This is a genomic window from Kitasatospora sp. NPDC033851 (assembly GCF_055576085.1).
In genome coordinates, this window is record NZ_JBVIRL010000013.1 from 1 (window position 1) to 226,484 (window position 226,484).

The 226,484-nt window shown below is 73.0% G+C and carries 196 protein-coding genes, 7 tRNA genes, 1 other RNA gene, 4 pseudogenes and 1 riboswitch (1 of these 209 running past the window's edge); of the genes and pseudogenes, 86 read left to right on the plus strand and 122 right to left on the minus strand.

The features are described from left to right. Positions 1 to 383: 383 nt before the first annotated feature. From ACZ51D_RS23665 to ACZ51D_RS23680, 4 genes are all read right to left on the minus strand, one after another. On the minus strand, positions 384 to 1,058 hold the full coding sequence (locus ACZ51D_RS23665; protein ID WP_465663465.1) for a nucleoside/nucleotide kinase family protein: 675 nt from the start codon (positions 1,056 to 1,058) through the stop codon (positions 384 to 386). A 55-nt stretch (positions 1,059 to 1,113) separates the two neighbouring features. Further along, complete coding sequence (locus ACZ51D_RS23670) at positions 1,114 to 2,076, minus strand: S66 peptidase family protein (protein ID WP_465620597.1); 963 nt, start codon at positions 2,074 to 2,076, stop codon at positions 1,114 to 1,116. 166 nt (positions 2,077 to 2,242) lie between these two features. Beyond that, a complete protein-coding gene (gene trpS / locus ACZ51D_RS23675; RefSeq protein ID WP_465663466.1) occupies positions 2,243 to 3,379 on the minus strand; it encodes a tryptophan--tRNA ligase in 1,137 nt (378 codons plus the stop codon). A 177-nt stretch (positions 3,380 to 3,556) separates the two neighbouring features. Continuing rightward, on the minus strand, positions 3,557 to 3,694 hold the full coding sequence (locus tag ACZ51D_RS23680) for a hypothetical protein (RefSeq protein ID WP_465620595.1): 138 nt from the start codon (positions 3,692 to 3,694) through the stop codon (positions 3,557 to 3,559). Between ACZ51D_RS23680 and ACZ51D_RS23685 the strand changes: the two genes are divergently transcribed. Then, complete coding sequence (locus tag ACZ51D_RS23685; protein ID WP_465620593.1) at positions 3,672 to 4,301, plus strand: ABC transporter substrate-binding protein; 630 nt, start codon at positions 3,672 to 3,674, stop codon at positions 4,299 to 4,301. The two genes, ACZ51D_RS23680 and ACZ51D_RS23685, sit on opposite strands and share 23 nt — an antisense overlap. Before the next feature lie 317 nt (positions 4,302 to 4,618). Beyond that, the gene (locus ACZ51D_RS23690; RefSeq protein WP_465663467.1) at positions 4,619 to 5,884 is read left to right on the plus strand and encodes a serine/threonine-protein kinase; all 1,266 of its coding nucleotides are present in this window, start codon (positions 4,619 to 4,621) and stop codon (positions 5,882 to 5,884) included. Between the two features lie 74 nt (positions 5,885 to 5,958). On the opposite strand, the gene ACZ51D_RS23695 is transcribed toward ACZ51D_RS23690, so the two are convergent. Then, entirely contained in the window at positions 5,959 to 6,504 is a 546-nt protein-coding gene (locus tag ACZ51D_RS23695) for an NUDIX hydrolase (protein WP_465620589.1), read from the minus strand. 123 nt (positions 6,505 to 6,627) lie between these two features. Between ACZ51D_RS23695 and ACZ51D_RS23700 the strand changes: the two genes are divergently transcribed. Next, positions 6,628 to 7,599: an ATP-grasp domain-containing protein gene (locus ACZ51D_RS23700; protein ID WP_360497201.1), complete on the plus strand. Its 972-nt coding sequence runs from the start codon at positions 6,628 to 6,630 to the stop codon at positions 7,597 to 7,599. 128 nt (positions 7,600 to 7,727) lie between these two features. Here the strand turns inward: ACZ51D_RS23700 and ACZ51D_RS23705 are convergent, their stop codons facing one another. Both ACZ51D_RS23705 and ACZ51D_RS23710 read right to left on the minus strand, forming a co-directional pair. Further along, a complete protein-coding gene (locus tag ACZ51D_RS23705) occupies positions 7,728 to 11,798 on the minus strand; it encodes an ABC transporter ATP-binding protein (RefSeq protein ID WP_465663468.1) in 4,071 nt (1,356 codons plus the stop codon). A 292-nt stretch (positions 11,799 to 12,090) separates the two neighbouring features. Next, positions 12,091 to 12,777, minus strand: a complete 687-nt coding sequence (locus ACZ51D_RS23710; protein ID WP_465663469.1) for an SACE_7040 family transcriptional regulator — start codon at positions 12,775 to 12,777, stop codon at positions 12,091 to 12,093. 133 nt (positions 12,778 to 12,910) lie between these two features. Here ACZ51D_RS23710 and ACZ51D_RS23715 point away from each other — a divergent pair, with 133 nt between their 5' ends. The 4 genes from ACZ51D_RS23715 (at position 12,911) to ACZ51D_RS23730 (ending at position 19,428) form a co-directional block, all read left to right on the plus strand. Beyond that, positions 12,911 to 14,623 carry a carboxyl transferase domain-containing protein gene (locus tag ACZ51D_RS23715; RefSeq protein WP_360497193.1) on the plus strand — a complete coding sequence of 571 codons (1,713 nt, stop codon included), beginning with the start codon at positions 12,911 to 12,913 and terminating at the stop codon, positions 14,621 to 14,623. Between the two features lie 140 nt (positions 14,624 to 14,763). Beyond that, positions 14,764 to 17,064, plus strand: a complete 2,301-nt coding sequence (locus ACZ51D_RS23720; protein ID WP_465663470.1) for an acetyl/propionyl/methylcrotonyl-CoA carboxylase subunit alpha — start codon at positions 14,764 to 14,766, stop codon at positions 17,062 to 17,064. Next, positions 17,061 to 18,053 (plus strand): hydroxymethylglutaryl-CoA lyase, encoded by a 993-nt coding sequence (locus ACZ51D_RS23725; protein ID WP_465663471.1) that lies wholly within the window; start codon positions 17,061 to 17,063, stop codon positions 18,051 to 18,053. The genes ACZ51D_RS23720 and ACZ51D_RS23725 overlap by 4 nt, the downstream gene beginning before the upstream one ends. A gap of 184 nt (positions 18,054 to 18,237) precedes the next feature. Beyond that, the gene (locus ACZ51D_RS23730; RefSeq protein ID WP_360497184.1) at positions 18,238 to 19,428 is read left to right on the plus strand and encodes an acyl-CoA dehydrogenase family protein; all 1,191 of its coding nucleotides are present in this window, start codon (positions 18,238 to 18,240) and stop codon (positions 19,426 to 19,428) included. 212 nt (positions 19,429 to 19,640) lie between these two features. Here the strand turns inward: ACZ51D_RS23730 and ACZ51D_RS23735 are convergent, their stop codons facing one another. Next, the gene (locus ACZ51D_RS23735) at positions 19,641 to 20,180 is read right to left on the minus strand and encodes a universal stress protein (RefSeq protein ID WP_465663472.1); all 540 of its coding nucleotides are present in this window, start codon (positions 20,178 to 20,180) and stop codon (positions 19,641 to 19,643) included. Positions 20,181 to 20,911: 731 nt separating this feature from the next. Between ACZ51D_RS23735 and ACZ51D_RS23740 the strand changes: the two genes are divergently transcribed. Continuing rightward, positions 20,912 to 22,027, plus strand: a complete 1,116-nt coding sequence (locus ACZ51D_RS23740; RefSeq protein WP_465663473.1) for an HAD family hydrolase — start codon at positions 20,912 to 20,914, stop codon at positions 22,025 to 22,027. A gap of 57 nt (positions 22,028 to 22,084) precedes the next feature. Here ACZ51D_RS23740 and ACZ51D_RS23745 read toward each other — a convergent pair whose 3' ends face one another. Next, on the minus strand, positions 22,085 to 22,885 hold the full coding sequence (locus ACZ51D_RS23745) for a GNAT family N-acetyltransferase (protein ID WP_465620573.1): 801 nt from the start codon (positions 22,883 to 22,885) through the stop codon (positions 22,085 to 22,087). A 1,004-nt stretch (positions 22,886 to 23,889) separates the two neighbouring features. Here ACZ51D_RS23745 and ACZ51D_RS23750 point away from each other — a divergent pair. The 5 genes and pseudogenes from ACZ51D_RS23750 to ACZ51D_RS23770 form a co-directional block, all read left to right on the plus strand. Further along, positions 23,890 to 25,020, plus strand: a pseudogene (locus tag ACZ51D_RS23750) (helix-turn-helix domain-containing protein); the annotation flags it as partial. Between the two features lie 734 nt (positions 25,021 to 25,754). Continuing rightward, complete coding sequence (orn, locus tag ACZ51D_RS23755) at positions 25,755 to 26,357, plus strand: oligoribonuclease (RefSeq protein ID WP_360497176.1); 603 nt, start codon at positions 25,755 to 25,757, stop codon at positions 26,355 to 26,357. A gap of 157 nt (positions 26,358 to 26,514) precedes the next feature. Next, positions 26,515 to 26,590 (plus strand) — tRNA-His (locus ACZ51D_RS23760). A gap of 148 nt (positions 26,591 to 26,738) precedes the next feature. Continuing rightward, entirely contained in the window at positions 26,739 to 27,185 is a 447-nt protein-coding gene (locus ACZ51D_RS23765; protein ID WP_360497173.1) for a DUF4442 domain-containing protein, read from the plus strand. 110 nt (positions 27,186 to 27,295) lie between these two features. Further along, a complete protein-coding gene (locus ACZ51D_RS23770; RefSeq protein ID WP_465620568.1) occupies positions 27,296 to 28,234 on the plus strand; it encodes a hypothetical protein in 939 nt (312 codons plus the stop codon). A 213-nt stretch (positions 28,235 to 28,447) separates the two neighbouring features. Here ACZ51D_RS23770 and ACZ51D_RS23775 read toward each other — a convergent pair whose 3' ends face one another. Next, on the minus strand, positions 28,448 to 29,353 hold the full coding sequence (locus ACZ51D_RS23775; protein ID WP_360497167.1) for a spermidine synthase: 906 nt from the start codon (positions 29,351 to 29,353) through the stop codon (positions 28,448 to 28,450). Between the two features lie 289 nt (positions 29,354 to 29,642). Further along, positions 29,643 to 30,158 (minus strand): hypothetical protein, encoded by a 516-nt coding sequence (locus ACZ51D_RS23780; protein ID WP_360497164.1) that lies wholly within the window; start codon positions 30,156 to 30,158, stop codon positions 29,643 to 29,645. Between the two features lie 260 nt (positions 30,159 to 30,418). On the opposite strand from ACZ51D_RS23780, the gene ACZ51D_RS23785 reads away from it, so the two are divergent. Next, positions 30,419 to 32,038, plus strand: a complete 1,620-nt coding sequence (locus ACZ51D_RS23785) for a tetratricopeptide repeat protein (RefSeq protein ID WP_465663474.1) — start codon at positions 30,419 to 30,421, stop codon at positions 32,036 to 32,038. A gap of 121 nt (positions 32,039 to 32,159) precedes the next feature. On the opposite strand, the gene ACZ51D_RS23790 is transcribed toward ACZ51D_RS23785, so the two are convergent. Further along, positions 32,160 to 32,816, minus strand: coding sequence for a histidine phosphatase family protein (locus ACZ51D_RS23790; RefSeq protein ID WP_465620562.1), 657 nt, complete (start codon positions 32,814 to 32,816; stop codon positions 32,160 to 32,162). Positions 32,817 to 33,013: 197 nt separating this feature from the next. Between ACZ51D_RS23790 and ACZ51D_RS23795 the strand changes: the two genes are divergently transcribed. Genes ACZ51D_RS23795 through ACZ51D_RS23805 form a run of 3 tightly spaced genes read left to right on the plus strand, consistent with a single transcriptional unit; the run spans position 33,014 to position 37,259 of the window. Then, positions 33,014 to 34,243 carry a hypothetical protein gene (locus tag ACZ51D_RS23795; RefSeq protein WP_465663475.1) on the plus strand — a complete coding sequence of 410 codons (1,230 nt, stop codon included), beginning with the start codon at positions 33,014 to 33,016 and terminating at the stop codon, positions 34,241 to 34,243. Beyond that, the gene (locus ACZ51D_RS23800; RefSeq protein ID WP_465663476.1) at positions 34,240 to 35,868 is read left to right on the plus strand and encodes a hypothetical protein; all 1,629 of its coding nucleotides are present in this window, start codon (positions 34,240 to 34,242) and stop codon (positions 35,866 to 35,868) included. Before ACZ51D_RS23795 ends, ACZ51D_RS23800 begins: the two co-directional genes overlap by 4 nt. Beyond that, a complete protein-coding gene (locus ACZ51D_RS23805; RefSeq protein ID WP_465620559.1) occupies positions 35,868 to 37,259 on the plus strand; it encodes an AAA family ATPase in 1,392 nt (463 codons plus the stop codon). The genes ACZ51D_RS23800 and ACZ51D_RS23805 overlap by 1 nt, the downstream gene beginning before the upstream one ends. A gap of 12 nt (positions 37,260 to 37,271) precedes the next feature. On the opposite strand, the gene ACZ51D_RS23810 is transcribed toward ACZ51D_RS23805, so the two are convergent. Continuing rightward, complete coding sequence (locus ACZ51D_RS23810) at positions 37,272 to 37,583, minus strand: hypothetical protein (RefSeq protein WP_360497147.1); 312 nt, start codon at positions 37,581 to 37,583, stop codon at positions 37,272 to 37,274. A 240-nt stretch (positions 37,584 to 37,823) separates the two neighbouring features. Between ACZ51D_RS23810 and ACZ51D_RS23815 the strand changes: the two genes are divergently transcribed. The 3 genes from ACZ51D_RS23815 (at position 37,824) to ACZ51D_RS23825 (ending at position 38,995) form a co-directional block, all read left to right on the plus strand. Continuing rightward, positions 37,824 to 38,180 (plus strand): hypothetical protein, encoded by a 357-nt coding sequence (locus ACZ51D_RS23815; RefSeq protein ID WP_465620555.1) that lies wholly within the window; start codon positions 37,824 to 37,826, stop codon positions 38,178 to 38,180. 115 nt (positions 38,181 to 38,295) lie between these two features. Next, entirely contained in the window at positions 38,296 to 38,853 is a 558-nt protein-coding gene (locus tag ACZ51D_RS23820; RefSeq protein ID WP_465663477.1) for a bifunctional DNA primase/polymerase, read from the plus strand. 68 nt (positions 38,854 to 38,921) lie between these two features. Further along, positions 38,922 to 38,995, plus strand: a tRNA-Lys gene (locus ACZ51D_RS23825). 110 nt (positions 38,996 to 39,105) lie between these two features. On the opposite strand, the gene pgi is transcribed toward ACZ51D_RS23825, so the two are convergent. Both pgi and ACZ51D_RS23835 read right to left on the minus strand, forming a co-directional pair. Then, positions 39,106 to 40,767 (minus strand): glucose-6-phosphate isomerase, encoded by a 1,662-nt coding sequence (gene pgi / locus ACZ51D_RS23830; RefSeq protein WP_465620553.1) that lies wholly within the window; start codon positions 40,765 to 40,767, stop codon positions 39,106 to 39,108. Positions 40,768 to 40,943: 176 nt separating this feature from the next. Continuing rightward, complete coding sequence (locus ACZ51D_RS23835; RefSeq protein WP_465620552.1) at positions 40,944 to 42,527, minus strand: Na+/H+ antiporter; 1,584 nt, start codon at positions 42,525 to 42,527, stop codon at positions 40,944 to 40,946. A gap of 215 nt (positions 42,528 to 42,742) precedes the next feature. Between ACZ51D_RS23835 and ACZ51D_RS23840 the strand changes: the two genes are divergently transcribed. Both ACZ51D_RS23840 and ACZ51D_RS23845 read left to right on the plus strand, forming a co-directional pair. Continuing rightward, the gene (locus ACZ51D_RS23840; RefSeq protein WP_465620550.1) at positions 42,743 to 43,651 is read left to right on the plus strand and encodes an NADP-dependent oxidoreductase; all 909 of its coding nucleotides are present in this window, start codon (positions 42,743 to 42,745) and stop codon (positions 43,649 to 43,651) included. 93 nt (positions 43,652 to 43,744) lie between these two features. Then, positions 43,745 to 43,818, plus strand: a tRNA-Lys gene (locus ACZ51D_RS23845). Positions 43,819 to 43,938: 120 nt separating this feature from the next. Here the strand turns inward: ACZ51D_RS23845 and ACZ51D_RS23850 are convergent. Then, positions 43,939 to 45,138 carry an MFS transporter gene (locus ACZ51D_RS23850; RefSeq protein ID WP_465663478.1) on the minus strand — a complete coding sequence of 400 codons (1,200 nt, stop codon included), beginning with the start codon at positions 45,136 to 45,138 and terminating at the stop codon, positions 43,939 to 43,941. Positions 45,139 to 45,260: 122 nt separating this feature from the next. Between ACZ51D_RS23850 and ACZ51D_RS23855 the strand changes: the two genes are divergently transcribed. Further along, on the plus strand, positions 45,261 to 48,500 hold the full coding sequence (locus ACZ51D_RS23855; protein ID WP_465663479.1) for a S41 family peptidase: 3,240 nt from the start codon (positions 45,261 to 45,263) through the stop codon (positions 48,498 to 48,500). A 42-nt stretch (positions 48,501 to 48,542) separates the two neighbouring features. Here ACZ51D_RS23855 and ACZ51D_RS23860 read toward each other — a convergent pair whose 3' ends face one another. Beyond that, the gene (locus tag ACZ51D_RS23860) at positions 48,543 to 48,770 is read right to left on the minus strand and encodes a hypothetical protein (protein ID WP_465620544.1); all 228 of its coding nucleotides are present in this window, start codon (positions 48,768 to 48,770) and stop codon (positions 48,543 to 48,545) included. A 239-nt stretch (positions 48,771 to 49,009) separates the two neighbouring features. On the opposite strand from ACZ51D_RS23860, the gene ACZ51D_RS23865 reads away from it, so the two are divergent. Next, a complete protein-coding gene (locus ACZ51D_RS23865; RefSeq protein ID WP_465620542.1) occupies positions 49,010 to 49,258 on the plus strand; it encodes a hypothetical protein in 249 nt (82 codons plus the stop codon). A gap of 9 nt (positions 49,259 to 49,267) precedes the next feature. On the opposite strand, the gene ACZ51D_RS23870 is transcribed toward ACZ51D_RS23865, so the two are convergent. Continuing rightward, the gene (locus ACZ51D_RS23870; protein ID WP_465663480.1) at positions 49,268 to 50,524 is read right to left on the minus strand and encodes an alpha/beta hydrolase; all 1,257 of its coding nucleotides are present in this window, start codon (positions 50,522 to 50,524) and stop codon (positions 49,268 to 49,270) included. Between the two features lie 127 nt (positions 50,525 to 50,651). On the opposite strand from ACZ51D_RS23870, the gene ACZ51D_RS23875 reads away from it, so the two are divergent. Both ACZ51D_RS23875 and ACZ51D_RS23880 read left to right on the plus strand, forming a co-directional pair. Further along, positions 50,652 to 51,134, plus strand: coding sequence for a MarR family winged helix-turn-helix transcriptional regulator (locus ACZ51D_RS23875; protein WP_465663481.1), 483 nt, complete (start codon positions 50,652 to 50,654; stop codon positions 51,132 to 51,134). A 68-nt stretch (positions 51,135 to 51,202) separates the two neighbouring features. Next, positions 51,203 to 51,357: pseudogene (locus ACZ51D_RS23880) on the plus strand (dihydrofolate reductase family protein); the annotation flags it as partial. Between the two features lie 87 nt (positions 51,358 to 51,444). Here the strand turns inward: ACZ51D_RS23880 and ACZ51D_RS23885 are convergent. The 4 genes from ACZ51D_RS23885 to snpA (ACZ51D_RS23900) all read right to left on the minus strand — a co-directional run bounded on the left by ACZ51D_RS23885 (position 51,445) and on the right by snpA (ACZ51D_RS23900) (position 56,135). Beyond that, complete coding sequence (locus tag ACZ51D_RS23885; protein ID WP_465620536.1) at positions 51,445 to 53,520, minus strand: phosphocholine-specific phospholipase C; 2,076 nt, start codon at positions 53,518 to 53,520, stop codon at positions 51,445 to 51,447. A gap of 197 nt (positions 53,521 to 53,717) precedes the next feature. Continuing rightward, on the minus strand, positions 53,718 to 54,377 hold the full coding sequence (locus tag ACZ51D_RS23890) for a pentapeptide repeat-containing protein (RefSeq protein ID WP_465620534.1): 660 nt from the start codon (positions 54,375 to 54,377) through the stop codon (positions 53,718 to 53,720). Positions 54,378 to 54,540: 163 nt separating this feature from the next. Beyond that, positions 54,541 to 55,164 carry a snapalysin gene (gene snpA, locus ACZ51D_RS23895; protein WP_360497105.1) on the minus strand — a complete coding sequence of 208 codons (624 nt, stop codon included), beginning with the start codon at positions 55,162 to 55,164 and terminating at the stop codon, positions 54,541 to 54,543. 302 nt (positions 55,165 to 55,466) lie between these two features. Continuing rightward, positions 55,467 to 56,135, minus strand: coding sequence for a snapalysin (gene snpA, locus ACZ51D_RS23900; RefSeq protein WP_465663482.1), 669 nt, complete (start codon positions 56,133 to 56,135; stop codon positions 55,467 to 55,469). 390 nt (positions 56,136 to 56,525) lie between these two features. Here snpA (ACZ51D_RS23900) and ACZ51D_RS23905 point away from each other — a divergent pair, with 390 nt between their 5' ends. Further along, a complete protein-coding gene (locus ACZ51D_RS23905) occupies positions 56,526 to 57,500 on the plus strand; it encodes a LysR family transcriptional regulator (protein WP_360497099.1) in 975 nt (324 codons plus the stop codon). A 58-nt stretch (positions 57,501 to 57,558) separates the two neighbouring features. On the opposite strand, the gene ACZ51D_RS23910 is transcribed toward ACZ51D_RS23905, so the two are convergent. Both ACZ51D_RS23910 and ACZ51D_RS23915 read right to left on the minus strand, forming a co-directional pair. After that, positions 57,559 to 58,773: a low temperature requirement protein A gene (locus ACZ51D_RS23910; RefSeq protein ID WP_465620529.1), complete on the minus strand. Its 1,215-nt coding sequence runs from the start codon at positions 58,771 to 58,773 to the stop codon at positions 57,559 to 57,561. A gap of 503 nt (positions 58,774 to 59,276) precedes the next feature. Beyond that, on the minus strand, positions 59,277 to 60,980 hold the full coding sequence (locus ACZ51D_RS23915) for an ABC transporter family substrate-binding protein (RefSeq protein ID WP_465663483.1): 1,704 nt from the start codon (positions 60,978 to 60,980) through the stop codon (positions 59,277 to 59,279). Between the two features lie 334 nt (positions 60,981 to 61,314). Between ACZ51D_RS23915 and ACZ51D_RS23920 the strand changes: the two genes are divergently transcribed. The 4 genes from ACZ51D_RS23920 to ACZ51D_RS23935 all read left to right on the plus strand — a co-directional run bounded on the left by ACZ51D_RS23920 (position 61,315) and on the right by ACZ51D_RS23935 (position 65,591). Next, positions 61,315 to 62,295 carry an ABC transporter permease gene (locus tag ACZ51D_RS23920; RefSeq protein WP_465620526.1) on the plus strand — a complete coding sequence of 327 codons (981 nt, stop codon included), beginning with the start codon at positions 61,315 to 61,317 and terminating at the stop codon, positions 62,293 to 62,295. Between the two features lie 16 nt (positions 62,296 to 62,311). Then, positions 62,312 to 63,352 carry an ABC transporter permease gene (locus ACZ51D_RS23925; RefSeq protein ID WP_465663484.1) on the plus strand — a complete coding sequence of 347 codons (1,041 nt, stop codon included), beginning with the start codon at positions 62,312 to 62,314 and terminating at the stop codon, positions 63,350 to 63,352. Then, complete coding sequence (locus ACZ51D_RS23930; RefSeq protein WP_465663485.1) at positions 63,349 to 65,457, plus strand: ABC transporter ATP-binding protein; 2,109 nt, start codon at positions 63,349 to 63,351, stop codon at positions 65,455 to 65,457. The genes ACZ51D_RS23925 and ACZ51D_RS23930 overlap by 4 nt, the downstream gene beginning before the upstream one ends. Before the next feature lie 60 nt (positions 65,458 to 65,517). Then, positions 65,518 to 65,591, plus strand: a tRNA-Lys gene (locus ACZ51D_RS23935). 144 nt (positions 65,592 to 65,735) lie between these two features. Here the strand turns inward: ACZ51D_RS23935 and ACZ51D_RS23940 are convergent. Beyond that, on the minus strand, positions 65,736 to 66,671 hold the full coding sequence (locus tag ACZ51D_RS23940) for an alpha/beta fold hydrolase (protein WP_465620520.1): 936 nt from the start codon (positions 66,669 to 66,671) through the stop codon (positions 65,736 to 65,738). A gap of 11 nt (positions 66,672 to 66,682) precedes the next feature. Beyond that, a complete protein-coding gene (locus ACZ51D_RS23945) occupies positions 66,683 to 67,477 on the minus strand; it encodes a DUF998 domain-containing protein (protein ID WP_465663486.1) in 795 nt (264 codons plus the stop codon). 123 nt (positions 67,478 to 67,600) lie between these two features. On the opposite strand from ACZ51D_RS23945, the gene ACZ51D_RS23950 reads away from it, so the two are divergent. The 3 genes from ACZ51D_RS23950 to ACZ51D_RS23960 all read left to right on the plus strand — a co-directional run bounded on the left by ACZ51D_RS23950 (position 67,601) and on the right by ACZ51D_RS23960 (position 71,671). Further along, positions 67,601 to 67,674: transfer RNA gene (locus ACZ51D_RS23950), tRNA-Lys, on the plus strand. Between the two features lie 238 nt (positions 67,675 to 67,912). Continuing rightward, positions 67,913 to 70,378 carry a transglycosylase domain-containing protein gene (locus tag ACZ51D_RS23955; protein ID WP_465663487.1) on the plus strand — a complete coding sequence of 822 codons (2,466 nt, stop codon included), beginning with the start codon at positions 67,913 to 67,915 and terminating at the stop codon, positions 70,376 to 70,378. Positions 70,379 to 70,555: 177 nt separating this feature from the next. Then, complete coding sequence (locus ACZ51D_RS23960) at positions 70,556 to 71,671, plus strand: EamA family transporter (RefSeq protein WP_465663488.1); 1,116 nt, start codon at positions 70,556 to 70,558, stop codon at positions 71,669 to 71,671. On the opposite strand, the gene lepB is transcribed toward ACZ51D_RS23960, so the two are convergent. Both lepB and ACZ51D_RS23970 read right to left on the minus strand, forming a co-directional pair. After that, positions 71,634 to 72,242 carry a signal peptidase I gene (gene lepB / locus ACZ51D_RS23965; RefSeq protein WP_465663489.1) on the minus strand — a complete coding sequence of 203 codons (609 nt, stop codon included), beginning with the start codon at positions 72,240 to 72,242 and terminating at the stop codon, positions 71,634 to 71,636. The two genes, ACZ51D_RS23960 and lepB, sit on opposite strands and share 38 nt — an antisense overlap. Positions 72,243 to 72,734: 492 nt before the next feature. Next, positions 72,735 to 73,070, minus strand: a complete 336-nt coding sequence (locus ACZ51D_RS23970; RefSeq protein ID WP_030060240.1) for a chorismate mutase — start codon at positions 73,068 to 73,070, stop codon at positions 72,735 to 72,737. 297 nt (positions 73,071 to 73,367) lie between these two features. Between ACZ51D_RS23970 and ACZ51D_RS23975 the strand changes: the two genes are divergently transcribed. Together ACZ51D_RS23975 and ACZ51D_RS23980 are read left to right on the plus strand one after the other, a co-directional pair. Further along, positions 73,368 to 73,793: an OsmC family protein gene (locus tag ACZ51D_RS23975; protein ID WP_465620510.1), complete on the plus strand. Its 426-nt coding sequence runs from the start codon at positions 73,368 to 73,370 to the stop codon at positions 73,791 to 73,793. A 571-nt stretch (positions 73,794 to 74,364) separates the two neighbouring features. Further along, the gene (locus ACZ51D_RS23980; RefSeq protein WP_465620611.1) at positions 74,365 to 76,245 is read left to right on the plus strand and encodes a putative bifunctional diguanylate cyclase/phosphodiesterase; all 1,881 of its coding nucleotides are present in this window, start codon (positions 74,365 to 74,367) and stop codon (positions 76,243 to 76,245) included. A 99-nt stretch (positions 76,246 to 76,344) separates the two neighbouring features. On the opposite strand, the gene ACZ51D_RS23985 is transcribed toward ACZ51D_RS23980, so the two are convergent. Beyond that, on the minus strand, positions 76,345 to 77,436 hold the full coding sequence (locus tag ACZ51D_RS23985) for an LLM class flavin-dependent oxidoreductase (protein ID WP_465620508.1): 1,092 nt from the start codon (positions 77,434 to 77,436) through the stop codon (positions 76,345 to 76,347). 629 nt (positions 77,437 to 78,065) lie between these two features. Between ACZ51D_RS23985 and ACZ51D_RS23990 the strand changes: the two genes are divergently transcribed. The 4 genes from ACZ51D_RS23990 to glxA all read left to right on the plus strand — a co-directional run bounded on the left by ACZ51D_RS23990 (position 78,066) and on the right by glxA (position 85,053). Next, entirely contained in the window at positions 78,066 to 78,653 is a 588-nt protein-coding gene (locus ACZ51D_RS23990; protein ID WP_465620609.1) for a DedA family protein, read from the plus strand. 376 nt (positions 78,654 to 79,029) lie between these two features. Beyond that, positions 79,030 to 80,307 carry a polysaccharide deacetylase family protein gene (locus ACZ51D_RS23995; RefSeq protein WP_360497058.1) on the plus strand — a complete coding sequence of 426 codons (1,278 nt, stop codon included), beginning with the start codon at positions 79,030 to 79,032 and terminating at the stop codon, positions 80,305 to 80,307. Positions 80,308 to 81,011: 704 nt separating this feature from the next. Further along, complete coding sequence (locus tag ACZ51D_RS24000) at positions 81,012 to 83,105, plus strand: glycosyltransferase family 2 protein (RefSeq protein ID WP_465663490.1); 2,094 nt, start codon at positions 81,012 to 81,014, stop codon at positions 83,103 to 83,105. A gap of 13 nt (positions 83,106 to 83,118) precedes the next feature. Next, the gene (glxA, locus tag ACZ51D_RS24005; RefSeq protein ID WP_465663491.1) at positions 83,119 to 85,053 is read left to right on the plus strand and encodes a radical copper oxidase GlxA; all 1,935 of its coding nucleotides are present in this window, start codon (positions 83,119 to 83,121) and stop codon (positions 85,051 to 85,053) included. A 116-nt stretch (positions 85,054 to 85,169) separates the two neighbouring features. On the opposite strand, the gene ACZ51D_RS24010 is transcribed toward glxA, so the two are convergent. The 4 genes from ACZ51D_RS24010 to ACZ51D_RS24025 all read right to left on the minus strand — a co-directional run bounded on the left by ACZ51D_RS24010 (position 85,170) and on the right by ACZ51D_RS24025 (position 89,453). Further along, complete coding sequence (locus ACZ51D_RS24010; RefSeq protein WP_465663492.1) at positions 85,170 to 86,198, minus strand: glycoside hydrolase family 6 protein; 1,029 nt, start codon at positions 86,196 to 86,198, stop codon at positions 85,170 to 85,172. A 242-nt stretch (positions 86,199 to 86,440) separates the two neighbouring features. Then, positions 86,441 to 87,169, minus strand: coding sequence for a uracil-DNA glycosylase (locus tag ACZ51D_RS24015; RefSeq protein ID WP_465663493.1), 729 nt, complete (start codon positions 87,167 to 87,169; stop codon positions 86,441 to 86,443). A gap of 78 nt (positions 87,170 to 87,247) precedes the next feature. Then, positions 87,248 to 88,582, minus strand: coding sequence for a low temperature requirement protein A (locus tag ACZ51D_RS24020; RefSeq protein ID WP_465663494.1), 1,335 nt, complete (start codon positions 88,580 to 88,582; stop codon positions 87,248 to 87,250). 91 nt (positions 88,583 to 88,673) lie between these two features. Continuing rightward, positions 88,674 to 89,453, minus strand: a complete 780-nt coding sequence (locus ACZ51D_RS24025) for an HAD-IIA family hydrolase (RefSeq protein WP_360497044.1) — start codon at positions 89,451 to 89,453, stop codon at positions 88,674 to 88,676. A 215-nt stretch (positions 89,454 to 89,668) separates the two neighbouring features. Here ACZ51D_RS24025 and ACZ51D_RS24030 point away from each other — a divergent pair, with 215 nt between their 5' ends. Continuing rightward, entirely contained in the window at positions 89,669 to 90,787 is a 1,119-nt protein-coding gene (locus ACZ51D_RS24030) for a Gfo/Idh/MocA family oxidoreductase (protein WP_465663495.1), read from the plus strand. 12 nt (positions 90,788 to 90,799) lie between these two features. Here the strand turns inward: ACZ51D_RS24030 and ACZ51D_RS24035 are convergent, their stop codons facing one another. The 3 genes from ACZ51D_RS24035 to ACZ51D_RS24045 form a co-directional block, all read right to left on the minus strand. Continuing rightward, positions 90,800 to 91,069 (minus strand): hypothetical protein, encoded by a 270-nt coding sequence (locus ACZ51D_RS24035; protein ID WP_465620494.1) that lies wholly within the window; start codon positions 91,067 to 91,069, stop codon positions 90,800 to 90,802. Between the two features lie 227 nt (positions 91,070 to 91,296). Further along, positions 91,297 to 91,719: a type II toxin-antitoxin system VapC family toxin gene (locus ACZ51D_RS24040; protein ID WP_360497036.1), complete on the minus strand. Its 423-nt coding sequence runs from the start codon at positions 91,717 to 91,719 to the stop codon at positions 91,297 to 91,299. Then, positions 91,712 to 91,996: a type II toxin-antitoxin system Phd/YefM family antitoxin gene (locus ACZ51D_RS24045; protein ID WP_360497034.1), complete on the minus strand. Its 285-nt coding sequence runs from the start codon at positions 91,994 to 91,996 to the stop codon at positions 91,712 to 91,714. Before ACZ51D_RS24045 ends, ACZ51D_RS24040 begins: the two co-directional genes overlap by 8 nt. Positions 91,997 to 92,123: 127 nt before the next feature. Here ACZ51D_RS24045 and ACZ51D_RS24050 point away from each other — a divergent pair, with 127 nt between their 5' ends. From ACZ51D_RS24050 to ACZ51D_RS24070, 5 genes are all read left to right on the plus strand, one after another. After that, on the plus strand, positions 92,124 to 92,543 hold the full coding sequence (locus ACZ51D_RS24050; RefSeq protein ID WP_465620492.1) for a WXG100 family type VII secretion target: 420 nt from the start codon (positions 92,124 to 92,126) through the stop codon (positions 92,541 to 92,543). 3 nt (positions 92,544 to 92,546) lie between these two features. Further along, entirely contained in the window at positions 92,547 to 93,947 is a 1,401-nt protein-coding gene (locus ACZ51D_RS24055; protein ID WP_465663496.1) for a hypothetical protein, read from the plus strand. Next, the gene (locus ACZ51D_RS24060) at positions 93,944 to 94,474 is read left to right on the plus strand and encodes a hypothetical protein (protein ID WP_465663497.1); all 531 of its coding nucleotides are present in this window, start codon (positions 93,944 to 93,946) and stop codon (positions 94,472 to 94,474) included. The genes ACZ51D_RS24055 and ACZ51D_RS24060 overlap by 4 nt, the downstream gene beginning before the upstream one ends. A 93-nt stretch (positions 94,475 to 94,567) precedes the next feature. After that, positions 94,568 to 94,861: a DUF6412 domain-containing protein gene (locus ACZ51D_RS24065; RefSeq protein WP_360497025.1), complete on the plus strand. Its 294-nt coding sequence runs from the start codon at positions 94,568 to 94,570 to the stop codon at positions 94,859 to 94,861. Positions 94,862 to 94,941: 80 nt separating this feature from the next. Then, positions 94,942 to 95,634: a YidC/Oxa1 family membrane protein insertase gene (locus ACZ51D_RS24070; RefSeq protein WP_465620488.1), complete on the plus strand. Its 693-nt coding sequence runs from the start codon at positions 94,942 to 94,944 to the stop codon at positions 95,632 to 95,634. Positions 95,635 to 95,642: 8 nt separating this feature from the next. On the opposite strand, the gene ACZ51D_RS24075 is transcribed toward ACZ51D_RS24070, so the two are convergent. Together ACZ51D_RS24075 and ACZ51D_RS24080 are read right to left on the minus strand one after the other, a co-directional pair. Beyond that, on the minus strand, positions 95,643 to 96,329 hold the full coding sequence (locus tag ACZ51D_RS24075; RefSeq protein WP_465620487.1) for an HAD family hydrolase: 687 nt from the start codon (positions 96,327 to 96,329) through the stop codon (positions 95,643 to 95,645). 26 nt (positions 96,330 to 96,355) lie between these two features. After that, entirely contained in the window at positions 96,356 to 96,931 is a 576-nt protein-coding gene (locus ACZ51D_RS24080) for an NUDIX hydrolase (protein ID WP_360497016.1), read from the minus strand. A 385-nt stretch (positions 96,932 to 97,316) separates the two neighbouring features. On the opposite strand from ACZ51D_RS24080, the gene ACZ51D_RS24085 reads away from it, so the two are divergent. The 6 genes from ACZ51D_RS24085 to ACZ51D_RS24110 all read left to right on the plus strand — a co-directional run bounded on the left by ACZ51D_RS24085 (position 97,317) and on the right by ACZ51D_RS24110 (position 101,823). Beyond that, on the plus strand, positions 97,317 to 98,084 hold the full coding sequence (locus ACZ51D_RS24085) for a CDP-alcohol phosphatidyltransferase family protein (RefSeq protein ID WP_360497014.1): 768 nt from the start codon (positions 97,317 to 97,319) through the stop codon (positions 98,082 to 98,084). Positions 98,085 to 98,221: 137 nt separating this feature from the next. Continuing rightward, complete coding sequence (locus ACZ51D_RS24090) at positions 98,222 to 98,812, plus strand: hypothetical protein (protein WP_465663498.1); 591 nt, start codon at positions 98,222 to 98,224, stop codon at positions 98,810 to 98,812. A gap of 60 nt (positions 98,813 to 98,872) precedes the next feature. After that, entirely contained in the window at positions 98,873 to 99,151 is a 279-nt protein-coding gene (locus ACZ51D_RS24095) for an RNA polymerase sigma factor (protein ID WP_465620608.1), read from the plus strand. Beyond that, positions 99,148 to 99,687: a hypothetical protein gene (locus tag ACZ51D_RS24100; protein ID WP_465663499.1), complete on the plus strand. Its 540-nt coding sequence runs from the start codon at positions 99,148 to 99,150 to the stop codon at positions 99,685 to 99,687. The genes ACZ51D_RS24095 and ACZ51D_RS24100 overlap by 4 nt, the downstream gene beginning before the upstream one ends. Then, complete coding sequence (locus tag ACZ51D_RS24105; RefSeq protein WP_465620483.1) at positions 99,678 to 99,887, plus strand: hypothetical protein; 210 nt, start codon at positions 99,678 to 99,680, stop codon at positions 99,885 to 99,887. The genes ACZ51D_RS24100 and ACZ51D_RS24105 overlap by 10 nt, the downstream gene beginning before the upstream one ends. Before the next feature lie 103 nt (positions 99,888 to 99,990). Further along, positions 99,991 to 101,823 carry a hypothetical protein gene (locus ACZ51D_RS24110; protein WP_465663500.1) on the plus strand — a complete coding sequence of 611 codons (1,833 nt, stop codon included), beginning with the start codon at positions 99,991 to 99,993 and terminating at the stop codon, positions 101,821 to 101,823. 6 nt (positions 101,824 to 101,829) lie between these two features. On the opposite strand, the gene ACZ51D_RS24115 is transcribed toward ACZ51D_RS24110, so the two are convergent. After that, complete coding sequence (locus ACZ51D_RS24115) at positions 101,830 to 102,231, minus strand: ArsR/SmtB family transcription factor (RefSeq protein WP_465663501.1); 402 nt, start codon at positions 102,229 to 102,231, stop codon at positions 101,830 to 101,832. 110 nt (positions 102,232 to 102,341) lie between these two features. Here ACZ51D_RS24115 and ACZ51D_RS24120 point away from each other — a divergent pair, with 110 nt between their 5' ends. Both ACZ51D_RS24120 and ACZ51D_RS24125 read left to right on the plus strand, forming a co-directional pair. After that, positions 102,342 to 103,328: a quinone oxidoreductase family protein gene (locus ACZ51D_RS24120; protein WP_465663502.1), complete on the plus strand. Its 987-nt coding sequence runs from the start codon at positions 102,342 to 102,344 to the stop codon at positions 103,326 to 103,328. A 313-nt stretch (positions 103,329 to 103,641) separates the two neighbouring features. Continuing rightward, positions 103,642 to 104,478 carry an NmrA family NAD(P)-binding protein gene (locus tag ACZ51D_RS24125; protein WP_465663503.1) on the plus strand — a complete coding sequence of 279 codons (837 nt, stop codon included), beginning with the start codon at positions 103,642 to 103,644 and terminating at the stop codon, positions 104,476 to 104,478. A gap of 73 nt (positions 104,479 to 104,551) precedes the next feature. Here the strand turns inward: ACZ51D_RS24125 and ACZ51D_RS24130 are convergent, their stop codons facing one another. Then, the gene (locus ACZ51D_RS24130) at positions 104,552 to 105,154 is read right to left on the minus strand and encodes a TetR/AcrR family transcriptional regulator (protein ID WP_465620474.1); all 603 of its coding nucleotides are present in this window, start codon (positions 105,152 to 105,154) and stop codon (positions 104,552 to 104,554) included. A gap of 120 nt (positions 105,155 to 105,274) precedes the next feature. Between ACZ51D_RS24130 and ACZ51D_RS24135 the strand changes: the two genes are divergently transcribed. Further along, complete coding sequence (locus tag ACZ51D_RS24135) at positions 105,275 to 106,132, plus strand: SDR family oxidoreductase (protein ID WP_465663504.1); 858 nt, start codon at positions 105,275 to 105,277, stop codon at positions 106,130 to 106,132. A gap of 197 nt (positions 106,133 to 106,329) precedes the next feature. On the opposite strand, the gene ACZ51D_RS24140 is transcribed toward ACZ51D_RS24135, so the two are convergent. Next, positions 106,330 to 106,584, minus strand: coding sequence for a hypothetical protein (locus ACZ51D_RS24140; RefSeq protein WP_465663505.1), 255 nt, complete (start codon positions 106,582 to 106,584; stop codon positions 106,330 to 106,332). Positions 106,585 to 106,652: 68 nt separating this feature from the next. On the opposite strand from ACZ51D_RS24140, the gene ACZ51D_RS24145 reads away from it, so the two are divergent. The 5 genes from ACZ51D_RS24145 to ACZ51D_RS24165 all read left to right on the plus strand — a co-directional run bounded on the left by ACZ51D_RS24145 (position 106,653) and on the right by ACZ51D_RS24165 (position 109,270). Further along, positions 106,653 to 107,048 (plus strand): hypothetical protein, encoded by a 396-nt coding sequence (locus ACZ51D_RS24145; RefSeq protein WP_465663506.1) that lies wholly within the window; start codon positions 106,653 to 106,655, stop codon positions 107,046 to 107,048. Between the two features lie 127 nt (positions 107,049 to 107,175). Beyond that, complete coding sequence (locus ACZ51D_RS24150) at positions 107,176 to 108,021, plus strand: helix-turn-helix domain-containing protein (RefSeq protein WP_465620466.1); 846 nt, start codon at positions 107,176 to 107,178, stop codon at positions 108,019 to 108,021. Positions 108,022 to 108,028: 7 nt separating this feature from the next. Then, complete coding sequence (locus ACZ51D_RS24155) at positions 108,029 to 108,214, plus strand: DUF397 domain-containing protein (RefSeq protein WP_465663507.1); 186 nt, start codon at positions 108,029 to 108,031, stop codon at positions 108,212 to 108,214. A gap of 94 nt (positions 108,215 to 108,308) precedes the next feature. Further along, positions 108,309 to 108,668: a PadR family transcriptional regulator gene (locus tag ACZ51D_RS24160; RefSeq protein WP_360496979.1), complete on the plus strand. Its 360-nt coding sequence runs from the start codon at positions 108,309 to 108,311 to the stop codon at positions 108,666 to 108,668. Further along, the gene (locus ACZ51D_RS24165) at positions 108,665 to 109,270 is read left to right on the plus strand and encodes a DUF1700 domain-containing protein (protein ID WP_465663508.1); all 606 of its coding nucleotides are present in this window, start codon (positions 108,665 to 108,667) and stop codon (positions 109,268 to 109,270) included. Before ACZ51D_RS24160 ends, ACZ51D_RS24165 begins: the two co-directional genes overlap by 4 nt. Positions 109,271 to 109,279: 9 nt before the next feature. Here ACZ51D_RS24165 and ACZ51D_RS24170 read toward each other — a convergent pair whose 3' ends face one another. Then, a complete protein-coding gene (locus ACZ51D_RS24170) occupies positions 109,280 to 109,477 on the minus strand; it encodes a hypothetical protein (RefSeq protein WP_465620460.1) in 198 nt (65 codons plus the stop codon). A 263-nt stretch (positions 109,478 to 109,740) separates the two neighbouring features. Here ACZ51D_RS24170 and ACZ51D_RS24175 point away from each other — a divergent pair, with 263 nt between their 5' ends. Beyond that, the gene (locus ACZ51D_RS24175) at positions 109,741 to 110,139 is read left to right on the plus strand and encodes a hypothetical protein (RefSeq protein WP_465663509.1); all 399 of its coding nucleotides are present in this window, start codon (positions 109,741 to 109,743) and stop codon (positions 110,137 to 110,139) included. Positions 110,140 to 110,207: 68 nt separating this feature from the next. On the opposite strand, the gene ACZ51D_RS24180 is transcribed toward ACZ51D_RS24175, so the two are convergent. From ACZ51D_RS24180 to ACZ51D_RS24240, 13 genes and pseudogenes are all read right to left on the minus strand, one after another. Then, positions 110,208 to 110,795 carry a hypothetical protein gene (locus tag ACZ51D_RS24180; RefSeq protein WP_465620458.1) on the minus strand — a complete coding sequence of 196 codons (588 nt, stop codon included), beginning with the start codon at positions 110,793 to 110,795 and terminating at the stop codon, positions 110,208 to 110,210. 115 nt (positions 110,796 to 110,910) lie between these two features. Then, on the minus strand, positions 110,911 to 111,717 hold the full coding sequence (locus tag ACZ51D_RS24185; RefSeq protein WP_465620456.1) for an ABC transporter permease: 807 nt from the start codon (positions 111,715 to 111,717) through the stop codon (positions 110,911 to 110,913). After that, entirely contained in the window at positions 111,714 to 112,640 is a 927-nt protein-coding gene (locus ACZ51D_RS24190; RefSeq protein ID WP_465620454.1) for an ATP-binding cassette domain-containing protein, read from the minus strand. Before ACZ51D_RS24190 ends, ACZ51D_RS24185 begins: the two co-directional genes overlap by 4 nt. After that, positions 112,640 to 113,479: a DUF4097 family beta strand repeat-containing protein gene (locus ACZ51D_RS24195; protein ID WP_465620452.1), complete on the minus strand. Its 840-nt coding sequence runs from the start codon at positions 113,477 to 113,479 to the stop codon at positions 112,640 to 112,642. Before ACZ51D_RS24195 ends, ACZ51D_RS24190 begins: the two co-directional genes overlap by 1 nt. Positions 113,480 to 113,598: 119 nt before the next feature. Continuing rightward, the gene (locus ACZ51D_RS24200) at positions 113,599 to 114,174 is read right to left on the minus strand and encodes a toxin-antitoxin system HicB family antitoxin (RefSeq protein WP_465663510.1); all 576 of its coding nucleotides are present in this window, start codon (positions 114,172 to 114,174) and stop codon (positions 113,599 to 113,601) included. A 184-nt stretch (positions 114,175 to 114,358) separates the two neighbouring features. Then, positions 114,359 to 115,423, minus strand: a complete 1,065-nt coding sequence (locus ACZ51D_RS24205) for an adenosine deaminase (RefSeq protein WP_465663544.1) — start codon at positions 115,421 to 115,423, stop codon at positions 114,359 to 114,361. A 116-nt stretch (positions 115,424 to 115,539) separates the two neighbouring features. Beyond that, positions 115,540 to 116,835 (minus strand): DUF445 domain-containing protein, encoded by a 1,296-nt coding sequence (locus ACZ51D_RS24210; RefSeq protein WP_465663511.1) that lies wholly within the window; start codon positions 116,833 to 116,835, stop codon positions 115,540 to 115,542. Then, complete coding sequence (locus ACZ51D_RS24215) at positions 116,832 to 117,227, minus strand: hypothetical protein (RefSeq protein WP_465663512.1); 396 nt, start codon at positions 117,225 to 117,227, stop codon at positions 116,832 to 116,834. The genes ACZ51D_RS24210 and ACZ51D_RS24215 overlap by 4 nt, the downstream gene beginning before the upstream one ends. Before the next feature lie 31 nt (positions 117,228 to 117,258). Continuing rightward, positions 117,259 to 118,131, minus strand: a complete 873-nt coding sequence (locus ACZ51D_RS24220) for a hypothetical protein (RefSeq protein ID WP_465663545.1) — start codon at positions 118,129 to 118,131, stop codon at positions 117,259 to 117,261. Beyond that, positions 118,108 to 118,485 (minus strand): annotated as a pseudogene (locus tag ACZ51D_RS24225) (glycosyltransferase family 2 protein); the annotation flags it as partial. The pseudogene ACZ51D_RS24225 and the gene ACZ51D_RS24220, both read right to left, overlap by 24 nt. Positions 118,486 to 118,720: 235 nt before the next feature. Next, the gene (locus ACZ51D_RS24230) at positions 118,721 to 119,680 is read right to left on the minus strand and encodes an ABC transporter ATP-binding protein (RefSeq protein ID WP_465663513.1); all 960 of its coding nucleotides are present in this window, start codon (positions 119,678 to 119,680) and stop codon (positions 118,721 to 118,723) included. Between the two features lie 70 nt (positions 119,681 to 119,750). Beyond that, positions 119,751 to 120,671 carry an ABC transporter permease gene (locus tag ACZ51D_RS24235; RefSeq protein ID WP_465620423.1) on the minus strand — a complete coding sequence of 307 codons (921 nt, stop codon included), beginning with the start codon at positions 120,669 to 120,671 and terminating at the stop codon, positions 119,751 to 119,753. Then, on the minus strand, positions 120,664 to 121,545 hold the full coding sequence (locus ACZ51D_RS24240; RefSeq protein ID WP_465663514.1) for an ABC transporter permease: 882 nt from the start codon (positions 121,543 to 121,545) through the stop codon (positions 120,664 to 120,666). Before ACZ51D_RS24240 ends, ACZ51D_RS24235 begins: the two co-directional genes overlap by 8 nt. 291 nt (positions 121,546 to 121,836) lie before the next feature. Here ACZ51D_RS24240 and ACZ51D_RS24245 point away from each other — a divergent pair, with 291 nt between their 5' ends. Further along, the gene (locus ACZ51D_RS24245; protein WP_465620420.1) at positions 121,837 to 124,185 is read left to right on the plus strand and encodes a transglycosylase domain-containing protein; all 2,349 of its coding nucleotides are present in this window, start codon (positions 121,837 to 121,839) and stop codon (positions 124,183 to 124,185) included. 27 nt (positions 124,186 to 124,212) lie between these two features. On the opposite strand, the gene ACZ51D_RS24250 is transcribed toward ACZ51D_RS24245, so the two are convergent. Both ACZ51D_RS24250 and ACZ51D_RS24255 read right to left on the minus strand, forming a co-directional pair. After that, a complete protein-coding gene (locus ACZ51D_RS24250; protein WP_465663515.1) occupies positions 124,213 to 125,394 on the minus strand; it encodes a winged helix DNA-binding domain-containing protein in 1,182 nt (393 codons plus the stop codon). Then, positions 125,391 to 126,302, minus strand: coding sequence for a LysR family transcriptional regulator (locus tag ACZ51D_RS24255; protein WP_465620417.1), 912 nt, complete (start codon positions 126,300 to 126,302; stop codon positions 125,391 to 125,393). The genes ACZ51D_RS24250 and ACZ51D_RS24255 overlap by 4 nt, the downstream gene beginning before the upstream one ends. Before the next feature lie 176 nt (positions 126,303 to 126,478). Between ACZ51D_RS24255 and ACZ51D_RS24260 the strand changes: the two genes are divergently transcribed. After that, positions 126,479 to 127,198: an SDR family oxidoreductase gene (locus ACZ51D_RS24260; RefSeq protein ID WP_465663516.1), complete on the plus strand. Its 720-nt coding sequence runs from the start codon at positions 126,479 to 126,481 to the stop codon at positions 127,196 to 127,198. Between the two features lie 58 nt (positions 127,199 to 127,256). Here the strand turns inward: ACZ51D_RS24260 and ACZ51D_RS24265 are convergent, their stop codons facing one another. The 3 genes from ACZ51D_RS24265 to ACZ51D_RS24275 all read right to left on the minus strand — a co-directional run bounded on the left by ACZ51D_RS24265 (position 127,257) and on the right by ACZ51D_RS24275 (position 128,471). Continuing rightward, positions 127,257 to 127,577 (minus strand): hypothetical protein, encoded by a 321-nt coding sequence (locus tag ACZ51D_RS24265; protein ID WP_465620415.1) that lies wholly within the window; start codon positions 127,575 to 127,577, stop codon positions 127,257 to 127,259. 16 nt (positions 127,578 to 127,593) lie between these two features. Further along, positions 127,594 to 127,896, minus strand: a complete 303-nt coding sequence (locus tag ACZ51D_RS24270) for a GroES family chaperonin (RefSeq protein ID WP_049655715.1) — start codon at positions 127,894 to 127,896, stop codon at positions 127,594 to 127,596. A gap of 233 nt (positions 127,897 to 128,129) precedes the next feature. Continuing rightward, entirely contained in the window at positions 128,130 to 128,471 is a 342-nt protein-coding gene (locus tag ACZ51D_RS24275; RefSeq protein WP_465620413.1) for a DUF3618 domain-containing protein, read from the minus strand. Positions 128,472 to 128,644: 173 nt separating this feature from the next. Between ACZ51D_RS24275 and bcp the strand changes: the two genes are divergently transcribed. Then, positions 128,645 to 129,118 carry a thioredoxin-dependent thiol peroxidase gene (gene bcp, locus ACZ51D_RS24280; protein ID WP_360496920.1) on the plus strand — a complete coding sequence of 158 codons (474 nt, stop codon included), beginning with the start codon at positions 128,645 to 128,647 and terminating at the stop codon, positions 129,116 to 129,118. 94 nt (positions 129,119 to 129,212) lie between these two features. On the opposite strand, the gene ACZ51D_RS24285 is transcribed toward bcp, so the two are convergent. Next, positions 129,213 to 131,537, minus strand: a complete 2,325-nt coding sequence (locus ACZ51D_RS24285; RefSeq protein WP_465663546.1) for a chitinase C-terminal domain-containing protein — start codon at positions 131,535 to 131,537, stop codon at positions 129,213 to 129,215. Positions 131,538 to 131,929: 392 nt separating this feature from the next. Here ACZ51D_RS24285 and ACZ51D_RS24290 point away from each other — a divergent pair. Next, positions 131,930 to 132,013: transfer RNA gene (locus tag ACZ51D_RS24290), tRNA-Leu, on the plus strand. 79 nt (positions 132,014 to 132,092) lie between these two features. Here ACZ51D_RS24290 and rdgB read toward each other — a convergent pair. From rdgB to ACZ51D_RS24310, 4 genes are all read right to left on the minus strand, one after another. Continuing rightward, positions 132,093 to 132,698: an RdgB/HAM1 family non-canonical purine NTP pyrophosphatase gene (rdgB, locus tag ACZ51D_RS24295; protein ID WP_465663517.1), complete on the minus strand. Its 606-nt coding sequence runs from the start codon at positions 132,696 to 132,698 to the stop codon at positions 132,093 to 132,095. Positions 132,699 to 132,729: 31 nt separating this feature from the next. Then, positions 132,730 to 133,119: a hypothetical protein gene (locus ACZ51D_RS24300; RefSeq protein WP_360496914.1), complete on the minus strand. Its 390-nt coding sequence runs from the start codon at positions 133,117 to 133,119 to the stop codon at positions 132,730 to 132,732. A gap of 170 nt (positions 133,120 to 133,289) precedes the next feature. Beyond that, entirely contained in the window at positions 133,290 to 134,015 is a 726-nt protein-coding gene (gene rph / locus ACZ51D_RS24305) for a ribonuclease PH (protein WP_360496911.1), read from the minus strand. A 197-nt stretch (positions 134,016 to 134,212) separates the two neighbouring features. After that, positions 134,213 to 134,446, minus strand: coding sequence for a PTS sugar transporter subunit IIB (locus ACZ51D_RS24310; RefSeq protein WP_030284095.1), 234 nt, complete (start codon positions 134,444 to 134,446; stop codon positions 134,213 to 134,215). Between the two features lie 402 nt (positions 134,447 to 134,848). Between ACZ51D_RS24310 and ACZ51D_RS24315 the strand changes: the two genes are divergently transcribed. Beyond that, a complete protein-coding gene (locus tag ACZ51D_RS24315; RefSeq protein ID WP_465620408.1) occupies positions 134,849 to 136,150 on the plus strand; it encodes a PTS transporter subunit EIIC in 1,302 nt (433 codons plus the stop codon). A gap of 481 nt (positions 136,151 to 136,631) precedes the next feature. Next, positions 136,632 to 137,903: a PTS transporter subunit EIIC gene (locus tag ACZ51D_RS24320; protein ID WP_360496904.1), complete on the plus strand. Its 1,272-nt coding sequence runs from the start codon at positions 136,632 to 136,634 to the stop codon at positions 137,901 to 137,903. A 186-nt stretch (positions 137,904 to 138,089) separates the two neighbouring features. On the opposite strand, the gene ACZ51D_RS24325 is transcribed toward ACZ51D_RS24320, so the two are convergent. Continuing rightward, a complete protein-coding gene (locus ACZ51D_RS24325; RefSeq protein WP_465620406.1) occupies positions 138,090 to 139,103 on the minus strand; it encodes a helix-turn-helix transcriptional regulator in 1,014 nt (337 codons plus the stop codon). A gap of 201 nt (positions 139,104 to 139,304) precedes the next feature. Between ACZ51D_RS24325 and ACZ51D_RS24330 the strand changes: the two genes are divergently transcribed. Next, positions 139,305 to 140,219, plus strand: a complete 915-nt coding sequence (locus ACZ51D_RS24330; protein ID WP_465620404.1) for a branched-chain amino acid transaminase — start codon at positions 139,305 to 139,307, stop codon at positions 140,217 to 140,219. A gap of 85 nt (positions 140,220 to 140,304) precedes the next feature. Here ACZ51D_RS24330 and ACZ51D_RS24335 read toward each other — a convergent pair whose 3' ends face one another. Together ACZ51D_RS24335 and ACZ51D_RS24340 are read right to left on the minus strand one after the other, a co-directional pair. Next, positions 140,305 to 141,051, minus strand: a complete 747-nt coding sequence (locus ACZ51D_RS24335; RefSeq protein ID WP_465620403.1) for an MBL fold metallo-hydrolase — start codon at positions 141,049 to 141,051, stop codon at positions 140,305 to 140,307. A gap of 232 nt (positions 141,052 to 141,283) precedes the next feature. Next, a complete protein-coding gene (locus ACZ51D_RS24340; protein WP_465620401.1) occupies positions 141,284 to 141,475 on the minus strand; it encodes a MerR family transcriptional regulator in 192 nt (63 codons plus the stop codon). 225 nt (positions 141,476 to 141,700) lie between these two features. Here ACZ51D_RS24340 and ACZ51D_RS24345 point away from each other — a divergent pair, with 225 nt between their 5' ends. Further along, entirely contained in the window at positions 141,701 to 142,159 is a 459-nt protein-coding gene (locus ACZ51D_RS24345) for a type II toxin-antitoxin system PemK/MazF family toxin (protein WP_465663518.1), read from the plus strand. 30 nt (positions 142,160 to 142,189) lie between these two features. On the opposite strand, the gene ACZ51D_RS24350 is transcribed toward ACZ51D_RS24345, so the two are convergent. From ACZ51D_RS24350 to clpS, 7 genes are all read right to left on the minus strand, one after another. Next, a complete protein-coding gene (locus ACZ51D_RS24350) occupies positions 142,190 to 143,158 on the minus strand; it encodes a PLP-dependent cysteine synthase family protein (RefSeq protein ID WP_465620397.1) in 969 nt (322 codons plus the stop codon). A 107-nt stretch (positions 143,159 to 143,265) separates the two neighbouring features. Then, entirely contained in the window at positions 143,266 to 143,544 is a 279-nt protein-coding gene (locus ACZ51D_RS24355) for a MoaD/ThiS family protein (RefSeq protein WP_360496886.1), read from the minus strand. Between the two features lie 121 nt (positions 143,545 to 143,665). After that, complete coding sequence (locus tag ACZ51D_RS24360) at positions 143,666 to 143,785, minus strand: putative leader peptide (RefSeq protein WP_317621128.1); 120 nt, start codon at positions 143,783 to 143,785, stop codon at positions 143,666 to 143,668. Positions 143,786 to 143,924: 139 nt separating this feature from the next. Beyond that, positions 143,925 to 144,356, minus strand: a complete 432-nt coding sequence (locus ACZ51D_RS24365) for a M67 family metallopeptidase (RefSeq protein WP_360496883.1) — start codon at positions 144,354 to 144,356, stop codon at positions 143,925 to 143,927. A gap of 124 nt (positions 144,357 to 144,480) precedes the next feature. Continuing rightward, the gene (locus ACZ51D_RS24370) at positions 144,481 to 145,917 is read right to left on the minus strand and encodes an amino acid permease (protein ID WP_465663519.1); all 1,437 of its coding nucleotides are present in this window, start codon (positions 145,915 to 145,917) and stop codon (positions 144,481 to 144,483) included. A 352-nt stretch (positions 145,918 to 146,269) separates the two neighbouring features. After that, positions 146,270 to 146,842, minus strand: a complete 573-nt coding sequence (locus ACZ51D_RS24375) for a DUF2017 domain-containing protein (protein ID WP_465663520.1) — start codon at positions 146,840 to 146,842, stop codon at positions 146,270 to 146,272. Positions 146,843 to 146,948: 106 nt separating this feature from the next. Then, positions 146,949 to 147,242 (minus strand): ATP-dependent Clp protease adapter ClpS, encoded by a 294-nt coding sequence (gene clpS, locus ACZ51D_RS24380; RefSeq protein ID WP_360253397.1) that lies wholly within the window; start codon positions 147,240 to 147,242, stop codon positions 146,949 to 146,951. A 217-nt stretch (positions 147,243 to 147,459) separates the two neighbouring features. Between clpS and ACZ51D_RS24385 the strand changes: the two genes are divergently transcribed. Together ACZ51D_RS24385 and ACZ51D_RS24390 are read left to right on the plus strand one after the other, a co-directional pair. Next, entirely contained in the window at positions 147,460 to 148,794 is a 1,335-nt protein-coding gene (locus ACZ51D_RS24385; protein ID WP_465620390.1) for a nicotinate phosphoribosyltransferase, read from the plus strand. A gap of 309 nt (positions 148,795 to 149,103) precedes the next feature. Continuing rightward, positions 149,104 to 149,694, plus strand: coding sequence for an isochorismatase family protein (locus tag ACZ51D_RS24390; protein WP_465620388.1), 591 nt, complete (start codon positions 149,104 to 149,106; stop codon positions 149,692 to 149,694). A gap of 79 nt (positions 149,695 to 149,773) precedes the next feature. On the opposite strand, the gene ACZ51D_RS24395 is transcribed toward ACZ51D_RS24390, so the two are convergent. Further along, a complete protein-coding gene (locus ACZ51D_RS24395; protein ID WP_465663521.1) occupies positions 149,774 to 150,778 on the minus strand; it encodes a hypothetical protein in 1,005 nt (334 codons plus the stop codon). 256 nt (positions 150,779 to 151,034) lie between these two features. Here ACZ51D_RS24395 and ACZ51D_RS24400 point away from each other — a divergent pair, with 256 nt between their 5' ends. Then, positions 151,035 to 151,685 carry a hypothetical protein gene (locus ACZ51D_RS24400; RefSeq protein WP_360496866.1) on the plus strand — a complete coding sequence of 217 codons (651 nt, stop codon included), beginning with the start codon at positions 151,035 to 151,037 and terminating at the stop codon, positions 151,683 to 151,685. Positions 151,686 to 152,357: 672 nt separating this feature from the next. After that, positions 152,358 to 152,798 carry an RNA polymerase sigma factor gene (locus tag ACZ51D_RS24405; RefSeq protein ID WP_360496864.1) on the plus strand — a complete coding sequence of 147 codons (441 nt, stop codon included), beginning with the start codon at positions 152,358 to 152,360 and terminating at the stop codon, positions 152,796 to 152,798. Positions 152,799 to 152,828: 30 nt separating this feature from the next. Here ACZ51D_RS24405 and ACZ51D_RS24410 read toward each other — a convergent pair whose 3' ends face one another. After that, the gene (locus ACZ51D_RS24410) at positions 152,829 to 153,449 is read right to left on the minus strand and encodes a DinB family protein (protein ID WP_465620383.1); all 621 of its coding nucleotides are present in this window, start codon (positions 153,447 to 153,449) and stop codon (positions 152,829 to 152,831) included. 89 nt (positions 153,450 to 153,538) lie between these two features. After that, complete coding sequence (locus ACZ51D_RS24415; RefSeq protein ID WP_465663522.1) at positions 153,539 to 153,943, minus strand: winged helix-turn-helix transcriptional regulator; 405 nt, start codon at positions 153,941 to 153,943, stop codon at positions 153,539 to 153,541. Between the two features lie 145 nt (positions 153,944 to 154,088). Here ACZ51D_RS24415 and ACZ51D_RS24420 point away from each other — a divergent pair, with 145 nt between their 5' ends. Then, positions 154,089 to 154,775, plus strand: coding sequence for an NAD(P)-dependent oxidoreductase (locus tag ACZ51D_RS24420; protein WP_465663523.1), 687 nt, complete (start codon positions 154,089 to 154,091; stop codon positions 154,773 to 154,775). A gap of 175 nt (positions 154,776 to 154,950) precedes the next feature. Here the strand turns inward: ACZ51D_RS24420 and mycP are convergent, their stop codons facing one another. From mycP to ACZ51D_RS24440, 4 genes are all read right to left on the minus strand, one after another. Then, positions 154,951 to 156,201, minus strand: a complete 1,251-nt coding sequence (gene mycP, locus ACZ51D_RS24425) for a type VII secretion-associated serine protease mycosin (RefSeq protein ID WP_465663524.1) — start codon at positions 156,199 to 156,201, stop codon at positions 154,951 to 154,953. A gap of 86 nt (positions 156,202 to 156,287) precedes the next feature. Beyond that, positions 156,288 to 157,727, minus strand: coding sequence for a WXG100 family type VII secretion target (locus ACZ51D_RS24430; protein WP_465663525.1), 1,440 nt, complete (start codon positions 157,725 to 157,727; stop codon positions 156,288 to 156,290). A 38-nt stretch (positions 157,728 to 157,765) separates the two neighbouring features. Next, positions 157,766 to 158,242: a type VII secretion target gene (locus ACZ51D_RS24435; protein WP_360496845.1), complete on the minus strand. Its 477-nt coding sequence runs from the start codon at positions 158,240 to 158,242 to the stop codon at positions 157,766 to 157,768. Positions 158,243 to 158,337: 95 nt separating this feature from the next. Further along, entirely contained in the window at positions 158,338 to 159,039 is a 702-nt protein-coding gene (locus tag ACZ51D_RS24440; protein ID WP_465620375.1) for an endonuclease V, read from the minus strand. A 246-nt stretch (positions 159,040 to 159,285) separates the two neighbouring features. Here ACZ51D_RS24440 and ACZ51D_RS24445 point away from each other — a divergent pair, with 246 nt between their 5' ends. Further along, a complete protein-coding gene (locus ACZ51D_RS24445) occupies positions 159,286 to 159,615 on the plus strand; it encodes a hypothetical protein (protein WP_465663526.1) in 330 nt (109 codons plus the stop codon). Positions 159,616 to 159,651: 36 nt separating this feature from the next. On the opposite strand, the gene ACZ51D_RS24450 is transcribed toward ACZ51D_RS24445, so the two are convergent. Both ACZ51D_RS24450 and ACZ51D_RS24455 read right to left on the minus strand, forming a co-directional pair. Further along, positions 159,652 to 160,416: an RDD family protein gene (locus ACZ51D_RS24450; protein ID WP_465620371.1), complete on the minus strand. Its 765-nt coding sequence runs from the start codon at positions 160,414 to 160,416 to the stop codon at positions 159,652 to 159,654. 120 nt (positions 160,417 to 160,536) lie between these two features. Beyond that, positions 160,537 to 162,060, minus strand: coding sequence for an RDD family protein (locus tag ACZ51D_RS24455; protein WP_465663527.1), 1,524 nt, complete (start codon positions 162,058 to 162,060; stop codon positions 160,537 to 160,539). A 475-nt stretch (positions 162,061 to 162,535) separates the two neighbouring features. Here ACZ51D_RS24455 and ACZ51D_RS24460 point away from each other — a divergent pair, with 475 nt between their 5' ends. Then, positions 162,536 to 162,952: an SsgA family sporulation/cell division regulator gene (locus tag ACZ51D_RS24460; protein ID WP_350634093.1), complete on the plus strand. Its 417-nt coding sequence runs from the start codon at positions 162,536 to 162,538 to the stop codon at positions 162,950 to 162,952. A 113-nt stretch (positions 162,953 to 163,065) separates the two neighbouring features. On the opposite strand, the gene ACZ51D_RS24465 is transcribed toward ACZ51D_RS24460, so the two are convergent. The 4 genes from ACZ51D_RS24465 to ACZ51D_RS24480 all read right to left on the minus strand — a co-directional run bounded on the left by ACZ51D_RS24465 (position 163,066) and on the right by ACZ51D_RS24480 (position 168,616). Next, positions 163,066 to 164,463 (minus strand): glycosyltransferase 87 family protein, encoded by a 1,398-nt coding sequence (locus tag ACZ51D_RS24465; protein WP_465620367.1) that lies wholly within the window; start codon positions 164,461 to 164,463, stop codon positions 163,066 to 163,068. Between the two features lie 162 nt (positions 164,464 to 164,625). Further along, positions 164,626 to 166,194, minus strand: coding sequence for a glycoside hydrolase family 18 protein (locus ACZ51D_RS24470; RefSeq protein ID WP_465663528.1), 1,569 nt, complete (start codon positions 166,192 to 166,194; stop codon positions 164,626 to 164,628). 284 nt (positions 166,195 to 166,478) lie between these two features. Beyond that, complete coding sequence (locus tag ACZ51D_RS24475; protein ID WP_465663529.1) at positions 166,479 to 167,915, minus strand: sensor histidine kinase; 1,437 nt, start codon at positions 167,913 to 167,915, stop codon at positions 166,479 to 166,481. Continuing rightward, entirely contained in the window at positions 167,912 to 168,616 is a 705-nt protein-coding gene (locus tag ACZ51D_RS24480; protein ID WP_465663530.1) for a response regulator transcription factor, read from the minus strand. The genes ACZ51D_RS24475 and ACZ51D_RS24480 overlap by 4 nt, the downstream gene beginning before the upstream one ends. A 133-nt stretch (positions 168,617 to 168,749) precedes the next feature. Between ACZ51D_RS24480 and ACZ51D_RS24485 the strand changes: the two genes are divergently transcribed. Together ACZ51D_RS24485 and ACZ51D_RS24490 are read left to right on the plus strand one after the other, a co-directional pair. Further along, positions 168,750 to 169,286, plus strand: a complete 537-nt coding sequence (locus tag ACZ51D_RS24485) for a hypothetical protein (RefSeq protein ID WP_465620360.1) — start codon at positions 168,750 to 168,752, stop codon at positions 169,284 to 169,286. A 118-nt stretch (positions 169,287 to 169,404) separates the two neighbouring features. Continuing rightward, entirely contained in the window at positions 169,405 to 169,971 is a 567-nt protein-coding gene (locus ACZ51D_RS24490; RefSeq protein ID WP_465620359.1) for an Lrp/AsnC family transcriptional regulator, read from the plus strand. A 33-nt stretch (positions 169,972 to 170,004) separates the two neighbouring features. On the opposite strand, the gene ACZ51D_RS24495 is transcribed toward ACZ51D_RS24490, so the two are convergent. The 3 genes from ACZ51D_RS24495 to ACZ51D_RS24505 form a co-directional block, all read right to left on the minus strand. Beyond that, a complete protein-coding gene (locus tag ACZ51D_RS24495; protein WP_465620357.1) occupies positions 170,005 to 170,811 on the minus strand; it encodes a S16 family serine protease in 807 nt (268 codons plus the stop codon). Positions 170,812 to 170,913: 102 nt separating this feature from the next. Further along, positions 170,914 to 171,564, minus strand: a complete 651-nt coding sequence (locus ACZ51D_RS24500) for an IclR family transcriptional regulator (protein WP_355671840.1) — start codon at positions 171,562 to 171,564, stop codon at positions 170,914 to 170,916. Between the two features lie 394 nt (positions 171,565 to 171,958). Beyond that, entirely contained in the window at positions 171,959 to 173,791 is a 1,833-nt protein-coding gene (locus ACZ51D_RS24505) for a DEAD/DEAH box helicase (protein ID WP_396288879.1), read from the minus strand. 308 nt (positions 173,792 to 174,099) lie between these two features. On the opposite strand from ACZ51D_RS24505, the gene ACZ51D_RS24510 reads away from it, so the two are divergent. Next, positions 174,100 to 174,525 (plus strand): SsgA family sporulation/cell division regulator, encoded by a 426-nt coding sequence (locus ACZ51D_RS24510; RefSeq protein ID WP_465620355.1) that lies wholly within the window; start codon positions 174,100 to 174,102, stop codon positions 174,523 to 174,525. A gap of 94 nt (positions 174,526 to 174,619) precedes the next feature. Here ACZ51D_RS24510 and ACZ51D_RS24515 read toward each other — a convergent pair whose 3' ends face one another. Genes ACZ51D_RS24515 through ACZ51D_RS24525 form a run of 3 tightly spaced genes read right to left on the minus strand, consistent with a single transcriptional unit; the run spans position 174,620 to position 179,168 of the window. Next, positions 174,620 to 177,205 carry a bifunctional lysylphosphatidylglycerol flippase/synthetase MprF gene (locus ACZ51D_RS24515; RefSeq protein WP_465620353.1) on the minus strand — a complete coding sequence of 862 codons (2,586 nt, stop codon included), beginning with the start codon at positions 177,203 to 177,205 and terminating at the stop codon, positions 174,620 to 174,622. Then, positions 177,202 to 178,527, minus strand: a complete 1,326-nt coding sequence (locus tag ACZ51D_RS24520) for an alpha/beta hydrolase (RefSeq protein WP_465663531.1) — start codon at positions 178,525 to 178,527, stop codon at positions 177,202 to 177,204. The genes ACZ51D_RS24515 and ACZ51D_RS24520 overlap by 4 nt, the downstream gene beginning before the upstream one ends. Beyond that, on the minus strand, positions 178,524 to 179,168 hold the full coding sequence (locus tag ACZ51D_RS24525) for a class F sortase (protein ID WP_360496800.1): 645 nt from the start codon (positions 179,166 to 179,168) through the stop codon (positions 178,524 to 178,526). Before ACZ51D_RS24525 ends, ACZ51D_RS24520 begins: the two co-directional genes overlap by 4 nt. Positions 179,169 to 179,572: 404 nt before the next feature. Here ACZ51D_RS24525 and ACZ51D_RS24530 point away from each other — a divergent pair, with 404 nt between their 5' ends. After that, complete coding sequence (locus ACZ51D_RS24530) at positions 179,573 to 180,886, plus strand: polysaccharide deacetylase family protein (RefSeq protein ID WP_465663532.1); 1,314 nt, start codon at positions 179,573 to 179,575, stop codon at positions 180,884 to 180,886. 3 nt (positions 180,887 to 180,889) lie between these two features. On the opposite strand, the gene ACZ51D_RS24535 is transcribed toward ACZ51D_RS24530, so the two are convergent. Then, complete coding sequence (locus ACZ51D_RS24535; RefSeq protein ID WP_465663533.1) at positions 180,890 to 182,329, minus strand: MFS transporter; 1,440 nt, start codon at positions 182,327 to 182,329, stop codon at positions 180,890 to 180,892. Between the two features lie 93 nt (positions 182,330 to 182,422). Continuing rightward, positions 182,423 to 182,737 (minus strand): DMT family transporter, encoded by a 315-nt coding sequence (locus tag ACZ51D_RS24540; protein WP_360496791.1) that lies wholly within the window; start codon positions 182,735 to 182,737, stop codon positions 182,423 to 182,425. Between the two features lie 43 nt (positions 182,738 to 182,780). Next, positions 182,781 to 182,846: riboswitch (guanidine-III (ykkC-III) riboswitch) on the minus strand. 85 nt (positions 182,847 to 182,931) lie between these two features. Here ACZ51D_RS24540 and ACZ51D_RS24545 point away from each other — a divergent pair. Further along, positions 182,932 to 183,003, plus strand: a tRNA-Cys gene (locus tag ACZ51D_RS24545). Positions 183,004 to 183,071: 68 nt separating this feature from the next. On the opposite strand, the gene ACZ51D_RS24550 is transcribed toward ACZ51D_RS24545, so the two are convergent. The 6 genes and pseudogenes from ACZ51D_RS24550 to ACZ51D_RS24575 form a co-directional block, all read right to left on the minus strand. Further along, entirely contained in the window at positions 183,072 to 185,399 is a 2,328-nt protein-coding gene (locus tag ACZ51D_RS24550) for a xanthine dehydrogenase family protein molybdopterin-binding subunit (protein ID WP_360496789.1), read from the minus strand. A gap of 656 nt (positions 185,400 to 186,055) precedes the next feature. Further along, positions 186,056 to 186,574, minus strand: a pseudogene (locus ACZ51D_RS24555) ((2Fe-2S)-binding protein); the annotation flags it as partial. A gap of 71 nt (positions 186,575 to 186,645) precedes the next feature. Further along, positions 186,646 to 187,512: an FAD binding domain-containing protein gene (locus ACZ51D_RS24560; RefSeq protein ID WP_360497233.1), complete on the minus strand. Its 867-nt coding sequence runs from the start codon at positions 187,510 to 187,512 to the stop codon at positions 186,646 to 186,648. 298 nt (positions 187,513 to 187,810) lie between these two features. Then, entirely contained in the window at positions 187,811 to 189,532 is a 1,722-nt protein-coding gene (locus ACZ51D_RS24565; protein ID WP_465663534.1) for a beta-N-acetylhexosaminidase, read from the minus strand. 87 nt (positions 189,533 to 189,619) lie between these two features. Then, on the minus strand, positions 189,620 to 189,904 hold the full coding sequence (locus ACZ51D_RS24570) for a DUF3039 domain-containing protein (RefSeq protein WP_188304149.1): 285 nt from the start codon (positions 189,902 to 189,904) through the stop codon (positions 189,620 to 189,622). A 61-nt stretch (positions 189,905 to 189,965) separates the two neighbouring features. Then, positions 189,966 to 190,550 carry a YqgE/AlgH family protein gene (locus ACZ51D_RS24575; protein ID WP_360496783.1) on the minus strand — a complete coding sequence of 195 codons (585 nt, stop codon included), beginning with the start codon at positions 190,548 to 190,550 and terminating at the stop codon, positions 189,966 to 189,968. A gap of 299 nt (positions 190,551 to 190,849) precedes the next feature. Here ACZ51D_RS24575 and murA point away from each other — a divergent pair, with 299 nt between their 5' ends. Then, a complete protein-coding gene (gene murA / locus ACZ51D_RS24580) occupies positions 190,850 to 192,190 on the plus strand; it encodes a UDP-N-acetylglucosamine 1-carboxyvinyltransferase (RefSeq protein WP_360496780.1) in 1,341 nt (446 codons plus the stop codon). A 77-nt stretch (positions 192,191 to 192,267) separates the two neighbouring features. Here the strand turns inward: murA and ACZ51D_RS24585 are convergent, their stop codons facing one another. The 8 genes from ACZ51D_RS24585 to ftsE all read right to left on the minus strand — a co-directional run bounded on the left by ACZ51D_RS24585 (position 192,268) and on the right by ftsE (position 201,358). Next, positions 192,268 to 192,552, minus strand: coding sequence for an HU family DNA-binding protein (locus ACZ51D_RS24585; RefSeq protein ID WP_030242980.1), 285 nt, complete (start codon positions 192,550 to 192,552; stop codon positions 192,268 to 192,270). Positions 192,553 to 193,060: 508 nt separating this feature from the next. Next, a complete protein-coding gene (locus ACZ51D_RS24590; RefSeq protein ID WP_360496777.1) occupies positions 193,061 to 194,533 on the minus strand; it encodes an NAD-dependent malic enzyme in 1,473 nt (490 codons plus the stop codon). Positions 194,534 to 194,950: 417 nt separating this feature from the next. Beyond that, the gene (locus tag ACZ51D_RS24595) at positions 194,951 to 197,254 is read right to left on the minus strand and encodes a HelD family protein (protein WP_465620342.1); all 2,304 of its coding nucleotides are present in this window, start codon (positions 197,252 to 197,254) and stop codon (positions 194,951 to 194,953) included. A gap of 151 nt (positions 197,255 to 197,405) precedes the next feature. After that, positions 197,406 to 197,788, minus strand: a transfer-messenger RNA (tmRNA) gene (gene ssrA / locus ACZ51D_RS24600). 114 nt (positions 197,789 to 197,902) lie between these two features. Next, positions 197,903 to 198,379, minus strand: coding sequence for an SsrA-binding protein SmpB (gene smpB / locus ACZ51D_RS24605; protein ID WP_350521768.1), 477 nt, complete (start codon positions 198,377 to 198,379; stop codon positions 197,903 to 197,905). A gap of 44 nt (positions 198,380 to 198,423) precedes the next feature. Beyond that, entirely contained in the window at positions 198,424 to 199,563 is a 1,140-nt protein-coding gene (locus ACZ51D_RS24610; protein ID WP_465620340.1) for a S41 family peptidase, read from the minus strand. 113 nt (positions 199,564 to 199,676) lie between these two features. After that, complete coding sequence (gene ftsX / locus ACZ51D_RS24615) at positions 199,677 to 200,588, minus strand: permease-like cell division protein FtsX (RefSeq protein WP_360496768.1); 912 nt, start codon at positions 200,586 to 200,588, stop codon at positions 199,677 to 199,679. 80 nt (positions 200,589 to 200,668) lie between these two features. Then, positions 200,669 to 201,358: a cell division ATP-binding protein FtsE gene (gene ftsE, locus ACZ51D_RS24620; protein ID WP_030059730.1), complete on the minus strand. Its 690-nt coding sequence runs from the start codon at positions 201,356 to 201,358 to the stop codon at positions 200,669 to 200,671. Between the two features lie 350 nt (positions 201,359 to 201,708). Between ftsE and ACZ51D_RS24625 the strand changes: the two genes are divergently transcribed. Further along, positions 201,709 to 201,903, plus strand: coding sequence for a hypothetical protein (locus tag ACZ51D_RS24625; RefSeq protein WP_465620338.1), 195 nt, complete (start codon positions 201,709 to 201,711; stop codon positions 201,901 to 201,903). A 94-nt stretch (positions 201,904 to 201,997) separates the two neighbouring features. Here the strand turns inward: ACZ51D_RS24625 and prfB are convergent, their stop codons facing one another. The 3 genes from prfB to ACZ51D_RS24640 all read right to left on the minus strand — a co-directional run bounded on the left by prfB (position 201,998) and on the right by ACZ51D_RS24640 (position 206,539). Continuing rightward, entirely contained in the window at positions 201,998 to 203,110 is a 1,113-nt protein-coding gene (gene prfB / locus ACZ51D_RS24630; protein ID WP_360496762.1) for a peptide chain release factor 2, read from the minus strand. A 58-nt stretch (positions 203,111 to 203,168) separates the two neighbouring features. Then, positions 203,169 to 204,422, minus strand: a complete 1,254-nt coding sequence (locus tag ACZ51D_RS24635) for a serine/threonine-protein kinase (RefSeq protein WP_360496759.1) — start codon at positions 204,420 to 204,422, stop codon at positions 203,169 to 203,171. A gap of 248 nt (positions 204,423 to 204,670) precedes the next feature. Continuing rightward, complete coding sequence (locus ACZ51D_RS24640; protein ID WP_465663535.1) at positions 204,671 to 206,539, minus strand: serine/threonine-protein kinase; 1,869 nt, start codon at positions 206,537 to 206,539, stop codon at positions 204,671 to 204,673. A gap of 411 nt (positions 206,540 to 206,950) precedes the next feature. Here ACZ51D_RS24640 and ACZ51D_RS24645 point away from each other — a divergent pair, with 411 nt between their 5' ends. Then, the gene (locus tag ACZ51D_RS24645; protein ID WP_465663536.1) at positions 206,951 to 209,806 is read left to right on the plus strand and encodes an FtsK/SpoIIIE domain-containing protein; all 2,856 of its coding nucleotides are present in this window, start codon (positions 206,951 to 206,953) and stop codon (positions 209,804 to 209,806) included. Between the two features lie 81 nt (positions 209,807 to 209,887). Here the strand turns inward: ACZ51D_RS24645 and ACZ51D_RS24650 are convergent, their stop codons facing one another. From ACZ51D_RS24650 to ACZ51D_RS24685, 8 genes are all read right to left on the minus strand, one after another. After that, the gene (locus ACZ51D_RS24650; protein WP_465663537.1) at positions 209,888 to 210,907 is read right to left on the minus strand and encodes a CU044_5270 family protein; all 1,020 of its coding nucleotides are present in this window, start codon (positions 210,905 to 210,907) and stop codon (positions 209,888 to 209,890) included. Further along, positions 210,904 to 211,533: an RNA polymerase sigma factor gene (locus tag ACZ51D_RS24655; protein ID WP_465620330.1), complete on the minus strand. Its 630-nt coding sequence runs from the start codon at positions 211,531 to 211,533 to the stop codon at positions 210,904 to 210,906. Before ACZ51D_RS24655 ends, ACZ51D_RS24650 begins: the two co-directional genes overlap by 4 nt. Before the next feature lie 103 nt (positions 211,534 to 211,636). Further along, positions 211,637 to 212,482, minus strand: a complete 846-nt coding sequence (locus ACZ51D_RS24660) for a hypothetical protein (RefSeq protein ID WP_465663538.1) — start codon at positions 212,480 to 212,482, stop codon at positions 211,637 to 211,639. A 183-nt stretch (positions 212,483 to 212,665) separates the two neighbouring features. Then, entirely contained in the window at positions 212,666 to 217,612 is a 4,947-nt protein-coding gene (locus ACZ51D_RS24665; protein WP_465620326.1) for an NAD-glutamate dehydrogenase, read from the minus strand. A 281-nt stretch (positions 217,613 to 217,893) separates the two neighbouring features. Then, a complete protein-coding gene (gene pruA, locus ACZ51D_RS24670) occupies positions 217,894 to 219,525 on the minus strand; it encodes an L-glutamate gamma-semialdehyde dehydrogenase (RefSeq protein ID WP_360497230.1) in 1,632 nt (543 codons plus the stop codon). A gap of 129 nt (positions 219,526 to 219,654) precedes the next feature. Then, positions 219,655 to 220,311, minus strand: a complete 657-nt coding sequence (locus ACZ51D_RS24675) for an HAD family hydrolase (RefSeq protein WP_465620324.1) — start codon at positions 220,309 to 220,311, stop codon at positions 219,655 to 219,657. A gap of 47 nt (positions 220,312 to 220,358) precedes the next feature. After that, positions 220,359 to 220,868 carry a DUF6912 family protein gene (locus ACZ51D_RS24680; protein ID WP_360496735.1) on the minus strand — a complete coding sequence of 170 codons (510 nt, stop codon included), beginning with the start codon at positions 220,866 to 220,868 and terminating at the stop codon, positions 220,359 to 220,361. Between the two features lie 117 nt (positions 220,869 to 220,985). Further along, a complete protein-coding gene (locus ACZ51D_RS24685) occupies positions 220,986 to 222,218 on the minus strand; it encodes a patatin-like phospholipase family protein (RefSeq protein WP_465620321.1) in 1,233 nt (410 codons plus the stop codon). A 341-nt stretch (positions 222,219 to 222,559) separates the two neighbouring features. On the opposite strand from ACZ51D_RS24685, the gene ACZ51D_RS24690 reads away from it, so the two are divergent. Continuing rightward, positions 222,560 to 223,024: an Rv3235 family protein gene (locus ACZ51D_RS24690; protein WP_360496729.1), complete on the plus strand. Its 465-nt coding sequence runs from the start codon at positions 222,560 to 222,562 to the stop codon at positions 223,022 to 223,024. 122 nt (positions 223,025 to 223,146) lie between these two features. Here the strand turns inward: ACZ51D_RS24690 and secA are convergent, their stop codons facing one another. Beyond that, a complete protein-coding gene (gene secA, locus ACZ51D_RS24695; protein WP_465620319.1) occupies positions 223,147 to 225,909 on the minus strand; it encodes a preprotein translocase subunit SecA in 2,763 nt (920 codons plus the stop codon). A gap of 242 nt (positions 225,910 to 226,151) precedes the next feature. Between secA and ACZ51D_RS24700 the strand changes: the two genes are divergently transcribed. Beyond that, positions 226,152 to 226,484: the 5' portion of a GNAT family N-acetyltransferase gene (locus ACZ51D_RS24700; protein ID WP_360496723.1), read on the plus strand. It continues 225 nt past the right edge of the window; 333 of the gene's 558 nt are visible here — the first part of the coding sequence; it begins with the start codon at positions 226,152 to 226,154; its stop codon lies off the right edge, out of view.

Consider the following 226,484-nt stretch of genomic DNA (forward strand, 5'->3'; position numbering starts at 1 on the left):
GCGTTGACTTTTGGCACGCTGTTGAGTTCTCAAGGAACGGACGCTTCCTTCGGACCGCCTTCCAGCGGACCCTCCGGGCTTCGTTCTTTCGTGTTCCCAGCTTATCAGATGTTTTCCGCTCCGTTTCCGGGGCTTCGTTCATCCAACTCGCCGGTGTCTTCCGGGGCTTGACGCCCTGTCCGACGTTTCAAACTCTAGCCGATCCCCGCTCCGAAAAGCGAATCCGGCCGCAATCCGATAAAACGAACACGCCGAATAAGAACCGAGCCGCGACGCACAAATGCAGACGCAACCCAGCCCGAACCTGGGAAGTGGTGTTTCAGAGGATTGGCCGCCCCGGGACCGTCCGCGCCGATGCGTGTCCGGTGCTCCCTGCCGAGCGACTAGAGAACACTACGCCTGTCCGGCGCCGGAGGCAAACCGGTCCCGGGGACGGTCCGGGTGCAGAGCGCCCGGCCGGGTTTCACGTACTCGCCGTTGGGGTGGTCGTTGCCGGTGACCCACTGGTGGGCGGTGGTTTCGTCGCGGCCGCCGGCGCGGTGGCGGCCGAGCAGGCGCTCCTCGCGGACGGCGTCGTCGGTGTGGACGTACCAGAGTTCGCGCAGCAGGCGGCGGGCGTCCGGCCAGGGGGAGTCGGCGGAGGCGAGGTAGTTGCCTTCGGTGATGACGAGCCGGCTCTGCGGGCGGACCACGTGGCGGGCGGCGACCGGTTCGTCCAGGGTGCGGTCGAAGTCCGGGACGTAGATGTCCTGGAAGCGGTCGGCGGCGATGCGGCGCAGCAGGGCGACGTAGCCGTGGGCGTCGAAGGTGGCCGGGGCGCCCTTGCGGTGGGTCAGACCGAGGCGGTCGAGCTGGGCGCCGGAGAGGTGGAAGCCGTCGAGCGGGACGTAGGCGGCGGTGCCGGGTCCTTCGGCGCGCTCGACCTCGGCGACCAGGTGGCGGGCCAGGGTGGACTTGCCGGCGCCCGGCGGGCCGGCAAGTCCGAGGATCGTACGGGCGTTGCTGCCCTGGCCGCGGAGGAAGCCGAGGGCGAGGGCGGTGAGGCGGTCCTCGTTCATGGCCGCACCTTACTCACCGGGTGTCCGCGGAACCGGGCGTTCGATGACGCTGCGGTCAGCGGGGCCGCTCGGCCAGCGCGGGCAGGTCCAGGGTGAGCGTGCCGGCGTCGGCGTCGAGCAGGGCGGGGACGCCCAGCGGGACGGTGAGGGTGGAGGGGCAGTGTCCGAACCCCAGTTCCCAGAGCACCGGTATGCCGAGCCCACCGAGCCGGTCGAGCATCAGCTCGCGGATCCGCTCGGGCCGCCCGCAGCCCTCCCAGGAGCCGAGGGCGATGCCGGCCACGCCGTCGAGGGCGCCGGAGCGCAGGAACTGGGTGAGGAGGCGGTCGAGCTGGTACGGGTGTTCGTTCACGTCCTCGAGCACGAGGATGCTGCCCGCGTACGTGGGTCGGGCGGCGGGAGTGCCGCGCTCGGCGGCGAGGACATGGGCGCATCCTCCGGCGGTGACACCGCGGGCCCGGCCGGGGATGAGCGGTGCGGCGGTGGCCGAGGTGAGGACCGTGGTCGTGGCGGGGTCGAAGAGGGTGCGGCGCAGGTGTTCGGCGGTGGGGCCGTCGGAGATGAAGGAGCCGGCGGCGGCCATCGGCCCGTACAGGGTGGCGAGGCCGAGGCGCTGGGCGAAGGCCTCGTGCAGGGAGCTGACGTCGCTGAATCCGATGAAGGGCTTGGGTGCGGCGGCGCGCATCGCCGTCCAGTCGAGCAGGTCGACCATGCGGTGCACGCCGTAGCCGCCGCGGGCGCAGATGACGGCGTCGACGGTGGGGTCGAGCCAGGCGTTCTGGAGGTCGGCCGTGCGGTCGGCGTCGGTACCGGCGAGGTAGCCGAGGGTGGGGTGGGTGTCGAGGACGTGCGGGGCGACGGTGACCCGCAGTCCCCAGGAGTGGAGGATCGCGCAGCCGGCGGTGAGGCGTTCGGAGTCGATCGGGCCGCTGGGGGCGACGACGACGATGTGGTCGCCGGGGCGCAGGTGCGGCGGGCGGGTCAGCCCCTGGCCGGGTGTGGTCGGGTTCTGGTCCATGGGCCGGGCCGCCTTTCGGGCGCGGGAGCGGGGTAGGGCACGGGCGGCCGCGGTGTGGTCGCGGCCGCCCGGTGACGATATGCCCTCGCATCGTCACGCCGATGTCTGCGGGTCGGCGCCCAAGGGGCGGCACCCGCGAGACGCGGCCCCGCCGGGTGATGGCCCTTCAGATCACCGCGCCCATCACCTCTCGGACCTCCGCCAGGGTGGCGTCCGCGACGGCGTTGGCGCGTTCGGCGCCGTCGCGCAGGACCTGCCGCAGGTGGCCGCGGTCGGCGGCGAGTTCGGCGCGGCGGGCGCGCAGCGGGCGGAGGTACTCGTTGACGGACTCGGTGACGACGCGCTTGAGCACGGCGGCTCCACCGTCGCCGATCTCCTCGGCGACGGCCTCGGGGGCGCGGTCCTGGCAGAGCGCGGCGAGCAGGACGAGGCTGGACACCTCGGGCCGGTCGACGGGGTCGTAGCCGATGCGGCGGTCGGCGTCGGTCCTGACGCCGCGGATGATCCGGGCGGTCTCGTCCTCGGTGGCGCCGAGGGCGACGGCGTTGCCCCGGCTCTTGCTCATCTTTCCGCCGTCGGTGCCGAGCAGCATCGGGGCGTCGGAGAGCAGGGCCTGCGGGCGGGGGAAGACGGCGCTGCCGTCGGCGTGCGGGTAGCGCTCGTGGAAGCGGCGGGCGATGGTGCGGGCGACTTCGAGGTGGGGCAGCTGGTCCTGGCCGACCGGGACGAGGTCGGCCTTGCAGAAGAGGATGTCGGCGGCCTGGTGGACGGGGTAGGTGAACATCAGTCCGCTGACGGCGGACTGGCGGGAGTGGGCGATCTCGTCCTTGACGGTGGGGTTGCGGTTCAGTTCGGCGACGCTGACCAGGCTGAGGAACGGCAGCAGCAGCTGGTTGAGGGCGGGGACGGCACTGTGGGCGAAGATCGTGGCCCGCTCGGGGTCGAGGCCGGCCGCGAGGTAGTCGAGGACGAGGTTCTCGGTGTGCTCGGCGAGCCGGTCGGCGAGGTCGCGGTCGGTGATGACCTGGTAGTCGGCGACCACGACGAGAATCTCGACGCCCTGGTCCTGCAGCCGGACGCGGTTGCGCAGGGTGCCGAAGTAGTGGCCGAGGTGGAGCGGGCCGGTGGGGCGGTCCCCGGTGAGGACGCGGTGGGCGGTCGGGTCGTCGATGAGCGCGGGATCGGCGCCGGCAGCGGCGGCGGTAGCGGCGCCGGGCTCGGCCACGGCAGTGGCGGCGGCGGCGGTGGCAGCGGCTGCGGCGGCGGCTGCGGTGTCGGCAGTGGCGATGGTCTCGACGGTCACGGTTTCTCCTCGGTACGGCGGTGGTGGCGGCCGTCCGGGGCGAGGGGCCCGTCCCGCGGGAGAGCGGGGAAACGCAACAGGGCCGTCCATCCCGGACGGCCCTGGTCGGGCGAGTGCTGGTGGCCGTCCTAGGACGGCCACCAGCACAGGCCCACGAAGCGCTTCATGCGCTCAAGATTAGCGTCGTTCCACCACCAGCGCGGGGGTTTCCTTGCGCAGCGTCTCGCCGCGGAGGAGCTCCGGCCGCACCAGGCCGTAGCCGGTCATCAGCGCGGCGCCGAGCAGCCTCAACTTGGAAGCGATCGCCGCACTCAAGCCGGACCTCATCCTCGGTCGCCAACTGCGCACCCAGGACCAGTACGCGCAACTGTCCAAGATCGCCCCGACCGTCTTCTCACTGCGCCCCGGCTACCCCTGGAAGCAGAACTTCCTGCTCAACGCGAGCACGTTCGGCCTGGAAGCCGAGGCCAAGACGCAGCTCGACGACTACCAGGCGGCGGCCACCGCGATCGGCGCCAAACTCGGCGACATGTTCGGCGACAAGCGGCCCACCATCACGCCGCTGCGCCTCATGCCGGGCCGCACCCGGCTCTACGCCAAGCCCTCCTTCAACGGCACCATCCTCACCGACGTGCCGCTGCCGCAGCCGCAGATCGAGCAGGTCAAGGAGCTCGCGGTCGAGGTCAGCCCGGAGCAGATCGACAAGGCCGACGCCGACTGGATCTTCTACGGCGTGTACGGCAGCCCCGGTTCGACCAACCAGGACGCGATGCTGGGCGGCGCCCTCGGGAAGACGCTCGGAGCGGTCAAGTCCGGTCAGGCCCGGCCGGTTTCGGACGAGACGTGGTTCCTCGGGCTCGGCGTCATGGCGGTGAACGCGGTGCTCGCCGACCTCAAGGGGCTTGTCGCACCCGGCAGTTGATCTGGCATCCCCGGAAGGGGCGAGGTGGCGCGGCCGTGACACCGCGGACGTGGCGCCACGGCGGTGCGACGACGGCGTGGTGGTGATCCCTTGGTGGCGCCTTGGTGGTGCCTTGGCGATCTCACGACGATCTCGCGACGGTTGCCGAAGTGATCTCACGATGATCTCCGCAGGGGTCCCCCAGTGATCCCCCAGTGATCCCGCAGCGGGCTCGCGATGGTCCCGCGGTGGTCTCGCGCACACCGCCGGGTTCGGCGCTTGGAGCTGGTCGCGCGGTGCGGGAGGATCGTCGAGACCGTCCCCCGAAGGGCCCGCCGATGACCTCGCTCCACCCCGCCCCGACCGATCCGTCCTTGCCCGGCCCGCCGGGGGACAGCGCCGGATCCCCACCCCCACCCGCCGTACCCGGGACGGCCGCCACGGCCGCCCCGATGTGCTCGATCGCGACCGCCGCCGAGGCCGGCGCGTCCGCGTCCGGTTCCTCCGGCGGGGTGATCCGCCAGGGCTCCCTCTCCCGTCACGACTCGGTGCCGCAGCCGCGCAGCCGGGACGACGCGGATGCGTACGTCCTCCCGGCAGCAGCCCCCGCGACGGATCACTCCACCACGGACGGCGATCCGACCGCGGCGCGCCTCCGGGCGGCGTTCGCCGAACGGCTGCGGGCCGCACGCGCCCAGGGCCGCTCGGTCGCCGAGCTGGCGGCCGCGTGCCGTCGGCCGGTCGCGGAGGTACGGGCGCTGCTCGGTGAGGCGGCCGGGGACGGTGCGGATACGTTCGCGCCCGCGCCCGTCCGTGACCACGGCCAGGACGGGGAGGCCGGAGGCGGGACCGAGACCGACGGCGGTGCCGAGGTCGGCGGGGAGGCTGAGGCCGAGGTCGGGTTCGTCCGTTTCCCGCCGGTCACCGCGGCGGAGGGCGGCCTGCCCACGCGGGCGGCGCGTCCGGTACGAGAAGAGCTGTGGCCCATGGGGTCCCGGCGGCCGTCGCCCTCGCGCCGACTGCGCCGGATGCACCCGCAGGCCACCCCGAGCGGACAGGAGGCGACCGCACGGGAGACGGCCGCGACCGGCCCGGCCGGCGTGGGCCTCCCGGGTGCCGCCGCGTGGACGGGTGAACTCGCCGGTACGGCAGGGACGGTGGCGGATCGGGTGCCGTTCGGGGCCGGCACCGCGACCGCGATCACCCCCGACACCGGTGCCGACGCCGGCGCCCCCGGCACCGAGGCGCCGCACGCCGAACCACCGCGTGCCGAACCACCGCTCGGGATCCTGATCGGCGGCAGCCCCGGTCAGCCCGAGGCTGTCGGCCGGCCCGAGGAGAGGGCACCGGTCCGGGTGGTGGCCGAGCCGATCCGGGTCGGGCGCGGCACCAGCCTGGTGGTGCTGCCCTCCTGGCGCCCCGCCATCGCCGTCTCGGTGTCGACCGAGCAGCTGCTGTACGCGACCGGGCTCGGCTTCGAGCAGCTCGCCGACGCCCGGCTGACGGTGCTGATGAACCCGAGCGCGCTGCACGACCGGGAGCTGGAACTGCACGGTTGGGAGCCCGGTCCGGCCAGGCGCGGCCGGCGCGGCGGGCGGTCCTGAGGCAGTCCTCGGGCCGGTTCCCGAACCTGGGTCGACGGCCGGCGGTGGGCGGGTTGGAGGCCGGCGGCTATCGGTCAGCGGACCACCGGGGCGTTCGGGATGTACCCGAGGTCGACGGGCACCGGCGGGCGTCCGTCCACGGCCCAGCCCTGGCGGACGGAGTCCAGCAGTTCCGGCAGCCGGGGCGGCCACAGCGCGTCGGCGTTCTCGTCGGCGAGGTCGGCCGGGGTCCACCAGCGCCAGTCGAGGATCCGGTCGACGGCGTGCACCGCGCTGACGTCGCCGACCGGGCCGCGGTGCGGTCCGCCGGTGAGGTAGATGTGCTCGTGCTGGCGGACCGGGGTGCCGTGCCAGGTGAAGTCGTGTTCCCAGGTGCAGAGCAGCGGGCCGGGTTCGAGGTCGGTCCAGCCGGTCTCCTCCCCCAGCTCGCGCCGGGCGCCCTCCCACGGGGACTCGCCCGGTTCCAGTCCGCCGCCCGGCATGGTCCAGTGGACGCCGACCTCGTCGTTGTCCGAACGGAGCAGGAACACCGAGCCGTTCTCGTCCAGGACCACCGTGCGGGCGGCCTGCCGGGGCACGCGCTTGTGGGGGCGGAGCAGATTGCGCATCGGATTTCGCATCGGATCACTCTCGCAGCGGCCGCCGGGGGCGTCGAGCGGATTCGACACTCCGGTCCGGCGGACGAGAGCTCCGAACCGCCCGGCGCGGCGCGGGACCTGTCCGTTCGCCGTACCCTGACGGCCATGCCCGTACCCGCGATCATCTTCCCCGCCGATCCGCTCAACCCGCGCCGGCCCGATCCGCACTTCGCCTGGGAGGCCAGGCTGCTGCGGGAGTTGGGCGGCGAGCACCACCTGGTCGACCACGACGCGCTGCTCGCCGGGCAGGCCGAGGAGGCGGTCCGGCGGGTGCCGCAGGACAGCGGCCCGCTCTGGTACCGGGGTTGGATGCTCCCCTCGGCCCGGTACGCCGACTTCGCCACCGCGCTCACCGCCCGGGGCGGCAACCTGCTGACCAGCGCGCCCGGTTACGCGGCGGCGCACGAACTGCCCGGCTGGTACGGCGTGTTCGAGGGGGCGACCCCGGCCAGTGCGTGGATCCCGTCCGACGGGCCGGTGGCGCCCGACCCGACGGAGCTGGCGGCGGCCGTGGCCCGGCTCGGCGGGAGCGGCCCGGCGATCGTCAAGGACTACGTGAAGTCGCGCAAGCACGAGTGGCACGAGGCCTGCTATGTACCCGAGTTGGCAGACCTGCGGGCCGTCGGCCGGGTGGTGGAGCGGTTCGTCGAGCTGCAGGGCGAGTTCCTGGCCGGCGGGGTGGTGCTGCGGCGGTACGAGGAGTTCGAGCGCGCCGCCGGTGCCGCGGAGGATGCCGAGGGCCAAGCGGGCGACGGCCCGGGTACGGGCGGGCGGCCGGATGCGGGCGACGGACCCGGTGCGGGCGGGCGGGCCGTCGAGGCGCGGGTGTGGTGGCTGGACGGCCGGCCGATCCTGGTCGGACCGCACCCGGACGCCCCGCGCCGGAACGTCGAGCCCGACCTCACCGACGTCCGGGCGCTGGTCCGGACGCTCGGCTGCCGCTTCATCACCACCGACCTCGCCAGCCGGGCCGACGGCTCCGGCTGGCGGGTGGTCGAGGTCGGGGACGGACAGGTGAGCGACCTGCCGCGGGGCATCGACCCGTCGGGATTGCTGACCTCGCTGATCGCCGCCTGACGGCCCATGCGTGCCGGGCCGTCAGGCGGATTCGGGGCGGGCGGCCTCCCGGGCGGGCGGCCTCCCCAGGCAGGCAGCCTCCCCCAGCGCAGGCAGCCTCCCGTGCGAGCGGCCCCCGGCCTGGCGGCCTACCCGGCGGCGACGGTCTCGACCGCCGGGTGGCCGTCCGCGATGAACGCCTGCCAGAGCCGGGCGTACGTGCCGCCCCGGGCGAGCAGTTCGGTGTGGGTGCCGTCCTCGACCACCCGGCCGTGGTCCAGCACGATCACCCGGTCGGCGCGCTCGGCGGTGGTCAGGCGGTGGGCGATGACCAGGGTGGTGCGACCGCCGCTGAGCCGGTCCGCGGCGTGGTTGACGGCCGCTTCGGTGGCCAGGTCGAGCGCCGCGGTGGCCTCGTCGAGCAACAGGATGTCCGGGTCGACCAGTTCGGCCCGGGCCAGCGCGATCAGCTGGCGCTGGCCCGCCGAGAGGTTGCGGCCGCGGCCGGCCACCTCGTGGTCGTAGCCGCCCGACAGCCGGACGATCATGTCGTGCGCGCCGACCGCCCGGGCCGCCGCCTCCACCTCGGCGGCCGATGCGTCCGGCCGGCCGTACGCGATCGCCTCGCGGACCGTGCCCGCGAACAGGTAGGCCTCCTGCGGTACCACGCCCAGGCGGTGGCGGTACTGCGCCAGGTCGTAGCGGGTGAGGTCGACCCCGTCGACCCGGACGGTGCCCTCGGTCGCGTCGTAGAACCGGGCGACCAGCTTCACCAGCGTCGACTTCCCGGCGCCGGTCTCGCCGACCAGCGCCACCGTCTGCCCGGCCGGGATGTGCAGGTTCACGTCGGCCAGCACGGTCGGGGCGCCGTCCGCGCCGCCGTTGTAGGCGAAGCCGACCCCGTCGAAGTCGATCTCGCCGCGCAGCCCCTTGGGCACCGGAACCGGGTCGGCCGCCTGGGCCGTGGTGGTCGGGGTGCGCAGCAGCTCGCCGATCCGGCCGAGGCCCACCGAGGCCTGCTGGTAGCCGTCGAAGACCTGGGACAGCTGGTTGACCGGCGCGAAGAACAGGTCGATGTAGAGCAGGTACGCGACCAGCGCGCCGACCGTCAGCGTCCCGGCGTCGACCCGGGCCGCGCCGACGATCAGTACCAGCGCGGCCGCCACGCTGGAGAGGAACTGGACGAACGGGAAGTACAGCGAGATGTACAGCTGCGCGCGGACCCGGGCCTCGCGGTAGGCGATGCCGCGCGCCACGAAGCGGTCGGTGTTGGTGTCCAGGCGGCGGAAGGCCTGGACGATCCGCATGCCGGCCACGTTCTCCTGCAGGTCGGCGTTGACGGCGCTGATCAGGTCACGGGAGCGCTCGTACTGGTCCTTGGACTTCCTGCGGAACACCAGCGTGGCGATGACCAGCAGCGGCAGCACGGCGAAGACCACCAGGGCCAGGCCGGCGTCGATGATCAGCAGGGCCGCGAAGATCCCGGCGAAGGTCAGCAGGCTGACCACGGCGGTGACCATGCCGGTCTGCAGGAAGGACGTCAGCGAGTCCAGGTCGGTGGTCATCCGGGTCATGATCCGGCCGGTCAGCTCACGCTCGTAGTAGTCCAGGCCGAGCCGGTTGAGGTGGGCGAAGATCTTGAGCCGGAGCGTGTAGAGGACCCGCTCCCCGGTGCGGCCGCTGACCCGGTTCTCGGCGCCCTGCACCAGCCAGTCCAGCAGCACCACGACCAGCGCGGTGAGCGAGGCCACCGCCACCCCGGACATCAGGCCCTTGCGGACACCCTCGTCGATGCCGTGCCGGATCAGCACCGGCAGGACCAGGCCGGCCGCCGCGTCCAGGGCGACCAGCAGGAGGGCGATGAGCAGCGGGGCGCGGAAGGGGCGCAGCAGGCGGCTCAGGGCGAAGTCGGAGTCGCCGGCCTCCGCCTCGGTGCGGGAGACGGCCGGGGTGTCGGTGGCGGGCGGGAGGGCGGCGACCTTGGCCAGCAGGTCCGGGTCGGCGGTGCGGGCGGCCTTGGCCAGGGCGGGGGTGGGGAGGTCGGGGACGCTCGGGGCGGGCTGCGGTCCGGCCTGCGCCTCGCTCTGCGGTCCGGCCTGCGGTTCGGTTTGTGCCTCGGCTCGTGCTTCGGCTTGCGCCTCGGCTCGGGCTTCGGTCTGTGCTTCAGCCGGTTTCCCGGTCGGCGTCGCGGAGGCGGGGTGCTGGGTGGCGCGGCCCGCCTCCGGGTCGGTGATCAGGGCCCGGTACTGGGGACATCGGGCCTCGAGTTCCTCGTGCGTCCCGATGTCCAGCAGCCGGCCGCGGTCGAGGACGGCTATCCGGTCGGCGAGCTGGAGGGTCGACCGGCGGTGGGCGATCAGCAGCGTGGTGCGACCGGTCATCACCGAGCGCAGCGCGTCGTGGATCTCCGCCTCGACCTGCGGGTCCACCGCCGAGGTGGCGTCGTCCAGCAGCAGGATCCGGGGGTCGGTGAGGATCGCCCGGGCCAGGGCGATGCGCTGGCGCTGGCCGCCGGAGAGAGTCAGGCCCTGCTCGCCGACCTTGGTCTCGTAGCCGTCCGGGAGCTCGCGGACGAACTCGTCGGCTTGGGCGGCGCGCGCGGCGGCGACGATCTGCTCGTCCGTGGCGTCCGGGCGGCCGTAGGCGATGTTGGTGCGGACCGACTCGGAGAAGAGGAAGCTCTCCTCGGGGACGATGCCGACCGTCGCGCGGACCGAGTCCAGGGTGAGGTCACGCAGGTCGTGGCCGTAGAGGCGGACGGTACCGGCGGCCGGGTCGTAGAAGCGGGGCACCAGCTGGGCCACCGTCGACTTGCCCGAGCCGGAGGCGCCGACCACGGCGAGGGTCTCGCCGGGGGCCAGCTTCAGGCTGAGGCCGTGCAGGACGGGGGCGGGGTGCTCGGGGTCGTAGCGGAACTCGACCCGGTCGAACTCCAGGGCGACGTCGGGGGTCCGGGGGCCGACGGTGGCGCCGTGCGCGGTGTCACCCTGTCGGGTGGTGCCGTGCGGGGAGCCGTCCTGCTGCCGGGTGCCGTCCTGTTGCCGGGTGCCGCTCTGCCGCGCGGTGCCGTCCTCCGCGAGATCCAGGGTGAGCGCGTCCGGGCGCTCCTGGACCAGCGGGCGCTCGTCGATCAACTGCAGGACGCGCTCCACGCCCGCCCGGGCCTGCTGGCCGACCGTGATGATCATGGTCAGCATCCGCACCGGGCCGGTCATCTGTGCGACGTACGTCGAGAAGGCGACGAAGGTGCCGAGCGTGACCCGGCCGTCGACCGCCAGCCAGCCGCCGAAGGCCAGAACGGCGACCTGGGCGAGGGCCGGAACCGCCTGCATCGCCGGGTTGTAGCGGGCGTTGAGCCGGATCGAACGCAGCCGGGCGGCGAACAGGTTGTGGGAGGCCTGCTCCAGCTTGTCCAGCTCCTGCGCCTCCTGGCCGAAGCCCTTGACCACACGGACGCCGCCGATCGCGCCGTCCACCACGCCCGCGACCTCGGCCGCCTCCTGCTGGGCGGCCCAGGTCGAGGGGAACAGGCGCTTGCGGCTGAACGCGGAGACCCACCACAGCGCGGGCGCCATGACCAGGGCGACCAGGGTGAGCGGCGGGGACAGCCAGACCATCACGACCAGCGACATCCCGAACATCAGCAGGTAGCCGGTCATCATCGGCACCATCGAGAGCAGGCCGTTAACCAGCTGGAGGTCCGAGGTCGCGCGCCCGACCACCTGGCCGGTGTCCAGCCGGTCCTGGCGGTGGCCGTCGAGCCGGCCGAGCGAGCGGAACAGGTCGCTGCGCAGGTCGTGCTGGACGTCCAGGGCGAGCTGGCCGCCGTAGTACCGACGGACCTGGGTGCAACCGAAGACCACGGCGGCGGCCACCAGCAGCACCACTGCCCAGGGGGTCAGCGAGCGGGTGTGGGCGATGATGACGTCGTCGATGATCAGCTTGGTGACCAGCGGCACCAGCGCGGTGACGGCCATGCCGAGGAGTGAGGCACCGAAGGCGAGCAGCAGGCTGCGGCGGGACCGCCAGCTGTAACCGACCAGGCGGCGCAGCCAGCCGGCGGGCTCGGTGCGCCCGTCGGTGGCGTCCGCTCCGGTGGCGTCCCCTCCGGTGGCGTCCGCTCCCGCGGCGTGCTCGTCGACGGGGACCTCCGGGGTCGTCGGACCGGCCGGTGTGCCGCTCGGGGATTGCTCCACCGTGGATCCGTGAGTCTCAGGCATATTTAGGGATGCTAACCATTTCGTCGAGTGGCCGCCACGACGTTTCCGACCCGGGTGGGTTCGGGGCGGGTCGAAACAGCCCGGATCGTCCGGTCCGGTGGACGGGGCAACAGCCTGCGGCCGACGGAGATTCCCGATCGGACCTCCGCACGGCCGGCATGGACCACCGCCCGCATCCAGGATCACCCACCGCCCGTCGAACGCCCAGCGGCCGGGGGTGGGCCGGCCCCGTTCTTTCGGCCTAGGCCTCCGGGCGGGGAGTGAGCGCGGGACTCGCCGCTCGCGGGCTCGCTCAGCCGCTCGCGGAAGCCGAGCCCGGGGTGGCCGCGTCCGCGGCAGCCGAGCCCGCGGTGGCCGCGTCCGCGGCAGCGGCGAACGCGCCGTGGGCGAGGGTGTGCAGCAGGGCGGCCATTCCGTCGCGCTGAAGACCGGACCGTTCGCCCTGGCCGGGGTGCGAGCCGAGGCTGTGCGGGGTCGAGTTGATCAGGCCGAAGACGGCGTGCACGGCGGCACGCGCCACCGGCTCGGCGGCGGGGTCGGCCAGCGGCGGGTAGGCCTGCCGGACCACGTCCACCCACAGCTCGACGTAGCCGCGCTGGAGCCGGCGGACGGTGCGGCGGTCCTCCTCCTTGAGGTTCAGCAGCTCGCGGTCGTGCAGCGTGATCAGGTCGCGGTCGTTCAGGGCGAAGTCGACGTGGCCGCCGATCAGCGCGTCCAACGCGGCGGCCGGACCGTCGCCACCGCCCGCCCGGCGGCGCCCCTCCTCCAGCAGGCGCTCGCTGATGCCGATCAGCAGGTCGGCGAGCATCGCGTCCTTGCCGGCGAAGTGACGATAGAGGCCGGGGCCGCTGATCCCGACGGCTTTGCCGATCTCGTCCACGCCCACGCCGAGGAAGCCCCGGGCGGCGAACAGCCGGGCGGCCTCCCGGCGGATCTGGTCGCGGCGTGGGAGCGCGGAGGCTGCGGGGACGTTCGGCATGCCGCCCATCGTAGACAGTCGGGTTATCGGCCGTTAACCTGGGCGGCGTAAGTTAACGTTAATTAACGTGGGATTCCAAGGGCGCACCACATCCGGCGCCCACCTGGTGCCGAGGGCAAGGGAGCTCTTGGGAATGGTCATCTCAACCGCCGGTGTACCCACCGGCGTCCCGTTCAGCGCAGCGAACGGCACCGGAGCGGTGCCGACAGCCGTACCGCCCGGGGCCGCCGCACCGGCGCCCCGGCTCGGCACCGCCGTCGACCCGGGCTCCGCGGCCTACCGCGCCAACACCGACGCGCACCAGGAGCTGGTCGCCGAGCTGCGCGCGAAGCTCGACGCGGCCGCCCTGGGTGGCGGCGCCAAGGCCCGCGCCCGGCACACCTCGCGCGGCAAGCTCCTCCCCCGCGACCGGGTGGACACCCTGCTGGACCCGGCCTCGCCCTTCCTGGAGCTGGCCCCGCTGGCCGCCGACGGAATGTACGACGGGGCGGCGCCCGCGGCCGGGGTGATCGCCGGCATCGGCCGGGTCGCCGGACGCGAGGTGGTGGTGGTCGCCAACGACGCCACCGTCAAGGGCGGCACCTACTACCCGATGACGGTGAAGAAGCACCTGCGCGCCCAAGAGGTCGCGCTGGAGAACCGGCTGCCCTGCGTCTACCTGGTGGACTCCGGCGGCGCCTTCCTCCCCATGCAGGACGAGGTCTTCCCGGACCGCGACCACTTCGGCCGGATCTTCTACAACCAGGCCAGGCTCTCCGCCGCGGGCATCCCGCAGATCGCCGCGGTGCTCGGCTCCTGCACGGCCGGCGGCGCGTACGTCCCGGCGATGAGCGACCAGGCCGTGATCGTCCGCAACCAGGGCACGATCTTCCTGGGCGGTCCGCCGCTGGTGAAGGCCGCCACCGGCGAGGTGGTCACCGCCGAGGAGCTGGGCGGCGGCGACCTGCACTCCCGCACCTCGGGCGTGACGGACCACCTGGCCGAGGACGACGCCCACGCGCTCTCCATCGTCCGCACGATCGTCGCCGGCCTCGGACCGCGCGCGGCCAAGCCCTGGCCGCTCACCCCGGTCGAGCCGCCGGCGGTGGACCCGGCGGGCCTGTACGGGGCTGTCCCGGTCGACCCGCGCACGCCCTACGACGTGCGCGAGGTGATCGCCCGGCTGGTGGACGGCAGCCGCTTCGCCGAGTTCAAGGCCGAGTACGGCGCGACCCTGGTCACCGGCTTCGCCCGGATCCACGGCCACCCGGTCGGCATCGTCGCCAACAACGGCGTGCTGTTCTCCGAGTCCGCCCTCAAGGGCGCCCACTTCATCGAGTTGTGCGACCAGCGCGGCATCCCCCTTCTCTTCCTGCAGAACATCACCGGCTTCATGGTGGGTCGGCAGTACGAGGCGGGCGGCATCGCCAAGCACGGCGCCAAGATGGTCAACGCCGTCGCCTGCACCCGCGTCCCGAAGCTGACCGTGGTGATCGGCGGCTCGTACGGAGCCGGCAACTACTCGATGTGCGGCCGGGCCTACTCACCCCGCTTCCTGTGGATGTGGCCGGGCGCCAAGATCTCCGTGATGGGCGGTGAGCAGGCGGCCTCCGTCCTCGCCACAGTTCGCCGCGACCAGCTCGAGGCGCACGGCGAGCAGTGGCCGGCCGAGGCGGAGGAGGAGTTCAAGCGCCCCGTCCGCGAGCAGTACGAGCGCCAGGGCAACGCCTACTACGCCTCCGCCCGGCTCTGGGACGACGGTGTGATCGACCCGATGGACACCCGCACCGTCGTCGGCCTCGCGCTCACCGCCTGCGCCAACGCCCCGCTGGCGCCGCCCGCCCCGTACGGCGTCTTCCGCATGTGATTCCTCCTCATGGCGCCCCTGCGTTCGTGACCCCTCCCTTCCGGGTGTGACGTCCACGGCGCCGGTCCGGAACCGGGCCGGCGCCCGACCGCCCGCCACCTCCTTCGTACGGCTCCCCTCGACCCGGAGGAACGCCTCCCATGTTCGACACAGTTCTGGTCGCCAACCGCGGCGAGATCGCCCTCCGGGTGATCCGCACCCTGCGGCGGCTCGGCGTCCGCTCGGTCGCCGTGTTCAGCGACGCGGACGCCGACGCTCCGCACGTCCGCGAGGCGGACGTCGCGGTCCGGCTCGGCCCGGCCGACCGCAGCGACAGCTCGGCGGCCGAGACCTACCTGCGGACCGACCAGATCCTCGCCGCCGCCCGCCGCACCGGCGCCCAGGCCGTCCACCCCGGCTACGGCTTCCTCGCCGAGAACGCCGGCTTCGCCCGCGCCTGCGCCGACGCGGGCCTCGTCTTCATCGGACCACCTCCCGGTGCGGTCGAGCTGATGGGCGACAAGATCAACGCCAAGGAGGCCGTCCGGGCCGCCGGCGTCCCGGTGGTCCCCGGCAGCCAGGCCACCGCGCCCACCGACGAGGAGCTCGTCGCCGCCGCCGACGAGATCGGCTACCCCGTGCTGCTCAAGCCGTCCGCCGGCGGCGGCGGCAAGGGCATGCGCCTCGTGCGGGACCGGGCCGACCTGCCCACCGAGATCGCCGCCGCCCGCCGCGTCGCCCGCACCGCCTTCGGCGACGACACCCTGCTGCTGGAGCGCTGGGTCGACCGGCCGCGCCACATCGAGGTGCAGGTGCTGGCCGACGCCCGCGGCACCACCGTCCACCTCGGCGAGCGCGAGTGCAGTCTGCAGCGCCGCCACCAGAAGCTGATCGAAGAGGCTCCCTCCGTTCTCCTCAATGCCGAGACCCGCGCCGCGATGGGCGCCGCGGCCGTCCGCGCCGCGGAGTCCTGCGGCTACACCGGGGCCGGCACCGTGGAGTTCATCGTCCCCGGCATCGACCCGGACGCCCCCGCCTCCGCCACCGCCGACGACGGGGTGCGGGACTTCTTCTTCATGGAGATGAACACCCGTCTCCAGGTGGAACACCCCGTCACCGAACTCGCCGTCGCCGTCGGCCCCGACTCGACCCGGCTCGACCTGGTCGAGTGGCAGCTGCGCGTCGCCGCCGGTGAACCGCTCTCCTTCACCCAGTCCGACATCTCCTTCCTGGGCCACGCCATCGAGGCCCGCATCTGCGCCGAGGACCCGGAACGGGACTTCCTGCCCACCGGCGGCCGCATCCTCACCCTGGACGAGCCCCGGGGCGAGGGCATCCGCGTCGACTCCGGAGTCGCCCCCGGAACCGTCGTCACCAGCGCCTACGACCCCATGCTCGCCAAGGTCATCGCGTACGGGCCCGACCGCCCGACCGCGCTGCGCCGGCTCCGCGCCGCGCTGGCCGACACCCGCATCCTGGGCGTCACCACCAACACCGGGTTCCTGCGCCGGCTCCTCGCACACCCCGAGGTCGTCGCCGGCCGACTGGACACCGGTCTGGTGGAGCAGACCGCCCAGCAGCAGCCGGCCCTGCTCACCGCGCCGTACTCCCCCGTCAACGCGAGCGCCCCGGCCGAGGCCGCGACGCCCGCCCACCCCGGGAACGGGACCGACGCCGCAGCGGCCGAACCGCCGTCGCCCGCCCACCTCCTCTACTACGCGGCCGCGCTGGCACGGCACCTGGAACTCACCCCGACCGCCACCACCGGCGGCTGGACCGACCCGTTCTCCCTTCCCTCCGGCTGGCGCCTGAGCGGCACCCCCGCCTGGACCACCCACCGACTCCGTACCCCCGGCCAGGATCCGGTCTCGCTGCGCATCCGTTCGATCACTGCGAGCAACGTAGTCGATGCCACTGACAATTCCGCCGGGCTCACCCGCGAGGTGGAGCTCCGGCTCGGCGACGGCCCGGTGCACCGGGCCCGCGCGACCCTGGCCGGCGACCGGCTGCACCTGACCGTCGACGGCCTGCAGACCACGTTCTCGCTGGCCACCGACGCCACCCCCGGCCTCGCCGCCGGACCGGTGACCTGGCTCGGCATCGAGGGCGACGCCTGGCCGCTGCACGCCTACGACCCGGTCGTCGAGAGCGCCGCCGGGGCCGGCGCCCACCACGGCGCCCTGACCGCCCCGATGCCCGGCACCGTCACCGTCGTCAAGACCACGGCGGGCGAGACGGTCCGCAAGGGCCAGCCCCTGCTCGTGCTGGAGGCCATGAAGATGGAACACGTGATCGCCGCACCGCACGACGGCGTGGTGGCGGAACTGCGGGCCACCGCCGGCGCCACCGTCGCCATGGAGGACCTGCTGGTCGTGGTCACCCCGGTCGAGGAGGCCCCGACCGGGGGACCCGCGGCCGGAGCGGCCGCCGCCCCCGCCGAGCCCGCGGAGGTGCGGTCATGACCACCCCCGCCCCCGCCCACGAGCCCGACGCCCTCGACCTGGGCCTGCCCGACCCCGTCCGCGCCCCCGGCCTGCCCGAGGAGGTCCGGATCCACGAGGTCGGTCCGCGCGACGGCCTGCAGAACGAGAGCGCCCTGGTGCCGGTCGAGGTCAAGGCCGAGTTCATCGCCCGGCTCGCCGCCGCCGGCCTGCGCACCGTCGAGGCCACCAGCTTCGTGCACCCGAAGTGGGTGCCGCAGCTGGCCGACGCCGAGGAGCTGATGCCCAGGCTCGCCGACCTGCCGGAGCGCCACCCCGGCCTGCGGCTGCCGGTCCTGGTGCCCAACGAGCGCGGCCTGGACCGCGCGCTCGCCCACCGCGCCGGCGACATCGCGGTGTTCGCCAGCGCCACCGAGACCTTCGCCCGCCGCAACCTCAACCGCTCGGCGGACGAGGCCATGGCGATGTTCCGCCCGGTCGTGACGCGGGCCACCGAGGCCGGGGTCGCGGTCCGCGGCTACCTCTCGATGTGCTTCGGCGACCCGTGGGAGGGGCCCGTCCCGGTCCCGCAGGTGGTGCGCTACGGCGTGCAGCTGCTGGAGATGGGCTGCTCGGAGCTGAGCCTCGGCGACACCATCGGCGTGGCCACCCCGGGCCAGGTGAGCGCCCTGCTGACCGGCTTCGCCCGGGCCGGGGTCCCGGCCGACCGGCTCGCCGTGCACTTCCACGACACCTACGGCCAGGCGCTCAGCAACACCCTGGCGGCGCTGCGCGAGGGCGTCACCACGGTGGACGCCTCGGCGGGCGGCCTGGGCGGCTGCCCGTACGCGAAGAGCGCCACCGGCAACCTGGCCACCGAGGACCTGGTCTGGATGCTGCACGGGCTCGGCATCCGGACCGGCGTGGACCTGCGCGCCCTGGTCGCGACCAGCGGCTGGATGGCCGAGCGCCTCGGCCGCCCCAGCCCCTCCCGCACCGTCCAGGCGCTGCTCGGCGCCGCCCGGGGCTGACCGCCCCGCCCCCGTTCCGGCGCCGGCCGCGCCCCGTACGATCCGGCCGGCGCCACGCACCACGCCCGTCCCGCACCGCTCATCCCTCAATCACACCGTGCGACCGTCGGATCGTCAGACGGACGCCCGGTCGTCCCGTTCACGCCCGCGGCCGGCCCGGCCGGGCATCAGGAGGATCATCACCATGCTCGACCACCGGATCAGCAGCGAGTACGAGGAACTCCGGCGCACCGTCGCCGAGTTCGCCCAGGACGTGGTGGCGCCGAAGATCGGCGAGCTCTACGAGCGGGAGGAGTTCCCCTACGAGATCGTCCGCGAGATGGGCCGGATGGGGCTCTTCGGCCTGCCCTTCTCGGAGGAGTACGGCGGCATGGGCGGCGACTACTTCGCCCTCGGCCTCGTCCTGGAGGAGCTCGCCCGCGTCGACTCCTCGGTCGCGATCACGCTGGAGGCCGCCGTCTCGCTCGGCGCGATGCCGATCTACCGCTTCGGCACGGAGGCGCAGAAGCGCGAGTGGCTGCCCCGGCTGACCTCCGGCGAACTCCTCGGCGCCTTCGGCCTCACCGAGCCCGAGGGCGGCTCGGACGCCGGGGCCACCCGCACCACCGCGCGGTACGACGAGACCACCGACGAGTGGGTCATCAACGGCACCAAGTGCTTCATCACCAACTCCGGCACCGACATCACCGGTCTGGTCACCGTCACCGCGCTCACCGAACCGATCGCTCGTTCGAGTGAAGAAGGCGAATTCCGCTCGCCCACGCGGGAGATCTCCTCCATCATCGTGCCCACCGGGACCCCCGGGTTCCAGGTCTCGAAGAAGTACTCGAAGGTCGGGTGGAACGCATCCGACACCCGCGAACTGTCCTTCACCGACTGCCGCGTTCCCGCGGCCAACCTGCTGGGCGAGCGTGGCCGAGGCTACGCCCAGTTCCTGCGGATCCTCGACGAGGGCCGCATCGCGATCGCGGCCCTGGCCACCGGCCTGGCCCAGGGCTGCGTCGACGAGTCCGTGAAGTACGCCGGCGAGCGCCGGGCCTTCGGCCGGCCGATCGGCGCCAACCAGGCCATCCAGTTCAAGCTTGCCGACATGGAGCTGCGCGCCCACACCTCCCGCCTGGCCTGGCGGGACGCCGCCTCCCGGATGCTGCACGGTGAACCGTTCAAGAAGGAGGCCGCGATCGCGAAGCTGTACTCGTCCGAGGCCGCCGTCGACAACGCCCGCGAGGCGACCCAGATCCACGGCGGGTACGGCTTCATGAACGAATTCCCGGTCGCCCGATTCTGGCGCGACAGCAAGATCCTGGAAATCGGGGAGGGCACGTCCGAGGTCCAGCGCATGCTCATCGCCCGGGAGCTCGGCGTCACCTCGTGACCGCACGCTGGTGACCGGCGCGGTCGCAACGGCACCTTCGTGACCGTCACGTCGCCGTCGCGGTCGTGACCGTCACGGTCGTGGTCGCTGCGGTCACGTCCTGAGCCGAGCCCTCCGGGTCAACGCCCCGCTCCGCAACCGGTGTTGCGGAGCGGGCCACGGCGGAGGAGGCAACAGGAGGAGACGACCGGAACAACCCTCGGGCGAACCCCTCAGGGGATCACGATCACCGGGCGGTTGGCCCGCCGCGCCAGCCGTCCGGAGACCGAGCCGAAGATCTTGCCGAGCAGGCCGTGCGTCGTGCCGACGACGATCGCGTCTGCGGCGTACTCGCGGCCGACCTCCTCGATCTCGTGGCAGATGTCGCCACCGCGCTCGATCAGGATCCACGGCACCCCGGCGAGGAAGTCCGCGCAGGCGAGCTCCAGGCCGAGGACCTCGGTCCGGTGGTCGGGGAGGTCGACGAAGACGGGAGGTTCACAGCCTGCCCAGACCGTGGCGGGCAGACGGTTGGCGACGTGCACGATCACCAGGCCGCACTGCGAACGGCGCGCCATCCCGACCGCGTAGGCGAGGGCGCGCTCGCTCGACAGCGAGCCGTCGAAGCCGACCACCACACCGTGCTGGAACGTCGGGTCGAGAGACGGCGCGGAAGTGTCCTGCGCCGAGGGCTCGGTGCGCCCGCCGAACGCGTCGGCCGCGCCGGAGGCCGCCTCGGGACGCTCCGCGCCCGGGCCCAGGCGGCCCGTCACCGGAGACGCAGGGTCGGCCGGGGGCTCGCCACGCCGCTGGCGGGGCCCTGAGCGGTCACGGCGGGCGAGGTTGCCACGGCGGGCGAGGCCGCGCAGGGCGCGTCCGAGGCCCTGGACGCCATCTCCCCCGGTCGCGGCGCCCGCGCTGCGGGGCGTGTCCGGTTCAACCGGTCGGGGAGGCTCAAAACCAGCCATGGCTCACGGCTCTTCGATGGAGAGGGGCCGACAGGAGAGGACGACGCTGCCCGGGCAGCAGGCCCGCCCACGGGATGACGTCGGTCTGCACCGCGCAGCACCGTATGTGACCTGTTCCTTTCAGAGTACGACGGGCACGGGGCCCAGCCCAGCGGCGAAGCCCCGGAGCGACGTTGTTCCCGCGAAGGAGGGATGCGCCCGCCGCGGCAGTGCGCCCTGCCCGCAGGCCATCGCGCCCCCTCCGGAAAGGAGGTTCCCTGGAGCTTGACTGAGCGGACCGGGCGACGCAACAGGCCCGCGGGACACCGTGACCGGACTGTCATTGATCGGCGACGATCCGTTGCGACACGTCGCGAACCGTTACGCCCCACCAGTCCCGCCCGCCCCACGGGCCTGCCCGTACACCACCCGCACCCGGCCCCGCGCGGGATCGGTACGTCAGGTGCCGGAGCCCGATTCAGCCACTTCGTACGGCTTCGCGACGCGCTCTGGCATTTGCCACATGCATAGGCGCGGGCGCTGGCACCATGCTCGACATGCCCCTGCTCCTGTTCGACCTCGACAACACGCTGCTCCCCCGGGACGCCGCTTTCCGGGCCTGGGCGCAGGATTTCCTGTCCGAACACGACCTGCCGCCCGGCGACCTCGACTGGTTCGTCACCCTCGACGGCGGCGGCTACGTACCGCGCAGCACCGTACTGTCCGCGGTCCGGCGCCGCTACGGCCTGGACGTCTCCGCCGACTTCCTGCTCGCCCACTACCGACGCGGCATCAACTCCCACATCCACTGCCCGCCCCGGCACGTCGAGGCGCTGCGGGCGGCGCGGGCGGCCGGGTGGACGCTGGGGATCGTCAGCAACGGTGGTACCCGGCCGCAGTTGGAGAAGATCCGGCGGACGGGGCTGGGGCCGCTGGTCGACGGCTGGGTCATCTCCGAGGAGGCCGACTGCGTCAAGCCGGACCCGCTGATCTTCGAGATTGCCGCCCAGCGCTGCGGCATCGCGCCTACCGGGGACTGGGCCGCGCACACCTGGATGGTCGGGGACCACGCGCCCGCCGACATCGCCGGGGCCGACCTGACCGGACTGCGCAGTGTCTGGCTGCACCACGGCCGGCCGTGGGCGGAGATCGGCTACCGGCCGACGCTGAAGGCGGCCGGGCTGCCGGAGGCCGTCGGCCAGGTGCTCGCCGCCCGCAACGCGCCCTCGCCCCGGCCGGGGATCCGCACCGGCGGGTCGGCACGGCGGAGGGCTCCCGGGGTGCCGGTGCGGGCGGCGGCGCCGCTCGGCGCACGGTCCGGCGCGCGCCCGACGGCGGCCGCCCCGGAGGGCCCCGGTGCGCCCGTTCCCGCGAACGCCGGGGCGGGCGGCGCTTCGAGTGCCGGAGCCGCGTCCGGTGTCCGAAACCGATCCGGCGGGTTTGCCGTGATCGCCGACGCCCGCTCCGGCGCCGGAGCGGTCTCCGGGGCACCGGCGAGCGCCTCACCGGACACGGGCGCGGACGACCGCGGGGCCGCCCCGGTCGTACCTCCGACGCCCCTCCGTACGGCGGCCGACGGGGTCGCGCCCGCTCGAACTGCCTTCGCCGCAAAGCCCACCGCGGCCGCCGTCCTCACAGCGGCCTCGGCAGCGGTCGCAGCGGTCGCCCGGTAGCGTCCCGGCGGCACGGCGCCCCTGCGACGGCCGGGTGCCGGCCGGGCGCCCCGCCCGTCAGCCCTCCGCCGACGTGCGGCTCCACCAGCAGGTTCGGGCCTGCTCGACGAACCCGAGCTTGCGGTAGAGCGGTTCGCCGAGCGAGGTGGCGACCAGGGTGGCCGGGCGGTCCGGGTGTGCGTGGACCAGGGCGGTCTGCACGACGGCCCTGGCCACCCCGCGGCCCCGCCAGTCGGGCAGGGTGGCGACCCAGTACACGCCGGTGGCCCGTCCGTCGTCGTAGGTGAGGCAGGTGCCCGCCGGGGCGCCGTCGACGCGGCCGAGCCACGCCCGCCACCCGGGTTCGCCCAGCAGCTGCTCGGGGAGCGCGTCGCCGCGGACCCACGGCTGGCGGGCGGGCAGCGGGAAGCCCTCCACGATCGCCCGTTCGACCAGCGCGAAGCTGTCCCGGTCCGGCGCCTCATCGACCGTCAGGGTTCCGCCCCCGTGCGCCTCGTGGCCCGCGGGCAGGGCGGTCGTCACGCCTTCGACCGGGCCCGGGTCCCGGACCATCACCGGCATAATCGGCATCCGGGTGGCCCCGAAGCGGGAGAGGTCGAGCCCGCCGTACGGGTCCTCCAGGGTGAAGCGTATGGTCGCCCAGTCGTCCAGCAGGTCCGCCAATTCCTTTTCCACCGAACCTGGTTCGGTGTAGGGACGGGTCACCACGACGCGGTGCGCATCGTCCGGGGTACGGGCGCAGCGGACCGCCGTCAGGCCCGGGAGGACACGGGTTCGCCAGCCGTGCACGCGGGCTTGGGCGAGCCAGAAGGCGGCAGCGTTGTCGTTGGCCCGTTCGAGCCGGCTGTTGGTGTTCACGGCAGGACCGTAACCCGGCAGTCCGGATAACGGTTCTCCCGCATCAGGCTTGGCCGGATGAAGCCTGGGAGGCGCACGACTCATGCCCGTGCGCCCTCTTGTGCACCGCCGATTTTCGGTCAATTTCGCGCCGATCCCTCCCGCTTGGGCAAATCCGCAGTCCAGACCCGCCGATCGGGCGCACGGGGGCCGGACGCCCCAGGAGCGGCCCTGCGACAACCAGCCACCGTTGCCTCGGCCCTCTTCCCAGAAAGGTCGACGGGTGCCACGCTTCGTGATCGAATGCATCACGCCAAATTGCCATGTCGACATAGCGTCGGATGGTGAACTTGTCACAACGGTGATGGTCCACCCGATAGATTTCGATCTTGGCTAGCAGTGCCGCACCACCCACACCACACCACCGAGGGGGCTTGAGCGCCTTGAGCAGGGTGAGCAGGAGCGACGCGGGTCCTGACAGCGGCCAGGCGCTGGCCGGCACCACAGGTCGGTCCGCGAGAAGCACTGGCACCTCCGCGATCGCCGCCACCACCCGCACCTCCGGCGGCTCGGGCGCTGCCCCGCATCCCTCGTACCCCGCAGCGCACTCCGCCGTCGGCGGCCCGGGCGCGGCCCCCGCCGTCGAGCACGGCGCGGCGGCCCCGCACGGAGGCCAACCAGGCAGCGGGCAGTACGTCAGCGGGCAGCACGCCGGTGGGCAACACGCCGGTGGACACGCCACCGGACACCCCGTCAGCGGCGGACAGCCGACCGCCGGACACCCCGTCAGCCGAGGCCTCGTCGGCCACGCCCCGGCCTACGGCGGCGAGTACCCCGGATATCCCGGCCATCCCGCCCACTCCGGCTACGCCGGCCACCCCGCCTACCCCGGCGGCGCGCCGGGCCTGAACGGCGCCTCCGGAGCCGTCGGCGGCCCGCCCGGCGGCCTCGCGCTCGGCAGCGCCGCCGGCCACGGCCCGCTGGGCCACGGTGGCGGCCCCGGTGCGAACGGCTCCCCGGCCTCGGTGACGGCCGCCGCCCCGCGCAAGCTGTCGGGCCGGCGCCGCCGGGAGACCGTCGCGGTGCTGATCTTCGGCGGTGCCCCGATCTTCGAGAGCTCCATCCCGCTGTCGGTCTTCGGCGTGGATCGCCAGGACGCCGGGGTGCCCCGCTACCGCCTGCTGGTCTGCGCCGGCGAGGAGGGCCCGCTGGCCACCACCGGCGGCCTGACCCTCTCCGCCCCGTACGGCCTGGAGGCCCTCGCCCGGGCCGGCACGATCGTCGTACCGGCCTGGCGGTCGATCTCGCAGCCCCCGCCGGTCGAGGCCATCACCGCCCTGCGCAAGGCCCACCACGAGGGCGCGCGGATCATCGGCCTCTGCACCGGCGCCTTCGTCCTGGCCGCCGCCGGCCTGCTCGACGGCCGCCCGGCGACCACCCACTGGATGTACGCACCGACGCTGGCCAAGCGCTACCCGCGGGTGCACGTCGACCCGCGCGAGCTGTTCGTCGACGACGGCGACGTGCTCACCTCGGCCGGCACCGCCGCCGGCATCGACCTGTGCCTGCACGTGGTGCGCAGCGACCACGGCGCCGAGGCGGCCAACGCGCTGGCCCGCCGCCTGGTGGTGCCCAGCCGCCGCGGCGGTGGAGGACAGGCCCAGTACATCGATCAGTCTTTACCGGAGGAGATCGGCAACGACCCGTTGGCCGAGGTGGTCACCTGGGCGCTGGAGAACCTCAACCAGCAGTTCGACGTCGAGGTGCTGGCGGCTCGCGCTTACATGAGCCGGCGCACCTTCGACCGGCGGTTCCGCACGCTCACCGGCAGTGCGCCGCTGCAGTGGCTGATCACTCAGCGGGTGCTCCAGGCGCAGCGGCTGCTGGAGACCTCGGAGCTGTCGGTGGACGACGTCGCGCGCCGGTGCGGGTTCCGTTCGCCGGTAGCGCTGCGCGGGCACTTCCGCCGTCAGCTCGGGGTCTCCCCGGCCGCGTACCGGACCAGCTACCGGGCGCGCCGCCCCGGGCAGCAGCAGCCCACGGCGACCGGTGCGCACGGCGGCGACCTGAGGCTGCCCGGCGCGCTGTCGCACGCGGCGGCCGGCGCGGCGCCGGGCGGTCCGCTGTTCGGCGGGGCGCCCGGCGGTCAGTCGGCGCAGCCGTTCCCGGCCGGGCCGGGGGCTCCGCTGCCGGTCGGTCCGCACGGGCAGCCGTTGCACGGTCAGCCGGTCGGCCACGGCCAGCCGGGCGGGTTCGGTCCGGGACAGGCCGGGACACCGGCCGCCCAGGCCTTCCACGCCCGCGCCGGTCAGCCGTACCCGCACCAGCAGGCCGCGCAGCAGGCGCACCCCGGGCAGCAGGGTGCGGCAGGGCGCGGTCCGATGCGGCCGCCGCTGGTGCCGCCGCAGGCCGGGCCGGGTGCGGGGGCGGGACGTCCGCCGCGCACCGCCGAGCACGCGGCGGCCGAGGACGGTCTGCCCCAGCCGGGGGCGCGCGGTCAGGGCCAGGGGCACCGGAGCGCGGTCGAGCGGCCCGCGGACGAGCCGGGTGCGACCGGGCGCGGTCACGGCGCGGCCGCCGGACGGACGCCGGCACCCGCCGGGCAGCCGACGCCGGGGGCAGGGGCGGCCGAGCTCCGCGGTCGGCAGGCGCGGGCGCCGCAGGTCCGTGCCCAGGGCGCTCGGCCCGCGGGCGACGGCACCCGGGCGGCGCGCGAGGCCCGTCCCGGCCGGGACGGACACCCGGTCCGCACCGGCCGGGAGGACGAGCACGCGGACGGCCGCGGCACGCACGACGGGGCGGAGGAGCACCAGGCCGAAGCCACCGCCGCGGCACCCCGCTCGGCTCCACCGGTCCCCGCGGCACGTGATCGCGCCGTAGGGTGAGTTGCGTGAATGACCGTTTGGTATGGATCGACTGTGAAATGACCGGCCTCGACCTCGACCGGGACGCCCTGGTCGAGGTCGCGGTGCTGGTGACGGACTCCGAGCTGAACATCCTCGGCGAGGGTGTGGACGTCATCATCAGGCCGCCGGCGGAGGCCGTGGCGAACATGCCCGAGGTGGTGCGCGCGATGCACACCGCCTCCGGCCTGCTGGAGGAGCTGGAGCAGGGCGTGACCCTGGCCGAGGCCGAGGAGCGGGTACTCGCGTACGTGCGCGAGCACGTGCCGGAGGCCGGGAAGACGCCGCTGTGCGGCAACTCGGTGGCCACCGACCGCGGCTTCCTGGCCCGGGACATGCCGGCCCTGGAGAAGCACCTGCACTACCGGATCGTGGACGTCTCCTCGATCAAGGAGCTGGCACGCCGCTGGTACCCGAAGGCGTACTACAACAGCCCGCCGAAGGGCGGTAACCACCGGGCGCTCGCCGACATCCGGGAGAGCATCGACGAACTGCGGTACTACCGCGAGGCCGTGTTCGTCCCGCAGCCCGGCCCGGACGCCGACACCGCGCGTGCCATCGCCGGGAAGTACCAGGCCCCCACCGGCTGATCCCGGGAGCAGCGGACGCCCGGCGGGCACCCGCTGCGGGTCCGCGGGGGTGCCCGCGTCCGTCGGAACGAAACCCTGGCGCGAGCACCCTCTCGGATCCTGTAGAGTTCTTCCTGTCGGAACGGGAACGCGAGAGCGGGAACGGACCGGACAGATGGTGGGTGTAGCTCAGTTGGTAGAGCACCTGGTTGTGGTCCAGGTGGCCGCGGGTTCGAGTCCCGTCACTCACCCCAGAGCCCGAGGGGCCGATCTCTTCAAGAGGTCGGCCCCTCGGGCGTTTTCGCGTTCCCCCTGTTTCGCGCTCCTTCAACTGCGCCCGGTGGCCCGGCTTTTCCGTTCGGCCCCTGCCGCCGGAAGCTACCGGCTAGTAACATCGTCGCCATGACCACACCTACGATCGGCCAGATGCTCGACGCCACCGTGCCGATGGCACACACCCTCAAGCTCGAGTACCTGGAGACCACCCCGGAGCGCGCCGTGCTCCGACTGCCCGACCAGCCCGCGTACCACAACCACGTCGGCGGCCCGCACGCCGGCGCGATGTTCACGCTCGCCGAGTCCGCCAGCGGCTGCATCGTGCTCGCCGCCTTCGGCGACCAGCTGTCCCGGGCCGTGCCGCTGGCCGTGAACGCCGAGATCGCGTACAAGAAGCTCGCCATGGGCGAGGTCACCGCGACCGCCGTGCTCGGGCGCCCGGCCGCCGACGTCGTCGCCGAGCTGGACGCCGGCGGCCGACCGGAGTTCCCGGTCACCGTCGAGATCACCCGCGCCGACGGCGCCGTCACCGGTGTGATGACGGTCACCTGGACCCTGCGTCCCAACTCCTGACCGCCGCGCGGTCGGTGGCCCCGGGAACGCCGCCCCGGGGCCGCTCGCACGATGACTGTCCGTGACGGTTGGGCGTGACCTCACCGCCCGTCCGCTCGTTCTCAACTCACGTGCGAGCCAATCACGCGACCAAGCCCCAGGAACCCGTCCCCCGCGGCGTCGCCGGAGACCGGCGCGGCATCGCCGGAGACCGGCGCGGGATCGCCCGCTGGCTGCCCCGCCCCCGCGCCGTCGCGGCCGCCGGCGCCCTGCTCGCACAGCTCTGGGGCCTCGGCGCAGCCGGCGCGTACGCGGCGTCCGCCGACCCACCGCGGGAACCTGCCCGACCCGCCGCGCACCACGCCCCGTACGGCGCACCGGCGCCCGCCGGGCCGACACTCGATGCACCGGCGCTCGACGGACCAGCGCTCGACGGCCAGTCAGCCGAACACCCCGTCGGGCCGGGGCCGTCGACGGGCGGGGCGCCGCGCCGCTCTCCCGGGCTCGCCGGGGAAGTCTCCGGCGGCGGCACCGTCGAAGGGGCCCCCGGGACGGTCGGCGACACCCTGCAGGAGCAGATCCGGGCCGGTGGCCTGCCCCTGCCCGGCCAGCGGGCCGCCGTGCCCGACGCCTTCGCGCTCGCCTCCGGCCTGCTCGACACCGTCCCCGCCCAGGCCCGGCCCGCCGAGGCCCGCGCCTCCCGCGAAGGCGAGCCCACCGGACTGCCCTCCGCCGAGCGGCCGCAGCCCGGCACCACCCGCTCCACCGTTCCGCGGCAGCGCGAGGCCTCGGAGGCTCCGCCGGCCCCGGAGACGTCCGAGGCCGACACCCCTGCCGGGACCTCCGCCGACCCCGAACGCGCGCCGGCCCCCACAGGCCCTGCCACGGCGGTCGCCGTGCCGGGCGCCGGCGGGACGCCGGAGACGCTCGTCGTCGCCGACACCGCCACGGTGACCGCCGTGGCCGACGGCTCCGCCACCGCGACCGCCGTCCTCGCCCCCATCGCCGCCGGGCTGCTGCTCACCGGGGCGGCCATGTGCAAGCACCGCGGGCTGCCGCGCGGGCACTGAACAGACGGGCACTGAACAGACGGGCACTGAACAGGCGGGCACTCAACAGGCGGGCACTGAACGGGCGGCCGCGAGCAACTCGGTCGCCTGCCAATGGCTTTACGGCCGTCAGGGAGCGCGATGGCGCCCGCGAACCGGCCCTGCCGGCACCGTTCCGCCGATGGTGGGCCTTCTCTCGGGGTGCCTGCCTGCGGAAACAGCGACCGCCGTCCGTCAGTGGAAGACGCCCGGCGGCGGTTCCGGGGACGGCGCGGCCGTGGCGTCCGTCGCCGGGGTGGCTCCGGCGGCGAAGTCGCCGAGGGTCCGGCCGTGTTCGACGCGGGCGTGGGCGGAGTCGGAGGCGGCGCGACGGGTGAGGTCGGCGGCCGGGAGGGGGGTGTGGGCGGCGGCGAGTACGAGGTTGCCGAAGCGCTTGCCACGCAGGACGGCCGGGTCGGCGATCAGACAGAGCTCGGGGAAGACCGCGCCGAGGGTGGCGACCTGGGAGCGGGCGAAGGGGAGGGCGCCGCCGTCGGCGATGTTCGCGGTGTACCAACCACCGGGGGCGAGGGCGCGGGCGGCGAGCGAGGTGAATTCGACGGTGGTGCAGTGGGCCGGGGTGCGGGCGCCGGAGAAGACGTCGGTGATGACCAGGTCGACGCTGCCCTCGGGGGTGCGCTCCAGCACGCTGCGGGCATCCCCGCCGCGCACCTTGATCTGCCAGCCGCGCTCCAACGGCAGTTCGGCGCGGACGAGTTCGGTGAGCGCGGTGTCGATCTCGGCGACCTGCTGGCGGGAGCGCGGCCGGGTGGCGGCGACGTAACGGGCCAGGGTGAGGGCCCCGCCGCCCAGGTGCAGGACGGTCAGCGGGCGGCCGGGCGGGGCGACCAGGTCGATCAGGTGGCCGAGCCGGCGCTGGTACTCGAAGCCGAGGTGGGTGGGGTCGGCGAGGTCGACCAGGGACTGCGGGGCGCCGTCGATCAGCAGCGACCAGGCGGCCGGGCGGTCTCGGTCGGGCCGCAGTTCGGCCAGGCCGGAGCCGACGGGACGGGTCAGCGGCCCCTGGGCGTGGGTGCGCCCGCCCACGCCGGTGGTGACCGCCGTCTCGCTGCCGCGCGCGGCTCTGCTGCTTCGTCCCATGGGGGCCATTATCGCCGCAGGCGCGCGGGGGGAGCTGCCGCCGCAGGCGCGCGGGGGGAGCTGCCGCCGCAGGCGCGCGGGGGGAGCTGCCGCCGCAGGCGCGCGGGGGGAGCTGCCGCCGCAGGCGCGGGGGCACCTGCCGCCGCAGGCATGGGGGACCTGTCTCGGCCGGCGCGGGGCACCAGTCGCCACCACGGCGATACAGCCCCGCTCAAGGGCGCGCCACGGGGACCCGGCCGGCGGGGCGAGCGGTGCTCGCGGGCCCGGCGGGATCCGCACGGCACGCCCGCTAGAACGGGCCGAGGCCGCCCGCGGTGAGCGTGCAGGCGGCCTCGCAGAGGGCGGAGCGGAGTACCCAGGCGTCGGTGGGGCGGGCGGTGCAGCCGGAGCCGGCGGGTGGGATCACCCAGCGCGGGTCGGTGGCGGCGGGGACGAGCGCGCCGGCCGTACAGGAGCTTCCCGGCAGGTGCCAGGTCTCCCAGGCGCCGGCCGGGACGAGGAAGGAGAGGGTGCTGCCGTTGCGGCTCTGCAGCACGGCCCCGCAGGCGCGGCGCAGTCTCAGGATGTCGACGGCCTCCAGGCCGTGCCGCAGGGCGACCGTCACGGTGTCGCAGGCGGTGACGAGGGTGACCTCGTCGGGGACAGCGCGCTCACGCCGGGGGCCGCCGCAGGAGGCGCGGCCGCCCTCGACCGGGCCCCGGCCGGGGATCCGGTCGTCGGCGGGGTCGGGCAGCAGGGCGGGGGCTGCGCCGGCGAGCACGCCCCCCGCGACGGGTCGGTGCTGCGGCAGTCCGGTGGCCATCATGGGCCCTCCTGTACCTCGTCGGATCCGGAAGCACAGCCGCCCGGAGGGGCCACCGGGCTGGGACGGGCCGGGGCGACGGCCTGGGCTTCCACGTATCAGGACAACGCGGAGGATGCACCTGAGGCCACGGGGCGCCTTACAGCAAGGCATGGCATTTCATGGCAGATATCCCGCAACATCGCCTGTTTTGCCCGGGATTGTCAGCACATCTCCCGCCAACCCAATGTGGCCGGTCGGTGACTCCGAGTACTCTCGGCGCCATGGCAGCCACCCCACCGGCCAAGCCGAACCGACCGTTCCCCAACACCGTGATGCGCGCGCTGCGCGGCGACCGCTCGCCGGGCGAGTTCGCCATGGCGGTACGCCGGGCCGCGCGCGAGATCGGCGAGCACGTCTCCTGCGACGCACGCTACGTCGGACGGGTCGAGTCCGGTGAGATCCGCTGCCCCAACTACGCCTACGAGCGGGTCTTCCGGCACATGTGGCCGGGCCACACGCTCGAAGACCTCGGCTTCGCCCCCCGGGCCGCCGTCCGCCGCCGCTCGGCGGACGGCGGCGGACGGACCGAACCGCCTCCGCTCCACCCGCCGTTCCCGCCCCTGCCCGCCCCGCGCTCACCACTCTCCACTCAACTCCCGTACGCTGCCTCGCCGTACGCGGATCCAACCGCTCCGTACGGCCCCCCGTGGCCGAGCCCTGGCGCGGTGCCCCGGGGGCTCGATGGATCGCCCTATCTCGACGAGGAGAACGACGACGTGCGTCGCCGTACGTTCCTGGCCGGCGGCACCACCGCGCTGGCCTCCGTGATCGGCATCGACCGGTCGGCCGTGGCCGCCGGTCGACAGGCCGGTGCCGACGGTGCCTCCGGTGTGCTCACCAGCCAAGGCACCCTTCCCGGTGCGGAGTTCGCCGCACCGTCGCTGCTCTCGACCGACCCCCTGGTGCCCGGCCGACCCGGGCCGGTGCCGCCGCTGCGGCGGGTCGGCGCCGCCGAGGTTTTCGGTGTCGAACAGGCCGTCCGGGACATCCGGCTGGCCGACGACGCGCACGGCGCCGACGCCCTGTACGAGCTCGCCGGGCAGTCGCTGCGCAATGCGTACGTGCTGCTCAACGAGGGCGAGTACAGCGCCGAGACGGAACGCCGACTGCAGGCCGGAGCCGGCGAACTCGCCATCTCGGTGGGCTGGTTGGCGCACGACTCGAACCGGCTCGCGGACGCCCGCTCGCTCTACGCCGAAGCGCTGGCAACCGCCCGGATGGCCGGGGACTCCGCGCTGGAGGCGCACGTCTTCTGCAACAGTGCCTTCCTCGCCCGGGACGCCGGCCGCCCCCGCGAGGCGCTGCGCGCCGCCCAGGCCGGGCAGGTCGCCGCCCGGGAGCTGGGCTCCGACCGGCTGCTCGCCCTGCTGGCCATGCGTGAGGCCGGCGCCTGGGCCGTGCTGCAGGACCGCACCTCCTGCGAACGCGCGCTCGGCCGGGCGTACGCGCTGTTCGACCACGGCCCCTCCGAGGCCGATCCGGAGTGGATGTCCTTCTTCGGCGAGGCCGAGATCGCGGGCCTCCAGTCGCAGTGCTGGTCCGCGCTCGGCGACTGGGACCGTGCCAGCGAGCAGGCCGGGCTGGCCATAAGGCTGCAGAAGCCGCAATTCGTCCGCAACCGGGTGCTGTACACCGCCGAGTTGGCCCACGACCGGCTCGGCCGGGGGGACGTGGCCGGCGCCGCACACCACGGCTCGTCCGCCGTCGCGCTGTTCGCCGACGTCCGCTCGGCCCGGATCCGGAGCATGCTGGCGGACACCGCCGGTCGGCTGCGCCCGCACGCCGCGGTGCCCGAGGTGCGCCGGTTCCTGGCCGAGTACGACCGGGCGGCCGCCGCCTAGGCCAGCGGCCGCCGCCCGGGGACGCCGCGGGCGTCCGTGCCCGGCGTTCAGTGCCCGCGCCGGGAGCCGGCGCAGGACGGCGCGGCCCGGCGCTCAGTGCCCTGCGTTCAGTGCCCTGCGTTCAGTGCCCGGCGTTCAGCCCGTCCAGGTGGGAGAGGTCGTTCCAGATCTCCACGGCCGGGGCGCCGTACTCCCAGGACAGCACGCACAGCGCCGCCGTGCCGAGCTTGAACCGCTGGGCGAACTCGGGCGGCAGGCCCAGCCAGCGGGCGGCCAGGATGCGCAGCAGGTGGCCGTGCGCGAACAGGACGACGTCCCGGTCGGCGCAGTGCATCACGGTGGTGTCCGTTTCCGGGACGCCGTGCTCCTGGTTGAGGTCGGCGAGGAAGGCGTCCACCCGGGCCGCCACCTCGGAAAGCTTCTCGCCGCCGGGCACGCCGTCCCGCCAGATCAGCCAGCCGGGGTGGTCGGTGGCCCGGATGTCCACGCCGGTGCGGCCCTCGTACAGGCCGTAGTCCCACTCCATCAGCTCCGGACGATCCACCGCGCGATCGCCCAAGCCGGCCAGGGCACAGGTCTCCTTCGCGCGGCCGAGCGGGCTGGTGTAGACGAGCGCCTCCGGCAGCCCGTTCCAGGGGGCCTTGGCGAGGCGGGCACCGAGGGCCCGGGCCATCGCGCGGCCCTCCTCGGTCAGCGGAATGTCGGTGCGGCCGGTGTGGCGGCCGGTGGCGGACCACTCGGTCTCGCCGTGGCGGACCAGCACGATTCGGGCGGGCATGGGGGGCTCCTCGCAACGGGGCGGCAACGGTCGGTCTCACCCTTGAGCACCGGGCTCCATGATCCCCCACCCGGGTTGCGGCCACGATCGCGGGCCGGTGCGGGTGGCCGCGGGCACCGGTTCCGGCCACCCGCCGCGTCGCCCGGCGGCCGGTCCGCACCGCGTTGTCGGACCCGGATGCGACACTGGGCCGCACCATGAACGTCTCGACGAACGTCCCGCCCGGCGGGTCCGCTGAGCCGCTCGCCCAGCGGCTCGCCGAGCTGCGCGGACCGGCCCCGCAGCGCAGCCTGAACGCCCGCTCCCTCGCCGCGCTCGCCGCCAATCCCGGCTGCCACCGCCGCGCGGTGCTCGACGCGGCCGGGATCGACAAATCGGCGCTGGCCGCCCGGCTCGGCCGCCCCGCCCCCTTCGGCCAGTCCCCCTTCGCGATCGCCCGCGGCGTGATCTTCGAGTCCCGGCTGAAGGCCGACGACTACGCCGCCCTGCTGGAGCCGCTGCGCCGCCACCTCGACGTCCCGACGGACGGCCACGCCCCGCTGGAGGTGCCGGACCTGCTGCAGCGCTCCGGCCCGGCCGTCCGCGCCGAACGGACGGTCCAGGCGCTGGCCCGGGCCGCCGCCGACCCGGAGGCCTGGACGCTGCTCGACCACCCGCTGCTGCGCCTGGACGTGGCCGGCAGCACCGCCTACCTGGAGCCGGACGCGCTCGTGGTGCACGGCGGTCGGTGCACGGTGGTCGAGATCAAGTCCTTCCCGGTGGTCGACGGCAGCGCGGACCCGGCCAAGGTCGGCGCCGCCGCCCGCCAGGCCGCCGTGTACGTGCTGGCACTCCAGCAGGCCGCCGCCGCGGCGGCCGGGGTGCCCCTGAGCGGCGACCCGTACACCGAGCAGCGGCTGCCCGGCAGCCCCCGGACGAGCGTGCTGCTGGTCTGCCCCAAGGACTTCGGCAACCGGCCGACCGCGGTCGCCGTCGACGTCCGCCGCGAGCTGGCCACCACCCGCCGCCAGCTGAGCCGGATGACCGGCATCGGCCGGCTGCTGGACGCGCTGCCGCCGGACGCGGACTTCGACCTGGCGTCCGACGAGGCGGGCGCGCCGACGCGGTCCACCGAGCGGCTGACCGCCTCGGTCGAGGCGGTGCCCGCCGCGTACAGCCCGGACTGCCTCTCCACCTGCGAGCTCGGCTTCCACTGCCGAGCCCGGGCCCGCTGCGGCGACCGGGTCGAGCAGCTCGGCCGGGGCGTGCGCGGCGAGCTGGGCAGCATCCGGACGGTCGCCGGCGCGCTGGCCGCAGCCTCCGGCACCGAGACCGGCGCTACGGACGACGCCGCCGAGCGCCTGGCCTACGCGGCCGCCCTCCGCGCGGAGGCCCTGGCCCTGGCTGGCGATCAACGCATGAACGAGCGCAGCGAGGCGGGCGCATGAGTCTGCTGACCACCCTGGCCCGGCTGGAGGCCGTCCGCAGCGGCCGGGCCGAGCCGCTGGCCACCGTCCGGCACCGGCACCTGTCCGACCGCCCGATGGTGCTGGTCCCGCTGACCGCGGCCGGCGAGGCCGGCGCGCCGCTGGCGGTGATGCTGGGCACCGACCGGGACGCGCCCCGGCTGCACCTGGTGCCGCAGCCGCTCAACCGCACCCTGCGGTTCGACTTCCTCGCCGCGCTGGCCGCCGACCTGCTGCCCTACCTGGAGTCCTTCGCCGACGACGTCGAGCAGGTCGAGGGTTCCGAGAAGGACCCGGAGACCGGCGAGAAGACCCAGGTGTTCCGCGAGCTGTGCGCGGACGCCCCGCAGCTGGTCGTGCCGAACGGCGCGGGGGTGCAGCACCTCGCCCTGATCGGCCGCTCGACCCGCTTCCGCCGCACCGCCGAGGACGCCGAGCCGGGCCCCTACCCGGCGCCGGTCCGGGTGCCGCTGCTGGGCCGCTGGCTGACCCATCTCACCGACCGCGCCCAAGTGCCGGGCTCCGGTCTGCTGCTGCCGATGACCGGCCTGCTGGCCCGGCACTGGGCCACCGGCCAGAGCCACCTGGAGGACCAGCACCTGGCGGCCCGGCTGGCTTGGCACCGCCCGCCGCCCGGTCTGACCGGTGCCGAGGCGGCCGAGCTGGCCGAGTCCGCGCGGGACGACCGGGGTCAGCTGCTGCACCCGCCGGCCGGCCCGGCCACCGACCCCCGCTTCGACGAGGCCGTGCTCGCCCCGGCGATCACCCGCTACGACTCCGCCGTGGGCGCCCTGCAGCACAGCACCGAGCAGCGCGACGAGGCCGCCGCCGAGCGCGCCCGGGCGGCCGTGCGGGCCGCGGTCGGGCAGTTGGAGGAGGCGCTGACGGCCGTCCTGCTGCCCACCTGGCGGGACGTCTGGCAGGGCCTGGACCTGCTGCGCGAGCTGCCGCCGGCCGGCCACCTGGAGGAGCGCTGGACCGCCGACCGCTGGTCCTTCACCGGCCACCGGGACCGTCTGGCGGCCGGCGAGCCGCCGCAGCCCCGGCAGGACGACGCCGTCACCGCCGCCCGCAAGCTCGCCCAGCGCGAGCGCGAGCAGGCCCGGCTGGACGTCCAGGAGGCGCTGGACGACCCGCTGGCGATGGCCGAACACCGCCTCGCCGGTGAGGCGTTCAGCGGCGTGGTGACCGAGGTGGTGCCGGACTGGGACACCACCGGCCGCTCCCCCAAGCCCCGCCCGCTGGTCACTCTGCGCACCGCCGACCGTCCGCACGCGGACCTCGGCCGGGAGGCGTACCGGGTGCACGGCCCGTCCGCGCAGAAGGCCGAGATCGTGGCGGTCGACACCGCCGAGGGCACCGTCACGCTGCGGGTGCTGTCCGGCATGGGCCGCAGGAAGGAGCCGGAGCCGGGCAGCCTGCCCGAGCCCGGCGAGCCGGTCACCTTCACCCTGTTCGAGTTGACGGTCCGCCAGTCCGCGCCGCTGCCCGAGCCGGACGACACCCCCTGGACGCACGGCGGCCCGCCCGGCGCCGCGCCCGTCCCCGGCCCGTCCGTCCCCGGCCCGTCCGCCGCCGCCCCGTCCGCCTTCGAGGAGTGGGAGTGATGACCATCTCGACCCCCCAGCCGGGCCCGACAGCCCGGCCGACGCCCCAGCAGGCCCCGGGCGCGGCCGCCGACGCCGCCGTGGCCGGGATCCTGGCGGCGACCGTCCGCCCGCCGGTCGGCGCCCCGCGCGGCGTGGTGGTGGACTCCCCGCCCGGCGCCGGGAAGTCGACGCTCGTGGTGCGGGCCGCCCGTGAGCTGGTCGAGGCCGGTGAGCGGCTGATGATCGTCGCCCAGACCAACGGCCAGGTGGACGACCTGGTGGGCCGACTGGCCGAGAAGGCGCCGGAGTTGACGATCGGGCGGCTGCACGCCGCGGATTCCCGTCCGGGTCCGGAGGTGCTGAAGCACGCCAACGTCACACCCTCCGACAAGGTCGCCGACCTGGTCGAGCACGACGTGGTGATCTCCACCTCCGCCAAGTGGCAGTGGGTGCGGGCCGAGGCGCCGTGGCGGCACGCGATCGTCGACGAGGCGTACCAGATGCGCTCGGACGCCCTGCTCGCGGTGGCCCGGCTGTTCGAGCGGGCGCTGTTCGTCGGCGACCCGGGCCAGTTGGACCCGTTCACGGTGGTCGGAACCGCGCAGTGGGCCGGCCTGTCGTACGACCCGTCCGGCAGCGCCGTGGTCACCTTGCTGGCGCACAACCCGCAGATCGAGCCGCACCGGCTGCCGGTCTCCTGGCGGCTGCCCGCCAGCGCTGCGCCGCTGATCTCCCGGGCCTTCTACCCGTACACGCCGTTCCGTTCCGGCACCGGGCCGGACGACCGCCGGCTGACGGCCGCCGTCCGCCCCGACGGCTCGGCGCTGGACGCGGCGATCGACCGGGCCGCCGAGCACGGCTGGGCGCTGCTGGAGCTGCCCGCCCGGCACACCGTGCGGACCGACCCGCAGGCCGTGGCGGCGGTCGCGGCGACCGTGCGCCGGCTGCTGGAGCGCGGGCTGACCGCGCACTCCGAGCAGGGCGAGGCACCGCTCACCGCGGACCGGATCGCCGTCGGCACCGCCCACCGCGACCAGGCGGCGGCGGTGCGCGCGGCCCTGCTCAAGGCGGGCGTCCCGGTGGACGGCGCGGCCGGGCCCGCCGTGACGGTGGACACCGCCAACCGGCTGCAGGGCCGCGAGTACGACGTCACGGTGGTGCTGCACCCGCTCTCCGGCCGCCCGGACGCGACCGCCTTCCACCTGGAGACCGGCCGGCTCTGCGTGCTCGCCTCCCGCCACCGGCACGCCTGCATCGTGGTGGCGCGGGCCGGGATCGCCGAGTTGCTGGACGAGCACCCGGCGACCGAGCCGGTGCAGTTGGGCGTCCCGGTGGCCTTCCCGGACGGCTGGGAGGCCAACCACCAGGTGCTGCACCACCTGAGCGGCCACCGGGTCCACCTGCGCTAGCGGGCCGGCGGGTCAGTCCTCGGTCTCGCAGACGGCGTAGGCCACGACGGACCCCCGCTCGGCCTGCGCCCTCCACCCGGTCGCGTCGAGGGTCGGCCCGTTGGCGCGGACCGGGCCCTCCGCGTCGGGCTGGAGCCGGTAGCCGCCGCCGGTCAGGTGGGTGCCGCTCGGGCAGGTCGCCGTCGAGAAGCCGCCGGGGTTGCTCGGCTGCCCGACCACGACCTTCGCCGTCTCGGCGGCGGAGGCCGGCGCCGCCGAGGCCAGGCCGAGGAGGGCGGGGGTGGCCAGCAGGACGCCGACGGGCAGGACCTTGCGCATACGCATGCGGATCTCCCGGTTCTGTGAGTGGCTGGTACGACCGAACGCCCTGCCAACCGATTCGCATACGACCAGGTCACGCGGCGCACGAGGCACGCCCCCCGGCGCGCGCCGGGGAATAGCGCCCGCACGCGCACCGTTCCGTTACCGGCCGCCGCCGCGAGACAATGGACGACGGCCACAACCCGGGCGGCGCAGCCCGGAGCAGCTCCGCCCGCCCCATCGAGACCCCGGAGGTGTCCGTCCATGCCCGACTCCCCTACAGAGTCGACCGAGCCCACCAGGCGCGTGCGTCCGGCGCAGCTGCTGTTCGAGCCGCAGTCCGCCGAACCGGAGCCGGAACGATTCTTCGATCTGGAGTCGATCGAGGACCCGGCGGAGCTGCTGCGCCGCTCCACCGAGCTGGCCCTGGCCTTCCGGGCGGCCGCCGAACGGGCCACCGACTTCCAGGCGGTCGCCGCCGCCCAGCTGGCCGATCCGCGCCGGTTCGACGCGCTGTCGGACGCCGACGTCGCCGTACGGGCGGACTGGACCCCGGACTACGCCGCCAAGATGATCGAGTACGGCCGCACCCTGCTCCAGCCGCGCCGCCACGAGGACTGACTTCCCGGGCCTCCGGCATATGCCAGCGGCGGAGGGTACGCGAGTCCCCGCCGCCCTGTCCGGCGAACCGCGCTTTCCGCCGTGCCGGGGGCACACACGGCGCACGCTGCTGTGCGTGGACATCTGGACGCATCAGTCGGTGGAGTACGTCAGCGTGGCCGGGGAGGCCTGGCTCGCCTCCGCCAGTGAGTACCCGCGCAGCATGCGCGCCCTCTGGGAGACCCGCCCGTGGGCGCCCTCGGTGCTGCCCTGCGGGCGCGCCTTCGACGTGATCAGCATGCCGGCGCTGTTCGGCCGCCGGGTGCTGGACGAACTGTGGGCCTCCGGCCCGGGCTGCGGCCCGGTCGCGGCCTACCGGGGGCGGACCCTGCTGTTCGTCCAGCCGGGCGCGGCACCCCGGCTGCGCCGGCTGCTGGCCTGGGAGGAGTGGGCGCGGGACGTGCCGCCGCTGCTGTGCCACGGCAAGGGCGACGCGGTGACCGTGCCGCCACTGCAGCGCATGGTGAACAGCCCGGACTCCCCCGGCCAGGGCGTCGGCCGGTGGATCGTCGCCCCGGAGGACCGGGAACCCTGGCTGCCCGGCGCCTCGGTGGTGCTGTGGGCCTGCGTCCGGGCGGCGCGCGAGCCGGGCGTACCGGTGCCCGCCGGGGCGGCCGTCGTGACCGGCGGGTGAACACGGAGCGACCGGTATTCGATTTTGGCTCGGCCGCACGGCGCTGCTACAGTCTTCTCTGTCAGCAGGCGCCGCTAGCTCAGTTGGTTAGAGCAGCTGACTCTTAATCAGCGGGTCCGGGGTTCGAGTCCCTGGCGGCGCACCGACAGCCGGAAGGCCCCTTGCGAAAGCGAGGGGCCTTCCGGCATTTCCGGCCTCGGGAGAAACGGACCGGACCGGGCCGCCCGCCGGAGCGGACGGCCCGGCCGGGGCTCAGCGGCCGCGCAGCGCGCGGTAGCGGGCGACCAGCTCGGCGGTGGAGCTGTCCAGCTGCTCGGCGCCCTCGCCGGTGAGCAGCACCGGCTCGATCCGCTTGGCGAGCACCTTGCCCAGCTCGACGCCCCACTGGTCGAAGGAGTCGATGTTCCAGATCGCGCCCTGGACGAACACCTTGTGCTCGTAGAGCGCGACCAGCTGGCCGAGCACCGACGGGGTCAGCTCGCCGGCCAGGATCGTGGTGGTCGGGTGGTTGCCCTTGAAGGTCTTGTGCGGGACGAGTTCGGCGGGCACGCCCTCGGCCGCGACCTCCTCCGGGGTCTTGCCGAAGGCCAGCGCCTGGGTCTGGGCGAAGAAGTTGGCCAGCAGCAGGTCGTGCTGGGCGACCAGGCCCGGGAGCAGGTCGGCGACGGGCTCGGCGAAGCCGATGAAGTCGGCGGGGATCACCTTGGTGCCCTGGTGCAGCAGCTGGTAGTAGGCGTGCTGGCCGTTGGTGCCGGGGGTGCCCCAGACCACCGGGCCGGTCTGCCAGTCCACCGGGGTGCCGTCGCGGGTCACCGACTTGCCGTTGGACTCCATGTCCAGCTGCTGCAGGTAGGCGGTGAACTTGGACAGGTAGTGCGAGTACGGCAGCACCGCGTGCGCCTGGGCGTCGAAGAACGCGCCGTACCAGACGCCCAGCAGGCCGAGCAGCAGCGGGACGTTCTCCTCCGCGGGGGCGGTGCGGAAGTGCTCGTCGACGAGGTGGAAGCCGTCCAGCATCTCGCGGAAGGCGTCCGGGCCGATGGCGATCATCAGCGAGAGGCCGATCGCCGAGTCGTAGGAGTAGCGGCCGCCGACCCAGTCCCAGAACTCGAACATGTTGGCGGTGTCGATGCCGAAGTCCTGCACGCCCTGGGCGTTGGTGGACAGCGCGACGAAGTGCTTGGCCACCGCCTCGGTGCCGGCGCCCAGGCCGTCGAGCAGCCAGTCGCGGGCGGAGACCGCGTTGGTGATGGTCTCGATGGTGGTGAAGGTCTTGGAGGCGACGATGAACAGCGTCTCGGCCGGGTCGAGGTCGCGGACCGCCTCGTGCAGGTCGGCGCCGTCCACGTTGGAGACGAAGCGGACGTCGAGGTCGCGCTGCGTGAAGGAGCGGAGCACCTCGTAGGCCATCGCGGGGCCGAGGTCGGAGCCGCCGATGCCGATGTTGACGACGGCGCGGATCCGCTTGCCGGTGTGGCCCTTCCACTCGCCGCTGCGCACCCGCTCGGCGAAGGCGGCCATCCTGTCGAGGACGGCGTGCACGGCGGGCACCACGTTCTCGCCGTCGACCTCGATCACGGCCTCGCGCGGGGCGCGCAGCGCGGTGTGCAGGACGGCGCGGTGCTCGGTGTTGTTGATCTTCTCGCCGCGGAACATCGCGTCCCGCAGCTCGGCGACGCCGGTGGCGGCGGCGAGTTCGCGCAGCAGCTCCAGCGTCTCGTCGGTGACCAGGTGCTTGGCGTAGTCCACGTGCAGGTCGCCGACCCGCAGGGTCAGGCGGCGGCCGCGCTCCGGGTCGGCGGCGAACAGCTCGCGCAGGTGGGTGTCGCCCAGCTCGGCCCGGTGCTTGGCCAGGGCGGCCCACTGGGGGGTGCGGTCCAGCGGGGTGCGGGCGTCGGCGCGGGTCTCCGACATCGGTGGGTCCTCGATTCATCTGGGTGCAGAAACCGGCAGGGCCAGGCGTGAGGGTGCTTCGCGAGGTCGTGCGGGTACTGGTGGTGCGCCGACTCCGTTGACGGCCTGCCCGGGTTCAGCCTATGCAACCCCGGGGGCGGTCGCGCACATTCCGCCCCGCCACGGCGGACAGCCCGTCACTTCCGTTCCGAGCGCAGGTCGAGCCCGCGCAGCACCCGGTCGACCAGCTCCGGATCGGCGCCGAGCTCGCTGCGGGCGGCGAGCATCTCGCGGCGGGAGGCGGCGATCATCTCCTGCTCGACGTCCCGGGCGGCCCGCCACTGGGACAGCCGCAGCTTGGCCTCGGCGGCCTCCTCCTCGGCGTAGTTCTCCGGGCAGAGCCGGGCCAGCCGGTCGTGCTGACGGTCCCGCAGCCGGTCGGCGACCTCGGCCGGCAGCCGGTCCTGCTCCTCCAGCTCGACCAGTCGGCTGAGCCCGGCCTTGGCGGCCCGCCACCAGAGCTGCCGGACGGCCTGCTCGTGCGCGTCCTGGTCGATGTCCAGCCGGAGCCGCTTGGCCAGCCACGGCAGGGTCAGGCCCTGCACCAGCAGGGTGAAGAGCACCACGCTGAAGGCGATGAAGACCAGTCGGCCGCGCTCGGGGAAGTCCGCGCCGGAGTGCAGGGTGAGCGGGATGGCGAGCGCCAGGGCGACGGTGGCCACGCCGCGCATGCCGGACCACCAGAGGACCACGCTCTCCTTCCAGCTGAACGGGGTGTCCTCGTCCTCGCCGCTGCGCAGCTTCCGGGACACCCAGCCGGCTGGCAGCAGCCAGAGCAGCCGGACCACCACGACGACGCCGATCACGACGGCGGCGTCGCCGAGGAAGCCGGTCCAGCCCCGGCCGGCCTCCTTGAGCACGGTGGCCAGTTCCAGGCCGATCAGGCCGAAGGCGACGCCGGTGATCAGGATCTCGACCACCTCCCAGAAGGCGTTGCCGACCAGCCGGTAGGAGACGGCGTCGGCGTCGGAGGCCCGCTCGGCGAGGTAGAGCGCGCAGACCACGACGGCGAGCACGCCGGAGCCGTGGATCTCCTCGGCGATAGTGTAGGCGGCGAAGGGCACCAGCAGGTTGAGCGCGACCTGCTGGGTCGGGTCGTCCAGGCGCTCGGCGAGCTTGGCGTTGACCCAGCCGAGGGCGACGCCGACAACCACGGCCAGCACCGCGGACAGGACGAAGCGCAGCACCGCGTGGCCGACCGAGAAGTCGCCGCTGACCACGGCCTCGATGGCCAGCGAGTAGATGACGATCGCGGTGACGTCGTTGAACAGGCCCTCGCTCTCCAGGATCGACACCAGGCGGCGGGGCAGGCCGACACTGCCGGCGACCGCGACGGCGGCGACCGGGTCGGGCGGGGAGACCAGCGCGCCGACCGCGATCGCGGCGGCCAGCGGCAGGGTGGGCAGCAGCCAGTGCACCGTGCCGGCCACGGCGGCCGTGGTGACCACCACCAGGGCGACGGCCAGCAGCAGGATCGAGCGGACGTTGGCCTTGAAGTAGCGCACCGAGGAGCGCCGGGCGACCGCGAAGATCAGCGGCGGCAGGACCAGCGGGAGGATCAGCTCGGGCTCGATGGTGACGTCCGGGATCTGCGGGACGAGCGCCATGACGATGCCGAGCAGGGTCATCAGGACCGGCTGCGGCACGCCCGTCCTGCGTCCGAGCGGCATGGTGACCACGGAGGCGAGCAGCACCAGGAAGAACAGGGGCAGCTGGCCCACGGGGAGGTTCCTCTCGACGACGGACGGCTGAGCGCCGCCCAGGATAAATCTGACAATGCGCCCATCAGTGAAGACGCGCCGAATAACGGCTTGACCTCAAGCGGACTTCAGGTCCGAGAATCAGTTCAGATTCGATGATCAGTTCGGTTCGAGGATCGGTTCAGGTTCGACGTTCGGTCCAGGTTCGACGTTCGGTTCAGGGGCGGGGAGCAGACATGAAGGCAGTCACCGTGACGCGGTCCGGCGGTCCGGAGGTCCTGCGGGTGGGCGAGGTGCCCGATCCGCAGCCCGGCCCGGGCGAGGTGCGGGTACGGGTGTACGCGGCCGGGGTGCAGCCGGTGGACCTGGCGATCCGGGAGGGGTTCCGGCCGCCGGGGCTGGCGGTCGAGCCGCCGTTCGTCCTCGGCAACGAGTTCGCCGGGGTGGTGGACCGGCTGGGGCCGGACGGCGGGGACTGGAAGGTCGGCGACGAGGTGCTGGGCTTCCGGGTGCTGGACAGCCACGCCGAGCTGGTCACGGTGGACGCGGCCCAGCTGGTGGCCAAGCCGGCCGGGATGCCCTGGGAGCTGGCCGGCTCGCTCTCCGCCTCCGGCCAGACCGCGCACGCGGCGCTCACCCTGCTCGGGGTCGGCCCCGGCGACACCCTCCTGGTGCACGGTGCCACGGGCGGGGTCGGCACGGTGGCCGTCCAGCTGGCCCAGGCCTGGGGGGCGACCGTGGTCGGCACCGCGAGCGAGCGCAACCACGCCTACCTGCGCGAACTGGGCGCGATCCCGGTCGCGTACGGGGAGGGGCTGGTCGAGCGGGTCCGGGCGGCGGCGCCGCAGGGGGTGACCGTCGCCTTCGACGCCGCCGGGCGGGGCGCGCTGGAGGCCTCCGTCGAGCTGGTCGCCGACCGGGACCGGATCGGCACCGTGGTCGACTACCCGGGCGCCCAGCGGCTGGGCGTGCGGCAGCTGCGGGCTCCGCGCACGGCCGAGCGACTGGCCGAGCTGGTCCGGCTGTGGGAGGCGGGCGGACTGCGGCTGGAGATCGCCGAGACCCTCCCCCTGGAGCGGGCCGGCGAGGCCCACCGGATGGTCGGCACCGGGCACGTCCGGGGCAAGGTGGTGCTGACCATGTGAGGCCCGGGCCGAGGACTCCGGGCCCGCCGTGGCACCCTCCGGGCCGATTGTGTGTTTCGGCCGCTGACCAGGTAATGTCTCCCACGTCAGCAGGCGCCGCTAGCTCAGTTGGTTAGAGCAGCTGACTCTTAATCAGCGGGTCCGGGGTTCGAGTCCCTGGCGGCGCACAGACAACCGGAAGGCCCCTTGCGAAAGCGAGGGGCCTTCCGGCACTTCGGGCTGTGTACGGCCGGGATCGCGCCATGGGATCGGGCCGCGGGATCCGGCCACGGGATCCGGCCGGCACGTCAGCCGCGCACCGGGGGGAAGGCGTGGCGGCGGGCGCCGACGGCCACGGCGAGGGCGGGGAGCATCAGCGCGAGGACCGCCCACGGCAGGGCGCCGGTGCCGAGGCCGCTCAGGACCAGGCCGCCGACCACTCCGCCGGCCGCCATCGCGATGTTCCACAGGGTCACCAGCATGGCCTGGGCGGCGTCGGCCTGCTCCCCGCCCGCGTCGCCGAGGGCGGTCTGCAGCAGGGTCGGGGCACCGCCCCAGCCCAGGCCCCAGAGCAGCGCCGCGAGGTACACCAGCGGCGCGCTGCCGGACCACACCGCGAGGGCGCCCGCCGTCACCGCGACCAGCAGCGCGCCGCCGATCGTCAACTGCCGCAGCCGACGGTGGATGTGGGCACCCGTGAGCCAGATGCTCGCCATCGAGGCCAGGCCGAAGACCAGCAGCACGGTGCCGGTGGCGCCGCCGAGGCCGGCCCCGTCGAGGAAGGGCGCGATGTAGGTGAACAGGATGGTGTGCGCGAGCACGTAGAGCACCGTCATGGTGAGCACCGGCAGCACGCCGGGCACGGTGAGCGCGTGCCGGACCGGGGCACGCTCGCCGTCCGGCTGCCCGGGCTGCTCGGGCAGCATCGCCGTGATCCAGCCGACCACGCCGACCGCCAGTGCCGTCATGGCCAGGAACGGCACCCACCAGGCGAACATCCGGCCGAGGAAGGTGCCGACCGGCACCCCGAGCGACAGCGCCACCGGCACCCCCGCCATCGCGACGGCCATCGCCCGGCCCTGCTGCTCGACCGGCACCAGCCGGCGGGCGTACCCGGCCAGCAGCGCCCAGGCGAGGCCGGCCGCGACGCCCGCGAGGAAGCGGGCGGCCAGGGTGAGCGGGTAGTTGCCGGAGACCGCCGTCACCGTGTTGGCCACCGCGAAGCCGCCCATCGCGGTGAGCAGCAGCCGCTTGCGGCCCCAGCCGGCGGTGGCCGCGGTGAGCGGGATCGCGGTGACGGCGGAGCCGATCGCGTAGACAGTGACGGTCTGCCCGGCGGCCGACTCGCTGACGCCGAGGGACTCGCTCATGCCGGGCAGCACCCCGGCGGGCAGGTTCTCGGTGAGCGCGGTGACGAAGACGGCGGTGGCCAGGGCGAGCAGGGAGGGGAGCGGGAAGGGCTTGCGGAGTACCGGAGTCGGGAGCTGTGTGGTCGCCATGGGGACCATGGTTGGACCTCACACCGGTGTCAGGTGCAAGCGTGGTCCCCGTCGGCGTGCGGACCCGCTCCGTGCGCCCCCGGCGGCCCGTCCCGGTTGCCGGGTGTGACACCCCGTCGAAGGATGGAGGGGTGACCCCGCCCGGCTACCTCCGCCACCCCCACCTGCACGGCGGCCTGCTCACCTTCACCGCCGAGGACGACGTCTGGATCGCCCCGCTGGACACCGGCGGCGCCGTCACCGGCCGGGCCTGGCGGGTCACCTGCGACCGTACCCGGGTCAGCCACCCCCGCTTCTCCCCCGACGGCACCACCCTCGCCTGGACCAGCTGGCTGAGCCTCACCCCCGAGGTGTGGACCGCCCCGGTCGACGGCGGCGAGGCCCGCCGGCTCAGCTTCTGGGGCAGCCAGGACACCCGGGTGCGCGGCTGGCTGCCAAACGGCGAGGTGCTCGCCGTCACCTCCTTCCACGAGCCCTTCGGCCACTACACCTGGGCGCACGCCCTGCCCCCGGACGGTTCCCCCGGCCGGCGTATGCCCTGGGGCCCGGTCGGCGACGCCCAGATGAGCCGTGAGCGGACCGTCCTGCTCACCGGCGCCGCCCCGCACGAGCCCGCCGCCTGGAAGCGCTACCGGGGCGGCGCCGTCGGCCGGCTCTGGGCGGACGGCGAGCGGATCCTCCCCGACCACACCGGGCACCTCGCCGCCCCGATGCCGGTCGCCGGGCCCCTCGGCGACCGGGTGGCCTTCATCTCCGACCACGAGGGCATCGGCAACCTCTACTCCTGCCGCCCGGACGGCACCGACCTGCGCCGGCACACCGACCACGCCTCCTACTACGCCCGCGAAGCCGCCACCGACGGCACCCGGATCGTCTACCAGCACGCCGGCGACCTCTGGCTGCTGGACGGCCTGGACGCCCCCGCCCCGCGCCGGCTGGACGTCCCGCTCGGCGGCGCCCGGGTCGGCCGCCGCCCGTACCAGGTCGGCGCCGCGTCGCAGGTCAAGGACCTCGCCTGCGACCAGGGCGGCCGGGCCGGGGTGATCACCGTGCGCGGCAGCCAGTACTGGCTCACCCACAAGGACGGCCCGGCCCGCGCGCTCGCCGATACCCCGGGAGTGCGGACCCGGCTGCCGGTGCTGCTCGGGCACACCGGCGAGGCGGCCTGGGTCACCGACGCGGAAGGCGCCGACGCGATCGAGGTGATGCCGCTGCCCGGGCACGAGGGGACCCCCGGGTCCGGCAGCGGGGACAAGCACCGCCACCGGATCCTCGCCGCCGGCCGGCTCGGCCGCGTCCTGGAGCTCACCGCCTCCCCCGACGGCAGCCGCCTCGCCGCCGCCGCCTCGGACGGGCGGCTGCTGCTGGTCTCCGCCGCCGACGGCGAGGTGCGCGAGCTCGCCGCCTCCGAGTACGGGCCGGTCTCCAGCGCCCGGTTCTCCCCCGACTCGCACTGGATCGCCTGGTCCCAGCCGGTCGCCGGGCGCTCGCTGCGCCGGATCCGGCTCACCCGCACCGAGGCGCCCGCGTCGATCACCGAGGTCACCGACGGCCGCTTCGAGGACGAGCAGCCGGTGTTCACCCGGGACGGCCGATACCTGGCCTTCCTGTCCTGGCGCGGCTTCGACCCGGTCCACGACGTGCACACCGGCGACCTCTCCTTTCCCGTCGGCTGCCGCCCGTACCTCGTCCCGCTCACTGCCGACACGCCCTCGCCGTTCACCGCGCCGGTCGAGGACGGCGCCCCGCGCGGGGACGGCGGCGGCGACGGCACCGTCCGGGTCGAGCCCGAAGGCATCGCCGAACGGCTGCTGCAGTTCCCGGTGATCGCCTCCAAGTACTCGGCCACCGACGCGGTGCGCGGCGGCCTGGTCTGGCTGCGCTGGCCGATCGCCGGCACCCTCGGGCAGACCTTCGCCAGCCCGGAGGACACCTCGGGCCGCCCCTCGCTGGAGCACTTCGATCTGGCCCGGGGCACCCGCAGCACGCTGGTGGACAAGCTGGACGGCTACGCGGTCTCCGGCGACGGCGGTTCGATCGCCGTCTACTCGGCCGGCACGCTCCGGGTGATCCCGGTCGCCGCCCCCTCCGCCGGCACCAGCGTGGACCTGCGCCGGATCACCCACACCGTCCACCCGGCCGCCGAGTGGCGCCAGGCCTACCACGAGGCCGCCCGGATCGTCCGGGACCAGTTCTGGGACGAGCGGATGTCCGGCCTGGACTGGCCCGCCCTGGTCGCCCAGTACGAGCCGCTGCTGGAACGCGTCTGCTCACCCGACGACTTCGCCGACCTGCTGCGCGAACTCCTCGGCGAACTGGGCACCTCGCACGCCTACGTCACCCCGTCCCGGCGCGCCGAAGGGCCCTCGCTCGCCCAGCAGCCGCTCGGCCTGCTCGGCGCCACCGCCCACCGGGCCCCCGACGGGCGCTGGCTGGTCGACCGGGTGCTGGCCGGCGAGTCCTCCGACCCGCGCGCCCGCGCCCCGCTGGCCGCCCAGGGCGTCCGGGACGGCGACGAACTGCTCTCCGTCGGCGGACGCCCGGTGGACCCGGTGCGCGGACCGCTGCCGCTGCTGGCCGGCACCGGCGGCACCACCGTGGAACTGGCCCTGCGCAGCGGCCCGGACGGCCCGGTGCGGCGGATCGCCGTCACCCCGCTGACCGACGAACGGCCCATCCGCTACCAGGACTGGGTGTCCAAACGCCGTTCCCTGGTCCGGGAGTTCAGCGACGGGCGGTGCGGCTACCTGCACATCCCGGACCTCGGCGGCTCCGGCTGGGCACAGTTCAACCGGGACCTGCGGCGCGAACTGGACAAGCCCGCACTGGTACTGGACGTGCGCGGCAACGCCGGCGGCAACGTCTCCGAACTGGTCCTGGAGAAGCTCACCCGGCACGTCCTGGCCTGGGACTTCACCCGGGACCGCCAACCGGTCCGCTGGCCCCGGCACGCACTGCGCGGCCCGCTGGTGGCCCTCGCCGACGAGGCGACCAGCTCGGACGGGGACGTGATCATCGCGGCGATCAAGCTGCTCGGGCTCGGCCCGGTGGTCGGCAACCGCACCTGGGGCGGAGTGGTCGGCATGTCCGGACGGCACACCCTCGGCGACGGCACCCAGATCTCGGTGCCGAAGAACGCCTCCTGGTTCGGCGGCGGCCTCGGCTGGACGGTGGAGAACCGGGGCGTCGAGCCCGACGTGCACGTGCTGCGCACCCCGCGGGACTGGGCCCGGGGACGCCACCCCGAACTGGTCGCCGCCGTCCAACTGGCCCTGGAGCTGCTGGAGGACGCGCCCGCCGCGGCGCCCCCGCCGGAGTCCACGCCCCGGCCGGACCTGCGGCGCCCCCCGCTGCCGCCGCGGGAGCGGTGACACGGGGGGCCGCTGGACGTGGGGGCCACGACCGGTGGCGAGTCAGTCCCAGGGATCGCCCTCGGCCGTCATGTTCTCGGCGGCGCGCCGGTCGGCCTCCTCCTGGGAGAGCCGGTCCCGGGTGAGCCGGTCCTGGGTCTCGCGGGTGCGCTCGACCTCGTCGCCGAACGCGTCGACGGCCTCGTCGTGGGCGAGGGCGGCCCGCTGGGAGGCGTCCGGCCCGCCGGCCTCGTGCGGCGCGCGGTGGAACAACCTGTCGAAGATGCCCATGGCTCCTCCTCCGGAGGGAATGACGGAATGCCGGGCTGCCCCCACTCTCACACCGGGTGCGAACGGGCGCACCTCGGGCCGGGAGCAGCGGCGGCCGGGTGGACGGGTCGGGGGCAGGGCGCCGCGCGGGTTGAGCCTTTGGTCCCGGGTGGACGCGCCCAACGGCCGTAGCCGGGTGGCGCCGACCGGGCGCAGGGTGGAGCCGTCGGCCGAACTGACGCCACCGTCTTGAGCCCGCTGTGACCGTCGTACCTTCCGGAAGCCACGCCCGGCGCACCGCCGAGGACCCGCACGACGGACCGCGCCGGCGGGTCGGCCCGCTCGCCGCACCGGACGGGCGGCTGCCCGGCGCCCACGACCTGCTGCTGATGCACGGCGCGGTGCAGCTGACCGAGTACGCGGCCTCGCCGTGCACCCTGACCCTGCTGACGCCGTACGGGCCCCGGGAGGTCCGCGATCCGTGGTTCCCGCGCGGCCCGTTCGGCTGAGCCTGCCTGCTACGCCCAGCGTGCGTCGCTGATCCGGGTGGGGACGGTGCCGAGCCACCAGGTGGGGTCGGCGGTGCCGTCGGTGGTGCGGCCGTCGTCGTGGACGTAGTGGCGCACGTCGCGGCCCGGCTCGGCGAACTCCCCGTTCAGGGCGCGCTCGACCCACTCGGCGCCGAACCGGAACACCTCGGCGGCGGTGCCGCCCAGCGGGTGGAACTCGTTCTCGTAGACGCGGATCTCCTTGGGGGCGCGGACCCGCTCGTAGTTGGCCAGCGCCTCCTCCAGCACGGTGAGTTCGTCGAACTCGCCGATGCCGTAGAGGACCGGGCAGGTGATCTCCCGGACGAGGTCGCCCAACGGCATGCGGGCGACCAGGTCGCGGTCGAAGGCGTCCTCGTCGCTGTAGCCGGCCATGAACATGTAGTTGTTCTTGAAGGTGGGCTGGGCGCGCTCGAAGATGGTGGTGAAGTCGCCGGTGACGGCTTCGAAGGCGGCCAGCGCGGCGAGGCGGCGGTCGGTGGCCGCGGCGCGGGAGCCCCAGTAGCCGCTCATCGAGATGCCGAACATGCCGATCCGGGCCGCGTCGACCTCCGGCAGCGAGGCCAGGTGGTCGATGTAACGGCTGATGGCACGCTCGTAGTTGGTCAGGTCGACGGTCAGCCCGTTCGCCCGGCTCTCGCCCTGGCCGGGGCCCTCGATGGACAGGGCCACGATGCCGCGCGAGGTGTAGTACCGCTCGGCCGCGTGGATGTAGTCCTCCTTGATCATGTCCATCCCCGGGCCGAGGATCACCGCGGGGGCGTTCCTGACGTCTCCGGCCGGCAGGTGGAGGAGGGCGAAGATCTGCTTGCCCTCGAAGTCGAGGACGACGCGGCGCACCCGGTTGCCGCGCAGCGCGCCCAGGCGCTCGACGCAGTGGTTGGCGCGCTCGCGGAAGGCGAGCTTGCGCGGGTCGGTGGCGTCGAAGACGGAGTACTGGGCGCGGCCCCACATCACCGAGGCGCGCACGTAGAGGTCGGCGGCGGTCTGCGCGAAGCCGCCGCGCTCGTGGTGGGCGGCGCGCTCCTCGGCCTGGCCGGCGATGGTGGCCCACGCCTTGGGCAGCATCACGCCGCTCCGGACCAGGTCGAAGACCTTGTCGAAGTCGGTGTGGTCGTGGCCCAGTTGCTCCAGGGTGCCCTTCGCCTGGGGGTGCAGGGCGTCGAAGCCGCCCTGGGCGAGGGCGATGTCCAGGGCCCAGCTCTGGCCGGTGGATCGTGCGGTCATGACAGGTGTCCTCTCTCGACGGGGTACCCGACCCCGCTCCGCAATGCCTAGCTAAGTACTTATCTATTAAGTACTTAGGCTAAACTCCTGTCAACTCGCCCCTCGCCCGCACCACGGAGACCACCCCATGTCACAGCCGCAGGCCCAGCCCGAGCCCGAACCACCGTCCGGCGCCGCCCGCGACCGGGCCCTGGACTCGCTCGCGCGCGCCGCCTACAGCCTCAGCGCCGCCGACTCCCGGCTGCGCGGACGCGCCACCCGCACCCCCGGCGCGCTCTCCCTCACCCACGCCCGCGCCCTGCGGGCCCTCGCAGAGACCGGCCCGCTGCCGATCGGCCAACTGGCCGCCGCCACCGAGACCACCGGCGCCGCCACCACCCAGCTGGTCAACGGCCTCGTCGCGGCCGGCTACGTCACTCGCGAGCGCCCCGCCGGTGACAAGAGATCCGTGCTGGTCGCCCTCACCGACACCGGCCGGAGCCGCCACCAGGAACGCCAGGACGCCCTGGTCCGGGCACTCGACACCGCACTCGCCCGCCACGACACCACCGCCCTGGACGTCGCGACCGACGTCCTGCGGCAGCTCGCCACCATTTACGACCGGCTCTGAAGCCGCCCGGAGTCAGCCGCGCGTCCGTGACGGCGGGCATCCGCGGGAGAGGCCGCCGGCAGGAAAGCCTCGTCGCCACCGTGCACGTGGCGGTCTCGCCGGTGGAGCTCGGATCCGGACTGCGGCTCTGGGAGTCCCCCGACGGGCTGCTCGACCGGTTCCACCTGGAGGTCGTGCCCAGCCCGAGCGGCGTGACGCACACCACCTGTTCCGGCGAAGGTGACGGGAGGGCCCGCTCGGGGACGACGGCGGCCCCACCACCCGAGGTACCGGGTCGTGGGGCCGCCGTTGCACGCGGTGAGGGCGGTCGTCAGCCGGTGATGCTGGGCGTGCCCGCCTCCAGGTGGCCGGTGAAGCGCTGGGACCAGCTGCTGTCCGCGTCCACCGTCACCGTGAAGTCGTACCAGCCGTTGGTGTACGCCACGGCGTTGAAGAAGTCGCTGACGCTGCCGCCGGCCGGGACCTGGTACGTCCAGGGGCCGTCCGTGCGGTAGTTGTTGGACGCGATGGTGAAGGTCAGCGGCGTGCCGCCGTTGTTGGCCAGCGTGAAGTAGAGGGCGAGCTTGCCGGTGCCCGGCTCGATCGCGTACGAGGCGGTGACGGCCGCGTCCTTGCCCGCCTTGGTGGCGTCACCCTTGAAACGGCGCAGGAAGCGGTTGGGGCCGACCACCGTCAGGTCGTACGGCCCGCCGCCGAAGCCGGTGCCGCAGTTGAAGAAGTCGCTGGTGTTGCCGCCCGGGTCGACGGTGTACTGCCACGGGCCGCCGCTGCGGTAGGCGTTGGCGTAGGCGGCGAAGTGCGCGGACTTCAGCGCCGCCGCGCCCTGGTTGGCCATCGTGATCCAGACCTTCATCACCCCGCCGGAGCCGAACTCCAGGTGGTCCAGGTTGGCGTTCGGCTGGTAGGGCAGGGCGCGGGCCGGGCGGGTGCCGCTCTCCTGCAGCGGCAGCTGGTTGTTGACCGGCGCCGGGTTGGGCAGCGGACCGCAGGCGGACAGGCCGATGGTCTGCGAGGTGTCCGGCAGCGCGGGCAGGCCGTAGACCGGGTTGGCGAAGTCGAACGCGCTGGTCAGGTCGCCGCAGACGCGGCGGCGCCAGTCGCTGATGTTCACGCACTGCGCGGGCGTGCCGAGGGCGGCCGTCCAGGTCTCCAGGAAGCGCAGCACCGAGGTGTGGTCGAAGGTCTCGGAGTTGACCCAGCCGCCGCGGGTCCAGGGCGAGACGGCGATCAGCGGGACGCGGAAGCCGAGGCCGATGTTGGTGCCGTTGTAGAACTCGCCCGGGGTGCCGGCCGGGGCGACCGGCGGCGGGACGTGGTCGAAGAAGCCGTCGTTCTCGTCGTAGTTGATGAACAGGACGGACGAGTTGAAGACGTTCGGGTCCGCGTTGAGCGCGTCGATCACCATGTGGACGAAGTGCGCGCCGTCGGCCGGGGTGGCGTACGGGTGCTCGGAGGAGGCCTGGTCGGGGACGATCCAGGAGACCTGCGGGAGGGTGCCGTTCAGCACGTCGGCCTTGATCGCGGCGGCGATGTCGTCCGGGGTCTTGCCGGTGGCCTTGGGCACCGAGCCCATGCCCTTGACGGCCAGCGGGCTGCCGGCCGGGGCGCCGGAGAACTGGCTGAAGTAGGCGAGGGCGTTGTCGCCGTAGTTGTCGGCGGCGTTCTGGTAGACCTTCCAGCTGACGCCGGCGTTCTCCAGGGCCTCGGCGTAGGTCTGCCAGCGCAGGCCCTTCTCGTCGCCGCCGTCGTAGGCCGGGCCGCCCGCGGTGCCGGCCGGGTCGATCTGGCCGGACCAGTGGTAGGTGCGGTTGGGGCCGGTCGCGCTCAGGACGGAGCAGTGGTACGCGTCGCAGATGGTCCAGTTCTCGGCCAGCGCGTAGTGGAACGGGATGTCCTGGCGGGTGAGGAAGCCGAGCGTGCGGACGTTGCCCTTGGCGGCGACCCAGGAGTCCATCTTGCCGCCGTTCCACGCCTTGTGCTGGTCGCTCCAGCCGTGGCTGAGGTCGCCGTTGCACTGGGCGAGGCGCTCGGGGTCGGCGCCGCCGGCCGGCTTGGTCTGGCTGAACTGCCACGGGTACTGGCGGCTGAGCAGGCCGTTGGGCTGGTTGAAGACGCTGTAGCCGCCGGCGATCTGGATCGCGCTGCGGTCGGCGAAGCCGCGCACGCCGCGCAGCGTGCCGAAGTAGTGGTCGAAGCTGCGGTTCTCCTGCATCAGGATCACCACGTGCTGCGCGTCGGTGATGGTGCCGGTCTGCTGGAGCGTGGTGGTGGAGGCCACCGCGGGCGCGCCCGGGGCGGCTCCCGCCGCACCGGTGCCGGCCACGGCGAGACCGGCCGCGGCGGCGCCGGACAGCGTGACGAACTTCCTACGACTCAACTCGGCCATCAGCCCAGTCCGTCCCTTCGCTGGCGATGTTGTGTACACAAGTCGGGCTCATCGATCGCGCAGCAGTTTCCACCTCGGACGGAGCGGCCACCAGATGCGTGCAGCAGGATTGGCGGACTGTTCGTCCGGGTGTCACCGAGCGACGCCGGGCTGAACGCACGACGGAAACGCCGGGGAGGGACGGAGGCGGCCCGCCGTCAGCGGTCCTTCACGTCGATGCCCAGCGCCTGCGCGAACTGGGGCGCCAGCTCCAGCAGCTGGGTGGAGCTGATGACCGCGCCGCGCAGCCCCTGGTGGCCGTCGGCCAGCCCGAGCCGGACGGCGCCGCGCAGGTCGGTCTTGCTCAGCGTGGCCCCGCGCAGCCGGACCTCCTCCAGCGTCGAGCCGGGGAAGGACACCCCCGTCAGCTTCGCCTCGCCGAAGTCCACGTCGCGCAGCAGACAGTCCTCGAAGACGACGTCCCGCAGCACGGCCGCCCGCAGGTTGACCGCCTCCAGCTTGCAGCCGCGGAACACGACCCGGCGCAGCGCCGAGCCGTACCCGGCGACCCCGGCCAGCACACCGCCGACGAAGGCGCTGTCCTGCCACTCGGAGTCACTGAGGTCGCAGGCCACCCAGCGGCCGGCCTGCACCCAGACCTCGTTGAACCGGGCCTGGCGCAGCTTGACCCCGCTGAGCGCGACGCCGGTGAAGGCGCACTCCAGGAAGGCCGCCCCGGCGCCCGACTCGTCCGTGTGCTCGCCGCCGTCGAAGTGCGCGGTGTCGTACCGCTCGTCGCTGCGCAGCGGCCCGGCGTGCGGGCGCAGCAGTTCGGCGTACGGAAGGTCGTCGAGCCGGTCGGGGACGGAACGGGACATGGCGGCACCTTGCGGTCGGGGGCGTACGGTCTCGCCGCATGCTCGCACGCGGCACCGACAACGCCCCGCAGCGACGAGGCCCTTGAGTGACCGATCCCGGAACCCACGGCGGAGACCCCGGACCGGCCGCGAGGGGCGGCCGGTCCGGGGTCCGTCGGGAGCGTCAGCCGCGCGCCCAGAGGGAGTTGACGCGGCTGCGCTCGGTACCGTTCGGGTAGGGGTTGGTGCAGGACGTGCCGGGGCCGCCGCCCGACATCAGCTCGCTGCACGGGCCGGAGTAGTGGTCCGGCAGGCCGAGCACGTGCCCGGTCTCGTGGGCGGTCACCCGCACCGAGTTGTACTGCCGGTTCTGCTGGTAGTCGAGGAAGATGTAGCCGCTGCCGTGCCCGTCGGTGCTGGCGTACGAGCCCCGGCTGTCGTTGCCCTCGTAGTAGCGGAAGTCGGCGGCCGAGCCGGACCGCAGCTGGACGTTGCCGACCGAGCTGTTCCAGATCTGCGCGGCCTGGGATATCTGGTTGCGGAAGGTCGGGGCCGAACTGGCGTCGTAGGTGACCACGACGGTCGCCAGGCCCGGGTTGGCGGCCTGCTTGGCCTTCGCGGAGGCCATCACGGCCTGGTAGAAGGCCTGGTTGTCCGCGGACTCGGTGGCCGAACCGGCGTACGTCGAGGCGGTGTAGCCCTGCACGGCCGGGGCGGCCGGGGCCGCGGCCGCGGCGGTGGTGGGCAGCACGGCGAGGCCGGCCGCGAGGGCGAGGCCGAGGGTGGCGGACAGCACGGATCGCTTCATGTGGGGGCTCCGATTCCTGTGGTGCCGTGGCCGGTTGGGGGCCGGCCCGGGGGGACACCTGGTCAACGGGTGATGTCCCCAGAGCTTCGGGCAGCCCGGCGGGCGGGCGGATGATGTCAATCCGCGATAGCTCCGTGCAATACCCCTGGGCTCTCGCCGATTCGAGCCGCCTTTCCCTGGCCTTGACCCAACCGTTCCCCTGGCATTCCGTTCGGGCGGCGGCTAGGCTCCGAAGCGGGGAAGTACCCAGAGCGGCGGGCCGCTCGATTCCGGCCGAGCGGCCCGCCGCGCCCCGAACTCGGCTACCGGACAGCCTGGTCGGCCGCCGCGAGACCGTTCGCCCAGAGGTAGTCGACCTGGCCGCGCTCGTTGGCGTCGGGGTACGGGTTGGTGCAGGAGGGGCCGGGGCCGCCGCCCGACATCAGCTCGCTGCACGGGCCGGAGTAGTCGTCGGGCAGGCCGAGTACGTGCCCGGTCTCGTGGGTGGTGACGCGCACCGAGTCGTACTCCTGGTTCTGCTGGTAGTCGAGGAAGACGTAGCCGTGGCCGTGCCCGTCGGTGCTGGCGTACGAGCCCTGGCTGTCGCTGCCCTCGTAGTACGAGAAGTCGGCGTTGCCACCGGCCTCCTGGAGCCGCACGTTGCGCACGGAGCCGTTCCAGATCTGCGCGGCGGTGGCGATCTGGCTGGTGAAGGACGGGGCGTTGGCGGTGTCGTAGGTGACGGTGACGGTCTGCAGCCACGGGTTGGCGGCCCGCTTGGCCTTGACCGAGGCCACCACGGCCCGGAAGAAGGCCCGGTTGTTCGCGGCCTCCGCGGCCGAACCGGCGTACGTCGCCGGGGTGTAGCCCTGAACGGCGTGGGCGGCCGGGGCGGCGGGCGCCGCCGGCGCGGCGACGGCGGTGGCGGGCAGGGTCGCGAGGCCGGCCGCGAGGGCGAGGCCCAGGGCGGCGGACAGCACGGATCGCTTCATATGGGGGCTCCGAATGCGCGGTGCGCGGCCTCGCCGGAGCCGGTGGGGGCCGGGCAACGGCGGCGGCGCACGGTGGGGGGCCGCCTCGGCCGGTGGCCGGGGCGGGTTGCTGCCCCCGAGCTTCGACCCGCCCGGGCCCGTCGCGGATGATGTCAACCGGCGATAGCACCGCCGCATACCGGCGGGGTTGCGCCGTACGGTCCGTCACGCGGTCTGCCGTACGGTCCGTCACGCGGTCTGCCGTACGGTCCGTCACGCGGTCTGCCGTACGGTCCGTCACGCGGCCTGCCGTGCGGTTTGGCGTGCGAACCGCCCGGCGGGCCGCCGGCGGGCCTTTGATTGCCTGTCATGTCCTTGGCGAGATGGCTCGATGGCGTCTATGCTCCCGACGTGGAGCTCGACGTGAGACACCTCCGGGTGCTGTGCGCCATCGCCGACACCGGCAGCCTCCGCAAGGCCGCGCTCCAGCTCGGCATGACCCAGCCCTCCCTCACCACCCAGCTGCACCGCATCGAACGGGCCATCGGCGGCACCCTGTTCACCCGCGAGCAGACCGGCAGCCGGCCCACCGCGCTCGGCCACTCGGTGCTCTCCCGGGCCCGGCCGGTGATCACCGAGATGGCCGCGCTGGTGGCCGCCGCCCGACAGGAGGCCCGCGACGCGACCGGCCCCGGCCGGCAGCGGCGGCTGCGCATCGGCAGCGTCGGCAGCCGGGCGGTCGCGGCCTGGCTGCGCCGGGTGCACGACCGGCTGCCCGACACCGACACCACCATCCACGTCGACGTCTCGGCCAGCGCGCTGCTGCGGATGGTCGCCGCCGACCAGCTGGACGTGGCCTTCGTGCACGAGAGCGAGGGATTCCCGCTGCGGGTGCCGCCGGACGCCGAGCAGCGGGTGCTGATGGCCCGCGAGCCGCAGTACGTCGAGCTGGCCGCCGGGCACCCGGCCGCCGCCCGCCCGGTCGTCCGCCTCGCCGAACTCGCCGAGGACACCTGGATGGTCGACCCGACCGCCGACCACGAGTACGCGGCGATGCGCCGGGTGTTCAGCGAAGCCGGGCTCAACCCCCGGGTGCTGCAGGTGCGGGACAACGCCACCGCCGCCGAGCTGGTCGCCTCGGGCGAGGCCGTCCGCCCCTGCCAGCCGACCGCCCCGCCCGGGCCCGGCACGGTCGTCCGCCCGGTGCACGGGGACCCGCTGGCCGTCCGGCTGCTGTTCACCTGGCGCCCGCGCGCGCTCAGCCCGCCCGCACTGGACGCGCTGTACGGCGAACTGCGCGCCGCCTACCTGGATCTGGCCAAGGTCAACCCGGCCTACCTCGCCTGGCTGGCACGACACGAACCGGTGCTGCTGGGGCGGTCCTAAGCAGCGCCCCGGACCTCTGGGGCGGTCCTGGGCAACGCACCGGGCCCCTGGGGCGGCCCTAGGCAGCGCCCCGGACCCGCCCCTCCCGGCTGTGGATCAGCACGCCCACCGTCACCATCAGCGCGCAGACCAGGCCCGCCGCCAGGACCCCGGAGCCGCCGAGCGCGGTGCAGGCCAGCACCAGCGCGGCCCCGCCCGGCGCCACCGCCTGGGCGACGATGCCGCGCTTGGTGTGCCGGGAGTGCAGGAACCAGACCGTGACCAGGTAGACCGCGGTCGGCACGGTGACCGTCGCGGTGGCGGCGGTCTCGGAGATCTCCGCCTTGTGCACGGCCGACTCCACCGCCACCTCCAGCCCGGCGCCGATCGCCGCCGCCGAACCGAACACCAGGTAGTGCCCGTACCCCCAGGCGAAGGCCTGCCGGTTGGAGCGCAGGTGCTCGTGGACCGGCCGGGCGAAGTAGATCCACCAGGCGGCGAAGCAGATCAGCAGACCGCCGATCGCCACCGGCACCAGCCGGCCCAGCTCCTCGTGCTCGTCCACCGCCGACTGCACCGCGACGGTCGCCGCCGCCACCGTCTCGCCGAGCACGATGAGGGTGAACAGCCCGTACCGCTCGGAGATGTGGTGCGGGTGCCAGGAGGTCTGCATCCGCAGCTCCGCGATCACCGGCACGGCCAGCTCGCACAGCACGCCGATCGGGATGACGTACGGGCGCGCACCGTGCGGCAGGAACAGCAGCACCATCCAGCCGACCTGGCAGATCGTGATCCCCACCGCGTACCGCACCGCGACCCGGCGCGCCTCGCCCTGCTCGCCGGCCGCGGCGCGCAGCCACTGGGTCACCATCGCGAGGCGCATCACCACGTAGCCGGTGATCGCCAGCACCAGGTCCTGGGTGGCGAACAGCCGCGGCACCCCGGCCGCGAGGATCAGGACCCCGGCGATCTGCACCAGCGTGGTGACCCGGTACGGCACGTCGTCGCAGTCGTACGCGGAGGCGAACCAGGTGAAGTTCATCCAGGCCCACCAGATCGCAAAAAAAGCCAGCGCGTAGCCGCGCAGCCCCTCTTCGTAGTGCCCGGCCGCGAGGGAGTGGGCCAGTTCGCGCCCGGCCTGGCCGACCGCGACCACGAAGCAGAGGTCGAAGAAGAGTTCCAGCGGGGTGGCGACCCGGTGCGGCTCGTCGCGGTCGCGCGGGATCATCCGGCGCACCGGCGGCGGGTCGACGTGGTGCGCGCGGGGCGCCGCGGCGGCGGGTTCACTGGCCATCGGAGCTGCTCCGGGATCGGGAGGGGCGGGTCGTCCCGCGCATCCTGGCAGCGCCCCGGGCCCGGCGCACGCACCGGCGCGGACCGTACGCCGGGCAGTACGCCGGGCGGCGCGAAGGGCAGCGGGAAGGGCGGCGCGCCGGTACGGCAGCCTCGGGCGCCCCCGGGCGCGGTGACCCCGAAGGTCCCTTTTTTCCTTTCCGTCAGCCCCAGTTGACGCTCCGGTGCGCGAACCGGGTGACAGCGCGGCGGGTTTCCGGGCGCGCCCCGCGCGCTGCGCCGTGCGGGACCGGAGCGCCGCTAGATTCATCCCCGGTCGGAAAAGCGCGGGCCCTGCGGGGCTCCATGACACGGGCGGCCTGCGGGCAACGCGGAAGGTCAAGGCCGGTGGCGGGACAGCGGGGGCGGCAGAGCCGACCTTCCCGTGTCGCACCACCGGCCTCGTGATCACCGCGCTGCTCGCCAGCGCCTGCCGTGCGGCCCGCCTCGCCGTGTCCGCGACGGCTACTTCTCCCAGCCGACCTTGCTGTAGTCCTCCCCCGCCAGCCCGAAGGCACCGTAGTTGGCGAGGCCCTTGCGCACCGCCAGCACGACCGGCCGCTGGTAGAGCTCGACGGTGTGGCCGAGCTCCCAGATCTTCGCGTCCGCCTGGTTGTAGAGCTTCGCGGCCTCCGTCGGGTCGACCGTCCCGGCCGCCTTCTTCAGTAGGTCGTCGATCTCCGGGGTGCCCAGGCGTGAGGGGTTCTCGAAGCTGTTGTCGCCCACCGGCAGGCGGAAGTTCGTCAGGCTCTTGGACAGCGGGAACGAGTCGGTGTTGCGCCAGCTCGCGATCTCGAACTTGCCCGGGTTCACGTACTTGGTGAAGAAGTCGTTGGACGGCACCTTGTCCAGGGCGACCTTGACCCCGGCCGCCTGCCACATCGCGGCCGCCGCGGTGGCCAGGTCGAGCTGGGCCTGCGGGGTGGCGTCGTTGATCACCCAGTGCAGCTCCAGCGGCTGCCCGTCCTTGGTGCGCGGCTGGCCGCTGCCGGCCTCCTTCCAACCGGCGTCGTCCAGCAGCTTCTTGGCGGCGGCCTGGTCGAACTTGGCCCACTCGCCGGAGTTGTCCTGGTAGCCGCTCTGGTTGGGCATGAAGACGTGGTTGCCGAGCGGCTTGAACTCGACCGGCACCCCGTTGTTGGCGATCTTGATCAGCGCCGAACGGTCGAGCGCCTTGCCGAGCGCCTGGCGGACCCGCTGGTCCGCCAGCGCGCCGCCCCCGCCGAAGGAGATGTGCACCTCGTCCCACGGGCTGGCCGCGCGGATCACGGTGTCCTTGGCGTCCTTGAGCTGCCCGTACGCGGTGGCGGTGCCGGCGGTGGCCAGGTCGATCTCGTTGTTGAGGTAGGCCTGGGTGGTCGCGGACTGGGACATCACCCGGAAGGTGAGCCGGTCCAGCTTGGGCTTGGTGCCCCACCAGGCCGGGTCCGGGACGAGGGTGAGGGTCTGCGCGGTCTTGTCCGCGACGCCGACCTTGAAGGAGCCCGCGGTGATCGGGATCTTCTCCACCCAGCCCTTGTTGAAGTCGTCCGGGGTGGAGATCCCGGCGGCCGGGATCAGCGGGCGGAACAGGTTCTGCCAGTCCGCGTACGGCTCGGAGAAGGTCACCTTCACCTCGCTCGGGTCGGCGCCCTGCTCGACGGCCGAGATCCGCTCGTACCCGGACGGGTCGGAGATGTTGTACGCGGCGTCCTTCCCGTTGCTGGCCTGCCAGTCCGCCTTGAAGTCCTGGTAACCGAGCGGCTTGCCGTCGGACCACTTGGCCTTGGGGTTGAGCTTGTAGGTGATCACCTGCGGCGAGGTCGAGGTGACCTTCGCCTCCACCAGGTAGTCGAGGTTGGGCTGGAAGGTGCCCGAGGCGTCCGTGTTGAAGAGCGACGGCTCCAGCGTGCGCATGATCGAGATCGCGTCGCCGTAGGTGCCGTCCACCTGGAACGGGTTCCACTGGGTGATCCACTGGTAGAGCGGGAGCCGCACCTCGCCGCCGTCCTTGACCTGGTCCAGCGGCTTGACGTTGATGTCCTGGGAGTCCTGTCTCGGCGGCTCGCTCTTGGCCACGCCGTCGCCCGAACCGCTCCCGCCCGAAGTGCACGCGGTGACCGCCAGCGCGACGGCGACGGCGAGCGCGGCCGTCCTGCCGAGACGGCGGGCCGTAGTGGAAGCGTCCATGAGGTCCCCCTGGGTGAGTTCTGCGATGCGGGAGTTGTGCCGCGCGAGGTGTGACAAGGCTTGAGCATGGGCACTCAAACCGGCACCGAGCCAGAGGAACGTAACAGCGGATCAGATCCGCCACCAGGGGGAGGAGCGAACGCCTGATCCAAACGTCACAGGCGGCAATACCGCCGCAACACCACCGCCGTCCCCAGGTGTTTCACTCTGACCTGCACGTTCCCAACTCACCTGCCAGCCCTGCCACCTGACGCCCGGACCGGGCCCCGACCGAAGGCCACCACCCGATGCCCACCAGACGCGTCGGCCCCGCCCCCACCCCGGGCGGCCGTTGATGCTCAGCTACCTGGCGAAGCGGCTGAGCTACTACGCGGTGCTGCTGATCGCCGCCGTCTTCCTGGCGTACGCGATCTCCGCGACAGCCCTGCAGCCCCGCACCTACTTCGACGCCAAGCTGCCCCGCCCGTCCGCCGAATCGGTCGAACGCCAGCTCACCGCGCTCAACCTGAACGACCACACCCCGGTGGTCGAGCGCTTCGGCCACTGGGCCGGCGGGCTGCTCCACGGCGATCTCGGCCGGACCATCCACGACACCCCGGTCACCGACGACTTCGGCCGGCGGGTGTGGGTCTCCCTGCGGCTGCTGCTGATCGGCAGCCTGCTCGGCATCGTCCTCGGCATCGCCGTCGGGGCGTGGAGCGCCGTCCGCCAGTACCGGATCTCCGACCGGCTGCTGACCGTGCTGTCCTTCGTGCTGCTCTCCACGCCGGTCTTCCTGGTCGCGCTGTTCCTCAAGAACGGCGCCATCGCCGCCAAGGACGCGGCCGGCCACGAGGTGATCCCGTTCACCGGCTACGAGACCCCCGGACTGGCCGGCGGCCTCGGCACCCACCTCGCCGACTGGGCGCTGCACCTGCTGCTGCCCACCATCTCGCTGGCCCTCGGCGGCCTCGCCACCTACAGCCGCTACCAGCGCGGCACCATGCTCGACGTGCTCGGCTCCGACTACCTGCGCACCGCCGAGGCCAAGGGCCTCACCCGCGGCCGGGCGCTGCTGAAGCACGGGCTGCGCACCGCCGTGATCCCGATGTCGACCATGTTCGCCTACAGCTTCCTGGGCATCTTCACCGGCGCGATCTTCACCGAGACGATCTTCGGCTGGCACGGCATGGGCGAGTGGCTGATCCAGTCGATCAACGAACAGGACGTCAACTCGGTGGTGGCGATCAACCTGTTCACCGCGGTCGTCGTCCTCGCCTCCGGCTTCCTCGCCGACACCCTGCACGCCGCCCTCGATCCGCGCGTGCGGTCCTGACCGGAGGAGACCCGAGATGACCACCCTCTCCGTCGAACCGGCCGAGCCCACCGAACCCACAGGGCCCACGGCACTCACGGCACCCGCGGCTTCGGTCGGCGCGCCCCGGGCGAGCGGCCGCGGACGGCTCGTCCTGGCCCGGCTGCTCGCCGCCCGCGGGGCCCTCGCCGGGGCCGTCATCGTGCTGCTGCTGTTCGCGCTCGCCTTCGGCGGGCCGTACCTCACGCCCTGGCACTACGCCACCCCCGACTTCTCCGCGCTGCACCAACCCCCCTCCGCCGACCACTGGTTCGGCACCAACGGGGTCGGTCAGGACGTGTTCGCGCAGACCGTCCGCGGGTTGCAGAAGTCGCTGATCATCGGCCTGCTGGTGGCGCTCTTCTCCACCGTGCTGGCGTCCGTGGTCGGCGCCTGCGCCGGCTACTTCGGCGGCTGGGCGGACCGGGCGCTGATGTTCGTGGTGGACCTGCTGCTGGTCTTCCCCGCCTTCCTGGTCATCACCGTCGTCTCGTCCCGGCTGAAGAGCGCCGGCTGGATCGCCTTCGTCCTGCTGCTCGCACTGTTCAACTGGATGATCACCGCCCGGGTGGTCCGCTCGATGACCATCTCCCTGCGCGAGCACGAATTCGTCCGCGCCGCACGGTTCATGGGCGTACGACCGCTGCGGATCATCAGCCGGCACATCCTGCCGAACGTCGCCTCCTTCCTCATCATCGACGCCACCATCGCGGTCGGCGGCGCCGTGATGAGCGAGACCGCGCTCTCCTACTTCGGCTTCGGGGTCAAGGCGCCGGACGTCTCGCTCGGCACCCTGCTCGCCGCCGGGACCAGCGAGGCCCCGGTGTTCCCCTGGCTGTTCTACTTCGCCGCCGGGCTGCTGGTGCTGTTCGTCCTCGCCGTCAACCTGATCGGGGACGGGCTGCGTGACGCCCTCGACCCCACCTCCGGCACCGCGCCCCGCCGCTCTCCCCGTTCCCGCCGTTCCGCCCGTTCCGGCCGTTCCGCCGACAGCCGTCGTTCCGTCAGCAGCCTTCGTTCCCGTAGGAAGCACCCGTGACCACCACCGTCGAAACCCCGCTGCTCGCCGTCCGGGACCTGCGGGTCGACTTCGCCGGGCCGCACGGCCCGGTCCCCGCCGTCCGCGGGGTGGACCTCACCCTGCGGCGCGGCGAGACCCTCGGCATCGTCGGCGAGTCCGGCTCGGGCAAGTCCGTCACCGCCCTCTCCGTGCTCGGGCTGCTGCCCGGGACGGCCCAGGTCAGCGGATCGGTGCGGCTGGACGGACGGGAGCTGGTCGGGCTGCCGGGCAGGGAGCTCGCGGCGATCCGCGGCCGCCGGGTCGCCATGGTCTTCCAGGACCCGCTCTCCGCCTTCACCCCGGTCTACCGGATCGGCGACCAGATCGCCGAGGCGGTCCGCATCCACCAGCGGGTGGACAAGGCCACCGCGCGGCGCCGGGCCGCCGAACTCCTCGACCTGGTCGGCATCCCGGCACCCGACCGGGCCCTGGACAGCTTCCCGCACGAGTTCTCCGGCGGCATGCGCCAGCGCGCGATGATCGCCATGGCCGTCGCCAACGAGCCCGACATCCTGCTCGCCGACGAGCCCACCACCGCACTCGACGTCACCATCCAGGCCCAGGTGCTGGACGTGCTGCGCACCGCCCGCCGGGAGACCGGCGCCGCGCTCGTCCTGGTCAGCCACGACCTCGGGGTGATCGCCGGAACGGCCGACCGGGTCGCGGTGATGTACGCGGGGCGGGTGGTCGAGACGGCCGCCGTGGACGAGCTGTTCGCGGCCCCGCACCACCCGTACTCGCTCGGGCTGATCGGCGCGCTGCCCCGGCTGGACGGGCGCGGCGGTCCGCTGGTGCCGATCCCCGGCGCCCCGGCGCCGATGGCCGAGCTGCCGCCGGGCTGCCCGTTCACGGCGCGCTGCCCGCTGGCGGAGGAGCGCTGCTCGACAGCGGAGCCCGTCCTGGAGGCCGTCCCCGGGCCGGCTTCGGAGGGTGCGGACGAACACCTGTCGGCGTGCGTGCGGTCGGCGGAGCTCGCCGAGCGGCGGCCCGCGCCGTCCGAGGTCTACCCCGTGCCGGAGCTGCCCGCCGCCTCCGCTCCCGGCGACCGCGCCGACCTGGCGCCGGTGCTGGCGGTGAGCGGCCTCGGCAAAACGTTTCCGCTACGCAAGGGCACGGTGTTCAAGCGCAAGGTCGGCGAGGTGTACGCGGTGGACGGCGTCGACCTCGACCTGCGCGAGGGCGAGACCCTCGGCCTGGTCGGGGAGTCCGGCTCCGGCAAGTCCACCACCCTGTTCGAACTGCTGCGGCTCGGCGCCCCGGAGACCGGCCGGATCGAACTGCTCGGCCACGACACCGCGAAGCTGACCCGGGCCGAAGTCCACCGGCTCCGCGCCGAACTGCAGATCGTCTTCCAGGACCCGATGGCCAGCCTCGACCCCCGGATGCCGATCGGCGACATCGTCGCGGAACCCCTGCTCGCCCAGCGCACCCCCCGCGCGGAGATCGCCCGCCGGGTGCCCGAACTGCTCCGCCAGGTCGGCCTCGACCCCGACCACGCCGTCCGCTACCCGCACCAGTTCTCCGGCGGGCAGCGCCAGCGCGTCTCGATCGCCCGGGCGCTCGCCGTCCGCCCCAAACTGCTGGTGCTGGACGAACCGGTCTCCGCACTGGACGTCTCCATCCAGGCCGGGGTGCTCAACCTGCTGCAGGCGCTCAAGGCGGAGCTCGGGCTCTCCTACCTGTTCGTCTCGCACGACCTCTCGGTGATCCGGCACCTCGCCGACCGGGTCAGCGTGATGTACCTCGGCCGGACGGTCGAGCAGGGCGAGGTCTCCGCCGTCTTCGACCGCCCCCGTCACCCGTACACCCGCGCCCTGCTCTCCGCCGTCCCGCTCCCCGACCCCGCCGCCGAGCGCGCCCGCGACCGCATCCTGCTCGCCGGCGACCCGCCCTCCCCCACCGAGCGCCGCACCGGCTGCCCCTTCCGCACCCGCTGCCCGCGCTACGCCGGGCTCACGGCCCGGGCGGACCGGGCCCGCTGCGAGCAGGAACGGCCGGCGCTGACCGGCAGCGCGCCGGGGGCGGACCACCAGGCGGCCTGCCACCACCCGGAGCCGCCACCTGCGGATCATCACAAAGAGTAATCACCCGAATACGATTCGGCGGATCGGCCCGGCGCCGTGTAATGTCTTCGACGTCAGCAGGCGCCGCTAGCTCAGTTGGTTAGAGCAGCTGACTCTTAATCAGCGGGTCCGGGGTTCGAGTCCCTGGCGGCGCACATGGCAAGGTCTCAGGCCGTCCACTCCGGTGGGCGGCCTGAGGCGTTTCCGGAGCGGGTGGACCTTCCCACCGTGACCGGGACGGCCCGGTTGGAACGCCGACTGCAGCAGGGAACGGAGGGCGAGCCGATCCGCCCAGGACCTCAGCTCGTGTCGAGTACGGCCGAGGCCACGGCGTCCGGGCGGTCGAACATCACCAGGTGCCCGGCCGGAGCCGTGGTGCGGAAGTCGGCGCCGAGCAGCGCCGCGAGTTCCCGCTGCTCGGCCAGCCAGGCCTCGGTGCGGCGGGTCCGGCAGCCGTCGTCGGCGGCCAGCACGGTGACCGGCAGCTCCTCGGGCAGCGGCCGGGTGCGCCGCAGCCCGTCCAGCTCGGCCGCCACGTCGAGGTAGCGCGCGTTCTCCCGCAGCAGCGCGCGCAGGGCCCGGCCGGTGCGGTAGCAGTGCCGGACCAGCGGTGCCGGGGCGAGGTCCTCGCGGCGGACGGTGGACAGCCGGGCCGCCATCCGGCGGGCTGTCGGGCCCAGCAGGTACGGCACGGCGAGGGCGGTGGCGGCGCCGGCCGCCGCCCGGGCCGCCAGGTCGCGCGCGCCGGGCGCCGGGTACGGCCGGGCCGCCGGCTCGACGCTGCCGTCGACCAGGACCAGCCCGGCGGTCCGCTCCGGGTGCAGCCGGGCGAAGGCCTCGACGTGGAAACCGGCGAGCGAGTGGCCGACGACGGTGCAGGGCTCGCGCAGCCCGAGGCCGTCCAGCACCACCCGGATCCGCCCGGCCTCGCCGGCCGCCGTCGGGGCGGGCCGCCCGGTGGCGGGCTCGGCGGCGCTCAGCCCGTAACCGGGCCGGTCGAAGCGGACCACGGTGCGGTACGGGGTGAGGAAGGGGACGACGAGGTCCCAGTCGAACCAGCTGCTGCCGAGGCCGCCGCTGAGCAGGCAGACCGGGCCGCTGCCCTCAATGCGGACGTGCAGCGGGACGCCGTCGATCCGCAGGAAGCACGCCCGGGTGCCGGGGTCGTCGGGCCGGCGGGGGTCGCCGGGGGTGTGCGGGCCTCCGGGGGTGCCGGGGTCGCCGGGTGCGGTCATGTCGGCCTCCGTTACGGGAGCGGCCCGGCCTGGTGGCGCTGCTCCGGCCCGTCCGGCCGGGCGGACCTGGTGGACCGGGCGGACGTGGTGGACCGGGCGACGCCCACCGCCAGGACGGCCAGCCAGAGCGCGACCAGCAACACCTGCAGCCGCTGGCCGGCCCCGAGCGCCCAGGTGCCGCGCCCGGCCTGGAAGGCGGCGATCGCGGCGAGGCTCCAGCCGGTGGCGAGCAGTTCGGCGCCCAGCAGCCAGGGTCCGAGCCGGCGCACCGGCGGCCACCAGCCGTAACGGCGGGCGGCGACGGTGAGCGCGACCAGCGCGGTGAGCGCCCCGAGCATCGCGAGGCTGCTGGTGACGGCGTGCGTGGTGTGGGTCGCGGGGACGAGCCCGGCGGTCTCGCGGGCCGCGCACATCTCGTCGCTGGTGGGGGTGCAGCTGAGCGGCAGCCGGGAGTCGGCGGCGATCGCGGCGCCGAACAGGGCCAGGGCGGACCAGCCGGCGAGCGCCCAGCGGCCGCGCCGGGAATTCCCGGCCCGCCCGGTGGCGGGGCCGCCGGTGAGGCCGCTCGCGAGGGCGGTGCCGGCGGCGGCGAGCAGGCAGAGCCCGGCGGCCAGGTCAGTGGCCCGGAACAGGCCGCCCAGCGGCTGGTCCTCGGCGGCGAGTTCGCTGACGTACGCCTGCACCGGGTCGAGGCCGGTGCTCAGCACGACCTCCAGCACCCAGGCGGTGTACGCCACGGCGCTGAGCAGCAGCAGGGCGGCGACCGTGGTCCGCGCGGTGCGCTGTCCTGGCTGGGGGCTGGGCACGGTTCCACCCTAACCAGCGGCGAACTGCAGCCCAACCGGAAGGAAAGGGACGGATCGGGCGCCGGTCGACCGGGGCGGTTCGAGGCACCCCTCGGGACCGTGTATTGTTTTCCAGGTCAGCAGGCGCCGCTAGCTCAGTTGGTTAGAGCAGCTGACTCTTAATCAGCGGGTCCGGGGTTCGAGTCCCTGGCGGCGCACAGACATTGGGGAGCCTCTCGCACTGCGAGGGGCTCCCCGATTTTTTGGCCTTCGACGTCCGATTTGCGTGTGATGTCGGTCTCGATCGCCGATCCGACGGAGCCATCGGGCCCGTCCCGCTCGTCCAGGGCAGTAGAACCGGAATCGGGACAAAGGTCCCCACCGCCGATGCCCCCACCCGCCGATGCCCCACGCCCGTGCAGGCTGCTTCGGTCCGCCCGCAGGAAAGGCCGCGCTTTGTCCCGAAACGCCCAGAGCGGCCGTCGCACGCCGTCGATCAGTCTCCGGCCGGTCAAGCGGTTCAAGCGCCCCACCGGCGCGGCCGGTCTCGCCGGTGTGTCCGGTGTCGCCAGCGGGTCCGGCGGCTCCGGCGGGTCCGGCGGCAGGAAGCCGCGCCGTCCGAAGCGCACCGGCTGGCGTCGGCTGATACCGACCTGGCGGATGACCCTGCTCGGCTTCGCCTCGGCGCTGCTGCTCGGCATCGGCCTGTTCGTGCTGGGGATCACGCTGGTGAAGGTCCCGGACGCGCACGCCGCCGCGACCGCGCAGAGCAACACCTGGCTCTACTCGGACGGTTCGGTGATCACCCGCACCGGCCAGACCAACCGGCAGAACGTCACCCTGGACAAGGTCTCCCCCGCCGCCCAGCACGCCGCGCTGGCCGCCGAGGACCGCAACTTCTACAACGAGGGCGCGGTCAACATCCAGGGCCTGGTCCGGGCCGCGGTCAACACCGCCCAGGGCCAGGGCACCCAGGGCGGTTCCACCATCACCCAGCAGTACGTGAAGAACACGTACCTGAGCCAGAAGCAGTCGGTCACCCGCAAGGTGAAGGAACTCTTCATCGCCATCAAGGTGGACGCCACCGAGAGCAAGGACGACATCCTCTCCGGTTACCTGAACACCTCCTACTACGGCCGCGGCGCCTACGGCATCCAGGCCGCCGCCCAGGCCTACTTCGGCGTCGACGCCTCCGCGCTCTCCCCTGCGCAGGGCGCCTACCTGGCCACCCTGCTGAACGCGCCGAGCGCCTACGACGTGGCCACCGCCACCGAGGCGGGCAAGCAGAACGCCGTCAACCGCTGGAACTACGTGCTGGACGGCATGGTCAAGGAGGGCTGGCTCCCCGGCGAGGAGCGGGCCAAGACCACCTTCCCGGACGTCCGGGACCCGCAGCCGAACCCGGGCCTGTCCGGCCAGGCCGGCTACCTGGTGAACGCGGCCACCCAGTACCTGACCTCGAACGGGGCCATCAGCGAGACCGAGCTGGCCAAGGGCGGCTACACGATCAAGCTGAGCATCGACCCCGGCCGCCAGCAGGCCATGCAGGACTCCGTCCAGGCGCAGCTGCGCGACACCCTGAACCCGGACAAGCGGAAGAAGGACGCGGCCGCCCAGGCCGGCGCCGTCTCGGTGGACCCGAAGACCGGTGCCATCGTCGCCCTGTACGGCGGCGTCGACTACGTGAAGCACTACGTGGACAACGCGACCCGGCGCGACTACCAGGCCGGTTCGACCTTCAAGGCGATCGCCCTGGCCGCCGCCTTCGAGAACGACGCCAAGACCCAGGACGGCCGCACCGTCACCCCGCGCACGGTCTACGACGGCACCAGCGGCCGGAAGGTCCGCGGCGGCAAGGGCACCCCGTACGCGCCGCCGAACGAGGGTGACAAGAGCTACGGCCAGATCACCCTGCAGCAGGCCACCGACTGGTCGGTCAACTCGGCGTTCGCGCAGCTCGCGCAGGACACCGGGCTGCAGAAGGTCCGGGACACCGGCATCGCGCTGGGCCTGCCCGGCACCACCCCGGGCCTCGACCCGGTCCCCTCCATCCCGCTGGGCGCGGCCACCCCGAGCGTGCTCGACATGGCCGGCGTGTACGCCACGCTGGACAACGGCGGCAAGCAGATCACCCCGTGGCTGGTGCAGTCGGTGGACCGCGACGGCGAGGCCGTGTCGCTGCCCGCGCACAAGACCACCCAGGCGGTCAGCGCGGACACCGCCAACCAGGTCACCTCGATGCTCCAGGGCGTGGTGAACGACCCGGGCGGCACCGGCTGGCGGGCCAAGTCGCTCGGCCGCCCGGTGGCGGGCAAGACCGGCACCACCGACGACCAGAAGTCCGTCTGGTTCGTCGGTTACACCCCCGAGCTGGTCACCTCGGTCGCGCTGTTCGGCCAGGACCCGGGCACCGGCGCCCAGGTCAGTCTGAGCGGCGTCGGCGGGATCGACGGCGCGGCGGGCGGCCAGTACCCGGCGCAGATCTGGACCGGCTACATGAAGGCCGCGCTCAAGGGCCAGCCGGTCAGCGACTTCCCGACCCCCGCCGACGGCGGCGACTCCTCGGGCGCCACCGACCTGCCGACCAGCCCGAGCACGCCGAGCGGCACCCCGTCGACGGGCGCCCCCACCGGCGGTCCGAGCAGCGGCGCCACCACCCCGCCCGGCGACGGGTCGGGCTCCGGCCCGACGTCGCCGTCGGACGGCACCGGCGGCGGGGCCACCACGGCACCGACGGCTCCCGCGACCACCCAGCCGACCACCCAACCCACCTCCCGGCCGACCGGGCGACCCACCACGCGGCCGACTCCGACCACCCAGCCGACCACGGACCCGACCTCGCAGCCGACCACCCAGCCCACGGGCGCGGCGGGCGCTCTCACGGGGGCCGGGGCGGGGACCTCGTCGCAGTCCGGGGGCTGACCTGCGGGGAGGCCGTTGACCGGCCGATCGGCGCGGTTGATCGGCCGGGTTGGTCGGCCCGGTTGGTCGGCCCGGTTGGTCGGCCCGGTGATTGCGCCACTGCGCACAGTTCAGTGCAGGACCAAATGCCGAAATGGCGCCTTACCGAAGTATCGGTATGACTGTCACAATGCGGCGGTGCACAGATCAACGGCCCCGTCCATCCTCCCCTCGGGCAGAACCCTCGGCCTCAGCCTCGCGCTGGTCTCCGCCTTCGCCTTCGGCGGCTCCGGTACGGCGGCCAAGCCGCTGATCGAGGCCGGTCTCTCCCCGCTGCACGTGGTGTGGCTGCGGGTCACCGGCGCCGCCGTGGCCCTCCTCCCGATCGCCTACCGGCACCGCGCCGCCGTACTGCGCCGCCCCGGCCTGCTGCTCGGCTTCGGCCTGCTCGCCGTGGCGGGCGTCCAGGCCTGCTACTTCGCGGCGATCTCCCGCATCCCGGTCGGCGTCGCCCTGCTCATCGAGTACCTCGGGCCGCCGCTGCTGATCGGCTACGTCAAGTTCGTCCAGCGCAAGCCGATCAGCCGGGGCGCGGCCATCGGCGCCGGCGTCGCGGTGGCCGGCCTGGCCTGCGTGGTCGAGGTCTGGAACGGCCTGAGCTTCGACGCCCTGGGCGTGCTGTTCGCCCTCGGCGCGGCCTGCTGCCAGGTCGGCTACTTCGTGCTCGCCGACGCCGGCCGCCACGGCGAGCGCCCGGTCGACCCGCTGGCCGTCAGCGCGTACGGGCTGCTCATCGGCGCCGTCCTGCTCACCGCCGTCACCCGGCCCTGGCAGGCCGACTGGGGCCCGCTCGGCGGCGACGTGGTGATGAACGGGCACACCCTGCCCGCGTTCGTCCCCGCCGTGTGGATGGTCCTGATCGCGACCGTGCTCGCCTACCTGACCGGCGTGATCTCCGTCGGGTACCTCTCGCCGCCGGTCGCCGGAGTGGTGGCCAACCTGGAGGCCGTGGTCGCCACCGTGCTGGCCTGGGTGCTGCTCGGCGAACACCTGGGGCTGCCGCAGATCGCGGGCGGTCTGCTGGTGCTGGCCGGGGCCTTCGCGGCTCAGGCGAGCACGTCGGGAGCGGAGGAGAAGGCCGGGGTCGCGGTGGACGCGGATCCCGTCCGTGCCGCCTCCGACGGGGCCCGCGACGGCTCCGACGGGCTTCGCGACGGGTCCGACGGGGCCCGCGACGGCCACGGCGCCCGGGAGCGGGTGGCCGCCGAGCGCGCGGTCAGCGGCCGGTCCAGCCGAACCAGTCGAGGTGATTGATCGGCCACACGACGCCCGCCACCGGGCCGACCACGTTGCTCACCGGCACGGCGCCGCCACCGGGGCCGCGCTGGTGGTAGCGGGAGTCGGCCGAGTCGCTGCGGTGGTCGCCCTCGACCCAGACGTAGCCCGCGGGCACCTTCACCGGACCGAAGTCCAGGCCCGCGCAGGAGTCGTCGCCGGCGTGCAGGTACGGCTCGTCCACCTTCCGCCCGTCGACGCTCAGGGTGGTGCCCTCGCACTGCACGGTCTGGCCGCCGGTCGCGATGACCCGCTTGACCAGGTAGTTGTCGTCCTTCGGCGGCACCAGCCCGACGAAGCTGAGCGCCGAGCTCACGGTCTTGGTGAACGGGTTCGGGTCGGTGGGCTGCGGCGGCAGCCAGCCACCCGGGTCCTTGAAGACCACCGGCTGCCCCGGCTCCGGCTCCCAGCCGGTCAGCGGCGCCAGCTTGTTCACGCCGACCCGGTCACCGATCCGCAGGGTGTTCTCCATCGAGCCGGACGGGATGGAGAACACCTGGAACAGGCAGGTCTTGATCAGCAGCGCGACCGCCAGGCCGACCACGACCATCGCCGGCAGCTCGATCCACCACGGCCGGGGACGGCGACCCGACCGGCCTGTACGGCCTGTACGGCCCGTCCCGTTCGGGCGGGTGGCCCGGCGCCCACCCGAACCGCGGGCCCGACGGCGGGCCTCGGCGCGACCGCCGGGTGCCTGGTGAGCGTGCGGGGCGTACGGGGAGTCCTGGGCATGCGGGGCGTGCGGGGCGTCCTGGGTGGCGGAATCGTCGGGAGCTCCGCTGGGCGTTGCGGGCAGGTTCACCGCCATCGTCGCTGCTCCACCTCTCCGGCTGGGGAAACCTGCACGCTACGCCAACCGTGGAGCCTGGCGAAATCGGGCATTTAGCCGTCACCGACATCGGCGGGTGCCTGCGCCGCGCTCCGAAAGTGCCCCAGGAGTGCGACCGGGAAGGCTCCGAGATCGCTCCGGAACCGTATCCAGGGGCCCTCCGGACTGGGCTCCCCTTCCCTCCGGCTCCCCTCGGGCGCCGCGGCTCCCCCTTCAGGCGCGGGCGATGGCCTCGTGGTGCCGGATGACCTCGGCGATGATGAAATTCAGGAACTTCTCAGCGAAGACCGGGTCGAGCTTCGCCCCGGCGGCCAGTTCGCGGAGCCGCTTGATCTGGTCCCGCTCGCGCGCCGGGTCGGCCGGCGGCAGCTTGTGCTCGGCCTTGAGCCGGCCGACCCGCTGGGTCGCCTTGAACCGCTCGGCCAGCATGTGGACCACCGCGGCGTCGATGTTGTCGATGCTCTCGCGCAGGCTGGTCAGCTCAGCCCGTACGGCGTCGTCGATCCCCTCGGACAGGCCGGCGTCGGGGGTCGTGGAGTGGTCCGTCATCGGGGCGGCTCCCGGTGTCTGCTGGGTGGGCGCCCGACCGTACGCCGGCCGGGCTCGGGCCCGGGCAAATCTAACAGGGCCCCCGCTCGGGCCCCGCACCGTTGAGCTGATCCGTCCACGATCCGGACAGCCGGCGGTGCCCTCGGGCACCCCGCCGGCACCCGGCGCCACCAGGGCCGTCGGGCGTCGTCCGGCGCGGCGTGACACGCCGGACCGGGCAGCGGGTTGCCCGTAGGCTGGTGCGTGCATGACCGGAAGTGACCGTTGAGCAGTCCCCCAGTAATGGAGGTACCGATCGTGGCAACCACCCGCACCGCTCGTACGGCCTGGGAGGGCAACCTCCTCCAGGGAAAGGGCCAGACGACCTTCGTCTCGTCCGGGATCGGCACGTATCCGGTGTCCTGGCCGGCCCGCGCCGAGCAGGCCAACGGGAAGACCAGCCCTGAGGAGCTCATCGCCGCCGCCCACTCGGCCTGCTTCTCGATGGCCCTCTCGGCCGGCCTGTCCGGCGCCGGCACCCCGCCCACCACGCTGGACACCCAGGCCGATGTCACCTTCCAGCCGGGCGAGGGCATCACCGGCATCCACCTGACCGTCACCGGCGACGTGCCCGGCCTGGACGAGGCGGGCTTCGTCAAGGCCGCCGAGGACGCCAAGGCCAACTGCCCGGTCAGCCAGGCCCTGACCGGCACCACCATCACCCTCACGGCGAAGCTGGCCTGACGCCCCGGCATCTTCCTCCACCGCCTCCGCTTCGTCTGCGCCTGTCCCACCCCGGCGCGCAACCGGCGCCCAGGGGCGCGGCTTCGGCGCACGCGCCCCTGGCGCACATCTCATGATGTGCACCGGGGGCGTCCGCACGTACCGACACCCATGATCACAAAGCGGGCGAATCACCCTGGCGGCGGTCACGGCGCGTTGCCGTCGCGGCCTATGATCGGCCGAAGCGCCCTGTCCTTCACGCGGGTCCCCACGCGACAGCGCCCCACGGCGGGCGCACCGCAGCGGACCGACTCCGAGGACCACGACAGAGCGCGGAGCCGGCCGCCGGAGTCCCGACTGACCGGCCGAACCATCGTCAAGCGTCAGCAGCGGACGGGAGCATGCCGTGCCGGGCCAGAACGAGGGGGCCGACGCGCACCACCCGGGCGTGCGGCACGAGGGATCACCACACCACCACCTCGCCGCGCCGGTCCTCGACCCGGCCGCCGGACCGGTCTCCGGTTCCGCCGCTGGGCTGGTCGCCGGTTCCACTACCGCCCGCGGCGCCTGCGGGACGCTGGAGGAGCCCGAGGTGCTGCTCTGCCCCACCTGCTCGGCGCCACTCACCGACGGCACGCACCGGGGCGCCACCGACGGGACCGACCGGGCGGACGGCGGCCCCGACCGGCTGCTGGCCGCGCTACGGGCCAGCGAGTCCCGGTTCCGGGCCGCCTTCTGCGACGCGGTCATCGGGATGGCCCTGATCGATCCCGAAGACCGGATCATCGAGGTCAACCCCGCCTTCGCCGCCCTGATCGGACGGAGCGTCGGCGAACTGGTCCGCACCCACCTGCACGAGATCATCGACCCGGAGGGCATGCCGGCCCGGCTGTTCCCCGAGCTCGTCCACGGTGAGCGGGAACGGTTCCGCGTGGAGAAGCAGCTCAAGCACCGTGAGGGCCACGAGGTCTGGAGCAAGGTCACCGTCTCGCTGATCCGGGACGGCGCCGGGCAGCCGCTCTACACCCTCGCACTGGTGGAGGACATCACCGAGCAGCGCCGGCTCGGCGACCGTCTGGAGTACCAGGCCCAGCACGACCCGCTGACCCGGCTGCCCAACCGGGCCTACTTCTTCGAACGGCTCGACGCCGCCTGCCTCACGGTGACCGAGGAGCCCACGCGTGGCGCAGCCGCCGACGGGAGCCGCCGGGTCGGTGTCTGCTACCTGGACCTCGACGGCTTCGCGGCGATCAACGAGGCCCTCGGCCACCACATCGGAGACCAGCTGCTGATCGCCGTCGCCGCCCGGCTGCGGCGCGGGCTCGACGGGCACGACACCCACCTGGTGGCCCGGATGGGCGGCGACGAGTTCGCCGTCCTGGTCACCGACAGCCTGGGCAGCGAGCAGCTGACCGAGCTGGCCGCCCGGATCCTGGAGGTGCTGGAACGTCCCTTCGACATCGCCGGGCACCGGCTGGTGATCACCGCCAGCGTCGGCGTGGTCGAGCGCTCCGTGCACGAGACCACCCCGACCGACCTGGTCAAGGACGCCGACGCCACCCTCTACTGGTCCAAGGCCGACGGCCGCGCCCGCTGGACCCTCTACGACCCGGACCGCGGCGCCCACCAGCTCACCCGCCAGCTGCTCGCCACCGCGCTGCGGCCGGCCCTGGAGCGCGGCGAGTTCACCATCGAGTACCAGCCGCTGGTCGGCCTGGCCGACGGCGCCGTGCACGGGGCCGAGGCCCTGGTCCGCTGGCGCCACCCCCGCTACGGGACGCTCTCGCCCGACCGGTTCATCCCGCTCGCCGAGGAGTCCGGCGCGATCGTGCCGCTCGGGAAGTGGGTGCTGGAGGAGTCCTGCCGCCAGGCCCGGCAGTGGCTCACCGAATTCCCGGACACCGAGACCTTCGTGAGCGTCAACCTGGCCGCCCGCCAGATCTGGGACTCCGACGTCGTCGCCGACGTCGCCCGGGCCCTCGAACACACCGGCCTGCCGGCCCGGCTGCTCCAGCTGGAGATCACCGAGAGCGCCCTGCTCGGCCCCGGCGGGCGCCCGCTGCAGGCCCTGCAGGCGCTCGCGGACATGGGGGTGCGGATCGCGATCGACGACTTCGGCACGGGCTACTCCAACCTGGCCTACCTCTCCCGACTGCCGGTGCACGTGCTGAAACTGGACGGCACCTTCATCGAGGGCTTCCGCGACCCCGCCCCCGCGGACCGCCCCGGCCTCCCCGAGCTCGGTACCCGCCGCAGCGACGCCGACGAGCAGATCGTCGGCGCGATGGTGCAGCTGGCCCACGCCCTCGGCCTGACCGTCACCGCCGAGGGCATCGAGAGCGCCGCCCAGGCCGAGCGGCTGCGGCTGACCGGCTGCGACACCGCCCAGGGCTGGTACTTCGCCCGACCGGGCGAGGCCGCGCTGGTCGCGGCCATACTCCGCGAGGGCCGCCCCGCCCTGGACGGGCGGTAGCGGCCGCCGTCGGGCGCCGGGCCTCGGTCGGGCCTCGGTCGGGCCGTACGCCTCCGCGATCAGGCCGTGGCCGTGGCAGTGGCTGTCAGGCAGTGGCCGTCAGGCGGTGGCTGTCAGGCCGTACGCCTCGGCGATCAGGCCGTAGGAGCGGAGGCGGGCCTCGTGGCCGTGGATGTGCGAGGTGACCATCAGCTCGTCCACCCCGGTCCGCTTGCGCAGGGCCTCCAGTCCGTCGGCGACCCGGCCCGGGTCGCCGAGCACGACGTTGTCGAGCCAGCTGTCGATGAAGTCCGCCTCGGCCGGGCTGTACGGGTACTGCTCGGCCTCCTCCGGGGTGGGGATCGGGCCCGGATTGCCGCGCCGCAGCCGGAGCATGCCGAGCGCGGCGGAGCGGGCGAGGCGGCGGGCCGAGGGCTCGTCGTCGGCGGCGACGGCACTCACACCGATCAGCGAGTACGGCTCGGCGAGCACGGCGGAGGGGCGGAAGGACGAGCGGTAGAGGTCCAGGGCCGGGAGGGTGTTGGCGCTGCTGAAGTGGTGGGCGAAGGCGAACGGGAGGCCGAGGCGGCCCGCGAGTTGGGCGCTGAAGCCGGAGGAGCCGAGCAGCCAGACCGGCGGGCGGCCCTCGCCCTTGGGCACCGCGGTCAGCCGGGCGTACGGGTGCCCGGCGGGGAAGTCGCCGTCGAGGAAGTGGGTCAGCTCGGCGAGCTGCTGCGGAAAGTCGTCCGCGCCTTCGGCGTTGCCGCGGCGCAGCGCGCGGGCGGTGGCCGGGTCGGTGCCGGGGGCGCGGCCGAGCCCGAGGTCGATGCGTCCGGGGTGCAGGGCTTCCAGCAGGCCGAACTGCTCGGCGATGGCCAGCGGGGCGTGGTTGGGGAGCATCACGCCGCCCGAACCGAGCCGGAGCGTCGTGGTGTTGGCCCCGAGGTGGGCGATCAGGACGGCCGGGGTCGAGCTGGCCACCCCGGGCATGCCGTGGTGCTCGGCCACCCAGAAGCGGTGGTAGCCCCACTGCTCGGCCTTGCGGGCCAGAGCGGTGGTGGCCGTCAGGGCCTCGGCCGGCGTGTAGCCGACGCCGACGGTGGCCAGGTCAAGGATCGAGAGCGGAGCGGGCGCCGCGCCGCGGGCGGTGCCCCGGATCGCCGCGCCGGCCGCCGGCTCGGTCCCGTGCTCCTGCTGGTCCTCGGTGGTCATGCCGTCCGCCCTCCTGGCTGTCCTTGAGCCGGCCTTCGTGTGGCGATCGCACGGGTCCGGGTGGGCCCGGCGGTCGCTGCTGCCGACCCGGGTCAACCACGGCCGGGGGCTCGCTGTTCCCGGGGGCCGGGTGTCGTTCGGTTCCGGTCCGGGCGCGTTTCGGCCATTCCGTTCGGGGCTACCGACCGACCGTTCGGCTGACGGAAAGCCATCGGACGGACACGGCTGGCGACTTCACGCCAGCGCCGGAAGTCGCCAGCGCCGGGGCTCGCGACGGCGGCCGGCGGCCGGCAGTCTGGTGATCAGGAGCGGATCGCCGAGCGGGGTCCGCACTCCACCAGCAAGATCGTCGGGCTGGACCAGCTCCGAACGATCACTGCGAGCCCCCGGCGCGGCACCCCGCCCCGGGGGCTCGTTCGATGTGCGGCAGCCTTCCTCCACAGGGGACGCCCCCCTGTGCCACCGGCCCGCGCGTGCGGCCCGGCAGCGCGACCGGCGGCCGGAACCCGCGGTCGTGATCTGCGGCATACCGGGGTGCTTCATGGCATGAAAAATCGAGGCGCTAGCGTTGACCCCTACAGCCACCTGCTCGCTCGGGCGGCGTGGAGGGAGTAAGGGCCTTGAACTTCGTGGCGGCGATCGGATCCTCGTGGATCTGCGCCCTGGCTCTGTTCGCCGTGCTCGGCGACGCCCTCCTCCCCTTCATTCCCAGCGGGACGCTGGTCATCCTGGCCGTACTCAAGACGGCGCAGATCAACGGGGCCCCGCTGCTGCTCGGCCTGGGCGTGGCAGTGGCCTCCTTCCTGGGCGACGTCCTCCTGCTCCACCTGGCGCGGCGCGGCGCCCCCATGCTGCACCGTCGGCTGGCCCGGCGCCCCAAACTCGCGGCCAGCGTGACCCGGGTCCAGGAGGCCCTGATCGAACGTCCGCACGGCGCCGCCGCCGCGATGGTGGTGATCGCGCGGTTCGTCCCGGCCGGACGGACCGTCCTCGACGTGGCCATCGGCCACTCCCCCGCCCATCCGCACCGCTTCCTGCACTGGTCGGCGCTGGCGGCACTGATCTGGGCCGCCTACATCGTGACGCTGGGCTGGCTGAACAGCCACTGGTTCAACACCGCCTGGCTGAGCCTCGTGGTCTCCTGCGCGGCGGCCACCGCGATCAGTACCGCGATCGCGCGGATGGTGCGCCGCAACCGGCGGCTTGCCGCGCTCTGACCGGCGCACCCCGGACGGCCGCCTTCGCCGGACCCCTGCCTTCGGGCCGCTCCGCCCATCAAGGGGCAAAAGTTTTCCCAAAAGGGCGATCAACCGGGCCGAACGCTGACGAACCCCCACTGAACCCGGGCAGACCGGCGGTAGCGTACTGCGCGGGCCGCGAGCAGTGCGAAGCGTCACAGGACGGCAACAGACGCCGAATCCGTGCAGCCCAGCCGCACGCGCCCGACGTGTTGAGAGTCGTCGGAGCTCGGCGACCTTGGAGGCCGTCGCAGCAACATGGCATGCTAACGGCGGAATACTCATCAAATTGCCCGATTTGACCGGTGCGGCCGCGGACCGCCCTCACCACCGGCATCGGCACCCAGGGGAGACCATGACCAGCATCTCGCGCAGGACGGTGCTCAGTGCAACCGCTGCGACCGCAGCCCTCGGCGCGGTCTCGGCCTGCTCCAGCAGCGGATCCGGTTCGGGCCAAGGCTCCACCTCTCCCGGCTCCGGCGGCACGGGTGCCACCCAGGGCGGCAGCACCGGCGGCCCGGCCCCCGTGGTGCCCAAGGGCACCCCGATCGGCGACGGCTCCAACGCCGACACCGGCCCCCAGCCGAACCAGCCCAAGCCCGAGAAGCTCAAGCCGGGCGAGCGGCCGCCGCAGTTCGTGGTGTTCTCCTGGGACGGCGCGGGCGGCACCGACGACGGCCAGTTCCCCCGCTTCCTGAAGCTGGCGGAGCAGTACAAGGCCACGATGACCTTCTTCCTCTCCGGGATCTACGCCCTGCCCAAGGGCAAGGCCGAGCTGTACCACCCGCCGAAGCACTCGGTCGGAGCCTCCGACATCCCGTACCTGTCGGACGGCGCGGTCAAGAGCACGCTCAAGCTCATCAGCCAGGCCTGGCTCGCCGGACACGAGATCGGCACCCACTTCAACGGGCACTTCTGCTCCAGCCGCCCGGACAAGAACGGGGTCAACATGTGGACCCCGGAGGACTGGCAGAGCGAGATCGACCAGGCCATCGGCTTCGTCACCCAGTGGCGGACCAACACCGGGTTCACCGACGTCGACCCGCTCCCCTTCGACTACAAGAAGGAGCTCATCGGCGGCCGCACCCCGTGCCTGGAGGGGCAGAAGGCGCTGCTGCCGACCATCGCCAAGCTCGGCTGGAAGTACGACGCCAGCTCCTCGGGCGGTCTTCAGATATGGCCGCAGAAGGTGCAGGACGGCAAGGTGTGGGACTTCCCGCTGCAGTCCATCCCGTTCCCCGGGCACACCTTCCAGGTCCTGTCGATGGACTACAACATCCTGGCCAACCAGTCCAGCGGCAGCACCAAGGGCGACCCGGCCAAGTACAACGACTGGCGCACCCAGGCCGCGAACTCCTACCTCGCGGGCTTCGAGCGCGCGTACAACAGCAACCGCGCGCCGTTCTTCGTCGGCAACCACTTCGAGCAGTGGAACGGCGGCATCTACATGGACGCCGTCGAGCAGGCGCTCAAGGAGATCGCGGGCAAGCCGGACGTCCGGCTGGTCTCCTTCAAGCAGCTCGTCGAGTGGCTGGAGGTGCAGGACCAGTCCACGCTGCGCAAGCTGCGCTCGCTCAACGTCGGGCAGGCGCCGGCGGGCGGCTGGGAGAGCTTCCTCGGCACGGCCGGCTGACGCACCGAGGGGCGGAGGCCCGCTCCCGGCCGGGAAGGGTACGGCCGGGAGCGGTAGGGCCGGGGGCGGTAGAGCCAGAGGCGGTACGGCCGGCGGGTGTTCGAACCCCGCCGGCCTTCGCCGTTCCCGGGCCGGGCCGGGCCGGACGGGCCTGGCCGGCTACCCCGCGGCGGGGGCGTCCGCGAGCAGGCTGCGGACGATGCGGTCGGCACCGGCCTCGCCCGAGAGGATCGAGTAGTGGTTGGTGCCAGGACCCTCGCACCCGGGCCAACGGCCGGATCGCCCTTCGGGGTTGGTCCGGCCGTTCTCATGCCGAATTCGCCGCAATAGCATCAATGCCCGCCACATTGGCCGGGAACCGTGGCATCTTCATGCTTGTGCGGTGAGCATCGCTCGGATTGGTTGCGATCACCGTGACGCTCGGGGAGAGTTGAGGAAGTCAAGGTCCCACGCGCCCGGAGGGGAAACCGGAAAGCGCATCGGGATCCGGCATTCGAGACCGCCGTACGGGCGCGCGACCGAACCGGGCGCACAGGTCGCACACACTGGATGCGTAGGACGACAGCCCCGGAAACTGCCTGGAAACCGCAGTTCAACAGGGGTTTTCCACCCGGACGGCGCCCAGGTCGGGACAACGCAAAGCCGAGCAATGCCCAGCAGAGCCGAGCAGCGAAGCAAGGCGCGGAACTCCGGGGGGAGCAGCCATGACCACGCCGTTCACACGGCGAAAGAACGCCGGAACGGCCCGCGGGCGAGGTACCGGGAGGCTCGACGAGGCCGCCGCCCTGAGCGAGTTACCGATACCCGAAGCCCCGTACGACTACGGCCACTTCAGCCGTCTCGCCGGCCCGGCGCACGACCCGGACGAGGACGACGACGACCTCGGCGGCGGGGTCTACTGCCCCGAGCCTTCCGGCCACCACCACGGGCCCGGGGCCCAGCCCGAGCCCCTCACCGAACCCGAACCCCCCGCCGCCCCCTACCGCGTCCGGTACCGCAGCCTGCTGCGCCGCGAGCCGCACCGGATCCGGGCCGTCCTGCTGCTGACGGCCGCCCCCGTGGTGGAGGCGGTGCTGCTGATCTGGCTGCTGCTGCCGGAGCACTGGCCGGAGCGGCTGGACGAGACGAACCCCCTGGTGCTGCTCGGCGACAAGGTGATGATCGGGATCATCGCCGTGGTCGAGGTGTTCCGGCTGGTCAACGTGGTCTCCAACACCCACGCGACCCTGGTCGCCCGCGATCCGATCCCCGTGACGCCGGAGCCGGGCACCCGGGTCGCGTTCCTCACCACCTGTGTGCCGGGCAAGGAGCCGCCGGAGATGGTCCGGACCACGCTGGCCGCGGCCCGCGCCGTGCGGCACGACGGACCGTACGAGATCTGGCTGTTGGACGAGGGAAACGATCCTGCAATGCGGGCGCTCTGCGCCGAGCTCGGCGTCCGCCACTTCACCCGCGCCGGGCGGCCGCACTGGAACCGCCCCAAGGGCCGGTTCCGGGCCAGGAGCAAGCACGGCAACTACAACGCCTGGCTCCAGGCGCACGGCGACGACTACGACTTCTGGGTGTCCGTCGACACCGACCACGTTCCGCTGCCGGACTTCTGCGAGCGCATGCTCGGCTACTTCCGCGACCCCGACGTGGCATTCGTGGTCGGGCCCCAGGTGTACGGGAACTACCGCAGCTCCGGCTCGGCCGTCACCACATTCTCCGAGAGCCAGCAGTACCTCTTCCACGCGCTCATCCAGCGCGCCGGAAACCGTTACGGCGCGCCCATGTTCGTCGGCACCAACAACGCCGTCAGAATCCGCGCGCTCCAGTCGATCGGCGGGTTGTACGACTCCATCACGGAGGACATGGCGACCGGCCTGGAGTTCCACCGGAGCCGGAACCCGGAGAGCGGAGAACGCTGGAAGTCCGTGTACACCCCGGACGTGCTCGCGGTCGGCGAAGGCCCGTCCTCCTGGACCGACTTCTTCTCCCAGCAACTGCGCTGGAGCCGGGGCACCTACGAGACCCTGCTCACCCAGTACTGGCGGGTGTTCTGGCGGCTCTCGCCGGGCCGGCTGCTCAACTACTCGCTGATGGTGGGCTTCTACCCGATGGCCGCGCTCACCTGGCTGCTCGGCGGTCTGTCCAGCGTGCTCTACCTGGGCTTCGGCGCCTCGGGCGTCCACGTCTCCTCCGAGATCTGGATGATGCTCTACAGCGACGCCGCCGCGCTCCAACTCCTGCTCTACACCTGGAACCGCAAGCACAACGTGAGCCCGCACGAGCCGGCCGGCTCCTCCGGGGTCGCCGGAATGGTGATGTCGGCACTCTGCGGCCCGATCTACGCGGCCTCGTTGCTGCAGGCGCTGGTGCGCCGCCGCAGCCGTTTCGAGGTGACACCGAAGGGCCGCTCGGCCAGCACCGACCGTCTCGGCACCTTCCGCTTCCACCTGTTCTGGACGCTGGTGTTCGGCGGCGCGCTCACCGCCTCCCACTTCACCGGCTACGACCACGTCGCGATGCGCACCTGGGCCTGGATCGCCCTGGCGCTGACCCTCCTGCCGATCCTGATCCTGGCCGGTGACGCCGTACGCCGCCGCCGCACCCGGCCGTCCGCCACCCTCACCGTCACCGGCGGCCCCGCGGCGACCCCGAACGTCCTCCTGGAGAAGCGCCGTCCGCGCCACGCCCGCGACCCCCGGGCGGTGCCGGCCGCCGGAACCGGACCGCACGCACGGACGGCACCGGAGCAGCCGCCGTTCACCCTCCCCGCACCCGACCGGGCCGGGAGCGGCACCCCCATCCACTGAGGGAGCAACCACCGTGAGGATCCACCAGACCGGCCGCACCAAGCGCCTCGCCCTCGGCAGCACCGTCGCGCTGGCGGTGGCCGGGATGAACGCGCCGGCCGTCCTCGGCTTCGCGAACCAGCAGTACCACCACTACGTGATCAACCGCCCCGAGTACAAGGCGCAGTACGGCCACTGGCAGACCCTGACGCTGCCCGCCGAGTTCCGGGTCAACGCCGTCCACGCCACCCTGCTGCGCACCGGCAAGGTCCTGATCGTGGCCGGCTCCGGCAACGACGAGAAGCAGTTCAACGCGGGCACCTTCAAGAGCCTGCTCTGGGACCCGGCCAAGAACACCTACAAGCTGATACCCACCCCGGCCGACATGTTCTGCGGCGGGCACACCTCGCTGCCGGACGGCCGGGTCCTGGTGGCCGGCGGCACCCAGCGGTACGAGAAGCTGACGGGCGTGGTGAAGAAGGCGGCCGGCGTCATGCGGGTGCGCAACGAGAGCCCGGAGCGCGACCGGGCCCTCCCGAAGGGCACCGTGTTCGTCGCCCCGAACGGCCGCGAGTACGCCAGCACCGTCCCGGTGACCGTCCCGGCCGCGACCAAGAGCGGCTCCGGCCCGCAGACCGTCGTCACCGCCGGCGAGCAGCACGTGTTCGTGGAAGCGGTCGGCACCGGACCCGACTACGTCGCCGGCTCCCCCGCCCAGTACCGGGTCAAGGGCCTGAGCGGCGCCGACGCCCACAACCTCTACGGGCAGAGCGACAAGCTGACCCTGGACAAGCAGGAGTACCAGGGCATCCGCTCCGCCTTCGAGTTCAACCCGGACACCGAGCTGTACGAGCCGGTCACCGACATGGCCTACGCCCGCTGGTACCCGACGCTGACCGGGCTCGGCGACGGCCGGGTGGTCACCGTCTCCGGGCTGGACGACACCGGCGAGATCCTCAACGGCAACACCAACGAGGTCTACGACCCGAAGAACAAGACCTGGGCCAAGGCACCCGACCACTACTTCCCGACCTACCCGGCGATCTTCCTCACCGCCTCCGGCAAGCTCTTCTACTCCGGCTCCAACGGCGGCTACGGCCCCGCCGACAAGGGCCGCGAGCCCGGCGTGTGGGACCTGTCGGACAACAGCTTCCAGCCCGTCCCCGGCCTGCGCGACCCGAGCCTGACCGAGACCTCCTCCTCGGTGCTGCTGCCGCCCGCGCAGGCCCAGAAGGTGATGGTCCTCGGCGGCGGTGGCGTCGGCGAGTCCCCGCTGTCCACGGCGCGCACCGACATCGCCGACCTCTCCGCCGCCAGGCCCTCCTTCACCCCGGGCCCGGACCTGCCGGCCGGCGGCACCCGCTACCTCAACAGCGTGATCCTCCCGGACGACACCGTCTTCACCACCGGCGGCTCCAGCGGCTACCGCGGCCGGGGCGACAGCGACCTGCTCAAGGCGCAGGTGTACCACCCGGATTCCGGCAGCTTCACCACCGCCGCCGAGCCGGCCGTCGGCCGCGACTACCACTCGGAGGCACTGCTGCTGCCCGACGGTCGGGTCGCCGTGCTCGGCTCCAACCCGCTCTTCGCCGACAAGGCCGAGACCCAGCCCGGCGGCTTCGAGCAGCGCATCGAGATCTACACCCCGCCCTACCTGTACCGCGGCGGCGACCGCCCGCAGGTGGGCACCGCGCCGCAGGCGGCGAAACTCGGCGGCACCGTCAGCGTCGGCACCTCCCGGCCGGACGCCGTCGCCACGGCCAAGCTGATCCGGCCGAGTTCGGTCACCCACGTAACGGACGTCGAGCAGCGCTCGGTCGCCCTGGACATCACCGCACGGACGGCGGACGGCGTCTCGCTCACCCTCCCCGGCAACCCCAACCTGCTGCCGCCGGGCTGGTACATGCTGTTCCTGACGGACACCGCCGGCACCCCGTCGGTCGCCCGCTGGATCCAGGTCACCGCGTGAGTCGGCGAGCCGGCGTGTCGGTGAGCCGGCTGCGTCGCCGAGCCGGCGACCCTGTCCGGTGCATCGCCGAGCCGGTGAGCCGGTGACCGTGTCCCGGCGCGCCGGGATCCCCGGCCTCAGCGCGCCGCCTGCGCCAGCCCGAGCGCGTACGGCAGCCAGAACTCGCCCGCCCGGGGCTCGCCGCGGCCGCAGTCGCCGTCCGACTCCCCCGGGTTCTTGATCCACAGGTAGGCGTCCACCCCGGCCCGGCCGGTGTCGGCGGTCGGCCGCTCGCCGAGGGCGCGCCCCGGCGGGTTGCACCAGGAATCGCCGCCCAGCGCGCCGTTGCCGCTGCGGCTGGTGTCGATGACGAAGTGCTTGCCGCCCAGCGCGGCCGAGAGCCGGGCGCCGTACGCCGCGTTCCGGTCGGTGTCGTAGAAGTTGGCGACGTTCACGGCGAAGCCGTCCGCGGCGGCGATGCCCGCCTTGCGCAGGGCGGCGGCCAGCTCGTCCGGGTCCTGCGCCCAGCCGGGGTTGCCCGCGTCCAGGTAGACCCGGACGTTCGGGCGCTTCTTCAACTCCTGCACGGCGAAGGCCAGCAGGCCGTACCGTTCGGCGGCCAGGTCGCCCTTGATGCTGCAGTTGTCCAGGGTGTGCGCGACGGCGTCCGGCTCCAGCACCACCCAGGCCCCGCGGTCGCCGAGGGCCTGCCCGACATCGGTGATCCAGGCCCGGTAGGCGGCGGCGTCGGGGGCGCCGCCGGCCGAGTACTGGCCGCAGTCCCGGTGCGGGATGTCGTACGCGACGAAGACCGCCGTCCGGCCTGCCTCGGCGGCCCGGCGGCTCACCTGCTCGGCGATCTCCTTGGCGCCCTGCTCACCGAGCCACTGCGAGGAGGGCTGGGAGGCGATCCGCAGCAGCGTGTCCGCCTCCGCCGTCCGGCCCTGACCGCGCAGCGCGGCCACCTGCCGGGCGGCGTTGGTCCGGTCGGAGACGTAGAAGGCCTGTCCGGGCAGCTGGGCGAGGCTCCCGGGCCCGTCGGCAGAGCCGGCTCCGCCGGAGGCTGAAACGCTGGAGGAGGAGGGCCCGGCGCCCGTACCGCTGCCGCCGCCCGTACCGCTACAGCCGGACACCGCCACCAGCACCCCGGCCAGCGCCGCCCCCACGGCCCACCGCGAGGCCCCCGCCCTCGCCCACCGAAACGTCGTCGCCCGCCTCAGCCCGTGCACGTACCGCCCCTCCCAGGACCGGTCCGACGACCGGACGGCACCAGCTAAGCACACCGGGGACCGGCCAACGGCCACCAGCGGTGAACGCCAAGTGGCCGTGGGTGAACGGGAGATCGGACCCGCCCGGCCCACGGCCACCCGACATCAGGACCCGCCCCCGACGGGCCCCGGCCCCGAACTCAGGCCTGCTTCAGGTTGGGCACCTGCCAGTCGATCGGCTCGCCGCCGAGGCTGTCCAGCGCGGCATTGATCTGCGAGAACGGACGGCTGCCGAAGAACAGCTTGGCGGACAGCGGCGACGGGTGCGCGCCCTGCACCACCACGTGCCGCTCGGTGTCGATCAGCGGGAGCTTCTTCTTCGCGTAGTTGCCCCACAGCACGAAGACCACCGGCTCCTCGCGCTCGCTCACCGCCTTGATCACCGCGTCGGTGAACTTCTCCCAGCCCTTCGCCTTGTGCGAGTTCGCCTCGTGCGCGCGGACCGTGAGCACCGCGTTGAGCAGCAGCACACCCTGCTCGGCCCAGTGCATCAGGTAGCCGTTGTCCGGGGCCGGGACGCCCAGGTCTGCGTCCAGCTCCTTGAAGATGTTGCGCAGCGACGGCGGCGTCTTGGTGCCGGGCAGCACCGAGAAGCTCATGCCGTGCGCCTGGCCGTTGTCGTGGTACGGGTCCTGGCCGAGCACCAGCACCCGGACCTTGTCGTACGGAGTGGCCTCCAGCGCGGCGAACTCCTGGCCGCTCGGCGGGAACACCTCGTGCTCCGCGCGCTGGGCGGCCACGAAGGCCGCCAGCTCGGCGAAGTACGGCTTCTCCGCCTCGGCACCCAGCACCCCGCGCCAGGACTCGGGCAGCTCCAGCCCGCCGCCCCCGCCGGCCTCGACCACGCCCGCCTCGACCGTGTCCGTCACGACATCTACCTCCCACACCGCGGCTGCTGCGCCGCACGCCCTCTTTCACCCCGAACGCTACACAGGCCCACCGACAACTCACTCCACAGGAGCGGACGCGGGCGCCGGAGCAGCGGCGGGAGTGGGAGTGGGTACGGGAGCAGGGGCAACAGTGGCCGCAGGAGCAGGGGCGGCTGCGGGAACCCGGGCGGCGGAACGCGAGGCGCGCTCCACCCGGAGGTGCTCCAGCACGTTGAGCGTCACCAGCAGCACCGCCAGCGTCGCCAGCACCACCAGGGCCGGCAGCCGCACCATCGCGGGCAGCAGCACCAGCACCACCACCGCCGCGATGATCCGGGTCGTCGCGACCTGACGGAACATCATCCAGCGCGTGTACCCGAAGGTCAGCAGGTACAGTCCGCATCCGCCGTACAGCAGCGTCACCGACCCCGGGCCGAGCGCCCGCCACGGGTCCGCGACCGTCTCCCCGAAGCCGACCGCCACCCCGATCACCCCGGCGACCAGCGCCAAGTGCCCGTACTGGAAGATCCGCCGGACCACGTCCCGGCGCGAGTCGGCGATCACCACCGCGTGCCGCATGGCGTCGGCCGCGTACACGAAGTACTGCCACCACAGGCCCGCCGAGATGGTGAACGCGACCGCGACGGCCGCGAGTTCGGCCCCGTCCAGCCGGGCGGAGGCCGCCGTGCCACCGATCCCGACGATCGACTCGCCGAGTGCCACCAGCAGGAACAGCGCGAACCGCTCCGGCATGTGCGCCGGGTGGTAGGCGACCCTCGCGAGCCGCCGCCGGAACAGCACCGGCGCGCCCAGGTCACAGAGCGCGGCCGTCGCCCACAGCACCAGGCGCGGCCCGTCCGGCAGCAGTCCGCCCGCCACCAGCAGCGGCCCGCTGACCAGCACACCCACCCCGTACGGGCCGCGCCAGACGCCCGGGATGCGGGCCAGCAGGAGCAGCAGCACCACCCGGGCCAGCCAGTACGCGGCGCCGAGCAGCGCGCCCCGCCGGCCGTACGCGCCCGGGATCGCGAGCGCCATGAACAGGCCTGCCAGACCGACCAGCAGGATGCCCAGGCGGTCCCGCACGTTGTCCACGTCCCGGATGTTGGCCTGCACGGTGGTGCCCACCCAGCACCAGTACACCGGCACGAACACCACCAGCGCCCGGACCAGGCCGGCCGCGTCGTGGTGGTGGTGCAGCAGGCCGGAGACCTGGGTGATCGCGAAGACGAAGACCAGGTCGAAGTAGAGCTCCGCCCAGGTGACCCGCTTCTCCTCCGGCCCCGCCGACTCCGGGCCCACCGCTTCCGGGCCCGCCGGTTCGGGGCCCCCTAGCTCCGGGTCCTGCAGCTCCAGGTCCCGTAGCTCCGGGTCCCGTAGCTTCGGGTCCGGTGATTCCCCCGTCGCACTCATCCGCGCCCTGCCTCCCCGCGAGCCGAAACGTACGAAGCGGGCCCCGCCCCGGCGAACGGCCGGAACGGGGCCCACGACAGCACCGCAGAGGCTAGACCAGCTCGACCAGGTCCGCGATCGAGTTGACCACGCGGGTCGGCCGGTACGGGAAGCGCTCCACGTCGGTGGCGGAGGTCAGGCCGGTGAGCACCAGGATGGTCTCCATGCCGGCCTCCATGCCCGCGACGATGTCGGTGTCCATCCGGTCGCCGATCATCACGGCGGTCTCGGAGTGGGCGCCGGCGGTGTTCAGGGCCTCCCGCATCATCAGCGGGTTGGGCTTGCCGACGAAGTACGGGTCGACGCCGGTCGCCTTGGTGATCAGCGCGGCGACCGAGCCGGTGGCCGGCAGCACGCCCTCGGGGGAGGGGCCGGTCTCGTCCGGGTTGGTGCAGATGAACCGGGCGCCCTGGTTGATCAGGCGGATCGCCTTGGTGAGCGCCTCGAAGGAGTAGGTGCGGGTCTCGCCGAGGACCACGTAGTCGGGGTTGTTGTCCGTCAGGACGTAGCCGGCCTGGTACAGCGCGGTGGTGAGCCCGGCCTCGCCGATCACGTAGGCGGTGCCGTTCGGGCGCTGGCTCTTGAGGAACTTCGCGGTGGCCAGGGCCGAGGTCCAGATGCACTCCTCCGGCACCTCGAGGCCCATCCCGGCCAGGCGGGCGCTGAGGTCGCGCGGGGTGTAGATCGAGTTGTTGGTGAGGACCAGGAAGGGCTTGCCGGACTCCCGCAGCCGGCGCAGGAACTCCTCCGCCCCGGGGATCGGTGTGCCCTCGTGGATGAGGACCCCGTCCATGTCGGTCAGCCAGGACTCAATGGGCTTGCGGTCTGCCACGTGCGTGTCTCCCGAAGTGTTGCAACGTCTTGGGTCGTGCGAGGGCCCTGACGCGGCACAGCCTAATCCGCACACCTGGCCGACGGCACCACGTCCCGCCCACCGGACCGTGCCGGCCAGGAGTCGGTCGGGAGTCGGTCGGGAGTCGGGAGCGCTCCCCCGTGGCCGTACACCAAACCGGGAGCAACCGGGCGCCTCGTGATTGAGTGGGCCGCATGAGCCCGCAGACCTCCCGCCCCCTGTCCGACCGGCCGTCGCCCGACCGGCCCCTGCCCGACCGGCCGTTGCGCGTCGGCCTGATCGGCTACGGCCTGGCCGGCTCCGCCTTCCACGCGCCGCTGATCGCCACCACACCGGGGCTGCGGCTGGACGCCGTGGTCACCGCCAACCCCGAGCGCCGCGAGCAGCTGGCGCGCGAACACCCCGACGCCCGCGCCGTGGACACCCCCGAGCAGCTGCTCGCCGACCCGGACGCGCTCGACCTGGTCGTCATCGCCTCGCCCAACCGCACCCACGCCCCGCTCGCCCGCGCCGCCCTGCGGGCCGGGCTGGCCACCGTGGTGGACAAGCCGCTGGCCGGCACCGCCGCCGAGGCGCAGGAGCTGTGCCTGCTCGCCGAGGAGCGTGGCGTCCTGCTGTCTGTCTTCCAGAACCGGCGCTGGGACGGCGACTTCCTCACCGTCGACCGCCTGGTGCGCGGCGGCGCGCTCGGCCGGGTGCACCGCTTCGAGTCCCGCTTCGAGCGCTTCCGCCCGAAGCCCAAGCCGGGCTGGCGCGAGCTGGCCGACCCGGCCGAGGTCGGCGGCACGCTGTACGACCTGGGCAGCCACCTGGTCGACCAGGCGCTCACGCTGTTCGGGCCGGTCGAGACGGTGTACGCGGAGATCGACGTGCGGCGCGACGGCGCGGTCGTGGACGACGACGCCTTCCTCGCCCTCACCCACGCCTCCGGCACCCGCTCGCACCTGTGGACCAGCGCCATCACCCCGCTGATCGGTCCCCGGCTGCGGGTGCTCGGCGACACCGCCGGGTACGTCAAGTCCGGCATGGATCCGCAGGAGGCCGACCTGCGGGCGGGCCTGCGCCCCGACGGCACGCACCCGTGGGGAGCGGACGAGCCCTCGCACTACGGCACCCTCGGCACCGACGAGTCCACGATCTCCCTCCCGACCGACCCGGGCGACTACCCCGCCTACTACGCGGGCATCGCCGCCGCCCTGGCCGACCCGGGCACCCCGCCCCCGGTCGACCCGCGCGACGCGGTGGCCACCCTCACCGTCCTGGAGGCCGCCCGCGCCTCCGCCGCGACCGGGACGACGGTCCGGCTGGACTGACGAGCGCTCCCGTCAGCCCCGGCGAACGCTTCCGCCGGGGCTGACGAACGCTCCCGCCTGGGCTGGCGAACGCCCCGTCGGAACCCTCCGGCGCCCGAACGCGACTCCTACGATGAGCGGACGAGCAGTCAGCGGGGGCGGCAGATCAGCGTCGAGGAACGCCACGAGCGCGAACAGGCCTGGCTCGTCGAACACCCGCAACCGCTGAACGACTACGACCCGTTCCGACACGTCGACGGCACCGGCGGCGGCGGTGACGGGCTCATCCTGCTCGTCCTCCACACCGTCCTCATCGGCCTGAACTCCGGCCTGCGCCGGCTGGTCCTCCGACTGGCCGACCGCCCGCGCTGGGCCGTCGCCGCCGCCACGGGCCCGACCGGGGCAAGGGCGGCCCGAACAACATCGTCCTGCTGCGCAGCCGCAGCCGGCGCAGGGCCCTGCGGTCCGCGGCCGCGCCCTCGCCGACCGGGTCGAACAGGACGGAACCGCCGCCCTCACACCCGCCGCCCTCACACCCCGATGACCTCCACCGCCGAACCCAGCCCCCGGAAGTCCGCCACATTGCGGGTGTACAGCGGCAGCCCGTGGGCGGAGGCCACGGCGGCGATCATCAGGTCGATCCGCCGCGGCCGCGGCTGCCGCCCGGCGGCGATGGTCAGGGTGACCAGCGTCCCGTAGCGGGCGGCGGCGGCCGCGTCGAAGGGCAGCGGGTCGAAATCGGCCATCGCCGCGCCCAGCACCTCCAGCCGGGCCGCCCGGCTGGCCGGATCCCGGGCCATCGACACGCCCTGCTGCAACTCCGCGAACGTGATAGCGGTCAGCTCCGGCACAACCGGCAGGTCCGCCGGACTGAGCAGCGCCAGGTCGATGTAGACACAGGTGTCCAGCACCCCGGCGGGCCGCCGCCGGGACGCCCTCCGGCGCTCAGCCACGCCGCCGCTCGAACGGGTCGTCGCCCTCGTCCCCCACCAGCTCCTCGGGCCCGAAGTCCTCCTCGGCCTCCTTGCGCATCTGCTGGTAGTCCACCCGCGGCAGCTTCACGTGCCGCGCCACCAGTTCCTCCGCCGTGAGCCGCCGCCGCCCGGACACCGGCCGCAACTCGGCGACCTCGACCCCGTTCCTGGTGATGTGGAAGATCTCCCCCGCCTCCACCGCATCCATCACCGCGGCGGAGTTGTTCCGGAACTCCCGCTGGGTAATCGTCTTCATGCCTTCCAAGGTAGCCCCGCGTAGCACCGATGGCTACACCTCGCGCATCCCTGCGAAAACCCCTCCTCCCCGCGCCCCGTCCGCTAGGTTCGACCACTGATCGTTCACACAGAGGGGGGCTTCTGTCATGGCCGACACCAGCGAGAAGGACCAGAATCCGTGGCTCTACGGCCAGGACGGTCCACCGACAACGGGACCGCTCACCCCACCCCGCACGACCGGCCCGTGGGCGAGCGCCACCGCCTCAGGCGCCCCCGTACTCGTGCAGCCCGCCGTGCTCCACCAGGCCGCCGGCGAAGCGCGACGGCTGCGCGGCGAGGTGCAGTCCTCCGTCAGCCGCGTCGAACCCGACACCGCCGCAGCCGTCCAAGCGCTGGCGGGCGGGTGGGCCGGCGGCCCCGCGCTGTCGCAGGCACTCACCTGGTGGAAAGGCCGCTGGACCAGCCTCGACAACCGGCTCGGCCTCACCGCCGACCGCCTGGACGCCACCGCCCGTAGCTACCACGCGACCGACAACTCCGCCGCCGCCGGCTTCAAGGGGCCGTGAACCATGGTGACCTTTGCCCTGCTCCGCCACGCATCCCTCGATCCGCTCGACCACGCGGGCGACACCTGGACCGGCCTCTCCGGCCACCTGGAACACGTCGCCGGCCAGATGCGCTCCGGCGTCCTCCAGCCCCTGACGGGCGGCGGCGGCCCTTACGCACCCCCGGGCACCGGGAACCGGCCCTGGAGCGGCGCGGCCGCCGACGAGGCAGTCCGCGAGATCGGGCTCCTCACCGACGAACTGCACGCGTTCCACTACGAGGCACTGGCCGTCTCCGCCGCTCTGCACCGCGCCAAGAAGGGCTTCACCGAGGCCCAGCAGAAGCTGCTCCGGGCCATCGGCGACGCCGAGGCCCTCGGCGCCACCGTGGCCGAGGACGGCACGGTCACCCTCCCCGACCTGCCACCCGAGGAACGCAACGACCCCGAGGCGATCGCGTACCAGAAACGGAAGTGGGACGAACTGCAGCAGCACGTCCAGGTCATGACCGCAGCCCTGACTGCGGCCACCGAAGCCGACAACGCGCTGGCAGCAGCCCTGCGCGCGCTCGACCCGACGGAGGCCGACCCGGCGACGCATCCCGACGCCGTGCGGAACGCCGCGAGCGACCTGGAGGCGGCCACCGGCATGCCGACCGACCCCAAGGCCCTGAAGGACTGGTGGGCCGGGCTCGACCCCGCGGTGCGGGCCGGGCTGCTCACGGCTGATGCGGACAAGCTGATCAAGGCCGGGGTCCTGGGGCCGACCGACTACGAGTGGTCGTCGCCGGACAAGGGGGCCGGGCCATGGGGAGTCCGTGAGCCGGGCGCTGCCGAACAGACGATGCGAGCGGAGGCCTTGGCTCTGGTAGCCGGCGGTGAACTAGCCGGACTCCCAAATGCTGCCCTCAACATGGCGCACTACCTGGACGGAAGCGGCACACCCCTCAACCTGGCCGTCGAGCCCATGCTTCGTGACGACGCCGGCTTCCAGGCAAAGACAGATCTCCAACTGGCTGCCGGCAAGGCCAGTTGGCGTCAGGCCGCGTTGGAAGCGTTCGAGAAGTCGGGAGGCGCGCCGGTCTCGATCCCCGTCGAGAGTCCGGTTGCTTCTCATACGTTCCAGGACCGCAACTGGTACCTGGCGATCGGAAGCCATCAGTACCTCACGTCGGGAGTGGTGACAGCCGTCCCGGGGCCGGACGGCAAGCCCAAGGTATCGCTGCAGTACCAGGTCAACGTCTGGGACCGCTACAACTGGGACCCCGGCAAGGGCACACCTATCGCCTTCACCGATATCAAGGACAAGGACGTGGCGAGCCTGCACCAGACGGGGCTCGCCAAGGAGTACGACATCGTCGGTCGGACCAAGCCGATCACCATCCAACTCGACGAACCCACCGACTTTGGGAGGCAGGCGCAATGAAGCGGCAGCGACGACGGACGCTGCTGCTGGGGGTCGTGCTGCCGCTGGTGCTGGTTGTCAGCGCGGTGGCAGGGCTGTACGGGCTGCGGGAACTGGTTCGGAACCCGCCTGCGGGCAGCGGGCGACCCGGGTCGTGGACGACGGTCACGTCGGAGTACGTCGTGGAGTTCTCTCGGGTACGGCCGCCCGCGTCGGCGAGCGAGGTGCGGTGGGCGTACCTGAAGGGGTTCCAGGACGATCTGGCGTTCCTCTCGTTCCACCTGCCGCCGGGTGCGGAGCAGGGGTTCCTGACCGGGCTGGGGATCGCGGTGAAGCCGGACCCCGGCACCACCCTCGACGGGTGGCCACTGGAAGGGTTCCAGCGGGCGGGGGCACGGGATCCCAAGGCGGCGGGGTCATTGCAGGAGGGCTCCTTCATCGCCGAGCCGCTGCCCGGGCACAGCAAGCGGCTCGCGGCTACCGTCTGGTTGGCCGCGGAGGGGGACGGGGGGACGCGGGTGTGGGTGTACGCCGGGGATTCGCCGTGACGGAATCCGGAGGCGGGCGGGAACCCGATTGGCCGTAGGATCGTCCTGCTTGTACGTCCGGAGCCGTCGAGACACCGAGGGAGGAGCGGGGCCATGGCTGTTGTCGCGATGTTGCTCGGGCTGCTCCGGGTGTTGACCGGGGACCTGGTGAGCAGCAACGGGACATTGGCGTCCGTTGCCGCCGTTGCGGCCGTGGTGTTGGTGGCCGGGGCGGTCGCCGGGGCGTTGGCCGGGGCTCGGCTCCTGGGGGCGCGGGCGCCGGCGGTGGTGCGCAGCGGGGTGCTGCGGCGTCGGGCGTTCCGTACGGCGTTCCTTCCGCAGCGTGATCCGGATGCCCGGGGCCGGCGACGCCCCAGGGCGCCGGGGGCGGCCCTGGCGGCCGCGTAAGCCCTTGTAGTTCCGTACTTCTTCGCGGCCGTCCTCCGCCGACCACTCATGTTCTGAGACCCCGGAGGGCTCGCTTCACCATGTCCGTTCTCGCCGTTCTCGATCCGGCCGTCGCCGTTGCGCACGCCGTCGTCGCCGCTTTCGCCCACGTCCTGCCGACCGCGTTGGCGATCGTGCTGTTCACCGTCGCCGTGCGGCTCGCGCTGCATCCGCTGGCGCGGGCGGCGGCGCGTGGGGAGAAGGCGCGGTCCGTGCTCGCGCCGAAGGTCGCCGCGTTGAACAAGAAGTTCAAGGACCGGCCGGAGAAGCTGCGGGAGGCGCTGGCCGAGATGTACCGGAAGGAGCAGGTGTCGCCGTTCGCGGGGTGTCTGCCGCTGTTGGTGCAGATCCCGTTCTTCTCGGTGATGTACCGGCTGTTCACCACGCCGAACGACCTGCTCGACCACACGCTGTTCGGTGTGCCGCTGGGCCTGCACGTGACGGGGGCGCACGGGGCCGGGCAGGTCGTGGTGTTCGGGGTGCTGTACGCGGGGATGGCGGCGGTGGGGTACGTCAACTTCCGCCGGGCGCGGCGGGCGGCGGCAGCGCAGCCCACCCCTCAGCCGGGGGCGGGGCTGCTGCCGTTCCTGTCGTTCGGGTCGGTGCTGTTCGCGCTGCTGGTGCCGGTGGCCGCCGCGCTGTACCTGCTGACGACGAGCGCGTGGTCGGCGGCCGAGCGGGCCTGGCTGTACCGGGGCGGGTCACCGGTGCCGGCGGCCGCGCTCGTCGGCTGAGCCCCTGCTCAGAAGTGGCGCAGCAGTTCGGGGAAGGCCCCGAGCTGCAGCGTCGCCTCGTCCGGGCCGAGGTCCTCGTGCTCCAGCACCCAGGTGTGCTGGTGCGGGATGTAGACGGTGCGCAGGCCGGCCCGGTGGGCGGGGGCGATGTCGGACTTGGGCGAGTTGCCGATCATCCAGGTCCGGTCCGGGTCGAGGCCGAGGTCGGCGGTCAGCTGCCGGTAGGTGTCGACCGACTTCTCGGCCACGATGTGGATGCCCCGGAAGTGGTGGTCGACGGTGGACGCGGTCACCTTGCGCTGCTGCTCGTCCTGGTCGCCCTTGGTGAGCAGCAGCAGGTGGTGGCGGTCGGCGAGGGCGGTGAGGGTGTCGGCGACGCCGGGGATCAGTTCGACCTGCCGGTTGCCCAGCGGGGCGAGGAGTTCGTCGATCCGGGCCTGGTCGGCCGGGGTGGCGGTGCGGCCGTCGTTGAGCTGCTGGAGGCAGTCGACGAGGCTCTGCCGGAAGACGGCGGCGCCGTAGCCGAGGGCGGCGGAGTTGGCGGCTTCGATGTCGTCCAGGAGGGAGCGGGTGCGGTCCCGCTCGGCCGGGGTGGCGACCCAGTCCAGGAAGCCGTCGATGGCCCGCTCGAAGAGGACGTTGTTCTCCCAGAGGGTGTCGTCGGCGTCGAATATGAGGATCTGGTCGGTGTGCATCCGGTGGTCTCCAGGGGGAAGGTGCGTCAGGCGGGCGGGAGCAGGCGGGCGGCGCGGGTGAGGGTCTCGCGGAGGTTGTCCTCGGTGGTGCGCTGCTGGGCCTCCTCGACGGTGAGCCACTCCAGTGGGGAGGCCGGGTTCTCCGGTCGGGCCAGGTCCGGGCTGTCGGTGGCCAGGAGGAAGCGCAGGTCGGCGTGCTCGTGAGCGGGTTCGACGGGCGAGGCGGGGACGGGGACGACGGCGAGGTGGACCAGCGCGGCGTCGGGCCACGGGGTGAGGTCGGCGAGGCCGGTCTCCTCCAGGCCCTCGCGCAGGGCGATGTCCAGCGGCCGGGTCTCGCCCGGGTCGCCGTGGCCGCCGACCTGCAGCCAGGCCTGCTGGCGGACGTGCCAGCGCAGCAGGACGCGGCGGGTCGGCGGGTGGACGATCAGCGCGGAGGCGGTGAAGTGGAGCGGGAAGGTGCCGCGGTTCCAGGGGTCGGCGGCGCCGAGGAGGTGGCGGGCCCGCTCGTGGTCGGCGGTCTCCACCGGACCCTGCGGGCGGTGGTCGTCCAGCAGTCGGGCCAGGTCGGGGCTGTGCGACGGGCCGTCTGTGGTCACCATGGATCTGTACTCCTCGTTCCGCTCCGGGACCGATCCGGGACGTTCCCCCGGGCTGCCGCGGACCGCTTCGGCGGTGTCAACGGGCTTGCGGGGAAAGGGCGGTCGGGCCCGGGCCTTCCGGTTCCGGCGAACCCGCGCAGCCTAGCCCGGGGGCCGTCGGGCGGCCCACCGGTTTTCGCCCGGCTGCACCGTCGGTACGGCCGGCGCCGGGGCGGGAGTGCCGGCCGCGCCGGGGCGGGAGTGTCGACCGGGACGTGGACGACGTGCCGGCCGCGCCGTGGTGGCCGGTCCGGCCGGGCCGCCGGGGCCGTACCGGCTGGTCGGGGCGTTCCCCGGAGGCCGTAGCCTGTGGTGATCGTTTCGGGACAGGTGGAGGGATGTCGTCATGGTGGCTGCTCCGGCGCTCGCCGAGCTGCGCGAGGTGTGCCAGCCGCAGGCCAAGCTGCAGAGCCGCAACGGTGAGCACTGGGCGGGCCGGCTGTACATGCGGCGGATCTCGTTGCGGACCACCCGGCAGCTGGTCCGCACCTCGGTGTCGCCGAACACCCTCACCTGGGTGATGGTGGTGTGCGGGGTCGGCGGCGGCGCGGCCCTGCTGATCCCGGGCCTGACCGGCGCGGTGCTGGCGGCCGTGCTGTTCCAGCTGTTCCTGCTGTTCGACTGCGTGGACGGCGAAGTGGCTCGCTGGAAGCGCCAGTTCAGCATGGCCGGGGTGTACGTGGACCGGCTGGGCGCGTACCTGGCGGACGCCGCGCTGATGATCGGCGCGGGCGTCCGGGCGGCGCGCGGCGGCTCGGAGCTGTGGGTGTCGGCGGGCCTGGCGGCCGCGTTGGGCGTGGTGCTGCTCAAGGCCTCGACGGACCTGGTGGACGTGGCCCGCGCCCGCAGCGGGCAGGCCCCGGCGGACGAGGAGTCGACTCAGCCGCGCTCCCAGGGCATCGCGACGGCCCGTCGGCTGGCCTCGCTGTTCAAGATCCACCGGGTGACCAACGGCATCGAGGCCTCGCTGGTGCTGCTGGCGGCGGCCGCGGTGGACGCCGGGCTCGGCAACCTGGACGCGACGCGGGCGACGCTCGCGGGGATCACGGTGATCACCTGGGGCATGGTGGTCGCGCACCTGGCGTCGATCCTGTCGTCCTCGCGCCTGCGCTGAGCGCGCCAAGCCCCGAGTGGAGCCGGCCTCCCGGGCGGGGCAGGTGAGGCGTTCCTCCCCCGCCCGGGGGAGGAACGCCGGCGAAGCCCGTCCCCGGGTGGACGCGGGGGGCCGGTGCCGGGCGGGACGGTAGGGGCATGACGATGACCCAGCCCGCCGCCACCACCCACGTCACCCCCGGTACCGGCACCCCCGCTACCGGCACCGCCGCCGTGCCGGCCCCGCCCCGGTGGGCCGTGCGGGCCGCGCACGTCGCGGCCGTCGCCGCGCTGCCGTCCGGGCTGTGGCGGCTCGGGCTGGTCGCTGGCTGGCACGGCGGGTACACCGACGCGGGCTACCAGGCGATGGGCTTCACCGGGTGGGGCGCGGTGTGGCCGGTCTTCCTGAGCCTGTTCACCGAGGCCCTGGCCCTGCTCACCCTCGGGCTGGTCCGCCCCTGGGGCACGGTGCCGCCGCGCTGGGTCCCGTTCGTCGGCGGGCGCCCGGTCAGTCCCCGCGCGGTGGTCCGCGCGGCCCTGCTCGGCGCCGCCGGGCTGGCCGTGCTCTGGACGCCCTTCGCCGGGTGGTGGGCCGTGCCGGGCACGGGCATGACCCCGCTGGGCCACTTCCTGGTGGGCTTCCTCTACCTGCCCACCGTCGCCTGGGCGCCGCTGCTGGTCGCCGTGGCCGTGTCGTACCACCGCCGCCACCGGACGGCGACGACAGCGACACTCCCCCGCACGGCCTGAGGCACGACCCGCACGTGCCCGCCGCGGGGTCCGGCGCAGGGCGCCGCCACGAAGGCCACGCTGGAGCAGTTGCGGCCGGCCGAGCGGGAGGTCTTCGCGCTCTGCGTGTGGGAGGAGCTGGATCACGCGGCGGTCGCGGAGGCGCTCGGCAGGCCGATGGGGACGATCCGTTCCCGGCTGTCGCGCGCCCCGGCCCGGTTGCGGGAGCTGACGGCGCGGGAGCCGGCCTCGGCGGCCGCAACGCGTTCCGCGCGAGCGGCGCAATGCCCGGGCAGCACCGGACAGGTACCAGGTGACCGCACGTCCGCGGTCCGGCCGCCCAAGGAGACGATCCGATGAGCGCCGCCCCCCGGGACCGGTCCGACCGGGCCGGTCGGGAGGAGATGGCCCGGCTGCTGCCGGCCGCGGCCGCCCCGGAACTCGACCAGGGCCGCTTCCTCCTGATGAAGGACCACCTGATGGACAGCATCACCGAGACCCCCGCCCCCCGGCGCGCCTCCCGCCGGCGCACCCTGCTCTTGCGTGCGGCCCTCCCGCTGGGGCTGGCCGCCGCGGCGGCCGGGGCCCTCCTCACCTTCGCGACCGGCGACCCGGGGGCCACGAACGACGACACCGGCCGGTCCCTGGGCAACGCCAGCACGGTCGCGTACACCCTGGAGAGCGCCGAGGACGTCGTCCGGCTCAGCATCCTGGAGCAGAACAAGCCGGTGGACACGGTCCAGCTGCAGCACGACCTGGACCGGTTCGGGATCCGCGCCCGGGTCTACGCGGGCGAGCCGGGCTGCAGGACCAAGCGGCCGAAGCAGCCGAAGAACGTGGACCTCAACGCCGGGTGGGACATCGATTTCCGGCCGCCAACGCCCCGATGGTGCTGACCGTCCACCCCCGTCAGCTCCCGAAAGGCACGGAGATCTTCATCTACCTGCCGCTGGCCAAGACCGATCCGGCCAACAGCTTCCGCGAGTTGGAGGCCGGGCTGATGCAGTCCCCGGGCCCCTCGTGCCTGGAGTCCCGGGTCTTCGTCAATCCGCTGGCCAGCCTGCTCCCGACCACTCCGCCACCGGCGGCCCCGTGATCCGGGCCTGATCCCGAAACGCCGCACCCCTTCTTCGGAACCAATCGGACTACATATTCTGTCCAACGACATATACAGTTGTCCGACAGAAGGGGTGTGGCCCATGCCGCCACTCACCACCACCCGACGCACCAGCGCCCAGCCCGCGACCGCCCAGTCCACAACCGCCGGGCCCACCACCACCCGACCCACGACCACCCGGCTCACCGCCGCCGCGACCGCCGCCCTGCTCGCCACCGTCCGGTGGACCGCCGCGCGGCCCGGCGTCGCCCTGCTCGTCGGGTACGCCGCCGAGCTGCTCTTCCGGCTCGTCCTCGTCCGGCACATGAGCTTCCCGTCCGTCCACCCCGACGAGGACTCCTACCTCGTCCTGGCGCGCGTCCTCGCGGGCCGCCCGACGACCGAGATCCCGGTCGGCGTGGTCATACCCGGCGGCTACCCCCTGCTGATCTCCCCCGTGCTGCGCCTGGCCGACGACCCGGTGACCGCCTACCAGGCGATCATGGTCATCAACGCCGTGGTCAACGCGCTGATCCTGCCGCTCGCCTACGTCGCCCTGCGCCGGCTCGGCCTGGGCCGCCGACTCGCGTTCGCCTTCGGCGGCGTGACCGGCCTGCTGCCGCCGGTGGTCTTCTACTCGCAGTTCGTGCTGACCGACGCCGTGCTGCCCGTCCTGGTGCTCGCCTGGCTGCTCTGCCTGCACGGCTGGCTCGCCGACGGCCCGCTGCGGCGCCGCACCTGGCACGCCGTCGGGGCGGGCGCGTCCGCCGGTTACGCCATGGCCGTGCACGATCGCGGCGGCGTGGTGGTGGCGTTGACCGCCGCGGTGTTCCTCGGTGTCCTGCTGCTGCGCCGCGCGCCGTGGCGCGCCACGGCCGCCGGGTTCGCGACGCTCGGCCTCGGCGTGCTCGGCGCGCAGCTGTTGTCGGCCTGGCTGCACGCGCAGTTCGCCGTCCAGAACAGCGATGTCGGCGGGTTCCTCTGGCGGGGCCTGACCGACCCGGAGGCCGCCCAGCGCACGCTCACCCGGACCGCCGGGCAGATCTGGTGCTTCACCGTCTCCACCTGGGGTGTCGGCGGACTGGCCGTCGTCGCCTGCCTGTGCGCGGTGGTCGACCGCCGCCGACCCCAGGCGCTCCGGATCACCGGCGGCCTTCTGGTGGCGCTGCTGTTCGGGACCGCCCTGGCCTCCGCCGCCGCACTGCCGGCCGACGGCCGGATCGACGACTGGGTGTACGCCCGCTACACCTCCTACCTCGTCCCGGCGGCCTTCCTCGTGGGCGCCGCGGTGCTCGCCAGGTGCGGACGCCGCACCCTGGTCCGGACGGCGGCGGCGACGGCGGGGCTCACGCTGCTGCTCGCCGAGACGGTGATCCAGTCGGCCGGTCCGAAGCTGCGCCACGAGGTCTTCGTACTCTGGGGCATGCCGGACGTCTCGTTCCTGGCCTCCGACTGGGGCCGGCTCAACATGCTCCGGGCCACCGCCGCCGCACTGGTCGTCCTCGTCGCGGTGGTCCTGGTGCGCACCTCCGGGGGCAGGCGGGTGCTCCCCGCGATAGGCCTCTCCCTGGCACTGTTCGCCGCCTTCGCGACCGCGACGATCACCGCGCAGGTCTCCGAGCCGCACGCGAAGTGGCGCAAGGGCCTGGCCACCGGCTTCACCCGCGACTCCGGGATCCGGGCGGACGACAACGTGGTCTTCGCCTGGGACATCGACGGGTCGCTGCGCGGCGCCCAGGCCTTCGAGGTCTACCGCGGCCGGGTCTGGTACCGGGACCCGCGCTGGCAGCCCGTCCCGGCGGAGGCGAACGTCCTGGTCACCCCACTGCCGGCGGCGGGGCAGCAGCCGGAGGCCTACTGGCCCGGCCACCCCACCGACTGGTACGTCGAGCGGGCCGACGCGCGGCAGAACTGGGCGGTCTGGCGGCGGCGTTGAGCCCGGCTAGGCTCCCCCGGCCACCTCGGCCGCCTCGCCGCCCCCGGGTCCACCCCCGGGTCCGCCCGCGAGCTCGGGCACCGTACGGAGGTAGGCGGCGAGGACGGTGTCGAGGAGGCCGGGGAAGCGCTGCTCCAGGTCGACCGTGCGCAGCGCGGAGAAGCGGCGGTTGGCCTCCTCGCGCTGGCTGATCAGGCCGGACTCGCGCAGCACCTTGAAGTGGTGGCTGAGGGTGGAGGGCGCGACATCCACCGGAAAGGTGCCGCAGGCCCGTTCGGGTTCGGCGCGCAGAACCCGGACGATGGTCATCCGGGTGGGGTCGGAGAGTGCGTGCAGGACGTCGAGGAGGTCGATCTCCTCGGTCGCGGGGTGCGCGAGCGCCGGTCGGCGGCGGGTACTGCGGGGCACGGTCAGACCTCCCTGATCTGCGATGTTCGACATCCATGGAAACGACGTGGTACCACTGTTCCGCGTCAATTTCGTAGTTCGTCGAACATCGTAGTCGAGGGGGAATCGACATGCGCGCACTGGTGATGACCGCACCCGGTGGAGCCGAGAACTCGCAGATCCGGGAGGTCGAGGCGCCGCGCCCCGGGCCCGGCCAGGTGGCGATCGACGTCGCCTACGCCGGACTGAACTTCGTGGACGTGATGACCCGCCGCGGCGACGCCGCGTACGCCGCCGAGTGGCCGTACCGCCCCGGCAAGGAGGTCGCCGGAACGGTCCGGGAGATCGGCGAGGGAGTCACCGGCCTGACCGTGGGCGACCGGGTCGTGGCCGCACCGGTCGGCGCGGGCCTCGCGGAGGTGGTGGTCGCGGAGGCCGCGCTCACCGTGCCCCTCCCGGACGGCGTGGCGCTGAGCGAGGCCGCCGCCGTGCCGCTGGGCCTGGCCACCTCGATGCTGCTGCTGACCGACGCCGGCCGCTTCGACGCCGGCGACACCGTCCTGGTGCACTCGGCGGGCGGCGGCATCGGCCAGGCCATCGCCCAGCTCGTCCCGCTGCTCGGCGGCGGCCGGCTGATCGGCACCGTCGGCCGCCCGGAGAAGGCCGCCGCCGCCATCGCCTCCGGCTACGACCACGCCTTCGCCCGCGACGAGGCACTGCCCGAGGCGATCCGGGCCGCCACCGACGGCCGGGGCGTCGACCTCGTCCTCGACGCGCTGGGCACCGAGGCCCTGGAACTCGACCTCGCCGTCGCGGCACCCGGCGCCCGGATCGTCCTGTTCGGCAACGCGGGCGGCGGCACCGTCGCCGACCTGCCCCCGCTCGGCCGCCTGATGGCGGGCAACCTGACCATCACCGGCTTCAGCCACCGCGGCCTGGCCGCCACCGCCCCCGACCGCCTGGCCCGCGCCATCCGCCGGGTCGTCGAGCTCCTCGCCGACGGCGGCCTGAAGCTGCCCGTCACCGAACTGCCCGACCTCCCCGCCGTCCCGGCCGCCCACGACGCGATGGAGGAGCGGCGGGCGACGGGGAAGTACGTGGTGCGCGTGGGCGGTTGAGCCCGACCGACCCAAAGAGGGACGCCCGGGCAGGCGGAGGGCCTTCCCGGGCAGCCGATCACGTACGCGACGATCACGTACGCGGCGATCACGTACGCGACGCAGCCGCGCGGTTGACCACCGGCCGCCCGCCAGACCGTGAAGGTCGCGCCCGGGTCCGCGTCGGCGGTGCCGGGCGGGCCGTAGAGCAGGACCGGCTCGGCGAGCCGGATGTCCGCGTAGAGGGCGCCGTAGTACGCGGTGAGCAGGTCGGCAGGAGTGCGGCTGGTCGTCGCCCGGGCATAGCCCCCACCCTGGCGGCGTTGGGCCGGGCATGACCAAGATTCTGGTGATCGGTGCAAACGGCAGTGTGGGCAGGCACGTTGTGGCCACGCTGGCCGAAGACCGCCACGAGGTGCGGGCGTTGGTGCGGGATACGGCGAAGGCCGTGCTGCCCAGGGGGGCTGAGGCCGTACAGGGCGATCTGGCCGTGCCGGAGAGTCTGGAGCCCGCGCTGGCGGGCGGGGTGGAGGCGGTCTACCTGATGTGGCCCGGGCTGCCCGTGGAGCCCCGGGCCGTGGAGCTGATCGCCCGGCACGCCAAGCGCGTCGTGTACCTGTCGGCGGACGTGGCCGACCTCGCGGACGACGAGCCGGCCGTGATCTTCCACCAGGAGATCGAGCGGTTGATCCGACGGTCCGGCCTCGGCTGGACCTTCGTGCGGGCGATCGACTTCGCGGGCAACCTGCTCGCCTGGGCCGACCAGGTACGGGAGGGCGTGGTCCGCTGGCCGTACGGGCAGGCGCGCCGTTCGCTGGTGCACGAGCGGGACATCGCGGACGTCGCGGTGCGGGCTCTCACCGAGGACGGGCACGACGGCGGCAGGTACGTGGTCACCGGGCCGGAGTCGCTCGCGCACGCCGAGCTGGCGGCGATCATCGGCGAGGAGCTGGGCATCGCGGTGCGGTGGGAGGAACTGCCGCCGGAGACGGCCCGCGAGCGGCTGACGGCGGCCTGGGGGAACGCGGCGTTCGTGGAGTCCCGGCTGCGGGCGTGGGAGTCGTTCACGCGCGAGCCGGAGCGGGTGACGGACACCGTGGAGCGGGTGCTGGGGCGGCCACCGCGCGACTTCCGTTCGTGGGTGCGGGACCACGCGGCGGACTTCCGGTAGCACCCGGCCCTGCGGCCGGGGGCCACGGCACGCTCCCCGGCCGTTCCCCGGCCGCTCCGGCGCGCGCGCCGGGTCAGCGCGCCCCCTCCGGCGCCTCCAGCGAGTCGAGCCAGCGCAGCAGGCGGGCGCCCTCGCGGGTCATGACGTCCGGGTCGCGCAGGGCGTTGGCCATCAGTGACATGCCCTGGTAGCCGGAGACCAGGGTGAGCGCCAGGTCGTCCGGGTCGGGCAGGCCCAGCTCGCGGAACTGGCCTGCGGTCCAGTCCAGCAGGCGCCGGATCACGGCGCCGGCCTCCGTGTCGAGGACTCCGTCGGCCCGCTTGTCGAGTTCGGTGGCCAGGGTGCCGGTCGGGCAACCGAACCGGGCGGCGACGTCGCGCCGGTCGACCCAGCCTTGGACGAGCGCCTTGAGGCGGTCGCGCGGGTCTCCCACGTTGTCGAGCGCGGTGGCGAGTTCGTCGAGGTGTGCGCTGTGTTCGGACAGTGCGGCGCGGACCAGCTCGTCCTTGGTCTTGAAGTAGTAGTAGACGTTTCCGACGGGGACGTCCGCTTCGCGCGCGATGTCGGCGAGGGTGGTGCGTTCGACCCCCTGCTCGTGGAGGACCCGGGCGGCGGCCGCCGCGAGCCGCCGACGCTTCTGCGACGCCTGTACGCGCCGATTCACTGAGTCAGTCACCCAACTCACTATAGACAGCCACCGGTGGGCGCATGCTACGTTCGTTCTCAGTCAGCCAACTAACTCACAACTGGCGACACGCAACTCATGACACGCAACGCGCAACGGGAGGGGATCGCGATGATCACAGTGACGGGTGCCACCGGCAACATCGGGCGGACGCTGGTGGAGCTGCTGGCCGGGGCGGGTGAGGAGGTGGTGGCCGTGTCGCGGCAGCCGCAGCCTCAACCGCAGCCCGGCCACCCTGCGGCCGGTGTCCGCTGGGCACAGGGCGACGTCGGCGACGCCGCGAGCCTGCGGCCCGCCCTCGAAGGATCCCGGGCGCTGTTCCTCCTGCTGGGCGGCGAGCTCAACAGCCGGGGCGAGAGCCCGAACGCCCTGCTGGACGCGGCCGCGGACGCCGGGGTCGAGCGGATCGTCCTGGTGTCCTCGCAGGTCAGCGCCACCCGGCCGGACGCGCCGTCGCACACCCGCCTGCGGGAGTTCGAGGCCGCCGTGAGCGCTTCCGGGCGGGACTTCACCATCCTGCGCCCCAGCGGTTTCGCCTCCAACGCCTTCGCCTGGGCCGAGACGGTCCGCACCAAGCGCACGGTCTTCGCCCCGTTCGGCGACGTGGCGCTGCCCGTCGTCGACCCGGCGGACATCGCGGCGGTGGCGGCGGCCGTGCTGCGCGAGGACGGGCACGCAGGCCGCACGTACGAGCTGACCGGCCCCGAGCCCATCAGCCCGCACCGGCAGGCCACGGCCCTCGCCGAGGCCCTGGGCGAGGAGGTGACCTTCGTCGAACTGTCCCGCGAGGAGGCCCACGCCCACCTGGCGCGGTTCATGCCGGAGCAGGTCATCCCCGGCACCCTGGACATCCTCGGGGTCCCGCTCCCGGCCGAACTGGCGATCAGCCCCGACGTGGCGGCGGTCCTGCGACGCCCGGCCGCGCCGTTCCGCGACTGGGTCGCGCGCAACCTGCCCGCCTTCCGGTAGCCCAGGCCCCGGGGCCGGGGGCTGACGGACGGTCGACACGGTGGTGCGCAGGAAGTCGGCCAAGCCGACTTCCTGCCCTCGTGATTGGAGCCTCGACGCCACCCAGCAGGGAGGTCGACGCGGATCGCATCGGGCGCGGGCTTCACAGACGGCGCCGGGGAGAGCGGCGAGGAGGCTGAAGGCCAGGGACCCGAGCATCAGGGGTGGGCATCACGGTTGCGCCTGTACTCGCGGAGGAGCGCGAGGAGGTTGATGAGGGTGCTGGCCGGGATGTTGCCGACGGAGATCAGACGGCGGCCGTGGAGGTTGATCTCACCCGGGATCGCGGAGGGCCAAAGGAGGCCGAACTCGCGCCCTTCGGTGCGGAGTTCGATGATCAAGTCGGTGAGCTGGCGGGGCGTGAGGTGGAGGAGAGCCGGGTCGGCGGGGTGGATGGGGTGGTGGGCGCTCACGCGGCACCGTCCAGCTGCAGCTCGAACCAGACGCTTTTGCCGAGCTTCTGGGGGTCGACGCCCCAACGGTGAGTGAGGCCGGCGACGAGCTGCAGACCCCGGCCGGACTCGGCGAGGACGGAGAGGGGCTGCTGCTCCGGGAGGCTCGGACTGCGGTCCGAGACGGTGACCCGGAGGGTGTTGGCGAGAAGAAGATGAGGACGACCGGGGAGGTCGTCCCGCCGTGGCGCCAGGCGTTGACGATGAGTTCGACCATGGCGAGCTCGGCGTCGGCGATGGAGGAGGGCGGCCACCCGGCGAGGGTCATCCCGTCCCGGAGGGCATCGCGGGAGAGGGTAAGGGAGGGGGAGTCGAGGTTGCGCACAGGGATCTCCCGAAGGGGAAAGGGTGAGACCGGCGGATGCGTCGCCGTGAACAAGCCCACTGGGCATGGGTGTTCTTCGGTGCCCGAGCGGCGTTACTGACGATCCGTTCGGTGATCGGTGCATCACAGACTGTAGGGCATGTGATGGCAAATTTGCCAGAACACTCAAGAAGATGTGCCTATCTGCTCGCTGGACTCGCCACGCCAGAGCGGTGGATGCTGGGGGAATGCCACCTACCCCAACCGCACGCCGCAAGCGCGTCGGCATCGAGCTGCGAAAGATGCGAGAGGCCGCCGGGCGCACGGCCGGAGATGCTGCTGCCGTTCTCGGGCTGGACCGGAGCAAGGTCACACTGATCGAGCAGGGCACCTACCCGATCAGTGCCGAGCGGGTCCTCGCACTCGCCGCCGAGTACGAGGAGGCCGACTCCGAGTACGTCGACGCAGTTGCCGAGATGTCCGCCGACCGGACCAAGGGGTGGTGGGAGGAGCACAGAGGCCTCGTCCCTGCCGGAATTCTTGAGATCTCCGAGGTCGAGCACTACGCCAGTGCGTTGGTGACGTACCAGATCTGTCATGCACCAGGGCTCATGCAGACCGAGGAGACAGCACGAGCAATCTTCCGCGAGGTCTATCCGCCTCTACGGCCCCTGAACATCGAAGCGCGAGTCGAGAACCGAATGCGGCGAGCCGAGCTGCTGACGCGAAGCAATCCACTCAACTACGAAGCGATTGTGCACGAGGCCGCGCTTCGCATGGAGTTCGGAGGAGCAGCTGTTGCCAGAGAACAGCTGAAGCAGTTGCTCGTACTCTCAGAAGCACCCAATGTGACCCTGCGCGTGCTGGAGTTCAAGGCCGGGGGATTCAAGGGCGCAGGTCAGGCAGTGCTGTACGCGAGTGGGCCCGTGCCCCGCCTCGATACAGTCCAGCTGGACTCCGTAGGATCGCCAGCGTTCCTGACCGAGATGAACCAGCTGGAGAACTACCGGAGCATCCTCGGGGCGATGCGTGATCGCGCGCTCGATCCTTCGGCCTCCCGTGACGCGATCTCCAGCATCATGAATAGCCTGTGAGGCCCCTGTGGAAGAACTCGCTTGGCGAAAGCCCAGCGCATGCGGCGATGGCAATAACTGCCCCGAGGTGGCCATGGCCCCCGACGCCGTCTACGTCCGCAGCAGTCTCCTGCCCGACGCCATCGCCCAACTCACCCCCGACGAATGGCGCAGCCTCGTCTCCGCCATCCGCAACGGCGAGTACGACGCCTGATCCCCCTCTACTGCACCGGCCGGCCTGTCCGGCCGGTGCTTCTGTCTGCTCCCAGACGCTGCGCTACCTTGCTTCGCCTGCTACCTTGTGATGCATGGTACCTGGCATCACAAACCCGGACGGGCCGGTGGCGACCCAGCTGCGCAAGGGCGTGCTGGAGTACTGCGTCCTCGCCCTCCTGAAGGACGGCCCGCGCTACGGGGTCGAGCTGCTGCAGGAACTCGGCCGCTTCCCGATGCTGGCCACCAGCCAGGGCACGATCTACCCCCTGCTGTCCCGGCTGCGCCGCGCCGGGCTCGCCGACACCTTCCTGCGGGACTCGGCCAGCGGGCCGTCCCGCCGCTACTACACCCTCACCGACACCGGCCGGGAAGCGCTGCGCGAGTTCACCACGCTGTGGCCCGCCTTCCGCGAAACCGTCGACCACGTCCTCGACCCGGGAGAGAACCCGTGAACAGCCCCATCGAGCACCCCCTGGTCCGCGCCCACCTCGACGCGGTCACCCGCTACACCGCCCCGCTGCCCGAGGACCGCCGCCGCGAACTCCTCGCCGACCTGCGCGAACACATCGAGATCTCCCTGGCCGACCACGATGTGGCCGACGAGGCCGCCGTCCGCCAGGTGCTGGACCAGCTGGGCAGCCCCCGGCAGATCGCCGATGCCGCACTCGCCGAGGACGGCCTGACCCGCCCCGAGCCGGAGAGCAGCCGCCGGACGAACGTGACGCTGCTCCTCGCGGTGCTCCCGTTCCCGCTGCTCCTGGTCCCGGTCGTCGGGCCCGTGCTCGCGCTGGCCTCCGCCGTCACCGTCGCCGTCCGCGTCACCAAGTCGCAGGTGTGGACCCGTCGGCAGAAGAAGCAGGCGACCCTGCTCCTCCTCGCCCCCGTCCTGACCACCCCCCTGGCCCTCGCCGCGTTCGCCGCCTCCCCCGCCGGGCTGACCCCGGTCAACGTGCTCGTCGCCTGCGCCGTGGGCTTCAGCCCGGTCCTGTCCGCGGCGATGCTGCTGTCCCGCTCCGCCGCCCGCCTGCGCGGCGCCGCCGCCGCGACGGCCTGAACCCGTCGCTCATCGGCCCCGGCGGCGCCTCAACTCCGCCGGCCATTCCCGCACCTGCGCCTCGTCGTGCAGGTACGGGGCGTCTGGCGCGGCCCGCAGGTCGATGCCGTGCAGCAGGTCCAGTGCCCACAGGGACACGTCGTCCCACCGCACTTCGTCGTCAAGGAGCCGGAGTCCGGCCCAGCGGCCGGCCTCGTCCCGGCTCACCCGGCCGTCCGCTCCAGGACGGCGCCCAGGCTCCCGGCGGCGGCGACGTCGGGGTAAAGCTCAGAATCCATCGCGCCAGTATGGCGATACGACCATCGCGGATCGAGAAACGGCTGGATCGCAGCGCTTCCGAACCGCCCCGACCGGAAGGCGGTTTTCCGCTGCGGAAGGCCGGGGTAGTGGCCAAGGCGTTCGCACCCGCACCGACCACAAGTCCGCTGCGGTGGCGAATCTTTGACATTTCCTTAGCGAAGGGATTCACCATGGACAGGATCCTCCGGAACGTCCTCGTCGCCGCCGCTGCCGCCGGCGCCCTGGGTATCGCCGCCGCCCCCGCCGCCATGGCCGCCGAGCAGGCGCAGCCGGTGGCCGGGGTGCAGGCACAGGTCCGCAACCCGAAGACGGTCAAGGCCGACGCCTACAACCAGGCCCGCAGCATCCTCGCCAACGCGGGCAGCCAGACCGCCGCCAAATCGCACCCGATCCACGGCAAGAACGACGTCCCGGTCTCCTACGGCACCAGCCTGCTCGCCTCCGCCCGGGACGAATTCCGAACGGCGGACAAGAACCTGCCCGCAGGCCAGAAGAAGTCCGACATGTCGATCCCCCACTACAGCGCCATCCACAACGCGGCGAAGGTCATGGGCATCGACCGCTGGTGACCACCTGACGTGCACCGTCCCCCGCGTGGCGGCTGCGCCGCGCGGGGGCCCACCCCGCAGTCCGGCGCCTACCGGGGCGTGACCTCCGGCTCGCCCGGCTTGCCGTCCCGTTCCACGGTGTACTCCCGGACCTCGCGCTCCGTGATCACCGTGATCCGGTTCACCCCGGACCACTCCGCCCTCAGGAATCCGTCGCCCTCGTCCCAGGTGCCCAGGTACCAGTGGCGGGCCGTCCAGCCGCTGCCGGTCAGCAGCTCCACGCGGCAGATCGGGTCGATGGACCAGGCGAGGTCGGTGACGGTCAGGACGTGCTCGGGGTTGCCCGGGTCGGGCTTGCGCTCCATCAGCCGACCCTCGCTGCCGAGGAAGTACGTGACGGCCCCGATCGCCACCGCGACCACGATCAGCGGCGACGCGATGGCGGCGCAGCCGAGCTGCGCCCACCGCTCACGGAACTCGAACTGCACCAGCATCGAGACCATGAGCATCACCGCTGCGGCCCCGAGCAGCAGCACCGGGTGGTTCAGCCAGCGTTCGACCTCCACCAGACCGCCCGAGCCCGCCGCCTGATGGCCGATCAGATACACCAGGGCGGCCACCAGCGCCGCACCCCTGAACCACCATTCGATTCGTCTGTGCCGCGCGGCCGCTGCCATGTACTCCCCCTGGGTGAACCTTTGCCCGGACTTTACTACGGGCGCGCTCATGGGCCCTGCGGCCCGGACGACGGTGGCTCCGTCGCCCGGGCCGCATCCACCGGCCGTACCCCCGTCACCGCCGGTGGAAGACGCTCCGCGACCAGAAGTAGCCGAGCAGCGTCAGGCCGGTGCACCAGGCGAGGGCGCTCCAGGCGCTGGTGCCGATCTCGGTGCCCATCAGCAGACCGCGCAGCGTCTCGATGACGGGCGTGAAGGGCTGGTACTCCGCGAACCAGCGCAGGACCGTCGGCATGGAGTCGGGCGGGACGATCGCGCTGCCGATGAAGGGCAGGAAGGTCAGCGGCAGCGGCGTGTTGCTGGCGCTCTCCGGCGTCTTGGACACCAGCCCGATGCCTGCCGATATCCAGGTCAGGGCGAGGGTGACGAACATCAGCAGCCCGGCGGCGGCCAGCCACTCCAGCGGCCCGGCGTTCGTCCGGAACCCCATGGCGAAGGCCGCGCCGGTCACCAGCACCAGCGCGATCACAGTCTGGATCACGCTTCCGACCACGTGCCCGGCGAGGAAGGCGGACCGCGATATCGCCATCGTGCGGAACCGGTTGACGATCCCCTCCGTCATGTCGACGCAGACGCCGACCGCCGTGGCGACCGAGCCCGCCGTCGCCGTCATCAGCAGGATCCCCGGCGTCACGTAGTCGATGTAGCTGCCGCCCCCGATGCCGGCGCCCAGCGCGGTCCCGTAGGCGTAGTTGAAGAGCAGCAGCATCATCACCGGCATCAGCACGACCGAGAAGGTCATCGCCGGATAGCGCTGCGCGCGCTTCAGGTTCCGCCGCAGCATGGTCAGCGAGTCGCTGACCACGTAGCCCGTCCTCGTACTCGTCGTCACGCTCGTCTTCGTGCTCGTCGTCGTGCTCATCGCACGCCCTCCCCGGTCAGCGTGAGGAACACATCGTCCAGGTCGGCCGTCTCGACGACCAGCGACTCCGCCTGGACGCCCGCGCTGTCGAGGGTGTCCAGCACGGCCTTCACCGTGAGGACGGAGTTATCCCCCGGGATGTCCAGCGACAGGGACTCCCGGTCGGCGGCGGCGTAGTCGAACAGCTCGGCGGCGACGCCCAGTCGGCCGGCGTCGGCGAACCGGAGCCGGATCCGCCCGCCGGGGACGAATCGCTTCAGCTCCTCGGCCGTGCCCTCGGCGACGATCCGGCCGCCGTCCAGGACGGCTATCCGGTCGGCGAGTTGGTCCGCCTCATCCAGGTACTGGGTGGTGAGGAAGATCGTCACCCCGTGGTCGGCGACCAGCCCCCGGATGATCTCCCACATCGTGCGCCGGCTGCGCGGATCGAGTCCGGTGGTCGGCTCGTCGAGGAAGATCACCTTCGGGTCGCCGACCAGCGTCATCGCCAGGTCGAGCTTGCGCCGCATGCCACCGGAGAAGGTGGCGACGGGCTTGCGGGCGGCCTCGGTGAGTTCGAAGCGCCGCAGCAGGTCCTCGGCCCGCCTCCGCCCCTCCCGACGGCGGAGGTGGTTGAGGTCGGCCATCAGCATCAGGTTCTCCTCGGCGGTGAGCAGGTTGTCCACCGCCGAGAACTGGCCGGTCACCCCGATCGCCTTCCGCACCCCGTCGGCCTCGTCGACCACGTCGTGCCCGGCCACCCGGGCCACCCCGGCGTCGGCCGGGATGAGGGTGGAGAGGATCTGCACGGTGGTCGTCTTGCCGGCCCCGTTCGGCCCGAGCAGGGCGAACACGGTGCCCGCCTGGATCTCCAGGTCAATGCCCTTGAGCACCGCCTTGTCCTCGTAGGACTTGGTGAGTCCGATCGCCGAGATCGCGGCCATCAGGCCCGCCGGATGACGACGTTGCCGACCTGGGTGCGGCCGACGACCTCGACCGTCTCCCGAGCGTCGCCCGGGCCCTGCGCCTCGCCGAGGGAGTTGCGGACGCCGCCGAGCTTGCTGTGCACGTCGAGCCAGGCCGCCGTGCCCTCCGCGATGCCGACCTCCACGTCCCCGACGCCGGTCTGCAGGCTGACCTTGCCCCGGACCACCCGGCCGACCCGGAGGTGGCCGTTGGCCGACTTGGCGTCCACGCCCGCTCCGGCACGGCCGACGTGGATCCGGCCGTTGGAGGCGTTGGCGGTGAGCTCGCCGGCCACCTCGTCGATCTCGGTGTCGCCGTTGCTGTTCTTGACCGTCAGCACGCCGCCGACGGTGCCGATCTCGATCCGGCCGGAGCCGGACACCTCGGCGTCCCCGGCGACCACGCCGAGCCGGATGTCCCCCATGTCGGTCTTGAGTCGCACGCTGTCGGCCCGGTCGACCTGGATCCGGCCCAGGGAGGTCTTCAGCCGGCAGTCGCCGAGCGGGCCCTCGGCGACGAAGTCCGCCATCGGGGAGTCGGCGTGCACCTGGGAGCCGGCCGGCAGCTCGACCAGGACCTCGATCGAGCCCTTCTTGCTGGAGAAGACGGTGCGCTGCTTGGGGCCCTTGAGGGTGAGCCGACCCCCGGTGAAGTCGACCTGGGTCAGCTCGGCGGCCTTGACGTCCGCCTCCCTGGCCGCGTTGGCGGGCCGGACTTCGACGACGGCGTCGGTGCGCTTGCCGGCGGTGATCCACACCGCGCCGATCTCGAACTCGAAGGCAGCGGAGATCGGTCCGTCGGTCTCGTACGTAGGCATGGCTGTCCCGTCCTCTTGGCTCGTGTGGGTGTTCCCGCTGGTCGGAGCGGGGGTGACGTCGAAGGTGCGAAGGCTGTGAGAGGTGCGAAGGCTGTGGGGGTGCGGGTGGTGTGGAAGCGTCAGTGGACCCAGCCGGTGAAGCCCTGGCCGCCGAGGGTGCGCGGGGCGCGGGCACCGGAGTCGGCGGCCACGCCGGCGGCCTGCCGGCCGCCGTCCAGTGCGCCGGCCACGGCCCGGACCAGCCAGGCGTTGAGCGAGAGGCCCTCCTGTCCGGCGGCCTCCTCCGCCCGGGCCTTGAGGTTGGCGGGCAGGCGCAGGTTGATCCGCGCCGTGCCGCTCTCCTCCGACTCCGGCACCATCGGCGGCACCATCGGTGGCACTATCGGCGGCACCACGGGTGGCACCACAGGTGGCGCCATGACCGGCACATCGCCGTGGAAGCTGTCGGAGCCCGGCGGAGCAGTCACCACGAACTCCGGGTCGAGCCCGCGCAGGCGCACGTCCACCGAGCCCGGAGCGAGGTCGCGGGTGACCTCGCCCATGGCGGCCGAGAGCGCGTTGAGCAGGGTCAGCCGCACGGCCGACTCGAGCGGGAGCGTCAGCCGGTCGGCCAGCGCCCGGGCTTCGTCCCCGCCGGCGGCGGCGGCCACCGCGAGCTCGTTCCGGAGGTTTTCGACGTACGGCGTGAGGTCCATGGCTTCAGCATGGCACAGTGATGGTGCCATGTCGAGGCATTAGTGGTGCCACTTTGGCGCCATCGGGCGGAGGGGTCCGGCGCCGCAACGGAAACCGCCCCGCCGACCTGGCGGATCCAGGGGTCGACGGGGCGGTCCACGAGGGGGACGTCAGCCAGCGGTAGGCGTCATCCGGGGGAAGGCGTCAGCGCTGCCAGCCCGCGAGGTAGGTGTCGATCTCGCCGACCAGCCGCTTCTTGCCCGCCTGGTCCAGGAAGGAGGCCTCGACCGCGTTGCGGGCCAGCGCCGCCACCCCGGACTCGTCCAGCCCCAGCAGCCGCGCCGCCACCGCGTACTCGGTGTTGAGGTCGGTGCCGAACATCGGCGGGTCGTCGCTGTTGACCGTCACCAGCAGGCCCGCGTCCACCATCTGCTTGATCGGGTGGTCCTCGATCCGCTCCACGGCCCGGGTGGCGATGTTGGAGGTCGGGCAGACCTCCAACGGGATCCGGTGCTCGCCCAGGTAGTCGACCAGCGCCGGGTCCTTGACCGCCTGGGTGCCGTGCCCGATGCGCTCGGCGCCCAGCACCCGGATGGCGTCCCAGACCGTCTCCGGCCCGGTGGTCTCGCCCGCGTGCGGGACGCTGCGCAGGCCGGCCGCCCGTGCCCGGTCGAAGTACGGCTTGAACTGCGGGCGCGGCACGCCGATCTCCGGGCCGCCCAGGCCGAAGCTGACCAGGCCCTCGGGGGCCAGCTCGGTGGCCAGTCGGGCGGTCACCTCGGCCGACTCCAGACCGGCCTCGCCCGGGATGTCGAAGCACCAGCGCAGCACGACGCCGAGTTCCTTCTCGGCGTGCAGCCGGGCGTCCTCGATCGCCTCCATGAAGGCGACGTCGGGGATGCCGCGCCGGACCGAGGAGTACGGGGTGATGGTCAGCTCGGCGTACCGGATGTTCTGGCGCGCCATGTCCTCGGCCACGCCGTAGGTGAGCGCCCGGACGTCCTCGGCGTCGCGGACCAGGTCCACGACGCTCAGGTAGACGTCGATGAAGTGCGCGAAGTCGGTGAAGGTGAAGTACTCGGCGAGCGCCGCCGGGTCGGTCGGCACCTTGGACTGCCCCGCGTGGCGGGCGGCCAGTTCGGCGACGACGCGCGGCGAGGCCGAGCCGACGTGGTGGACGTGCAGTTCCGCCTTGGGCATCCCGGCGATGAACGCCTCGATGCCGCTCGGGCCTCCGGTGCTACCGGTGCTCCCGGTGGGGTTTCCGATCCGACTTCCGTCCGGCTGGACCACGGTGGTTCCCTTCTTCCTTCTCCGTGCCTTCTACGCGCGTATCGCGGACACCGGCCCAGGATAGGCCCAAGCCGGCGGGCCCGGTCGGGCGATCACCCGCCGAGCGCGACCGCCGCGGTGTGGATCAGCAGCCCGGCCAGGGCGCCGACCACGGTGCCGTTGATCCGGATGAACTGCAGGTCACGGCCGACGTTGGCCTCGATCTTGCGGGAGGCCTCGTCGGCGTCCCAGCCCGCCACCGTCTCGGAGATCAGCGAGGTGATCTCGGCCCGGTAGGTGTCGACCAGGTACTGCGCGGCGTCCTGCAGCCAGCCGTCCACCTTGGCCTGCAGCTTGCGGTCGGTGGCCAGGCGCTCGCCGAAGCGGCGCACGCCGTCGCGGATGCGCCGGCGCAGTTCGCTGTCCTCGTCCTCGGCCGCGCCCATCACCAGGGTGCGCACGGCCGCCCAGGTGGAGTTGATCAGCTCCTGCACCTCGGGGCGGGTCAGCAGCTCGCCCTTGGCCCGCTCGACCCGGGCGATGGTCTCCGGGTCGGTCTGCAGCTCGGTCGCGAAGTCGGCGAGGAAGTTGTCGACCGCACCGCGGGCCGGGTGGTCCGGGTCGTCCCGGATGTCGGTGACGAAGCGCAGCAGCTCCTTGTAGACCCGCTCGCCGACCTGGTGGTCGATGAACCTGGGCGTCCACCCCGGGGTCTTCTGGGTGACCTTCTGCACCACGTCCTCGTGGTTGGCGGTCAGCCAGTCGTGCGCCCGGACGGCGACCAGGTCCACCACGCCGTGGTGGCCCCCGTCGGCGACCACCTTGCCGAGCATCCGGCCCATCGGCTCGGCCACCGAGGTGGCGGCGGCCCGCCGGGTCACCGCCTCGGCGACGACCGCCCGCACGTCGTCGTCACGGAGCACCGCGAGCAGGCCGCGCAGCGCCGCCGAGGCCTCCTTGGTGACCCGCTCCGCGCTGCCCGGCGCGGCCAGCCACTCCCCCAGTCGGCGGCCGATGCCGAGCGCCGCGAGGCGCCCGCGCACGACCTGGCCGGAGAGGAAGTTGTCGCCGACGAAGTCGCCGAGCGAGCGGCCGAAGGCGTCCTTCTTGGTCGGGATGATCGCGGTGTGCGGGATCGGCAGGCCGAAGGGGCGACGGAACAGCGCGGTCACCGCGAACCAGTCGGCCATCGCGCCGACCATGCCCGCCTCGGCGGCGGCCGCCACGTACCCGGCCCAGGGCCCGGCGCCGGCCGCCTTGGCCCAGGTGGAGAGGGCGAAGACCAGGGTCGCGAAGGCCAGCAGGCCGGTCGCGATGGTCTTCATCCGGCGGACGCCGCGTCTCTTCTGCTCGTCGGCCGCGGTGAACCGGACCCCGGGGCCGGTCCCGCTGAAGGCATCGTCACTCACCCCGCCAGTCTGCCCGTTGCCCGGCGCGGACGGGGGCGTGCCTCGCGATCACGCGCCCCGGGTCTGCGGCCCGCTCTCCTGCAAGCCCCCTCACGCCCCGCCCGGCACGATCCGCCGTACCCTCTCGACCGCCCACCGCGCCCGGTCCGTGCACCACCGCCCGTCCAGCAACCCGGTCGAGGCCCGGCCCCGGCGGCGGTGGCGGTGGTGTCAGCGGTGGTGGCCCGGAGCAGGCCCTCGTCGACGACCTGCCTGAGCGCCTCGTCCGGGCCCTCCTCCCGGGGGAACGGCGGCACGCCCCGGTTGACGCTGTCCACCATGCCGGGCGGGATGTCCGCGCCGGTCACCCGGCGGCCCTTCAGCGCGAACTGCACCGCCGGTGGCAGGCCCACATGCCCGGCCCGACCACGCAGACGTCCAGGCTCATCCCTGTCCTCCGTTCACCGAGTTGGCCAGCCGGCGCCACGCCGGGTGGCGTCGCAGCCCGCGCCGCACCTGCGCCGGGACGACGCCGCGCCACAGCTGCTGGGCGGCGTTCAGCGGCGGAACCGCCTGCACGAGCGGCTCCTCGCGCAGCAGGAACAGTTCGTCCGGCAGCCCGAGCCGGGCGTCCCGGAACGCCGGGAAGCCCGCGTAGTGCCGCCGGCCGTCCACGACCACCGGTGGATCGCCGTGCGCGGCCTCGTACCGGATCTGGTCGCGCAGCGCCTCCGGCCGTCCGGCGGCGGCGAGTTCGAGCCGCATCCGGGCGGCGGCCGGCAGCCGGTGGTACACCTCGCGGGCGCCGAACCGCTCCACCAGCCGGGCGACTTCGGCGCACACCCGCTCCTGCAGCCCGTCGTCCAGCAGCAGGAATCCTCCCTGCAGCAGGCGCGGCACGTCCCAGCCGAAGCTGCGGGCCCGCAGGGCGTCCAACTCCTCGCCGGATTCGGCGAGTTCGGCCGCCACTTGCTGGAGTGCGGCGATCCCACGCAGCCGGTCCAGCACGCCGGCCCGCTCGGTGACGTTGCCCAGGTCCTCGCGCAGCACCAGGAAGTAGCAGTCGTAGTCGGCGAGGACGGACACCCGGCCCGCCCGCAGGCAGGCCTCCAGGGTGAACGGCTGGTCCGAGAAGACCTTCAACTCCTCGTCGCGGCGCAGCCCGTGGCGCCGCAGGAGGTCCAGCCGGAACAGCTTGGTGTCGGCCAGCGCCCAGGCCAGCGCGGAGTCGGCGAAGCCCACCGACTCCGCGTCGGCGTGGAAGAGCCCCTGCGGCACCAACCGCCCGTTCACCCCGACCTGCTTGGGCACCACCACGTCCGAGCCCCAGGCGTCGGCGGCCGCGACCAGCCGCTCCAGCGCCTCCTCGCCGAGCCAGTCGTCGGCGCCGAGGAACAGCACGTAGCGGCCGCGGGCGAGCGCCAGACCGCGGTTGGTCGGGCCCGCCGGGCCGCCCGAGTTGGGCTAGTGCACCACCCGGAACAACCCGGGATGGCGGGCCGCGTACTCCTCCAGCAGTTCCCCGCCGCCGTCCGTGGAGCCGTCGTCCACGGCCACCACCTCCAGCCGCCCCGGCGCCAGGGACTGCCCGACCAGCGAGTCCAGGCAGGCGGTGAGGTACGGCATGGTGTTGTAGACCGCGACCACCACGGTCACGTCGGGTACGGTCATCGGGCGGTGGGCCTCCGGTCCTGGTCGCGGCGTGCGACGCAGGGTCAACTCGGCGTGAAAGCCCGGGGTCACGACCGTCACCCGCACGGCGACGGGGACCAGAACAGGCACCCGGCCGCCGTACGGACACACGGCGGCCGGGAGGCGGGAGACAGCCGGGGAGGCGGGAGAACGGGCCACCCGCCCGACGAGCTGCCCGACGAGCGGCCGGAAGCCGCCCGGGGAACGGCCCCGCTCAGCCGATCGCGACCTCCGCGTACATCCGGGCGATCACGTCCTCGATGGCCGGCTCGCGCACCGACAGGTCCACCAGCGGGTACCGCTCCGCGACCGCCGCCACGATCGGCGCGGCGCTCTGCTGCGCCGGGAAGGTCAGCCACTGGCGCGGCCCCTCGATCTTGACCACCCGGGCCCCGGCCACCTCGATCGGGGACCGGGCCTCGGCGAGGTCCACCACCAGTGTCCGCTCGCTGCGCCCGGTGGCGTGCAGGCCCTCCAGCCCGCCGTCGTACACCACCCGGCCATGGTCGATCACCATGACGCGGCCGCAGAGCTGCTCGATGTCGGTCAGGTCGTGGGTGGTGAGCAGCACGGTGGTGCCCCGGTCGCGGTTGACCTCGCGCAGGAACTCGCGCACCCTGCCCTTGCTGACGACGTCCAGGCCGATGGTCGGCTCGTCCAGGTAGAGCACCTGCGGGTCGTGCAGCAGCGCGGCGGCGAGGTCGCCGCGCATCCGCTGACCGAGCGAGAGCTGGCGGACCGGGGTGTCCAGCAGGCCGCCCAGGTCGAGCAGTTCGACACAGCGGTCGAGGTTCTCGCGGTACCGCCGGTCGGGGATGCGGTAGATGCGGCAGGCGAGTTCGAAGGAGTCGCGCAGCGGGAGGTCCCACCAGAGGGTGGTGCGCTGCCCGAAGACGACGCCGATCCGGCGGGCCAGGGCGACGCGTTGGCGGGCCGGGTCGGCCCCGGCGACGCGCAGCCGTCCGGAGCTGGGGACGAGGATGCCGGTGAGCATCTTGATGGTGGTGGACTTGCCGGCGCCGTTGGGCCCGATGTAGCCGACGCACTCGCCGGCGTCGACGGTGAAGCTGAGTCCGTCGACCGCGCGCACCTCGCGCTTGGTGCGGCTGAACCGGCCGGCGCGGGCCCGTACGGTGAAACTGCGGTGGACGTCCTCGAGTTCGATCAGTGCCATGGAAGCTCCTTAAGGGCGACGGGGGATCCAGACGGAGGGGGTACAGACGGACGGGGTGCAGACGGGGGGTTCAGCTGCCGGTGCCGCGGTAGGCGCGCAGCCCGGCGCGCCAGGCGAGGCCGGCGGCGGCAACGCAGAGGGCGGCGGCGACCGGGGAGGCGTACTGGAAGGCGGTGGGCAGGCCGAGCGGGTCGGGCCGGTCGAGGATGCGCAGGGCGGGCAGCCAGTTGACGAAGGCCAGTGGGACGCCGAAGACGACGCCGAGCACGAGGTCCTTGGCGAAGACCGTCGGCGGGTACTGGAGCATCAGGCCGCCGCCGTAGGTGACGGAGTTCTGGAGCTCCTCGGCCTCGCCCCACCAGAACTGCAGGCAGGCGAAGCCCACCCAGAGCGCGCAGAAGATGGCCGTGCCGCAGAGCAGCAGGACGGGCACCAGCAGGACCCTGTCCCAGGTCCAGGTCACGTCCAGCGCGGCGAGCGACCAGGCCAGCACCGCCGCAGACTGGACCGGGCGGCCGATCCGGCGCAGCGAGAAGCGTTCGGCGCAGAGCTGGCCCAGGGCCGGGGCGGGCCGGATCAGCATCACGTCCAGGGTCCCGGTGCGGATGCGGTCACCGAGCGCGTCGATGCTGCCGACCAGCAGGTTGGCCATGCCGAGCGCGAACCCGGAGGTGCCGTAGAGGAAGCCGAGTTCGGGCAGGTTCCAGCCGCCGAGCGTGTCGGTGTGCCGGAACATCAGGATGATCACGGCGAAGTCGAGGAAGGCGATCACCAGGTTGGCCGTGAGCATCATCGCGAACGAGGCCCGGTAGGCCATGGTCGAACGGGTCCACATGGCGGCGCACAGCCACCAGGAGCGCACGGCCCAGCGGGCTCGGGCCGCACCGGAGCGGATGCGCTCGGCGCTGGTACGGGTGCGCCCGGGGCCGGAACGGTCGGCGCCGGTGCGCCGGCGGCCCGAGGGGGCGGGCGCGGGGCCGGGGTCAGCCACCCTGGACCACCACCTTCCGGGTCGCGAGCGCCTGCACGCCGCGCCCGGCGGCCAGCAGCACCGCGGCCCAGCCGAGCTGGAAGCCGAGCGGACCGAGCGCGGCCGCGCCAGTCGCATGCTCCAGGAACAGATCGGCGGGCACCTGGGCCAGCGCCGACCAGGGGAGCACCCGGGCGAGTTCGCCGAGCCACCCGGGAAAGAGCGTGAGCGGCAGCAGCATCCCGGAGAGGAACATCGCCACCACCAGGGCCACCGAGCGCACCCCGTCGGAGTCGTGCAGCCAGAAGCCGGTGAGCGCGACCAGGAACCGCAGCCCGAAGCTGACGATCTCGGCGAGCAGCACGGCGAGCAGGAAGACCAACCAGGTCAGGGGCCGTTCGGGCAGCCGGAAGTGGAAGAGCAGCGCACCGGCCAGCAGCGGCACGCCGCCGCGGACCAGCAGCTGGTAGCCGGCCCGGCCGAGGTCTCCGGCCAGCCACCAGCCCTGGAAGTCGACGGGCCGGTAGAGGTCCACGGCGATGTCGCCGCTGCGGAAGCGCGTCTGGACGTCGTTCTCGAACCCGCCCCCGAAGATCGCGGTGGTGGGCATCAGGGCCTGGCAGACCCAGATGAAGGTGACGGCCTGGTCCGGGCCGTAGCCGCCGAGGCCGGGGCGGGCCTGCCAGAGCGCGACGAAGGTGTAGGCGAGGATGCAGCCGAAGACGGTGTTCGTGACGATGCCGGCGAAGGTGGCGGCCCGGTAGGTGGAGTGGCGGCGGAAGGCGCCGCGGGCGACGGCCGCGTACAGCCCGAGGGAGGCGGCGAGAGCCGCCGTGGGATCGGGGGGTCGTGCCTCAGCGGGGGGTCGTGCCTCAGCGGGAGCAGCGTTCAGCATATTGTCTCCTTGTCGACAAATGCGGGCAGAGAGCTGCCCGCACGCGTCCACACACGCCCCAGCGGCTCCGATCGGCCGTACCCGGGGGTGCCGGGCCAGGCGGGCGGAGCTGCCGAAGTGGGTGCGCTATGAAGTTCGCATCTTTCACCGTACCTCCGGCCCCCACCGCCCGCACCCGATTTTCGACACCTCACGGCACCGTGCGCCCGGACGGCGTTCGAAGCACACAACAGCGCACGTCAAGCCCCCCACCCGCCGCTGATCGGACGTCAAATAGCACATAATCGCGGCATGACCTTGAGCACCCGACGCCAGGCCAGACGGGCCGCCCGCCGCGAGGCCCGCCGCGCCCTCCCGCTCTGGCGCCGAGCCCTGCCCACCTGGCGAGTCACCCTCGGCACGCTCACCACGCTGTTCCTGCTCGCCGTCGGCAGCTTCGCCGTGCTCTACGTCATCGTCCCGGTGCCCGACCCCAACGCCCACGCCGTCGCCCAGAACAACATCTATCTCTACGCCGACGGCACCACCGAGATCGCCCACACCGGCGCCGTCAACCGCACCGACGTCACCATCGACCAGATCCCGCTGCAGACCCAGCAGGCCGCCGTCTCCGCCGAGGACCGCACCTTCTACCAGAACCGCGGCATCGACCTGAAAGGCATGGTCCGGGCCGGCTGGAACACCCTGACCGGCAAAGGCATGCAGGGCGGCTCCACCATCACCCAGCAGTACGTCAAGAACTACTACCTGACCCAGAGCCAGACCATCGAACGCAAGGGCCGCGAACTCCTCATCGCCCTCAAGGTCGACCAGCAGCGCGACAAGAAGGACATCCTCGCCGGCTACCTCAACAGCAGCTACTACGGCCGCGGCGCCTACGGCATCCAGAGCGCCGCCCATGCCTACTACGGCGTCGACGTCTCCGAACTCACCCTCACCCAGAGCGCCTACCTCGCCTCCCTGCTGCAGGCCCCCAGCCTCTACGACGTCAAGACCGCCACCCCCGCCAACCGCGAGAAGGCCATCGCGCGCTGGAACTACACCCTCGACGGCATGGTCCAGCTCGGCTTCCTCACCACCGCCGACCGCGCCGCCGCCACCTTCCCCGACCCGATCGACCCCCAGCCCGCCACCGGCCTCTCCGGCCAGGCCGGCTACCTCGTCGGCGTCGCCGACGACTACCTGATCTCCTCCGGCACCATCGACGCCGCCACCCTCAAGGCCGGCGGCTGGCGCATCACCACCACCTTCGACAAGCCCAAGCAGGACGCCCTCGTCAAGGCCGTCCAGACCGAACTCACCGACGAACTCGACCCCAGGGCCCGCCCCACCACCGACACCGACGTCCGGGTCTCCGGCGCCTCCGTCGAACCCGCCACCGGCCGCGTCGTCGCCGTCTACGGCGGACCCGACTACGCCAAGCAGCCCTACAACGACGCACTGCGCCAGGACAACCAGATCGGCTCCACCTTCAAACCGATCGACCTCACCGCCGGCCTGCTCGCCCAGCACACCCTCGACGGCCGCCCGATCACCACCGAGTCCCACTACGACGGCACCAGCGAACGCCCCGTCACCGGCGGCCCCACCCCGTACGCGCCGCCCAACGAGGACAACGTCGACTACGGCAGCATCAGCCTGCGCTACGCCATGGTGAAGTCCGTCAACTCCGTGTACGCGCAGGAAGGCGTGGACGCCGGGCTCGCCCGCGTCCGGGAGACCGCGGTCAAACTCGGCATCCCCGACAGCGTCCGCGGCATGGACCCGGCCAACACCTCGATGACCCTCGGCACCGCCACCCCCAGCGCCCTCGACCTCGCCGGCGCCTACGCCACCCTCGCCAACCACGGCCAGGCCCACACCCCGTGGTCCGTCCTCAAACTCGAACGCAGCAACCCCGGCGGCGCCATCGACGTCCCCAAGACCCCCGAGCACAACCCCACCGACGCCATCGGCCGCGCCATCGCCGACGCCGTCACCGACGTCCTGCGCGACGTCGTCAGCCCCCGCGGCACCGGCGCCGCCGCCCTCGACCTCGGCCGCCCCGCCGCCGGCAAGACCGGCACCACCGACGCCAACCTCTCCGCCTGGTTCGCCGGCTACACCCCCGAACTCACCACCACCATCGGCCTGTTCCGGGAAAACCCGAAGACCCACGCCAAGGAACCCCTGGCCGGCACCGCCGGACTCACCCGCATCAACGGCGGCGCCATCCCCACCAAGATCTGGACCGCCTACATGACCGCCGCCCTCGACGGCACCCCCACCCAGCAGTTCGACCTGCAGACCGGCCACGACAACCCCGGCACCGACACCTGGCCCACCGCCACCGGCAGCACCTCCCCCAACACCGGCCCCACCTTCACCCACGGCTCCGGCCCCACCGCAGCGCCCAGCGCCACCATCCCCGGGCTCGTCACAGCCCCCACCCACGCCCCCAGCGGCCCCCCAGCCGCCACCGGCCCCGCCCCCGACCCGACCACCCCCAGCCCGCAGCCCCCCAAGCCCAAGCCCACCGCCAGCCAGGAACAGCCCAGCCCCACCGCCCGGCCCACCCAGACCCAGCCGCCCCGGCCCACCGACCCGCCCACCGCCACCGGCGGCCCCGCCACCCGGCCGGCGGCCACCCCGACACCGTAGGCGCCGACCGGACCACCGGACCGGGCACTACCGCCCCGCCGCCAACTCCTTCTCCACCGACGTCCGGAACCGCGGCGTCACCCGCACCTCCCCCAGCCACCCCGCCAACCGCTCCGCCTCCGCCGCGACCGCCCGCCCGGCCTCCGCCCCGACGTCCCGGAACAGCCGCCACACCACCTCGCCGTCGGCACGCTGCGCCCAGCCGCCCACCACCTCACCGCACCACCACACCGTCGGCCCGGCGTTGCCCGCCCGATCGAACAGCGCCGGCACGTCCTCCGGCCGCAGGTACCAGTCCCGCCCGCGCCAGCCCATCACCGCCGGATCCAGCGCGGGCAGCAGCGCCGCCCACGGCTCCGGCTCCGCCACCGGCGCGTCATCGCCCGGCAGCACCAGCCCGGCCACGCCGCCCGACACCTCCGCGTCCTGCGCGCCGACGTCCGCCAGCGCCCTGCGGACGTCCCTCAACGTCCACCCCGTCCACCACTTCACGTCCTCGACCGTCGCCGGACCGTACGCGGCCAGCCAGCGGCGCACCACCTCCGCCTTCGCCTCCCGCACCGGCACCTCCGGCCACTGCGGCACCAGCGCCCACGGGTAGCTGCTGCTCAGCCACGAACCGCGCGGACGACAGCGCCGCACGTGCCCGTCCGAGGCCAGCAGCCGCAGCAGCCGACTGCCCACGCTCTGCTTCGCCTCGTACGCCTTGCCCGCCGACATCAGCATCGTCTCGCGCAACTGCGGGACGTCATCGCCGAGTTCCTTGGTCGTCGCCTCGCCGCGCACCGCCAGCGCGGCCAGCACCTCCCGCTCGGTCGCGGCCAGCCGCCCCTCGTCCCAGCCCTCGGCGTGGTCCCGCAGGTGCTTGAGCAGCGTCGCCCGCTCCTTGGCCGCGATCGCCCGCGCCGCCGCCGAACTCACGTACGGGGCGAAGCCCTCCGTCACCGCGAAGATCGTCCGCCGCATCGACAGCAGCTTCACCAGCGAGACGTCCTCGTACAGCGCCCGCTCCACCGCCGCCGCCGAGGGCTCGGCCAGCCGCGCGCACGCCGACAGGTACACCGTGGCCGCGTCCGTCGCGTGCAGCCCGACCACCGCGTCGGCCACGTCCTCCACCCGCGCCGCCCGCACCGAGGGCGCCAGCAACTGCCGCCGCCCCAGTCGGGCCCGACGCTCACCATCACCGATCACCGGCACACGCCTCGTCATACCCGGACCCTAGCCCCGACCGCCGACAGTTCGGGCTCCGCGCCACCCGCCGCCAGTTCCGCCGCGAGCTCCGCGAACTCCACGAGCAACGGCGACGTCCGCCCCGCCGCCCAAGCCAGGCAGACCCGGTTGGGCGCGATGTCGGAGACCGGCACGTGCACCACGTCCGAGCGCGTGTAGAACGCCGCCACCGACAACGGCAGCACCACCATGCCCTCGTGCGCCGCCACGTACTCCAGCTTCTCCTCGACGGTGTCCGCACTCGGCCGGGCCCGCTCCGGCCGCCGCCCGCCCGGCACCGGCAGATCCCGCCACTCCGGCACCGCATCCGGATCCTGCAGCAGCCGCTCGCCGCCCAACTCGGCCATCACCACCGACCGTTCACCCGCCAACCGGTGCCCCGCCGGCAGCACCGCCACCCGCGGCTCCGCGAACAACGGGCGCAACGCCAGACCCCGCTGGTCCACCGGCAAGCGCACGAAGGACACGTCCACCCGGCCGTCCAGCACCACCTGCGCCTGGTCCCGCCAGGACGTCCGGACCACCTCCACCGCCAACCCCGCATGCCGCCCGCACATCGCCCGCGCGACGGCCGTCACCGTGATCCCCGGCATGAACCCCACCACGAACCGCGCCCGGTCGTCCGCCGACCGCCCCACCCGGCGCCGCAACGCCTCCGCCGCCGCCAGCAACTGCGGCGCATCCTCCAGCAACTGCCGCCCCGCACACGTCAGTTCGGTCGACCGCCGATCCCGTCGGAACAGCTGGGCACCCAACTCCGCCTCCAACGCCCGGATCTGCCGGGAGAGCACCGGCTGCGCGATGTGCAACTCGGCCGCCGCCCGCCCGAAATGCAGCTGCCGCGCCACCGCGACGAAGTACCGCAGCTTCCGCAGATCGACGTCCATCGCCCGCCCTCCCGCTTCCGACCTCCGCTGATACCCCGAGGGTATGACAGCGGACGGAACAAGTCTTGGACGACACCGACCCGCGCGACACAGGATCGAAGCACCTTCCCCCAACCGCGCTCCTCCGGAACCGCGCCGGCACCCCGAAGCACCCCCGAAGCCCGAAAGGCACCACCATGACCCTCACCGACCAGCGCATCGTCGTCCTCGGCGGCACCTCCGGCATCGGCCTCGCCACCGCCGACCTCGCCGCCCGCCAGGGCGCCCGGGTCATCGTCGCCTCCAGCCGGACCGACAGCGCCGAACGCGCCCTCGCCACCCTCCCCGCCGGAACCACCGCCGAGATCGCCGACCTCACCGACAGCACCCAGGTCGCCGCCCTCTTCGACCGCCTCGGCCCCATCGACCACCTGGTCTTCACCGCCGGCGAACCACTCGCCCTCATGCCCCTCGACGACCTCGACCTCGACGCCGCCCGCCGCTTCTTCACCCTGCGCTACTTCGGCGCCCTCGACGCCGTCCGCGCCGCCGCCCCCCGGCTGCGCCCCGGCGGCTCGATCACCCTCACCTCCGGCACCGCCGGCCTGCGGCCCGGACCGGGCTGGAGCGTCGCCGCCGGCATCTGCGGCGCGATCGAGTCCCTGGTCCGGGCCCTGGCCGTCGAACTCGCGCCGATCCGGGTCAACGCCGTCCGGGCCGGCATGATCCGCACCCCGCTCTGGTCCGGCCTGCCCGACACCGACCGCGAACAGCTCTACGCCGCGACGGCCGCCGGCCTCCCCCTCGGCCGGATCGGCGACCCCGAGGACGCCGCCGAGGCGTACGTCTACCTGATGCGGCAGCACTTCGCCACCGGCACCGTCGTCACCGTGGACGGCGGCACCCTGCTGGCCTGAACGCCCCCGGGTGACCCTCACCCCCCGGCCGACCCGAAACCCCCCGGCCGGCGACCGCTCACCGGACCGGCCGGAGCCCGTCCACGACCGTCCACCCCGGGCCGAGCTCCCGGCGCAGCGCCTCCAGGGCGGCCCGGGCGGCGGCGTCGAAGCGGACCTCCTCGTCCCGCGACCACGGCGACGGACCGCCCGGGTCGTCCCAGTCCAGCGAGGACTGGAACCGGGAGGACAGCCCGTCCAGCTCGGCCGCGAGCGCGGTACTGATCGGCAGGCGGTCGAGCTCGGCCGGGTAGCCGTACGGGCTGTCCACGTCGTCCGGCCACAGGGCGGTGCCGACCACCCCGGCCTCGAAGAAGTACCGCAGGCGCTCCGCGCTCACAGGTACAGCCCGACGCTCACAGGTACAGCCCCGTCGAACCCTCCGTGTCACCGAAGCGGGTCGCGGCCACCGCGTGCAGGTCACGCTCGCGCAGCAGCACGTAGGTGGCGCCCCGGACCTCGACCTCCAGCTTGTCCTCCGGGTCGTACAGCACCCGGTCGCCCGGCTCCACCGAGCGCACGCTCTGGCCGACGGCGACAGCCTCCGCCCACGTGCACCTCTTGCTCAGCTCCGCGGTCGCCGGGATCAGGATGCCGCCGGTCGAGCGGCGCTCGCCCTCGCCGCCCTCGATGCGCACCAGCACGCGGTCGTGCAGCATCCGGATCGGCAGCTTCTCGCCCAGCCGGTCGTGCCGGACGGCATCGTGCGGGTGGTCGGAGCGGGTCTCGTCGTTCGTACTCACGGTCCCGAAGGTACCGCTCCCGGGCGCGGAGCGTGACGCTGGCCCGGCATACGGAAGGCCGGGCGCGCACCGCACCCGGCCCTCAACCGCGTACCCGCGTGCTCGCGTACCCGCGCTTCCCGCGCTTCCCGCGTACGCGTGTTCCCGCGTCAGCCCTTGCGGCGCTTGCGCGACGAGGCGACCAGCAGCACCAGGCCCACGCCGACCAGCGCGGCCGGAACGATCCGCTCCCGCCGCGGCTGCCCCTTCTCGTCCACGAACTGCGCCTTGACCTTGTCCACCATGCCGCTGGCGGCGACGTACGCCCGGCCGGCCTTCTCCTCGACGGCGGCCGCCGCCCTGGCCTTGACCTGGGCGGAGATCGTGCTCGGGTGAACGCGTACGGCCAGCTCGTCCAGGGTCTCCGCCAGCCGGCCGCGCGTGCTCTCGATGTCCGCCTCGATCTGGGCGGTCGTCCGCGCCGACTTGTCCTGCGTGCTCGCCTCGCCCACTCGGGCCACCCCATTCACTTGCCGATGTTGATCTGTGCGATCCGTTGCGATCTGTGCGACTGACCCAGTGTGTCAGCTGCCGCGCACGGCCGCGCGGCCCCACCCACCATCGGAGGTAGGTTTGCCGTGGTACGACCGCCCGTCACAGCAGCACGCACCAGGAGAGTCCACCCATGACTGAGCGTCTCCAGCCCGGCGACACCGCGCCCGCCTTCAGCCTGTCCGACGCCGACGGCAACCAGGTGTCCCTCGCCGACCACGCGGGCCGCAAGGTCGTCGTCTACTTCTATCCCAAGGCGCTCACCCCGGGATGCACCAAGCAGGCCTGCGACTTCACCGACAACCTGGAGGTCTTCGCGGGCGCCGGCTACGACGTCATCGGCATCTCGCCGGACCAGCCGGAGAAGCTCGGCAAGTTCCGCGAGACCGAGAACCTCAAGGTCACCCTGCTCTCCGACCCGGACAACAAGGTCCTGGAGGCGTACGGCGCCTACGGCGAGAAGCAGAACTACGGGCGCACCTACCTGGGCGTGATCCGCTCCACGATCATCGTCGACGAGCAGGGCAAGGTCGAGCGCGCGCTCTACAACGTCAAGGCCACCGGCCACGTCGCCAAGCTGCTGCGCGACCTCAAGATCGAGGCCTGACCAGCCCGCCCCGACACGGCGAAGCGGTGGCGGCACACCCCCCGACCGGGTGCGCCGCCACCGCCGTCCCTCACCTCGACGGGCCGCTGTCAGCTCAGCAGGCCCCGAGGTCGCTCCAGACTCCCCACGCGCCACTGGCCGCGGGGTCGTCGCCCTTGGTCCACCACTTGTTCTGGTAGTAGTGGCCCTTCCAGGACACCTTGGTGGGCGTCGCGTAGGTGGTGCCCGCGTCCCAGCCCGGCGCACCCGCGCAACCGGCCGGCGTGGTCGGCGGCGTCGTGGGCGGAGTGGTCGGAGGCGTGGTCGGCGGGGTCGTCGGCGGCGTGCTGGGAGGCGTGGTCGGCGGGGTCGTACCGCCGTCGGTCGCGCCCCGGGTCAGGTCGCCCTTGATCCCGTACAGCGTGCCGCCCACGTTCACCGTCCAGTTCGACGGCGTGGACACCGGCAGGTAGTAGACGAAGTCCATGTCGACCGAGGCGCCCGGCGCCAGCGACTGCCAGCCCGGCAGCTTGACCGACACCCGGTTGTAGGTGCCCTTCAGACCGCCCACGTTGCCCGGGCCCGGATTGTCCTGCCGGATGACCTGCAGCCCGAACCCGGACTGGTCCTTGGCATTGCCCGGCGCCGAGTTGCCGTAGTCGAACTGGAACTCGGTGCCGCCCGGCAGGGTCAGCGTCGAGTTGTTGACGATGTGCAGCTTCGGGTTGATCGGGTAGTTCGAGTCGCCCAGCGCGAAGTTGGTGAACGACACGTCGACCGGCAGGGTCTGCTGCGGCAGCGCGACCGTCGAACGGGTCGCGCCGTACGGGGCCGCCGACTTGAACTTGTCGTACATCAGCGAGGTCAACGTCGAACCGGGCACGTACTCGCCCTTGCCGCCGTTCGCGGCGGCGTCCCACTTGTAGTCGCCCGCGAGCTCCCAGATCATCGCGCCGCCGGCGCCCTGGTTGACGATGTAGTCCGCCTTGGCGCCCACCGACTGCTCGTCCTCGGTGGAGAGGAACACCTTCTTGGTGTCGTTCCACAGCCACGGCGCCACCAGGGCGGAGCTGTAGTTGCGGGCGTAGGTGCCCTGCAGCGCGGTGTCCGTCACCCCGTACTTGGCGAGGTAGTCGGGCAGGATGCCCTTCTCGAGGTTCTTCGCGTGCCACATCGGGTTCGACCCGGCCGGGGACTCCTTGCCCGCGTCGTCCTTGTCGTTCCAGATGTTGTCGATGCCGACCGCGCCGTCCCCGCAGGAGGTCAGACCGGCCCCGACCGGACAGGTCGTCGCGGACGCCGTACCCCAGAGGCCGTTGGTGCCGCCCTGCACGTTCTTGAACCCGCGGGTGTAGTACGGCAGGCCGACGTTGATCCGGCCACCGGGCATCGCGCCGCGGAAGTAGTGGTACGACCAGTCGGCGTTCAGATAGCCGATGCCGCCGTACTGCCCGGTGCCGTACACGTTGGCGGCCGCCAACTCGCCGTCCTTGCCGTCGTCGAACAACGAGGCGTTCGGACCGACGTACTTGTTCCAGGCGCCGTGCAGGTCGTACGACATGATGTTGACGTAGTCCAGGTACTGCGCCACCTGGAAGGTCTCCATGCCGCGCAGCAGATAGCCGGACGACGGGGCCGCGACCGACAGCAGGTAGTGCCTGCCGTCGGCGGCACCGGCCTTGTCCAGGCTCTCCCGCAACGTCTTCATCAGCGCCGCGTAACCCTTGGCCAGCGAACCCCGCTTGGAGTTGGCGAGCTGCCAGTCCAGCGGGTTCCCGGCGTCCTTCATCGAGGTCGGGTACTCGTAGTCGATGTCGACACCGTTGAAACCGTACGTGCGGATGAAGTCGACCGACGAGGCCGCGAAGGTGTCGATGCCCGCCTGGTTCACGCTGCCGTCCGGGTTGACGGTCATCGAGTAGAAGCCGCCGGAGTTCACCCGCTTGCCGTCGTCCCCGAAGTAGCCGCCCGTCTCGGTCCAACCGCCCACCGAGATCAGCGTCTTGACGTTCGGGTACTGCTTCTTGAACTTCGTCAGCAGATTGAAATGGCCCTTGTACGGCAACGTCGGATCCAGCTCGGCCCCGGGCACTCCCGGGAAGGAGATCCCGGTCGCCTCGCTGGTCGGGCCGTCCGCGCCGACGGACAGCTTGTTGTCGCCGCCGACGTGCCCGAAGGCGTAGTTGAGATGGGTGACCTTGTCCCAGGGAATGTCGCTCACCAGGTAGGGCTGATCGCCGTTCTTGCCGGTGCGCCAGCCGGTGAAGTAGCCGATGATGCGGCGCTGGTGGTCCGCGCCCATCTTCTCGCGCCCGCCGGTGTCGTAGACGGAACAGTACGGGACGTTCACCCCCGGGGTCTGGTACAGCCCGTCCGGCCGACAGGCCGCGTTGTCGACGGCCGCCGCCGCCTGCGAGGGCGCCGCACCCAGCGTCGCCATCAGCAGCCCGGCCAGCGACGCCGCCGCCAACGAGGCCGCACCAGCCCGGCCCGCCGGACTCCTACGTCGCCGAACGGCGGTGGGACGCCGTTCGGCAGTGCTTCGGATCAACACTCGGTCCTCCGGGAGAGAGTGTCGGCGCGTGCCTGTGGGAGAGCACGCACGTGGGGGATTCCAATTGGCGCAGAAGCTATGTGGTCTGAACCACATAGGTCAATAGGTCTGTACCAATTGGTAATCAGCAGCCAAACATCCACCGACCCCGGTGTCCGAAGTGCCCGAACTGCCGCTCCGTCACGGATGCGCGCCGCGAACGGAACAGGAACAGGCGCACGGCGCCGCGCTGAATCTCGCTGTTCCCACCGGAAGTGAAGCCCTAGACTGGAGGCCATGCGGCCTTGGCGGAGCAGGCAGACGCGCCGGACTTAGGATCCGGTGGGGGAAACCCCGTGAGGGTTCGAATCCCTCAGGCCGCACTAGCCTTACACCTAAGGTTCGAAGGCCCTCCCCGAGAAGCATCTCGGGGAGGGCCTTCGGCGTTCCGCGGACGGCGCGTCAGTCGATGAGGTCCTTGACCACCGGCGCGAGGGCGCGGAAGGCCTGGCCGCGGTGACTGATGGCGTTCTTCTCGTCCGCCGTGAGCTCGGCGCAGGTGCGGGTTTCGCCGAGGGGCTGGAGGATCGGGTCGTAGCCGAAGCCGCCGTCGCCGGCCGGGGTGGTGCGGAGGGTGCCGAGGAGGCGGCCTTCGACGACGCGTTCGGTGCCGTCGGGGAGGGCGAGGGCGGCGGCGCAGAAGAAGTGGGCGCCCCGGTGCGGCTCGGCGATGTCGGAGAGTTGGGCGAGCAGCAGGTCGAGGTTGGCGCGGTCGTCGCCGTGCTTGCCGGACCAGCGGGCGGAGAAGATGCCGGGTGCGCCGTTGAGGACGTCCACGCAGAGGCCGGAGTCGTCGGCGACGGCGGGCAGGCCGGTGGCGCGGGCCAGGGCGTGGGCCTTGAGCAGGGCGTTCTCGGCGAAGGTGACGCCGGTTTCGGGGACGTCCGGGATCTCGGGGTAGGCGTCGGCGCCGACGAGTTCGACGTCGAGGCCGGCGCCGGTGAGGATGGCGCGGAGCTCGGCGACCTTGTGCTGGTTGCGGGTGGCGAGGATCAGGCGGGTGGACATATCGCCCACCCTATCCGGCGTCGAGGGGCCGTCAGCCGGTGCAGACCGAGGTGAGGTTGCCGGCCGCGTCGCCGAGCGGCTTGAGGTCGGGGACCTGGTTCTTGTCGGCGGCCCGCTGCACGTTGTCGACCTGCTTCTGCAGGTCGGTGACGGCCTTGGCGACGTCGGTGTTCTTGGAGTTCTTCCCGACCTGGTCGAGGTCGGTCTTGAGCTTCTGCAGCGCCTTCCCGGCGGCGGCCGAGTCGTTGCTGGCGTTGTCGTAGGCCTTGGTGACGTCGGCGATGTCGCCGGTGATCTTCACGGCAGTGTTGCCGCAGTCGATGGCCTTCTGTGCGGCGGAGCAGCTCACCATGCTGAGCGGGAGGATCGCGATCAGTCCGGCCACGGCGAGGGCGGCGGGGCGGGCGATGCTGGACGGCATCCGGTCCTCCTGTGGGGCGCGGGTTCCGTGGTGTGGGACGCGCGCCGGGGGGTGCGCGGTTCCCGCAGCGGGGGTGCTGCGGGAACCGTACGGTCTCCGGGCCCGGCCTGTACAGCAGGCCGGGCGGCGGGGCGTCCGACCTGGATCACGGTTGTGGGGCCCGCGCCGGTTCAGCCTTCGAGGGCCTTGCGCTGGATCTGGTCGAGTTCCGCGCAGCCGAGGCTGCCGAGGTCGAGCAGCTGGTCGAGCAGGGCGCGGTCGAACGGCGCGCCTTCGGCGGTGCCCTGGACCTCGACGAAGCGGCCGTCGGAGGTGCAGACGATGTTCATGTCGGTTTCGGCGCGCACGTCCTCCTCGTACTGGAGGTCGAGCATGGGGACGCCGTCGATGATGCCGACGCTGACGGCGCTGACGCCGCCGGTGATGGGCTGGCCCTTGGCGCGCAGGAGCTTCTTGTCGCGGGCCCAGGCGACGGCGTCGACGAGGGCGACGTAGGCGCCGGTGATGGCGGCGGTGCGGGTGCCGCCGTCGGCCTGGAGGACGTCGCAGTCGAGGACGATGGTGTTCTCGGCGAGGGCGCGGTGGTCGACGACGGCGCGCAGCGAGCGGCCGATGAGCCGGCTGATCTCGTGGGTGCGGCCGCCGATGCGGCCCTTGACGGCTTCGCGGTCGCCGCGGGTGTTGGTGGCGCGCGGGAGCATGGAGTACTCGGCGGTGACCCAGCCTTCGCCGCTGCCCTTGCGCCAGCGGGGGACGCCCTCGGTGACGCTGGCGGTGCACAGCACCTTGGTGTCGCCGTAGGAGATGAGGACGGAGCCTTCGGCGTGCTTGCTCCAGCCCCGTTCGATGGTGATGGGGCGGAGCTGTTCGGGGGTGCGGCCGTCGATGCGTGACATAGGCACTGAGCGTAGTGGCTTCGGGTGGCGGGGCCGTGTCGGTGCGCCGGGGCCCGCTGTCCGGGTGCGCCGCGGCCCGCCGTTCCCTCGGGTGGGGTGGCGGGCCGGGCGGGTGGGCCCGGGTGGCTCGGTGGGTGAGCCTGGGTGGCTCGGTGAGTGAGCCTCGCGGCTCGGTGGGTGGGCCCGGGTGGTTCAGCTCACATCATGTCTTCGATGTCGGCGGCGATCGGGTCGGCGTCGGTGCCGATGACGACCTGGATCGCGGTGCCCATCTTGACGACGCCGTGGGCGCCGGCGGCCTTGAGGGCGGCCTCGTCGACCAGGGCGGCGTCCTTGACCTCGGTGCGCAGGCGGGTGATGCAGCCTTCGACCTCTTCGATGTTGTCGATTCCGCCCAGACCGGCGACGATCTTCTCAGCCTTGCTGGCCATCTGATTTCTCCCTCTGTCTCGGCTCGCCGGCCGCTCTGCCGGGTGCCGTCGTGCGCTGTGCTGTGGGGGTTGTCCCTCGGCCGCGGGGCGGCGAGGTCCGTGCGGCTGACGCGGGTTCAGCTGCGGTCGTGCTGCCGGGCAGCGCGACCAGCATCACCCGCGCAGGTCCGGTTTGCCACGTTAGGCCACTTTTGGCCCACTCCGGCGGGCAGGCTCCCGATCGCCGCCCGAGGATGACGATCAGCGGGGCCGGAGTCCCGGAGTGCGACCTGCGTCCGATGGTGGTCTACACCAATATATGTGTACTCCGATGAACGCAGAACCGGCCCCGGGCGTTCCTGAGCCCCGCCCGAGGGTCCCGCAGGGGGCCACTGGCCGGCAACTGCTCCCGGAAGGCGAAGGATGAGTTCGGCAGGCGCCACAGCCCCGCAGACGACGTGGTGGCACTCCTTCTACGGCGGCCTCCAGAAGATGGGCCGTTCGCTGCAGCTGCCGGTGGCCGTGCTCCCGGCGGCGGGCATCCTGAACCGGCTCGGCCAGCCCGACGTGTTCGGCAAGGACGGCCTGGGCTGGGACAACGTCGCCAGGGTCTTCGCCGCCGCCGGCGGCGCACTGCTCGACTCCTCCTTCGGCCTGCCGATGCTGTTCTGCGTCGGCGTCGCGATCGGCATGGCGAAGAAGGCGGACGGCTCGACCGCGCTCGCCGCCGTGGTCGGCTTCCTGGTCTACTTCAGGGTCCTGCACGCCTTCCCGGAGCACTGCAAGGGCGGGACGGTCCCGGTCCCGGACGCCTGGACGGGCCAGTGCGTGGACTACTCGTCGGCGAAGATCGCGGCCGCGACGTACCAGAATCCGGGGGTGCTGGGCGGCATCCTGATCGGCCTGCTGTCGGCCTGGCTCTGGGTCCGGTTCCACCGCACCAAGCTGGTGGACTGGCTCGGCTTCTTCAACGGCCGCCGCCTCGTGCCGATGATCACCGCCCTGGTGGGCCTGGTGATCGCCGTCCTCGCGCTCTGGATCTGGCCGCCGATCGGCCGCGGCCTCAACGACTTCTCGCAGGACCTCGCCGACCTGGGCGCGGGCGGCTCCGGCATCTTCGGCGTGTGCAACCGCGCGCTGCTGCTGATCGGCATGCACCAGCTGCTGAACACCTTCGTCTGGTTCCAGTTCGGCGACTTCACCAAGGCCGACGGCGCGATGGTGCACGGCGACATCCCACGCTTCCTGGCGGGCGACCCGACGGCCGGACAGTTCCTGTCCGGCTTCTTCCCCATCATGATGTTCGCGCTGCCCGCCGCCGCGCTCGCGATCGCGCACTCGGCCAAGCTGCACCGCCGCAAGGAGATCTACGGCCTGATGCTCTCGGTCGGCCTGACGTCCTTCGTCACCGGTGTCACCGAGCCGATCGAGTACTCCTTCGCCTACATCGCCCCGGCCCTGTACGCGGTGCACGCCCTGCTGACCGGCGCCTCGATGGCGGTGACGTGGGGGCTCGGGGTGCACGACGGGTTCAGCTTCTCGGCCGGCCTGATCGACTACGTGATCAACTGGGGGCTGGCCACCAAGCCGTGGCTGATCATCGTCATCGGCCTCTGCTTCGCCGTCGTGTACTACGCGCTCTTCCGGTTCATCATCGTCAAATTCGACCTGAAAACACCGGGGCGCGAGGACGAGGACGAGGTCGAGGACGTCACCAAAGCCTGAAACAGAGCGCCCCGGGCAGCATCCCGCAATGGCCTCCGGACCCGCCGGTCCGGGGGCCTTCGGCATTTCGGGAAAGGACTTGTTTCCCTGCCCGGCTGACGTTCGAAAGGCAATTCGGCCGCGATACGGCCACCGACGAAGCGCTCCTCGGCGGCGACCGACCACGACGGCGGGAAGCCCCGGTCAGGCGGATCTGCGACACCGCGGTCACTCTCAGCTCCCGCCACCGCGACCCCGGCGGCGGCGGGCTCTTTTTGTTGCGCAAATAGCCAAAATCCCCATCGCACACGTAATCAAGATCGCCGTTCCCCGACTAGGTTTCGATTTCATAGCGCTTCCCCGCGACGGCGCTTTCCGGGTTCCCCGCCTTCTCCACCCGTGCTAGAAACTGGTCTACACCACCCGTGGTGTAGACCAGTTCGCGGTTGGCCCCCTGTGCCCATCCCCCGACCGACCGCCATGCCGTTAGGAACCCACCCCCATGAGTCAGTCTGCGCAGGCACCGGCGCCCGCCACGGCTCCGGCCGCGCCAAGCCCCGCCAAGAAGTTCGGCCAGAACGTCCTCCAGGGCCTGCAGAAGATCGGCCGCAGCCTCCAGCTGCCGGTCGCCGTCCTCCCGGCCGCCGGTATCCTGCTCCGGCTCGGCCAGCCCGACGTCTTCGGCAAGGACGGACTCGGCTGGGGAAAGGTCGCCGAGGTCTTCGCCACCGCCGGTGACGCCGTGTTCAGCAACCTGCCGCTGCTGTTCTGCGTCGGTGTCGCGATCGGCTTCGCCAAGAAGGCGGACGGTTCCACCGCGCTGGCCGCCCTGGTCGGCTACCTGGTCTTCCACAACGTGCTGACCGTCTTCCCGATGGACGGCACCGTCACCGCGGCACTGCCGGCCGGAAAGCCGCAGAACCCGGGCGTCTTCGGCGGCATCGTCGTCGGCCTGCTCAGCGCCGTGATCTGGCAGAAGTACCACCGCAAGAAGCTCGTCGACTGGCTCGGCTTCTTCAACGGCCGCCGCCTCGTGCCGATCATCATGGCCTTCGTCGGCACCCTGCTCGGCGTCGTCATGGGTCTGGCCTGGGGCCCGATCGGCACCGGCCTGACCCACGCCAGCGACTGGCTGACCGGTCTCGGCGCCGCCGGCTCCGGCATCTACGGTGTCGCCAACCGCGCGCTGATCCCGGTCGGCATGCACCAGTTCCTGAACACCTTCTTCCAGCAGCAGGTCGGCAGCTTCACCGACGCCTCCGGCCACACCTGGACCGGCGACATCCCGCGCTTCTTCCACAACGACCCGACCGCCGGCCAGTTCATGTCGGGCTTCTTCCCGATCATGATGTTCGGCCTGCCGGCCGCCGCCCTGGCGATCGCCCACACCGCGCGCCCCGAGCGCCGCAAGGCCGTGCTCGGCATGATGATCTCGGTCGCGCTGACCAGCTTCGTGACCGGTGTCACCGAGCCGATCGAGTTCTCGTTCATGTTCATCGCCCCGGTGCTCTACCTGATCCACGCGCTGCTCACCGGCCTCTCGATGGCCATCACCTGGAGCCTGGGCGTGCACGACGGCTTCGGCTTCTCGGCCGGCCTGATCGACTACGGGCTCAACTGGAACCTGGCCACCAAGCCCTGGCTGATCATCCCGATCGGCCTGGTCTTCGCGGCGCTGTACTACTTCCTGTTCCGCTTCGCGATCACCAAGTTCAACCTCAAGACCCCCGGTCGCGAGGACGACGACGAGATCGAGGACGTCACCAAGGCCTGACGCCCGCGTCCCTCCCGTCCGAAGGGCCCCGCCCCGCCGCCGCTCCCCCGGCGGCGGGGCGGGGCCCTTCGCGCACCCGGACGCCCTGGCGTTCCAGCGCGTGGAAAGGGCGGCGGACGAACCGACGGAAGCCCTGGTCAACTGAGGCGGTGAACGCCTCGTGCCTCACGCCCCCCTGAGCCGGCCCTAGATCCACCCGCGCCGGGCCGCGTGCACGCCGGCCTGGAAGCGGCTCTCCGCGCCCAGGCCGGCAGTCAGTTCGGCGACCAGCCGGCGCACCGTGCGCTCCGACACCTCCAGCTTCCGGGCGATCGCCGCGTCCGTCAGCCCGGCCGCCAGCAGTCGCAGCACGGCGCGTTGACGATCGGTCATCTCGCGTTCCTCCGGTCCGAGCTCCGGCGGCGTCCAGGCCGCCGACCAGAAGTACTCGAACAGCTCCGCCACCAGTTCGACCAGCGCCGGCTCGCGGACCACCACCGCCGCCTCGGCGGCCGGAGCGTCCCCGCCCGGTCCCGAACCGGGCGCCGGCAGGATCGCCAGCCGGGCGTCCACCACGATCAGCCAGAGCGGCAGCGAGTGCGCCGCCCTGATCCTGGCCCCGGCCCCGGTCAGCTCCCGCACGTGCGCCAGCACGGCCGGGCGGCGCAGCGCGGCGGCCGGGTAGATGGTGCGCAGGGCGGCGCCGTGGGCGAGGGCGAGGCGTTCGCGGGCGAGTTTGCCGGCCAGGGCGGGTCCGGAGAGGTCCTGGCCGGGGCGCAGGGAGAGGGCTTCGGTGCGGGCGCCGCGGGCGGCGTCCTCGAGCAGGGCGGCGATCCGGTCGGCGCCGCGGACGAGTTCGAGGCCGGTGCCGGTTCCGCTACCGGTTCCGGTGCGGTGGCGCTGTTGGACGGGCAGGTAGCCGGTGTGCAGCCGGTCGACGGATTCGCGGGCGTGACGCAGGGCGGCGACGAGGGCGGTGACCTGGGTATCGGCGTCGAGCAGGAGCTGGCGGACGGCGGTGTCGACCGAGACGGCGGTGCCGGTGGGGGCCGTGTCGGGGGCGGCGGCCGGCTGGAGCAGCCCGAGGGTGTGCAGTTCTGTGGTGGCGGCGGCGAGCCGGGGGGCGTCCCAGTCGAGGCCGAGTGCCTCGGGCGGGTGGCCGGGTTCGGCGAGCAGGCGGGCGTAGAGCCGGGTGGCGTCGGTGCCGGTGGTGCTCTCCATCGGGCGCAGCCTAGTGCGGGTGGGGCGGGGCCGGTCGGGGGTTTCCGCTCCGCGAGACGGCGCGGTCGCCGTCGGCCCGCGGGCCCGGGCGGCCCCGGCGGAGTCCGCGTTGCGGGACGGGTCTTCCGCTCCCGGTCATGGCCGGTTCCGGTCGGCCCGGGTGGGCTGACCTGCGGTGCGGTGGCGCGCAGGATGTGCGGCATGGCTCTTCCCGAAGCTTCGACGATCTGGTTGGACGGCTCCCTGGTGCCCTGGCGGGAGGCCCGGGTGCACGTCCTCACGCACGGCCTGCACTACGGCACGGGGGTGTTGGAGGGCACCCGGGTGTTCGCCACGGCGGACGGTCCGGCGGTGTTCCGGCTGTCCGAGCACCTGCGCCGGCTGGACCGCAGTGCCCGGATGATCCGGATGGAACTCCCGTACGATCTCGCCGACTTGACGAAGGCGACGGTGGACCTGGTGCGCGCCAACGGCCACCGGGAGTGCTACCTGCGGCACTTCGCGTTCCTCGGGTACGGCTCGATGGGCATCGACATGCGGGCGTCGCCGGTCACCGTGTCGATCGCGAGCTGGGAGTGGCTGGGCCAACTCCCGCCCGCGGAGGGCGGGATCACGTTGAAGACGAGCAGCTGGCGGCGGAACGACCCGAACGCGGTGCCGCCCGCGGCGAAGGCCACCGGCCCGTACCTGAACTCGGTGCTCGCCCGTCGGGAGGCGAATGACGCGGGCTACGACGAGGCGCTGCTGCTCGGTCCGGACGGCACGGTGAGCGAGTGCACCGGGGAGAACGTGTTCACCGTGCGGGACGGGGTGCTGCGCACGCCTCCGTCGAGCGCGGGCGCTCTGGAGGGCATCACCCAGGACACGGTGCTGACCCTGGCCCGCGACCTGGGGGTGGAGGTCCGCGTGGAGGGCCTGCTGCGCTCGGATCTCTACGCGGCGGACGAGCTCTTCGTCTGCGGCACGGCGGCGGGCGTCATCCCGGTCCGTGCCCTGGACGACCGTGCGCTCCCCGAGTCTCCCGGCCCGGTCACCGTCCGGTTGCGGGAGGCGTACCAGGCGGCCGTGACGGGCGCCGACCCGCGCTACCGGCACTGGCTGACGCCGGTGCTCTGACCGGGGTCGGCCGCGACACCGTACGGGTCCCGGCAGCGAACGGGCCCCGGCACCGGACGGGCCCCGGCGGGGCGGGGCGGCCCGGTCAGATCTCGTACACCGCGCCGGCGCGGGCGATGTCGACCGGGCCGGTGTAGGCGGCGGCCGCGTCGCGGCGGTTGTGCTCGGCGTCGGTCCAGGGGGGGATGTGGGTGAGGACGAGCCGGCGGGCACCGGCGGCGGTGGCGTGCTCGCCGGCTTCGCGGCCGTTGAGGTGGACGGCCTGGTAGGTGTCGCGGCCGTCGATGTACGCGGCCTCGCAGAGGAAGAGGTCGGTGTCGCGCGCGAGTTCGACGAGTTCGGCGCTCTCGCCGGTGTCGCCGCTGTAGACGAGCGAGCGGCCGCCGTGTTCGAGGCGGAAGGCGAAGGCGTCGACGGGGTGGTTGACCTGGGCGACGTCGATCCGGAACGGGCCGAGGTCGAAGCTGCCGGGGGTGAGGGTGCGGAACTCGAAGACCTCCTTCATGCCCGGGTTCTCCGGCATGTCGTAGGCACGGGCGAGCCGCTCGGCGGTGCCGGCCGGGCCGTACACGGGGAGCAGTTCGGGGCAGCCCTCGGCGCGGTAGTTGCGGGCCACCCAGTAGGCGCACAGGTCGACGCAGTGGTCGGCGTGCAGGTGGCTGAGCAGGACGGCGTCGACGTCGTAGAGGCCGGTGTACTTCTGCAGGGCGCCGAGGGCTCCGTTGCCGAGGTCGAGGACGACGCGGTAGCCCTCCGCCTCGACCAGGTAGCTGGAGCAGGGCGAGTCGGCGGACGGGAAGCTCCCCGAGCACCCCACCACGGTCAGTTTCATCCGAGCCCCTCCACCCCGACACGTCCTGGCTGCTGTTGGAAAACGGCATGGAAAACGGCAGGCCGGGCCGGTGGACCGGCCGGTAGCACTGCGTTGGTGTGTCGAGGGTAAGGGTGGAGCGGCACTTTGCCCCCGTCCCCGTGCCGGGCTGTGGCTGGAATCACCAGAACGCCGGGGACGGGACCGGGGGCGGGAGCGGAGGTGGGGGCAGGGGCGGGGGTGTGGGTGGGGATCAGCGGCGCCGGGGGCGGTTGCGGGCCCAGGCGCGGATGGTGTCGGGGTACCAGCGGGGGTGGCCGTTGGCGTCGGTCACGTCCGGGTCGGGCAGCAGACCGTGCCGCCGGTAGTTGCGGACGGTCTCGGGCTGGACGTTGATGTGGCGGGCGATCTCGGCGTAGGACCACGGTTCGGCGCTACGGCTCATGCGCACCGTCCGGTTGTTCGCTCGCTGCGCTCACTCACGAGGCACCTCCGGGGGGCGGGGGCGGACGTTCGTGACGCAGCCTGTCCGGGCGCGAGCCGGACGTACGGCGCGGAACGGGCACAGTGGCGGTTTCGTGACGAACCGGGAGCAACGCGCGGACAAATACTCAACTGTCACAGCCGACACGGTGGTGGCGTCCGCCCCCGGCCCGGTACGGTTCGCCGCATGAACGGCATGACTGGTACCTGGGTCGTCCTGGCGGTGGTCGGCGTCGCGCTGGTGGCGGCGGTCGTGGCGCTGATGGCACGGCGCACCCGCCCGGCCCCGCGCCCGGCGGGGCCGACCGGCCCGCGTCCGCGCCCGAGCACCAGGGCCCGCCCGGAGCCGCAGGAGATCTGGTGGGCGGAGGTGCCGTTCGAGGACGGCCCCGGGTCGAAGGACCGCCCGTGCCTGGTGCTGCGGGTGAACGCCCGGACCGCCACCGTCGCGAAGATCACCAGCAAGCACCACGCCGAGCGCCCGGGCGTACTGCCGCTGCCGCCCGGTTCGGTGGGCGACCGGCAGGGCCGGGTCAGCTGGCTGGAGACCGACGAGCTGCGCGAGGTGCCACTGTCGGCCTTCCGCCGCCGGGCCGGCACGGTGGACCGGCAGGTGTGGGCCCGGGCGCAGCAGGTGCTGAACTAGGGCCTGCCCCGAGGCGGGCCCGCGAGCGGGCTACGCCCAGAGCTGGCCCTGCAGCGCCTCGACCGCCGCCTCGGTGGACTCGGCGGTGTAGATGCCGGTGGACAGGTACTTCCAGCCGCCGTCGGCGACCACGAAGACGATGTCCGCGCGCTCCCCCGCGGCCGCGGCCTTGCGGCCGACACCGATCGCCGCGTGCAGGATGGCGCCGGTGGAGACGCCCGCGAAGATGCCCTCCTGCTGCAGGAGTTCGCGGGTGCGGCGGACGGCGTCGGCGGAGCCGACCGAGAAGCGGGTGGTGAGCACCTCGGCGTCGTACAGCTCGGGGACGAAGCCCTCGTCGAGGTTGCGCAGCCCGTACACCAGGTCGTCGTAGCGCGGTTCGGCGGCGACGATCTTCACGCCGGGGACCTTCTCGCGCAGGTAGCGGCCGACGCCCATCAGGGTGCCGGTGGTGCCGAGGCCGGCCACGAAGTGGGTGACGGTCGGCAGGTCGGCGAGGATCTCGGGGCCGGTGCCGGTGTAGTGGGCGCCCGCGTTGTCGGGGTTGCCGTACTGGTAGAGCATCACCCAGTCGGGGTGCTCGGCGGCGATCTCCTTGGCGATCCGGACGGCGGTGTTGGAGCCGCCGGCGGCCGGGGAGGGGATGATCTCGGCGCCCCACATGCGGAGCAGTTCGCGCCGTTCCTCGCTGGTGTTCTCGGGCATCACGCAGACCATCCGGTAGCCCTTGAGCTTGGCGGCCATGGCGAGCGAGATGCCGGTGTTGCCGCTGGTGGGCTCGAGGATGGTGCAGCCCGGGGTGAGCCGGCCGTCGGCCTCGGCGCGCTCGATCATGTGCAGCGCCGGACGGTCCTTGATCGAGCCGGTCGGGTTGCGGTCCTCCAGCTTGGCCCAGAGGGTGACCAGGCCCTCGGTGTTGCCGGGGACGGCGGCGGACAGCCGCGGCAGGCGGACCAGCGGGGTGTTGCCGACGGCTTCGAGCGGACTGTCGTAACGCAAGGGAGGCCTCCGGCCACGGCGGTGAGGGTCACACGGCGGTGAGGGTCACGAGGGGTGGTTCCCCCGCCGGTGGCGGGGGAACCGGGAGGTCGGCGGGGTAACCGGGATCAGCGGGCGCCGCCGGCCACGGCGGGCAGGATGGTGACGCTGTCGCCGTCGGCGAGGGCGGTGGAGATGCCCTCCAGGAAGCGGACGTCCTCGTCGTTCAGGTAGACGTTGACGAAGCGGCGCAGCTCGCCGCCGTCCAGCAGGCGGGCGGCGATGCCCGGGTGGCGGGCGTCGAGGTCGGTGAAGAGTTCCCCGAGGTTGCTGCCGTTGCCCTCGACGGCCTTGGCGCCGTCGGTGTAGGTGCGGAGGATGGTCGGGATGCGGACCTCGATGGCCATGGGTGCGCTCCTGTGCGAGTCGTGGAGTGGGTGGGCCGCAGCGGGCGCGGCAGGGCGGACGGGTGCCCGGGGCTCGGCGCCGCCGCGGGAGCGGCGGGCCCGGGTGGGGGTGCGGCGGCTCTCAGCGCGAGCGCGCGGGCGTGCCTGGACAGATCGCGCCGGCGTGCCGGCACAGGTCGATGTGCAGGCGCGCCACGAGGCGGGTGCCCGGGGCCTGGTTGCTCACATCGACGGAACGCATGGGCTCATCGTATAGATTCCCGGGCCCGCTTAGACATGCCCGTCTCGGGATCCGGATGTTCCCGTTCCCAGTGCTGAGACGACAGGGGCCCGCCGACCGTTCGCGAGGGGTCGGCGGGCCGCGTCCGGGTGGGTGCCGGTCAGGCCTGGTAGGCCTCGACGACCTGGACGTCTTCCTCTGTGATCTCGCCGTCCACGATGCGGAACGAGCGGAACTGGTAGGGGTCGCCCTCGCCGTTGCCGTCGGCGGTGGAGACCAGGACGTAGTGGGCGAACGGCTCGGAGGCGTAGCTCACGTCGGTGCGCGAGGGGTAGGCCTCGGTGGCGGTGTGCGAGTGGTAGACGATCACCGGCTCCTCGTCGCGGTCGTCCATCTCGCGGTAGAGCTTGAACAGGTCGCCCGAGTCGAACTCGTAGAAGGTGGGCGAGCGGGCGGCGTTGAGCATCGGGATGAACCGCTCGGGCCGTCCGCTGCCGGCCGGCCCGGCGACCACGCCACAGGCCTCGTCCGGGTGGTCGGCGCGGGCGTGGGCCACGATCCGGTCGCGGAGTTCTCGGGTGATGGTCAGCATGCGGTCAGGATAGCCACGCCCCGGCGGCTGTCCGCCGGGGCGTCCGAGGCCCGGGCACCGGGCGTCCGAGGCGCGGTCAACGGGTGTCCGCGGGGCGGTTCCGGTGCCCGTACGAGGGGCGGGTTCAGCCGGCCTGCGGGTTGTCGACGGCCTGCGGATTGTCGACGGCCTGCGGGTTGCGGCGCTGGAGGAAGCGGTAGCCGATCACCAACAGCAGCGCCCAGCCCGGGAAGACGTAGAGCGAGATCCGGTTGTCCTCGTCCAGGCCGATCAGCACCACGACCAGGGCGAGGAAGGCGAGCGCGGCCCAGCTGACCCAGGCGCCGCCGGGCGCCTTGAAGGAGGGTGCGGGCAGGTGGCCGGCCTTCCAGGCCTTCCGGTAGCGGATCTGGGAGATCAGGATCATCGCCCAGGTCCACAGGCCGCAGACCGTGGCGACCGAGGTGATGTACTCGAACGCCCGTGCCGGGACGAGGTAGTTGAGCACCACGCCGATGCCCATCAGCAGGCTGGAGACGGTGATCGCGAAGGCCGGGGTGCGGCGGGAGTTGAGCTTGGTGAGCTGCCCGGGGGCCTGTCCGCGCAGGGCGAGGTCGCGCAGCATGCGGCCGGTGGAGTACATCCCGGAGTTGCAGGAGGAGAGCGCGGCGGTGAGCACCACGAAGTTGATGATGCCGGCCGCCGCCGGGATGCCGATCTTGCCGAAGGCGGCGACGAACGGGCTGACGCCGGGCTGGAATTCGGTCCACGGCACGAGCGAGAGGATGACGACCAGGGCGCCGATGTAGAACAGCGCGATGCGCCAGGGCAGGGTGTTGATGGCGCGCGGGAGGGTCTTCTCGGGGTTCTCGCTCTCGCCCGCGGTGACGCCGACGAGTTCGACGCCCAGGTAGGCGAACATGACGATCTGAAGGGTCATCACGGTGGAGCCGATGCCCTTGGGGAAGAAGCCGCCGTCCTGCCACAGGTGGGTGATCGACGCGGTGTCACCGGCCTTGCTGAAGCCGAGGGTGAGCACCCCGACGCCGATCAGGATCATGCCGATGATGGCGGTGACCTTGACCATGGAGAACCAGAACTCGATCTCGCCGAACAGCTTCACCGAGATCAGGTTGGCCGCGTAGAGGACGACCAGGAAGGTCAGCGCGCTGGTCCACTGGGGTATGCCGGGTGCCCAGAACTTCACGTACACGGCGGCGGCGGTGGTCTCGGCCATGCCGGTGACGACCCAGAACAGCCAGTACGTCCAGCCGGTCACGTAGCCGGCGAAGGGGCCGAGGAACTCCCGCGCGTACTCGGCGAAGCTGCCGGAGACCGGACGGTAGGTGAGGAGTTCACCGAGGGCGCGCATGATCACGAAGATCACCAGGCCGGCGATGGCGTAGGAGAGGATCAGGCTCGGGCCGGACTTGGAGATCGCGGTGCCGGCGCCGAGGAAGAGGCCGGTGCCGATCGCTCCGCCGATCGCGATCATCTGGATCTGGCGGCTGCCGAGTCCCCGCTCGTAGCCCTCCTCGTCCGGCTTGGTCTCGACCACATGGTCGGACAACTTCTCGGCCATGATGCACCGTCCTGGTCGTCTCGGGGGTGGAGAAGTCGTACCACGCGACGTCCGGACAGCGGTGCCCATCTGAGCGATATTTGAGCATGACCTGTCAGGGTTTGTCCTATTTTGCATGGAAAGGACCCAGCGAATCGTCCACATGCTGGACGAAACCGCCTGGGCTTGCCCGAAACCGGGCAGGCTTGCCCCGGAAGCGCGAACGGGAGCGGACCGAGCCGCTCCACGTTCACGCAGGAATTGCCTTGAGTTCAGGCCCTGTTCACTTGTCCGGGACTCTGCTCACCCGACCGGGCCCTGCCCACTCGGCCCTACCCCACGCGGCCCGGCCCGTTCGCCCGGCCGACGCCGCTCAGTCGGCCATCGCCTCCAGCAGCGACTCCTGCAGCGCCCCCAGCCACAGGTACGCCATCACCAGCGGCTTGCGCTCGTCGCCGTCCGGCAGCGCGTAGAGGCCCTCCTCCTCGCCCTCGGTGACCTCCAGCCGGACGCCGAGGGCCAGCCGCAGGTCGTTCAGCGCACCCAGCCAGCGCGGGCAGTCGGGGGTGCCCAGCTTGAGCACCCCGTCGCCGCCGAGGCCGTCCAGCGCCCGGATGACGAACAGCGCGTCGTCCCGCTTGCGGGCCCGCAGGTCCAGCTCGGTGAAGCGGCGGAACTCCCCGGACGCGGCCGTGGCCTCGTCGTCGTCCGGCTTCTCCGGGTCCCCGTAGGCGTCCGGGAAGAACCGGGCCAGCACCGGGTCGGCGGGCGCCTCGGTCGGCCCCTCGGCGAACAGCGCGGCCAGCGGGTCACCGCCCTCCCCGCCCGGGCCGGGGCCGATCAGCTCCAGCAACTGCACTTCCAGCGAGCGGAGGATGGAGGCCTCCCACTCGTCCAGCGCGATCGTCGCGCCGCCACCGCCGGTGCTCTCGAACAACCCAGCCATCTGTATCGGTCAGCCCGTCTTCGTCGTCTTCGGTCATCCGGCCGGCGGTCCGGCTCCAGTCGCGCCGCAGCGCCGGTCGTGCCGCAGCGCCGGTGATGCTGCGGCGTCAGTCGTGCTGCAGCGTCGCCCAGAGGCCGTAGCCGTGCATCGCCTGGACGTCGCGCTCCATCTCCTCGCGGGAACCGCTGGAGACCACCGCCCGCCCCTTGGTGTGGACGTCCATCATCAGCTTCCGGGCCTTGTCCTTCGGATAGCCGAAGTAGGCCTGGAAGACGTACTGGACGTAGCTCATCAGGTTGACCGCGTCGTTGTGCACGATGGTCACCCAGGGCGTGTCCGGCTCTGCCACCGGCAGCCCTTCGACCTCAGGGCGCTCGATCTCCGCGGGCGCGACACTCACGCCGGGTCCTCCTCGCTGCACACTCGTCCGTTACTCCTCAAGCCCCATGCTGCCATCCGGGGGACACCCGGGCGATTCCGACCCGGCCCACCGGCCCGAGCCGAAGGGCGCGTCGGGGCCGACCCTCGGCACCGGATCCCGGGCGCCCGGGGGGCCCGCCGACGAATCACTCCGAGAAATCGTCACTCTGACGCTAAGTGGTAGTAGCATCATCCGCATGGACGCCACTTCAGTGCGCGCGGCCGGCTCGACCGCGCTACTCACCGACCGCTACGAGCTCACCATGCTGCAGGCCGCCCTGCGCAGCGGGGCCGCGCACCGCCACTCCGTCTTCGAGGTGTTCACCCGTCGCCTGCCCGGCGGCCGCCGCTACGGCGTCATGGCCGGCACCGGCCGGGTGCTCGACGCCGTCGAGAACTTCCGCTTCTCCACCGCCCAGCTCGACTGGCTGGCCGGCCAGGGCGTGGTCGACGAGGACACCCTGCGCTTCCTCGCCGACTACCGCTTCCGCGGGGACATCCAGGGCTACCCCGAGGGCGAGGTCTACTTCCCCGGCTCGCCGCTGCTCACCGTCGAGGGCAGCTTCGCCGAAGCGGTGATCCTGGAGACGGTGATCCTGTCGATCCTCAACCACGACTCGGCGATCGCGGCCGCCGCCTCCCGGATGACCGCCGCCGCCGGCGGCCGCCCGGTGATCGAGATGGGCGCCCGCCGGGCCCACGAGCAGGCCGCCGTCGCCGCCGCCCGGGCCGCGTACGTGGCCGGGTTCGCCGCCACCTCCGACCTGGAGGCCGGCTTCACCCACGGCATCCCGACCACCGGCACCGCCGCGCACGCCTTCACCCTGGTGCACGACAGCGAGCGGGACGCCTTCCGCGCCCAGATCGCCTCGATGGGCAAGGGCACCACGCTGCTGGTCGACACCTTCGACCTGCGCGAGGCCGTGCGCACCGCGGTCGAGGTGGCCGGCCCCGAGCTGGGCGCCGTCCGGATCGACTCCGGCGACCTCACCCTGCTGGCCCACCGGGTCCGCCGCCAGCTGGACGAACTGGGCGCCGAGAAGACCCGGATCATCGTCACCTCGGACCTGGACGAGTACGCGATCGCCGCCCTGGCCGCCGCCCCGGTGGACGGCTACGGCGTCGGCACCAGTCTGGTCACCGGCAGCGGGCACCCGACCTGCGCCATGGTCTACAAGCTGGTCGCCCGGGCCGGGACCGACGGCGGGCCGCTGGTGCCGGTGGCCAAGCGCGCGGCGGGCGGCAAGACCAGCATCGGCGGCCGCAAGTGGGCCGCCCGCCGGCCCGACGCCGACGGTGTGGCCGAGGCCGAGGTGGTCGGCACCGGGCCCGTCCCGGACGAGCTGCGGCCGCACCTCGTGCAGGTGCCGCTGGTCCGGGCCGGCGAGACGGTCGGCCGGGAGCCGCTGAGCGCCGCCCGCGAACGGCACATCCGCGCCCGGGCCGCGCTGCCCCTGTCGGCCACCCAGCTCTCCAAGGGCGACCCGGTGCTGCCGACCGAGCTGGTCCTGCCGACCGACCCGACCCACTGACCCGTACGGCCCACCGAACCGTACGACCCACTGACCCGACCCGACCCACTGACCCGTACGACCCACCGGCCGACGCGGTCCGCCGACCCGGCCCGTCGTCAGTCGGTCGCCACGCGGAGGCCCCGGGTCCGGCCACCGGGCCGGCCCCGGGACTTCCGCCCCCGCGCGGCACTCCCTAGAGTCAGCCGTAGAGTTCCCCGGAGCTCCCCGAGAACCCCCGAGCCCCGCACCGCCGGGCCGAGTACTCCCGAGGGCTCCCCCACCGGGGCGCCGCCTCCCGCGGGCCCCCGACATCCGAGGATGCGAGCCATGCACCGGGCACTGATCGTCGTCGACGTTCAGAACGACTTCTGCGAGGGCGGCAGCCTGGCCGTCACCGGCGGCGCCGAGGTGGCCGCCGCCATCACCGACCTGATCGCCGAATCCTCCCCCGGCTACCAGCACATCCTCGCCACCCGCGACCACCACATCGACCCGGGTGCGCACTTCTCCACCGAGCCGGACTACGTCGACAGCTGGCCGCCGCACTGCGTGGCCGGCACCGAGGGCGTGGGCTTCCACCCGAACTTCGCGCCCGCCGTGATCTCCGGCGCGGTCGAGGCGGTCTTCGAGAAGGGCGCCCACTCGGCGGCGTACAGCGGCTTCGAGGGGCTGGACGAGAACAACCGCGGTCCGGTGGAGTGGCTGCGCGAGCGACAGGTCGACGAGGTCGACGTGGTGGGCATCGCCACCGACCACTGCGTCCGGGCGACCGCGCTGGACGCCGCCCGGGCGGGCTTCGCCACCCGCGTCCTGCTGGACCTCACCGCCGGGGTGGCCGCGGAGACCACCGCCGCCGCGCTGGAGGAGCTGCGGGCGGCCGGGGTCGAGCTGGTCGGCACACCGGTGGTCCGTTCCTAGCGCCCCCGCCTGACGCCCCCTGACGCCCCGTGATGCCCCGTGATGCCGCGCCGACGGCACCGGGAGGACACCGGGAGGTTCAGACCACCAGAAGCTCCACCACGTCCGTGCCGCCGACCCGATGGGCCTCGCGCAGCTCGCCGCCGACCGCGTCCGGGTCGGCGGCCAGCCGGGCCCCGGAGACGTACACCACGCGGATGCCCAGGTACTCCATCCGGTGCTGGCCGCCGCGCACCCAGGCCGCCTCGCCCTCGCTGACGCAGCGCAGGTCCGAGTCCACCTCCACCGCGACGCCGCGCTCCGGCCAGTAGAGGTCCGGGACGGCGATGTACGTGCCGCGGCGCATCCGCAGCTCGGGGGCGTTCAGCGGGACCGGCAGCAGCCACTCGTCCACCAGGTGACCGACCCGCTCCAGCACCGAGTCCCGCTCGGCGGCGAGGAGTTCGTCCAGCGCGGCACGCACCCGGGGCTCGTCGGTCAGCCCGGACTCGATCAGCTCGGCGGCCAACTCGCGTACCGTGCAGCCGTTCTCGCCACGGGAGACGGCTTCCCGCAGCACCGCGCGCACCGGCGCCGGAGCCCCCGGGTCCGCCGTCCACTCGCCGAGCGCGTCCGCGACCGCCCGGGCCACCGGCGCACAGGCCAGGCCGTGCACCGAGCGGGCCACCAACTCCCGTTCGGTGCGCCGGATCCGCACCTCGCCGACGTCCTTCAGCCGACGCTGGCGGGGCACCAGGACGTCCACCCCGGTCACCGCGGGCAGTCGGGGCACGGCCGCGAAGCCGTACAGCGCCAGCGCGGCCGCCCCGGTGATCACCGCGCCCTCGCGGCGGCCCTCCTCGCGACCGTTCTGCGCCGCGTACAGCAGCGCGGCCCAGATCCGCTGCTCCGGGGTGGGCTCGTCGGACTGCAGCAGGTAGACCCTGGGCAGCAGCCGCCGCCAGGGGCCGCCCCGGCGGCAGTGCTCGGTGACGACACGAGCCGGCACGCCCCGGGTGCGCAGCTGACTCGCGGTGACGACGTTCTGCTGACGCTTCGCCAGCTCCTCCAGCGACAGCGGAGGCGAGGGAATCCGGTAGCTCATGCCGACACCATCCCCAACCGCCGCGACCCGCGACCGGGAGCCTGACGCACTGTTACGCAACCGTCGCGAAACCGGGACCAGCCCGCACTAAAGTCCTCATACCCTCACTCATTTGGAGTAATTGACGCCCATACAGTTGTCATATCTGATTGAAAACGATCGCCGACCTGGTCGCCTGACCCAGAGTGACCAAGGGCATACGGCGAGGGACCCTCCGGGCGTCAATCCCACCCCAAGGATTGCCTAGGCTTACGTCATGTCACGTGACGAGACCGCCGGCCTCCGCGCGGCCCAGCTCCGCCTCGGCCGCCTGCCCGGATACGTCCGCCGCCCGGACCCCGCCCGCCGGAGCGGCGAAAAGGGCCATACGTACAAGAAGGGCTGGGAGGTCCGCTTCACCGCCCGCAGTGAAGCCGAGATAGCAGAGATCCGCGACCTGGTCGTCGCCGCCGGATTCGCCCCGGCCAGACCGTTCTTCAAAGGCCACCAGCTCATCCAGCCGGTCTACGGCATGGCGGCGGTACAGGCCTACCTGGCCGCCAGACAGGCGGCCGAGGAACACGCCGCCCGGGCCGCGGTCGGCCGACGCCGACGAGCCGCGACGGGACGGCCTCCCGGAGGACACGGCACCACCGGCGGACACACTCCGGCGGTGCACGCGGCCGGGGCGCACGGCCCTGGCTCGCACGCCTCCGGGGCGCACGCGACCGGGGCGCACGCCGTCGGTGCGGCACACCGGTGCGAGCGCGAGGAGGCCGCCGCCGGAGCAGCTGCGGCGGCTGCGGCCGCAGCCGCCACGGCCGCGCAGGCCGCCCGGCGACGGGCCGTCGAGTCCTTCCCCGCCCAGCTCGAACGGGACACCGCCCCCGACCGGCTCTCCCCGTCGGAGGCCGGGACGACCTCCTGACGGACAGCCTCCCGACGGACGAGCTCCCGGCGGGCGACCGCACCACTCGTCCGCTTCGGCCGCCCGCTTCGCCCGTCCGCTTCGCCCCGGCCGCCGAAGCCAGCTTCAGGCCGCCGGGGCGTGGTCGATGTGCACGGGGGCGACCGGCAACCGCAGGACCACCCGGATCAGCGACCCCGCCCCCGACCACGGCCCCGGACGCGGCCCCGGATGCGGCCATGCGTGTGGTCGTACGGGCGGTCGTGGTGACGCCCTCGTCCCTGTCCGCACCCCTCGGCGCGTTGATCGCCGCGGTAATCGTGAGCGCGGTTGCGCGGGTGGTTGTGCGGGCGCGGGTTCGCGCCGGGGGCGTGGACGTCAGCCGTCACAAGCCCTACGGTGGCACATCAACTGCCTTGCAGTCATGGCCGTCCTATACCCCCTGACCAGCTGCGACGCGCTCGCACCTACGCCTCCCCCGCCACTGCGCGGCACCGCCCCGCCGGCCCCGCGCCGGTCCGCCGCCCGGCCGCTCCACCACCGCTCCGCACCCGGTCGTCACCGGAACCGGCCGGGCGGCGGCGGGTTCCGGGCATTCCATCGGATTGGTCACCCAGCGCACCGAGGGCCTACCGTAGAGTGAGCACAGATGATCGACCGCCAAAGACCCATCTCCCTTTCCGAGAAGACGAGATGACCAACCGTCACACGACTTCCGCCGAGCCACCCCCGGGGCCCGGCGAGCCGGAGGACGTACCTCTGGAGTTCACCGCATTCTGCGAACTCCACCGCCCCCGGTACCTCAGCTACGCCCGGGTGTGGCTGACCGAGCGCAGCGACGCGGCCACCGCCGTCCAACAGGCCTTCGCCGAAATCGCGGTGCACTGGCGCGAGTTGATGGGCAGCTCCAACCCGACCGCGCACGCCTGGGAGATCCTGCGCGGCACCGTCGCCCAGCACACCCGGCGGGAGTCGCCGGACCCGGACCGCCACCCCGCCGAGGACGACCTGGCGATCCTGCACTACGTCGTCGGCCTCGCCGCCCCCGAGATCGCCGACGTCATCGGCACCGACGCCGCCAGCGTCGCCGGACGACTGCGCCGCACCATGCTGCGCGAGGCCTCCGGCTGGTGACCTCGCGCCCCGCGCGACCCTCGGAGGGTCTCAGACCCGCTCGCCCGTCACGTCGCACAGGTGGTGCACCGGGTCGTGGATCAGGTACCGGGAGAACGACTCGACCGTGAACCGCGCCCCGTCGGAGCGGCTCCCGATCCGCAGCCACTGCTCGCCGGCCACCCGCTCGAAGGCCGCGGCCAGCGTCTCCGCAGCCTCCGCCAGCTCCCCCGCCACCACCCGCGGCAGCTGCTCCCCGTAACGCTCGGCGACGGCCGTCTCGTCCTGGTCCCAGTTCGCGAACAGCGGGTCGTCCCGGTCGAGCATGAGGTTCAACCGGACGTGGAACAGCCGGAAGACGTCCCGGACGTGGCACGCGTACTCCAGGTCCGACCAGACACCCGGCTCCGGCCGACGGCGCAGCCCGTCCTCGTCCCCGGCCAGCACCGCCAGCCAGCCCTCCGCATTGGCCCTGATCATCCCGGCGACATCCGCGGGCACCACCTTCGGTGTGTCCAACCCACAGTCGGAGCACGGGCGTTCGAGCACCCAGGTCCAGTCCTTGGTGTCGGGGACGATCTCCCCGGCGGCGCCGGAGGCGTTCGTGGCGTCCGTGGCGTTCGCGGTGTCCGTGGCGTTCGCGGTGTCCGGGGCGTTCTCAGAAGTGCTCATGGGCCCAGCATGGCCGCCACCGCAAGCACCCCACCAGCGGCAGGAACGCCAGCGGCCGCCGAAATACTGCCAGCCCCGTCGGGCCCCGCTCAGCGCTCCCGCTCGTACTCCACCCGCGCCGCCAGCAGACCGCCCAGGTGCTCACGGCTCCACGCGCACACCGCGTCCATCGGCCCCAGCAACGTCCGGCCCAACGACGTGAGCGCGTACTCGACCCGCGGCGGATTCCCGCCGTACTCGGTGCGGTCCACCACACCGTCCTGCTCCATCGAACGCAGCGACTCCGCCAACACCTTGGCGGTGATCCCCACCAACGGCACCCGCAACTCCGAGAAGCGGCGCGGACCGCCCTCCAGGCAGCACATGATCTTCCACGCCCACTTCCGGCTGCCCAACACCGGCACGGCCGGCACCGGGCAGTCCGGGAAGAAGTCCGCCGTCAACGGCACCGCGGCGCCACTCTGCTCCACACTCACTGCCGTACCCCCAGTCATACCCCGACCGTACCCGCCGCCGCCCCGGCCCCACCCGACGTCCCCCCAGTACCGCCCCGGTACCGTTGAAGTAACCGGCACCCCCCGGTCTACCGTCACCACACCGGCGGGCGACAACGCCCGCCCCAACGGACGGAAGACCGCCATGACCAGCAACGACACCACCGACGCCACCGCCCCGAAGGACGACCAGCACACCACGGACGTCATCGTCTACGGCGCGGGCGGCCAGGTCGGCCGCGCCGTCATCGCCGAGGCCCTCCGGCGCGGACTCACCGTCACCGCCGCCGTCCGCCACCCCGAACGCCACACCGACCTCGACCGCGACGGCGTCACCCTCCTGCGCTGCGACGTCACCGACCCCGCCGCCATCGCCACCACCGCCCCCGGTCACGCCGCCGCCGTCAGCAGCATCTACACCCCCGACACCCCCTCCACCGACTTCTACCGTGCCGCCACCACCGCCCTGGTCACCGGCCTCGGCCAAGCCGGCGTGCGACGCCTCGTCCACGTCGGCGTCGCCACCACCCTGCAGACCACCCCCGGCACCGCCATCCACGACGACCCCGACTTCCCCGACGCCTACCGCGCCTTCTCGCTCGGCCACAGCGCCGCCCACGACCTCCTCCACGCCTCCCCCACCACCCTCGACTGGGTCGTCGTCACCCCGCCGATGGACCTCGACCGCACCGCCCCCGGCACCGGCCGCTACCGCGTCGGCGGCCCCCACGTCCTCGGCCCCCGCATCGCCCAGGCCGACCTCGCCACCGCCATCGTCGACGAACTCACCACCCCCACACACCACCGGGAACAGATCGCCGTCGCCGAATGAAACGCGTGGACGAACCGGAACCCCCCGGCCATCCTGAGCCGCACGACCGCCGGCCCGCCCACACCTACGCAAATCCGGCTTCACCCTCGAAGACCGCGCCCGCGAGGCCCCCCTGGGACAACCGCTACTGGGACGTCCTCCACATGGCCGCCCTACGGGAGGAATGGCTGAGCACTCACTGATACGTCCCGCCGGCCGCCGCCCGCTTCCGCCTCCTCGCCCGCACCACGAGTACGACCACAAACACCACACCACAGACAAGCGCAGCCCACAGCGCCAGGCCGATCGCCACCCCGACACCAAATCCAATTCCGCTGCTGCTGCCATCCCCCTCAGGAACCATGACCTCCGCAGAGGGCTCGTCCGTGGCCTCATCCATCGGAGGAGGCGTACCCCGCGATTCCTTCCGCCCGACCAGGGGATTGTCCTGAGACCCGTTGTCCACGGCCGGATTCGCTTCCAGAGCCTTCGCCGGTGCAAGGAGCCCGTACCCGTACCGGTTGTTCGGCACCGCCGACCCATCGGCCGGAGGCGTGGCCGACTTGATCATCCGATTGATCACCTGCCCGGCGGACAGGTTCGGGTACTTGGAACGAATGAGTGCCGCAGTCGCAGAGACATAGGCAGTGGAGTCCGAGGTGCCGTTCCTACGCTCGTAGCCCGTCGATGACTTCAACGCGGAACGGTAGATCCCCACGCCAGGAGCGGTGAGCGTGGTCTCGACGCCCGACGTGGAACGGTCCCATGCTGCCCCGTTGGAGTCCACAGCCCCCACGGCTACAACCCCGGGGAAAGCCGCCGGATAATCAGCGCCAAAGCCAGAGCCGCTGTTGCCGGTACTGGCCACGAGCACGACGTCCTTCGACACCGCATAGTTGACAGCTTTACGCAACTTCGAGTCGAATCGATAATTACCTCCGAGAGAAATATTGACGACCTTCGCACCGTGATCCACCGCAAACCGAATCGCGTCCGCGAAATCGTTCTGCTGGGAATCAGGCGTCGGCTGGGGATCCGAGTCGCCGCTGTCGGTTACCACCTTCACCGGAAGAATCTTCGCCTTCGGGGCCAGGCCCATAACCCCTTCCCGGGAACCATGTCCATGCCCCGCGATCAGGCTGGCCATCCCGGTGCCATGGCCGTCGGTGTCCACGCGGCCGTCTGAGCTCGCACCGGAGAAGTCAGCCCCAGGAAGCACCTGCCCGCTCAGGTCCGGCTGCTCCTGGCTCACCCCGGTGTCAATCACACCTACGACCACGCCGTCACCTTGGCTGATCGGCCAGACCTTCGCTTCGGCCTCGAACGTCTTCAGAGCCCATTGCTGATCCCTGATCTGATCGGCCGACGCCGCTGGCACGGCGAAGCCCACCATCAGTACCCCGGCGGCCAGTGCCGCCGCACCACGCGCCACCCGGCGGCTCGTCAAACCTGGTCACCTCACTCAGCGAGGCATCCCGCAGGTCACCGACCTGCGGGATGCGATCAGATCACCAGTCCGTCCACGGACCGGCTTCATTCCACCACGTTCGGGTTGGCCGGCTTGTCTGACGCCCAGGTCTCGTCGTCCTCGACGAGGTAGTCCGGCCGCTTGCCACCCTTCTCCCGATCCTTCTTACGTCCTTGCGCCCCGCTCAGCGGGACACCGGGAGAGGCACTGTTCGCGCTCGGTGCAACCGGCTCAGCCCGGACCCGGTTTCGTGCTCCCAGCCCGGATCCGCCTTCCGTAAAGGCCTGCTTACCTCGTGCTCCGGCCCCCGGTTTCGCCGCCTCTCCGGCAGCCCCGCCCGGCCGCGCCAGAGACCCTGCCGACTGCTTGCCGCCGGGCACTCCGCGGACTCCTGCGCCGGTACCCGGATAAACCTCGCCGCCGCCGACTCCCCCGTTGCGCGACCCAGGACCCTCCACCCGCGTGACACCACCCGGGATCTCCCTGCTGCCGGAGCCGACCTTGCCCTGGCCAACAACCGGCCCGACCGGCGAAAGGGATGTGTTCGGGCCATTAGAACGGGCGGTCTCATGCCCGCCACCGCCCCCGAACGGCCCGTTGATAGGGGTCCCGGTCTGGACAGTGTCCAGTCCTGAGGTCTGGGTCCCGGCGAGCACGGGACTCGGCAGACTCCCATTCGGCAGAGGCACTGGCCTGCCGGAGATTCCTTCAGCGGATCCTTGGCTCGATGAGCCCGACGACTTCAGGGGAACCTGAGCTGTTCCCCCTTTGATCCCCGAGTCGGCCGGAGCAACAGACGCACTCCTCGATACGGAGCGAGCCTGCATCGAAGGTTGGGAGGACTTCAAACGCTGCGGCGGCGGAACGCTCGCCCCCCTTGTCGATACACCCACCGACGTACCAGACATCATCGCAGCCGCCGTCGCCGCAGCTCCGATCGGATCGTCTTGCGGTCCGTCCGCACGGTCGTCCTTCGGCGCTGGTGGCTTCTTAGGGTCATAGGGCGGCGGAGCCTTCAGGGCCGGGGTCGCGATGCGGTAGTGCATGGCGAGGGTTTGCATGATGGTGGCGGCTTCGGCCTTTTTGCGGTCGGCGATGGGGATGTGTTCGTCGTCGCTGTCGCTGAAGACGGCGGAGACGCCGTCGCCGACGGTGTCCTTGAACTTGTCCCAGTTGCCGGGTTCTTCGGGCATGTCGCGTTTGGCCTTGGCCATGGCCTCGGAGACGTTGTGGAGGATGTTGGCCGCGTCGTTGGCGTAGGCGGCGGCGTTGTTGATGCTGGCGGCCAGGTTGAGCATGCGGGTGTGGAAGGCGTCGCTGGTGGTGCCTTCCCAGGTGGTGGCGGCTTCGGTGCTGGCTTTGGTGAGGGTGAGGCGGATCTGTTTGAGGGTGTCGGCGGCGGTGCGCCAGGGGTCGCCGGCGGCCATGACCGTGCCGGGGTCGAGAGCCTGTGCCATGGAGCGGAGTTGGGCGTGGCTGTATTTGGTGAAGTCGGTGTAGACCACGGGCGGTTCGCCTCCGTTCGTGTCCGGGCGGGCGGCGGTCAGATGGTGGCGTTGCCGCGGTTGGACGGGGTGAGGTTCTTCTCGTACGCGGCCTGGCTGGTTGTGGAGGGTTGTTCGACGGACCAGCCGTCGCCGCCGAGTTTGAGTTTCTGCGCGGTGTGCTGGTCGTGTTCCTCGTACGTGGTGGCGGTGAGGTCGGCCTTCTGCTGGGCTTCGTTCACGGCTTCTTGGAGCTGGTTGAGGACGTCGCGCAGCGCGTCCCGCATGGTGCTGTAGCGGTCGTGGATCTCGGTGGCTTCGGCGAAGGTGCCGAAGGTGTTCTTGCCGACGCCGCTGCGTCCGTGTGTGGCGGTGCCGTCGGCGTGTTTCTGGAAGTCGGCGAGCAGGAGCCGTACTTGGCCGGCGAAGGTGCGGAGTTGTTCGGTTTCGACGCGGTAGCCCTGTCCGGCTCCGCCGGTGGATCCGGTACCGGTGCCGGTACCCGTCCCCTTGCCTGTCCCCGTGCCTGATCCCATCTCGGCGCCCCCCGTGCGTCCGTCCCTGGCGGTCGGGGCCGGGCCCCGGTGTCTCATGTCTAACACACGGGGCCCGAATCCCGCCCGGGGCTTGGTCAGTTCGCGGTCGTCCCGCTGCGCTGGGCTTCGGCGAGGGCGCGGCGGCACAGGGAGTCCGCGTGTCGGGTGGTTTCGGGGAGGCGGTAGCGGTGGGCGAGGTCGAGGGTGGTGCGGACGGCGGTGTCGAGGCCGATGCGGTGGCCGACGGAGACGAAGACGGGTTTGACTCCGGGTCGGGTGCGGACGGCGCGGCCGACTTCTTCGCCGGTGGTGGGGTCGGTGAGCGGGGTCCAGGAGCCGCGGGGTGCGTCGGGTTCGTGGTGGTCGAAGGTGAAGGGGGTTTTGGCGACGCCGAGGGTGCGCAGGCCGGTGAGGACGCCGAGGTGGCTGGCGAGGCCGAGGCGGCGGGGGTGGGCGAGGCCGTAGCCGTCGCAGACGACGGTGTCGGGGGTGTGGGTGAGGGCGGCCAGCGCGTCGAGGACGGCGGGCAGTTCGCGGAAGGCGAGCAGTCCGGGGACGTAGGGGAAGGCGATCCGGCCGACGGCGGTGGCCTGTTCGACGACGTCCAGGGTGTCCTGGTCGAGCAGGACGGCGGCGGCGACGACGAGGTCGCGGTCGTCGTCGTAGGCGACGTCCACGCCGGCGATCAGTCCGCTGGGGGGCTCCTGGTCGTCGTGGGCCTGGACGAGGGGGCGCAGTCGCTGTTGTTCGGCGAGCGCCTCGGCCTCGGTGGTGGGCCAGTCGGCGGGAATGGGCACGGTCGGTTCCCCCGGTGAGTGGTGATGGTGCGCTGCGGCGCGTGGTGGTGCGTAGTGGCGTGTGGTGTCGACAGGTTCCGCTTCACCGTACAGACCGGGGCGGACGACCCTGGGGTGAGCCCGTGCGCCCCCTGTGCCCCCGGGCCGGTGGATTAGCCTGGAGGTAGCGAACTGCCTTGCCGGGTAGGACTTCTGGAACCGGCACCATTCCCGCCCGTTTCCTCCGACGTGCGAAGGACCCCCGCCATGCCGCGTCCCTCCGCTGCCCAGGCCTGCCTCGGCTCGTTCACTGTCGTCGCCGCCACGGTGGCGCTGCTGGCTGTCTCGGGCGCCTCGGGCGTCCTGGCGGTCGCGGTGCTGGTGGTGTTCTCGCTGGCGCTCGGCACCGTGGTGACGGTGCTCTCGCTGTCCGCTTCGGCCACCGCCGCGAAGCCGGGCCCGGCCGGGACCTCCCACGCCACCCCGGCGTCCGCTGCAACCCCGGCCACCCCGGCCACCCCCGCCACCCCGGCCTCCCCGGCCGCCCCTGCCACCCTTCCCGCCGCCGCCGAACGCGCGTACGCCCGGCAGCAGTGATCCGCCGCCGGGCGCGGGCGCGTTCCGTGCCGCCGCTCAGACGTTCGTGGTGACCACCACGGTTTTCGCGGCCTTGTCGTGCACGCACTGCCGATACGGCTTGTCGAAGACGCCGAAGATCCCGTCGATGACCCACCAGAGCGCGGCGCAGCAGAGTACGGCCGGGAGGATGAAGACCGCCGAGCGGGTCCAGGCGGCGGACTGGGTCGGGGTGTTGCCGTCGATGAGCATGGCGACGCGGATGTTCATCGCCTTCTTGCCGAGGGTCTGGCCGTCGTGGCTGAGCATCAGGGCGTCGTAGATGAGGTAGATGCCGCAGGCGAGCCAGAAGGCCTCGGCCGAGCCGTTGCGTTCGCTGAGGTCGACGAAGGGCGCCACCACGAGCACGGCGATAGCCTGAACGATGAGGTAGTCGATCAGCCGGGCGCCGATCCGCTTGGGCCAGGTGCCGAGCGGCGGCATGCCGGGGACCGGTCCGGCGCCGGGGGTCCCGTATGCGCCGGGGCCGTAGCCGGTGCCGTAGCCGGACGGGGGCGGGCCGTACGGGTTCTGGCCGTGCGGGTTCTGACCGTGGGCCGGTCCGCCGTACGTGGTTCCTCCGTAGGTGCCCTGGTACGCGCCGGGGCCGCCGGCCGCACCGTCGGGCGGGCCTTCCGACGTGCCTTCCGACGGGCCCTCGGACGGGGTCGGGCCCGACGGCTCGCCTTCCGGCGTGCCGCCGCCCGGCTGCGGGGACTGCTTGTCGAAGGAGGGCTTGCCGCCCCCCTCCGGCTGGGAGCCTGAGGGGTCGTGGGTGCTCATGCCCCGAGTAGAACATCGCACATTCTTGAGGTTCGGGATATTTCGTCCGTTTTGCTGCCTCGGGCACGGAAAGGGCCGAGGGCTGCAGGGCCCACCACCTCAGCTGCGGAGCCCACCGTCTCAGGCCCGCACCACCCGGGTCCGGGCCGCTCGGTCCTGCCACCCGCGCCTCGCCGGACGGTCGAACACCGGCCAGACCAGGCCGAGCAGCAGCACCACGCCCACCTGTCGGACGGCCCACCGGAGCAGCGAGCGGCCGAGGCTCAGCCGGGTCTTGGCGGCGGGGGCGGCGGCGTCCACCACGCGGATCCGGGCCAGCCTCTTGCCGAAGGTCTGGCCGGTACGGGCGATCGGCAGCACCTCGTGGAGCAGGCTGACGAAGAGCAGGATGCCGATCAGCACGGCGATCTTGCCCAGCACCACGTCGTCCACCAGCCAGACCTGGACCTGACGGCGGGTGAGGGCGCTGGCCATCCGGGCCTGGTCGAGCTTCTGCTGGAGGTGCTCGGACACCGAGTTGCCGAGTGGGATGCCGGCTGCGACGGCGACCACCAGCAGCACGGCGGTGTCCACTGCCCGGGCCGCCAGTCGGCGTCCCAGCCCGGCCGGCACGGCGGCGGGGGCCGCGGAGCGACGACGGGCGGCGGCCTGCCGGGCCGGCCGCACGGCGGGCAGCGGAGTGGTGGGGGCGACTGCGGCGGCCGCGACCGGCCCCGTGGACGCAACAGGCCCAATGGACACAGCGGACACGACGGACGCAGTGGGCGCGGCCGGGCCCGACACCGAGATCGCCTGCTCCGAGGCCGCGCCCGAGCCCGAGCGCGTGCCCGCGCCCGTGCCCGCCATCGCTTCCTCGATCACCGACGCCATGACCGCCGGCGCGACCACCACCGGCACCGCGCCCGAGGCCTCGACGAATGGCGTCGGGGCCGCCCGCACCACCGCCGCCGTGGCGGGCGCGACGGCGGCGGCCAGTTCCACGCCAACAGAAGCGCGCTCCGGTTCCGCGCGCCCCTCTTCCTCCTCGGACGCCCCCGGAAGCACCCCCCAGGAGACCCAGCGCGGCGCATCGCCGGTGTCCATCAGTCCCCGTTGCGCCCGCGGATCGGCCTGCCATCCCGACTCCCCGGGCATCGCCTCGGCCGCGGCCACCGCCTCGGGCGCCGTACCGACCACCGGCTCGTCGATGCCCCCTGCCGTCGGCCCGACGGTCCGGAACACCGGCCCGCCGATCACCTCCGCCACCCGCGGCCCGAGCACGAAGGACGCCCCGCCCGAGGTCTGGTCGAAGTACACCGGCCCGGTGTCGCCCCCGCCCGCAGGTGTCCGCCCCTCCGCCGCAGGCGCCGACACCGGCACCGGCACCGGCACCGGCACCGACATCGGCACGGCCGCCGGAACCGCGGCCACCGGCACCACCGGCGGCGGCACCGCCCGCGCCGGCGGCCCGGCCTGGTTGGGCCGGCGGGTCGCGTACCGGGGCGGCTCCAACACCTCGCCCTCGGCGGGCGAGGGTCGGCTGGTGCCGGGCACCCAGGCCGAGCCGCCCCAGTACCGGACGAAGCCGGGGATGGAGGGGTCGGGGTAGTAGCCCGGCTCGGGTGCGACGGCCGGGTCGCCGTCGGCGAAGGAGCGGTCCGTCATGGGGGTCTTCTTTCCTGGCAGGTCCTGATGAGGGCAAGGAATGGGGGCAAGGAAGAGGCGAGGAAGGACGAGGGACGGCGACGTAGGCCACGGGGCGGCCGGTGGATCGGCGTGGTTCGACTGCGACGTGTCCGCCCGCGCGCACAACCCGGCGCAGGGTCGGCCCACGGTCGGCGCTCGGCGGGCATGGGGGCGCCACCGATCGGCGGACAGTCGTCGGACAGTCACAAAGGGTAGTACCTCGCCGAAGTCGCGACGGGAAGTTCGCGAATCCCCGGACAGCTGAGGGCCGCTCGCGGTAGAGAACCAGGCGCGCGAGCAGCATGCGCGCGCCATGCAACCGCCCGTTCACCACCCCTCGCCGAACTTCCCGAAGAAATCCCGGAAACGTGTGTAAGAGCCGGTGCGGACCGCCCTCTCAAAGGTCACAGGGCCCGGTACCGGGCACGCCCCGAAGGCGGAGAGGAAGACGATCATGGAACGCCCCGTCAGCGTCGTCGAGCACGAGCTGGAACTCAACCTGGTGCTCTCGCCGGAGCACAGCGTCCCCGTCCCGGCGCGGCTGTCCTACGGCAGCCACGACCCGTACGCGGTCTACATCACCTTCCACCTGGACACCGGCTCCCCGGTGACCTGGGTGTTCGCCCGCGAGCTGCTGGTCGAGGGCACCTTCCGCCCGTGCGGCCAGGGCGACGTGCGGATCTGGCCGACCCGCTCGGGCCGGCGCAGCGTGCTCTGCCTGGCGCTGAGCTCGCCCGCCGGGGACGCGCTGCTGGAGGCGCCGCTGCCGGCCGTCGCGGCCTGGCTGGAGCGGGCGCACCGGCTGGTGCCGCCGGGCAGCGAGCTGGCCGCGCTGGACCTGGACGGCTCGCTCGCCGAGCTGCTCGCCTAGGCGTGCGTCACAGCGCGCACCACAGCGTGCGTCGCGGTGTGCACCGGCACGTGCCCGATCGAGGGGGCACACGACGGAGCACACGAGGGAGCAGGAGCGGCGCCCCCGCCGGCTCAGCGGGCCGCGGGGGCCTGCTGACGGCCGCGGGCGGCGTCCGGACCGCCGTCGCGCTGTCCGGGCAGCCGGACCGGCGGAGCGCCGGCGGAGCGTCGCCGCGCCCTGATCCGGATCGCGGCGGCGAGCAGGAAGCAGAGTCCGACCCACGGGTAGACCGAGGTCGGCAGCTGGCGCCACGGTGACATGTGGAGGACGGCCGGGCCGAGCGGCTTCGCCGCCCACATGGCGAACGAGAGGAAGGCGACCAGCGTGGCCCAGAAGACGGCCCGCCAGCGCAGTCGGCGGACGCCCGCCGGGCGGGCGTGCTCGACGGAGGCCTCGGCGGCGAGCAGGACGAGCAGCGGTACGCACCAGACCCAGTGGTGGGTCCAGCTGATCGGCGAGATCAGCACGGCGGTGACGGCCGCGCAGCAGACGCCCCAGGCCTCGGCCCGGGGCAGCCAGCGGCCGCTGCGGGCGGCCCAGGCGGCGACGGCGAGGCCGGCCAGCGCGACCAGGCCGGCCCCGAGGGTGGCGACGGTGCCGGGCTCGGCGGTGTGCAGCAGGCGGGCGAAGGCGCCGCGCAGCGACTGGTTGTCGACGATCTGGGTCTTGCCGACCCGGGAGGAGTCGTAGAGGTACTTGGTCCAGAAGCCCCAGGTCGCGTCGGGCAGGACGAGGGCGCCGAGCAGGAAGGTGCCGAGGAAGGTGAGGCCGGCCACGAAGGCGGCCCGGATCCGGCCGGTGATCAGCAGGTAGACGGCGAACAGGCCGGGGGTGAGCTTGATGCCGGCGGCGATGCCGATCGCCACGCCCTTGCTGCGGCGTTCAGCCGGACGGGTGAGATCCCAGAGGATCAGGCAGGCGAGCGCGAGGTTGATCTGACCGTAGCGGAGCGTGGTGAAGACGGGCTCGAGCCAGACCCCGAGGCCGGTCACCAGGATCACGCCGATCGGCCGCAGCTCACGGCGCGGCCAGCCGACCAGCTTGAACGACAGGTGGGTCAGCAGGGCGAGCAGCCCGAGGTTGCCGAGAGTGATCGCGACCCGGAGGAAGGAAACCGGGAACCAGGTGGTCGGCACGAACAGCATCGCCGCGAACGGGGGGTAGGTCGCGGGCAGGTTCCACTCGGTGACGCGCAGCCCGTACAGGTCGGTGCCGTTGGCGACGGCGGCGCCCTCGGCCCGGTAGACGATCATGTCCACCATCGAGGTGTGGACGAAGTGGCGCACCACTGCGTACACGACCAGGGACAGCAGCGCCAGCGCGGAGGCGGCCAGCAGCGGACGGCGGGGGGCCTCCCGCACGGCCTGGACGGGAGCACCGAGCGTCCGGCGCAGCCGGTCCGACAGCGGGGCGGGCGAGGGATCGGGTGCGGTCCGCACCGGGCTGCGCTCGTCTTGCACCGCTGTCACTGCTCACTCCGTCCACCGCTCGGCCAACCAGCGACGATACCGGATGCCTCCCGAACGGGGCCGGACACGTTCGACTACACAGTGTGACAGCAGGGCGCCGGCCGCCCGAGCCCTGCCCGCGGGCAGCTCACGGGCGAACGGCGTCCCGGCCTCGGAGAGGCCTCAGCCCGTGTACGCCCCCAGGGCCCGGGTGAAGTCCAGCGGCTGCTGGACGACGCTGCTGCAGGTGGCGTCGGCGTAGGCCTTGGCGCCGCCCTCGCAGGCCTTGTCCCGGGTGCCGGACCACATGGCCAGCCAGGCGAGGTGCTTGGCCGTGGCGAAGTCGGCGAGCTGCTTGGCGTCGGCGACGGTGAAGACCTCGCTGGCCACGTCGTTGACGCCGATCATCGGGGTGACCGCGACCTTGCGCCAGGCGGCCGCGTCGTCCAGCCCCAGCACGCTCTTGACCTGGGCCTGGGTGGCGGTGGCCGCGGCGATCGCGTACGTGCCCATCCGGCCCTGCGGGTTGGGGGCGACGCCGTCGCCGAAGTCCATCGCCATGATGTTGACGGCGCCGATCGCGACGCCGTTGGCCTTGGCGTCGGCGACCAGGTTGACGCCCTCCTGGGTCAGGCCGGAGGGCAGCGCGGGCAGGGTGAAGGAGACGTCGAGGGCCTTGCCCTCGGCGGCGGCGTTCTTCTGCAGCTGGGCGACGGCCTGGGCGCGCCGGGTGTTGGCGGCGGTGTCGGCGATCGCGCCGCCCTCGACGTCGAAGTCCAGCTTGGTGGCGCCGTACGCGTCCACGACCTTCCGGTACGCGGCCGTGAGGTCGGCGGTGGAGCCGCAGGCGAGGGCGAGCTCGCTGCCGTTGGCGCCGCCGAAGGAGATCCGGACGTCGCCGCCGGTCGCCCGCAGCGCGCCGATCTGGGCGGCCACCGCGTCGGCGGACAGGTCGCTGACGCCGCCCCACTTGGGCACGCAGCCGCCACCGGAGACCACGAAGGCGAGGTTGAAGGTCTTCACGCCGCTCGCCTTGGCGATGGCCGCCAGGTCGTACGGCGGGTAGAGCGAGGTGTCCACGTACGGGGCGAAGCCGGCGCCGACTGGCGGAACGGGCACACCGGTCGCCGTGGGGGTGGCGGTCGGGGTGGGGGTCGGCGCCGGGGTGGTCGGCTTCGCCGTGGCGGTGGGACTGGGCTTGGCGGTCGCGGTCGCGGTCGCGGTCGGAGGAGTCGTCGGAGAGGCAGTGGCAGTGGCAGTGGCGGTCGGACGCCCCGAGGGGGTGGGCGCGGTCCCGTCGCCCGCCTTGCAGGAGGCCTTGTTGATCAGGCAGTTGGCCGGCTCGGCCTGCGCTGCGCCCGCGCCCTGGGCGACGAAGCCGACCACCACGCTCTTGCCGGGCTCCAGCCGCTTGCTCCAGGCCTCCGGCCTGACCGTGACGTGCTGCCCCTCGGCGGTGTAGGTGGCGTTCCAGAGCGAGTCGATCTTCGCTCCGGCCGGCAGGTCGAAGCTGAGCGTCCAGTCCTCGATCGGGCTGCTGTCCGGGTTGGTGACCAGGTACTGGCCGGTGTAGCCGGCGTCCCAGGTGCTGGTGCGGCTGTAGACGGCGCCGAGCGAGGCCGCGCTGGCCGAGGAGGCGAGGACGACCGTCCCGCCCACGACCAGGGCGGCGGCGACCGCGGCGGCCCCGATGATCGCGCCCTTGCGGCCGCGCCTGCGGTGGCCGGAGCGGCGGGTGGGCTGGATGGTCATGGCGCGTTACCTCCGCGGGTGCCTTCGGTCGGCCGCCGTCCGGGCACGGGGGTGCCTGCGGATGTCCGGGCGGCCGGTCCGGCTCGGTCGGGTGACCGGCGCGACCGACGCTAGCGGCGGCCGGGGGGCCGAACGGGCGTACTGAGCGAGGGGTAGAACTCCCTTAGGCCACAGTTAAGGAAGACCCCCTCGAAGACCCCCACCCAAGACCCCGCCAAGACCCCGCCAAAACTCGCACCAAGCCCCCCGCCGCGTCACAGTCACAGCGTCACCGCGTCACCGCGTCACCGCTGGAAGAGCGCTCCCCGGCTGCGCCGCCGCCCGGTCCGCGTGAGCGCCGCCTCCTGCGGCCGGGTGCGCAGCCGTAGCCGGGTCTCGGCGCCGCCGAGGACGGCGGAGCGGCCGAGCGCGAGATCGCCGCCGGTGGCCTCGGCGAGCTTGCGGACGATGTCCAGGCCGAGGCCGGTCGAGCCCTCCCCGCCGTGGCCCTCGCCGCGTTTGAGGGCGGCGGCCGGGTCGCTGTACCCGGGTCCGGCGTCGCCGACCAGCACGATCACCGAGCTGTCGGTGGCCAGTACGTCCACGGAGAAGGCGGTGCCGATGGCGGTGTGCCGGAAGACGTTGCCGAGCAGCGCGTCGACGGCGGCCGCCAGGTCGCCGCGCTGGACGGGTACGGGTGCCGCCCGTTCGGCGCCGGCCAGCTGCCAACGGCGCCCCTCGTCCTCGGCCAGCGCGGACCAGAAGCCGACCCGTTCGCGGATCACCTCGGCGGCGTCGCAGCCGACCGTGACGGCGGGCGCGTCCTCGGGGGCGCGGCGGGCCGAGCGGATGATCTGGTCGACCTCGCGCTCGAGTTGGGCGACCGCGTGCCGGGTGGCGTCGGCCGCGTCGCCGTCGCCGAGCGAGGCGGCGTTGAGCCGCAGTACGGTCAGCGGGGTGCGCAGCCGGTGGGACAGGTCGGCGGCCAGTTCCCGTTCGGCGGCGAGGAGTTGGACCACCCGGTCGGCCATGGTGTTGAACGCGTGGGCGGCTTCGCGCAGTTCTTCGGGGCTGCCGTCGATCTGCTTGCCCTCCACCGGGACCCGTACGGCGAGGTTGCCGGCGCCGAGCGAGCGGGCGGCGCCGGCGAGCCGCCGGGCGGAGGCGACGATCCGGTTGCCCATCCGGTCGGCGACCAGCACCGAGATGGCGACCAGGCCGAGCGCGACGGCGGAGAGCACCAGCCAGGCGGTGGTGACGCCCCGGGTGAGGTCGCTCTCGGCCACGAACACCTCGACCACGGCGGTCCGCCCGGTGTCCACCGCGACCGGCTGGAGCAGTGCGTAGCCGCCGGGCACCTGCACGGTGAAGGAGCGGCCCTGCCCGCCGGCCGTGGCCACGTCGCCGTCGGCGGCCCGGCCGTCCCCCAGGGTCGGGCCGCCGGGCCCGCCCGTCCCGGGGGTCTCGGGCTGCCCCGCGGCCGGCAGGTGGACCGCCATCCGTCCCTGCCCGCCCGCGTCCGTGCTGGCCAGGGCCCGGGTGACGGCGTCCTGGTCGGTGGTGATCGCCAGGGCCGGTCCGAGTGCCGCCGCCTGCCGGTCGGCGGCGGTGAACGCCCGGTCCCGGGCGGTCTGCTGGACCATCAGGCCGAGCGGGATGAGGAAGGCCAGTGCGACCATGGTGGTCCCGGCCACGGCGGCCTTGATCAGGGCCCAGCGCAGCGAGTGCCCGAACCTCCTCATGTCCGGTGCCCCGCCGGGCCCCCGGTGGCCTCCAGCCGCACCCCCACGCCCCGGACGGTGTGCAGGTAGCGGGGGTTGGAGGCGGTCTCGCCGAGTTTGCGGCGCAGCCAGGAGAGGTGGACGTCGATGGTCTGGTCGCCGCCGTAGGTCTGCTGCCAGACCTCGGCGAGGATCTCCTTGCGCGGCACGACCACGCCGGGCCGGGCGGCGAGGAAGGCCAGCAGGTCGAATTCACGGCGGGTCAGGTCGAGCGGCCGACCGTCCAGGGAGGCCTCGCGACGCTGGAGGTCGATGGCCAGGCCGCCGACCCGCAGGACCTGGGCGACGGGTGCCGCGCCGCTGCCGAGCCGGCGCAGCACGGCGGCCATCCGGGCGCTGAGGTGCTCTCCGGAGAAAGGTTTCACCAGGTAGTCGTCGGCACCGTCGTTGAGCAGCCGGACGATCTCGGCCTCGTCGTCCCGGGCGGTGGAGATGATCACCGGCACGTTGGTCAGGCCCCGGATCATCTTGAGTGCCTCGCTGCCGTCCAGGTCGGGCAGGCCCAGGTCGAGGATCACCAGGTCACAGCCGACCTGGGCGACCTCCCGCAGCGCCTCGAGTGCGGTGCCCACGCTGCGGACCGCGTGGCCGGTGTCCGTCAGGTGGCGGATGAGGGCGGAACGTACGAAGGGGTCGTCCTCGACCACGAGCACTGTTGCCATGGGCCTGCACGGTACGCCATCGGCGGACAGTGGTCTGTACCTCGGGGGCCGGTCCGGACATTGTGCAACTGCCCTGAGGAATACCGGGGGTGCCGGTCTCGGACAGGGGGAAATACGGCAGGATGTGCGGACGATGCGGAACGGACTGGTACAGCTCGGCGCCTGGGCGGCGGCCACCGGGGCGGCGGTGGCGCTGTCCTGGTTCGGCGTGCACGCGGTGCTGACCGGCGCCGCGTTCGAGCGGCCCACGGCACTGCCGCTGCCCTCCCCGAAGGCCGACGGCACGCCGTACTCCCCGACCGCCGCCCCCGAGCAGCCGCGCTCGGCGGCGCAGTCCGCGACCCCGGCCCAGCCGACCTCCCCGCCCGCCACCGCGACGCACGGGCCGGCCCCCGTCACGACCGCCCCGCCGCCCACCCGCCGGCCCGCGCCGACGCCCACCGCGACGTCCACGGTCAGGAGCTATCCGATCCCGGGCGGCAAGGTCGCGCTGGACCTCCAGGCCGACCGGGCCTCGCTGGTGTCCGCCACCCCGGACCCGGGCTGGCAGATGCAGGTGTGGGACGGCCCCCAGTGGATGCGGATCGACTTCACCAGGGACGCCCAGGCCAACTCGGTCTTCGTCTCCTGGAACGGGCACCCCCCGACCGTGGAGACGGCCGTCCGCTAGCAACCCGTCCGTTCGGCACGCCGACGGCCCGCCCGGGAGTCGCTGGTCAAGCCGTGCCCCGGGGCGGGAGAATCGGCCGCGCCGCTGTACAGAATGCCCACCGGAGGACGGTGCCGCGATGACCCCCGCCCCATCCCCGAGCTCCCCCAGCTCTCCCAGTTCCCCCGGCCCGGCCGACCCCGTCGCCCCGCAGGGCGCCGTCGCGGGCAGCACGAACGACACCATCGACGCCCTGGACGGCCGGCTGATCCGGCTGCTCGCCGAGGAGCCCCGGATCGGGGTGCTGGAGTGCTCGCGCCGGCTGCAGGTCGCCCGGGGCACCGTGCAGGCCCGGCTGGACCGGCTCCAGGCCAAGGGGGTGATCGGCGGCTTCGGCCCGGAGGTGGACCCGGCGGCGATCGGCTACCCGGTGACGGCCTTCGCGACCCTGGAGATCTCCCAGGGCCAGGGCACGGACGTGCGGGCGCACCTGGCGGGCGTGCCGGAGGTGCTGGAACTGCACACCATCACCGGGATCGGGGACATGATGGTGCGGATCGTGGCCCGTTCCAACGCCGATCTGCAGCGGGTGATCGACCGGGTGGTGGGCTTCGACGGGATCGTCCGCTCGTCCACCGCGATCGTGCTGGAGAACCCGGTGCCGTACCGGATCCTGCCGCTGGTGGACCAGGCCGCCGCCGAGTAGGACGGGGTCCGGCCGTCGGCAGGGCGCGCCCGGTCAGCAGGCGGGGACGCTGCCGCCGCTCTTGAGTGCCTGCAGCACCGAGACCGCCTCGCCGAGCGTGCCGACCGGCACCAGTCGCAGCGACGCCGGCGTGTTCACCTTGGCGTCCGTGCACTCGTCCCTGGGGAGCAGGAACACCGTCGCGCCGTCCCGGGCGGCCGCCTGCGTCTTCAGCGGGACGCCGCCGACCGGGCCGACCGTGCCGTCCTTGTCGATGGTGCCGGTGCCCGCGATCGTGCGCCCGCCGGTGAGGTCGCCGCCCTGGCCGTCGCCGGCGAGCTTGTCGACGATGCCCAGCGCCAGCATCTGGCCGGCGCTCGGGCCGCCGACGTCGCCCAGGTCGACCTTGACCTTCACCTGGTCCGGTGACAGGTGGAGGTAGCTCAGCGCGGCCGCGGTGGCGCTGTCCTGCGACTCGGCCATCTGCTGGGCCGTGACCTCCTCGGCCTTGGCCGGGTTGCCCTGCGGGTAGACCGTGTCGGTCGGGCGGACCGCCTCCTTCGGATTGAACCAGGCCTGCATGGACCGCAGGAAGGTGTTGCGCTGGTCCGGGTTGGTCGCCGTGATGGTGACCATCCGCAGCTCGCCCTCGGTGGTGCGCAGTGGTGCCCCGGTGATGGTGAGCACCGGCTTGTCCTGGTAGCTGCCCAGGGTGTCCGCGGTCAGGCCCGGCCAGGTGACGGTGTACGGCAGCGGGACGAAGGCGGCCACGCCGAACAGCGCGGTGACCAGCGCTCCGCACAGCGCGAGCGCGCGGGTCCGCGGGGCGGTGAGGGCCTTGGAGAGCTTGGTGTCGGACACAAGGGGAATCCAAACACACCCGACGCCCCGCCGTGGTGCGCCCGCTCGCCTCGGGGCGATCGGGAGCGGGGGCGCTACCTCGGGGCGCTCGGGGCGGGGGCGCTACCTCAGGGCGTCGGCCACCTCGGTCGCCGCCTCCACCACCCGGGGCCCGACCCGCTCGGGCACCATGCCGTTGAGCATCACCACGCCGACGCTGCCCTCGATGCCGCTCAGTCCGAGCAGCGCGGCGGCCGCCCCGCACGCCCCGGACTGCTCCTCCGCGCGGGTGATGACGAAGCCCTGCTCGGGCCGCCGCTGGCTGGGGAAGGTGCGGGCCTCCAGGATCGCCCGTCCGGCCGCGCTCTCGGTGAGCGGGTGGCGCAGGCCGGTCCGGTAGGCGACGTGGAAGTCGGTCCAGCTCGGCTCGACCACGGCGACGGCCAGCGCCTCGTTGCCGTCCACCAGGGTCAGGTGGGCGGTGGCGCCGAGGTCCTCGGCGAGGCTGCGCAGGGCCGGCAGCGCGGCCTCGCGCAGCAGCGGGTGCACCCGGTGCGCGAGCCGCAGCACGCCGAGGCCGACCCGGGCGCGTCCGCCGATGTCCCGGCGGACCAGGCCGTGCTGCTCCAGGGTGGCCAGCAGCCGGTAGACGACGGTGCGGTTGACGGCCAGCCGGGCGGCGAGTTCGGTGACGGTGAGCCCCCGCTCGGAGTCGGCGAGGAGTTTGAGGACCCGGACGCCTCGGTCCAGGGTCTGGGAGGTCTCGGCTGTCACGACGGGCAATCCTTTCCGCGGCGCTCGCGGGGCGGGCGGCGCCGGCCGGGGGTCGGTGTCGCGCGCAGGTGGGGGTGGCCGCGCTCGGGCCGTACGCGGTGTCGTCCTTGACGCCGGTACGGTCCTGCGACGCCGTCCCGCGGGGGGGTTGCCCGGCGGAAGAGCGTGGGGGAAAGGTAGTGAAGGAAATGTCGCGGCGGAAGTGGTTGTCCAAAATTCGGGCGTGATCGACTTCAACATCGCCGCAGATTCCGGACAAACGCCCCCAATTCTCCGGGCAGATCAGGGCATGCGTTCGACTCAGGTCCGAAGTCCGGACACTCCCGGACACGGACCACAGAGTCGGACCACAGGGGCGGACCGCAGGGTCGAACCGCGCGCTCCCGCCGAACCGTTACTTCGCCCACTCCCGGATCTTGGCGATCCGCGCCGTGAGCTGGTTGGCGGTGGCCTGCGCGGTGAGCGGCCCGCCGCACTGGCGGCGCAGCTCGTTGTGGATGGTGCCGTGCGGCTGGCTGGTGCGGTGGTGCCAGGCGGCCACCAGCGCGTTCAGCTCCTTGCGCAGCTCGCGGAGCTCCTGGTGGGTGACGACCGGCCGCTGCTCGGCCGGCAGCTCCAGCAGGTCGGCCTCCTCGGCGGGCTTGGTCTTGCTGCGCTGGATCTGCCGGTGCTGGCGCTTCTGCAGCAGCATCTGCACCTGGTCCGGCTCCAGCAGGCCCGGGATGCCGAGGTAGTCCTCCTCCTCCTCGCTCCCCGGGTGGGCCTGCATGCCGAACTCCATGGCGTTGTACAGCACCCGGTCGAAGACCGCGTCGGAGCCCAGCGCCTCGTAGGAGAACTCCTCGCCGCCCGCGCCGTCCGGCCCGTCGTTGGCTCGTTCGGCCTCGGCGAGCAGCCGGTCCTCCTCGTCGAAGAGGCCCTCGCCCTCCTTCTTCGGCCGGTCCAGCACGTGGTCGCGCTGGACCTCCATCTCGTTGGCGAAGCCCAGCAGCATCGGGATGGTCGGCAGGAACACCGAGGCGGTCTCGCCGCGCTTGCGGGCGCGCACGAAGCGGCCGACGGCCTGGGCGAAGAACAGCGGGGTGGAGATCGAGGTCGCGTACACCCCGACGGCCAGCCGGGGCACGTCGACGCCCTCGGACACCATACGGACCGCGACCATCCAGCGGGAGGTCCCGGCCGAGAAGTCGGAGATCCGCTGGGACGCCTCGGTCTCGTCGGAGAGCACCAGGGCGACCTTCTCGCCGCTGATCTCGCGCAGCATCTTGGCGTACGCGCGGGCCACGGTCTGGTCGGTGGCGATCACCAGCCCGCCGGCGTCCGGGATCGCCTTGCGGACCTCGCTCAGCCGCCGGTCGGCGGCCTGGAGCACGGCCGGGATCCACTCGCCCTGCGGGGACAGCGCGGTGCGCCAGGCCTGGGCGATCAGGTCCTTGGTCATCGGCTCGCCGAGCCGGGCCTCCAGCTCGTCGCCGGCCTTGGTGCGCCAGCGCATGTTGCCGCTGTAGCTGAGGAAGATCACCGGGCGGACGACATGGTCGGCGAGGGCGTGTCCGTAGCCGTAGGTGTAGTCGGCGACGGACTTGCGGATGCCGTCGCCGCCCGCTTCGTACTGGACGAAGGGGATCGGGTTGGTGTCCGAGCGGAACGGCGTACCGGTCAGCGCCAGTCGGCGGGCGGCCGGCTCGAAGGCCTCGAAGCAGGCCTCGCCCCAGGACTTGGAGTCACCGGCGTGGTGGATCTCGTCCATGATCACGAGGGTCTTGCGGGCCTCGGTGCGGTTGCGGTGCAGCATCGGGTTGACCCCGACGCCCGCGTAGGTGACCACGATGCCGTGGTACTCCCGGGACAGCGGCCCGGAGGAGTACCCCGGGTCCAGCTTGATGCCTATCCGCGCGGCGGCCTCGGCCCACTGCTTCTTCAGGTGCTCGGTCGGCGCGACCACGGTCACCTGCTGCACCAGGTGGTTGTGCAGCAGGTACGAGGCAAGGGTGAGCGCGAAGGTGGTCTTTCCTGCGCCCGGGGTGGCGACCGCGAGGAAGTCACGCGGCTGCGACTCGATGTACTTGTCCAGCGCGCCCTGCTGCCAGGCCCGCAGCTTGCCCGCGGTGCCCCAGGGGGCACGGCCGGGGAAGGCCGGCGACAGGTGGTGCGAGCCGACGGGCGCGGCATGGCCGACGGCCCGGACGGGCTCCTGCGGCTCCGACGTGTCGGAGAACAGCGGCATCGAGGAGGCGGCGGCAGTACTCACGGTCTCCGAGGGGGATCATCGCAGGTCAGGGGCGGTTTTGCGGCCCCGCCCCGCGGTCGGGCGGCGATCGGACAACCCGCCCAGCCTACCGGTCCGGCGCCGTTCGGGCCTCCAGGCGAGGCCTCGCGCCCGGCTCGCGCGGCCGGAAATCGATGTGACGCGGCTCACGTCCGATCGCTCTCGAAACCCGGTAATCACGGCGGTCACCAGGACTCTCACCAGGGTGAGGCCGCACCGACCCCCTGCCCCCAGCGCGGCCTCGCACCGAACCGAAGGGACCGCCCGTGCGCACCGTCGAAGAGACCGTCCAGGCCCGCCTGATCCTCTCCCCCCACCGCTCCGCCCGGCTGCGGGTCGTGCTGTCCTACCTGCCGGAGGACCCGCTGGCCGTACGGATGGCCTTCCCGGCCGAGTTCTCGCTGGACGAGGCCGAGGAGGGCCAGAGCGCCGAGGACATCGTCTGGGTCTTCGCCCGCCGGCTGCTCTCGTCCGGCATCGAGCTGCCGGCCGGCGTCGGCGACGTCCACGTCCGGCCCGCGCTCGGCCGCCGCACCATGGTCGAGCTGCGGGCCCCGGAGGGCACCGCGCTGCTCCGGTTCGACACCGGCGACCTGCGCCGCTTCCTGTGGCGCAGCCGGCTGCTCGTCCCCGAGGGCGAGGAGCACCTGCACCTGGACGCCGACCGCGCCCTCGCCCAGTTGCTCGGCTGACGGGCGAGCCGGCGTCCGGGAGCGCCCCCCGCGCTTCCGGGCCGCCTCTCGCCCGCCTGCCACTCGCCCACCCAGTCGCCTGCTCGCCCCTCCCTCAGCCCGACAGCTTGCGCATCAGCCGGACGCCCTGCGCCGCCGTCAGGTGCGGCAGGTACGCCTTGCCGATCGCCCTCGTGATGCCGGGCAGCGCGGCCGGGTCGGGGTAGGCCATGTACATCGGCCGGTACTCCGGCTGGAACTTCGCCTTGAACGCGAGCAGCGAGCGGAAGCCGTACACCGGCTCCAGCGCCTTGCCCATCCAGTCCAGCATCCGCTGCAGCCCGGTGGGCCCCTCGTCCTGCCCGGTGCGGGCCAGCGGCGCGCCCGACAGCGACAGGAAGCGGGCGCCCTCCTCCTTGAAGCCGAGCGCGGCCGAGGCGATCAGGAACTCGCTGACACCGCGGAAGCCGTCCGAGCGCCGGCGCATGAAGTCCAGCGTCCAGCCGACCGGCACGCCGTTCTCGTACACCGGCATCCAGCTGGTCAGCCCGTGCACCACCCGCTGCTCGTCCACCGCGACCAGCACCCGGACGTCCGGGTCGTCCAGCTCCTCCAGCCCGCCGAGCGTGAAGCCCATCTCCGGCAGGCCCTTCTCGGAGACCCACTCCTCGGAGATCGCCCGGATCTGCTCCCGCAGGGCGAGCGGCGCCTCGTGGTATGCCCACCACTCCGCGGTGATGCCCTGCTTGCCGGCCTTGTTGAGGGCGGTGCGGATGTCCTGCCACTTGCGGCCGGTGAAGGCCAGCTCGGGCAGCGGGACCACGGTGTCCTCGGCGACCTGCACCGAGCGCCAGCCGAGCTGCGCGGCGGCGTCCCTGGTCTGCCCGTAGACGCTGTAGAAGCACGGCGTCCAGCCGCGCGCGTCGCAGTACCGGGCGAAGCCGGCCACCGCCCCGGCCCGGTTCTCCGGCGCGCCGAACGGGTCGCCGGTGGTCAGCGCGATGGTGCCGATCACCCGGTAGGCGACGCCCGCCCGGCCCTGCTCGTCGAACCAGTAGTGGTTGCCGTCCCAGGTGGTGATGAAGGACAGCGTCCCGCCGCCGTGCTCGGTCAGCAGCGCCCTGGCCCGGGCCGCCGCCTCCGCGTCGGTGTGCAGCACCGGCCGGCGGAAGGCCGACAGCAGCGCGACCAGCGCCACCACCCAGAACGCCAGCCCGCAGTACGTCTCCAGGAAGCGCGCCACCGATCCGACCGCGATCGGGTAGTCCGGTGTCAGGTCGTTGTACGCGGGCGGCAGGAACTGCGCCGGCAGCCCGTGCAGCAGTCGGCGGACGTTCGCCCCCGGCTCGAACTGGTCGGCCACCAGCCGTCCGAGCCCGACGTACGCGGCCGAGGAGAGGAGCGCGGCGCAGCCCGGCACCAGGGCCAGTCGGCGCACCGACCGGCCGGACAGCCGCACCCGGAACCGCTTGTGGGTGGCCAGCAGCAGGCCGGTGGTCAGCAGTGGCAGCAGCATCGCCTCGACGAAGTACTGGACCACGTCCCGGCTGACCGGCCCGGCGTCCAGGTACAACCAGCCCAGCAGCGCCACCCAGAGCAGTTCGGTGGCAATGGTGACCAGCCAGGCGAACCGCAGTCCCCTGCGCAGCCCCTCGGCGAGCACCAGCAGCAGGGCCGGGAACAGGGCGGCCATCAGCCGGCCGGGGGTGTCGAAGATCCGGACGACGGCGTGCGCGCGGGCGCAGTCGTGCGCCGAGAGCGAGCAGAAGTCGGCGACCTCGTCCGGGCTGAGCCGGTGGGAGAAGTACAGCTCGGAGAAGGCGTTGAACGGTCCGCTGGCGTTGTCGTACAGCGAGGCGATCAGCGGCCCGAAGGCGGCGACGACCAGGCAGAGCGCGACCAGCACCCGGGTCTCGGAGTGCGAGGAGCGGTGCGAGCGCAGGTACGGGCGGCCGCGGCTGAGCAGCGCGCCCACGCCGAGCCCGGCCAGCGCGGCGGCGCACCGCTGGACGCTCTGCAGGTGGCCGACGTACAGCGTCATGACCAGCGGGACGAGCAGCACCAGCAGGTGCAGTCGGCGGCGCCAGAGCACGGTGAGCCGGTACCCGAGGACCCCGGCCAGCGCGAACAGGCCGACGCCGGGGCCGACCGAGATCTGGTCGGCCACCGAGGCGGTCCACTGTTCCCCGGCCGAGGAGCCGAACGCGATGAGCCCGGCGCCCAGCAGGGTGCCGACGACCTGCCCGCCGACCAGCACCGCGAGGGTGCGCAGGCGGCCGAGCCGGTGTTCGGCGGCCGGGCCGACCAGGAGCAGCAGCAGGCTGGTGAACACGTACGAGCCGCTGCCGGAGCACCAGGCCATCGAGGTGACCGGCGTCCACCAGTGGCCTTCGCCGAGCGTGGGCAGGCCGACCCCGGCCTGCTCCAGCAGCCGGTCGGACGGCCCGCTGCCCAGGCTGCCGGTGGCCGCGCCGACCAGCCAGAGCCCGGCCAGCAGCGCCAGCGTCAGCGGCGCCGCGCGCAGCCGGGAGCCGAGCGCCCGGGCCGCCCGCCGCACCCGCTGCGGGCGCGGCTCCGGCGTCCGGGTGACCGGCGCGCGGTCCGCGCCCCGCTCGGAGTCGCGCCGCGCGCCCCGCTGGCCGACGACCCGTTCGGACGTCTGCGCGTGCTCGCCGGCGACCGCGGTGCCCGCCCCGCTCACCGGGTCAGCCCGGTCTGTTGGGCGATCCACGGGATCTGCCGGACGATGCCGGGGCGGAAGACCACCCAGCCGTGGCCGCCCGGCATCAGTTCGAACTTCGCCTTCATCCCGGCCCCCTGAACAGCCTGGTAGATCTTCTCCATCTGCGGCCTGAACTCGTCGTCGGTCTCGCCGACGAGGAGGGCGACGCTGGTGTCCGGGAACTTCCTGCGGGCCATCACGTGGACCGGGTCGACCGCGTCGAACTTCTTCGCGTCGCCGCCGAACGCGGCCCTGATGGTGCCCTCCCGGTTGCCCAGGGTCGGCTCGTCCTGCCCGGACATGTCCAGGACGGTGCCGTACACGTCGGGCGCGTTGACGCCGAGCTGGAGCGCGCAGGTGCCGCCCATCGAGGCGCCGCCGATCGCCCAGCTCTTCCGGCCGGTGGCGGTCTGCAGGTTCTCGTGGATCCAGTCGGGAACGTCCGACGCCAGGTAGGTCTGCATCTTGGCGAGCTTGGAGTCCATGCAGAGCGTGTTGAACCAGGTCGAGCCGAGCTCGTCGGGCATCACCACGATCGGCGCGAGGCCGTTGTGCTGCGCGGCGAACGCGTCCATCGTCTCGTTGATCTGCCCCGAGAGCACCCAGTCCCCCGGCGCCCCGGGCTGGCCGGTGAGCATGACGACCACCGGCAGCAGCGGTCGCGGGGTGGCCTGGTAGGCGGGCGGGAGGTAGACGTAGGCGTCGCGGGCCTTGAAGCCCGACCTGAGGCCGGGGATCGGCACCACCGAGACGGTGCCCTTGTCGGGCAGGTTCGCCGGGGCCTGCCAGACCTCGTCGAGCACCTTGTCCGGCGGGGCGGCCACGGTCTGCCCGACCTTCGCGGGGACCAGCCCGCTGGTCTTGGTCAGCCACGGCGCCAGCATCACGCGCCCGCTCGGGTACTGCCCGAAGCCGATGTTGACCTCGGAGGCGGCCATCAGCAGCACCAGCCCGCTCAGGCCGAGCGCGATCCCGCGCCGCCGCCAGGTGAGCCGGCGGATGCGGTAGCCGACCAGGCAGAACCCGAGCAGGGCGATGGCTATCCACCAGGTGACGTACTCGGGCGTGCCTTCCGGGAAGGGGTGCCACCAGCCGTCGACCACGACGTCGAGCAGCAGGCTGAGGGCGGCCGCGGTGGCCAGCGCGGCGGGCAGGCGGAACCGCCACCAGCTCCGGTCGCGGCCGACGGCGAGCGCGAACAGCGCCGCCCAGCCGGCCGCGAGCACGGCGTGCGGGATCGGGCCCTCGGTGAGCGGCCAGTCGATCGGATTCCAACGGGTGGCAAGGGTGAGCGTGCTCATGCGGCTATGCCCGGATGGGTGGTGTCGGCCAGGAAACCGTAGGCGACGACGTTGCCGTCGTAGCCGTGTTCCTCGCTGTACGCGCCACCGCAGGTGATCACCCGCAGCTGCGCGTCCGAGGCCTGACGGTAGACCCGTTCGTCCGGGAAGTCCTTTCGATCGTGCACTTCGATGGCGTACAGCTGGTAGACGGCGGTGGCTCCGTCCGCCCGGGCGATCTCGATCCGGTCCCCCCGACGGAGCGCGCCCAGATGATAGAAGACGGCCGGACCCGCCTTGTTGTCGACGTGCCCTGCGAGGATCGCGGTGCCGCGCTGACCGGGGCTGGCCCCACCGCGGTACCAGCCCGCCAGGTTACGGTCCGCCTCGGGCGGGGCCTGCAGGTGGCCCTCGGAATCCAGCCCGAGCGTGGTGACCGGGGCGTCCAGGCGGACGGCCGGGATGCGGATCCGGGTCGGCGCGGACGGCCCCAGCGGCGGGACGACGGAGACCGGCGCGATGCCGGCCTGGGCCTGGCCGCCGTCCGGGGCGGGCGGCAGCACCGGCGAGCCGCCGCCGTGCAGCAGCCAGGCACCGAGCACCAGCGCGGCTCCCGCCGCCAGGGTGCCCGGCCAGGGGCTCCTGCTCTGCTGGACGCCCACGGGCGCTCCCCTCTGCCGACGGAATCCCGCTTCCTGGGAGTTTCCTGGGAACAATTCAACCGGATCGGACTGTAAAGCACGTCCATACGATGGTCATACTGACACCCGCCGATCGGCAGGGCTGCCGGCCGCTTTCCTGCCCGACGTGCGCGGCCGGTCGCGGAGCGCGACGAATACCTCCCGCCGGCGATCACTGCGGGCACCGCGCCCGACACGAGCCAGCGACGGTTCTACGGCCGCGATCGGTTGCGGCGTTCGGGCGATCGGTTACGACCATCCGCTGCGCCTCTTCGACCACTTCCGCCCGCATGCCATGCTGACGCGGTTACGGGTTCGATCCCCCGGATGTCAGATCGGACCCCGCACTCCCGCACGCTGCCGACCGCCTCACGAACGGAGTGACCATGGACGCTCTCTCCCGCCGCACCCTGCTGGCGGCCGGCGCCGCCACCGCCGCCACCCTGGCGGCCGGCTGCGGCAGCAACCACGCCGCCGGCGGGGAGCGGGCGACCGGTTCCGCCAAGCCCACCGGTGGCGCGGACGCCGGGCAGAGCGCCACTCCCACCCCGGCCCCGGCCCCCAAGCCGCAGGCCGTCCTGATCGGCGACGGCTCCACCTCCGACACCGGCGTCCAGCCGCGCCAGCCCGTCCCCGAGCGGCTGCAGCCCGGGCAGCGCCCGCCCCAGTTCGTGGTCTTCTCCTGGGACGGCGCCGGCGAGCTCGACAACGGCCTGTTCGCCCGCTTCCGCCGGCTGGCCCAGGATCACGACGCGAAGATGACCTTCTTCCTCAGCGGCCTCTACCTGCTGCCCGAGTCCAAGAAGGACCTCTACCGCCCGCCGCAGCACAAGGTCGGCGCCTCCGACATCGGCTACCTCAGCGACCGGCACATCCGCGACACCCTGGAGAACGTGCACGCGGCCTGGCTGGAGGGCCACGAGATCGGCACCCACTTCAACGGCCACTTCTGCGGCGCCACCGGCGTCGGCAAGTGGTCCCCGGAGGAGTGGGACAGCGAGATCCAGCAGGCGATGGACTTCGTGACGAACTGGCGCACCAACACCGGCTTCACCGACCTGCCCGCGCTGCCCTTCGACTACCGCAAGGAGCTGATCGGCAGCCGCACCCCCTGCCTGGAGGGCCAGCGCAACCTGCTGCCCACCGCGGTCAAGCGCGGCTGGCGCTACGACAGCAGCGGCAACGGCACCCAGGTGTGGCCGCAGAAGATCCAGGGCGGCGCGCTGTGGGACCTCCCGCTGCAGTCCATCCCCTTCCCCGGGCACACCTTCCAGGTGCTCTCGATGGACTACAACATCATGTACAACCAGTGCGGCCCCAACACCAAGGCCGACCCGGCGCTCCACCCGGGCTTCCAGGCCCAGGCCCGCGACGCCTACCTGATGGGCTTCGACCGCACCTACAACGGCAACCGGGCGCCGTACATCATCGGCAACCACTTCGAGGAGTGGAACGGCGGCATCTACATGAACGCCGTCGAGGACGTCCTCAAGACCGTCGCGGGCAAGTCGGAGGTCCGGCTGGTCTCCTTCCGCCAGCTGGTCGACTGGCTGGACGCCCAGGACCCGGCGGTGCTGCGCAAGCTGCAGACCCTCGCCCCGGGCCAGTCCCCGACGGGCGGCTGGGAGGCCTTCCTCGGCACCCCGGCGGCGGCGCCCGTCCCCTCCTCCGCCGGCACCGCCACCACAGCCGCCGGCTGACCGTCAGGACCGGGTACGGACCCGGCCGGAGAGCAGCGCTCCCAGCAGGGCGACCCCGGCCATCACCAGCAGGATCACCGCAAAGGCGCCGGGCGAGCCGGCGCCTTCGGCCTGTCCGTGGCCGGCCGCCAGGGCTCCGCCGCCCAGCGCCGCGAACAGCACCCCGGCCAGGCCCGTGAGCAGCACATTGCCCAGCGCGTCGCTCATCTGCAGCGCGGCCGAGTTCGCCCCGGCGTCCTCCGGCGCGGACAGCTTCATCATCAGCACGCTGACGCTCGCGATGGCCAGTCCCATCCCGACGCCGCCGATCCCCCAGGCCACCGCCGCCACCCAGGCCGGCACCCCCGGGACCAGCACCAGCGCGGCGCCCGCGATCGCCGCCGCGGTCAGCACGAAGCCGCCCCGGATCATCGCCTCGCGGTAGCGCTCGGCCCCCGGCCGGCCCTGCAGCCAGGAACCCAGCGCCCAGGAGAGCCCGCCGCTGGTCAGGGTGAGCCCGGCCAGCGTCGGCGACAGGCCGCGCTGGGTGGTCATCATCAGCGGGATGAAGGCCTCGGCCGCGAAGAACGCCCCCGCGGCCACCCCGCGCAGCAGGATCACCGTCGGCAGCCCACGCCCCGCCCGCAGGGTCCGCTTCGGCAGCAGCCCCAGGACGGCCGGCGCCAGCAGCGCCGCCCCGGCGATCCCGGGAAGCAGCCCGATCAGGTCGCGGCGCTGGCCCGCGTACTGCAGCAGCCCGGCACCGAGCGCCGCCATCGCGGCCAGCACGGTGCGGCGGCGGTCGAAGTCCGCGCCCTTGGCCACCGGGTGCTCCCGCTCGGAGCGGGCCAGCGCCGGGCCCATCACGGCCAGCGGCAGCAGGATCAGCACCGGCACGGCCAGGAACACCCAGCGCCAGCCGAGGTGCTGGGTGACCGCCCCGGCGACCAGCGGGCCCACGATCGAGGGCAGCACCCAGGCCGAGGAGAAGGCCGCGAACACCGACGGCCGCAGCCGCTCCGGATAGGCCCGGCCGACCACCACGTACAGCGCGACGATCACCAGCCCGCCGCCGAGGCCCTGGATCGCCCGGCCGGCCACGAACACCCACATCCCGGGCGCCGTCCCGGCCACCAGCAGGCCGACGCCGAACACCCCGATCCCGGTGAACAGCGGCTGCAGCGGCCCGCGCCGGTCGCACCACTGGCCGGAGACGACCAGGGCGAACAGCGTGGTGGTGAAGTAGCCGGAGAAGGCGAAGGCGTACAGCCCGAGGCCGTGCAGCCGGCGGGCCGCCGTCGGCATCGCGGTGTTGACGGCCGTCGCCTCGAAGGCGATCACCAGGACCACCGAGACGATCCCCAGCGTCAGCGCGCGGTAGCGGCCGCTGAGCACCCCGCCGCCGGGGTCGTCGTCGAGGGGTATCGGTACGGGGTCGACCGAGGTGGGGGAGGCAGTGGTCATACGTGACATCGTAAGAGCCGTCCGCCGCGATGACCCCTGACCAGAGTCGGTGACCGACTGGTCCCGTGGGCCTAGGTCCCCGTCGGTGCCACGTCAGTGCAGCACCTTGAGGCCGACCACGCCGGAGACGATCAGCAGCAGGCAGGCGATCCGGGCCATGGTCACCGCGTCCCCCAGGGCGGCCATCCCGTAGAGCGCGGTGCCGACCGCGCCGATGCCGACCCAGACCGCGTACCCGGTGCCGATCGGAATGGTGCGCATCGCGTACGCCAGGCCGCCCATGCTGAACAGCAGCGCGACGCCGAAGACGAGGGTGGGAACGAGGCGGGAGAAGCCCTTGGACGATTCCAGGGCGACCGCCCAGACGGTCTCCAGGAGACCCGAGACGATCAGAACGAGCCAGGCCACGACGGTGCACCTCCGCAGTCCACAGCGGCCGGATTGCCGCTGAACTGCGCCGTCTTGTCGTCACCGGGTACGACGCGCTCGTCCGGGGTGGCGTGAATAACGCCACCGCTCTTCGACCGTAGCACACATTGCCATACAGAATTTACAAAACTTCGTTGACCCTCCTCCCCCGGATCCGCCACCATGAATTCACTGGCCGTGTGCCCGAGTGGCTGAGGGGACCGTCTGCAAAGCGGTGTACGCGGGTTCAATTCCCGCCACGGCCTCGATGAAAAAGGAATTGCCGGTCGACCCGGAAAAGTCGACCGGCAATTCCTTTTGCGCATTTCCCCACTCAGGCCGTGACGGCGTCCTCCGGCCGGATCGGCAGCCGGCCGACCGGCAGGGCCGTGGCGGCGCGGACGGCCGCGGCGACGGCCGCCGGGGCGACCACCGCGGGGGCCGCGCCGACCGCCTTGGCACCGAAGGGGGCGACCACGTCGCGCTCCTCCAGCAGCGCGGCGATCCGCACCTGCGGGGTGTCCAGCGCGGTGGGCAGCCGGTAGCCCGTGAGCGAGGGGTTCTGCAGCACGCCGCCCTCGGTGCGCAGGTCCTCCAGCAGTGCCAGGCCGACGCCCTGGGCCACGCCCGCCTCGATCCGGTCCTCGATCTGCCGCGGGTTCAGCGCCCGGCCGACGTCCTGGGCGACCGTCATCTCGACCACCCGCACGGCGCCCAGCTCGATGTCCACGTCCACCACCGCGCGCATCGCGCAGAACGAGATGGAGACGAAGGCGTCGCCCTGCCCGGCCTCGTCCAGCGGCTCGGTGGGGTGCGGGCGGCACTGCGCGGTGGCCCAGAGCTCCTTGCCCTCCAGCGCCTCGGCGACCGGCATGCCGAGCACCCCGTCGTACGAGGTGATCTTGCCGTCGGCGATCTGCAGCAGCTCCGCCGACATCCCGAAGTTGGCCGCGATCGGCTGCAGCAGCTGGTGGCGGACCATCAGCGCGGCCCGCTCGACGGCGCCGCCGGAGACCCAGGTGTGCCGGCCGCGGGCGGAGGGCCCGGCGATCGACTGGTCGCTGTCGGCCGGCGCGATGTAGACCTCGCTGACTCCCAGCACGGTCTGCACGATCTGCCGGGCCAGCGTGGCGAAGCCCTGCCCGGCGTCGACGGCCGCGCAGATCACCGTGGCGTGGTCGCCGCTGACCCGCACGGTCGCGGTGGACACCTCGTCCTCGCCCTCGGCGCCCAGCATGTGCACCATGCCGACGGCGTAGCCGATGCCGCGCCGCACCGCCGCCGGGTCGCCCGCGCCGCCGGGCCCGCCCGGCAGCAGCCACTCGGCGTCCGGGTCGTCCACCGGCAGGGCCGGCAGCGGCTCGTCCGCGACGGCATCCAGCAGCGCGCGCACCGGCGCCGGGCAGGTGACCGCCTGCCCGGTGGGCAGCAGGTCGCCGGTGGACATCGCGTTGCGCCGGCGGATCTCCACCGGGTCCACGCCCACCCGGGCGGCCAGCTGGTCCAGCTGCGACTCGTACGCGAAGCAGGCCTGCAGCGCGCCCTCGCCGCGCATCCGCCCGGCCGGCGGGTTGTTGGTGCGCACCGCCCAGGCGTCCACGAAGACGTTGGGGCAGACGTACGGGCCGGCCGAGAAGGCCGCCGCGGCGGCCAGCGCCTCGGCGGAGACGTCCGCGTAGGCGCCGCCGTCCAGCAGGATCTGCGCCTCGACCTTCACCAACGTGCCCTCGGCGTCGGCGTGGTGGCGGTAGCGCAGGAGCGCGGGGTGGCGCGAGGTGTGGGTCTGGAAGGACTCCTCGCGGGTGAGGGTCATCTTCACCGGGCGGCCGGTGCGCAGCGCCAGCAGGGCCAGGGTGACCTGGAAGGAGATGTCCTCGCGGTCGGTGGTGGCGCCGGGCACGCCGGTGACCACCAGCCGGACCCGGTCGGGCTCCAGGCCGAGGCATGCGGCGGTGCGGTCGCGGTCGCCGTGCGGGTCGGTGGAGGACAGGTGCAGCTCGACGCCGCCGTCCGGGCGCGGCACGGCCAGGCCGGCCTCGGCGCCGAGCGGCGCCGGGTCCTGCCGGCCGACCTGGTAGAGGCCCTCGACGACGATCTCGCCGACCGCCTCGGAGTCCCCGGTGCGCAGCGGCAGGTGGCGGAAGAGGTTGCCGTCCGGGTGCAGCGGCGGCGCGGTGAAGGCCTGCTCGGGGTCGGTCACGGCCTCCAAGGGCTCGTAGTCGACCGTGATCAGACCGACCGCCAGCCGGGCGGTGTCCGGGTGGTCGGCGGCCACCGCGGCGATCGGCTCGCCGTGGTGGCGCACCACGCCGGCGGCCAGCACCGGCCGGTCGGCGACGACCGGGCCGGCCGGGGCGCCGTCGGGGGTGCCGTCCGGGCCGGGCGGCAGGTCGGCGGCGGTGACCACGGCGTGCACGCCGGGCAGCGCGAGCGCGGCCGAGGTGTCGATGCCGCGGATCCGGGCGTGCGGGTGCGGCGAGCGCAGCACCGCGCCCCACAGCAGCCCCTCGGCCCACAGGTCGGCCGCGTACGGGTAGATGCCGAGCGCCTTGGGCAGCGCGTCGCTGCGCAGCGGGGAGCTGCCCAGGCCGAACGGCTCCGGTGCGCCGCCCTCGCCGCCGTCCTGCTGGAGTGCTGCGCCGATGTCGGTAGGCGACGTCATGATGCGTGGTCGTCCTCGGGGAGCCGGATGCCGTGGGCGGGGGTGGCACCGTACGGGACGCCGGCCGGGGCACCGCCCTCGACCGGGGCACCGTGCGGGTGCTGGGCGGCGTACGGGGTGCCGTGCGGCGGCGTGCCGTCGAAGGCGGCGCCGGGCAGCGGGGTGCCGTGCGCGGGGGTCGGCTCGTAGACCGGGGCGTCGTACCCGGTGTCGTAGCCGTTCTGCTGCTGGTGGCCGTCCGGGTAGGGCAGGTAGGTGCCGTGGGCGGGGGTGGTGCCCTGGTACGGCTGCTCGGGGTAGCCCTGCGGCGGGTAGTAGACCTGGTCGCCGGAGGTCTGGGCGGGGATGCCGCCCTGGAGCGGGGCCGGGACGGTGGTGTCGTACACGCCGGTGTCGTAGCCGCCCGACGGGTCGCCGTACGGCGTCGGGGCGTGGGCCTGCTCGACGGGCTGCTGCTCGACGGGCTGCGGCGCGGCCGGGTGGGCCTCGACGTGCTGCGGTTCGAGGTGCTGCGGCTCGACGTGCTGCGGCTCGACCTGCTGGTGGGGGACGTGCTGCTGCGGGACGTGCTCGATCCAGGCGTCGGCGTCGGTGTAGACCGGCAGCTCGACGGCCGACTCGGGTTCGACGGCCACAGCCGCCTCGGCGGACCGGTCGTCGGCCTCCGGAGCGGGAGCGGCGGCCTCCTCCGCCTCCTCGGCCACCGCCGCGCGGGCCTCCGCGACGGTCTGGACGGCGGCCAGTACGCCCTTGTAGCCGGTGCAGCGGCAGAGGTTGCCGCAGAGCGCCTGCCGGGCCTCGACCTCGGTGGGCCGGTGGTTGCGCTGGAGCAGGTCGTGCACCGCCATCGCCATGCCGGGCGTGCAGTAGCCGCACTGCACGGCGCCGGAGGCGGCCAGCGCCTGCTGGACGTCGCTCGCGCCGCCGGCGGCGGACAGGCCCTCGACGGTGTTGATCTCGCTGTCGGCGGCCAGCGCGGCGGGCACCAGGCAGCCGGCCACCAGCTGGCCGTCCACCTGCACCGAGCAGGCCCCGCACTCGCCCTGTTCGCAGCCGTCCTTGGCGCCGGCCAGGCCGAGCCGCTCGCGCAGCACGTAGAGCAGGCTCTCGCCGATCCAGGCGTCGGTGACGGGCCGTTCGAAACCGTTGACCCGCAGCGTGTAGGAGGCGCACGGGCGCAGCTCGCGGCTGACCTGCGGGGAGAGGCCGAGCGGGTCGGCGTCGAGGGTCTCGATGGGGTCTGTGGTCACTTCAGCGCCCTTCCCAGTGCCCGTCGGGCCAGCACCGCTACGGTACGCCGCAGCCGAACGGCCGCTGCGGTCGGCCCCTCGGTCACGGCCTCCCAGGCGCCCTCGGCGCCGTAGTTGTCGGGGACGCAGGCGGTGGCCACGTACTCGCCGAAGGCGGCGTTCGCGGCCGGGTCGATCTCCCGGCTGCCGTCCCAGTCGATGCAGCCGGCCACCCAGGCCTCGGCTTCCAGCGGGCGCAGCGGCACCGGGGCGACGGCGCCGACGGCGCAGCGCACCGAGCGCCGGGCCGGGTCGAGGACGAGGGCGACCGAGGCGGTGGCGCGGGCCGGGCCGCTGCGGCCGGTGGCCTTGAGGAAGACCTGCGGGGCGTGCAGCAGCGGGACGCGCACCCAGGTGAGCAGTTCGCCGGGGCGCACCGGGTCGAGGCCGGTGAGCAGGTGACTGACCGGCACCTCGCGGCTGGCGCCGGCCCGGGCGAGGGTGACGGTGGCCTCCAGTGCGGCGAGCACCGGGAGGGTGTCGCCGGCCGGGGCGGCGGTGACGATGTTGCCGCCGAGGGTGCCGACGTTGCGGACCTGCGGCGGGCCGGCGGTGCGGGCGGCGTCGGCGAGCGCGGGGATGAGCGCGGCGAAGTCGGGGCGGTCCATCCGGGCGTGGGTGAGTCCGGCGCCGAGGACGGCGGTGCCGCCGTCCTCGTAGCGCCAGCCGCGCAGTTCGGTGATCCGGCCGAGTCCGACCAGGGCGGCGGGGCGCAGCCGTCCTGCGTTGACGGCTTCCATGAGGTCGGTGGCTCCGGCCACCGGTACCGCGGCCGGGGCGGCGGCCAGCGCGTCGACGGCCTCGTCGAGCGAGGCCGGCAGCATGATCGTCCGGTTCACCTGGGTCCCACCGTGCTCCACTTGCTCATCGATCGCCTGCCGCCCGCGGCCTTGGGCCGTGGTGTCCGCGTCAGCAGCCCGGCCTGGCCCGTAGGGTACGGGCGATCGGGCCGGGTTGGGCAACTCTGGCACACAATGCTCGATGATCACTTCGGGGCCGGTGAACGGGACTGCCCGATTGGGACGGATACCGGGCGGTATCTGCCCCGTCCCTGGCCGGGCCAGGGCAGATGTTCATCAGTTCTTGACGTCCGACGACCACTCAGAAGTTCCCGGAAGGCGATCACCGCACCGGCGGCGGGCCCGCGATCGGCCGGCCGGCCACGCCGGGGCGGCGCTGCCAGGGCAGCGGCCCGTCGGCCGGGCGGTACTCGACGCCGAGCGCGTCCAGCACCTTCAGGTGCGTCGCCAGCCGCCGCTCGAAGCCGGCGAAGTCGCGCTCGGCCGGCCCGGCGGGCAGCTCGGACCAGGCGACCTCGGCGAAGGCGACCAACCGGGGGAAGGCCCGGTAGTCGATGTCCCGGGCGCTGTCCATGAACTCGCTCCACAGGTTGGCCTGGGTGCCGATCACGTGCCGCGCCGCGGCCTCGTCCAGCTGCGCGGGCACCGGCTCGAAGCGGTAGACGTCCTCCAGCGTGCGCACGAAGCCGACCGGGATCGGCTCGTCCGGCCCGTCCGCCTGCCGGTGGTCGAAGTAGACGTGCTGCTCGGGGCACATCACCACGTCGTGCCCGGCCTCCGCGGCGGCGATCCCGCCGCCGAAGCCGCGCCAGGAGGCGACGGCGGCACGGGACCGCCCCCACACCTCCGGGCGCTCGGCACGCGGCGCCGACGGTCTCCCCCAGCCTGGCGGCCGGGAGGTGCCCCCACCCGCCGGCGCTCCCCCCTTCGGCGTGGTGGCAATGGCGAGCCCGCCCTCCAGGATCTCGTCCCAGCCGATCAGCCGGCGGCCGCGCTCGGCCAGCCAGCGGTCGAAGTGCCGGATGAGGTGGCTCTGCAGCTCGTCCTCGTTGGCCAGGCCCAGCTCGCGGATCCGGGCCTGGGCGGCGGCGCTGTCCTTCCACTGCTCCTTGGGGCACTCGTCGCCGCCGAGGTGCACGAACTCGGACGGGAAGAGCTCCAGGACCTCCTCCAGCACCCCCTCGAAGAAGCGCAGGGTCTCCTCGGAGGCGTTGAGCACGTGGTGGCTCACCCCCCAGTCCGTCCAGACGCCGAGCGCGGCGGTGTCCACCACGTCGGTGTTGCCCAACTCGGGGTAGGCGGCGACGGCGGCCTGGGTGTGGCCGGGCAGGTCGATCTCCGGGACGACGGTCACCCCGCGCGCGGCCGCGTACGCGACGATCTCGCGCAGGTCGTCCTGGGTGTAGTAGCCGCCGTGCGGGCGGTCGTCGCGGCGCCCGGCGGACCGGTAGCCGACCATCGAACGCTCCCGCCAGGCGCCGTGCTCGGTCAGCCTCGGGTAGCGCCTGATCTCCACCCGCCAGCCCTGGTCGTCGGTCAGGTGCAGGTGCAGCACGTTGAGCTTGTGCGCGGCCAGCAGGTCGACGAAGCGCAGCACGTCCGACTTGGGCAGGAAGTGCCGGGCAACGTCGAGCAGCGCGCCGCGCCAGCCGAACCGGGGGGCGTCCTCGATGTCGGCGCCGGGCAGCACCCAGCCCTCACGGCGCAGCGGCGACCGCCGGTAGGCGTCCGGCCCGAGCAGCTGCCGCAGGGTCTGCGCCGCCCACAGCGCGCCCGCCGGGCCGCCCGCGGCGAGCAGCGCGTGGCCGGGGCGCACCGTGATCCGGTACGCCTCGGCGGCGAGCGTGCCGTCCCGGACCAGTTCGATGCCCGCGCCCGGCCGGCCCGGGCCGAACGGCAGCCCGGTGGCGGCGGACAGCGTGCCGCGCAGCCAGCGCTCGGCGTCGGCCAGCGCGGGCGGTGCGGTCAGCGTGGTGGCGGCGTCGAGCGGGAAGTCCTCGTCCGGGCGGCGAACGGCGCTCGAAGGAGCGGGAATGAGGTCCATTCCGACATCCTGCCCACGCCCCGGACGATTGGCATAGACCACCTCGGAAACGCGGTGCCATGCAAAACGGCGCCGCGCACCGGCGGGCTACTTGTTGTTGTTGTCGCCGTCGCCGCCCTGCGGCTTGCCGATGCCGTCGTAGATCTCCTTGCACATCGGGCAGACCGGGTACTTCTTCGGGTCGCGCCCGGGCACCCACACCTTGCCGCAGAGCGCCACCACGGGAGACCCGGAGAGCGCGCTCTCCATGATCTTGTCCTTCTGGACGTAGTGCGCGAAACGCTCGTGGTCGCCGTCGCCGTGGGACACCTGTGGGACGGGCTCGACCAGGGTGCCGGTGCCGAGGCCGCGCTCGGGCTCAAGAGTGCTCATGGGTGCCAAGTCTATGGGCGCCCCGGGAAACCGGGCCAGTGTCGCGCGGCGGGCCCGCGGCTCAGTTCATCGTCGGGTCGTCCGGGTAGGTCGCCAGCAGGGCGAGCGGACCGCGCTGGCGGCGCAGCACCGAGCGCCACAGCCGCTCCGGCTCGGGGCTGGAGACGTCCCCCGGCTCGCAGTCCACCAGGTACCAGGCGCCGCTCTCCAGCTCCGCCTCCAGCTGCCCCGGCGACCAGCCGGCGTACCCGGCGAAGATCCGCAGGCTGCCCAGCTCGCCGGCCAGCACCTCGGGCGGCGCCTCCAGGTCCACCAGGCCGATCGCGCCGTGCACCCGCCGCCAGCCCAGCGGCTGGCCGGTGCCGGGCTCCCCCGGCGCCACCGCGAGGCCGAGCGCCGAGTCCAGCGCCACCGGTCCGCCCTGGAACACCACGGCCGGCTGGCCGACGAGTCTGCCCCAGCCGTCCAGCACACTGCCCACCTCGACCGGCGTCGGCCGGTTGAGGACCACACCGAGCGCCCCCTCGGCGTCGTGGTCGAGGAGGAGCACCACCGCCCGCGCGAAGTTCGGGTCGGTGAGCAGGGGCGTCGCGACGAGCAGACGGCCGGTGTGGGACCGGCCTCCGTGCGAATGGGCCGCCGTCATGCCTCACATGATCCCGCAGAACGGCACCGGTCGGACACCGCAACGCCCGAAACCACGCCACGCCGGACCAACACCCGTACGGCCGCATCGGCGGGCCCCTTACCCCCGGAGAGAGCACCATCACGGGGAGAGGCTCACGGGAACCAACGGCACGCCCACTACCATCTACGTCTGGTGGACGCCTATACGGTGCCGACTCGGTTTCGCCGGGGGCCCGAACGCGCCCGTACGACCGGTCCACCACCGGCTCTCTACCGGAGCCCTTCCCCACTCCTCTGGCACCCCGGATTGCGAGAACGATGACCGACGACGTCCTGCTGGTCCACGGCGGAAACCCGCTCGAAGGCGAGATCCGCGTCCGCGGAGCGAAGAACCTGGTCCCCAAGGCCATGGTCGCCGCCCTCCTCGGCCAGGGCCCCAGCAGACTGCGCAACGTCCCGGACATCCGCGACGTCAAGGTGGTTCGCGGCCTGCTGCAGCTGCACGGCGTGACGGTGCGCGCCGGCGACGAGGACGGCGAGCTGATCCTCGACCCCTCGCACGTCGAGAGCGCCAATGTGGCCGACATCGACGCACACGCCGGCTCCTCGCGGATCCCGATCCTGTTCTGCGGCCCGCTGCTGCACCGCCTCGGCCACGCCTTCATCCCGGGCCTGGGCGGCTGCGACATCGGCGGCCGCCCGGTCGACTTCCACTTCGAGGTGCTGCGCCAGTTCGGCGCCACCATCGAGAAGCACCCGCAGGGCACCTACCTGGTCGCCCAGCAGCGCCTGCGCGGCACCAAGATCGAGCTGCCCTACCCCTCGGTCGGCGCGACCGAGCAGGTGCTGCTCACCGCGGTGCTCGCCGAGGGCGTCACCGAGCTGCGCAACGCGGCCATCGAGCCGGAGATCGTCGACCTGATCTGCGTCCTGCAGAAGATGGGCGCGATCATCACGCTGGGCACCGACCGGACCATCCTGATCACCGGTGTGGACGAGCTGAACGGCTACAACCACCGCGCCCTCCCGGACCGCCTGGAGTCCGCCTCCTGGGCCTGCGCGGCGCTCGCCACCAAGGGCGACATCTACGTCCGCGGCGCCCGCCAGCTGGAGATGATGACCTTCCTCAACACCTTCCGGAAGGTCGGCGGCGCCTTCGAGGTGGACGACGAGGGCATCCGCTTCTGGCACCCGGGCGGCGAGCTCAAGGCGATCGCCCTGGAGACCGACGTGCACCCGGGCTTCCAGACCGACTGGCAGCAGCCGCTGGTCGTCGCGCTGACCCAGGCCACCGGCCTGTCCATCGTCCACGAGACGGTGTACGAGTCGCGGCTCGGCTTCACCGGCGCGCTGAACCAGATGGGCGCGCACATCCAGCTCTACCGCGAGTGCCTGGGCGGCACCCCGTGCCGCTTCGGCGCCCGCAACTTCCTGCACTCCGCGGTCGTCTCCGGCCCGTCCAAGCTGATGGGCTCCGAGCTGGTCATCCCGGACCTGCGCGGCGGCTTCTCGTACCTGATCGCGGCGCTGGCGGCCGAGGGCACCTCGACCGTGCACGGCATCGACCTGATCAACCGCGGCTACGAGAACTTCATGGAGAAGCTGCGCGACCTGGGCGCCCACGTCGAGCTGCCCAGCGAGCAGCTGGTCGACGCCTGATCACCGGCCCGACATACGGCGAGAGGCCGGGCTCCCCCCGCGGGGGGAGCCCGGCCTCCGGCCGTTCAAGGGGTGGCTCAGGCAGCGCCCTTGGCGGCTTCCTTCAGCTTGGAGCCGGCGCTCACCTTGGCGCTGTAGCCCGCGGCGATCTGGATCGGCTCGCCGGTCTGCGGGTTGCGGGCGGTGCGGGCAGCGCGGTGGGTGCGCTCGAAGGTCAGGAAACCGGGGATGGTGACCTTCTCGTCGCCCTTGGCGACGACCTCGCCGACGATCTCGGCGAAGGCGGCCAGAACGGCGTCGGCGTCCTTGCGAGTCACCTCTGCGCGCTCGGACAGCGCGGCCACCAGCTCACTGCGGTTCATGTGTACTCCTGTGGTCTGTTCGCTTGCGGTGTGCGGGGGCCCATCGGTGCTCCCACCGGGGGGCACCCGGATAGGCCGCAGGTCCGCACACTGTGCTCATGCAGGCAATGCGTGGTCGCAGGCCGGGTCCGTACCCGATGCCGCGCGCCCGTGCCTTCGAAGGCCCGCCCGCCTGCCTGGATACGAATCCTGCCCCGACCGGCCCCGAGAAAGCCAATCGGGCCCCGACCGAGGCACCCGAACAACGCCCGCCCGTTGGAGGTGTGACGCTCCGTCGGCTCCGGCGGACCGGGCGCGGACGGCGGTCGGGACGACTCGCCGGAAGACCAGGGGGACGTTCCGTACTTGTCGGACACGCCTGCCCCGTGCAGGGCTACCGTACGCCCTAGGACTGACAAGCCCAAACACGCCCCTCGCCCTTGTGTCGCAAGGGTTCGGGGCGGGCTGGGCGGGTATGACCGCTATTCGCACATTTGAGCGACCAACGGCACGTCCGCCGGTCGGGCCGTCAGAGCTTGACGGTGGGGAAGGCGGAGGTGTCCAGGGTGCCGACGATGCCCGGGGTCGGACGGGCCGGCACGGGGGCCTCCACGGCGTCCGCCAGGGCCGCATCGCGCACGGCGGCGGCGACGGTCTTGGCGACGTCCTTGTGGAAGACGCTCGGGATGATGTAGTTCGCGTTCAGCTCGTCGTCGGCGACGGTGGTGGCCAGCGCCCGGGCGGCGGCGATCATCATCTCGGTGTTGACCGTGCGGCTCTGGGCGTCCAGCAGGCCGCGGAAGACACCCGGGAAGACCAGCACGTTGTTGATCTGGTTCGGGAAGTCGCTGCGGCCGGTGGCGACCACGGCGGCGGTCTGCCGGGCGACGGCCGGCTCGACCTCCGGGTCCGGGTTGGCCAGGGCGAAGACGATCGCGTCCTCGGCCATGGTGGCCAGGTCGTCGCCGTCCAGCACGTTCGGGGCCGAGACGCCGATGAAGACGTCCGCGCCCGCCACGGCCTCCTTGAGGGTGCCGGTGCGGCCCGAGCGGTTGGTGTGCTCGGCGATCCAGCGCAGGCTCTCGTTGAGGTCCTCGCGGCCCTGGTGGACCACGCCGCGCACGTCCGCCACGGTGGCGTGCTCGACGCCGGCCGCCATCAGCAGCTTGAGGATCGCGGTGCCGGCGGCGCCCGCGCCCGACATCACCACGCGGATGTCGGCGATCTCCTTGCCGACCACCTTCAGCGCGTTGGTGAGGGCGGCCAGCACCACGATCGCGGTGCCGTGCTGGTCGTCGTGGAAGACCGGGATGTCCAGGGCCTCGCGCAGCCGGGCCTCGATCTCGAAGCAGCGCGGCGCGGAGATGTCCTCCAGGTTGATCCCCGCGAAGCCCGGGGCGATCGCCTTGACGATGGCGACGATCTCGTCGGTGTCCTGGGTGTCCAGGCAGATCGGCCAGGCGTCGATACCGGCGAAGCGCTTGAAGAGGGCCGCCTTGCCCTCCATGACCGGCAGCGCGGCCTCCGGGCCGATGTTGCCCAGGCCCAGCACCGCCGAGCCGTCGGTGACCACGGCGACGCTGTTGCGCTTGATGGTGAGGCGACGGGCGTCCTCGGGGTTCTCCGCGATCGCCATGCAGACCCGGGCGACACCCGGGGTGTAGATCATGCTGAGGTCGTCACGGTTGCGGATCGGCAGCTTGGACGACATCTCGATCTTGCCTCCGAGGTGCATCAGGAAGGTGCGGTCCGAGACCTTGCCGATCGCCACGCCGTCGATCGCCCGCAGCTTCTCGACGATCTCCTCGCCGTGCGCGACCGAGGAGGCCGCCACCGTGACGTCGATCCGCAGCGCCTCCAGGCCGGAGGCGGTGACGTCGAGACCGGTCACCGACCCGCCGGAGGACTCCACGGCCGTGGTGATCGCACTGACGGCGTTGCCCCGGGCCGGGACCTCCAGCCGTACCGTGATCGAGTTGGAGACACTGGGCACCGTCGCCATCGACGCTTCCTTCTTCCGTCTGTCCCGCAGGCTCAACATTTTGTTGAAGGCATCGCCTGCGCATGCTAGACCTCGATCGTCGCACCTTCCAAGGGGTAGCCAGAAATAACGTTCATTGAGTGTGCGGATCCGACAATCCCGGCCGGCTTCCGCCGACCTCCCCGCGACCTCCCCGCGCCTACTCCTTGCCTCTCCGGGCCGATGCGTTACATTGGACAGGCACCGGCTCGATCCAAGCCCCCGGGCCCAACCTTCGTCCCTTCGAGGGACCACTTGCCGCGAGGCGAGCATGGCGGGTCGGTGTACTAAACGTCTGAAGGCCCCTCACCAGCCGGTGAGGGGCCTTCTTCCGTAGGTCCTGCGGGTCCTGCGGGTCCCGCGGGTCCCGTGTGGTTCCCGCGGGTCCCGTACGGTCCGTCAGCCGTGCAGCAGCGCGGGCACGCCGGCCGCGTCCGGCAGGTCGTCCGGGCCGGACAGCACGGTCAGCCGCTGGGTCGCCCGGGTCAGCGCGACGTACAGCACCCGCAGGCCGGCCTCCGACTCGCCCGCGATGCCGGTCGGGTCCGCCACCACGGTCGCGTCGTACTCCAGGCCCTTGGCCTCCAGGCTGCCCAGCACCACCGCGCGCTCGCCCAGGCCCTCGGCCCACCCGGCCGCCTCGGCCCGGCGGTCCATCGGCACCACGATCGCCACGGTGCCGCCCACCTCGGCCAGCAGCTGCTCCAGCTCCGCCCGGGCGGCCTTGCCGAAGGCCTCCGGCGAGGGGTCGGTGACGGCCGCGAAGCGCGGCTCCACGCCGACGTGGCGCACCGCGCTCGGCGAGGGCGTGCCCGGCGCCGCCAGCGCCAGCACCTTGGCCGCGACCTCGGCGATCTCGGCCGGGTTGCGGTAGTTCACGGTCAGCGTGAAGCGGCGCCGGGGCTTGCCGGCCAGCACCTCGTCCAGCGCGGCCTGGGCCTCCTGCGGGAACGGCCAGGAGGACTGCGCCGGGTCGCCGACGATCGTCCAGGTGGCCATCCGGGCCCGGCGGCCGATCATCCGCCACTGCATCGGGGTGAGGTCCTGGGCCTCGTCCACGATGATGTGGGCGTACTCCGTGCGCTCCACCGGCTGGCGCTCGCGCTGACGGGTGCTGCGGTCGGCGAAGGTGGTGACCTCCTCCAGGCCGGTCAGCAGGTCCATCGCGTTCACCTCGCGGACCTTCGGCCGGGCCGGCTCGCCGAGCAGCACCTGGAGCTCGTCCACCAGCGCGACGTCGTGCGCGGACAGCGCGCCCTCGCCCGCCGGGGACAGGTGGCGCCAGGAGGCGGCCAGCAGCCGCGCCTCGTCCGGGGTGACGGCGCGGCGGGCGATCCGGTTGGTGTGGCGGTGCTGCTTGAGCGTGGCCAGCACCCGGCGCGGGGTCAGGGCGGGCCACCAGGCGTCCAGGAAGTCCAGGAACGGCGCCTCGTCCGAGACGTACTCGTCGAAGCTCTCCTTCTCCTCCTGGCGCTGCTCCCGGCCGTAGTGGTCGGTGGGCTTCGGCAGGTGCTTGACGACCTCCTGCCACAGGGCGTCCAGGAGCAGCCGGCGGGCGCGCGGGCGCAGCAGGTTCAGCGGGGTGCCGCCGGAGCCCACCACGTTGCCGCGGACGGCCCGCAGCCGGCCCGCGTCCAGCTTCAGCACCTCGCCGCGGGCGACCACCTTCAGCTCCTGCGGCGCGCCCAGCTCCAGCGCCCCGCGGGCGGCCCGGCGCAGCAGCTGCGTCATCCGGGCCGAACCCTTGATCCGGGCCACCTCGGGGGTGTCGTAGGTGCCCGCCTCGATGCCGTCCACCAGCGAGCCGACGGCCCGGATGGCGACCTGGCCCTCCTCGCCGAGCGCGGGCAGCACGCCCTCGGTGTACGAGACCAGCAGCGGGGTCGGCGAGACCACCAGGATGCCCCCGGCGTAGCGGCGGCGGTCCTGGTAGAGCAGGTACGCGGCGCGGTGCAGGGCGACGGCGGTCTTGCCGGTGCCCGGGCCGCCGGTGACCAGGGTGGCGCCCGCGGCGGCGGCGCGGATCACCTCGTCCTGCTCCTTCTGGATCGAGGAGACGATGTCGCGCATCGAGTGGCTGCGGGCGCGGCCCAGCGAGGCCATCAGTGCGCCGTCGCCGACCACGGCCAGTTCCTCGCCGTCCAGGGTCGGGGTGAGGTCGGGGCGCAGCAGGTCGTCCTCGACGCCGATCACCTTGCGGCCCTTGGAGCGGATCACCCTGCGGCGGATGACCCGGCCGGGCTCGACCGGGGTGGAGCGGTAGAACGGGGCGGCGGCGGGCGCGCGCCAGTCGATCACCAGCGGGCCGTACTCGGCGTCCAGGACGCCCAGGCGGCCGATGTGGAGGGTCTCGGCGACGGCCGGGTCGGCCGGGTCGAGCGGGGTGTTCGAAGGAATGCCGTGCTCCTCCGGGGCGTCCGCCCGCTGGAGGTCGATCCGGCCGAAGAGGAAGTCCTCGAACTCGTTGTTGAGCCGCTGGAGGTGCGCGCCGGCCCGGTAGACCTGGGCGTCGCGCTCGGCGAGCGCGCCGGGGGTGCCGACCTGGACCCGCTTGGCGGCGTCCTCCAGGATGTACTCGGCTTCGGCGAGCTTCTCCTCCAACCGGTGGTAGACGGTGTCGAGGTGCTGCTGCTCACCGGCGATCTCGCGAGCGCGGACGGTCTCGTGATCGGCGGTGGGGGTGGTGTCCGTGTTGCTCTGCATGGCCTCGGTGGTAGCGACGGAATCCGGCTCCGGAAAACGAGCGGACGGATGATCCTACGCCGCGACCCCCGGGCCGCGCTGCTCCGGAACGTACAAAATTCGAAGGCCGCCCCCCGCGGAGCGGTGGGCGGCCTTCGGCATGAACATGGGGTGGTGGAGATGCCGGGAATCGAACCCGGGTCCAGTGGAGTTAATTCAGGGCTTCTCCGAGCGCAGTCCGCTGTGCTTTTCTCGGCCCTGGCAGTCACACGGACAAGCCGCCAACAGGCCCAGCTGCTGTTTGATTTCCCATCCACCCTCGCAGCCCGGGCGGACGGTTGAGTTCCCTAGATTATGCCAGGGTCCGGGTCGGGAACTCCCCGGTCTGACACCCAAGCGCTATCGGTGCTTAATTAGGCAGCGAGAGCGAACTGCTGGGAATCGCGCTTAGAGTTGGCGATTATTTTTTTGCGACACGTGGTTTACGAGATCATTGCCGCGTTCCTCGGCTCGCTTCCCCTGTTTCAACATCCCCTGTCGAAACCGATCATCCCCATGTTTTTTTGAGAAACAGCTCGGACGATGACCGTCCGTGTTGCTTGCGCCATAGTACGCGAGGCGACGGGCGAGGGTCCAGCGGATTAACCCTGGCGTCCCAACCCTGGCGTCCTAACCCTGGCGTCGCCGGGCGGCCGCCACGGCGCGGGCCGTCTCGCGGGTGTCCTGCTTCTCGCGCAGCGTCTGGCGCTTGTCGTACAGCTTCTTGCCGACGGCGAGCGCGAGCTCCAGCTTGACCCTGCCGTCCTTGAAGTACAGCGAGAGCGGGATCAGGGTGTGGCCCGCGTCGCGGACCTTGGTCTCGATCTTGCGGATCTCCAGCTTGTGCAGCAGCAGCTTGCGCTTGCGCCGGGCCGCGTGGTTGGTCCACGTCCCCTGGGTGTACTCGGGGATGAAGACGTTGTCGATCCAGGCCTCGTGGTTCTGGATGTAGGCGTAGCCGTCGACGAGGTTGGCCCGCCCCTCGCGCAGCGACTTGACCTCGGTGCCGGTGAGCACGAGGCCGCACTCGTAGGTGTCGAGGATCATGTACTCGTGTCGCGCCTTCTTGTTCTGCGCGATCAGCTTGTGTCCGGTTTCCTTTGCCATAACGCGGTCATTCTCGCACTTCGGGGCCGGATCGGGCAGCTGCTTTAGGCGCGGGTGCCGAGCCCCGCGAGGACGCGCAGGGCGAGCGCGTCGGCGTCCTCGCCGGTGGTCGCCGGGACGTCGGGGGCGAGGCCGGTGCCGTCCGGGGAGCGGCCGGCCGGGGTGAAGTAGCGGCCGACGGTCATCTCCAGCACCGCGCCGTCGGCGAGCCGGCTGGGCTGCTGCACGGTGCCCTTGCCGAAGGTCCGTGTGCCCACCACCACGGCGCGGCTACGGTCCTGCAGGGCGCCGGCGAGCAGTTCGGCGGCGCTCATCGTGCCGCCGTCCACCAGCACCACCAGCGGGGTGCGCTGGTCGCCGCCGCGCGGGGCGGTCAACTCCCGGGTCTCGCCGCGCTCCTGGTAGGAGCCGACCGGGCCGCCGTCCAGGAAGATCCCGGCGGTGTCGGCCGCCTCGTCGACCAACCCGCCGGAGTTGCCGCGCAGATCGAGCACCACGCCGGTGTGCGGGGCCCGCAGCGCGGCGCGCACCCGATCGGCCACGCCGCTGGTGAAGGCCCGTACGGTGATCCGCAGGACGCCTTTGTCCAGACGCTCCGCGGCGACCTGCTCGCTGTCCAGCAGCGCGCGCCGCAGCCGCAGTTCGCGCACCGCGCCCTCGCCGCGCCGGACCTCCAGGGTGACCTCGGAGCCGGCCCTGCGCTCGTCGCCCCGGCCGCGCAGCCGCGCGACCACCTCGGTGACCGGCAGGTGGTCGGCCTGGTCCGGGCCGACGCTCAGCAGCCGGTCGCCGGGCGCGATCCCGGCCGCGGCGGCCGGGCCGTCGGGCGCGACCTGGGAGACCTCGGTGACGCCGTCCTCGCCGCGGCCGACCGAGAGGCCGACGCCCAGGTACCGGCCGTCCAGGCCCTGGCTGAACTCGGCGTACTCCCGCGCGCTGTAGTACGCGCCCCAGCGGTCGCCGTTGGCCCCGAGCAGGTGCTCGGCCTGCTGCTCGGACAGCGCGGTGCCGGCCGGGTCCGCCGGGAGCCCGCCGCCCGCGGCCCGGACGGCGTCGGCGGACGGGCGGGGCGGCAGGCCGCTCGGGTCGCCCCAGGCTCCGGTGGCGGCACCGACCAGCAGAACGGCGCCGAACACCAGGCTGAGGGCGGCCACCTGATGTGCCCTGCGCGGAGTTTGCAGCATGGCATCGGAGTGTAGACACCGCGTCGCGCGCGACGGGCCGGAACGAGGGAGCGCGGAACGGCGGCGGCCCCGGACGGCGCAGTGCCGTCCGGGGCCGCCGAGGCGTCCGGAGATCAGACCTTGAGGTACTTGCGCAGCGTGAAGAACGCCGCCACACCGGCCATGCCCATACCCACCACGATCAGCAGCGGTATCACCGCGAGCACCGAGCCGAGGCCGATGAAGTGGATGAACTGCACCCGGTCGGCCAGCCAGTTCTGGACGAAGAAGTGCCCGCCGATCAGCAGTCCGGAGGCCATCGCCGCGCCGAGCAGCGCGGAGAACGCGGCCTCGGCGATGAAGGGCATCTGGACGTAGAAGTTGGAGGCACCGACCAGGCGCATGATGCCGGTTTCGCGCCGCCTGCTGTACGCCGACACCCGGACGGTGTTGACGATCAGCAGGAGGGCGACGAAGAGCATCAGCACCATGATCACGAAGGCCGCCGTCTGCAGGCCGTTGAGCAGGCCGAACAGGTTCTCCAGGATCTTCCGCTGGTCCTCGACCGACTTCACGCCGGGTTTGCCGGCGAAGGCGCTCTGGATCACGTCGTACTTGGTCGGGTCGTTCAGCTTGACCCGCCAGGACTGCGGCATGGCGTCCGGGCCCAGGACGGGGATGAGCGGGTTCTCCGGGTTCATCTCCTTCCAGTGCTTGTACGCGTCGGGGGAGCTCTCGTAGGTGGAGGTCTGGACGACCGAGGTCATCTTGTCCAGCTGGTCCTTGATGTCCTGGACCTGCTGGTCGGTGGCCGCGCCCTTGTCGCACTGGGGCGAGTTGCGGGCGTCCGCCTTGGTACAGAAGTAGATGCTCACCTCGACCTTGTCGTACCAGTACCCCTTCATGGAGTTCACCTGGTCGCGGACCAGGAGCGAGGAACCGGCGAGGGCGAGGGAGAGCGCGACACTGACGACGACCGCGATGGTCATCGTCAGGTTGCGTCGGAGACCCACACCGATCTCCGACAGGACGAACTGGGCACGCATGCGGGAAACAACTCCAGGGTCGGTACTGCTCCGGGTCGGGCGATTCGGGCCGGCGGCCCTACGGGGTCAGCGCTGGGGGGTCAGTGCTGGTATCCGTAGACGCCGCGAGCCTGGTCGCGGACGAGCAGCCCCTTGTCGAGCTCGATGACGCGCTTGCGCATCTGGTCGACGATCGCCTGGTCGTGGGTGGCCATCAGCACCGTGGTGCCGGTGCGGTTGATGCGGTCGAGCAGCTTCATGATGCCGACCGAGTTCTGCGGGTCGAGGTTGCCGGTGGGCTCGTCCGCGATCAGCAGCATCGGACGGTTCACGAAGGCGCGGGCGATCGCCACGCGCTGCTGCTCACCACCGGACAGCTCGCCCGGCATGCGGTCCTCCTTGCCGCCCAGGCCGACCAGCTCCAGCACCTCGGGCACCACCTTGTTGATGGCGCTCTTGGGCTTGCCGATCACCTCGAGGGCGAAGGCGACGTTCTGCGCGACCGTCTTGTTGGGGAGCAGACGGAAGTCCTGGAAGACGGTGCCCAGCTGGCGGCGCATGTGCGGCACCTTCCAGTTGGACAGCTTGCCGAGGTCCTTGCCCAGCACGTGCACCGCGCCCGTACTGGGACGCTCCTCGCGCAGGCACAGGCGCAGGAAGGTGGACTTGCCCGAGCCGGACGAACCGACCAGGAAGACGAACTCACCCTTCTCGATCTCCAGCGAGACGTTGTCCAGGGCGGGACGGTTCTGCTTGGGATAGGTCTTGGAGACGTTGTCGAATCTGATCACGGCTGCATCACGGAGGCCATCCTAGGCGGCACCAGTCCTCGGTCGATCCGCCCCGGTCGCCCGGTCCGGGGGCGGGCGAAAGGAGCGCAGAGGGCCGCTCCCGGTCTGGGACCATACGCGAACCGGCAGCCGGCCCGCAGGGGCAGCCCGTGACAGCGCCCGGAATCCGGGAGACAATGTCCGGTTATGCCCCGAATTATGCGAGGCATGTCACAGCCCGGAAGCCGGAACCGCCGGAACCTGGCAGAGTGGGAGACGGCGACCGCGTTCGGCCGCTCCCCCGTACAGGGCAAGAAGTGGAACCAAAGCCCCGTCCGGTGCGTTGGCTGTAGCAGCGAGGAGGAGATCGCATGACCTGCGACCATCTGGTGTGCGCCAACTGCAACGGCCGCGTCAGCGACGGGAGGTGCCCGGTGTGCCGCGCCAACCGGGCCCGGCTGCAGGAGCAGCAGGGGCCGTTCGCCGCGCTCTCCCCCGCCGTGCTGCTGGCCCTCCTGGCCGGGCTGCTCGCGGTGGCACTGATCGCCCGGCAGGCACTGGCCTGAGTTCTTTCCGGACGTACCAACCGGACGCACGAAGGGCCCCGACCGCTACGGTCGGGGCCCTTCGTACGTCTTGCTCTGCTGTTCGGCGCTGGTCTTACTCGGCGCTGGTCTCGCGCTGCTTGCGCCAGCGGATCCCGGCCTCGATGAAGCCGTCGATGTCGCCGTCCAGCACGGCCTGCGGGTTGCCGGCCTCGTACGCGGTCCGGACGTCCTTGACCATCTGGTACGGGTGCAGGACGTAGGAGCGCATCTGGTTGCCCCAGGAGCTGCCGCTGTCCTTGAGCGCGTCCATCGCCGCCTTCTCCTCCTGGCGGCGCCGCTCCAGCAGCTTGGCCTGGAGGACGTTCATCGCGGACGCCTTGTTCTGGATCTGGCTGCGCTCGTTCTGGCAGGAGACCACGATGCCGGTCGGGAGGTGCGTGATGCGCACCGCCGAGTCGGTGGTGTTGACGCCCTGGCCGCCGGGGCCGGAGGCGCGGTAGACGTCCACGCGCAGCTCGCCCTCGTCGATGTCGACGTGGTCGGACTGCTCGACGACCGGGAGGACCTCGACACCGGCGAAGGAGGTCTGCCGGCGACCCTGGTTGTCGAACGGCGAGATGCGGACCAGGCGGTGGGTGCCCTGCTCGACCGAGAGGGTGCCGTAGGCGTAGGGCGCCTTCACGGTGAAGGTCGCGGACTTGATGCCGGCCTCTTCGGCGTACGAGGTGTCGTACACCTCGGTCTGGTACCCGTGCCGCTCGGCCCAGCGCAGGTACATGCGCATCAGCTGCTCGGCGAAGTCGGCGGCGTCCACGCCACCGGCCTCGGCACGGATGTTGATCAGCGCCTCGCGGGCGTCGTACTCGCCGGACAGGAGGGTGCGGACCTCCAGCTCCTCGACGGCCTTCTGGAGGGAGACCAGCTCGGCCTCGGCCTCGACACGGGTGTCCGCGTCGTCCTCGGCCTCGGCCAGCTCGAACAGCACACCCAGATCGTCGATGCGGCTGCGCAGGCCCTCGACCCGGCGCAGTTCACCCTGGAGGAAGGAGAGCCGGCTGGTCACCTTCTGCGCATTCGCGACGTCGTCCCACAGGGTGGGGGCGGCTGCCTCCTCCTCCAGGACCGCGATGTCGGCCCGGATCTTGTCCAGGTCGAGGACGGCCTCGATCGACCCCATGGTCGTATCGAGGTTCTTGAGCTCTTCGGAAGGATCGACGGCTGCCACGCCCCCAGGGTAATGGTTCCGGGGGTGGTCATGACGACACCCCCGTTTCCCACCGGGGCTACGGCGCCCGCGGGGCGGTGCCGTGCACGGCCGGACGGGCCGGGTGGCCGCGGTCCGGGGCGGTGGCCGCGAAGGCCGTCCAGGCCGCGGCGGCGCCCGCCAGCAGCAGCACGGTGGCCAGCAGGACGGCCAGCAGCCGGCGGCGGCGCAGCAGGGCCTGGCGGTCCCGGCGGTGGCCCGGGGCGGTGCGCTGGGCGCGGGACTCGGCGGCGTACGCGGCCAGTTCCTCGGCGGACGGGCGACGCAGGCTGGTGTGGGTGTCCCGGGTGGAGTCCGGGGCGACGCCGGGCACCAACGGGACGGCCGGGCCGCGACGGCGCTTGTGGAGGCCGGGGCCGGCGTCGACCTCGGCGTAGACCGCCTCGCCGGGGGTCAGCTGCTCCTCGGCCGGGGCGCGACCCTGGGTGGGCACGGCGAGCACCGGCAGACCGGCCAGCGACGGCAGCTGCTCGCGCAGCCGGGCGGCCAGCTCGGCGGCGCGCAGCCGGGAGGCGGGTGCCTTGGCCAGGCACTCCGAGATGATCCGCCACAGCCCGTCCGGCAGGCCGGGGATCGGCGGCACCTGCTCGGTGACGTGCCGGCGCAGCACCGCGCCGGTGTGGCCGCCGCCGAACGGGGTGGAGCCGGCCAGCAGCTCGTACAGGACGGTGGCGAGGGCGTAGATGTCGACGGCGGCGCGCGGCTCCAGGCCCTCGATGATCTCGGGGGCGAGGTAGTCGGGGGTGCCGATGATCCGGGTGGCCCGGGTGCGGCGCGGGGCGTCGACCAGGCGGGCCACCCCGAAGTCGGTCAGCTTGGCGCGCGGGGCACCGCCGGGGCCGGGGGCGGCGGCGAGGTCGAGCAGGACGTTCTCCGGCTTGACGTCGCGGTGGACGATCCCGGCCGCGTGCGCGGCGGCCAGGCCGTCGGCGACGTCCGCGATGATCGAGGCGGCGGTCTGCGGCGGCAGCGCGCCGTCCCGCTCCAGCCGGGAGCGCAGGTCGGTGCCCTGGACCAGCTCCATCACCAGGGCGAGGTCGCTGCCGTCCACGACCATGTCGCGCACGCCGACCACCCGGGGGTGGTCGAGGCTGGTCAGCGCGGTGCGCTCCTGGACGAAGCGGCCGACCAGCACCTGGTCGGAGGCGAGGTCCTCGCGCAGCAGCTTGACCGCCACCGGGCCGTCGGGCCCCTCACCGAGCCAGACAGTCCCGGCCGAACCCCGGCCGATCACCTGGTGGACGGTGTACCGGCTGCCGATCTTGCGTGCCAATGCTGCTCCGTGGGCGGCGCGGGAGCGCTCCGGGGGGTCCGGTGCGCTCGGTGGGGCGGGACAACAGCGACCAACCTACGCGCCCGGCGGCCCCGCGGGGCCGCCTGAGGGGTCCGGAGCGGGAGTCTCGGCCGAGAAATCTCGTCAATTGTCGACAAAGCGTCAATCTCGCTGTCCGGAGCCGGTCCAGAGTCCGGATCAGAGTCCGGACCGGAGTCCGGACCGGCCCGATCCGGGGCGTGACGGCGCTACTTGCCGAAGACGCTGTTCACCCAGTCCCGCGCCGAGTCGTACCAGCCCACGACGTTGTCCCAGTAGTGCGGCAGCGGCGTGAAGTTCCACAGCGCCACCGCGGCCACGGCCAGCACCAGCAGCACCATCAGGCAGCCCTTGAGGCAGCCGAGCCCCGGGATGTACATCCGGTTGCGGCTGCGCGGGCGCCGCTCGCGGGCCGGCGCGGGCTCGCGGCGGGCGGACTCGCGCGGCGGCTCCTCGCGGCGCGGCGGGGCCTCCCGGTACTGCGGCGCGGGCGGCTCGGCCCGGCGCGGCACCGGGGTGGGCGCGGGCGGCGGCGGGTAGCCGCCCTGCGACCGGCCGTGCCCGGCCGGGGCCTGCCGGTAGCCGCCGGGCGGCTGCGGACGGCCGCCGGGCCGATCGCCCTGGGGACCGCGGCCGCCCTGACCGCCCTGCCCTCCCGGTCCGGCCTGGTAGGGCGGCGGGGCCACCGGCGGGCGCTGCGCGTACCCGGGCGGCGGCGGGGCCTGCTGGTAGCCGGGGCGTCCGCCCGGGGCGTCCTGCCCGGCCTGCCCGCCGTAGGGCGGCTGTCCGGCCTGGTAGGGCGGCGGAGCGACCTGCGGCTCGCCGTACTCCTCGTAGTCCTCCGGGCCGAAGTAGCCGACCTGGGTCTGCTGGTTGCGGTCCCGCGCCGCGCGCAGCTGGGTCTGCCACGGGTGCGGCGCCTCCTCCTTCGGCCCGGGGGGCGCGGTGGGCGGGGGCGGCGGCACGGCGGTGGGCGGCATCACCTGGGTGCGGTCCGGGGTGCCGTACGGGGGCGCGGGCGGCGGCTGGGTGCCCATCACCCGGGTCGCCGCGGCCGGGTCGTACTGCCCGCTCGGGGCCGTCGGGGGCAGCACCTGGGTGCGGTCCTCGGTCCCGGCCGCCCCCGGGCCGGTGGCCGAGACGCCGCCGGGGACCGCGGTGGGCCGCGGGTCGGGCTGCAGCAGGGCGGCGACCGCCAGCGCCTCGTCCACCGCCGCCGGGGAGGCGTGCACGCCGACGCCGGCCGCGACCACCCGCAGGGCGCGGGCCAGCGCGGTGGCGCCGGGCCGCTGGGCCGGGTCCTTGCGCAGGCAGCGCTCGATCACCGTCCAGAGCGGCTCGGGCATGGTGCTGGGCCGCTGCGGCTCCTGCGCCAGGTGGGCCTGGAGGACGGCGAGCGCGCTGTCGCCCTGGAACGGCTGGCGGCCGGTGACCAGCTCGTACAGCATGATCCCGGCGCCGTACACGTCCACCGCGGAGGTCTGCGGGCGGCCCTCGGCGGACTCCGGCGCGACGTACGCGGGGGTGCCGACGAACTCGTGGGTGCGGGTGACGCCCGGGGAGTCGGCGAGGCGGGCGATGCCGAAGTCGGTGAGCAGCGGGTGCATCCGCTCGGTGCCGTCCACCAGGGTGGAGGCGAGCAGGACGTTGGCCGGCTTGAGGTCGCGGTGGACGATCCCGTCCGCGTGGCTGGCCGCCAGCGCGTCCGCCACCTGGGCCATCAGCAGGGCGCCCGCGATCGGGCTGAACGGGCCGTTGGCGCGCAGGTAGCGGGCCAGGTCGGGGCCCTCCACCAGATCCATCACCAGGGCCAGCAGCTCGCCCTCGACGACCAGGTCACGGACCCGGACGATGTTGGGGTGGGTCAGCCGCAGCAGCAGCGAGCGCTCGCGCAGGAAGCGCATCACGACGTCCGGGTCGGCGGCCAGCTCCTCGCGCAGCACCTTGATCGCGACCCGCTGCCCGGGCTCGCTGCCCGGCACCTGGACGTCCTCGCGCACCACGCCGCGCCAGACGGTGCCGGTCGCACCCCGTCCGAGGGTCTCATCCAGCAGATACTTGCTGCCGACTGGCCGCACCTGTCGCACTCCTCGCCGTGCCGCCCGCGCGGGGCGCTCCTCCGCCGGTGCGGTGAGCCTGCCGGGCCCGTGTCTGCGGCCACTCTAACGGTGTCCGTTCGGGTTTTTGAGGTGACCGGCAGGCCATCCGAGGAGGGTTGGGGGACATCCCCTAGGGGAGTACCCGGAGTGGGCCGGCGGCCTGCTCAGGGGGCCCTGAGGGCGGTGGTTGACCTGACTCACCGTCGCCTCCACCATGGCGATGATCGCAAGATCGTCAAATCCGGTACCGTGCGCGGACCGTCCGTGCCGGATGGCAGGATGGACACTCGCCACTCGTGTGGCCCAAAGGGGTCGCCGCGGCCGCCCGGTGCGTCCACGACGGCGCCGGGGTACCAGGCTTCACCTCAGCAGAAGGGACCCGCGGGCGAGATGCAGATCCGGCTGACCGTCCTCCGACCGCGCAGCGGCCCGGCCGCCGCCGGCTCCGCCATCCCCTACGTGGACGTGCTGGTCACCGCGCCCGTCGGCACCGCGCTCGGCGCCATCGCGGGCGCCCTCGCGGGCGCCGTGGGCGTGCGCGGACCGCGGGCCGCCACCCATGTGCACCTGTACGCCGGCGCGCACCGGGTGGACGAGCACACCCTGCTCGGCCACCCCCCGCTGCTCGACGGAGCCGTCCTCAGCCTCAACGAGCCCGACCCGACCGCCGACGACCCCGACGACACCCCCGCCGTCGCCGAACTGCGCGTGGTCGGCGGGCCGGACGCCGGCGGCGTGCACCGGCTGCACGGCCGGGAGATCCGGATCGGCCGCTCCGGCGAGGCCGACGTCCCGCTCGACGACCCGGACGTCTCCCGGCTGCACCTCGCCCTGCACCTCGCCGAGGACGGCCGGGTCTCCGCCCGCGACCTCGGCTCCACCAACGGCACCACCCTGGACGGCCGGCTCGTCCCGCCCAGCCCGCCCGAGGCCGCCGTCCCGCTGGAGCCCGGCGCCCTCCTGCGGATCGGCGAGTCGACCCTGCAGGTGACCGCCCCCCACCCGGCCGACACCGCCGGGGCCGCCCGCACCGCCCTGCCCGACGGCCACGGCCACCTCCGGCTCGCCGCGCCCGGCCCGGCCCGGCCCGCGCCGCCGGTGGTCGAGCCGCCCGCCGCCCCCGAGCCCGCCCCGGGCCGCGGCCGCGGCCTGTTCTCCCTGCTGCCCGGCCGAACCGCCGAACCGCCCGGCCAGGAAAGCGCCGAACGCCACCACGCCGCCGTACGGCTGCGCCAGACCGCCGCCCAGCGCGAACGCTGGCCCGACCTCGCCGCCCTGCTGCTCAGCGCCGTCGGCCCCGGCCCCCGGCTGTGGGAGCGCGGCCCCGGCCACCCCGACGCGCTCACCCTGCGCCTGGGCACCGCCGACCGCCCCGGCGGCCCCGGCACCACGCCCGGCACCACCCTGTCCGCCGTCCCGGTCACCCTCGACCTGCAGACCGCCGGCAGTCTCGGTCTCTGCGGCCCGCGCGAGCGCCTGGACGCGCTCACCCGCGCCGTCGTCGCCCAGCTCGCCGCACTGCACCCGCCGACCGGCCTGAGCCTCGCCGTGGTCGACGCCGACCCCACCCGCACCCCCGAAGAACGCGCCGACACCTGGGCCTGGGCCCTGTGGCTGCCCCACCTGCGCCCCGCCGACGGCCAGGACTGCCGCCTGCTGCTCGGCCTCGACGACGAACAGGCCACCGCCCGGCTGACCGAACTCACCACCCGGCTCAGCGGCCCCAGCGGCCTCGGCGGCCACCCCGCCACCGTGGTCGTGGTGGACGGCCGCCCGGCCACCGAGACCGCCCGGCAGGCACTCGACCTGCTGCTGCGCCAGGGCCCGGCCGTCGGCATCTTCCCGATCTGCCTCGCCGAACAGCCCGAGCTGCTCCCCCGGGGCCTCGGCGCCACCGCCCTGATCACCGGCGAGGTCGGCACCCAGCTCTCGCTCGACCGCCCGGTCGCCCGCGGCCGCGAAACCCTGCACGAGATCTCGCTGGACGCCGTTTCCGACGCCTGGGCCGAGCGACTGGCCCGCCTCCTCGCCCCGCTGCGCGAAGCCGCCCCGGCCGCCCGCGGCCCGCTGCCCGACGCGCTGCGCCTGCTCGACCTGCTGCAGCTCGACACCGTCACCCCGGCCAAGCTGTCCGCCCGCTGGGCCGCGCACGCCGGCGGCATCGGCGCCGCCACCGCACTGCTCGGCACCACCCGGGACGAACTGTGCACCCTCGACCTGGCCGACCCCGAGCTCGCCCTCCCCTCCCCCGACCCCGGCGGCCCGCACCTGCTGATCGGCGGCGCCCACGGCTCCGGCAAGACCGAGCTGCTGCGCACCCTGGTCGCCTCGCTCGCCGTCTCCGAACGCCCCGAACGGCTGGCCGTCACCATCATCGAGGGCCGGGCCTCCGAGGACGGCCTGGACGGCTGCACCGAGCTGCCGCACGTCACCGGCCTGGTCAACGCCGCCGACGACCCGCGCGCCGGGCTGCTCGCGGCCGAGGCCCTGGAGGACGAACTCGCCCTGCGGGAGCGGCTGTTCGACGGGCTGGACTTCGCCTCCTGGCACGCCGCGCGCATCCTGGACGACCGCCACGGCCTGGACGACCGGTCGCAGGCCGTGAACCACCCGCAGGTGCCGGTGCCCGCTACCGTCGGAGCCGCGTCCGCCTCGACGCCCCGGATCATCGCGCCGCGCAGCGCGGAGGGCCCCCGGCCCGGCGCCGCCCCCGCCGCGCCCGTCCCCGCGACGCCCGTCCCCGCCCGCCTGGTCGTCGTCGTGGACGACTACGACGCCCTGCTCTCCCCCACCTCCCCGGCCGGTCGGCCGCTCGCCCGGGCGCTCGCCGACATCGCCCGCCGCGGCGGCCCGCTCGGCATCCACCTCGCCGTCGCCACCGGCAGCCCGGAGGAGAGCGCCGGCACCGAGGTGGACGAGGCCGCGTTGCTGCGGATCGCCCTGCGCACCGACGACCCCGCCGACTCCGACCTGCTGATCCACCTCGGCGACGCGGCCGCCCTCCCCGAGGACACCCCCGGCCGCGGCTACCTGCGACTGCCGGACGGCGGCGTCACCGCCTTCCAGACCGCCCGGATCAGCGGCCGCATCCCGCGCAGCGCCACCCTGCGCCCGACCGTGGTCGCGATAGACCCGCTCCAGCTCGGCGCCCCGCCCGCCCGCCGCCCGGTCCGCGAACTCGGCAACGGCCCCACCGACCTCGCCCTCCTCGCCAGCGCCCTCCAGCGCGCCGCCGCCCGGCGCTGACCCGCGGCGAGGGCACCTCGGCCCGTCATTCCGCCCCACCCCGCCCCGATCACGGCAGGGCGGGGCGGGGCCGAACACGGATCAGCCCGTCGGCAGGTCGCCGGGCTTGTCCACGACCGCGCGCTGCTGGACGGCGCTGTCGTAGAGGACGGTGCCCTTCGCCTCCTGGGGGCTGTCCGTGAGCCGGGTGTCCCGGGAGCCGAGGAACTCGTAGGTGTTCCGGTCGAAGATCCACTCCAGGCGGGCCCGGCCGTCGTCCCGCGCCACCGCGACGCCGTGCCGACCCAGGGCGTCGGCCTCGTCGTCCAGCATCGTGACGCCCGGGATCAGGGCGGCCGCGCGGTACAGGGCGGCGCTGGTCTCGGGGGCGATCAGCTGCTCCGAGATCAGCTCTCCGATGTCCCGGAAGGCGGCCTGGTCCCGATCGACGCCCTTGCCGTTGCCCTCGGCGTAGACCTTCGTCAGGAGTTCCTGCGGGTCGGTCGGCAGTGTCGTCAGGTAGCGGTAGGTGGGTCGGATGATGCTCGCCGGTCCCGGCGCCGGCGTGAGGCCGATCCGGCCCTGCGGGTTCTCCTCGCGGCCGAACGCGACCCGGTCCTCGATCAGCCCGTCGGTGCTGCCGTTCACCGACAGCCAGACGGCCCGGGGGTGCAGCGGCGCCGGCACCCGCTTGCCGGTCTTCGGATCGCTGGTGGTGCCGGTCCACTGGCTCTTCACGTAGACGTACTGGTCGTCCCGTACGGTCGCGGCGGGCCGGCTCGCCGAGACCTGGGCGATCCGGTCCAGCAGCTGGGCCGCGCTGACCGGATCCTGCGGCCCTGCCGACGGCGCTGCGGACCGTACGGCGGACGGCCCCGCCTGCACCGGCCCGCCCGTCGTACCGTCGCCCCCGCCGGCCGGCACCAGGGCCAGCGCCAGTCCGCCCGCCAGGGCGGGCAGTGCCACCCAGCCGAGCCGCCCCCGTCGGGCCCGTTCGGACTTCGTCTCCCGGATCTCGCTCATCAGATGTCCCCTCAGCAGCCGGTGGCGGTCGGGGGAGAGCCCGGGCCGTGCCGGTGTCGGCAGCAGCCGGTCCAGCTCGGCACGCTCGTCCTCGTTCATCGGTTCGTCTCCCGTGTCGACCGGGCCGCGTCGGCGCGGCCACCCGGTACCTGTCCGGCCTTCGGGCGGAGTTCCCGCCCGTTTCGGAGCTCCTCCTCGGCCAGCGCGCGCAGCTTCGTGCGGGCGCGCGAGAGCCGCGAACGCACCGTGCCGATCGGCACCCCGAGTGCCTCGGCGGCGCTCGCGTAGTCCAGGCCCGCCCAGACGCACAGCCCGAACACCTCGCGCTCGGCCTTCCGCAGTCCGGCCAGCGCCCGCTGCGCGGCAGCGAGCTGCGCGCTGTCGTCGAGCCGCCCGACCAGCTCGTCGGCGAAGTCCGGCACCACCTCGCGTTCGGGCAGCCGCTCCATCGCCGCCCGGTGTCGCCGGGCCGCCCGGGCCCTGTTGCGCAGCACGTTGGCGGCTATGCCGAACAGCCAGGGCCGTACCGCTCCGCCGCCCTCGCGCAGTGTGCGCCGCAGCCGCCAGGCCTCCAGGAACGTCAGCTGGACGACGTCCTCCGCGACCGCCCAGTCCCCGGTCGCGCGCACCGCGTACCGGTAGAGATCACCCGCCGCGTCGTCGAACAACTCCCCGAACGCCCACTGGTCCCCGTCCCTCAATCGGCCCCGCTGTGACAGTTCCACACCCCCACCTGTCCGCACGCGGCTCAGGGTTCCCACCGGAGTACGGCGGAGGGCCCCGACGAACCGGGCGGTTCGTCGGGGCCCTCCGCGGCCGGTCAGCCGGTCAGACGCACTTCACGTCGCGGTTCACCACGGCCATCCCGGCGACCTTGTCGCCGTCCATGGTGAACTCGTACTGCCAGCCCTGCTGACCCTCCACCGGGAACACGTACTTGCCGCTCTTGGCCAACTGGAGGCCCTTGGCGCCGTAGGCCTGCTGCAGGGCCTCCAGGGTGGCGCCGGCGCCGATGCCCTCGGCCGTCTTCGCCTCCGCCGGGGCGACCAGCTCGCGCAGGCCGGCCGCGGCGAAGGAGACCCGACCGGTGGCCAGGTACGCCTTCTCCTTGGTCTCCCGGGCGACCATCAGGTCGACGATGGCCTGCGTCGCGTCCGCCATCAGCTTGGCGGTGGCGGCCGAGTCCTTGGCCGCGGCGGCCGAGCCCGCGGCGGCGGCCGCCGCGTCCTTCGCGGAGGCGTTCGGCGGCAGGGTGCCCGCCGGGGCGGGCGTCTTGCCGGTGGCCGCGTCCGCCTTGGTGTTCAGGTCCTTGTAGCGGGCCTCGGTGGCCGCCTCGGCGGTCATCCGGGCCTGGTCCGGCGCCGGGCCGCCCTTGTAGACGAAGTCCGTGCAGCCGTCGAGCAGCGAGACCGGCGCGGCCTCCAGTGCGCCGGTGGCCAGGCCCGCGTCCTTGGCCATCCCCGGCTTCAGGCCGCGGTAGCCGGCTGCCGCGAAGGCCTCCGGCCCCTTGGTCGTGGGCGCCGCCGAGGGCGCGCCCGGCTGGGCCGTCGCCGCGGTGCCGGCCTTGGCCGTGTCCTTCTTGTCGTCGGACGAGCAGGCCGCCGCTCCGGCGACCAGCAGTGCCACCGAGATGCCCACGCCCATCGCGCGGACCGAGGCTCGGTTCTTCCCCATGTGCATGCCCCCCACTTGATCGTTCGAGGATCACCGTAGCGAAGGTCCGCTCACGATCCCCAATCGGTTTCCGCACGGAACGGGCACAACGGGGCGCGCGCAGCGGGAGTACGCACAGTCGGGGTACGCACAGCGGAAGGGGCCCGCGTCCGTGGACGCGGGCCCCTTCCGTGCGGCTGTCCGTCAGCGCATCGAGCCGGTGCGCAGCAGGGTGCGGATGACGCGCATCGCGACCGAGAGGCTGGACAGTTCGTAGTTGTCCGAACCCCTTATGTCGTCGAGGGTGCTCTTGGCGCGGTTGAGCAGGGTCCCGTTGAGCTCCGCCCAGGCGGTGTAGCGCTCCTCCGGGGTGGCGCCCTCGGGGCCGCAGACCAGGATGTCGGCGGTCAGCGCCGCGTGGGCCGCGAAGAGGTCCTCGCGGATCGCGGCGCGGGCCATCGACGACCAGCGGTCGGTGCGGGGCAGCTCGATGATGCGGTCGAGCAGGTGCGAGATCTGCAGCCGGTCGCCCAGGTCGTAGTAGAGCTCGGCGACGTCGGCGACGTCCTTGCCGGAGCGGTCCGCGACCTCGGTGATGTCCAGGGTCGGGAAGACCGAGGAGAGGCCGGCGATCCGGGTGGCCAGCTCCTCCGGCACCCCGGCCGAGGCGAGCTCGTTGTACACCTTCTCGAACCAGGTCAGGTCCTCGCCGCGCAACGGCTTGGGCAGCGAGCCCCAGACCTGGGCGACCCGGTCGTGGAAGAACTCGATGGTGCCGGCGATGTCGAGCGGCTGGCGGCGGTTGTTGAGCATCCACCGGGTGGCGCGCTCGACCAGGCGGCGCGAGTGCAGGCGCATCTTGGTCTGCACCCGGGCCGGGACCTGGTTGTCCAGGCCCTCGATCTCGCCCCAGATCGTCTCCAGGTCGAAGACGGCCCGCGCGGCGGTGTGCGTCCGGGCGATCTCCTCGTAGGTCGCGCCGGTCTCCTCCTTCAGGCGGAAGGCGAAGGTGCAGCCACCGCGGTTGATCGTGTCGTTGACGATCAGCGTGGTGATGATCTCGCGGCGCAGCGCGTGGTTGTCGATCGCGTCGGCGAACCGGGCCCGCAGGGCGCTGGGGAAGTACTCGTGCAGCGCGGTGCGGAAGTACGGGTCGTCGGGCAGGTCGGTGGCGAGCAGCTCGTCGGCCAGGATGATCTTGGTGTAGGCGAGCAGCACGGACATCTCGGGCTGGGAGAGCCCGCGGCCGTTCTGCTGGCGGTCACGGATCTGGCGCTCGGTGGGCAGGAACTCCAGGCCCCGGTCGAGGCGGCCGGCCGCCTCGAAGCGGTTGATCATCCGGGCGTGGACGTTGACCATGCTGTGCGCCTGGGCGACGGCGTTGGCCAGCACCACGTTCTGCGCGTAGTTGTTGCGGAGCACCAGGCGGCCGACCTCGTCGGTCATCTCGGCCAGCAGGGCGTTGCGCTGCTTGACCGTCATGTCGCCCTCGGCGACGACCTGGTTGAGCAGGATCTTGATGTTGACCTCGTGGTCCGAGGTGTCCACACCGGCCGAGTTGTCGATCGCGTCGGTGTTGATCCAGCCGCCGATGCCCTCTGGGCCGCCGGTGGCCGCGTACTCGATGCGGCCGAGCTGGGTGCAGCCGAGGTTGCCGCCCTCGCCGATGACCCGGGCCCGGACCTGCTCGCCGTTGACCCGGATGGAGTCGTTGGACTTGTCGCCGACCTCGGCGTTGGTCTCGGTGGAGGCCTTGACGTAGGTGCCGATGCCGCCGTTCCAGAACAGGTCGACCGGCGCCTGCAGGATCGCCTTCATCAGCTCGGCGGGGGTGAGGCGGCTCTCCTGGATGCCGAGGGCGGTCCGGATCTGCGGGGTCAGCTGGATCGACTTCGCCGATCGGGGGTGCACCCCGCCGCCGGCCGAGATCAGCGACTTGTCGTAGTCGTCCCAGGAGCTGCGCGGCAGGTCGAAGAGGCGGCGGCGCTCGGCGTACGAGACGGCCGCGTCCGGGTTCGGGTCGAGGAAGATGTGGCGGTGGTCGAAGGCGGCGATGAGGCGGATGTGCTCGCTGAGCAGCATGCCGTTGCCGAAGACGTCGCCGGACATGTCGCCGATGCCGACGACGGTGAAGTCCTCGGTCTGGGTGTCGTGGCCCAGCTCGCGGAAGTTGCGCTTGACCGACTCCCAGGCGCCGCGGGCGGTGATGCCCATGCCCTTGTGGTCGTAGCCGGCCGAGCCGCCGGAGGCGAACGCGTCGCCCAGCCAGAAGCCGTACGACTCCGCGACGCCGTTGGCGATGTCGGAGAAGGTCGCGGTGCCCTTGTCGGCGGCGACGACCAGGTAGGTGTCGTCCTCGTCGTGGCGGACCACGTCGGCCGGGTGCACGACCTCGCCGCCGACCAGGTTGTCGGTGATGTCGAGCAGCGCCGAGATGAAGGTCTTGTACGAGGAGATGCCCTCGGCCAGCCAGGCGTCGCGGTCCACCGACGGGTCGGGCAGCTGCTTGGCGACGAAGCCGCCCTTGGCGCCGACCGGCACGATGACGGTGTTCTTGACCATCTGCGCCTTGACCAGGCCGAGGATCTCGGTGCGGAAGTCCTCACGCCGGTCGGACCAGCGCAGACCGCCGCGGGCGACCTTGCCGAAGCGCAGGTGCACGCCCTCGACCTGCGGCGAGTAGACCCAGATCTCGAACGCCGGGCGCGGGGCCGGCAGGTCCGGGACGGCCTTCGGGTCGAACTTCATCGACACGTAGGAGTGCCACTCGCCGTTGCCGGCGCGCTGGAAGAAGTTGGTCCGCAGGGTGGCCTTGATGAGGTTCAGGAAGGAGCGCAGGATGCGGTCCTCGTCCAGCGAGGCGACCTCGTCGAGGGCGCCGGACAGCTCCTCCAGGATGCCCTCGGTCAGCTCCAGGGCGCCCGAGCGGTGGCTCGGGCTCAGCCGGGCCTCGAACAGGTTGACCAGCAGGCGGGTGGTGTGGGTGTTGTTGCGGAGCGCGTCCTCCATGTAGTCCTGGGAGAACGTGGAGTTCGCCTGGCGCAGGTACTTGGCGTACGCGCGGAGCATCATCGCCTGGCGCCAGGTCAGCCCGGCGGTCAGCACCAGCTCGTTGAAGCCGTCGTTCTCGGCCTTGCCGGTCCAGGTGGCGGCGAAGGTGTCCTGGAAGCGCTCGCGGGCCTCGTCGGTGAGCTCGGTGGCCTCGCGCAGCTTCAGGCCGAAGTCGTAGACCCACGCGGTGGTGCCGTCGGAGCGGCGCAGCGCGTACGGGTGCTCGTCGAGCACCTCGACGCCCAGGCGCTGGAGCACCGGCAGGACCTCGGTGAGCGAGATCGGGCCGCCGACCCGGTAGATCTTGAAGCGGCGCTCGTCGTCGCCGGCACCGACCGGCTGGTACAGGTTCAGGCGGAAGCCGCCCTCGCCGTGCAGCGCCTCGATCTGCTTGATGTCGGCGACGGCGGTGCGCGGCGGGAAGTCGGCGCGGTAGCCGTCGGGGAAGGCGTTGGCGTACTTGTGGCCGAGCTCGGCGGCCTTCTCCTCGCCCAGCTCGAGGTGCAGCTGGTCGTGGAAGCCGTCCATCCAGAACCGGGCGGCCTCGGCGAGGCGGTTCTCGATCCGCTCGATGTCGGTGTCGGTGAGCCGCGGCAGCTCGGTGCCCGGGGCGACCCGGACCACGAAGTGCAGGCGGGTCAGCACCGACTCGGTGGCGTACACCGTGTAGTCGATGGTGGCGCCGTTCAGCTCTTCCTTGAGGATATCGGTGAGCAGCAGCCGGATCCGCGTGGTGTAGCGGTCGCGCGGCAGGTAGATGAACGCGGAGAAGTAGCGCCCGTACTCGTCCTGGCGCAGGAAGAGCCGCAGCTTACGGCGTTCCTGCAGGTAGAGCACGCTGGTGGCGATGGAGAGCAGTTCGGAGGCCGGGGTCTGGAAGATCTCGTCCCGGGGGAAGGTCTCCATGATCTGCAGCAGGTCGCGGCCGTCGTGGCTCTCGCTGGAGAAGCCGGACTCGTCCAGCACCGCCTGGACCTTGCGGCGCACGACCGGGATGCGGGTGACCGACTCGGTGTAGGCGGCGGAGGAGAACAGGCCGAGGAAGCGGCGCTCGCCGATCGGCTCGCCGGCGGCGTTGAACTTCTTCACGCCGACGTAGTCCAGGTAGGCCGGGCGGTGCACGGTGGCGCGGCTGTTGGCCTTGGTCAGGACGAGCAGCTTCTTCTCGTGGGCCTTGGCGCGCACCGGTGCGGAGAGCCGGCCGAAGGCCTCGCTGACCGCGTGGTGGCGGTCGTCGTGGCTGTGCGGGTCGGAGCGCAGGATGCCGAGGCCGGTCCCGGCGACGGCCTTGAGGACCTCCTCGCCCTCGTGCTCGACCAGGTCGTACTCGCGGTAGCCGAGGAAGGTGAAGTGGTCGTCGCCGAGCCAGCGCATCAGCTCCCAGGCCTCGCCGACCTCCTGGTCGGGCAGGCCGGCCGGGGGCTGCTCGGCCAGCTCGTCGGCCAGGCGCAGCGCGCTCTCGCGCATCTTGCCCCAGTCCTCGACGACCTCGCGGACGTCGCCGAGCACGCGGCGCAGGTTGCCCTCGATGGCGCGCAGGTCGTCGCGGTCGGTCTCGCGGTCGATCTCGATGTGCATCCACGACTCGACGGTCGCGTCGGCGGGCCACTCGGTGCCGGCGGCCTGGCTGCGGGAGCAGGCGTCGACGTCCAGGATCTCCAGCAGCTTGCCGGTGATGTCACGGCGGACGAGCAGCTGGGGGTGGATCACCAGGTGGATCGCGCGGTCCTGGCGGGAGAGCTCGTTGGTGACGGAGTCGACCAGGAAGGGCATGTCGTCGGTGACGACCTCGACGACGGTGTGGCCGCAGGACCAGCCGTTCTCCTCGACCGAGGGGGTGTGGACCCGCACCTCGGCGGTGCCCTGCGGGCGCTTGAGGCCCAGGCGGTAGTGGGAGGCGGCCGCGCCGTAGACGTCGACCGGGTCGAGGTCGACCAGGTCCTCGGGCGCGGTGTGCAGGTAGTAGTGGTGCAGGTACGCGGTCAGAGCACCGTTGCTCAGACCCTCCCCCGGCGCCGCTCCCCCCACCTGGCTGTTCTCAGCGGCTGCGGCTGCCTTCTTGAGCAGTTCGGCCTTGGCTGCGTCCAGCTTGGTCTGCATGACTTCTTGGCTCCTGTCGCGCGCCGTTGCGTGACTCGGTGGTGTGTGGATGTACACCGACGGGTCTTTCGCAATCCTGCCGCACCGTCCGACTGAAAGGGGCTCATGGCACGCATGAAACGTCCTTGCAGCGGGTAGGACGGTTCGTTCGTCCTGCGAAGCCACCCGACGACGCCAGCCAGCCTAACCGGATCAATCGAAGGTGGACAGGGACAGGTAGGCGCAAACCTGCAGGATGTCGGGTCCGTCCTGGACAGCATGTCCAAACCGGAGGCTCATATTCACTCTGAGCCCATGTGCGGGTAACGGTGGTGGATCGGCGGGACGAAGGTCTCCTTGATCGACCGCGCCGAGGTCCAGCGCAGGAGGTTCTGCGCGGCTCCGGCCTTGTCGTTCGTGCCGGAGGCCCGGCCGCCGCCGAAGGGCTGCTGGCCGACGACGGCGCCGGTGGGCTTGTCGTTGATGTAGAAGTTCCCGGCGGTGAAGCGCAGCTCCTCGACGGCCTGGGCGATGGCGTAACGATCCTGCGCGATCACCGCGCCGGTCAGGCCGTACGGGGCGCCGCGGTCGACCCGACCGAGCACGTCGTCCCAGCGGGAGTCCTCGTAGACGTGGACGGCGAGGATCGGGCCGAAGTACTCGGTGCGGAAGATCTCGCCACGGTGGTCGGAGGAGACCAGCACGGTGGGCCGGACGAACCAGCCGATCGCGTCGTCGTACTGGCCCCCGGCCGCCAGCTCGATCGTCGGGTCGGCCTTGGCCCGCTCGATGGCGTCCCGGTTCTTCTCGAAGGCGCGCCGGTCGATCAGGGCGCCCATGAAGTTGGACAGGTCGGTCACGTCGCCCACCGGGAGCGCGTCCACCTCGGCCAGGAAGTCGTCCTTGATCTTCTGCCAGAGGCTGCGCGGCAGGTAGGCGCGGGAGAGCGCCGAGCACTTCTGGCCCTGGTACTCGAAGGCGCCGCGGATCAGCGCTGTCCGCAGGATCTCCGGGTCGGCCGAGCGGTGGGCCAGCAGGAAGTCCTTGCCGCCGGTCTCGCCGACGATCCTCGGGTACGTGCGGTAGCCGCCGATGTTGGCGCCGATGGTCTGCCACAGGGACTGGAAGGTGGCGGTGGAGCCGGTGAAGTGCAGCCCGGCCAGCGCCGGGTCGGCCAGCGCGACCGGGGAGACCTGCAGGCCGTCGCCGGTCACCAGGTTGACCACCCCGGGCGGCAGGCCGGCCGCCTCCAGCAGCCGCATCAGGTGGTGGGCGGCCAGGGTCTGGGTCGGCGCGGGCTTCCAGACCACGGTGTTGCCCATCAGCGCGGGCGCGGTGGGCAGGTTGCCGGCGATCGCGGTGAAGTTGAACGGGGTGACCGCGTAGACGAAACCTTCCAGCGGGCGGTGGTCGGTGCGGTTCCACACGCCGGGCGAGGAGACCGGCTGGTCGGCCAGGATCCGCCGGGCGAAGTGGACGTTGAACCGCCAGAAGTCGATCAGCTCGCAGGCGGAGTCGATCTCGGCCTGCTGCGCCGTCTTGGACTGGCCGAGCATGGTGGCCGCGTTGAGCGTCTCCCGCCAGGGCCCGGAGAGCAGGTCGGCGGCGCGCAGGAAGACCGCCGCACGGTCGTCGAAGGAGAGCGAGCGCCACTGCCGCCCGGCCGCCAGCGCCGCGTCCACCGCCGCCCGGGCGTCCTCCCGGGTGGCGTTGCCGAGCACGCCCAGCTTGGCCGCGTGGTGGTGCGGCTGGACGACCTCGATCCGCTCACCGCCGCCGAAGCGCTGCTCGCCGCCGATGGTCATCGGCAGCGGGACCTGCTCGGCCGCCAGCTCGTCCAGCCGCCGGACCAGCCGGTCCCGCTCCGGGCTGCCGGGCGCGTACGCGTGCACCGGCTCGTTGACCGGGGTCGGCACCTCGGTGACTGCGTCGATGGGCATGGCGGCTCCGTCCTGCTGACTGCTCGGCTGTCAGTCCAGCCTGACCAGCGACGGCCCGATCCGCCCGCTCAGACACGCGGACGGCGGACGTGGCACCCGCCACTGCGGCCCGCCCGGGCGTGCTCAGCCGGTGATCCGGCCCGCCAGCTCGACCGCCTCGGCCAGGGTGTCCACCACCGGGACGCCGACCGGCTCCAGCTTCTCCCGGGTGTGCGAGCCACCGGTGTACAGCACCGCCCGCGCGCCCACGCTCAGCGCCGCCAGGGCGTCGTCCGCGGCGTCGCCGATGAGGACCGTACGGGCCGGGTCCACCTGCTCGCCGAGCGCGGTCAGGTGCCGGACCAGGTGCTCCGCCTTCTGCCCGCCGGCCGGGCCGCTGCGGCCGTCCACCCGCAGGAAGTGCCCGGTCAGGCCGAAGGTGTCGACCAGCGGCACCAGCTTGTCGTGCACGTACAGCGACAGCAGCGACTGGCTGTGCCCCGCCGCCTGCCAGCCGGTCACCAGCTCGCGGGCGCCCTCGGTCAGCCCGCAGGACGAGCTCAGCTCGCGGTAGCGGTCGTGGAAGGCGTCGTCGAGCTTCAGCCACTCCTCCGGGGAGGGCTCCCGGCCGAGCAGCCGCTGGTAGAAGCGCGGGATCGGGATCTCGTACTGCTCGCGGTACTCCTGCAGGCTCATCGGCCCGACGCCGATGGTGGCGAAAGCGGCGTTGCTCGCCCCGAGCACCGCCTCCATGTCATGGAAGAGGGTGCCGTTCCAGTCCCAAACGATGTGAGTGCGCACGGGGGACAACGGTAACGCCGGGCACCGACACACCGGTAGGACGGAGCTCACCCGAGCAGCGAGGGGATCTCCTGGGTCGCGAACCAGAGCAGGTCGTGGTCCTCGGCGCCGTCCACGGTGAACTGGGCGTCCTGGTCGCCCGCATCGGCCGCGGCCACCGCCGCCACCGCCGCCGCGACGTCCGTGACCACCTCGTCGTCGGGCACGTCCGCGTGCACCGCGGCCGCCTTGGCCAGCCGCACCGGTCCGGCCAGCACCACCCGGCCGAGCGAGGCCTGGTCCTGGTACTCGTCGCCGGGGAACGGCCACACCGACGCGTCCGCCACGTCCAGCGCCACCACGACCCGGCGGCGCGGGGCCTCCGGGTCGGCGGCCAGCAGCCGCAGCGAGGACTGGGCGGCCCGGTTCAGCGCCGCGTACTCCAGCTCCTCGATGTCGTCACTGACGTACCACTCGCGCAGCGCGGGCGTCACGGCGTACGCCGCGGACTGCTCCAGGGCGCCGCCCTCGTGCGCCGCCGCCAGGCCGGTCAGGGTGGTGGGCACGTACACGCGCATCGGTGGCACTCTCCGGTTCGGTCCAGCGGGCTTCGTCCAGCGGAACGGATTCCCCAGCGCCCCAAGAATAAGCTCCGCCGGGCTCCCGTGATCACCGACGGTGCGGGGTCCGGCCGATCACCGCGCGGCCCGCAGCGCCTCCAGGCTGCTGAGCAGGGCGCTCTCCAGGACCGCACCGCGGCGGGCCGGGTCCATCATGTTCGGGCCCATCACCGCGAGGTCCGCCAGGGTCGGCGCGAGCAGCCGCACCCGGACGCCCTCGGCCCGCAGCAGCGCGGCCTCGCGCAGCAGTTGCCGGGTCACGGCACGGCGGTAGCGGCTGACCAGCTGGGCCAGCACACCCCGCGGGCGGTCCCGGGCACGCCACTCGCGCAGCGCGGCCAGGGTGTCGCGCCCGCGCCCGACCGGCCCGGACCCGTCGGATCCCCCGAGCCGCTCGGGGCGCTCGGGGCGCGGGTCCAGCCGCAGGGCCATCGGGGCCACCACGTACACCTCGTCCAGGCCGCGGCCGAGCATCAGATCGGCGTTGGTGGCCGACCAGCAGCCGCCGTCCACGTACGCCGAACCGTCCAGGCGCACCGGCGCGAACCAGCCGGGGATCGCGCAGGAGGCCATCACGGCGTCGGCGACCGCGACCGCCGGGGCGTCCGGATCACCGAAGACCACCCGGCGGCCGCTGCGGTAGTCCACGGCGGCCACCCGCAGCGGCGAGCTCACCACCACGGCACCCGCGTCGGCGTCCGCGTCCGGGGTGCCCGAGTCCCGTTCCGGGGTACCCGCGCCCGCGCCCGCGCCGGCGCCGGCGTCCGCGTCCGGGGCGTCCGCGTCCGGGGCCGGCCAGCCACCGGGGCCGAGCAGCCCGCGCACCAGCTCGCCGACCGGCGCCAGCGAGCCGCGGCCGTGCGGCGCCATCGCCGAGACCATGGTCAGCAGCGGGTAGTCGCGCGGGTGCCGGACGGCGTCGCGCAGCAGGCCCGGCGAGCCGATGCCGACCCGGGGGCGGGGCGGCAGCGCGCCGCCGACCGCGGTGTCGTAGTCGAAGGCGACCCCGGCCAGCGGGCCGTCCGTGATCGGCAGGCCGCGCTGGTGGTCGCGCAGCTGCTCGGGGCGGACACCTCCGGACAGCATCGCGGCGAGGATCGCGCCCGCCGAGGTGCCGAGCAGGATGTCGGCGTCGCCCGGCTGCCGCCCGGTGGCCTCCTCGACTGCGCACAGCGCGCCGACCGTCCAGGCCGCGCCGAGCATCCCGCCGCCGCCCAGCACCAGGCCGCGCCGGGGTGGGCCCCCGGCGCGCGGGGTGGTGCCCGCGACCGCCGGGGCCGGCACCGCTGCTGCTACCCGTGTCGTCATACCGGCCGCCCGTCGTCGTGGGGGCGGCTGCCCGCTCCCCGCGGTTCCCGGTCAGGCTCCGATGGTGCGCGCCGGGCCGGTACGGCGCAATGCGGCAGCCGGGCGCCGGCCACCCGGTCCGCCCAGCCGGAGCGTCCCCTTTCGGACCCTACGGCCCGCCCCCGCACGTCAACCGGGCGCCGTACGACCGCTGCGCCGGCCCTTCGCCGCGCTGGCCTCTTCACCCGGATAGGTGAACTCGAGACCCGGCTCCGAGCGCCCGGAAAAGGCGTTGCCGCCCCGCGTGTGGCGCCGCCAGCCTGGACCCGTCCGTACCCGCACCACCCCGTCGAGGAGCCACCGTGACCGCCCACCACACCCACCACCACGCCCACCTGTCCGCCCGCCCGCACCGCCGCCCGCACACCGTCGGCGGCGGCTGCGACCCGGCCGGGCGCCGGCCCCGGCACCCCCGCACCGCCTGCGCCGGCGACCCCGGCCACGACCCCCGCGCACTGGCCTCCCGGTTCGCCCACCAGCTGGTCGAGGTGCTCACCGGCGTGCGGCCCTCCGGCCAGCTGATGCGGCACACCAGCCTGGACGGCTACGGGCAGCTCGCCTCGCTGGTCCGGACGGGCGCGCTGCGCCGCGGCGGGGCCGCCGACCGGCCCCGGCTCGGCCCGGTGCACGACCGCTCGCCCTCGCCCGACGCGGTCGAGGCCTGTGTCCGGGTCGACCTCGGCCGACGGCACCACATGGTCGCCTTCCGGCTGGAGCAGCGCGGCCCGGCCGGGCAGTGGCAGTGCACCGCCGTGGAGGCCCGATGACGGCGGTGCACTGCCACGCGGCGGTCCGGGGAACGGCGCAGGGCGCCGCCCCCGTCCGGGAGCGGCGCCCTGCGCGGCGTCCTGCGTGTCGGTCCACGGCCCGAGCGGGCCGTACGGGCGGCTCAGCCCTTGCGGCGGCGGCCCTTGGCCGACTTGGCGGCCTTGCGGCGCTCGGCGCGGGTCATCCCGTCGCCCTCGTCCTCCGGCGCGAGGTCCTCGAAGTCGCCCTCGATGACACCGCCGCCGACCTCGTCCGAGGGGGCCGTGTAGTGCAGCCGCTGCGGCTTCGGGGCCTCCAGGCCCTTGGCCTTGATCTCCGGGCGGGCGGCGTCCTTCTCCAGCTTGTCGAGCACCACCTGGGCGTCCTCGACCGGGACCTCCTCGACCTGCTGCTCGACCTGGACCTCCAGGTTGAACAGGTAGCCGACGGACTCCTCCTTGATGCCCTCCATCATCGCGGTGAACATGTCGAAGCCCTCGCGCTGGTACTCGATCAGCGGGTCACGCTGCGCCATGGCCCGCAGGCCGATGCCCTCCTGGAGGTAGTCCATCTCGTAGAGGTGCTCGCGCCAGCGGCGGTCCAGCACCGACAGCACGACCCGGCGCTCCAGCTCGCGCATGATCTCCTCGCCGAGCTGGTCCTCGCGGGCGCCGTACTGCGCCTGGATGTCCTCCTGGATGACCTTGACCAGGAACTCGGGGGTCAGGCCGGCCGAGCCGCCGGCCTCCTCCTCCAGGTCCTCCAGGTCCAGGGCCATCGGGTAGAGCTGCTTGAGCGCGGTCCAGAGCTTCTCCAGGTCCCAGTCGTCCTCGAAGCCCTCGCCGGTGGCCGCCTTGACGTAGGCCTCGACGGTGTCGTCCATGAAGTGGCCGACCTGCTCCTGCAGGTCCTCGCCCTCCAGCACGCGGCGGCGCTCGCCGTAGATGACCTCGCGCTGGCGGTTGAGCACCTCGTCGTACTTGAGGACGTTCTTGCGGATCTCGAAGTTCTGCTGCTCGACCTGGGTCTGCGCGGAGGCGATCGCGCGGGTGACCATCTTGGACTCGATCGGCACGTCCTCGGGCACGTTGGCCATCGAGAGCACGCGCTCGACCATGCCGGCCTTGAATAGGCGCATCAGGTCGTCGCCCAGCGACAGGTAGAACCGGGACTCGCCCGGGTCGCCCTGACGGCCGGAGCGGCCGCGCAGCTGGTTGTCGATCCGGCGGGACTCGTGCCGCTCGGTGCCGAGGACGTAGAGGCCGCCGGCCTCCTTGACCTCGTCCTGCTCGGCCTTGACGGAGGCCTTGGCCTTCTCCAGCGCGGCGGGGAAGGCGGCCTCGTACTCCTCCGGGGTCTCGGTCGGAGTGAGCCCGCGCTGCGCCAGCTCGGCCGCCGCGAGGTGGTCGGAGTTGCCGCCGAGCATGATGTCGGTGCCACGACCGGCCATGTTGGTGGCGACGGTGACGGCGCCCTTGCGGCCGGCCTGCGCGACGATCTGCGCCTCGCGCTCGTGGTGCTTGGCGTTCAGCACCTCGTGCGGGATGCCGCGCTTGCGCAGTTCCTGCGACAGGTACTCGGACTTCTCGACCGACACGGTGCCGACCAGCACCGGCTGGCCCTTCTCGTGCTTCTCGGCGATGTCCTCGACCACGGCGGCGAACTTGGCCGGCTCCGACTTGTAGATCAGGTCGGGCTGGTCGATGCGCAGCGGCGTCTTGTTGGTCGGGATCGGCACCACGCCGAGCTTGTAGATCTGGTGGAACTCGGCGGCCTCGGTCGTGCCGGTACCGGTCATGCCCGCGAGCTTGTCGTACAGGCGGAAGAAGTTCTGCAGGGTGATGGTGGCCAGCGTCTGGTTCTCGTTCTGGACCTCCACCCCCTCCTTGGCCTCGATCGCCTGGTGCATGCCCTCGTTGTAGCGACGGCCGGCCAGGATGCGGCCGGTGTGCTCGTCGACGATCATGACTTCGCCGTTCATGACGACGTAGTCCTTGTCCGCCTTGTAGAGCTCCTTCGCCTTGATGGCGTTGTTCAGGAAGCCGACCAGCGGGGTGTTCACCGACTCGTAGAGGTTGTCGATGCCGAGGTAGTCCTCGACCCGGCTGACGCCCTCCTCCAGGATGCCGACGGTGCGCTTCTTCTCGTCGACCTCGTAGTCGCGGTCGATCTTCAGGCGCTGCACCAGCTTGGCGAAGTCGGCGTACCACTTGGTCGCCTGGTCGGCCGGGCCGGAGATGATCAGCGGGGTGCGGGCCTCGTCGATGAGGATCGAGTCGACCTCGTCGACGATCGCGAAGTTGTGGCCGCGCTGGACGAGTTCGTCCTTCGACCAGGCCATGTTGTCGCGCAGGTAGTCGAAGCCGAACTCGTTGTTCGTGCCGTACGTGATGTCCATCGCGTACTGCTGCTTGCGCTCCGCGGGCGTCATGTTGCCCAGGATCACGCCGACTTCGAGGCCGAGGAAGCGGTGCACCCGGCCCATCCACTCCGAGTCACGCTCGGCGAGGTAGTCGTTGACGGTGATCAGGTGGACGCCCTCGCCGGTCAGCGCGTTCAGGTACGCGGGCAGGGTGCCGACGAGGGTCTTGCCCTCACCGGTGCGCATCTCGGCGACGTACCCGTGGTGCAGGGCCGCGCCGCCCATGATCTGGACGTCGTAGTGCCGCTGGCCGAGCACGCGCTTGGCCGCCTCACGGACGGTGGCGAACGCCTCGGGGAGGATGTCGTCCAGGCTCTCGCCGTCCACGAGCCGCTGCTTGTACTCGTCGGTCAGTGCGCGCAGCTCGGCGTCGGTGAGGTTGACGAAGTCCTCTTCGATGGAGTTGACCTGGGCAGCAATCCGCTGCAGCTTGCGAAGGATCTTGCCCTCGCCTGCGCGCAGGATCTTGTCGAAGACGGACACTTGAGCGGGCTCCTTGCCTGTATTGGCACTGGACGACTGCACGGGGGGTCCACCCCACCGCACGGGCCATCGTATGCGAGGAGTCCAATGCCCCGGGAGGTGCGTCAGCACGGTATTCCCGTGTCACCCGCGCGAGCACATGGCCCGATAGCACCGTTCACCGGGACAAAACGGTCGGCGGGTCGAGGAGTTGGCCGCATAATCGGATGCCCGCCTTCCTTATTCGGAGAAATAATCCGTTCATGGAAGAACCCCGCACCGAACCGGTCACCCTCGTCACCGAGCGCCTCGTGCTGCGCGCCCCGCGGGAATCGGACATCGACGCCGTCTTCGCCGCCTGCCAGGACGCCGAGATCCAGCGCTGGACAGTGGTCCCCTCGCCGTACCGGCGCGAGGACGCGGAGTTCTTCGTACGCGATCTCGCCCCCAGCGGCTGGCACACCGGCGCGAACCGGATCTGGTGCGTGTTCGAGCGCGAGTCCGGCGCCCTGGTCGGCTCCCAGGGGCTCGTTCTGCGCCAGAACGACCCGGGCTGCGCCGAGATCGGCTGGTGGGCCGCGAAGGAGTTCCGCGGC

Coding starts and splice junctions, on each gene's coding strand:
- ACZ51D_RS23665 (WP_465663465.1), bottom strand. CDS start 1,058: ATGAACGAGGACCGCCTCACCGCCCTCGCCCTCGGCTTCCTCCGCGGC.
- ACZ51D_RS23670 (WP_465620597.1), bottom strand. CDS start 2,076: ATGGACCAGAACCCGACCACACCCGGCCAGGGGCTGACCCGCCCGCCG.
- ACZ51D_RS23690 (WP_465663467.1), top strand. CDS start 4,619: ATGACCTCGCTCCACCCCGCCCCGACCGATCCGTCCTTGCCCGGCCCG.
- ACZ51D_RS23695 (WP_465620589.1), bottom strand. CDS start 6,504: ATGCGAAATCCGATGCGCAATCTGCTCCGCCCCCACAAGCGCGTGCCC.
- ACZ51D_RS23700 (WP_360497201.1), top strand. CDS start 6,628: ATGCCCGTACCCGCGATCATCTTCCCCGCCGATCCGCTCAACCCGCGC.
- ACZ51D_RS23705 (WP_465663468.1), bottom strand. CDS start 11,798: ATGCCTGAGACTCACGGATCCACGGTGGAGCAATCCCCGAGCGGCACA.
- ACZ51D_RS23710 (WP_465663469.1), bottom strand. CDS start 12,777: ATGCCGAACGTCCCCGCAGCCTCCGCGCTCCCACGCCGCGACCAGATC.
- ACZ51D_RS23715 (WP_360497193.1), top strand. CDS start 12,911: ATGGTCATCTCAACCGCCGGTGTACCCACCGGCGTCCCGTTCAGCGCA.
- ACZ51D_RS23720 (WP_465663470.1), top strand. CDS start 14,764: ATGTTCGACACAGTTCTGGTCGCCAACCGCGGCGAGATCGCCCTCCGG.
- ACZ51D_RS23725 (WP_465663471.1), top strand. CDS start 17,061: ATGACCACCCCCGCCCCCGCCCACGAGCCCGACGCCCTCGACCTGGGC.
- ACZ51D_RS23730 (WP_360497184.1), top strand. CDS start 18,238: ATGCTCGACCACCGGATCAGCAGCGAGTACGAGGAACTCCGGCGCACC.
- ACZ51D_RS23740 (WP_465663473.1), top strand. CDS start 20,912: ATGCCCCTGCTCCTGTTCGACCTCGACAACACGCTGCTCCCCCGGGAC.
- ACZ51D_RS23765 (WP_360497173.1), top strand. CDS start 26,739: ATGACCACACCTACGATCGGCCAGATGCTCGACGCCACCGTGCCGATG.
- ACZ51D_RS23775 (WP_360497167.1), bottom strand. CDS start 29,353: ATGGGACGAAGCAGCAGAGCCGCGCGCGGCAGCGAGACGGCGGTCACC.
- ACZ51D_RS23780 (WP_360497164.1), bottom strand. CDS start 30,158: ATGATGGCCACCGGACTGCCGCAGCACCGACCCGTCGCGGGGGGCGTG.
- ACZ51D_RS23785 (WP_465663474.1), top strand. CDS start 30,419: ATGGCAGCCACCCCACCGGCCAAGCCGAACCGACCGTTCCCCAACACC.
- ACZ51D_RS23790 (WP_465620562.1), bottom strand. CDS start 32,816: ATGCCCGCCCGAATCGTGCTGGTCCGCCACGGCGAGACCGAGTGGTCC.
- ACZ51D_RS23795 (WP_465663475.1), top strand. CDS start 33,014: ATGAACGTCTCGACGAACGTCCCGCCCGGCGGGTCCGCTGAGCCGCTC.
- ACZ51D_RS23800 (WP_465663476.1), top strand. CDS start 34,240: ATGAGTCTGCTGACCACCCTGGCCCGGCTGGAGGCCGTCCGCAGCGGC.
- ACZ51D_RS23805 (WP_465620559.1), top strand. CDS start 35,868: ATGACCATCTCGACCCCCCAGCCGGGCCCGACAGCCCGGCCGACGCCC.
- ACZ51D_RS23810 (WP_360497147.1), bottom strand. CDS start 37,583: ATGCGTATGCGCAAGGTCCTGCCCGTCGGCGTCCTGCTGGCCACCCCC.
- ACZ51D_RS23815 (WP_465620555.1), top strand. CDS start 37,824: ATGCCCGACTCCCCTACAGAGTCGACCGAGCCCACCAGGCGCGTGCGT.
- pgi (WP_465620553.1), bottom strand. CDS start 40,767: ATGTCGGAGACCCGCGCCGACGCCCGCACCCCGCTGGACCGCACCCCC.
- ACZ51D_RS23840 (WP_465620550.1), top strand. CDS start 42,743: ATGAAGGCAGTCACCGTGACGCGGTCCGGCGGTCCGGAGGTCCTGCGG.
- ACZ51D_RS23850 (WP_465663478.1), bottom strand. CDS start 45,138: ATGGTCCCCATGGCGACCACACAGCTCCCGACTCCGGTACTCCGCAAG.
- ACZ51D_RS23860 (WP_465620544.1), bottom strand. CDS start 48,770: ATGGGCATCTTCGACAGGTTGTTCCACCGCGCGCCGCACGAGGCCGGC.
- ACZ51D_RS23870 (WP_465663480.1), bottom strand. CDS start 50,524: ATGACCGCACGATCCACCGGCCAGAGCTGGGCCCTGGACATCGCCCTC.
- ACZ51D_RS23875 (WP_465663481.1), top strand. CDS start 50,652: ATGTCACAGCCGCAGGCCCAGCCCGAGCCCGAACCACCGTCCGGCGCC.
- ACZ51D_RS23885 (WP_465620536.1), bottom strand. CDS start 53,520: ATGGCCGAGTTGAGTCGTAGGAAGTTCGTCACGCTGTCCGGCGCCGCC.
- ACZ51D_RS23890 (WP_465620534.1), bottom strand. CDS start 54,377: ATGTCCCGTTCCGTCCCCGACCGGCTCGACGACCTTCCGTACGCCGAA.
- snpA (WP_360497105.1), bottom strand. CDS start 55,164: ATGAAGCGATCCGTGCTGTCCGCCACCCTCGGCCTCGCCCTCGCGGCC.
- snpA (WP_465663482.1), bottom strand. CDS start 56,135: ATGAAGCGATCCGTGCTGTCCGCCGCCCTGGGCCTCGCCCTCGCGGCC.
- ACZ51D_RS23910 (WP_465620529.1), bottom strand. CDS start 58,773: ATGGCCAGTGAACCCGCCGCCGCGGCGCCCCGCGCGCACCACGTCGAC.
- ACZ51D_RS23915 (WP_465663483.1), bottom strand. CDS start 60,980: ATGGACGCTTCCACTACGGCCCGCCGTCTCGGCAGGACGGCCGCGCTC.
- ACZ51D_RS23920 (WP_465620526.1), top strand. CDS start 61,315: ATGCTCAGCTACCTGGCGAAGCGGCTGAGCTACTACGCGGTGCTGCTG.
- ACZ51D_RS23925 (WP_465663484.1), top strand. CDS start 62,312: ATGACCACCCTCTCCGTCGAACCGGCCGAGCCCACCGAACCCACAGGG.
- ACZ51D_RS23940 (WP_465620520.1), bottom strand. CDS start 66,671: ATGACCGCACCCGGCGACCCCGGCACCCCCGGAGGCCCGCACACCCCC.
- lepB (WP_465663489.1), bottom strand. CDS start 72,242: ATGGTCGTGGTCGGCCTGGCGGTCGCGCTGCTGATCAAGACCTGCCTG.
- ACZ51D_RS23970 (WP_030060240.1), bottom strand. CDS start 73,070: ATGACGGACCACTCCACGACCCCCGACGCCGGCCTGTCCGAGGGGATC.
- ACZ51D_RS23985 (WP_465620508.1), bottom strand. CDS start 77,436: ATGACCACCGAGGACCAGCAGGAGCACGGGACCGAGCCGGCGGCCGGC.
- ACZ51D_RS23995 (WP_360497058.1), top strand. CDS start 79,030: ATGACCAGCATCTCGCGCAGGACGGTGCTCAGTGCAACCGCTGCGACC.
- ACZ51D_RS24000 (WP_465663490.1), top strand. CDS start 81,012: ATGACCACGCCGTTCACACGGCGAAAGAACGCCGGAACGGCCCGCGGG.
- ACZ51D_RS24020 (WP_465663494.1), bottom strand. CDS start 88,582: ATGAGTGCGACGGGGGAATCACCGGACCCGAAGCTACGGGACCCGGAG.
- ACZ51D_RS24030 (WP_465663495.1), top strand. CDS start 89,669: ATGAGCCCGCAGACCTCCCGCCCCCTGTCCGACCGGCCGTCGCCCGAC.
- ACZ51D_RS24045 (WP_360497034.1), bottom strand. CDS start 91,996: ATGAAGACGATTACCCAGCGGGAGTTCCGGAACAACTCCGCCGCGGTG.
- ACZ51D_RS24050 (WP_465620492.1), top strand. CDS start 92,124: ATGGCCGACACCAGCGAGAAGGACCAGAATCCGTGGCTCTACGGCCAG.
- ACZ51D_RS24055 (WP_465663496.1), top strand. CDS start 92,547: ATGGTGACCTTTGCCCTGCTCCGCCACGCATCCCTCGATCCGCTCGAC.
- ACZ51D_RS24060 (WP_465663497.1), top strand. CDS start 93,944: ATGAAGCGGCAGCGACGACGGACGCTGCTGCTGGGGGTCGTGCTGCCG.
- ACZ51D_RS24065 (WP_360497025.1), top strand. CDS start 94,568: ATGGCTGTTGTCGCGATGTTGCTCGGGCTGCTCCGGGTGTTGACCGGG.
- ACZ51D_RS24070 (WP_465620488.1), top strand. CDS start 94,942: ATGTCCGTTCTCGCCGTTCTCGATCCGGCCGTCGCCGTTGCGCACGCC.
- ACZ51D_RS24075 (WP_465620487.1), bottom strand. CDS start 96,329: ATGCACACCGACCAGATCCTCATATTCGACGCCGACGACACCCTCTGG.
- ACZ51D_RS24080 (WP_360497016.1), bottom strand. CDS start 96,931: ATGGTGACCACAGACGGCCCGTCGCACAGCCCCGACCTGGCCCGACTG.
- ACZ51D_RS24085 (WP_360497014.1), top strand. CDS start 97,317: ATGGTGGCTGCTCCGGCGCTCGCCGAGCTGCGCGAGGTGTGCCAGCCG.
- ACZ51D_RS24090 (WP_465663498.1), top strand. CDS start 98,222: ATGACGATGACCCAGCCCGCCGCCACCACCCACGTCACCCCCGGTACC.
- ACZ51D_RS24100 (WP_465663499.1), top strand. CDS start 99,148: ATGAGCGCCGCCCCCCGGGACCGGTCCGACCGGGCCGGTCGGGAGGAG.
- ACZ51D_RS24105 (WP_465620483.1), top strand. CDS start 99,678: ATGGTGCTGACCGTCCACCCCCGTCAGCTCCCGAAAGGCACGGAGATC.
- ACZ51D_RS24110 (WP_465663500.1), top strand. CDS start 99,991: ATGCCGCCACTCACCACCACCCGACGCACCAGCGCCCAGCCCGCGACC.
- ACZ51D_RS24120 (WP_465663502.1), top strand. CDS start 102,342: ATGCGCGCACTGGTGATGACCGCACCCGGTGGAGCCGAGAACTCGCAG.
- ACZ51D_RS24125 (WP_465663503.1), top strand. CDS start 103,642: ATGACCAAGATTCTGGTGATCGGTGCAAACGGCAGTGTGGGCAGGCAC.
- ACZ51D_RS24135 (WP_465663504.1), top strand. CDS start 105,275: ATGATCACAGTGACGGGTGCCACCGGCAACATCGGGCGGACGCTGGTG.
- ACZ51D_RS24150 (WP_465620466.1), top strand. CDS start 107,176: ATGCCACCTACCCCAACCGCACGCCGCAAGCGCGTCGGCATCGAGCTG.
- ACZ51D_RS24160 (WP_360496979.1), top strand. CDS start 108,309: ATGGTACCTGGCATCACAAACCCGGACGGGCCGGTGGCGACCCAGCTG.
- ACZ51D_RS24175 (WP_465663509.1), top strand. CDS start 109,741: ATGGACAGGATCCTCCGGAACGTCCTCGTCGCCGCCGCTGCCGCCGGC.
- ACZ51D_RS24180 (WP_465620458.1), bottom strand. CDS start 110,795: ATGGCAGCGGCCGCGCGGCACAGACGAATCGAATGGTGGTTCAGGGGT.
- ACZ51D_RS24185 (WP_465620456.1), bottom strand. CDS start 111,717: ATGAGCACGACGACGAGCACGAAGACGAGCGTGACGACGAGTACGAGG.
- ACZ51D_RS24190 (WP_465620454.1), bottom strand. CDS start 112,640: ATGGCCGCGATCTCGGCGATCGGACTCACCAAGTCCTACGAGGACAAG.
- ACZ51D_RS24195 (WP_465620452.1), bottom strand. CDS start 113,479: ATGCCTACGTACGAGACCGACGGACCGATCTCCGCTGCCTTCGAGTTC.
- ACZ51D_RS24200 (WP_465663510.1), bottom strand. CDS start 114,174: ATGGACCTCACGCCGTACGTCGAAAACCTCCGGAACGAGCTCGCGGTG.
- ACZ51D_RS24230 (WP_465663513.1), bottom strand. CDS start 119,680: ATGGCACTGATCGAACTCGAGGACGTCCACCGCAGTTTCACCGTACGG.
- ACZ51D_RS24240 (WP_465663514.1), bottom strand. CDS start 121,545: ATGCTGAACGCTGCTCCCGCTGAGGCACGACCCCCCGCTGAGGCACGA.
- ACZ51D_RS24245 (WP_465620420.1), top strand. CDS start 121,837: ATGACCTTGAGCACCCGACGCCAGGCCAGACGGGCCGCCCGCCGCGAG.
- ACZ51D_RS24250 (WP_465663515.1), bottom strand. CDS start 125,394: ATGACGAGGCGTGTGCCGGTGATCGGTGATGGTGAGCGTCGGGCCCGA.
- ACZ51D_RS24255 (WP_465620417.1), bottom strand. CDS start 126,302: ATGGACGTCGATCTGCGGAAGCTGCGGTACTTCGTCGCGGTGGCGCGG.
- ACZ51D_RS24260 (WP_465663516.1), top strand. CDS start 126,479: ATGACCCTCACCGACCAGCGCATCGTCGTCCTCGGCGGCACCTCCGGC.
- ACZ51D_RS24270 (WP_049655715.1), bottom strand. CDS start 127,896: ATGCTGCACGACCGCGTGCTGGTGCGCATCGAGGGCGGCGAGGGCGAG.
- bcp (WP_360496920.1), top strand. CDS start 128,645: ATGACTGAGCGTCTCCAGCCCGGCGACACCGCGCCCGCCTTCAGCCTG.
- ACZ51D_RS24285 (WP_465663546.1), bottom strand. CDS start 131,537: ATGGCGACGCTGGGTGCGGCGCCCTCGCAGGCGGCGGCGGCCGTCGAC.
- rdgB (WP_465663517.1), bottom strand. CDS start 132,698: ATGTCCACCCGCCTGATCCTCGCCACCCGCAACCAGCACAAGGTCGCC.
- ACZ51D_RS24300 (WP_360496914.1), bottom strand. CDS start 133,119: ATGCCGTCCAGCATCGCCCGCCCCGCCGCCCTCGCCGTGGCCGGACTG.
- rph (WP_360496911.1), bottom strand. CDS start 134,015: ATGTCACGCATCGACGGCCGCACCCCCGAACAGCTCCGCCCCATCACC.
- ACZ51D_RS24310 (WP_030284095.1), bottom strand. CDS start 134,446: ATGGCCAGCAAGGCTGAGAAGATCGTCGCCGGTCTGGGCGGAATCGAC.
- ACZ51D_RS24315 (WP_465620408.1), top strand. CDS start 134,849: ATGAGTTCGGCAGGCGCCACAGCCCCGCAGACGACGTGGTGGCACTCC.
- ACZ51D_RS24320 (WP_360496904.1), top strand. CDS start 136,632: ATGAGTCAGTCTGCGCAGGCACCGGCGCCCGCCACGGCTCCGGCCGCG.
- ACZ51D_RS24325 (WP_465620406.1), bottom strand. CDS start 139,103: ATGGAGAGCACCACCGGCACCGACGCCACCCGGCTCTACGCCCGCCTG.
- ACZ51D_RS24330 (WP_465620404.1), top strand. CDS start 139,305: ATGGCTCTTCCCGAAGCTTCGACGATCTGGTTGGACGGCTCCCTGGTG.
- ACZ51D_RS24335 (WP_465620403.1), bottom strand. CDS start 141,051: ATGAAACTGACCGTGGTGGGGTGCTCGGGGAGCTTCCCGTCCGCCGAC.
- ACZ51D_RS24340 (WP_465620401.1), bottom strand. CDS start 141,475: ATGAGCCGTAGCGCCGAACCGTGGTCCTACGCCGAGATCGCCCGCCAC.
- ACZ51D_RS24345 (WP_465663518.1), top strand. CDS start 141,701: ATGAACGGCATGACTGGTACCTGGGTCGTCCTGGCGGTGGTCGGCGTC.
- ACZ51D_RS24355 (WP_360496886.1), bottom strand. CDS start 143,544: ATGGCCATCGAGGTCCGCATCCCGACCATCCTCCGCACCTACACCGAC.
- ACZ51D_RS24360 (WP_317621128.1), bottom strand. CDS start 143,785: ATGCGTTCCGTCGATGTGAGCAACCAGGCCCCGGGCACCCGCCTCGTG.
- ACZ51D_RS24365 (WP_360496883.1), bottom strand. CDS start 144,356: ATGCTGACCATCACCCGAGAACTCCGCGACCGGATCGTGGCCCACGCC.
- ACZ51D_RS24370 (WP_465663519.1), bottom strand. CDS start 145,917: ATGGCCGAGAAGTTGTCCGACCATGTGGTCGAGACCAAGCCGGACGAG.
- ACZ51D_RS24375 (WP_465663520.1), bottom strand. CDS start 146,842: ATGGCTGGGTTGTTCGAGAGCACCGGCGGTGGCGGCGCGACGATCGCG.
- ACZ51D_RS24385 (WP_465620390.1), top strand. CDS start 147,460: ATGGACGCCACTTCAGTGCGCGCGGCCGGCTCGACCGCGCTACTCACC.
- ACZ51D_RS24390 (WP_465620388.1), top strand. CDS start 149,104: ATGCACCGGGCACTGATCGTCGTCGACGTTCAGAACGACTTCTGCGAG.
- ACZ51D_RS24395 (WP_465663521.1), bottom strand. CDS start 150,778: ATGAGCTACCGGATTCCCTCGCCTCCGCTGTCGCTGGAGGAGCTGGCG.
- ACZ51D_RS24400 (WP_360496866.1), top strand. CDS start 151,035: ATGTCACGTGACGAGACCGCCGGCCTCCGCGCGGCCCAGCTCCGCCTC.
- ACZ51D_RS24405 (WP_360496864.1), top strand. CDS start 152,358: ATGACCAACCGTCACACGACTTCCGCCGAGCCACCCCCGGGGCCCGGC.
- ACZ51D_RS24410 (WP_465620383.1), bottom strand. CDS start 153,449: ATGAGCACTTCTGAGAACGCCCCGGACACCGCGAACGCCACGGACACC.
- ACZ51D_RS24415 (WP_465663522.1), bottom strand. CDS start 153,943: ATGACTGGGGGTACGGCAGTGAGTGTGGAGCAGAGTGGCGCCGCGGTG.
- ACZ51D_RS24420 (WP_465663523.1), top strand. CDS start 154,089: ATGACCAGCAACGACACCACCGACGCCACCGCCCCGAAGGACGACCAG.
- ACZ51D_RS24435 (WP_360496845.1), bottom strand. CDS start 158,242: ATGGGATCAGGCACGGGGACAGGCAAGGGGACGGGTACCGGCACCGGT.
- ACZ51D_RS24445 (WP_465663526.1), top strand. CDS start 159,286: ATGCCGCGTCCCTCCGCTGCCCAGGCCTGCCTCGGCTCGTTCACTGTC.
- ACZ51D_RS24450 (WP_465620371.1), bottom strand. CDS start 160,416: ATGAGCACCCACGACCCCTCAGGCTCCCAGCCGGAGGGGGGCGGCAAG.
- ACZ51D_RS24455 (WP_465663527.1), bottom strand. CDS start 162,060: ATGACGGACCGCTCCTTCGCCGACGGCGACCCGGCCGTCGCACCCGAG.
- ACZ51D_RS24460 (WP_350634093.1), top strand. CDS start 162,536: ATGGAACGCCCCGTCAGCGTCGTCGAGCACGAGCTGGAACTCAACCTG.
- ACZ51D_RS24470 (WP_465663528.1), bottom strand. CDS start 166,194: ATGACCATCCAGCCCACCCGCCGCTCCGGCCACCGCAGGCGCGGCCGC.
- ACZ51D_RS24475 (WP_465663529.1), bottom strand. CDS start 167,915: ATGAGGAGGTTCGGGCACTCGCTGCGCTGGGCCCTGATCAAGGCCGCC.
- ACZ51D_RS24480 (WP_465663530.1), bottom strand. CDS start 168,616: ATGGCAACAGTGCTCGTGGTCGAGGACGACCCCTTCGTACGTTCCGCC.
- ACZ51D_RS24485 (WP_465620360.1), top strand. CDS start 168,750: ATGCGGAACGGACTGGTACAGCTCGGCGCCTGGGCGGCGGCCACCGGG.
- ACZ51D_RS24490 (WP_465620359.1), top strand. CDS start 169,405: ATGACCCCCGCCCCATCCCCGAGCTCCCCCAGCTCTCCCAGTTCCCCC.
- ACZ51D_RS24505 (WP_396288879.1), bottom strand. CDS start 173,791: ATGCCGCTGTTCTCCGACACGTCGGAGCCGCAGGAGCCCGTCCGGGCC.
- ACZ51D_RS24520 (WP_465663531.1), bottom strand. CDS start 178,527: ATGAGCACGCTCACCCTTGCCACCCGTTGGAATCCGATCGACTGGCCG.
- ACZ51D_RS24530 (WP_465663532.1), top strand. CDS start 179,573: ATGGACGCTCTCTCCCGCCGCACCCTGCTGGCGGCCGGCGCCGCCACC.
- ACZ51D_RS24535 (WP_465663533.1), bottom strand. CDS start 182,329: ATGACCACTGCCTCCCCCACCTCGGTCGACCCCGTACCGATACCCCTC.
- ACZ51D_RS24550 (WP_360496789.1), bottom strand. CDS start 185,399: ATGACGTCGCCTACCGACATCGGCGCAGCACTCCAGCAGGACGGCGGC.
- ACZ51D_RS24560 (WP_360497233.1), bottom strand. CDS start 187,512: ATGCTGCCGGCCTCGCTCGACGAGGCCGTCGACGCGCTGGCCGCCGCC.
- ACZ51D_RS24565 (WP_465663534.1), bottom strand. CDS start 189,532: ATGGACCTCATTCCCGCTCCTTCGAGCGCCGTTCGCCGCCCGGACGAG.
- ACZ51D_RS24570 (WP_188304149.1), bottom strand. CDS start 189,904: ATGAGCACTCTTGAGCCCGAGCGCGGCCTCGGCACCGGCACCCTGGTC.
- ACZ51D_RS24575 (WP_360496783.1), bottom strand. CDS start 190,550: ATGACGGCGGCCCATTCGCACGGAGGCCGGTCCCACACCGGCCGTCTG.
- murA (WP_360496780.1), top strand. CDS start 190,850: ATGACCGACGACGTCCTGCTGGTCCACGGCGGAAACCCGCTCGAAGGC.
- ACZ51D_RS24585 (WP_030242980.1), bottom strand. CDS start 192,552: ATGAACCGCAGTGAGCTGGTGGCCGCGCTGTCCGAGCGCGCAGAGGTG.
- ACZ51D_RS24590 (WP_360496777.1), bottom strand. CDS start 194,533: ATGGCGACGGTGCCCAGTGTCTCCAACTCGATCACGGTACGGCTGGAG.
- ACZ51D_RS24595 (WP_465620342.1), bottom strand. CDS start 197,254: ATGCAGAGCAACACGGACACCACCCCCACCGCCGATCACGAGACCGTC.
- smpB (WP_350521768.1), bottom strand. CDS start 198,379: ATGGCAAAGGAAACCGGACACAAGCTGATCGCGCAGAACAAGAAGGCG.
- ACZ51D_RS24610 (WP_465620340.1), bottom strand. CDS start 199,563: ATGCTGCAAACTCCGCGCAGGGCACATCAGGTGGCCGCCCTCAGCCTG.
- ftsX (WP_360496768.1), bottom strand. CDS start 200,588: ATGCGTGCCCAGTTCGTCCTGTCGGAGATCGGTGTGGGTCTCCGACGC.
- ACZ51D_RS24625 (WP_465620338.1), top strand. CDS start 201,709: ATGACCTGCGACCATCTGGTGTGCGCCAACTGCAACGGCCGCGTCAGC.
- ACZ51D_RS24645 (WP_465663536.1), top strand. CDS start 206,951: ATGCAGATCCGGCTGACCGTCCTCCGACCGCGCAGCGGCCCGGCCGCC.
- ACZ51D_RS24650 (WP_465663537.1), bottom strand. CDS start 210,907: ATGAACGAGGACGAGCGTGCCGAGCTGGACCGGCTGCTGCCGACACCG.
- ACZ51D_RS24660 (WP_465663538.1), bottom strand. CDS start 212,482: ATGGGGAAGAACCGAGCCTCGGTCCGCGCGATGGGCGTGGGCATCTCG.
- ACZ51D_RS24665 (WP_465620326.1), bottom strand. CDS start 217,612: ATGCAGACCAAGCTGGACGCAGCCAAGGCCGAACTGCTCAAGAAGGCA.
- ACZ51D_RS24680 (WP_360496735.1), bottom strand. CDS start 220,868: ATGCGCGTGTACGTGCCCACCACCCTGACCGGCCTGGCGGCGGCGCAC.
- ACZ51D_RS24685 (WP_465620321.1), bottom strand. CDS start 222,218: ATGACGACACGGGTAGCAGCAGCGGTGCCGGCCCCGGCGGTCGCGGGC.